The sequence below is a fragment of the Actinomadura meridiana genome (assembly GCF_039537545.1).
Taxonomy (GTDB): Bacteria; Actinomycetota; Actinomycetes; order Streptosporangiales; family Streptosporangiaceae; genus Spirillospora; species Spirillospora meridiana.
The window spans coordinates 1-227,157 of the sequence record NZ_BAABAS010000020.1 but is presented as its reverse complement, the minus strand read 5'-3'; the positions used below and the strand labels follow the sequence as shown (position 1 = coordinate 227,157).

At 69.3% G+C, this 227,157-nt stretch carries 222 protein-coding genes, 3 tRNA genes, 2 pseudogenes and 2 riboswitches (1 of these 229 only partly in view); of the genes and pseudogenes, 121 read left to right on the top strand and 106 right to left on the bottom strand.

All coding sequences use genetic code 11. The features are described from left to right. Positions 1-1,194 carry the 3' portion of a (Fe-S)-binding protein gene (locus ABD808_RS27060; RefSeq protein WP_344902004.1) on the top strand. 957 nt of this gene lie to the left of the window's left edge, so the window shows 1,194 of its 2,151 coding nt (coding positions 958-2,151); the start codon falls outside the window, past its left edge; its stop codon occupies positions 1,192-1,194. A 6-nt stretch (positions 1,195-1,200) separates the two neighbouring features. Here ABD808_RS27060 and ABD808_RS27055 read toward each other — a convergent pair whose 3' ends face one another. After that, entirely contained in the window at positions 1,201-1,353 is a 153-nt protein-coding gene (locus ABD808_RS27055; RefSeq protein ID WP_344902001.1) for a hypothetical protein, read from the bottom strand. 2 nt (positions 1,354-1,355) lie between these two features. Next, a complete protein-coding gene (locus tag ABD808_RS27050; protein WP_344901998.1) occupies positions 1,356-3,128 on the bottom strand; it encodes an AfsR/SARP family transcriptional regulator in 1,773 nt (590 codons plus the stop codon). Positions 3,129-3,183: 55 nt separating this feature from the next. Between ABD808_RS27050 and ABD808_RS27045 the strand changes: the two genes are divergently transcribed. From ABD808_RS27045 to ABD808_RS27035, 3 genes are all read left to right on the top strand, one after another. Then, the gene (locus ABD808_RS27045) at positions 3,184-3,936 is read left to right on the top strand and encodes a hypothetical protein (RefSeq protein WP_344901995.1); all 753 of its coding nucleotides are present in this window, start codon (positions 3,184-3,186) and stop codon (positions 3,934-3,936) included. A gap of 38 nt (positions 3,937-3,974) precedes the next feature. Beyond that, positions 3,975-4,712 carry a ZIP family metal transporter gene (locus ABD808_RS27040; protein WP_344901992.1) on the top strand — a complete coding sequence of 246 codons (738 nt, stop codon included), beginning with the start codon at positions 3,975-3,977 and terminating at the stop codon, positions 4,710-4,712. A gap of 84 nt (positions 4,713-4,796) precedes the next feature. Continuing rightward, positions 4,797-4,867: transfer RNA gene (locus ABD808_RS27035), tRNA-Gly, on the top strand. 181 nt (positions 4,868-5,048) lie between these two features. On the opposite strand, the gene ABD808_RS27030 is transcribed toward ABD808_RS27035, so the two are convergent. The 3 genes from ABD808_RS27030 to ABD808_RS27020 all read right to left on the bottom strand — a co-directional run bounded on the left by ABD808_RS27030 (position 5,049) and on the right by ABD808_RS27020 (position 6,893). Then, the gene (locus ABD808_RS27030) at positions 5,049-5,549 is read right to left on the bottom strand and encodes an SRPBCC family protein (protein WP_344901989.1); all 501 of its coding nucleotides are present in this window, start codon (positions 5,547-5,549) and stop codon (positions 5,049-5,051) included. After that, positions 5,546-5,908: a metalloregulator ArsR/SmtB family transcription factor gene (locus tag ABD808_RS27025; RefSeq protein ID WP_344901984.1), complete on the bottom strand. Its 363-nt coding sequence runs from the start codon at positions 5,906-5,908 to the stop codon at positions 5,546-5,548. The genes ABD808_RS27030 and ABD808_RS27025 overlap by 4 nt, the downstream gene beginning before the upstream one ends. A 355-nt stretch (positions 5,909-6,263) precedes the next feature. Next, positions 6,264-6,893: a TetR/AcrR family transcriptional regulator gene (locus ABD808_RS27020; protein ID WP_344901979.1), complete on the bottom strand. Its 630-nt coding sequence runs from the start codon at positions 6,891-6,893 to the stop codon at positions 6,264-6,266. A 116-nt stretch (positions 6,894-7,009) separates the two neighbouring features. Between ABD808_RS27020 and ABD808_RS27015 the strand changes: the two genes are divergently transcribed. Beyond that, the gene (locus ABD808_RS27015; RefSeq protein ID WP_344901976.1) at positions 7,010-7,849 is read left to right on the top strand and encodes an SDR family NAD(P)-dependent oxidoreductase; all 840 of its coding nucleotides are present in this window, start codon (positions 7,010-7,012) and stop codon (positions 7,847-7,849) included. A 333-nt stretch (positions 7,850-8,182) separates the two neighbouring features. Beyond that, on the top strand, positions 8,183-8,980 hold the full coding sequence (locus ABD808_RS27010; RefSeq protein WP_344901973.1) for an alpha/beta fold hydrolase: 798 nt from the start codon (positions 8,183-8,185) through the stop codon (positions 8,978-8,980). 1,015 nt (positions 8,981-9,995) lie between these two features. On the opposite strand, the gene ABD808_RS27005 is transcribed toward ABD808_RS27010, so the two are convergent. From ABD808_RS27005 to ABD808_RS26995, 3 genes are all read right to left on the bottom strand, one after another. Continuing rightward, positions 9,996-10,766, bottom strand: coding sequence for a GNAT family N-acetyltransferase (locus tag ABD808_RS27005; RefSeq protein WP_344901970.1), 771 nt, complete (start codon positions 10,764-10,766; stop codon positions 9,996-9,998). A 572-nt stretch (positions 10,767-11,338) separates the two neighbouring features. Further along, complete coding sequence (locus tag ABD808_RS27000; protein WP_344901967.1) at positions 11,339-11,539, bottom strand: hypothetical protein; 201 nt, start codon at positions 11,537-11,539, stop codon at positions 11,339-11,341. 392 nt (positions 11,540-11,931) lie between these two features. Next, a complete protein-coding gene (locus ABD808_RS26995; RefSeq protein ID WP_344901964.1) occupies positions 11,932-12,273 on the bottom strand; it encodes a winged helix-turn-helix transcriptional regulator in 342 nt (113 codons plus the stop codon). 98 nt (positions 12,274-12,371) lie between these two features. On the opposite strand from ABD808_RS26995, the gene ABD808_RS26990 reads away from it, so the two are divergent. Together ABD808_RS26990 and ABD808_RS26985 are read left to right on the top strand one after the other, a co-directional pair. Next, complete coding sequence (locus tag ABD808_RS26990) at positions 12,372-13,238, top strand: NAD(P)-dependent oxidoreductase (protein WP_344901961.1); 867 nt, start codon at positions 12,372-12,374, stop codon at positions 13,236-13,238. 54 nt (positions 13,239-13,292) lie between these two features. Continuing rightward, positions 13,293-13,883, top strand: a complete 591-nt coding sequence (locus ABD808_RS26985; protein ID WP_344901958.1) for a DinB family protein — start codon at positions 13,293-13,295, stop codon at positions 13,881-13,883. Between the two features lie 79 nt (positions 13,884-13,962). Here the strand turns inward: ABD808_RS26985 and ABD808_RS26980 are convergent, their stop codons facing one another. From ABD808_RS26980 to ABD808_RS26920, 13 genes are all read right to left on the bottom strand, one after another. Next, a complete protein-coding gene (locus ABD808_RS26980; RefSeq protein WP_344901955.1) occupies positions 13,963-14,553 on the bottom strand; it encodes a UbiX family flavin prenyltransferase in 591 nt (196 codons plus the stop codon). Beyond that, a complete protein-coding gene (locus ABD808_RS26975) occupies positions 14,550-15,914 on the bottom strand; it encodes a UbiD family decarboxylase (RefSeq protein WP_344901952.1) in 1,365 nt (454 codons plus the stop codon). The genes ABD808_RS26980 and ABD808_RS26975 overlap by 4 nt, the downstream gene beginning before the upstream one ends. Continuing rightward, positions 15,911-16,600: a beta/alpha barrel domain-containing protein gene (locus ABD808_RS26970; RefSeq protein WP_344901949.1), complete on the bottom strand. Its 690-nt coding sequence runs from the start codon at positions 16,598-16,600 to the stop codon at positions 15,911-15,913. The genes ABD808_RS26975 and ABD808_RS26970 overlap by 4 nt, the downstream gene beginning before the upstream one ends. After that, a complete protein-coding gene (locus ABD808_RS26965) occupies positions 16,597-17,265 on the bottom strand; it encodes a phosphoribosylanthranilate isomerase (RefSeq protein ID WP_344901946.1) in 669 nt (222 codons plus the stop codon). Before ABD808_RS26965 ends, ABD808_RS26970 begins: the two co-directional genes overlap by 4 nt. 4 nt (positions 17,266-17,269) lie before the next feature. Then, a complete protein-coding gene (locus tag ABD808_RS26960) occupies positions 17,270-18,634 on the bottom strand; it encodes a TrpB-like pyridoxal phosphate-dependent enzyme (RefSeq protein ID WP_344901943.1) in 1,365 nt (454 codons plus the stop codon). 21 nt (positions 18,635-18,655) lie between these two features. Then, positions 18,656-19,393 (bottom strand): transglutaminase-like domain-containing protein, encoded by a 738-nt coding sequence (locus ABD808_RS26955; protein ID WP_344901940.1) that lies wholly within the window; start codon positions 19,391-19,393, stop codon positions 18,656-18,658. Next, positions 19,383-20,606 (bottom strand): acyl-CoA dehydrogenase family protein, encoded by a 1,224-nt coding sequence (locus ABD808_RS26950; protein WP_344901937.1) that lies wholly within the window; start codon positions 20,604-20,606, stop codon positions 19,383-19,385. Before ABD808_RS26950 ends, ABD808_RS26955 begins: the two co-directional genes overlap by 11 nt. A 91-nt stretch (positions 20,607-20,697) precedes the next feature. Next, positions 20,698-21,072: an ectoine synthase gene (locus tag ABD808_RS26945; protein ID WP_344901934.1), complete on the bottom strand. Its 375-nt coding sequence runs from the start codon at positions 21,070-21,072 to the stop codon at positions 20,698-20,700. A gap of 1 nt (position 21,073) precedes the next feature. Further along, on the bottom strand, positions 21,074-21,916 hold the full coding sequence (gene trpA, locus ABD808_RS26940; RefSeq protein WP_344901931.1) for a tryptophan synthase subunit alpha: 843 nt from the start codon (positions 21,914-21,916) through the stop codon (positions 21,074-21,076). Then, the gene (locus ABD808_RS26935; RefSeq protein WP_344901928.1) at positions 21,913-22,947 is read right to left on the bottom strand and encodes a hypothetical protein; all 1,035 of its coding nucleotides are present in this window, start codon (positions 22,945-22,947) and stop codon (positions 21,913-21,915) included. The genes trpA and ABD808_RS26935 overlap by 4 nt, the downstream gene beginning before the upstream one ends. 2 nt (positions 22,948-22,949) lie before the next feature. Further along, the gene (locus ABD808_RS26930) at positions 22,950-23,204 is read right to left on the bottom strand and encodes an acyl carrier protein (RefSeq protein ID WP_344901925.1); all 255 of its coding nucleotides are present in this window, start codon (positions 23,202-23,204) and stop codon (positions 22,950-22,952) included. A 1-nt stretch (position 23,205) separates the two neighbouring features. Then, complete coding sequence (locus tag ABD808_RS26925; RefSeq protein ID WP_344901922.1) at positions 23,206-24,723, bottom strand: AMP-binding protein; 1,518 nt, start codon at positions 24,721-24,723, stop codon at positions 23,206-23,208. A 777-nt stretch (positions 24,724-25,500) separates the two neighbouring features. Continuing rightward, positions 25,501-26,967, bottom strand: coding sequence for an aminotransferase-like domain-containing protein (locus ABD808_RS26920; protein ID WP_344901919.1), 1,467 nt, complete (start codon positions 26,965-26,967; stop codon positions 25,501-25,503). A 172-nt stretch (positions 26,968-27,139) separates the two neighbouring features. Here ABD808_RS26920 and ABD808_RS26915 point away from each other — a divergent pair, with 172 nt between their 5' ends. From ABD808_RS26915 to ABD808_RS26895, 5 genes are read left to right on the top strand one after another with little or no spacing between them, the layout of a single operon-like run. Continuing rightward, positions 27,140-36,211 (top strand): amino acid adenylation domain-containing protein, encoded by a 9,072-nt coding sequence (locus ABD808_RS26915; protein WP_344901916.1) that lies wholly within the window; start codon positions 27,140-27,142, stop codon positions 36,209-36,211. Beyond that, positions 36,208-36,420 (top strand): MbtH family protein, encoded by a 213-nt coding sequence (locus ABD808_RS26910; protein WP_344901913.1) that lies wholly within the window; start codon positions 36,208-36,210, stop codon positions 36,418-36,420. The genes ABD808_RS26915 and ABD808_RS26910 overlap by 4 nt, the downstream gene beginning before the upstream one ends. Before the next feature lie 28 nt (positions 36,421-36,448). Continuing rightward, on the top strand, positions 36,449-37,924 hold the full coding sequence (locus ABD808_RS26905) for an MFS transporter (protein ID WP_344901910.1): 1,476 nt from the start codon (positions 36,449-36,451) through the stop codon (positions 37,922-37,924). Between the two features lie 13 nt (positions 37,925-37,937). Further along, on the top strand, positions 37,938-38,978 hold the full coding sequence (locus ABD808_RS26900; RefSeq protein ID WP_344901907.1) for an LLM class flavin-dependent oxidoreductase: 1,041 nt from the start codon (positions 37,938-37,940) through the stop codon (positions 38,976-38,978). Beyond that, a complete protein-coding gene (locus tag ABD808_RS26895) occupies positions 38,975-39,460 on the top strand; it encodes a flavin reductase family protein (protein ID WP_344901904.1) in 486 nt (161 codons plus the stop codon). Before ABD808_RS26900 ends, ABD808_RS26895 begins: the two co-directional genes overlap by 4 nt. A 69-nt stretch (positions 39,461-39,529) precedes the next feature. Here ABD808_RS26895 and ABD808_RS26890 read toward each other — a convergent pair whose 3' ends face one another. The 3 genes from ABD808_RS26890 to ABD808_RS26880 form a co-directional block, all read right to left on the bottom strand. Next, on the bottom strand, positions 39,530-40,384 hold the full coding sequence (locus ABD808_RS26890; protein WP_344901901.1) for an SAM-dependent methyltransferase: 855 nt from the start codon (positions 40,382-40,384) through the stop codon (positions 39,530-39,532). A 253-nt stretch (positions 40,385-40,637) separates the two neighbouring features. Then, complete coding sequence (locus tag ABD808_RS26885; RefSeq protein WP_344901898.1) at positions 40,638-41,405, bottom strand: GNAT family N-acetyltransferase; 768 nt, start codon at positions 41,403-41,405, stop codon at positions 40,638-40,640. A gap of 53 nt (positions 41,406-41,458) precedes the next feature. Continuing rightward, entirely contained in the window at positions 41,459-41,905 is a 447-nt protein-coding gene (locus ABD808_RS26880) for an ester cyclase (RefSeq protein ID WP_344901895.1), read from the bottom strand. 85 nt (positions 41,906-41,990) lie between these two features. Between ABD808_RS26880 and ABD808_RS26875 the strand changes: the two genes are divergently transcribed. Both ABD808_RS26875 and ABD808_RS26870 read left to right on the top strand, forming a co-directional pair. Next, entirely contained in the window at positions 41,991-42,896 is a 906-nt protein-coding gene (locus ABD808_RS26875) for a LysR family transcriptional regulator (RefSeq protein WP_344901892.1), read from the top strand. Positions 42,897-43,170: 274 nt separating this feature from the next. After that, positions 43,171-43,755, top strand: a complete 585-nt coding sequence (locus ABD808_RS26870) for a Uma2 family endonuclease (RefSeq protein WP_344901889.1) — start codon at positions 43,171-43,173, stop codon at positions 43,753-43,755. 64 nt (positions 43,756-43,819) lie between these two features. Here ABD808_RS26870 and ABD808_RS26865 read toward each other — a convergent pair whose 3' ends face one another. Next, a complete protein-coding gene (locus tag ABD808_RS26865) occupies positions 43,820-44,488 on the bottom strand; it encodes a TetR/AcrR family transcriptional regulator (RefSeq protein WP_344901886.1) in 669 nt (222 codons plus the stop codon). Between the two features lie 101 nt (positions 44,489-44,589). On the opposite strand from ABD808_RS26865, the gene ABD808_RS26860 reads away from it, so the two are divergent. Genes ABD808_RS26860 through ABD808_RS26850 form a run of 3 tightly spaced genes read left to right on the top strand, consistent with a single transcriptional unit; the run spans position 44,590 to position 47,291 of the window. Next, positions 44,590-46,005, top strand: coding sequence for an amidase (locus ABD808_RS26860; protein ID WP_344901883.1), 1,416 nt, complete (start codon positions 44,590-44,592; stop codon positions 46,003-46,005). A 30-nt stretch (positions 46,006-46,035) separates the two neighbouring features. Next, on the top strand, positions 46,036-46,422 hold the full coding sequence (locus tag ABD808_RS26855) for a cupin (RefSeq protein WP_344901880.1): 387 nt from the start codon (positions 46,036-46,038) through the stop codon (positions 46,420-46,422). A 59-nt stretch (positions 46,423-46,481) separates the two neighbouring features. Next, positions 46,482-47,291: an endonuclease/exonuclease/phosphatase family protein gene (locus tag ABD808_RS26850; protein WP_344901877.1), complete on the top strand. Its 810-nt coding sequence runs from the start codon at positions 46,482-46,484 to the stop codon at positions 47,289-47,291. A gap of 239 nt (positions 47,292-47,530) precedes the next feature. Here the strand turns inward: ABD808_RS26850 and ABD808_RS26845 are convergent, their stop codons facing one another. Beyond that, positions 47,531-50,641 (bottom strand): AfsR/SARP family transcriptional regulator, encoded by a 3,111-nt coding sequence (locus ABD808_RS26845; protein ID WP_344901874.1) that lies wholly within the window; start codon positions 50,639-50,641, stop codon positions 47,531-47,533. Positions 50,642-50,874: 233 nt separating this feature from the next. Here ABD808_RS26845 and ABD808_RS26840 point away from each other — a divergent pair, with 233 nt between their 5' ends. The 3 genes from ABD808_RS26840 to ABD808_RS26830 are packed head-to-tail and all read left to right on the top strand — an operon-like array spanning position 50,875 to position 53,692. Continuing rightward, positions 50,875-52,089, top strand: a complete 1,215-nt coding sequence (locus ABD808_RS26840) for a hypothetical protein (RefSeq protein WP_344901870.1) — start codon at positions 50,875-50,877, stop codon at positions 52,087-52,089. A gap of 11 nt (positions 52,090-52,100) precedes the next feature. After that, the gene (locus ABD808_RS26835) at positions 52,101-52,763 is read left to right on the top strand and encodes a hypothetical protein (protein ID WP_344901867.1); all 663 of its coding nucleotides are present in this window, start codon (positions 52,101-52,103) and stop codon (positions 52,761-52,763) included. Then, positions 52,760-53,692, top strand: coding sequence for a carbohydrate kinase family protein (locus ABD808_RS26830; protein WP_344901864.1), 933 nt, complete (start codon positions 52,760-52,762; stop codon positions 53,690-53,692). The genes ABD808_RS26835 and ABD808_RS26830 overlap by 4 nt, the downstream gene beginning before the upstream one ends. Positions 53,693-53,704: 12 nt before the next feature. Here ABD808_RS26830 and ABD808_RS26825 read toward each other — a convergent pair whose 3' ends face one another. Next, positions 53,705-55,618, bottom strand: a complete 1,914-nt coding sequence (locus tag ABD808_RS26825) for an ATP-binding protein (RefSeq protein WP_344901861.1) — start codon at positions 55,616-55,618, stop codon at positions 53,705-53,707. 503 nt (positions 55,619-56,121) lie between these two features. On the opposite strand from ABD808_RS26825, the gene ABD808_RS26820 reads away from it, so the two are divergent. The 7 genes from ABD808_RS26820 to ABD808_RS26795 all read left to right on the top strand — a co-directional run bounded on the left by ABD808_RS26820 (position 56,122) and on the right by ABD808_RS26795 (position 60,429). Continuing rightward, entirely contained in the window at positions 56,122-56,334 is a 213-nt protein-coding gene (locus tag ABD808_RS26820; RefSeq protein WP_344901858.1) for a hypothetical protein, read from the top strand. Beyond that, positions 56,304-56,456: a hypothetical protein gene (locus tag ABD808_RS38635; protein WP_425548995.1), complete on the top strand. Its 153-nt coding sequence runs from the start codon at positions 56,304-56,306 to the stop codon at positions 56,454-56,456. Before ABD808_RS26820 ends, ABD808_RS38635 begins: the two co-directional genes overlap by 31 nt. Positions 56,457-56,915: 459 nt before the next feature. Further along, positions 56,916-57,743 (top strand): SAM-dependent methyltransferase, encoded by an 828-nt coding sequence (locus tag ABD808_RS26815; RefSeq protein ID WP_344901855.1) that lies wholly within the window; start codon positions 56,916-56,918, stop codon positions 57,741-57,743. Beyond that, a complete protein-coding gene (locus tag ABD808_RS26810) occupies positions 57,740-57,955 on the top strand; it encodes a hypothetical protein (RefSeq protein ID WP_344901852.1) in 216 nt (71 codons plus the stop codon). The genes ABD808_RS26815 and ABD808_RS26810 overlap by 4 nt, the downstream gene beginning before the upstream one ends. A 73-nt stretch (positions 57,956-58,028) precedes the next feature. Continuing rightward, positions 58,029-58,871 carry a helix-turn-helix domain-containing protein gene (locus tag ABD808_RS26805; protein WP_344901849.1) on the top strand — a complete coding sequence of 281 codons (843 nt, stop codon included), beginning with the start codon at positions 58,029-58,031 and terminating at the stop codon, positions 58,869-58,871. A 23-nt stretch (positions 58,872-58,894) separates the two neighbouring features. After that, positions 58,895-59,092, top strand: coding sequence for a DUF397 domain-containing protein (locus ABD808_RS26800; protein ID WP_344901846.1), 198 nt, complete (start codon positions 58,895-58,897; stop codon positions 59,090-59,092). Between the two features lie 389 nt (positions 59,093-59,481). After that, positions 59,482-60,429 (top strand): ATP-binding protein, encoded by a 948-nt coding sequence (locus ABD808_RS26795; RefSeq protein WP_344901843.1) that lies wholly within the window; start codon positions 59,482-59,484, stop codon positions 60,427-60,429. A 201-nt stretch (positions 60,430-60,630) separates the two neighbouring features. On the opposite strand, the gene metE is transcribed toward ABD808_RS26795, so the two are convergent. Both metE and ABD808_RS26785 read right to left on the bottom strand, forming a co-directional pair. Further along, complete coding sequence (metE, locus tag ABD808_RS26790) at positions 60,631-62,880, bottom strand: 5-methyltetrahydropteroyltriglutamate--homocysteine S-methyltransferase (RefSeq protein ID WP_344901840.1); 2,250 nt, start codon at positions 62,878-62,880, stop codon at positions 60,631-60,633. A 97-nt stretch (positions 62,881-62,977) separates the two neighbouring features. Further along, positions 62,978-63,208: riboswitch (cobalamin riboswitch) on the bottom strand. A 16-nt stretch (positions 63,209-63,224) separates the two neighbouring features. After that, complete coding sequence (locus ABD808_RS26785) at positions 63,225-63,710, bottom strand: MarR family winged helix-turn-helix transcriptional regulator (protein ID WP_344901837.1); 486 nt, start codon at positions 63,708-63,710, stop codon at positions 63,225-63,227. A gap of 63 nt (positions 63,711-63,773) precedes the next feature. On the opposite strand from ABD808_RS26785, the gene ABD808_RS26780 reads away from it, so the two are divergent. The 3 genes from ABD808_RS26780 (at position 63,774) to ABD808_RS26770 (ending at position 65,430) form a co-directional block, all read left to right on the top strand. After that, positions 63,774-64,154 carry a tautomerase family protein gene (locus tag ABD808_RS26780; protein ID WP_344901835.1) on the top strand — a complete coding sequence of 127 codons (381 nt, stop codon included), beginning with the start codon at positions 63,774-63,776 and terminating at the stop codon, positions 64,152-64,154. A 197-nt stretch (positions 64,155-64,351) separates the two neighbouring features. Further along, positions 64,352-64,999, top strand: a complete 648-nt coding sequence (locus ABD808_RS26775) for a DUF4360 domain-containing protein (protein ID WP_344901832.1) — start codon at positions 64,352-64,354, stop codon at positions 64,997-64,999. Between the two features lie 152 nt (positions 65,000-65,151). Next, positions 65,152-65,430, top strand: a complete 279-nt coding sequence (locus tag ABD808_RS26770; protein WP_344901830.1) for a putative quinol monooxygenase — start codon at positions 65,152-65,154, stop codon at positions 65,428-65,430. A 106-nt stretch (positions 65,431-65,536) separates the two neighbouring features. Here ABD808_RS26770 and sepF read toward each other — a convergent pair whose 3' ends face one another. After that, positions 65,537-65,743, bottom strand: a complete 207-nt coding sequence (gene sepF, locus ABD808_RS26765) for a cell division protein SepF (protein ID WP_344901828.1) — start codon at positions 65,741-65,743, stop codon at positions 65,537-65,539. A gap of 148 nt (positions 65,744-65,891) precedes the next feature. Between sepF and ABD808_RS26760 the strand changes: the two genes are divergently transcribed. Continuing rightward, complete coding sequence (locus tag ABD808_RS26760; protein WP_344901826.1) at positions 65,892-66,311, top strand: ATP-binding protein; 420 nt, start codon at positions 65,892-65,894, stop codon at positions 66,309-66,311. 51 nt (positions 66,312-66,362) lie between these two features. Here the strand turns inward: ABD808_RS26760 and ABD808_RS26755 are convergent, their stop codons facing one another. The 8 genes from ABD808_RS26755 to ABD808_RS26720 form a co-directional block, all read right to left on the bottom strand. Continuing rightward, a complete protein-coding gene (locus ABD808_RS26755) occupies positions 66,363-67,046 on the bottom strand; it encodes a choice-of-anchor P family protein (protein WP_344901824.1) in 684 nt (227 codons plus the stop codon). 74 nt (positions 67,047-67,120) lie between these two features. Further along, on the bottom strand, positions 67,121-67,939 hold the full coding sequence (locus ABD808_RS26750) for a L,D-transpeptidase (RefSeq protein WP_344901822.1): 819 nt from the start codon (positions 67,937-67,939) through the stop codon (positions 67,121-67,123). Between the two features lie 153 nt (positions 67,940-68,092). Then, on the bottom strand, positions 68,093-68,566 hold the full coding sequence (locus tag ABD808_RS26745; RefSeq protein ID WP_344901820.1) for a MarR family winged helix-turn-helix transcriptional regulator: 474 nt from the start codon (positions 68,564-68,566) through the stop codon (positions 68,093-68,095). Between the two features lie 119 nt (positions 68,567-68,685). Next, on the bottom strand, positions 68,686-69,123 hold the full coding sequence (locus ABD808_RS26740; RefSeq protein WP_344901817.1) for a response regulator: 438 nt from the start codon (positions 69,121-69,123) through the stop codon (positions 68,686-68,688). Next, positions 69,120-70,820 (bottom strand): sensor histidine kinase, encoded by a 1,701-nt coding sequence (locus ABD808_RS26735; RefSeq protein WP_344901814.1) that lies wholly within the window; start codon positions 70,818-70,820, stop codon positions 69,120-69,122. Before ABD808_RS26735 ends, ABD808_RS26740 begins: the two co-directional genes overlap by 4 nt. Next, positions 70,820-72,019: a PP2C family protein-serine/threonine phosphatase gene (locus ABD808_RS26730; protein ID WP_344901811.1), complete on the bottom strand. Its 1,200-nt coding sequence runs from the start codon at positions 72,017-72,019 to the stop codon at positions 70,820-70,822. Before ABD808_RS26730 ends, ABD808_RS26735 begins: the two co-directional genes overlap by 1 nt. Positions 72,020-72,314: 295 nt before the next feature. Beyond that, positions 72,315-72,617 (bottom strand): hypothetical protein, encoded by a 303-nt coding sequence (locus tag ABD808_RS26725; RefSeq protein ID WP_344901808.1) that lies wholly within the window; start codon positions 72,615-72,617, stop codon positions 72,315-72,317. 83 nt (positions 72,618-72,700) lie between these two features. Continuing rightward, positions 72,701-74,068 carry a pentapeptide repeat-containing protein gene (locus tag ABD808_RS26720; protein WP_344901805.1) on the bottom strand — a complete coding sequence of 456 codons (1,368 nt, stop codon included), beginning with the start codon at positions 74,066-74,068 and terminating at the stop codon, positions 72,701-72,703. 234 nt (positions 74,069-74,302) lie between these two features. Here ABD808_RS26720 and ABD808_RS26715 point away from each other — a divergent pair, with 234 nt between their 5' ends. The 3 genes from ABD808_RS26715 to ABD808_RS26705 all read left to right on the top strand — a co-directional run bounded on the left by ABD808_RS26715 (position 74,303) and on the right by ABD808_RS26705 (position 78,048). Beyond that, complete coding sequence (locus ABD808_RS26715) at positions 74,303-74,890, top strand: hypothetical protein (protein WP_344901802.1); 588 nt, start codon at positions 74,303-74,305, stop codon at positions 74,888-74,890. A gap of 96 nt (positions 74,891-74,986) precedes the next feature. After that, positions 74,987-77,074 (top strand): RNA degradosome polyphosphate kinase, encoded by a 2,088-nt coding sequence (locus tag ABD808_RS26710; protein WP_344901799.1) that lies wholly within the window; start codon positions 74,987-74,989, stop codon positions 77,072-77,074. Continuing rightward, complete coding sequence (locus tag ABD808_RS26705) at positions 77,071-78,048, top strand: NUDIX hydrolase (RefSeq protein ID WP_344901796.1); 978 nt, start codon at positions 77,071-77,073, stop codon at positions 78,046-78,048. The genes ABD808_RS26710 and ABD808_RS26705 overlap by 4 nt, the downstream gene beginning before the upstream one ends. On the opposite strand, the gene ABD808_RS26700 is transcribed toward ABD808_RS26705, so the two are convergent. Next, the gene (locus ABD808_RS26700) at positions 78,014-79,507 is read right to left on the bottom strand and encodes a CYTH and CHAD domain-containing protein (RefSeq protein ID WP_344901793.1); all 1,494 of its coding nucleotides are present in this window, start codon (positions 79,505-79,507) and stop codon (positions 78,014-78,016) included. The two genes, ABD808_RS26705 and ABD808_RS26700, sit on opposite strands and share 35 nt — an antisense overlap. A 112-nt stretch (positions 79,508-79,619) precedes the next feature. Here ABD808_RS26700 and ABD808_RS26695 point away from each other — a divergent pair, with 112 nt between their 5' ends. Next, positions 79,620-80,312, top strand: coding sequence for an HAD family hydrolase (locus tag ABD808_RS26695; protein ID WP_344901790.1), 693 nt, complete (start codon positions 79,620-79,622; stop codon positions 80,310-80,312). 43 nt (positions 80,313-80,355) lie between these two features. Here the strand turns inward: ABD808_RS26695 and ABD808_RS26690 are convergent, their stop codons facing one another. Further along, positions 80,356-80,793 carry a winged helix-turn-helix transcriptional regulator gene (locus tag ABD808_RS26690; RefSeq protein ID WP_344901787.1) on the bottom strand — a complete coding sequence of 146 codons (438 nt, stop codon included), beginning with the start codon at positions 80,791-80,793 and terminating at the stop codon, positions 80,356-80,358. Between the two features lie 84 nt (positions 80,794-80,877). Between ABD808_RS26690 and ABD808_RS26685 the strand changes: the two genes are divergently transcribed. Continuing rightward, positions 80,878-82,110 (top strand): MFS transporter, encoded by a 1,233-nt coding sequence (locus ABD808_RS26685; RefSeq protein ID WP_344901783.1) that lies wholly within the window; start codon positions 80,878-80,880, stop codon positions 82,108-82,110. Positions 82,111-82,116: 6 nt separating this feature from the next. Here the strand turns inward: ABD808_RS26685 and ABD808_RS26680 are convergent, their stop codons facing one another. Next, a complete protein-coding gene (locus tag ABD808_RS26680) occupies positions 82,117-82,794 on the bottom strand; it encodes a VOC family protein (RefSeq protein ID WP_344901780.1) in 678 nt (225 codons plus the stop codon). 224 nt (positions 82,795-83,018) lie between these two features. On the opposite strand from ABD808_RS26680, the gene pdxR reads away from it, so the two are divergent. Then, a complete protein-coding gene (gene pdxR / locus ABD808_RS26675; protein WP_344901777.1) occupies positions 83,019-84,464 on the top strand; it encodes a MocR-like pyridoxine biosynthesis transcription factor PdxR in 1,446 nt (481 codons plus the stop codon). 76 nt (positions 84,465-84,540) lie between these two features. On the opposite strand, the gene ABD808_RS26670 is transcribed toward pdxR, so the two are convergent. Together ABD808_RS26670 and ABD808_RS26665 are read right to left on the bottom strand one after the other, a co-directional pair. After that, positions 84,541-86,004, bottom strand: coding sequence for an MFS transporter (locus ABD808_RS26670; RefSeq protein ID WP_344901772.1), 1,464 nt, complete (start codon positions 86,002-86,004; stop codon positions 84,541-84,543). Between the two features lie 81 nt (positions 86,005-86,085). Continuing rightward, positions 86,086-86,583 (bottom strand): cupin domain-containing protein, encoded by a 498-nt coding sequence (locus tag ABD808_RS26665; protein WP_344901769.1) that lies wholly within the window; start codon positions 86,581-86,583, stop codon positions 86,086-86,088. Positions 86,584-86,991: 408 nt separating this feature from the next. Between ABD808_RS26665 and ABD808_RS26660 the strand changes: the two genes are divergently transcribed. Beyond that, a complete protein-coding gene (locus tag ABD808_RS26660; protein WP_344901766.1) occupies positions 86,992-87,384 on the top strand; it encodes a hypothetical protein in 393 nt (130 codons plus the stop codon). Beyond that, on the top strand, positions 87,381-87,839 hold the full coding sequence (locus ABD808_RS26655) for a hypothetical protein (protein WP_344901763.1): 459 nt from the start codon (positions 87,381-87,383) through the stop codon (positions 87,837-87,839). Before ABD808_RS26660 ends, ABD808_RS26655 begins: the two co-directional genes overlap by 4 nt. 126 nt (positions 87,840-87,965) lie before the next feature. Here ABD808_RS26655 and ABD808_RS26650 read toward each other — a convergent pair whose 3' ends face one another. Both ABD808_RS26650 and ABD808_RS26645 read right to left on the bottom strand, forming a co-directional pair. Then, entirely contained in the window at positions 87,966-88,202 is a 237-nt protein-coding gene (locus ABD808_RS26650; protein ID WP_344901760.1) for a hypothetical protein, read from the bottom strand. A 26-nt stretch (positions 88,203-88,228) separates the two neighbouring features. Continuing rightward, on the bottom strand, positions 88,229-89,002 hold the full coding sequence (locus ABD808_RS26645; RefSeq protein ID WP_344901757.1) for an XRE family transcriptional regulator: 774 nt from the start codon (positions 89,000-89,002) through the stop codon (positions 88,229-88,231). A gap of 291 nt (positions 89,003-89,293) precedes the next feature. Here ABD808_RS26645 and ABD808_RS26640 point away from each other — a divergent pair, with 291 nt between their 5' ends. The 5 genes from ABD808_RS26640 to ABD808_RS26620 all read left to right on the top strand — a co-directional run bounded on the left by ABD808_RS26640 (position 89,294) and on the right by ABD808_RS26620 (position 91,728). Further along, positions 89,294-89,449, top strand: coding sequence for a hypothetical protein (locus ABD808_RS26640; protein WP_344901754.1), 156 nt, complete (start codon positions 89,294-89,296; stop codon positions 89,447-89,449). After that, the gene (locus tag ABD808_RS26635) at positions 89,437-89,829 is read left to right on the top strand and encodes a hypothetical protein (protein WP_344901751.1); all 393 of its coding nucleotides are present in this window, start codon (positions 89,437-89,439) and stop codon (positions 89,827-89,829) included. The genes ABD808_RS26640 and ABD808_RS26635 overlap by 13 nt, the downstream gene beginning before the upstream one ends. Before the next feature lie 106 nt (positions 89,830-89,935). Next, on the top strand, positions 89,936-90,250 hold the full coding sequence (locus tag ABD808_RS26630) for a helix-turn-helix domain-containing protein (RefSeq protein WP_344901749.1): 315 nt from the start codon (positions 89,936-89,938) through the stop codon (positions 90,248-90,250). A gap of 18 nt (positions 90,251-90,268) precedes the next feature. Further along, positions 90,269-91,117 carry an ImmA/IrrE family metallo-endopeptidase gene (locus ABD808_RS26625; protein ID WP_344901746.1) on the top strand — a complete coding sequence of 283 codons (849 nt, stop codon included), beginning with the start codon at positions 90,269-90,271 and terminating at the stop codon, positions 91,115-91,117. Continuing rightward, the gene (locus tag ABD808_RS26620) at positions 91,114-91,728 is read left to right on the top strand and encodes a PIN domain-containing protein (protein ID WP_344901743.1); all 615 of its coding nucleotides are present in this window, start codon (positions 91,114-91,116) and stop codon (positions 91,726-91,728) included. Before ABD808_RS26625 ends, ABD808_RS26620 begins: the two co-directional genes overlap by 4 nt. 57 nt (positions 91,729-91,785) lie before the next feature. Here ABD808_RS26620 and ABD808_RS26615 read toward each other — a convergent pair whose 3' ends face one another. Next, positions 91,786-92,346, bottom strand: a complete 561-nt coding sequence (locus tag ABD808_RS26615; protein WP_344901740.1) for a TetR/AcrR family transcriptional regulator — start codon at positions 92,344-92,346, stop codon at positions 91,786-91,788. A gap of 2 nt (positions 92,347-92,348) precedes the next feature. On the opposite strand from ABD808_RS26615, the gene ABD808_RS26610 reads away from it, so the two are divergent. Beyond that, positions 92,349-92,846, top strand: a complete 498-nt coding sequence (locus ABD808_RS26610; protein ID WP_344901737.1) for a nuclear transport factor 2 family protein — start codon at positions 92,349-92,351, stop codon at positions 92,844-92,846. Here ABD808_RS26610 and ABD808_RS26605 read toward each other — a convergent pair. Further along, positions 92,805-93,665 carry a LysR family transcriptional regulator gene (locus tag ABD808_RS26605; RefSeq protein WP_344901734.1) on the bottom strand — a complete coding sequence of 287 codons (861 nt, stop codon included), beginning with the start codon at positions 93,663-93,665 and terminating at the stop codon, positions 92,805-92,807. The two genes, ABD808_RS26610 and ABD808_RS26605, sit on opposite strands and share 42 nt — an antisense overlap. Before the next feature lie 83 nt (positions 93,666-93,748). On the opposite strand from ABD808_RS26605, the gene ABD808_RS26600 reads away from it, so the two are divergent. Genes ABD808_RS26600 through ABD808_RS26585 form a run of 4 tightly spaced genes read left to right on the top strand, consistent with a single transcriptional unit; the run spans position 93,749 to position 98,184 of the window. Next, positions 93,749-94,474, top strand: a complete 726-nt coding sequence (locus tag ABD808_RS26600; RefSeq protein WP_344901731.1) for an SDR family oxidoreductase — start codon at positions 93,749-93,751, stop codon at positions 94,472-94,474. A 38-nt stretch (positions 94,475-94,512) separates the two neighbouring features. Continuing rightward, on the top strand, positions 94,513-95,202 hold the full coding sequence (locus ABD808_RS26595) for a response regulator transcription factor (RefSeq protein WP_344901728.1): 690 nt from the start codon (positions 94,513-94,515) through the stop codon (positions 95,200-95,202). Further along, complete coding sequence (locus ABD808_RS26590; protein ID WP_344901725.1) at positions 95,192-96,934, top strand: sensor histidine kinase; 1,743 nt, start codon at positions 95,192-95,194, stop codon at positions 96,932-96,934. The genes ABD808_RS26595 and ABD808_RS26590 overlap by 11 nt, the downstream gene beginning before the upstream one ends. Next, the gene (locus tag ABD808_RS26585) at positions 96,925-98,184 is read left to right on the top strand and encodes an alpha/beta hydrolase (protein WP_344901722.1); all 1,260 of its coding nucleotides are present in this window, start codon (positions 96,925-96,927) and stop codon (positions 98,182-98,184) included. The genes ABD808_RS26590 and ABD808_RS26585 overlap by 10 nt, the downstream gene beginning before the upstream one ends. Positions 98,185-98,232: 48 nt before the next feature. Here ABD808_RS26585 and ABD808_RS26580 read toward each other — a convergent pair whose 3' ends face one another. Beyond that, a complete protein-coding gene (locus ABD808_RS26580) occupies positions 98,233-98,685 on the bottom strand; it encodes a GNAT family N-acetyltransferase (RefSeq protein WP_344903504.1) in 453 nt (150 codons plus the stop codon). Positions 98,686-98,842: 157 nt separating this feature from the next. Here ABD808_RS26580 and ABD808_RS26575 point away from each other — a divergent pair, with 157 nt between their 5' ends. Both ABD808_RS26575 and ABD808_RS26570 read left to right on the top strand, forming a co-directional pair. Next, on the top strand, positions 98,843-99,169 hold the full coding sequence (locus tag ABD808_RS26575; RefSeq protein ID WP_344901719.1) for a WhiB family transcriptional regulator: 327 nt from the start codon (positions 98,843-98,845) through the stop codon (positions 99,167-99,169). An 80-nt stretch (positions 99,170-99,249) separates the two neighbouring features. Continuing rightward, complete coding sequence (locus ABD808_RS26570) at positions 99,250-99,855, top strand: rhomboid family intramembrane serine protease (RefSeq protein ID WP_344901716.1); 606 nt, start codon at positions 99,250-99,252, stop codon at positions 99,853-99,855. On the opposite strand, the gene ABD808_RS26565 is transcribed toward ABD808_RS26570, so the two are convergent. The 9 genes from ABD808_RS26565 to ABD808_RS26525 all read right to left on the bottom strand — a co-directional run bounded on the left by ABD808_RS26565 (position 99,842) and on the right by ABD808_RS26525 (position 111,622). After that, entirely contained in the window at positions 99,842-100,603 is a 762-nt protein-coding gene (locus ABD808_RS26565) for an SDR family oxidoreductase (protein ID WP_344901713.1), read from the bottom strand. The genes ABD808_RS26570 and ABD808_RS26565 overlap by 14 nt on opposite strands. 83 nt (positions 100,604-100,686) lie before the next feature. After that, positions 100,687-102,156 carry a hypothetical protein gene (locus ABD808_RS26560; RefSeq protein WP_344901710.1) on the bottom strand — a complete coding sequence of 490 codons (1,470 nt, stop codon included), beginning with the start codon at positions 102,154-102,156 and terminating at the stop codon, positions 100,687-100,689. Between the two features lie 85 nt (positions 102,157-102,241). Beyond that, positions 102,242-103,027, bottom strand: a complete 786-nt coding sequence (locus ABD808_RS26555; protein ID WP_344901707.1) for a sporulation protein — start codon at positions 103,025-103,027, stop codon at positions 102,242-102,244. Positions 103,028-103,183: 156 nt separating this feature from the next. Continuing rightward, on the bottom strand, positions 103,184-103,510 hold the full coding sequence (locus ABD808_RS26550) for a DMT family transporter (RefSeq protein WP_344903501.1): 327 nt from the start codon (positions 103,508-103,510) through the stop codon (positions 103,184-103,186). Positions 103,511-103,540: 30 nt separating this feature from the next. After that, positions 103,541-103,602: riboswitch (guanidine-III (ykkC-III) riboswitch) on the bottom strand. A 52-nt stretch (positions 103,603-103,654) separates the two neighbouring features. Beyond that, a complete protein-coding gene (locus tag ABD808_RS26545; RefSeq protein ID WP_344901704.1) occupies positions 103,655-104,983 on the bottom strand; it encodes a UDP-glucose dehydrogenase family protein in 1,329 nt (442 codons plus the stop codon). Positions 104,984-105,036: 53 nt separating this feature from the next. After that, on the bottom strand, positions 105,037-106,164 hold the full coding sequence (locus ABD808_RS26540) for a right-handed parallel beta-helix repeat-containing protein (RefSeq protein ID WP_344901701.1): 1,128 nt from the start codon (positions 106,162-106,164) through the stop codon (positions 105,037-105,039). Further along, on the bottom strand, positions 106,161-108,110 hold the full coding sequence (locus ABD808_RS26535) for a right-handed parallel beta-helix repeat-containing protein (RefSeq protein ID WP_344901698.1): 1,950 nt from the start codon (positions 108,108-108,110) through the stop codon (positions 106,161-106,163). Before ABD808_RS26535 ends, ABD808_RS26540 begins: the two co-directional genes overlap by 4 nt. Then, positions 108,103-110,406, bottom strand: a complete 2,304-nt coding sequence (locus ABD808_RS26530) for a right-handed parallel beta-helix repeat-containing protein (protein ID WP_344901695.1) — start codon at positions 110,404-110,406, stop codon at positions 108,103-108,105. The genes ABD808_RS26535 and ABD808_RS26530 overlap by 8 nt, the downstream gene beginning before the upstream one ends. Position 110,407: 1 nt before the next feature. Beyond that, positions 110,408-111,622: a glycosyltransferase family 2 protein gene (locus ABD808_RS26525; RefSeq protein ID WP_344901692.1), complete on the bottom strand. Its 1,215-nt coding sequence runs from the start codon at positions 111,620-111,622 to the stop codon at positions 110,408-110,410. Positions 111,623-112,187: 565 nt separating this feature from the next. Here ABD808_RS26525 and ABD808_RS26520 point away from each other — a divergent pair. The 3 genes from ABD808_RS26520 (at position 112,188) to ABD808_RS26510 (ending at position 116,209) form a co-directional block, all read left to right on the top strand. Further along, complete coding sequence (locus tag ABD808_RS26520) at positions 112,188-114,023, top strand: acyl-CoA dehydrogenase (RefSeq protein ID WP_344901689.1); 1,836 nt, start codon at positions 112,188-112,190, stop codon at positions 114,021-114,023. A 112-nt stretch (positions 114,024-114,135) separates the two neighbouring features. Further along, positions 114,136-115,872, top strand: coding sequence for an OmpA family protein (locus tag ABD808_RS26515; RefSeq protein WP_344901686.1), 1,737 nt, complete (start codon positions 114,136-114,138; stop codon positions 115,870-115,872). Positions 115,873-115,963: 91 nt separating this feature from the next. Beyond that, positions 115,964-116,209, top strand: a complete 246-nt coding sequence (locus tag ABD808_RS26510; protein ID WP_344901683.1) for a DUF6458 family protein — start codon at positions 115,964-115,966, stop codon at positions 116,207-116,209. Positions 116,210-116,279: 70 nt separating this feature from the next. Here the strand turns inward: ABD808_RS26510 and ABD808_RS26505 are convergent, their stop codons facing one another. The 4 genes from ABD808_RS26505 to ABD808_RS26490 form a co-directional block, all read right to left on the bottom strand. Further along, entirely contained in the window at positions 116,280-117,659 is a 1,380-nt protein-coding gene (locus ABD808_RS26505; RefSeq protein ID WP_344901680.1) for a dihydrolipoamide acetyltransferase family protein, read from the bottom strand. A 5-nt stretch (positions 117,660-117,664) separates the two neighbouring features. Beyond that, positions 117,665-118,648, bottom strand: coding sequence for an alpha-ketoacid dehydrogenase subunit beta (locus ABD808_RS26500; RefSeq protein ID WP_344901677.1), 984 nt, complete (start codon positions 118,646-118,648; stop codon positions 117,665-117,667). A gap of 76 nt (positions 118,649-118,724) precedes the next feature. Beyond that, complete coding sequence (gene pdhA, locus ABD808_RS26495) at positions 118,725-119,855, bottom strand: pyruvate dehydrogenase (acetyl-transferring) E1 component subunit alpha (protein WP_344901674.1); 1,131 nt, start codon at positions 119,853-119,855, stop codon at positions 118,725-118,727. Between the two features lie 238 nt (positions 119,856-120,093). After that, positions 120,094-121,713, bottom strand: a complete 1,620-nt coding sequence (locus tag ABD808_RS26490; RefSeq protein WP_344901670.1) for a hypothetical protein — start codon at positions 121,711-121,713, stop codon at positions 120,094-120,096. Positions 121,714-121,811: 98 nt separating this feature from the next. Between ABD808_RS26490 and purS the strand changes: the two genes are divergently transcribed. The 5 genes and pseudogenes from purS to ABD808_RS26465 all read left to right on the top strand — a co-directional run. Continuing rightward, on the top strand, positions 121,812-122,054 hold the full coding sequence (purS, locus tag ABD808_RS26485) for a phosphoribosylformylglycinamidine synthase subunit PurS (RefSeq protein ID WP_344901667.1): 243 nt from the start codon (positions 121,812-121,814) through the stop codon (positions 122,052-122,054). 279 nt (positions 122,055-122,333) lie between these two features. Next, positions 122,334-122,729, top strand: coding sequence for an ATP-binding protein (locus ABD808_RS26480; protein WP_344901664.1), 396 nt, complete (start codon positions 122,334-122,336; stop codon positions 122,727-122,729). Between the two features lie 98 nt (positions 122,730-122,827). Next, positions 122,828-123,508, top strand: coding sequence for a phosphoribosylformylglycinamidine synthase subunit PurQ (purQ, locus tag ABD808_RS26475; RefSeq protein WP_344901661.1), 681 nt, complete (start codon positions 122,828-122,830; stop codon positions 123,506-123,508). Between the two features lie 93 nt (positions 123,509-123,601). Next, positions 123,602-127,102, top strand: a complete 3,501-nt coding sequence (gene purL / locus ABD808_RS26470) for a phosphoribosylformylglycinamidine synthase subunit PurL (RefSeq protein WP_344901658.1) — start codon at positions 123,602-123,604, stop codon at positions 127,100-127,102. Between the two features lie 233 nt (positions 127,103-127,335). Beyond that, a pseudogene (locus tag ABD808_RS26465) lies at positions 127,336-128,415 on the top strand (IS110 family RNA-guided transposase); the annotation flags it as partial. Between the two features lie 253 nt (positions 128,416-128,668). Here ABD808_RS26465 and ABD808_RS26460 read toward each other — a convergent pair. From ABD808_RS26460 to ABD808_RS26440, 5 genes are all read right to left on the bottom strand, one after another. Next, positions 128,669-129,277 (bottom strand): HD domain-containing protein, encoded by a 609-nt coding sequence (locus tag ABD808_RS26460; RefSeq protein WP_344901655.1) that lies wholly within the window; start codon positions 129,275-129,277, stop codon positions 128,669-128,671. Between the two features lie 12 nt (positions 129,278-129,289). Continuing rightward, a complete protein-coding gene (locus ABD808_RS26455; RefSeq protein WP_344901652.1) occupies positions 129,290-129,808 on the bottom strand; it encodes a DUF2199 domain-containing protein in 519 nt (172 codons plus the stop codon). Positions 129,809-129,890: 82 nt separating this feature from the next. Further along, on the bottom strand, positions 129,891-130,862 hold the full coding sequence (locus tag ABD808_RS26450) for a coiled-coil domain-containing protein (protein ID WP_344901649.1): 972 nt from the start codon (positions 130,860-130,862) through the stop codon (positions 129,891-129,893). Positions 130,863-130,899: 37 nt separating this feature from the next. After that, positions 130,900-131,589: an RNA-guided endonuclease InsQ/TnpB family protein gene (locus tag ABD808_RS26445; RefSeq protein WP_344903499.1), complete on the bottom strand. Its 690-nt coding sequence runs from the start codon at positions 131,587-131,589 to the stop codon at positions 130,900-130,902. A gap of 25 nt (positions 131,590-131,614) precedes the next feature. After that, entirely contained in the window at positions 131,615-133,480 is a 1,866-nt protein-coding gene (locus ABD808_RS26440) for a serine/threonine protein kinase (protein WP_344901646.1), read from the bottom strand. Between the two features lie 171 nt (positions 133,481-133,651). On the opposite strand from ABD808_RS26440, the gene ABD808_RS26435 reads away from it, so the two are divergent. Continuing rightward, on the top strand, positions 133,652-134,140 hold the full coding sequence (locus ABD808_RS26435) for a sterol carrier family protein (protein WP_344901643.1): 489 nt from the start codon (positions 133,652-133,654) through the stop codon (positions 134,138-134,140). A 14-nt stretch (positions 134,141-134,154) separates the two neighbouring features. Here the strand turns inward: ABD808_RS26435 and ABD808_RS26430 are convergent, their stop codons facing one another. Beyond that, entirely contained in the window at positions 134,155-134,526 is a 372-nt protein-coding gene (locus ABD808_RS26430) for a hypothetical protein (protein ID WP_344901641.1), read from the bottom strand. 128 nt (positions 134,527-134,654) lie between these two features. On the opposite strand from ABD808_RS26430, the gene purF reads away from it, so the two are divergent. Beyond that, positions 134,655-136,121, top strand: a complete 1,467-nt coding sequence (gene purF / locus ABD808_RS26425; protein WP_344901638.1) for an amidophosphoribosyltransferase — start codon at positions 134,655-134,657, stop codon at positions 136,119-136,121. After that, entirely contained in the window at positions 136,118-137,143 is a 1,026-nt protein-coding gene (purM, locus tag ABD808_RS26420) for a phosphoribosylformylglycinamidine cyclo-ligase (RefSeq protein ID WP_344901635.1), read from the top strand. The genes purF and purM overlap by 4 nt, the downstream gene beginning before the upstream one ends. 427 nt (positions 137,144-137,570) lie before the next feature. On the opposite strand, the gene ABD808_RS26415 is transcribed toward purM, so the two are convergent. Continuing rightward, entirely contained in the window at positions 137,571-137,777 is a 207-nt protein-coding gene (locus ABD808_RS26415; RefSeq protein WP_328374213.1) for a DUF3073 domain-containing protein, read from the bottom strand. Between the two features lie 255 nt (positions 137,778-138,032). Further along, complete coding sequence (locus tag ABD808_RS26410; RefSeq protein ID WP_344901627.1) at positions 138,033-139,166, bottom strand: Leu/Phe/Val dehydrogenase; 1,134 nt, start codon at positions 139,164-139,166, stop codon at positions 138,033-138,035. Positions 139,167-139,252: 86 nt separating this feature from the next. Here ABD808_RS26410 and ABD808_RS26405 point away from each other — a divergent pair, with 86 nt between their 5' ends. Continuing rightward, positions 139,253-140,182 carry a DUF8083 family protein gene (locus ABD808_RS26405; RefSeq protein WP_486303658.1) on the top strand — a complete coding sequence of 310 codons (930 nt, stop codon included), beginning with the start codon at positions 139,253-139,255 and terminating at the stop codon, positions 140,180-140,182. 265 nt (positions 140,183-140,447) lie between these two features. Beyond that, positions 140,448-140,651 (top strand): developmental transcriptional regulator BldC, encoded by a 204-nt coding sequence (gene bldC, locus ABD808_RS26400; RefSeq protein ID WP_012850682.1) that lies wholly within the window; start codon positions 140,448-140,450, stop codon positions 140,649-140,651. A 392-nt stretch (positions 140,652-141,043) separates the two neighbouring features. On the opposite strand, the gene ABD808_RS26395 is transcribed toward bldC, so the two are convergent. Beyond that, positions 141,044-141,742: a TetR/AcrR family transcriptional regulator gene (locus tag ABD808_RS26395; RefSeq protein ID WP_344901621.1), complete on the bottom strand. Its 699-nt coding sequence runs from the start codon at positions 141,740-141,742 to the stop codon at positions 141,044-141,046. Positions 141,743-142,049: 307 nt separating this feature from the next. Here ABD808_RS26395 and ABD808_RS26390 point away from each other — a divergent pair, with 307 nt between their 5' ends. The 4 genes from ABD808_RS26390 to ABD808_RS26375 all read left to right on the top strand — a co-directional run bounded on the left by ABD808_RS26390 (position 142,050) and on the right by ABD808_RS26375 (position 146,089). Next, positions 142,050-143,123, top strand: a complete 1,074-nt coding sequence (locus ABD808_RS26390; protein WP_425548994.1) for a LacI family DNA-binding transcriptional regulator — start codon at positions 142,050-142,052, stop codon at positions 143,121-143,123. Between the two features lie 322 nt (positions 143,124-143,445). Further along, positions 143,446-143,682, top strand: coding sequence for a hypothetical protein (locus ABD808_RS26385; RefSeq protein WP_344901618.1), 237 nt, complete (start codon positions 143,446-143,448; stop codon positions 143,680-143,682). Positions 143,683-143,789: 107 nt separating this feature from the next. Beyond that, on the top strand, positions 143,790-144,647 hold the full coding sequence (locus ABD808_RS26380) for an N-acetylmuramoyl-L-alanine amidase (RefSeq protein WP_344901615.1): 858 nt from the start codon (positions 143,790-143,792) through the stop codon (positions 144,645-144,647). 2 nt (positions 144,648-144,649) lie between these two features. Next, positions 144,650-146,089 (top strand): DUF7059 domain-containing protein, encoded by a 1,440-nt coding sequence (locus tag ABD808_RS26375; RefSeq protein WP_344901611.1) that lies wholly within the window; start codon positions 144,650-144,652, stop codon positions 146,087-146,089. A gap of 9 nt (positions 146,090-146,098) precedes the next feature. Here ABD808_RS26375 and ABD808_RS26370 read toward each other — a convergent pair whose 3' ends face one another. Together ABD808_RS26370 and ABD808_RS26365 are read right to left on the bottom strand one after the other, a co-directional pair. After that, on the bottom strand, positions 146,099-147,181 hold the full coding sequence (locus tag ABD808_RS26370) for a quinone-dependent dihydroorotate dehydrogenase (RefSeq protein WP_344901608.1): 1,083 nt from the start codon (positions 147,179-147,181) through the stop codon (positions 146,099-146,101). Positions 147,182-147,225: 44 nt separating this feature from the next. Further along, positions 147,226-148,116: a hypothetical protein gene (locus ABD808_RS26365; RefSeq protein WP_344901605.1), complete on the bottom strand. Its 891-nt coding sequence runs from the start codon at positions 148,114-148,116 to the stop codon at positions 147,226-147,228. 154 nt (positions 148,117-148,270) lie between these two features. Between ABD808_RS26365 and ABD808_RS26360 the strand changes: the two genes are divergently transcribed. The 6 genes from ABD808_RS26360 (at position 148,271) to ABD808_RS26335 (ending at position 154,904) form a co-directional block, all read left to right on the top strand. Beyond that, positions 148,271-149,257, top strand: coding sequence for a hypothetical protein (locus tag ABD808_RS26360; RefSeq protein WP_344901602.1), 987 nt, complete (start codon positions 148,271-148,273; stop codon positions 149,255-149,257). Between the two features lie 427 nt (positions 149,258-149,684). After that, positions 149,685-151,034: an extracellular solute-binding protein gene (locus ABD808_RS26355; protein WP_344901599.1), complete on the top strand. Its 1,350-nt coding sequence runs from the start codon at positions 149,685-149,687 to the stop codon at positions 151,032-151,034. Positions 151,035-151,047: 13 nt separating this feature from the next. Then, positions 151,048-151,983 carry a carbohydrate ABC transporter permease gene (locus ABD808_RS26350; RefSeq protein WP_344901596.1) on the top strand — a complete coding sequence of 312 codons (936 nt, stop codon included), beginning with the start codon at positions 151,048-151,050 and terminating at the stop codon, positions 151,981-151,983. Beyond that, on the top strand, positions 151,983-152,813 hold the full coding sequence (locus tag ABD808_RS26345) for a carbohydrate ABC transporter permease (protein ID WP_344901594.1): 831 nt from the start codon (positions 151,983-151,985) through the stop codon (positions 152,811-152,813). Before ABD808_RS26350 ends, ABD808_RS26345 begins: the two co-directional genes overlap by 1 nt. Positions 152,814-152,843: 30 nt before the next feature. Then, positions 152,844-154,115, top strand: coding sequence for an ABC transporter ATP-binding protein (locus ABD808_RS26340; protein WP_344901591.1), 1,272 nt, complete (start codon positions 152,844-152,846; stop codon positions 154,113-154,115). A 93-nt stretch (positions 154,116-154,208) separates the two neighbouring features. Further along, complete coding sequence (locus ABD808_RS26335; protein WP_344901587.1) at positions 154,209-154,904, top strand: class I SAM-dependent methyltransferase; 696 nt, start codon at positions 154,209-154,211, stop codon at positions 154,902-154,904. Here the strand turns inward: ABD808_RS26335 and ABD808_RS26330 are convergent. After that, positions 154,894-155,679 carry a DUF6597 domain-containing transcriptional factor gene (locus tag ABD808_RS26330; RefSeq protein WP_344901584.1) on the bottom strand — a complete coding sequence of 262 codons (786 nt, stop codon included), beginning with the start codon at positions 155,677-155,679 and terminating at the stop codon, positions 154,894-154,896. The genes ABD808_RS26335 and ABD808_RS26330 overlap by 11 nt on opposite strands. A gap of 65 nt (positions 155,680-155,744) precedes the next feature. Here ABD808_RS26330 and ABD808_RS26325 point away from each other — a divergent pair, with 65 nt between their 5' ends. After that, a complete protein-coding gene (locus tag ABD808_RS26325) occupies positions 155,745-156,317 on the top strand; it encodes a TIGR03086 family metal-binding protein (RefSeq protein ID WP_344901581.1) in 573 nt (190 codons plus the stop codon). Here ABD808_RS26325 and ABD808_RS26320 read toward each other — a convergent pair. Next, positions 156,314-156,820: a GNAT family N-acetyltransferase gene (locus ABD808_RS26320; RefSeq protein ID WP_425548993.1), complete on the bottom strand. Its 507-nt coding sequence runs from the start codon at positions 156,818-156,820 to the stop codon at positions 156,314-156,316. The genes ABD808_RS26325 and ABD808_RS26320 overlap by 4 nt on opposite strands. Positions 156,821-156,915: 95 nt before the next feature. Between ABD808_RS26320 and ABD808_RS26315 the strand changes: the two genes are divergently transcribed. After that, a complete protein-coding gene (locus tag ABD808_RS26315; RefSeq protein ID WP_344901575.1) occupies positions 156,916-157,395 on the top strand; it encodes an RrF2 family transcriptional regulator in 480 nt (159 codons plus the stop codon). 85 nt (positions 157,396-157,480) lie between these two features. After that, positions 157,481-157,930, top strand: a complete 450-nt coding sequence (locus tag ABD808_RS26310; protein WP_344901572.1) for a carboxymuconolactone decarboxylase family protein — start codon at positions 157,481-157,483, stop codon at positions 157,928-157,930. A gap of 116 nt (positions 157,931-158,046) precedes the next feature. Here the strand turns inward: ABD808_RS26310 and fahA are convergent, their stop codons facing one another. The 4 genes from fahA to ABD808_RS26290 form a co-directional block, all read right to left on the bottom strand. Next, complete coding sequence (gene fahA / locus ABD808_RS26305; protein WP_344901569.1) at positions 158,047-159,213, bottom strand: fumarylacetoacetase; 1,167 nt, start codon at positions 159,211-159,213, stop codon at positions 158,047-158,049. Further along, entirely contained in the window at positions 159,213-160,079 is an 867-nt protein-coding gene (locus ABD808_RS26300) for a hypothetical protein (RefSeq protein WP_344901566.1), read from the bottom strand. The genes fahA and ABD808_RS26300 overlap by 1 nt, the downstream gene beginning before the upstream one ends. Next, positions 160,076-161,269, bottom strand: a complete 1,194-nt coding sequence (locus ABD808_RS26295; protein ID WP_344901563.1) for a homogentisate 1,2-dioxygenase — start codon at positions 161,267-161,269, stop codon at positions 160,076-160,078. Before ABD808_RS26295 ends, ABD808_RS26300 begins: the two co-directional genes overlap by 4 nt. Before the next feature lie 97 nt (positions 161,270-161,366). Further along, complete coding sequence (locus ABD808_RS26290; protein ID WP_344901560.1) at positions 161,367-161,906, bottom strand: MarR family winged helix-turn-helix transcriptional regulator; 540 nt, start codon at positions 161,904-161,906, stop codon at positions 161,367-161,369. 114 nt (positions 161,907-162,020) lie between these two features. Here ABD808_RS26290 and ABD808_RS26285 point away from each other — a divergent pair, with 114 nt between their 5' ends. Then, on the top strand, positions 162,021-163,754 hold the full coding sequence (locus ABD808_RS26285) for a pyruvate dehydrogenase (RefSeq protein ID WP_344901557.1): 1,734 nt from the start codon (positions 162,021-162,023) through the stop codon (positions 163,752-163,754). Between the two features lie 10 nt (positions 163,755-163,764). Here ABD808_RS26285 and ABD808_RS26280 read toward each other — a convergent pair whose 3' ends face one another. Beyond that, positions 163,765-164,451, bottom strand: a complete 687-nt coding sequence (locus ABD808_RS26280) for a TetR/AcrR family transcriptional regulator (RefSeq protein ID WP_344901555.1) — start codon at positions 164,449-164,451, stop codon at positions 163,765-163,767. Positions 164,452-164,614: 163 nt separating this feature from the next. On the opposite strand from ABD808_RS26280, the gene ABD808_RS26275 reads away from it, so the two are divergent. After that, a complete protein-coding gene (locus tag ABD808_RS26275; RefSeq protein ID WP_344901552.1) occupies positions 164,615-165,478 on the top strand; it encodes an NAD(P)H-binding protein in 864 nt (287 codons plus the stop codon). Here the strand turns inward: ABD808_RS26275 and ABD808_RS26270 are convergent. Continuing rightward, positions 165,452-165,934 carry a DUF6194 family protein gene (locus ABD808_RS26270; RefSeq protein ID WP_344901549.1) on the bottom strand — a complete coding sequence of 161 codons (483 nt, stop codon included), beginning with the start codon at positions 165,932-165,934 and terminating at the stop codon, positions 165,452-165,454. The genes ABD808_RS26275 and ABD808_RS26270 overlap by 27 nt on opposite strands. Positions 165,935-165,975: 41 nt before the next feature. Between ABD808_RS26270 and ABD808_RS26265 the strand changes: the two genes are divergently transcribed. Continuing rightward, positions 165,976-166,710 carry a MerR family transcriptional regulator gene (locus ABD808_RS26265; RefSeq protein WP_344901546.1) on the top strand — a complete coding sequence of 245 codons (735 nt, stop codon included), beginning with the start codon at positions 165,976-165,978 and terminating at the stop codon, positions 166,708-166,710. Here the strand turns inward: ABD808_RS26265 and ABD808_RS26260 are convergent. Continuing rightward, entirely contained in the window at positions 166,707-167,273 is a 567-nt protein-coding gene (locus ABD808_RS26260) for a TetR/AcrR family transcriptional regulator (protein WP_344901543.1), read from the bottom strand. The genes ABD808_RS26265 and ABD808_RS26260 overlap by 4 nt on opposite strands. 106 nt (positions 167,274-167,379) lie before the next feature. Here ABD808_RS26260 and ABD808_RS26255 point away from each other — a divergent pair, with 106 nt between their 5' ends. Further along, on the top strand, positions 167,380-168,249 hold the full coding sequence (locus ABD808_RS26255; RefSeq protein ID WP_344901540.1) for an SCO6745 family protein: 870 nt from the start codon (positions 167,380-167,382) through the stop codon (positions 168,247-168,249). 25 nt (positions 168,250-168,274) lie between these two features. On the opposite strand, the gene ABD808_RS26250 is transcribed toward ABD808_RS26255, so the two are convergent. Further along, on the bottom strand, positions 168,275-169,600 hold the full coding sequence (locus ABD808_RS26250; protein ID WP_344901537.1) for a coiled-coil domain-containing protein: 1,326 nt from the start codon (positions 169,598-169,600) through the stop codon (positions 168,275-168,277). A gap of 91 nt (positions 169,601-169,691) precedes the next feature. Here ABD808_RS26250 and ABD808_RS26245 point away from each other — a divergent pair, with 91 nt between their 5' ends. The 11 genes from ABD808_RS26245 (at position 169,692) to ABD808_RS26195 (ending at position 178,619) form a co-directional block, all read left to right on the top strand. Further along, on the top strand, positions 169,692-170,915 hold the full coding sequence (locus ABD808_RS26245; protein WP_344901534.1) for a hypothetical protein: 1,224 nt from the start codon (positions 169,692-169,694) through the stop codon (positions 170,913-170,915). Between the two features lie 48 nt (positions 170,916-170,963). Next, entirely contained in the window at positions 170,964-171,590 is a 627-nt protein-coding gene (locus ABD808_RS26240) for a hypothetical protein (RefSeq protein ID WP_344901531.1), read from the top strand. An 84-nt stretch (positions 171,591-171,674) separates the two neighbouring features. Further along, on the top strand, positions 171,675-172,607 hold the full coding sequence (locus tag ABD808_RS26235) for an NAD-dependent epimerase/dehydratase family protein (RefSeq protein ID WP_344901528.1): 933 nt from the start codon (positions 171,675-171,677) through the stop codon (positions 172,605-172,607). Continuing rightward, the gene (locus ABD808_RS26230; protein WP_344901525.1) at positions 172,591-173,511 is read left to right on the top strand and encodes an RNA polymerase sigma-70 factor; all 921 of its coding nucleotides are present in this window, start codon (positions 172,591-172,593) and stop codon (positions 173,509-173,511) included. Before ABD808_RS26235 ends, ABD808_RS26230 begins: the two co-directional genes overlap by 17 nt. Before the next feature lie 4 nt (positions 173,512-173,515). Continuing rightward, entirely contained in the window at positions 173,516-173,887 is a 372-nt protein-coding gene (locus tag ABD808_RS26225) for a hypothetical protein (protein ID WP_344901522.1), read from the top strand. Positions 173,888-173,903: 16 nt separating this feature from the next. Further along, the gene (locus ABD808_RS26220; protein ID WP_344901519.1) at positions 173,904-174,347 is read left to right on the top strand and encodes a hypothetical protein; all 444 of its coding nucleotides are present in this window, start codon (positions 173,904-173,906) and stop codon (positions 174,345-174,347) included. A gap of 398 nt (positions 174,348-174,745) precedes the next feature. Continuing rightward, positions 174,746-175,105 carry a hypothetical protein gene (locus ABD808_RS26215; RefSeq protein ID WP_344901516.1) on the top strand — a complete coding sequence of 120 codons (360 nt, stop codon included), beginning with the start codon at positions 174,746-174,748 and terminating at the stop codon, positions 175,103-175,105. 46 nt (positions 175,106-175,151) lie between these two features. Beyond that, a complete protein-coding gene (locus ABD808_RS26210) occupies positions 175,152-175,787 on the top strand; it encodes a hypothetical protein (RefSeq protein ID WP_344901514.1) in 636 nt (211 codons plus the stop codon). Between the two features lie 15 nt (positions 175,788-175,802). Next, positions 175,803-176,840, top strand: a complete 1,038-nt coding sequence (locus ABD808_RS26205; protein WP_344901512.1) for an XRE family transcriptional regulator — start codon at positions 175,803-175,805, stop codon at positions 176,838-176,840. 151 nt (positions 176,841-176,991) lie between these two features. Beyond that, a complete protein-coding gene (locus tag ABD808_RS26200; protein WP_344901508.1) occupies positions 176,992-177,858 on the top strand; it encodes a helix-turn-helix domain-containing protein in 867 nt (288 codons plus the stop codon). A gap of 59 nt (positions 177,859-177,917) precedes the next feature. Continuing rightward, the gene (locus ABD808_RS26195) at positions 177,918-178,619 is read left to right on the top strand and encodes an alpha-ketoglutarate-dependent dioxygenase AlkB (RefSeq protein ID WP_344901505.1); all 702 of its coding nucleotides are present in this window, start codon (positions 177,918-177,920) and stop codon (positions 178,617-178,619) included. A gap of 19 nt (positions 178,620-178,638) precedes the next feature. Here the strand turns inward: ABD808_RS26195 and ABD808_RS26190 are convergent, their stop codons facing one another. Continuing rightward, complete coding sequence (locus ABD808_RS26190; RefSeq protein WP_344903493.1) at positions 178,639-179,958, bottom strand: sensor histidine kinase; 1,320 nt, start codon at positions 179,956-179,958, stop codon at positions 178,639-178,641. Positions 179,959-180,150: 192 nt separating this feature from the next. On the opposite strand from ABD808_RS26190, the gene ABD808_RS26185 reads away from it, so the two are divergent. Beyond that, entirely contained in the window at positions 180,151-181,053 is a 903-nt protein-coding gene (locus ABD808_RS26185; protein ID WP_344901502.1) for a LysR family transcriptional regulator, read from the top strand. On the opposite strand, the gene ABD808_RS26180 is transcribed toward ABD808_RS26185, so the two are convergent. From ABD808_RS26180 to ABD808_RS26170, 3 genes are all read right to left on the bottom strand, one after another. Next, positions 181,042-181,941, bottom strand: coding sequence for a glycerophosphodiester phosphodiesterase (locus ABD808_RS26180; RefSeq protein WP_344901499.1), 900 nt, complete (start codon positions 181,939-181,941; stop codon positions 181,042-181,044). The two genes, ABD808_RS26185 and ABD808_RS26180, sit on opposite strands and share 12 nt — an antisense overlap. A gap of 158 nt (positions 181,942-182,099) precedes the next feature. Next, positions 182,100-183,431, bottom strand: a complete 1,332-nt coding sequence (locus ABD808_RS26175; RefSeq protein ID WP_344901496.1) for an adenylate/guanylate cyclase domain-containing protein — start codon at positions 183,429-183,431, stop codon at positions 182,100-182,102. Between the two features lie 437 nt (positions 183,432-183,868). Beyond that, a complete protein-coding gene (locus ABD808_RS26170; RefSeq protein WP_344901493.1) occupies positions 183,869-185,293 on the bottom strand; it encodes an amino acid permease in 1,425 nt (474 codons plus the stop codon). A 361-nt stretch (positions 185,294-185,654) separates the two neighbouring features. Between ABD808_RS26170 and ABD808_RS26165 the strand changes: the two genes are divergently transcribed. From ABD808_RS26165 to ABD808_RS26155, 3 genes are all read left to right on the top strand, one after another. After that, positions 185,655-185,729: transfer RNA gene (locus ABD808_RS26165), tRNA-Asp, on the top strand. Between the two features lie 23 nt (positions 185,730-185,752). Beyond that, positions 185,753-185,826, top strand: a tRNA-Phe gene (locus tag ABD808_RS26160). Positions 185,827-185,910: 84 nt separating this feature from the next. Next, positions 185,911-186,855, top strand: coding sequence for a tyrosine-type recombinase/integrase (locus ABD808_RS26155; RefSeq protein ID WP_344901490.1), 945 nt, complete (start codon positions 185,911-185,913; stop codon positions 186,853-186,855). Between the two features lie 58 nt (positions 186,856-186,913). Here ABD808_RS26155 and ABD808_RS26150 read toward each other — a convergent pair whose 3' ends face one another. The 4 genes from ABD808_RS26150 to ABD808_RS26135 all read right to left on the bottom strand — a co-directional run bounded on the left by ABD808_RS26150 (position 186,914) and on the right by ABD808_RS26135 (position 189,485). After that, positions 186,914-187,147 carry a hypothetical protein gene (locus ABD808_RS26150; protein WP_344901487.1) on the bottom strand — a complete coding sequence of 78 codons (234 nt, stop codon included), beginning with the start codon at positions 187,145-187,147 and terminating at the stop codon, positions 186,914-186,916. 100 nt (positions 187,148-187,247) lie between these two features. After that, positions 187,248-188,183, bottom strand: a complete 936-nt coding sequence (locus tag ABD808_RS26145; protein WP_344901484.1) for an adenine nucleotide alpha hydrolase family protein — start codon at positions 188,181-188,183, stop codon at positions 187,248-187,250. Positions 188,184-188,195: 12 nt separating this feature from the next. Then, positions 188,196-189,170 (bottom strand): C40 family peptidase, encoded by a 975-nt coding sequence (locus ABD808_RS26140; protein ID WP_344901481.1) that lies wholly within the window; start codon positions 189,168-189,170, stop codon positions 188,196-188,198. A 21-nt stretch (positions 189,171-189,191) separates the two neighbouring features. After that, positions 189,192-189,485 (bottom strand): helix-turn-helix domain-containing protein, encoded by a 294-nt coding sequence (locus ABD808_RS26135; protein ID WP_344901478.1) that lies wholly within the window; start codon positions 189,483-189,485, stop codon positions 189,192-189,194. Positions 189,486-189,716: 231 nt separating this feature from the next. On the opposite strand from ABD808_RS26135, the gene ABD808_RS26130 reads away from it, so the two are divergent. From ABD808_RS26130 to ABD808_RS26060, 15 genes are all read left to right on the top strand, one after another. Beyond that, positions 189,717-190,154, top strand: coding sequence for a hypothetical protein (locus ABD808_RS26130; RefSeq protein ID WP_344901475.1), 438 nt, complete (start codon positions 189,717-189,719; stop codon positions 190,152-190,154). Positions 190,155-190,267: 113 nt separating this feature from the next. Next, complete coding sequence (locus ABD808_RS26125; RefSeq protein ID WP_344901472.1) at positions 190,268-190,471, top strand: hypothetical protein; 204 nt, start codon at positions 190,268-190,270, stop codon at positions 190,469-190,471. 164 nt (positions 190,472-190,635) lie between these two features. After that, positions 190,636-191,196: a DUF8175 domain-containg protein gene (locus ABD808_RS26120; RefSeq protein WP_344901469.1), complete on the top strand. Its 561-nt coding sequence runs from the start codon at positions 190,636-190,638 to the stop codon at positions 191,194-191,196. Next, complete coding sequence (locus tag ABD808_RS26115; protein ID WP_344901465.1) at positions 191,196-192,527, top strand: hypothetical protein; 1,332 nt, start codon at positions 191,196-191,198, stop codon at positions 192,525-192,527. Before ABD808_RS26120 ends, ABD808_RS26115 begins: the two co-directional genes overlap by 1 nt. Continuing rightward, entirely contained in the window at positions 192,517-193,992 is a 1,476-nt protein-coding gene (locus ABD808_RS26110; protein ID WP_344901461.1) for an SCO6880 family protein, read from the top strand. Before ABD808_RS26115 ends, ABD808_RS26110 begins: the two co-directional genes overlap by 11 nt. A gap of 39 nt (positions 193,993-194,031) precedes the next feature. Next, entirely contained in the window at positions 194,032-195,453 is a 1,422-nt protein-coding gene (locus ABD808_RS26105; protein WP_344901454.1) for a hypothetical protein, read from the top strand. Continuing rightward, complete coding sequence (locus ABD808_RS26100) at positions 195,450-197,255, top strand: type IV secretory system conjugative DNA transfer family protein (RefSeq protein WP_344901449.1); 1,806 nt, start codon at positions 195,450-195,452, stop codon at positions 197,253-197,255. The genes ABD808_RS26105 and ABD808_RS26100 overlap by 4 nt, the downstream gene beginning before the upstream one ends. 57 nt (positions 197,256-197,312) lie before the next feature. Beyond that, positions 197,313-197,714 (top strand): DUF4913 domain-containing protein, encoded by a 402-nt coding sequence (locus ABD808_RS26095; protein ID WP_344901443.1) that lies wholly within the window; start codon positions 197,313-197,315, stop codon positions 197,712-197,714. A gap of 39 nt (positions 197,715-197,753) precedes the next feature. Continuing rightward, positions 197,754-198,539 (top strand): hypothetical protein, encoded by a 786-nt coding sequence (locus ABD808_RS26090; RefSeq protein WP_344901437.1) that lies wholly within the window; start codon positions 197,754-197,756, stop codon positions 198,537-198,539. Between the two features lie 33 nt (positions 198,540-198,572). Continuing rightward, the gene (locus tag ABD808_RS26085; RefSeq protein WP_344901431.1) at positions 198,573-199,388 is read left to right on the top strand and encodes a hypothetical protein; all 816 of its coding nucleotides are present in this window, start codon (positions 198,573-198,575) and stop codon (positions 199,386-199,388) included. A gap of 33 nt (positions 199,389-199,421) precedes the next feature. Next, on the top strand, positions 199,422-200,261 hold the full coding sequence (locus ABD808_RS26080; protein ID WP_344901426.1) for a hypothetical protein: 840 nt from the start codon (positions 199,422-199,424) through the stop codon (positions 200,259-200,261). A gap of 94 nt (positions 200,262-200,355) precedes the next feature. After that, complete coding sequence (locus ABD808_RS26075) at positions 200,356-200,802, top strand: hypothetical protein (RefSeq protein ID WP_344901421.1); 447 nt, start codon at positions 200,356-200,358, stop codon at positions 200,800-200,802. Positions 200,803-200,829: 27 nt separating this feature from the next. Beyond that, the gene (locus ABD808_RS26070; RefSeq protein ID WP_344901418.1) at positions 200,830-201,579 is read left to right on the top strand and encodes a hypothetical protein; all 750 of its coding nucleotides are present in this window, start codon (positions 200,830-200,832) and stop codon (positions 201,577-201,579) included. Positions 201,580-201,698: 119 nt separating this feature from the next. Then, positions 201,699-202,082: a hypothetical protein gene (locus ABD808_RS26065; RefSeq protein ID WP_344901415.1), complete on the top strand. Its 384-nt coding sequence runs from the start codon at positions 201,699-201,701 to the stop codon at positions 202,080-202,082. A 23-nt stretch (positions 202,083-202,105) separates the two neighbouring features. Next, positions 202,106-203,596, top strand: coding sequence for a hypothetical protein (locus ABD808_RS26060; RefSeq protein WP_344901412.1), 1,491 nt, complete (start codon positions 202,106-202,108; stop codon positions 203,594-203,596). A 105-nt stretch (positions 203,597-203,701) separates the two neighbouring features. On the opposite strand, the gene ABD808_RS26055 is transcribed toward ABD808_RS26060, so the two are convergent. Next, a complete protein-coding gene (locus ABD808_RS26055) occupies positions 203,702-204,433 on the bottom strand; it encodes an ATP-binding protein (protein WP_344901409.1) in 732 nt (243 codons plus the stop codon). A gap of 398 nt (positions 204,434-204,831) precedes the next feature. On the opposite strand from ABD808_RS26055, the gene ABD808_RS26050 reads away from it, so the two are divergent. The 3 genes from ABD808_RS26050 (at position 204,832) to ABD808_RS26040 (ending at position 207,020) form a co-directional block, all read left to right on the top strand. Continuing rightward, positions 204,832-205,698: a helix-turn-helix domain-containing protein gene (locus tag ABD808_RS26050; protein ID WP_344901406.1), complete on the top strand. Its 867-nt coding sequence runs from the start codon at positions 204,832-204,834 to the stop codon at positions 205,696-205,698. Beyond that, positions 205,685-205,894 carry a DUF397 domain-containing protein gene (locus ABD808_RS26045; RefSeq protein ID WP_344901403.1) on the top strand — a complete coding sequence of 70 codons (210 nt, stop codon included), beginning with the start codon at positions 205,685-205,687 and terminating at the stop codon, positions 205,892-205,894. The genes ABD808_RS26050 and ABD808_RS26045 overlap by 14 nt, the downstream gene beginning before the upstream one ends. A gap of 361 nt (positions 205,895-206,255) precedes the next feature. Beyond that, positions 206,256-207,020: a hypothetical protein gene (locus ABD808_RS26040; RefSeq protein ID WP_344901400.1), complete on the top strand. Its 765-nt coding sequence runs from the start codon at positions 206,256-206,258 to the stop codon at positions 207,018-207,020. On the opposite strand, the gene ABD808_RS26035 is transcribed toward ABD808_RS26040, so the two are convergent. From ABD808_RS26035 to ABD808_RS25995, 9 genes are all read right to left on the bottom strand, one after another. After that, positions 207,005-207,463, bottom strand: a complete 459-nt coding sequence (locus ABD808_RS26035; RefSeq protein WP_344901397.1) for a DUF488 domain-containing protein — start codon at positions 207,461-207,463, stop codon at positions 207,005-207,007. The genes ABD808_RS26040 and ABD808_RS26035 overlap by 16 nt on opposite strands. Positions 207,464-207,649: 186 nt before the next feature. Continuing rightward, positions 207,650-207,946, bottom strand: a complete 297-nt coding sequence (locus ABD808_RS26030; protein WP_344901394.1) for a superinfection immunity protein — start codon at positions 207,944-207,946, stop codon at positions 207,650-207,652. A 21-nt stretch (positions 207,947-207,967) separates the two neighbouring features. Next, positions 207,968-208,855, bottom strand: a complete 888-nt coding sequence (locus tag ABD808_RS26025) for a hypothetical protein (RefSeq protein WP_344901391.1) — start codon at positions 208,853-208,855, stop codon at positions 207,968-207,970. Next, complete coding sequence (locus tag ABD808_RS26020) at positions 208,852-210,816, bottom strand: toprim domain-containing protein (RefSeq protein ID WP_344901388.1); 1,965 nt, start codon at positions 210,814-210,816, stop codon at positions 208,852-208,854. Before ABD808_RS26020 ends, ABD808_RS26025 begins: the two co-directional genes overlap by 4 nt. Then, entirely contained in the window at positions 210,806-211,681 is an 876-nt protein-coding gene (locus ABD808_RS26015; protein WP_344901385.1) for a DUF2637 domain-containing protein, read from the bottom strand. Before ABD808_RS26015 ends, ABD808_RS26020 begins: the two co-directional genes overlap by 11 nt. 26 nt (positions 211,682-211,707) lie before the next feature. Further along, positions 211,708-212,001: a hypothetical protein gene (locus ABD808_RS26010; RefSeq protein ID WP_344901382.1), complete on the bottom strand. Its 294-nt coding sequence runs from the start codon at positions 211,999-212,001 to the stop codon at positions 211,708-211,710. Positions 212,002-212,130: 129 nt separating this feature from the next. Beyond that, positions 212,131-213,909, bottom strand: a complete 1,779-nt coding sequence (locus ABD808_RS26005) for a relaxase/mobilization nuclease domain-containing protein (protein WP_344901379.1) — start codon at positions 213,907-213,909, stop codon at positions 212,131-212,133. A 15-nt stretch (positions 213,910-213,924) separates the two neighbouring features. Next, positions 213,925-214,224 carry a hypothetical protein gene (locus tag ABD808_RS26000; protein WP_344901376.1) on the bottom strand — a complete coding sequence of 100 codons (300 nt, stop codon included), beginning with the start codon at positions 214,222-214,224 and terminating at the stop codon, positions 213,925-213,927. A 400-nt stretch (positions 214,225-214,624) separates the two neighbouring features. Then, positions 214,625-215,194, bottom strand: a complete 570-nt coding sequence (locus ABD808_RS25995) for a hypothetical protein (RefSeq protein ID WP_344901373.1) — start codon at positions 215,192-215,194, stop codon at positions 214,625-214,627. Between the two features lie 410 nt (positions 215,195-215,604). Between ABD808_RS25995 and ABD808_RS38630 the strand changes: the two genes are divergently transcribed. Next, positions 215,605-215,862 carry a NucA/NucB deoxyribonuclease domain-containing protein gene (locus tag ABD808_RS38630; RefSeq protein WP_425548992.1) on the top strand — a complete coding sequence of 86 codons (258 nt, stop codon included), beginning with the start codon at positions 215,605-215,607 and terminating at the stop codon, positions 215,860-215,862. A gap of 21 nt (positions 215,863-215,883) precedes the next feature. Next, the gene (locus tag ABD808_RS25990) at positions 215,884-217,104 is read left to right on the top strand and encodes an SAM-dependent methyltransferase (RefSeq protein WP_344901370.1); all 1,221 of its coding nucleotides are present in this window, start codon (positions 215,884-215,886) and stop codon (positions 217,102-217,104) included. Between the two features lie 123 nt (positions 217,105-217,227). Here the strand turns inward: ABD808_RS25990 and ABD808_RS25985 are convergent, their stop codons facing one another. The 5 genes from ABD808_RS25985 to ABD808_RS25965 form a co-directional block, all read right to left on the bottom strand. Next, positions 217,228-217,494 carry a hypothetical protein gene (locus ABD808_RS25985; RefSeq protein WP_344901367.1) on the bottom strand — a complete coding sequence of 89 codons (267 nt, stop codon included), beginning with the start codon at positions 217,492-217,494 and terminating at the stop codon, positions 217,228-217,230. A gap of 558 nt (positions 217,495-218,052) precedes the next feature. Further along, positions 218,053-218,268, bottom strand: a complete 216-nt coding sequence (locus ABD808_RS25980) for a hypothetical protein (protein WP_344901364.1) — start codon at positions 218,266-218,268, stop codon at positions 218,053-218,055. A gap of 1 nt (position 218,269) precedes the next feature. Beyond that, positions 218,270-218,773, bottom strand: a complete 504-nt coding sequence (locus tag ABD808_RS25975; protein ID WP_344901361.1) for an RNA polymerase sigma factor — start codon at positions 218,771-218,773, stop codon at positions 218,270-218,272. Between the two features lie 305 nt (positions 218,774-219,078). Beyond that, the gene (locus ABD808_RS25970) at positions 219,079-219,612 is read right to left on the bottom strand and encodes a DUF6262 family protein (protein WP_344901358.1); all 534 of its coding nucleotides are present in this window, start codon (positions 219,610-219,612) and stop codon (positions 219,079-219,081) included. After that, positions 219,609-220,112 carry a hypothetical protein gene (locus ABD808_RS25965; RefSeq protein ID WP_344901355.1) on the bottom strand — a complete coding sequence of 168 codons (504 nt, stop codon included), beginning with the start codon at positions 220,110-220,112 and terminating at the stop codon, positions 219,609-219,611. The genes ABD808_RS25970 and ABD808_RS25965 overlap by 4 nt, the downstream gene beginning before the upstream one ends. A gap of 123 nt (positions 220,113-220,235) precedes the next feature. Here ABD808_RS25965 and ABD808_RS25960 point away from each other — a divergent pair. Next, positions 220,236-221,771, top strand: a pseudogene (locus ABD808_RS25960) (ISL3 family transposase). A gap of 290 nt (positions 221,772-222,061) precedes the next feature. Here the strand turns inward: ABD808_RS25960 and ABD808_RS25955 are convergent. Next, on the bottom strand, positions 222,062-223,408 hold the full coding sequence (locus ABD808_RS25955; RefSeq protein WP_344901352.1) for a helix-turn-helix transcriptional regulator: 1,347 nt from the start codon (positions 223,406-223,408) through the stop codon (positions 222,062-222,064). A 303-nt stretch (positions 223,409-223,711) separates the two neighbouring features. Here ABD808_RS25955 and ABD808_RS25950 point away from each other — a divergent pair, with 303 nt between their 5' ends. The 3 genes from ABD808_RS25950 to ABD808_RS25940 all read left to right on the top strand — a co-directional run. Continuing rightward, positions 223,712-224,917 (top strand): cytochrome P450, encoded by a 1,206-nt coding sequence (locus ABD808_RS25950; protein ID WP_344901349.1) that lies wholly within the window; start codon positions 223,712-223,714, stop codon positions 224,915-224,917. A 56-nt stretch (positions 224,918-224,973) separates the two neighbouring features. Continuing rightward, complete coding sequence (locus ABD808_RS25945) at positions 224,974-226,389, top strand: preATP grasp domain-containing protein (protein WP_344901346.1); 1,416 nt, start codon at positions 224,974-224,976, stop codon at positions 226,387-226,389. 25 nt (positions 226,390-226,414) lie between these two features. Next, positions 226,415-227,157: aspartyl/asparaginyl beta-hydroxylase domain-containing protein (locus tag ABD808_RS25940; RefSeq protein ID WP_344901343.1), on the top strand; the 743-nt coding region annotated here is incomplete at its 3' end.

The following is a 227,157-nucleotide window of genomic DNA, read 5'->3' as shown; positions in this document are numbered from 1 at the left end:
AAGATGCTCGTCCTCGAACTGCGCGACCACGCGCTCGCCAAGGCGCCGTACTTCACCGCGTCCGAGGAGGCCAGGGGCGCGTTCACGGACGAGCAGAAGGCCGCCATGCAGGTCGACAAGGAGCTCGTCGGCGAGGGCGGCGTCATCCACCCGGACGTCCTGTGGTCCTGCACGAACTGCGGAGCCTGCGTCGAGCAGTGCCCGGTCGACATCGAGCACATCGACCACATCCTGGACATGCGCCGCTTCCAGGTCATGATCGAGTCGAGCTTCCCGTCCGAGGCGGGCGTCATGCTCAAGAACCTGGAGAACAAGGGCAACCCGTGGGGGATGTCCGAGATGAAACGCCTCGAATGGGTCGAGGAACTCGACTTCGAGGTCGACGTCGTCGACGACAAGGTCGCCGACGACACCGAGTACCTGTTCTGGGTGGGCTGCGCCGGTGCCCTGGAGGACCGCGCCAAGAAGACCACCAAGGCCGTCGCAGAACTGCTGCACATCGCGGGCGTCAAGTTCGCCGTCCTCGGCCCCATGGAGGCGTGCACCGGCGACCCGGCCCGCCGTCTCGGCATGGAGTTCGTCTTCCAGATGCTCGCCCAGCAGAACGTCGAGACGTTGAACGACGCGGGCGTCAAGAAGATCGTCGCGACGTGCCCGCACTGCTTCAACACCCTCGCCAACGAGTATCCGCAGATCGGCGGGAACTACGAGGTCGTCCACCACACCCAGCTGCTGGCGCACCTCGTCGAGACCGGGAAGCTCACCCCCGTCACCCCGATCGAGGAGAACATCACCTACCACGACCCGTGCTTCCTCGGCCGCCACAACAAGGTGTACAAGCAGCCGCGCGACATCATGGCGACCGTCCCCGGCGTGAAGACCCAGGAAATGCACCGGCACAAGGATCGCGGCTTCTGCTGTGGTGCGGGTGGTGCGCGCATGTGGATGGAAGAACGCATCGGCAAGCGCATCAACACCGAACGGGTGGACGAGGCCCTCGCGACCAATCCCGACACGGTCTCCACCGCTTGCCCATTCTGCCTCGTCATGCTGGGCGACGCCATCAACGAGAAGAAGAACTCCGGCGATGCGAAGGAGTCGCTGGAGGTCGTCGACGTCTCCCAGCTGCTGATCCGCTCCATCAAGGGCGAGGGCACGGCCCCCGAGGAGAAGGAGCCCGTCGCCGCCGAGTAGGCGTCGTCAGTACGTCGCGGCGTCCTTGGGCGCGTCCACCATGGGCGGGACGGCGACAAGCGTGGCGCGAAGATCGCTCACCATCTCGTACGGCAGGATGTTCCGCCCGACGAGGTCGTCGATGGAGGCGACGGGGCCGTGCGCCGTCCGGGCCAGCACGATCAGCTTGGCGTGGTGGGCGTCCAGCCGGGCAGCGAGGCGAGCAGATGCTCGGGCGCCGTGTTGACGTCGATCAGGCCCCCGTCGTCGAACGTGCTGGGCAGGTCGGGGCGGCCGATGTTGAGCATCCGCGCGGTCTCCGGGTGGTGCGTGACGAGCGAACGTGCCTGCTCCCGCCGCACCCGCCGCTCGATCTCCCGGACGTCGGGCGCCGCCGCCTGCCGGGACCACGGTTCGGCTGTGAGGACGGCGAGGTGGACGGCGCCGCCCATCACCGTGGCCAGCAGGGTGACCGCCATCACCGGGTCCCACCAGGTCGTCCGGTTCTCGTCGAGGAAGTCGGCGGCGATCAGGAAGATGATCGTCAACGCCAGGTAGACGACGGCCGTCAGCGCGTGCCACAGGCTCTTGCGCCGTGCCGCGAAGTAGACGAAGGGGGTCCACGTCGCGATCCCGAAGCTGAACACGGGGATCAGCACCAGCGCCACCCGCACCACCCACGGCAGCCGCCGCCCGAACGACTTGCCCGACGACGCCCCGTCCGACCGATACCCGATGGTCGGACCAACGTAGGCAGGCGGGACGGCGCCGACGCCCGGACCGTTGTAGCCGGGCGAGACGGTGCTGACGGGCGGGACTCTGTAGGCGGGCAAGACAGCACTGACGAGCGGAGCGTTGTAGGCGGGCGAGACGGTGCCGACGGGCGGAGCGGCGTAGGCGGAGCCGGAGTATGCGATCCACGGGGGCGGGCCGGACATCGGGCGCGCGAAGCTCATTGCGTCCGGAACGGGCATCGCCGCTGCCGCCGGAATGGAATCGGAGCCCGGGTCGGGAGGGGCGAAACCGGCTGAACCGGGCACCGACGACGGCGGCGCCACCTCCGCAGGCCCAGTCCGCTCATTGGCTGTGAAAGGCGCCGCCAAAGCCGGATCGGAACGCAGAATCCCCACATGCAAGCTCTGGAGTCGTTCGCCCGGCTCGGACCCGAATTCCTCGTTGAAGAAATGGCGCGCGTCCCGGTAGGCGGCCAGGGACTCCGCCTGTCTGCCGCTCCGGTACAGGGCCAGCATCAGCAGATAACGGAATCCCTCGCGGAGCGGAAACTCGGCGACCGAACGGATCAATTCCGGCACCAGCCGCGCGTGCTCCCCCAACTCCAGTCCGATCTCGGCGGCCGCCTCCAGAGCCGCCGCGCGCTCCTCGTCCAGCCGGTCCCGGGCCGCGGCGAAGAACGGGCCGTTCAGCCCGGCGAGGGGCGTCCCGTCCCAGAGGTCAAGGGCGTCCCGCAGCAGAAGCTCGGCCCGCGCCGCGTCCCCGGCACCCCGCACCTCCAGGCCCTCCTTGCCGCCGTCCTGAAAGACCCCGGCGTCCAACCCGCCGTCCGGCACGTGCAGCGCGTAGCCCGCGCCGGTCAACGTCAGCAACCGGCCGGGCGAACGCGGCGAACGGTCGGGTTCCAGCACTCGGCGCAGACCGGCCACGTATTTCTGGACGACGTTCGCCCCGTTGTCGGGCGGTTCGTCCCCCCACACCGCGTCCACGATCGAGGACGTCGGCACCGGCCGTCCGGGCGTCAGCAACAGAACGGCGAGCACCGCCCGCTGCTTGCCGGGCCCCAGACCGAGCTCCTCGCCGTCCCGCCAGGCAGCGGGACGCCCCAGGATCTCGAAACGCAGTGACGGACCGTCACCGGGCAGAACGATCACCCCCCACTCCAGCGCCTCCGCCGTCATTCGGCGGCCCCGGCGCAGTGACCGCAGCATAGCGACAGTCATTCCACACCGGCATACGGCAGCCTTTTCCGGACCAAATGACGATGTGAAAGGGAACATGGTGTTTCACTACCGACGGCCGAGCGGGCGCGCACAGGTATCGGGGGCCGCGCTCGCACTCGTGCTCGCGTGCACGGTCGGCTGCCTGCCGGAACAGGACGGCGAGGCCGCCGCACCGTCGAAGACGCCCACCGCGTCCGCCGATCCGCGGTCCAACGGCGTGGCGAAGCTGAGCCCCGGCGAGATCGTGTCGCGCACTCGCAAGGCGGCCGAGTCGGCGTCCTACCTGCGGATGCGCGCGCAGGTCACCGACCAGGGCCAGAAATACAAGCTCGACTTCCGTTTCGCCGGAAAGACGAAGGCCACCGGGTGGTTCACGCAGGGCTCCCAGCGCGTCGAGATCACCAGGCTGGGCAGGACCATCTACCTCTCGGGCAACAAGGCGTTCTGGAAATCGGCCGGTGGCTCAAGCGCGGTGCGGCTCCTCTCCGGAAAACACGTCAAGACCACCGCCACGAACAGCGATTTCAAGGAAATCGCCGCCTTCACCAACCGAACGGCCCTGCTCACCGACGTGCTGAAGAGCACGAAGGGCTGGAAGAAGGGTAAGCCGGGAAATATTCGCGGCGTTCCCACGGTGGTGCTGTACAACGGGAGGGGGGACACGCTCGAAGTGGCGGCACAGGGCGCCCCGTACCCGCTGCTCCTGGGCGGCACCCTGGGCGACCGACTCGAATACCTCGAGTTCGGCAAGCCGGTGCGGATCCAGCGGCCGAAGGGCCCCGTGATCGACGTCGACGCGATGGGCTGAACAGGGTTGCGGCGACGACCGCCTGGTAAGACCCATGAATGGCCGTGATCGCGTCCGTCCTCGCGTTCGCGATGACGCTCGCCGGGGGCCTCACGGCGATGCGCGTCCGCGACCACCGCCACCTCGTCCTCGGGTTGGCGGGCGGCCTGATGCTCGGCGTCGTCGCCTTCGACCTGCTCCCCGAATCACTGGAGATGGCGCACCACGACCCTTTGGGCGTCCCCACCCCAATGATCGGCTTCGCGATCGGCTTCGTCGTCCTCCACATCGTGGAACAGTCGGTCGCGATCCACCGCGCACACGAATCGGAGTACGCACCCCACGTCCACGCGCACGGACGCGGCTCAGCGGGCCTGCTGGCCGCGTCCGCGCTGGTCGTCCACAGCCTCATCGACGGCCTCAGCATCGGCCTGGGCTTCCAGTCCGGCACAGACGTGGGCATCTTCGTAGCCTTGGCCGTAATCACCCACGACTTCGCGGACGGCTTCAACACCTTCACAGCCGCATCCCTGAACCGCACCGACCGCCGCCCGGCCTTCCTCCTCCTGACCGCCGACGCCCTGGCCCCCATCGCAGGCGCCGCCGCCGGAACCCTGGCCACGGTCCCGAACACCGTCCTGTCCCCCTACCTGGGCTTCTTCGCCGGCGTCCTCCTCTACCTCTCCGCCGCCGAGATCCTCCCAGAGGCACACAGCGTCCACCCAAGAGTCCTAACCCTCTGCGCCACAGCCGCAGGCCTAACAGCAGTCCTCCTAACCGTAGGCCTAGCCCACTAACGCCGCCCCCACCCCAAACCCACAACCAACCCCCGACCGACTTCCGGTACAGTATCCACAGCAAGGCGGCCCACCAGGCTCCACGCGGGTGTAGTTCAATGGTAGAACTTCAGCTTCCCAAGCTGACAGCGCGGGTTCGATTCCCGTCACCCGCTCCCACACCAAAGGCCCAGGTCAATGACTTTGGGCCTTGCCTGTCTATCAGCCGCCGTGCCCGCTACGTGCCCGAGTCCTTGGCCTTGTTCCCCTGCTTGGACTACTTGAGTTCCCGCTCGGCCATCTTGCCGAGCGCCGACGCGATCTCCCTGTCGCGCTGGTGACGGCTCGGCTTGAGTGTCACGTTCGGGGGATCAATGCGGTGAAGTATGGCTTCATTGCGGGGTAGTAGTCGTTGAAGTCCGGCTTGGGGGAGCCGTTGTGTGCGGCTACGAGCATGTCCAGGTAGTACTCCCAGCCGGGGCCGATCTCGCCGATCTGGTCGTCGCTGTCGAGGTGCTGTACGAACCGCAGCTGCGTCGAACCGCCTGCTTCCGACAGCAGCAGCTCGAGTCGCCAGGTGCCGGACTCGTCGGTCGTCGACAGGGCCAGCCGTTGTGGCGGCTCACATGCGTCGATGCGCATGTCCATCCACGGCGCCTGCTCCTCGAACGCCATCTGCACCTTGATAGTCCCGCCGGGTACGGCGTCGCCCTCCCATGGCCCGAACCAGCGGGCCGTCCGGTCGGATTCTGTGACGCTGGCCCACACGTCCTCGGCGGACGCACGGAACGTCCGGGTGAGGACGAGATCGCTTCCGGTGCCGGTACGGAACAGCTCGCCGGTGGGGTGAGGGCTCATGCCGTGTTCTCCTTCGCCTGGTCGGGTGCGCCGCGCGAACGGCCTTCGCGGCGGGTCCGGTAGACCTCTGTCTCCAGCGCGTCGAGGCGGTGCTCCCAACTGGACGGCTGGACGAACTGTGCGAGCCACGTGGTGAGCTCGGTGAACCGTCCGGCGTCGAGCTCGTAGAGCCGTCGTCTGCCGACGAGTTCGTCACGTACCAGCCCGCTTTGTCTGAGCACGCGCAGGTGGCGGCTCACGGCCGGTCTGCTGATCTGGAAGTGCTCGGCGATCTGCCCTGCCGAGAGCCTGCCGCCGCGCAGCATGACCAGGATCTGCCGTCGCACCGGATCCGCGATCGCACCCGCCACTTCGTCCACACAGAAAGCGTAACCTACTAGTTACGTATTTGTCGACGGCCGAAAACGCCCTGACGCAGGGACAACAGGCGGATCCATGGCCAGCGCCCTCCCTAGGGACCGTCCACGAGGCACGGGGTCGGTGACCTGCACCCAAGGTCGCCCCAGCCGGGGACGTGATCCTCGAAGCTGGGCCTTGAGCTCTTCTAGGGGTGAGATGGCCCACGGGCAATAAGCGGGCGAGCAGGCCACCGGGGCCAGCGCCCCGACCGCCCCGTAGTCTCGCTCGGCATCGTTCAAGACGCCGTCGTACGAAGCCGTGCCTGCTGCCCGTTGGCAGCAGACTTGGGTAGGAGTAAGCCCGTCGCGTCGTGGCTCAAGGCCGGGGTGCGAAGGCGCTGAGGAAAGTGGCCACTGCGGATTCGGTGATGGTCTTGCGTTCGAGGCGGGGGATGCGGCGGGTGCCGAAGCGTGACCGCGCCTCCAGCGGCCCGGTCAGCAGCGCCGTGAGATGTTCGGCGGCCAGCGCCGGGTCGGCGATGTCGATGTGGCCTTCCAGGGCCAGTCGGGCGAGCCGGTCGGCGAGCGCTTGGGCAACAGGTTCGGCGACGCCGACCTGCGTCAGTTCCAGCAGATCGGGAAACTGCGGAGTCTCGGCGTACAACAGGCGCCTCAGCGCCCAGGACTGCGGGTCGCAGTAGCAGTCGACGAGGTGGATCCCGACTTTGGTCAGCGCGGCGGGGAGGTCGTCACCCGTCTCGGCCAGCAGTGCCACCGCGGCCAGGTTGCGGGCCAGCGCCCGCTCGGACAGCGCGGCGATCGTCTCGCGGAACAGGCTCTCCTTGTCGCCGAAGTGGTTGTAGACGGTGGCCTTGGCGACTCCCGCCTCTGCGGCGATCTGGTCGACATGAGCCTGCGGGTAGCCCTCGCGCGCGAACACGCTGAACGCGGCGTCCAGGATGTCCTTCCGCTTGTCGATGCGGCCCCTGTTCAACTGTGGGCTCATGTTCCGAGCATACCGGGCCGTCCACCAAACCAGACTCTTCGGGCTAGTGGCCTTGGTCTGGGCTGTACTGGTAGGACTGTTATGTTGGACTCTTGAGTCTAGTTGAGGAGACGTCGTTGAAGACGATCGTGATCACTGGGGGCACCGCCGGCATCGGGAAGGGGCTGGGCCTGCACTGCCTGGGGCGCGGCGACCGGGTGGTCGTCATCGGCAGCGACCCGGACAAGGGCCGCCGGTTCCTTGAGGAGGCTCGGGCCATCGGCTCGGGCGAGCGCGCCGAATATGTTCAGGCCGATCTGAGCCTGGTGGCCGAGAACCGGCGGGTCGTCGCCGAAATCGCACAGAGCCACCCGGTCGTGGACGCCTTGGTGCTGGCCGCGCGATACTACCGCTCGACCCGCCGCGAGACCGCCGAGGGCATCGAGCACAACTTCGCGCTGTTCTATCTGAGCCGGTATCTGTTCAGCCACGGCCTGGCCGACCGACTGGAGGCGGGGGAACAGCCCGTGATCCTCGACCTAGCCGGACCGGGCGCCGACCTGTCGGCGATGAACTGGGACGATCTCCAATTCACCCGCGACTACCGGCCGGACCGCGTCATGGCGCAATGCGGCAAACTCAGCGACCTGGCCGGTGTCGGATTCACCGCCGCACATCCCGGCACCCGGATCCGTTACGTCCTGGCGCATCCCGGCCTGACCGCCACCGGATTCACCGGTGACTACAACGAGGCTGACGCTGCGGTTGTCGCCGGAATGCACGACCGCGGCCAGCCGGTCGACGCGGCCGTGGACATGCTGCGACGCCATCTCGACAACCCTGACCCAGAACCGTTGAGTGCCTACATGCAGCACACCAAGATCGACGTGAGCGGCGCACCTTTCGATCCCGCCGCCGCGCGACAGTTGGCGGACATCACCCGGGCCGTGCTCTCCGGGACCGGCCAACCGGCCTAGCAGGCCCCCCGCGATCCACGCTGAGTGCTGTCCCGATCGCCATGATCGGCGTTGACGACATCAGCGGGCAGGCCAGGCCCTCGACTCGTGGACGCCCCATGCCAGCCTGCCGGATTCCTGAAGGCAGCCGCCGACCCTCCCGACGCGCCAGAAAACTGCCACCCAGTCCCGGTCCCGGTCCCGGTCACAGTCGCACTCGGCCTTGGGGGCAGGGAGGTGAGTCCGTAAGGGTTCTCCCGTCGAGTTCCTGACGATCACGCTAGGCGCGCTGGCCGCTCCGCAGGCGCGGGACTCCCCCACCCCGAACGGTCAGAAAGTGCCGAATATGATCCGGTGACGGGGGTGATCATGGCGGACGTGCGGGCGACGGTGTGGGGAGACGGCTCGGACTCGGCGGTCTTCGTTCACGGGATCTTCAGTTGGGGCGCCGACGAGTTGTACGGATTCGGCAATCAGCGGCCCCTGGAGGATGAGTTTCGGCTGGTCATGATGGACCGGCGCGGTCACGGGGCGAGCCCGGATATCGACGGCAGTGATTATGAGGTGGACGCGGACGACATCGTCGCTTTGCTCGGCGGCGGTGCTCATCTGGTGGCGCACTCCTATGGCGGCGCGGGCGCGATGCTGGCCGCCGTGCGCCGACCTGACCTGGTGCGGTCGCTGACGCTGATCCAACCTGGCACCCTGCGGCCTGCGGCTGGTCATCCGGTGGTGGACGAGGCATTGGAACGCGCTCGCGCCAGCGCTGGGGGACTGCCGCCAGAGACGACCCCGGAGGAGTATCTGCGGGCGTCCACCGAGGGCATCGGAATGCCTGTGCCGGAGGCCACGCCGGAACGCCTGCGGACGGTCCGCACCGCGATGCGTGAGCGGCCCTGCTGGGACGCGGACATCCCGCTGGACCCGCTCGCCACCGCACCCTGGCCCAAGCTGATGATCTCGGGCACCTGGGAGGACGCCCCCGAGCTCTACCGCCGGTACGCGGGCGAGCCTCTGATCGCCGCCGCCGAGTTCATCGCCGACCGGATCAGCGCACGACACCTCAAGGTCCCCGGCTACTACCCACAGGTCCAACAAGCCGACGAGGTCAACGACGCCCTGCGAAACTTGTGGCGGCACGGGCTGGGCTGATCCACGCGATTGCCGTCACCTGCTCCACACCACAGTCCTAAGGCCACATAACCGGCTCGTGCATTGCTCAGGCTTCACTGTTCGCCATTTTGATCAGCCCACGACGTGCTCGCGACGACGGGTGGCAGGCCACCATGGCAGGTTCCCGGCGAACTCGACCCCTCACTCTCCGTGGGCGCCGTCTCTCGTTCGTGAAGCAAGGCGACCACGTTTGCCACAGGTTCGATGACATCGGTCAGCGTTGCCAAGGCGGTCGTCGCCGCAGCCAGCGTCAGTCCGGTGGAATTCTTGCACCCGATTACGTTGACAGTCACATGATCTGACTATCAGCCGCCTCGCACGACGCATCGTCCGCGGGCGCGCGGCCCGTTAGGACGGAACAACTCATTACCTGGAACGCGGCGAAAAGGCCTACTGAAGCGCCCATACGTTGACGCCACCGAACTCAACTGTTCTGGATCAAGGACGGTGCCGTTTGCGCCCTTGATACGACCCGCCGCCCGCGTATCCGGGGGGTGTGGCGTGGGCGCTGGTCCGCGACCGCACGCGCATGGCCGCGCATCGCTGCGTGGGCGCGTTTGCCGGACGATCGCCCGGTCCGCTCGGGGTCGCGCCGCTGCATTAGGAGCCAAACAGCTCTGGATACGGGCACGGCTCCAAAGTCGATTCGGGTCTGTCCGCCCACATCCACCACTGGTGACTATCGACACAACCCCAAAGCGAGCGGCACGTGCGTTTCCCGTCATCCTCCCGCAGCATCAGGACGAAGCCGCCCCACTCCAGCACTCGGTTGCAAGTGGGGCAAGTGGGAAGGTCGGCGGACACGATGTCCACGATATCGAGCCTCCAAGAGCCTCTGGCTTTAGGAAGTTCATTCTGCCCCGTGGTGCTCATCGGTGGCTGAGGCCTGAGTTTCCCCTATGACATCGTCCCGGTCAGAGAGCTACCAGACCCCGGCGGGTTGAGGTGGGTGAGGAGCGCGAATACGTTTCGTCTTTTTGTAATGGTGGGGTGTTCAGGCTGGGGGTGACCAGATGTAGGGGGTTGTGGTGGTTATGGCTTGGAAGCCTAGGCGTTCTAGGATGGGGCGGCTGTCGTCGGAGGCGTCGACCTGTAGGTATCGGTAGCCGCGTTCGGCGGCTAGATGGGCTCGGGCGGCCACAAGCCTGCGGTAGATGCCGCGGCCTCGCCATGTCTTGAGTGTCGAACCGCCCCACAGGGATGCGAAGATCCCGTCCTGTTGGAGTGCCATCCAGGCCGCGGCGACGACTTGGCCGGCGGCCTCTGCGGTGAAGATCGCCATGTGGTCGGGAGCGGCGGCGAGCATTCCGGACAGATGGTCTCCCATGAAGCCGCAGTCTTGGCCCCATACCTGCGACTCCATTGCCACGATCGCGGGGATCGCCTCGCTGCCGACCCGGCGAATCACCACGTCGTCGGGAGTGGGTGGGGCGGTTGGAATGTCGGTGATGTTGCCGATGACGACTGTCTCGGTGGGGTCGGCGACGAAACCTGCCGCTTGCAGCCGGTCGGGCAAGTCGTCGGGGAGGTCGTGGCCTCGGGTCTTCCACTCCACGGCTTCGCCGCGGGCGCCGAAGAAGGCGATCTGCGCGGCGATGAGAGCGTCCACATCATGGCTGGAGAGGTCGCGCGGGCCGGTGATGAAGCCGCGATGATCTCCGACGACCCGCAACAACGGACCGTCCCGCTCGAGCCAAGCGCCCGACGACAGGACGCCGGTTCCCCGCAGGTGCTCGTCATAGGCGGCCAGAAGGTCATCACTCATCAGGTCGACAGTAATGACACACGAGCCTGGATGGCGACAGCTTTTCGCGCCTAGACCATGACAGTTGAAGGCACCGGCGTGGTGATACCCCGCGCGGCGCAGGCCCTGGAAGCTGCCGCAACTCAGCAACCGGCAGCTGGACGGTTGAGGGTGTTGCCCGAACTCATCGACGAACGTTGCCGCTGGATGCGAAGCAGCTTGCGGGGCGGGCAGTGGTGATCTTGCCCGGCCCGCTGGGAGGACGGCGGGGTTGTTGGCGGGGGTCCGGACGCGCGGGTGGTGTAGGGGTTTCGTTGAGGTAGGCGCGGATTTTGGTGGCGGGCCAGGAGTTGTAGATCGAGCCGTTGGGCATGCCGCGATTGTGTTGTGGTTCGGTGTCTTAGACCCCGATTCAGTGGTGGTGGCGATGAAACATGCGGTGGGGCGAGGCCGGCGTGCTGGCGGTTGTGGGCGACGTGGCTAGGACGAGGTCGGCGGGGCCGGGTGGCGTCGTGTGTGGTGGTGGGGTGCGGGGCGCGGGGTTTCTCCGCACCCCACCAGGTTCGGTTGTGTTGTTGGTGGCCGGGGGTTGATCAGGGGGTGTTGAGGTTGTGGTGGGTTGCGGAGATCCAGGAGACGCCGGTCTTGCTGGTGAGGGGTCCAGGCTGGGGGGTGTGCTGATGGCCAGGGGCGCTGCGTTTGAGGCGGGTGAGGGTGTGTGGGGAAGCTTGGTCCGAGGCATCGGCGGTGGGCTTGCGGTTGGTTGTTTGTGCGTTGCGGGTGAGGACGTTCATGGGTGACCTCCTGGTTGGGTTCGGTGAGGAGTCGGGATTGAGTTGGAGAAGGCCAGTTCAGCCTGTGATTGGGCGCAGGGGGACGTGAGCTGGTCCGCTTTGGTTGTTGCGGTGGGGTGGTGCCTCTGCTTGTAGGCGGTGGCTGCCACTCGACCGTGGGGCGCGGTCTTAGTTTGGGGCTTGGCGGAGTTGGCCTGGGGGCGCGCGTGGGTGCCCTCCACGTTCTGAGACGCGGCAGTTGTGGTTCTATGACGCGGGTCAGGGGATTGATGTGGACCTGGCCGAGCGGTTCAGTGTACGTGCAGGTGAGCGGCGGGTTGGAGAACGCGCGCGCTGCGGAGACAGGAGGGTCTGTGGCGGGTGGGCCCCGTCCAGGATCGGGTGGGGTGGGGTTAGTGGGGTGGGGTGTTGCCGAGGATGTTTTGGCGTCCCCAGGCGCCCAGGGGAGCCAGGGCCTCGTTGAGGGTGGTGCCGAGTGGGGTTAGGGAGTACTCGACGTGTGGTGGGACCTCGGCGTACGCCTTGCGGTTCACGATGCCGTCCAGCTCCAGCTCTCGTAGGTGGGCTGTGAGGACCTTTTCGGTTATCCCGGGTAGCTCTCTGCGTAGCTCGCCGAAGCGGTGGGGGCGTTGGGCGAGTGCCCAGAGGATCAGGACCTTCCACTTGCCGCCGATCACGTCTATCGCCGCGTCGATGCCGCAGACGTAGGAGCCCGGTCGCCGTGTGGTTCGCATCGTTCTGACCCTTCTGCCTTGTTGTTGGCGTCAGGGTAACCACGCACTTCAAAGTGCGTACTTGATCGTTGTCGTGTCCGGCGACGAGCCTGGAGGGCATGGGAGATACGAAGATCAGTGTGCTCGGGCTTGGTGCTATGGGCAGTGCGCTCGCTCGCGCGTGGCTCGTCGCTGGGTATGAGGTGACTGTTTGGAACCGTACGGTGAGCCGGGCCGAGTTGCTTGCTGCGGAGGGTGCGAAGGTTGCGGTGACGGCTCGTGAAGCGGTGGCTGTGGGTGATTTGGTGGTTGTCTGCTTGCTTGATGACGTCTCTGTGGGTGAGGTTCTCGATGGTGCGGAGTTGGGGGGTAAGGATCTGGTCAATGTGACTACCGGGGTTCCTGGGGAGGCGCGGGAGCGTGCTGAATGGGCGGTTGGACGTGGTGCTCGCTATTTGGACGGCGGAATTATGGCTGTGCCGCCGATGATCGGGGTTCAGGGTTCTGGTGCTTATGTCTTCTACAGCGGGTCGTCGGAGTTGTTCGCGGCCTGGGGTGATGTGCTGGCCGTTCCGGCGGCAATCCGGTTTGTCGGGGAGGATCCTGGGTTGGCCGCCCTCTATGACGTGGCGCTGCTTAGTGCGATGACCGGCATGTTCGCGGGGGTGTCGCATGCTTTCGCACTTATGAGGAGGACGCAGGTTGCTCCCGAGGGGTTTGCGGCTTTGCTCGTCGAATGGCTTACTGGTATGGCGCCTTACGCGAATGGGGTTGCTGCGCAATTGGAGACCGGCGATTACACCCTGGGGGTGACCTCGAACCTTGCCATGATGGTGGAGGCTAACGGGACGCTGCTTCGGACCGCCGAGGAACAGGGCGTCAGTCCGGAGTTGATCAGTCCGTTCATGGCACTGATGGAGCGTCGTCTCGCTGACGGGCACGGTGATGAGGGCACCACGGGGGTGATCGATCTGCTGCTGCGCTGAGCAGGCTGGACGCTGCCCGAAAAGCGTTCGGGGCGGGGTGGGAGACTGCGTGGCATGACTGGATCGGGTTTCAAGGCGGATCTTCAGCGTTATCTACAGGCTGGGCGGGACGCCCTGCTGTGGAAGATGGAGGGGCTCTCGGAGTACGACATTCGTCGTCCGGTGATGCCGACCAGTACCAACTTGTTGGGGCTGGTCAAGCATGTGGCCAGCCTTGAGTTCGTGTACTTCGGCGATACTTTCGGTCGGCCGTCCGGTGAGGCGCTGCCGTGGTTCGACGATGATGCCGAGCTCAATGCGGACATGTGGGCGACGGCCGATGAGTCGCGTGATCAGATCATCGGGCTGTATCACCGGGCGTGGGCGCATTCTGACGCAACGTTCGAGGCGTTGGAGTTGGACGCGGCCGGGCGGGTGGCGCACTGGCCGGACGAGCGGAGCGCGGTGACGCTGCACCAAATCCTGGTGCATGTGATCGCTGAGACCAGTCGGCATGCCGGTCACGCCGACATCGTCCGGGAACTGATCGATGGAACTGTGGGGATGCGGGTCGACACCGACAACATGGCGCCTGGTGACAAGGCCTGGTGGGAGGGCTACCGGGATCGGCTCGAGCGCGCGGCGCGGGAAGCTGATGGGGGCTGAGTCGTCGCCGACGTTGGTGGACAAGAACTGCGGGTGGCAGCTGAGCGGATAGCGCCCACGATCTGGTGTAACTGAGGGTTCAGATTGGTGGGGCTTTGCCGTTGGTGCGGGTGGGGATGCCTTGCCAGCGGCGGGCCGTTGGAGGCTCCAGGTCGAACTGGTCGAGTACCCGGACGGCGATGTGGTCCACGATGTCGTCGATCGTGGTCGGACGGTTGTAGAACGCGGGCACGGGCGGGGCGATCACGGTGCCCATGCGTGCCAGCGTGAGCATGTTGTCGAGATGGATTTCTGAGAGCGGGAGTTCGCGGGGGACGAGCACCAGTTTGCGGTGTTCCTTGAGGGTGACGTCCGCCGCTCGGGCGATCAGTCCCTCGCCGTAGCCCGTGCGGACGGCGGCCAGCGTCTTCATGCTGCACGGTGCGATGATCATGCCGTCGGTGCGGAACGAGCCGCTGGAGATCGGTGCCGCCACGTCGCCCGCCCCGTGCACATGGTCGGCCAGCGCGTACACGTCGGAGACGTTGAGGTCGGTTTCTGTTTCCAGGGTGGCCCGGCCCCATCGGCTGAGGATCAGGTGGGTCTCCACGCCTAGTTCTCTGAGCATCGAGAGGATCCGCACGCCGATGACGGTTCCGGTGGCCCCGGTGATCCCCACTACGAGTCTCATCCGGGCTCCTGGAAACTTCGCCCGAAGGTGTCGCGCAGCGCGGACGGCACCGTCGCGTTGATGAAGGTGCGGTTGTCGCCGCCGCCCCGGTCCCAGGTGTCCGAGTGGGACGGGTCCATGCCGAGTGGCCGGAAACCGGGGAGGGTGACCGCGTCGACGCCGAGGTTGGCGCGGGTGGTCATGGCCCAGAGGACGTCCTCGGGGTTGCGGATGTCCACGTCGTCGTCGACGTAGATGATCAGTTTGGTGAACGGGTGCCGGGTGAAGATCGCCTGGGAGATCCCGGCCAGGCGTTGGTTCGCGTCCGGTCCCAGGTCGGTCACGGCGGCGACGAGGGTGAGCATGCCGCCTCCGGCCGGGGTGTGGTGCAGGTCCGCGATCGTCGGGTCGTCGAGCGACAGGGCGGTGGAGACGGCACCGGCCATTCCCAGGATCACCGACTGTTCCCGGCCCGGGCCGATCGTCGCCTGGTAGAGGGCGCCGGGACGTGCCGTGACGGCGGTGACGGTGATGACCGGCAGGTCCCGCTGGGCGGTGCCGTCGTAGCCGAGGAACTCCGGCATGGAGACTCGCGTGGTCGTCGCCTCGTCGGACGTCGTGCCGTCTAGATGGCCTTCGATCACGATCTCCGACGTCGCGAGGACGTGTTCAGGCTGGCTGACGGCCGGTGCGAGCGCGAGGGGGGCGCCCGCGAACGCGCCCGCGACGTCGAGTTTGGTGGTTCCGTCCGGCAGGAATCTGGTGCCCAGGGACGCAGCGATCATCGCGGCGGGCGGTGCGCCGAGGTTGATCGTCACGGGGAGCCGTTCGCCCCGTTCCGTCGCGGCCAGGTATCGGGCGCGCAGGTGGCGGCTGGGCAGCATCCAGATCGCCAGGTGGTCGTCGTCCAGGACGAGCATGCGATGCACCGAGAGCGCGTCGCCCGACTGGACGATCCCCATCGTGAGATAGCGTCCGGCGTCGCGCGGGGTCGTCCGCAGTATCGGCAGGCGCGACAGGTCGGGGAGGCGTTCGGCGTCTCGGACGGCGGTTACAGGTGTCCTCGCCTCGGCCAGCGCCTGGCGGGCGGTCAGCGGGTTTACCTTGACCGGAAAGCCGGGGAGGAAGCGGCGGACGCGTGGTTCGTCCCCGTACAGCCCGAGCAGCAAGGCGATCTCGCCCACCCCGGTGTAGCGGACGGCGCACTCAGAGCGGGCAGCGGGAACGGCCGGGACGCCGGCGAAATTGGCGGCGAAGTGGGCGGCGACCGTGTCGGGCGTGAGGGGGACGTCGCATTCGTGGTGGTCGGACGGCCCCAGCCGCGTCAGCGCGTCGCGGACGGAGAGCGCCCCGTCCACCCGGTCCTCGTTGAGGGTCGTCATCGTCGGCCTTCCGCCAGCGCGTCCCGCCAGGTGGTGAGCGACGGTGCCCGCAGCAAGCCGGTGCCGATCAGCAGCCCGGCGTAGCCCGCGTCGAGCAGGGTCGCGGCGATCTCAGGTGTCGTGATGCCGCTCGCGCTCACCGGGCAGCGAGTGCCCGTGGCCCGCACGGCGGGGAGGAGCGAGAGGCTGCGTCCGATGTCGGCGGCGCCCGTCTCGCGGTCGCGGATGTCCTTGTTGTTGACGGCGATCACGCAGTCGGCGACGTGGGTCACCGTCTGGATCTCCCCTTCGCTGACCACCTCGACGAAGGGCGTGAGACCCACGGCCAGGCAGCGGTCGATCCGGCTGGCCAGCGTCCCGGCGGACAGGAGCGCGGCGGTGAGCAGGACGGCGCTGGCCCCGAGGTCGCGGGCCCGTTCCAGGTCGGCGTCGGAGGTGATGAAGTCCTTCTGGAGGATCGGCAGGTCAGTGCGCGCCGCCACCGCGCGCAGCATGTCGCGGTCGCCGCCGAACCAGCGGCCGGTCACGACCGAGAGGCAGGGGGCGCCCGCCGTCTCGTAGGCGGACGCGAGGTCGGCGGGGGACCGGCCGTCGGTCAGGTCGGTCCCGGCGGCGTCGCGGGCCTTGATCTCCATGATGACAGGGGTCTCGGCCGCCAGCAGCGCCTCGATGAACCGGCTCGTCATGACGTTCCACCTTTCGCGCCCCATGCCTGACGCAGGGCGGTGACGCGTTCCGCCGAGAACGCTCCGTCCTGTCCCCGGGCAAATGAATCGACGTCGATTCCGGCGAAGCCGGGGAGTGCGGTCAGTTCGGCGTAGCGATCCCGAATGTCCGGCTGGATCCCGCCCGCCAGCAGGAACGGGCGGGTCAGCCGTTGCGCGAGAGCCCGCGCGGCGTCCGGCGCGGGTGGGACGCCTGTGCTTCCCACCTGGCCGTCGGCGGTGACGCTGTCCAGCAGAAACAGGTCGGTACCGGCCCGCTCGTACGAGGCGATCAGCGGTCGTTCCACGCAGTCCTCGCCCCGCAGGTGCAGCACCTTCACGACCGTGAGGCCCTCCGCCTTGAGCGCGGCGACCAGCGCGGGCGGCTGGTAACCGTGCAGTTGGACCCATCGCGTTCCCGAGGCGGACGTGACCGTGCGCAGTGTCGTCGCGTCCCGGACGAAGGTGACGAGGACGGGTGTCGCGCCGCGTGCCGTGGTAAGCCCAGCCAACCTGGTGAGCTGGGCCGATGTGAGGTCCGCGTGGCCGCCGGGGACGCCGTGCCAGAGGCCGATCAGATCGACCCCCAGCTCGGCGAGCAGGCCGATGTCGGCGTCCCCGGTAGCCCCGCAGATCTTGGTCCACATCGGGTCAGGTGCCCACCACGTCGGGCAGCGCGGCGAGCGCCGCGGTCATGCCGTCCTCGTCGCAGGGGTCGTTCGCGAGTGTGCCGCCCAGGTACGCCTCGTAGGCGCTGAGGTCGAAGTGCCCGTGTCCGGAGAGCCCGAACAGGATGCTTCGAGAGACGCCCTCCTCCCTGCACCGCAACGCTTCGGCGACGGCGACCTGGATCGCGTGCGTCGACTCGGGGGCGGGGACGATCCCCTCCGCGCGGGCGAAGCGCAGCCCGGCCGCGAAGCAGTCGGTCTGCGGCACCGCGACGGGTTCGATCAGGCCCTGCTCCACGGCCGCGCTGACCAGCGGCGCCATTCCGTGGTAGCGCAGCCCACCGGCGTGCAGGGACGGCGGGATGAAACCGTGCCCGAGCGTGTGCATCTTCAGCAGCGGCGTGAGCTGGGCGGTGTCGCCGAAGTCGTAGGCGAGTCGCCCGCGCGTCATCGTGGGGCAGGCGGCGGGTTCGGCGCCGATGACCCGTGTCGTCCGCCCGTCGCGGAGGTGCTCGCCCAGGAACGGGAAGGACAGGCCGCCCAAGTTGCTCCCGCCGCCCGCGCAGCCGACCACGATGTCGGGCCAGTCCTCGGCCATCCCGAACTGGGCGATCGCCTCCTGCCCGATGACGCTCTGGTGCAGCAGGACGTGGTTGAGGACGCTCCCGCCCGCGTAGTTGGTGGTCGGATCGTCCATCGCCACCTCGATCGCCTCCGAGGTGGCGATGCCGAGGCTGCCGCTGCACTCGGGGTCGGCGGCGAGGATCTCGCGTCCGGCGCGCGTCTCCCGGCTGGGGCTGGGCGTGCAGGTCGCCCCGTAGGTCTCCATCAGCACCCGGCGGTACGGCTTCTGGTGGTAGCTGACGTTCACCATGAAGACCTTGACGTCCAGGCCGAACAGGGCGCCCGCCAGCGACAGCGCCGAGCCCCACTGGCCCGCGCCGGTCTCGGTGGCGAGCCGGGTGATGCCCGCTTCCTTGTTGTAGTAGGCCTGCGCGATGGCGGTGTTCGGCTTGTGGCTTCCGGCCGGGCTGCCGCCCTCGTACTTGTAGTAGATGCGGGCGGGGGTGTCGAGGGCCCGTTCGAGCCGCCGCGCCCGGAACAGCGGCGACGGCCTCCACTGGGCGTAGATCTCGCGAACCGGACCGGGGATCTCGATCTCCCGTTCCGTGGTGAGTTCCTGCTTCGCCAACTCGTCCGGCATGATCGCCGTCAGGTCGCCGGGGCTGAGCGGACGGCCGGTCCCCGGGTGGAGGGCGGGGGCGAGGCCCGGGAGGTCCGCCGCGAAGTTGTACCAGGTCAGGGGTATCTGATCTTCGTCGAGCAGGTATTTGATCTGGTCGGGCACGATGTCTCCAGGAGCTGTGGGTCAGGACGTGCTGGACGTGCTGGACGGCGGTGGGCCACCAGATGGGCCACCGGACGGGCCGCCAGACAGGGCGCCCGCATCGGCGACCAGGGAGCCGCGGACGAACGTCGTCGCACCGCTGAACAGGCGGGGATGCGCCGACCGCAGACCGTCGACGACCATGTCGTAGGGAAGGTCGTCGAAGTCGCCGTGCGTGTGGAGGAAGTCCATGTGGCGCCTGCCGTGCAGGTCGTACGGATGGTGCAGGCTGTCACCGGTGCCGTCGAATTCCAGCGGAGCTATTCCATAGAGTCGGCAGAGGGTCTTGTTGAACACGGGAGTGGCCTTCACCCAGTGGCCGTCGAGCCGCACCGAGGTGAGGCAGTGATAGTGGAAGACGTCGCCGCCGACGAGTTCGCGCAGCTTGTCTGAGGTGAGGTGGTTGCGGACGTCGGTCAGCACCAGCCTGCTGGGGATGCCGACGGACCGCAGCGTCGCCGCGTAGAGCACGGACTTGTGCAGGCACATGCCGCCGCGCGCGTCCACCACGCTGCTCGCCCTGAGCCCGACGCGGGACAGGTCGGCGCCGTAGACCTCGTAGCGGACGCGGTCGCGAACCGCGTAGTAGAGCGCGACGGCCTTCTCCCGGTCGGTGTGCGCGTCGGCCGGGAGCCTGCGCCGCACGAACTCGCGCACCTGCGGCGACCCGTGGTTGAGGAACTCCGTGGCGCGCAACTCGTCGTTCTGTTCACCCCCCATGGATCGCGCCCTCTTTCCCACCTCTGGAAGAGGGCCCGCGCAGGCTTCGCCGTGACCCGTCGGACGGGTCGTCGTTCAGGCCGAGCATGGCGGCGACACGGTTGCGCTGTATCTCGGACGTTCCGGAGTAGATCGTTCCGGCCACCGCGTTGCGCAGATCCTTCTCCAGGCCGTACTCCACCGTGTAGCCGTTGCCGCCGAAGATCTGCACCGCCGCCAGCGCGTTCGACAGGTTGTTCTCGCTGGCGATGAGTTTGGCGGTGGCCAGGTCGACCGTGATGTTCTCGCCCGCCGCCAGCCGCCGCGCGGTGTCGTACAGCCACTTGCGCGACGTGGCCACTCCGGTCCGCATGTCCACGATCTTGTGCGACACGGCCTGGAACCCGCCGATCGGACGACCGAACGCGACCCGGTTCTTCGCGTGTTCCACGGTCCGTTCGAGACGGCGCTGCATCTCGCCGGTGTTGATGATGAAGGAGCACAGGATCTCCCACTTCATCACGTGATCCAGGACCAGGAACCCGCCGCCGACGCGTCCGACGACATGGTCGGCGGGGATCCGGCAGTCATCGAAGTACAGCTCGCACATCGGTGACGTTCGCAGCCCCATCTTCTTCGTCGGCTCGCCGAAGGTCAGGCCCGGCGTGTCGCGTTCGACGAGGAACGCGGTGATCGAGAGCGGCCCGCCCTCGCGGCCGGTGCGGACATAGACGGTGAACAGGTCCGCCACCGGGCCGTTGGTGACGAAGCACTTGGCGCCGTTCAGGACGTAGCCGTCCCCGTCCCGCACGGCCTTCGTGGTCATCTGTAGCGCGTCCGAACCGTGGTCGGGTTCGCTGATCGCGTGGGCGCCGATCGTCGAGCCCGCGCAGATCCCCGGCAGGTAACGCTCCTTCAGCGCGTCCGAGCCGAACCGTTGCAGCGCGACGCCCACGCCGACGATGTGCGTCGACACCGAGAAGTTCAGCCCGCCGTCGAGACAGCCGTGTCCGAGCCCTTCGAGCACGTACATGGTGGTGAGCAGGTCCTGGCCGAGGCCGCCGTACCGTTCGTCGAACGGCAGGCCCAGGATTCCCGACTCGCGGACCAGCTTCCATGCCTCTTCGGAGAAGGTCCCCTCCAGATCACGTTCCAGGTGGCCGGTGTTCAGCGCCTCGCACCACGATTTCAGCCCGTTTCGCAGTGCTTCCTGGTCCACACTCCACTCGTTCACTCCTGTGCCTTTCTCCCAGCTCGGCTGGGTCCACGACACCCGTCACGGGTGCTCCAGGACGCGGGGCCGGCTCCGCCGGTGGTGGGACGGTTCAGTAATGGGAGAACTCGGCCGAGTCCAGGTCGTGCACCTCGTCGCCTTGCAGCGCGGGCGTGAACACGCAGACGAGACGCAGTTCCCGGCCGGGTGCCGCGATCAGGAAATGGGGGTCGTGCTGGTCCAGGGCGTACATGGTTCCCGGCTCGATGAGATGGGAGTTCCCGTCGGAGTCGACCACCTCGCCGCGTCCCGCGATGCAGTAGCACGCTTCGAGATGGCGCCGGTACGCCAGCCGGGACTTGGTGCCCGGACGGACGATGGTGTCGGTCAGGGTGTAGCCCATCCGGTCGGATGCGAGGAGGAAGCGTCGGCTGGTGCCGTTGCCCCAGTCGACCGTCCTGACCTCGTCGAGCTGCCTGATGATCATTTCATGCGCCCCTTTCCTGTTGTGTTTCGCGGATCGGCCGGATTTCGTCGACGAAGGCGAGCAGGGTGGCCGCCACGTCCCGCCGATCCGTCATGGCGCGCTCCACGCGGGCCACGGCCGCGCTGCCGATGACGACGGCGTCCGCCCCCGCACCGTGCAGGGCCCGGACGTCCGCGCGTCCGGTGACGCCGAAGCCCACGGCGATCGGCGCGCCGGTGAGATCGTGAAGCCGCGCGATCGCGGGGGCGACCGAGGTGTGGTCGCCACGGGGAGCGGTGCCGCTGCGGCCGTAGTGGGCCACCAGGTAGAGATAGCCGGTGGCGTTACGCGCGCTGTCGGCCATGACCGCCTCGTCGGAGCTCGCGTAGCAGGTGGTCACGATCGGCAGCCCGAGGTCGAGCGCCGACTCGTGATACCGCTGCCGCTGCGCCGGTGGCAGCCCGTGCAGGAGCAGCGCGTCGGCGCCCGATGCCGCGACCCGGTCCAGGAAGCCGGGGAGCGTGACCGGTCGGACGGTGTGGCTCCAGTCGGCCAGCAGCGTGATCCGCAGCCGCCGCAGGTTCGGTCGGACGTCGTCGACGAAGTCGAGCGTCTCGGTCAGCCCGACGCCGTGGTCGAGGGCGCGGCGGGCGGAGCGGCGGATGACCGGCCCGTCGGTGAACGAGTCGGGGAACGGCACGGCCAGTTCCAGGCAGTCGACGCCCGCCTCGTCCAGCGTCGTCACGACGTCGCGCAGGACGTCCAGCGGTGGGTCGCCCGCGTTGAGGAACAGCGCGAGGCCCGGCTCGCCGGGGGGTCTGCCGGTGAACAGGCGCCGGGTGGACGGCTGCGGGACGGCGTTCACCCGGCGTCCCGGAGCCGCTCGACGAGGCGCACCGCGGCGCCGTCCTTGATCGTGTCGAGTGCGGAGGCCACGGCGACGGACAGGTCGGGAAACGTCCCCGCTGCCGCCGCGAGGGCGGCGGCGTTGAACGCGACCGTCTGCACCGCCGCGATGGGGCCGTCGCCGCCCAGCACCGACAGGAAGTGCGGCACGAGCGCGGAACCGTCGGCGACGGGGGCGAGATCGGCCATGCTTCCGGGGGCGAAGCCCTGGTCGTCCGGCACGAGCTTGAGTTCGGCGGCATCCGCGCCTGCGTCGCCGACACGCCGGATCCGGTTGTCGGTGAAGCTGACCAACTCGTCGACGCCGAGGTCGTTGCCGCACAACCAGGTCGGCGGGCAGGACGGCTGCTCCGCCAGCTCGCGGAACACGCCGTCCCATTCGGGATCGGCGACGCCGACCACCTGGGCGCTGACCGGGACCACGGCCAGGAAGGGGCCGATCGTGTTGAAGAGCCGTCCGACGCGGCGCATGTCGTGCGGGAGGACGGCGGCGCTCAGCAGCCGCAGTTCCTCCGGGTAGACGAAGTAGTCGGCGAACGCGATCCCGGAGTTCTCCAGCATCCCGAGGGCCGCCGTGTGCGAGTCGGCGCGCGGGATTCCCAGCTTCTCCAACAGGTCGAACGAACCGTGCCTGCTGGTGTAGGCGTGCGATCCGGTCTTCAGCACCGGCACGCCCATGGCCGCGGCGACCAGCGCGGCGGCGGTGGAGACGTTGAAGGTCGACGGGCCCCCGCCGGACCCGACGATGTTGACGGGCCCAGCCGAGCCGGGCGTCCCGGCGGCGGGCGGCTCACCGGCGCGTTCGCGGAGCGAGGACACCAGCGCGACGACGGTCGCGGTGCCGGGTCGGCGGGTGGACAGCGCGGCGGACACCGCGAGGACGTCGCCGCGTCGCAGGCGGCCGTCGCGCAGCCGGTCCCAGAAGGCGTGCCAGCGCGGCGCGTCGACGGGACGGTCGCGCGACACCAGGTCGGCGAGCAGATCGCGCACGGCTAGCTCGCCTTCACCCGTGCGTCGTCGACCAGCGCGGCGATCGCGCCCACGGAGCGGAAGTGGTCCGGTTCGAGCTCGACGGCGTCGGAGTCGAGCTCGAACCGGTCCTCCAGCCAGGCGAGCACCTTGAGGAAGCCGAGGCTGTCGATGACGCCGCCCGCGACGAGGTCGTAGTCGGTGTCCAGGTCGGCGACGGTGATGTCGGGGACGAACTCCGCGATGACGAACCGTTTGATCTCTTCGATCGTGTCCATGTCAGCCTTCCATCGGTGGCAGCAGCCGTCGGTTGATCTTGCCGGTGGACGTTTTCGGCAGCGGGGCGTCCACGATCTGAAGGGCCGCGGGGACGGCGGCGCGAGGCAGCCGTCCGGCGCAGTGCGCGCGGAGCACGAGGCTGTTCAGCGCGCTGCCCGGCGCCCGGCGCACCACCGCGCGCAGCAGGTGGCCCGCGACCGGATCGGGGACGGCGACCACGGCGGCCTCCACGACCTGGCCATGGTCGGCGATCACTCGCTCGACCTCCTGGGCGTTGATCCGGACGCCGCGCACCTTGACCTGGAAGTCGTCGCGACCCTCCAGGGTGAGGGAGCCGTCGGCATGGCGCCTGACCAGGTCGCCGGAGCGGAAGAACGTGACATCGCCGCGCCGGACGAAACGGTCGTGGCCCGGAGTGCCGAGATAACCGGGCGTCTGGAACGGGGTGGACACCTGTAGTTCGCCGACGCCGGGGCCCTGGATGACGGCGCCGTCGACATCGACCAGAAGGATGTGGACGCCGGGCAGCGGTTCGCCCAGCGGGAGCGGCGTGGTCGGCGGGGGCGGCGAGGTCGGCGGGAGCGGCGAGGCCGGTGGGGACGGCGTGGTCGGCGGGACGGCGCCGTCCACCGTGTGGAGAAGGCTGTCGTTGGTCTCCGTGCAGCCGTACAGGTTGTGCAGGGAGGCGTGCGGGAACAGCGCCGGTAACTCGCCCAGCAGCGCCGCCGGAACCGTGTCCCCGGTGAAGATCACATGCCGGGCGGTGTCGACCGTGCGGCCGGTCTCCCGGGCGGCGTCGGCGACGAGCCGGTACATCATCGGGACCGCCTGGACGACGTCGATCCGCTGCTCGACGAGCAGGTCCAGCAGCCGGTGACCGTCCAGCCCCAGGTCGGCGGGGACGAGCACCGCGCACCCGCCGTGGCGGAGCGTGGCCCAGATGTCGAGCAGGCACAGGTCGAAGTTGAGCGGCGCGTAGTTGAGCACCCGCGTGCCGGGCGCGATGCCGAACCGCGGCCCGGCCCACCGGGTGAAGGCGTCGACGCCGCCGGTGGTCAGCGGGACGATCTTCGGGACCCCGGTGGAGCCGGACGTCGTCAGCATGAACGAGACGTCGTCGGCGAGGGTGCCCCGGGCGCCGGGCTCCAGGAGCCGCGGCGCGGAGCCGGGCGACAGGACGTGCGTGCATCCGGCTCGTTCCAAGAGCGTGGTGAGCGTCCCGGGCCCCAGGTCGGTGGCCGGGAGCAGGAACCTCAGCCGCGCCCGCGTCGCCGCCATGATGAGGGCGATGGCCTCGGGCGACTTCGGCGCCAGCACGCCGACGCGGTCTCCCGCCGTCAGTCCGAGGTCGATCAGTTCGGTCAGTTTCGCGTCGGCCAGTTCGGTCAGCTCGCGATAGCCGATGACCGCGTCCCGCCAGACGAGTGCGGGCGAGTCAGGTGCGCGGTGCGCGTGTTCGGCGATCGAGCCGAGGAGATCGGGCGATAAAGGATCGCCGGTGATCGCAAGGCAGCCCAAGGTGACGTCCCCCCGTGGTGAGTACGCAAGCCCCCGTCGTCGATCTAACGACTGTCGCGAAAACGCGAGGTAAAAGGAATTCGCCCACGCCAAGGACAATAATGTCGCGCGGTGTTGAGTGAATTGGCCCCCGCTCGTGCTTTCGGACGATTCGAGAACTTAGAGATGCCGTGACTGCACTGTCAAGGGACTGTCCAAGTTCGGCCATAGGCGTATCTGACAGAACAAGTTCACATGTCAGAGTGTCGCGAATTCGCTGTGCCGTCCCGTGGACCTTGTGTTCATGTGCGGGTGCGCGGTCAGGTCGGAAGCGGCGGGGGTGGCCGTGCAAATGGGCAACGGACCAGGACTTTCATCACTTCGGGGTGCGCCGATAATTGGCGGTGGATTCGCATGGCGAACAACGCCGTGTGCGCAGCGCATGGCGTTCACTTGACCAGTTTTGTTGTGACCGTGTCCGTGTCCGCAAAGGCGGTTATGGTCACGTAATGGTCGTCAGTGCTCGGAGCCGTCCCGGAATAGAGCGGGGAGTCGAGTGCCGCGATGGTCGAGGCCGTCTCCGGCCGTCTGGTTCTGAATTGAACTAGTGTGCCGCCATGGCCCGATGATGGAGGAGCCCGCCATACCCGTAAGGAGCTTTCAAGGGCACGGCGATGGGAGGCCACACCGTTGGGTGCGCTCTCAGCATGACAGCCCGCGGCATCCGGGAAACGGGCCAATAGCGTCCAAAGTGGACTGTTTCTGGCCCCATCGGGCGGAACGCCCCCGCCATGGCGGCTACCCGCCCTGCGGCGCGGCGACGGCGGCCGGGCCGTGCCCGCGCAGGTCAGCCCACGCTCCGCGCAGCCGGTGCACAAGTTCGGTGAGGGTCTCCTCCTCGAACGTGTAGGGCACCCGCAGGAAGGAGTCGTGCGCGCCGCTCGGGTCCATCGCCGCCCCTGGCACGACCTCCACGCCGTGCCGGAGGGCCACCTGGGCGAACACCTGGGCATCGACGCCGGACAGGTCGACCCACAGGGCCGACCCGCCATCGGGGACGCGCCACCGCCATTCCGGCAGACCCTTCGACAGTTGGGCGCACAGGTGCTCCAGCCGTCGCCGCAGGGCGGGCGCGCGCTCCTGCGACAGTTCGGTCAGCCGGGGCAGCAGGCGTGCCGCGAGGGCCTGGTCGAGCACCGGACTGCCCAGGTCGGCCAGCGCCTTCAGCCGGGCCAGCCGCTCGGTGATCGCGGCCGGGGCGCGGATCCAGCCGATGCGGAGCCCGACCCAGACCACCTTCGCCAGCGAACCCACGGTCAGGACCTCCGCGCCGTGGGCGAAGGCGGCGAGCGGGGCGGGGAACTGCTCGTCCCGGAGTCTCGCCGCGTAGGCGATGTCCTCCAGGACCGGCACCTCGTGGCGGTGCGCGATTTCGGCGATCCGGCGGCGGCGGGACGCCGACATCAGCGTGCCCGTCGGGTTGTGGAAGGTCGGTGTGACGTAGACGAGCGCGGCCGGGGAGTCGGCCAGGGCCTTGCCCAACGCGCCCACGTCCATCCCCTCCTCGTCCAGCGGGATGCCCTTCAGCGTGGCTCCCGAGGCGCGGAAGACGTCCAGGCAGCCCGCCCAACTGGGCGACTCCACGATCACGGTCGCGCCGGGACGCAGATACAGCTGCGCGGCCAGTACCAGGGCCTGCGTCGCCCCGGTCGTCACCAGCAGCTGGTCGGTGCTGGTCGGCAGGCCCATCGCGGTGAAGCGCTCGGCCAGGGCCTCCAGGAGGACGGGTAACCCGCGCGGATGGTAGCCGGTGTCCGAGGTCAGCGCGGGCAGGTCGTCGCGGACGAGGTCGAGCAGGCACTCCTGCAACCCGTCCACCGCGGGCTCCGTCGCGAACGCCAGGGAGATGAGGTCGCCGGGGCCGTCGATGAGCCGCTGGAAGATGGGGGTGGCGGTGCCGCCGCGCACCCGGCCGTCCGGGCGGGGAGTGCCGGGACGTTCGGTCACCCGCGTCCCGCTGCCCTGCCTGCTGTCGACCAGGCCCTCCGAACGTAACTGGTCGTAGGCGGCCACCACGGTGGAGCGGCTGACGGCGAGCAGACCGGCGAGATCCCGTTCGGAGGGAAGCCGGTCACCGGGGAGGAGGGCGCCGTCCTGGACGGCGTGGCGCAGCGCCGCGGCGAGCTTGCGGTAGAGGGGACCGCGCCCGGTCATCCAGTCGCCGAGAACGGCCAGCAGATCTGCCGGGTCGCGAAAACGATCCACTTTTCACCTCATTGGCACGTTCACGGCGCCTTGTGGAGTCCCAGAGTAGAGACACGCAGGCCGTGACCGCATCTGAGCGGGCGGCGAGCGCCGCGGCACAGGAGCCGTCCCTCCCCCCGGACGAGCCGCGACGCGCCCCTGGATGGTTCTTGCGAACGAGATGGGATCCTCCGTGGATGTTTTGACCGCCTGGAACGAAACGGCTCGCGACCTCCCGGCCACGACGCTTCCGGCCCTGATCGAGGCGCGGGCCGCCCGGACCCCGGACCGGGTGGCCGTGACCGATGACGCCGCCGAGGTGACCTACGCGGAGTTGGACGCCCGCGCGAACCGACTGGCCCATCGGCTGATCGAACAGGGGGCCGGTCCCGGCCGGGTGGTCGCGGTCGCGGTGCCGCGCTCGGTCGAGCTGATGGTCGGGCTGCTGGCGGTCCTCAAGGCGGGCGCCGCCTACCTGCCGATCGACACCGGTTATCCGGCCGAGCGCATCGCGTACATGCTGGGCGACGCCGACCCCGTCCTACTGCTCATCAGCCCGGCGGTTCAGGACGGCTTGTCGACGTCTGTTCCCTGCGTTTCGCTGGCCCCGGACGCGGGCTCCGCCGAGGGCTCCGACCCGGACGACCGGTTCGCGGAGACCCTGACCGACGAGACCCGCACCCGCGCGCTGACCCCCCAGGACGCGGCCTACGTGATCTACACCTCGGGATCGACCGGACGTCCGAAAGGAGTGATCGTCCCGCACGCGGGAATCGTCAACCGGCTGCTGTGGATGCAGCACGAATACGGACTGGAGGCCGACGACCGGGTCCTCCAGAAGACCCCGGCCGGGTTCGACGTCTCGGTCTGGGAGTTCTTCTGGCCCCTCATCGCCGGTGCCACGCTCGTGATGGCCCGCCCGGACGGACACCGGGACCCGGCCTACCTGGCGGAGATCATCCAGACCCGGCGGATCACCACGATCCACTTCGTCCCGTCCATGCTCCAGGCGTTCGTGGACGAGCCTGACGCGGCCTCCTGCACCGGACTGCGCCGGGTGATCTGTAGTGGCGAGGCCCTGCCCGCCCGCCTGTGCGCACGTTTCCGCGAGATCCTCGACGTGGGCCTGCACAACCTCTACGGCCCCACCGAAGCCTCGGTCGACGTGACCTACTGGAAGTGCGACCACGAGCCCGGACAGACGTCGATCCCCATCGGCGGGCCCGTCTGGAACACCCGGCTCCATGTGCTGGACGCCGACCTCCGGCCGGTACCGGTCGGCACGGAAGGCGAGCTGTACCTCGCCGGGGCGCAACTCGCGCGCGGCTATCTGAACCGGCCGAGCCTGACCGCCGAACGGTTCGTGGCCGACCCCTTCGGCCCGCCGGGCTCCCGGATGTACCGCACGGGCGACCTTGTCCGGTGGCGGGCGGACGGCGTCCTGGACTACATCGGCCGGGTCGACTTCCAGGTGAAGATCCGGGGCCAGCGCATCGAACTCGGCGAGATCGAGGCCGTGCTCGGCGGGCACCCGGCCGTCGCGCAGGCCCTCGTCGACGCCCGGGAGGACCATCGGGGCGAGCGCCGCCTCGTCGGCTACCTGGTGGCCGGGGCGGACGCCGTCCCGGACCCGGCGGAACTGCGGGAACACCTGGCCGAGTCGCTGCCCGACCACATGATCCCCGCCGCGTTCGTCGTCCTGGACGTCTTCCCGCTCACGCCCAACGGGAAGGTGGACCGCAAGGCGCTGCCCGAGCCGCGACTACGGGTCGGCGGCGGCAGGGCGCCGGGGACGCCGGAGGAGGAGCGGCTGTGCGGGCTCGTCGCCGATGTCCTCGGGCTCCAGGACGTGGGCGCCGACGACGACTTCTTCGAGCTGGGCGGGCACTCGCTGCTCGCCGCTCGGCTGGCCGGACGGGTCCGGCGGGCCTTCGGCGCGGAGATCGGCGTCCAGAGCGTCTTCGAGAACCCGACCGTGGCGGGCCTCGTCCGCGTCATCGACGTTGCCGCGCCCGCCCGGCCCGCGCTGGCCAGGCGGGACAGGCCGGAGTCGGTCCCGCTGTCGCCCGCGCAGTGGCAGATGTGGTTCCTGAACCGGATGGCCACGCCAGGCGAGCGCGAACGCGAACGCGATGGCGCGGGCGCGGGTGAAGGTGCGTCGGCGGTCTACAACATTCCGCTGGCATTACGCCTCTCCGGCGGCCTCGACATCGACGCCCTGCGCCACGCGCTCGGCGACGTGATCGGACGGCACGAGGCGCTGCGCACGGTCTACCCGGAGACCGACGGGATGCCGCACCAGGTCGTCATGGCCAGCGCGGACCCGCCGCTCCAGGTCGTCGAGACCTCGGCGGCCCGGCTCGCGGCGGAACTCGCGGCGGGGGCCGGGCGCGGCTTCGACCTCGCCGCCGCCCCGCCGATCCGCTGCACCCTGTTCGTGCTCGCTCCGGACGACCACGTCCTGCTGATCGTGGTCCACCACATCGCCATGGACGGCTGGTCGTTCGGCCCTCTCGCCCGGGACCTGTCGCGGGCGTACGCCGCCCGTTCGGAAGGCCGGGTGCCGGAGCTGGCTCCGTTGCCCGTCCAGTACGCGGACTACGCGTTGTGGCAGCGCGAGTTGCAGGGCGACGTTTCGGATCCTTCCAGTCTTGTCGGTGGGCAGCTCGCCTACTGGTGGGCAGCCCTCGGGGGGTTGCCCGACCAGCTGGAACTGCCCACCGACCGGCCCCGGCCGGCGCGGCCGAGCCAGTGCGGCTCCACGGTCCCCATCGACGTGGACCCGGCCGCGCACGCTCGGATGCTCGGCCTGGCACAGTCCACCGGAACGAGCCTGTTCATGGTGGTGCAGGCCGGGTTCGCGACGCTGCTGACCCGGCTCGGAGCCGGGACGGACATCCCGCTGGGCAGCCCCGTCGCCGGTCGTGACGACGATGCGCTCGACGACCTCGTCGGCTGCTTCATCAACACGCTCGTCCTGCGCACCGACACCTCGGGCGATCCGACGTTCGCCGAGGTGCTGGCCCGCGTCCGCGCCGCCGACCTGGCCGCCTACGGCCACGCGGACCTGCCGTTCGACCGTGTCGTCGAGGCGCTCAACCCGGTGCGCTCGCTCGCCCTGCACCCGCTCTTCCAGGTCATGCTGGTCTTGCAGAACACGCCGCGCGGGCAGTTCGAGTTCCCGGGCCTGGCGGTCGGACGGGAGTACGTCCACACCGGCACCGCCCGCCTGGACCTGGTCGTCGACCTGACCGAGCAGCCGGGCGGCGGCCTGCACGGAACCCTGGAGTACAGCACCGACCTGTACGACCGCGCGACCGCCCACCGGCTCGCCGGGTGGCTGGTGCGCCTGCTGGACGCCCTGGCCGCCGACCCGGACCAGCCGATCAGCCGACCCGAACTGCTCGACCCCGCCGAACGCGACCTGATCGTCACGACGTGGAACGACACGGCGGTCGACGCGCCGATGCTCCCCGTCCACCGGCAGATTGAGGCGCGGGCCGCCCGCGAACCCGGGCACCCGGCCGTGATCTTCCGTGGCGAGGAACTCGACTACGCCCGGCTGGACGCCCGCGCCGACCGGCTGGCCCGGCGGCTGGCCCAGCGGGGCGTCGGGCCGGACACCTTCGTCGCGGTCTGCGCGCCGCGTTCCGAACGGCTGGTCGTCGCGTTGCTCGCCGTCCTGAAGGCGGGCGGCGCCTACCTGCCCATCGACCCCGACTATCCGGCGGACCGTGTCGCGTACATGCTCGACGACGCGTCCCCGGTGCTGGCCCTGGTCACCGGCGCCACCGCCGCCCTGCTCCACCAGGACGGGGTGCCCCTGCTGGATCTTGATGATCTCGACGGCGTGGCGGACGAGAGCGAGGACGAGGGCGAGTCGACCGATCGTGTCGCGCCGCCGGTGCCGGTCTCGCTGGACGCCGCCGCCTACGTGATCTACACCTCGGGTTCGACGGGCCGTCCCAAGGGAGTCGTCATCTCCCACCGGGCGCTGGCCAACTTCCTCGGTGCCATGGCCGAACGTTTCCCGCTCGGACCGGCGGACCGGTGGCTCGCCGTGACCACGATCGCCTTCGACATCTCCAACCTCGAACTCTGGCTGCCGCTGGTGTCGGGCGCGGGAATCGTCCTCGCGGACCGGGACACCGTCCAGGATCCGGCGGAGCTGAGCGCGCTGGTCAAGCGGGAGGGCGTCGGCATCATGCAGGCCACGCCGTCGCTGTGGCAGGCCCAGCTCGGCGCCGACCCGGGCGCCTTCTCCGGCCTGCGGATGCTCGTCGGCGGCGAGGCGCTCCCTCCGGCACTGGCCGAGGCGATGTGCGAGCGCGCCGCCGAGGTCACCAACGTCTACGGGCCGACCGAGACGACGATCTGGTCGACGGCGGCCCGTGTCGTCCCGGACGAAGGCGCGCCCTCGATCGGCCGTCCCATCTGGAACACCCGGGTCTATGTGCTGGACGCGGCCCTGCGGCCTGTCCCCACCGGTGTCGCGGGCGAGCTGTACATCGCGGGCGACGGCCTCGCGCGCGGCTACCTGAACCGTCCGGCGCTGACCGCCGAACGTTTCGTGGCCGATCCGCTCGGGCCGCCCGGAGCGCGCATGTACCGCACCGGGGACCTGGCCCGATGGCGGGCGGACGGCACCCTGGACTACATCGGCCGGGTCGACCACCAGGTGAAGATCCGCGGCTTCCGGATCGAGCTGGGCGAGGTCGAGTCCGCGCTGGCCGCCGACCCCCGCGTCGCCCAGGCAGTCGTGGTGGTGCGCGAGGACCGTCCCGGAGACCGGCGTCTGGTCGGCTACGTCGTGCCCGCCGCCGGTGCCGCACCCGACCCCGCCGACCTGCGGGCCTTCGTCGGCGAGACGCTGCCCGCGTACATGGTGCCGTGGACGATCGTCGTGCTCGACGCGCTGCCGCTCACCCCGAACGGCAAACTCGACCGCAAGGCACTGCCCGCCCCCGAACCGCCAGCCGAGGCGCCCGCGAAGGCGCGGCGGGCGCCGTCCTCCCCGTCGGAGGAACTGCTGTGCTCGCTGTTCGCGACCGTGCTCCGCCGGGATGCGGTGGGGCCGGACGACGGGTTCTTCGACCTCGGCGGCGACAGTATCGGGTCCATCCGGCTGGTCGGCATCGCCCGCAAGGCCGCGCTGCCGCTCAAGGCCCGCGACGTCTTCGAGCACCAGACCGCCGCCCGGCTCGCCCGCGTGCTGGACGGCCGATCCGGCCGCGACCCGGTCCGCGAACGAGCGAAGGACGAACCGCTCGTCGACCTGACCGTGACACAGCGGGCGGAGATCTCCGCCAGATGGCCGGACGCGACCGAGATCCTGCCGCTGTCGCCGCTGGCGGAGGGCCTGCTGTTCCACGCGATGTACGACGCGGGGGCGCGGGACGTCTACACCGTCCAGGTCGCCGTGGAGTTTCGCGGGCCGCTCGACCCGGCACGCCTGCGGGCCGCCGCGCGACGGCTGCCGGACCGGCACCCCAACCTGCGCGCCGGGTTCTGGCACGGCGATCTGGAGCGTCCGGTCCAGGTGATCCCGGCGCTTGCCGAACCGCCATGGGACGAAACCGACCTGACCGGACTGCCCGCGCCGGACAGGGACGCCGAACTCGGACGCCTCCTGGACGACGAACGGTCCCGCCGTTTCGACCTGACCGCCCCGCCCCTGATGCGATGGCGACTCGTGAAGCTGGACGCCGAGCTTCACCAGGTGGTCCTGACCTGCCATCACACGATCATCGACGGCTGGTCGCTGCCGATCCTCGTCCGCGACTGGCTGACCTTCTACCAGGACGGCGAGTCCGCCGCCGGGCGGCTCGGGCCCGTCCGTCCGTACCGCGACTACCTGGCCTTCCTCGCCGCGCAGGACCGGGCGGCGGGCGAGGCGGCCTGGCGGGACACGCTCGCCGGGCTCGACGAGCCCACCCTCCTGTTCAACGCCGACAACCCCGACAAGGAAGGCGGGTCGCCCGACTACCTCACGGTCGAGCTGCCGGAGGAGACGACCGGCCTGCTCACCACGGTCCTGCGGGAGCACGGCCTGACGCTCAACACCGCCGTGCAGGGGATGTGGGCGTTGCTGCTGTCACGGTTGACCGGCCGCGACGACGTCGTCTTCGGCACGACGGTCTCCGCGCGTCCGCCCGAGCTGCCCGGCGCCGAGTCGATGGTCGGGTTCTTCCTCAACACGTTGCCGCTGCGGGTTCGCACCGATCCGGCGCTGCCGCTGACCGACCTCCTCGCCCGCGTCCAGGAACGCCAGTCGCGGCTGATGGAGAGCGGCCATCTCGGGCTCGCCGACGTCCAGCGGATCGCCGGGCTCGGCCCGCTGTTCGACACCGTGACGGTGGTGGAGAACTTCCCCGACGCTCCCGGCTCGCCCGTCCCCGGGCTGACCGCGACGATCCTGGACGGCCAGGACCTCCCGCACTATCCGCTGGGCCTGGCCGTCGTCCCGGGGGAGCGGCTGGTCCTGCGCGTGGCCTACCGCACCGGCCTGGTCGACCGCGGCATGGCCGAGCGGGTCGGACGGTGGATGCTGCGCCTGTTCACCGAGACGGCCACGGACCCGGGCCGCCCGGTCGGACGGCTGTGTCTGCTCGACGAGTCCGAACGCCGGTGGGTCACCGGCGGCTGCTACGACACCGCCGTCGAGGTCCCGGAGCTACCGCTGCCCGCCCAGATCGAGCGGCAGGTAGGCCGCACCCCCACGGCGACCGCCGTGATCTGCGCGGACGACACGCTCGACTACCGGGAGCTCAACGCCCGCGCGAACCGGCTCGCCCACCATCTGATCGACCTCGGCGCGGGCCCGGAACGGCTCGTCGCGCTGGCGGTGCCCCGATCCACCGACATGATCGTCGCCTGGCTGGCGGCGCTGAAGACGGGCGCCGCCTACCTGCCGATCGACCCCGCGTACCCGCCGGAACGGATCGAGTTCATGCTCGCCGACGCGGACCCCGTGCTCACCGTGACGACCCGCGCGGTCGCGGAGCGGCTGCCGGACGACGGCCGGGACCGCGTCGTCATGGACGCTCCGGCGGTGCTCGCCGCCACGTCCGCCCGGCCGTCGACCGACCCGACCGACGCCGACCGGACGCGGCCGCTGTCACCGCGACACCCGGCCTACGTCATCTACACGTCCGGCTCCACCGGCACCCCCAAGGGCGTGATGGTCACCCACACCGGCATCGCCGGGACCGCCGGGACGCACATCGAACGCCTCGGCCTGGACGAGACCAGCCGCTTCCTGCTGGTCGTGTCGATCAGCTTCGACGTGTCGATGGCCGACATCGCCATGACCCTGCTGTCGGGCGCGGCTCTGGTCGTCCCGGGGCCGGACCGGCAGGTGATCGGCGACGACCTCGCCCGGCTCATCGCCGAGCACGGCGTCACCCACACCGACCTGGTCGCGTCGATGCTGGGCTCGCTGCCCGGCTCCGACCTGCCGAGCCTGCGCGGATTCGTGGTCGGCGGCGAGGCGTGCCCGCCCGAACTGGTGGCCCGCTGGTCGCCCGGCCGGACCATGATGCAGGTGTACGGGCCGACCGAGACCACCGTCGTCGCCACCATGAGCGACCCGCTGTCGACCGCAGATGACGGCCGTCCACCGATCGGACGTCCCATCTGGAACACCCGCGTGTACGTGCTGGACCCCGCCCTCAACCCGGTCCCGGACGGGATCACCGGGGAGCTTTACATCGCCGGTGACGGGGTCGCCCGCGGCTATCTGAACCGTCCGGCGCTGACCGCGGAACGGTTCGTCGCCGACCCGTTCGGGCCGCCGGGCGCCCGCATGTACCGCACCGGCGACCTGGTGCGCAGGCGCGCGGACCGGAACCTGGAGTTCGTCGGCCGCGCCGACCACCAGGTGAAGATCCGCGGATTTCGGGTCGAGCTGGGGGAGATCGAGGCGGCGCTCGCCAAGCATCCGGAGGTCGCGCGGGTCGCGGTGGTGGTCCGCGAGGACCGGCCGGGCGACCGGCGCCTGGTCGGCTACGTCGTGGCCACCACCGCCGACGGGACGCCGCCGCCCGACCCGGACGCGCTGCGCCGCTTCGCCGGGCAGACGCTGCCGGACCACATGGTGCCCTCGGCGGTCATGGTCCTGCCCGACCTGCCGCTCACCCCGAACGGGAAGCTGGATCAGCGAGCGCTCCCTGCCCCCGAACCCCGGACGGCGGGCACCGGACGCGCGCCGCGCACGGCACGCGAAGCGCAACTGTGCGGCCTGTTCGCCAAGGTGCTCGGCCTGCCACTCGTCGGCGTCGACGACGACTTCTTCGACCTGGGCGGCCACTCGCTGCTCGCCCTGCGGCTCATCTCCTCGGCCCGCGAGTCCTTCGGGATCGAGCTCGGGCTGCGCGCCCTCTTCGAGGCACCGACGGTAGCGGACCTCGCGTCCCGGCTCGACCCCGACACCGCCGAGGGATCCGGCACCGAGAAGGACTTCGAGGTGCTGCTGCCCCTTCGTCCACGGGCGAAGGGAACGCCGCTGTTCTTCGTCCATCCGGCCGCCGGTACGGGCTGGGTCTACTCGGGGCTGCTCGGCCATCTCGACTGCCCGGTGTACGCCCTCCAGGCCAGGGCGCTGACCGACCCCACCGCCGACGCGGGGACGCTGCGCGAACTCGCGGCGGACTACGTCGAACAGATCCGGACCGTCCAGCCGGACGGCCCGTACCAGCTGGCGGGCTGGTCGTTCGGCGGGGTCGTGGCGCACGCCATGGCGACGCACCTCCAGGCCGAAGGGGAGCGCGTCTCCCTGCTGGCGATGATGGACGCCTACCCCGTCGAACCCGAGTCGCGCGGGGAGGCACCGCAGGCGGGGGAGACAGCGCAGGCGGGGCAGGCGGGGCAGGCGGGGCAGACAGCGCAGGACGCCGACGAGCAGGACGCGATCGCCGCCGTCCTGGAGTCGATCGGCCACGACCCGGACGACATGGGCCATCTCGGCGACGAGCGCCTGGCCGCACTCGCCAGGGCGTTCACCCAGAACGTCGCGCTGCTCAACGCCCACGGCCCGGACGTCTTCGACGGGCCGCTGCTGTTCTTCGCCGTGTCCCAGGGCAAGGACGCTTCCTCGCCCGCCCCCCGGATCTGGAGCCGGTACGTCACCGGTGACATCGAGACCCACGACGTCCCGTCCACGCACACGACCATGACCCGGCCGGACGCGTTGGCAGAGATCGGCCCGGTGCTGCGCGGACACGTCGACCACCTTCCAGCCTCCCGACAGGAGTCGAGCACGTCATGAGCAACCCGTTCGAGAACCCCGACGCCAGCTACCTCGTCCTGGTCAACGACGAAGGCCAGTACTCCCTCTGGCCGCGGTTCGCGGAGGTGCCCGCCGGATGGGAGACGGCGTTCGGCCCGGACGGCAGGCAGTCCTGCCTGGACCACATCGAGCGGACCTGGACCGACATGCGTCCGAACAGCCTGGTGGCGTCCGAACGGTCGTCCTAGCCGGACTAGCCGGAGGCGAGGAGGAACCATGAAGGACCGGCCGACCCGCAACCCGTGGCTCGTGCTCCTCACGCTGTGCCTGGGCCAGTGCCTCGTTCTGCTGGACACCACGATCGTGAACGTCGCGATCCCGTCGATGACCAAGGACCTCAGCGCGCAGGTCGACGACATCCTGTGGGTGAGCAGCGCGTACACGCTGGCCTACGCGGTGCTGCTGGTCAACGCCGGTCGGCTCGGCGACCTCTACGGGCAGAAGCCGCTGTTCCTCGGCGGCGTCGCCGTGTTCACCGTCGCGTCCGCCGTCTGCGGTCTGGCCCAGACGCCCGGCCAGTTGATCGTGGCCAGGGTGGTGCAGGGGGTCGGCGCCGCGCTGCTCACCCCGCAGTCCCTCTCGGTGATCTCCAAGATCTTCGAGCCGGAGCGGCGCGGGGTCGCGCTCGGCGTCTGGGGGTCGGTGGTCGGCGCGGCGGCCGCGATCGGACCGACCGCCGGAGGGCTGGTCATCGCCGTGCTCGACTGGCGGTGGATCTTCTTCATCAACCTGCCGCTGGGCGCGCTGGTGTTCGTCCTGTCCATGGTCGTCGTGCCGCGGCTGCCGGGCGAGCGCCGCCATTCGCTGGACTGGCTCGGCACCGGCCTCGTCACCGTCGGCCTGTTCATGGTGGTGTACGGGCTGCTGGAGGGCGAGCCGCACGGCTGGGGCCGCGTGCTCGGCCCGGCGACGGCGCCGGAGCTGATGGCGGCGGGAGTGCTGCTCCTGGTGCTTTTCGTTTTTGTGGAGCGCGGTCGGCAGGACCGGGAACCGCTGCTGCCGTTCGAGGTGCTCCGCGACCGCAACTTCACCGTGATGAGCCTGGTGGTGTGGGCGCTGCCGTGCAGCCTCGGCGCGATGCTCCTGCTCATCATGATCTATCTACAGTCGGCGCTCGGCATGGGCGCGTTCACGGCCGGGCTCACCATGGCGACGGCACCCGCCATCTCGGTGTTCGTGTCCCCGATCTCGGGCCGCCTGATCGACCGGTTCGGCGGCAAGTACGTGATGATCGCGGGCTTCGCGCTGTTCGCCGGTGGCATTGGCTACTTCGCCGTGTTCGCGCGGGCGGACGCCTCTTGGTGGAGCCTGCTGCCCGGACTCGTGATCTTCGGCCTGGGCATGGGGGTCGCGGCCGCGCCGCCCGGAGCGATAGCGATGCGCGACGTCGACCCCGCCCTGTCCGGGGCCGCCTCCGGACTGTTCAACATGAGCCGGGTCGGAGGCCAGGTCGTCGGCGGCGCGGTGGTCGGCGCCCTGCTGGAGGCACAGCTCGCCGCGCGCTCGGTCGGCCTGTCCCCGCAGACGGCGGCCGACCGCGCGGCACTGGCCGACGCCGTCCGGGTGACGTACCTGTTCCCGGTGCTCGCGCTGGTGGTCGCGGTGCTGGTCACCACCGCCGCGCGCCGTCCCGCGACCGTCGCCCGGGTGCGGGTCCCGGAGCCGCAGCCCACCGGTACAGCCAGCGAATGACTGGAGGAGAGCAATGGATTTCAGCCTTTTCTACTTCTCGGACGACGGAGCGGGCGCCCCGGGCAGGGAGCGTTACCGCCTGCTGCTCGACGGTGCGCGCTTCGCCGACCGGCACGGGTTCACGGCGGTCTGGACGCCCGAACGGCACTTCCACCCCTTCGGCGGCATCTACCCGAACCCGTCGGTGGCCGGAGCGGCCGTCGCGGCGATCACCGAACATGTGGAGATCCGGGCGGGCAGCGTGGTCGCGCCGCTGCACCACCCCGTCCGCCTCGCGGAGGAGTGGGCGGTGGTCGACAACCTGTCGGACGGCCGCGTGTCACTCTCGTTCGCCCCGGGGTGGCACGCGACCGACTTCGTCCTCGCACCGGACAACTACTCGGGGCGGCGGGACGTCATGGCCCAGTCGCTCGACACTGTGCGGCGGCTCTGGCGGCGCGAGACGGTGGAGCTGACCGACGGGTCCGGCGAGCGTGCCGAGGTGCGGATCTATCCGGCCCCCGTCCAGCCCGAACTGCCGATCTGGCTCACCAGCGCGGGCAGCCCCGACACGTTCCGCGCGGCGGGCACCCTCGGCGCCGGGCTGCTCACCCACCTCCTCGGCCAGGACATCGAGGACCTCGCCAAGAAGATCGCCATCTACCGGGCGGCGTACACCGGGGACGGCGCGCCACGGGTCGCGCTCATGCTGCACACCTTCCTCGGCGAGGACCGGGAGGCGGTCCGGGAGATCGTCCGGACGCCGTTCAGCGAGTACATCCGCAGCTCGATCGGCCTGATCGCGCGAGCGTCCGGAGACCTCCTCCCCGACGTCGACCCCGCGGACCTGGACCCGGAGGACGTCGACTTCCTGGTGCGGCGCTCGTTCGACCGCTACTTCGACACCGGCGGACTGTTCGGCCGGGGCGAGGACGCCGCGCCCCTGCTGGAGACGCTCACCGACATCGGGGTCGACGAGGTCGCCTGCCTGATCGACTTCGGCGTCGACACCACCGCCGTCCTCGACGGGCTGGGCCGCCTGGCCACCCTCAAGGACATCTGGCAGCGGTCATGACGTCCACCACGGTCGCCGACACCGGCACGGCCGGGCTCCGCCACGTGTTCGGCCACTTCGCGACGGGCGTCACGGTCATCACGACCATGGCGTCCGGTGAGCCCGCCGGGTTCTGCTGCCAGACGTTCGTCCCCGTGTCGCTTGAGCCGCCCCTGGTGTCGTTCTGCGCGGCCAGGACGTCACGGACCTGGCCGCGGATCCGCGCCTCCGGGGCGTTCTGCGTGAACGTCCTCACCGCGGACCAGACCGACGTGGCCCGCCGCTTCGCCGCCCCGTCCGACCAGGGCCGCTTCACGAGCCTGGACCTGAGCCCGTCCCCCACCGGCTCCCCGATGCTGTCGGGAGCACTGGCCTGGATCGACTGCTCGCTCTACAGTCACCAGGTCGCGGGCGACCACCACATCGTCCTCGGCCGGGTCCGCCACGTCCGAGCCGCGCCCACCGGCGACCCTTTACTGTACTTTCGAGGCACCTTCGCCTAAGCCGCGTCACGAAATCGGCGTCGAACCTGACGCCATTTTCGGCGCTCTTCTTGCAGGCGTTGGACGTCGCTATGGCTTGCGTAGGACGCCGCCGTATTCGCACATGTCCCGCGCAATTCTGGACGCGCCGACGAACTGGACCAGTTCGTCCGGGACGGGCGCCAGGGGCGGTTGGTCGGGGTCCGGGCGCCAGTCGGCGAGGTTGACCAGGCCCGGTTCGACCGGGTCCAGGCCGTCCAGGAGGAGCGCGTCGACCTCTTCGCGGGTGCGGTTCTGCCACGGGATCCCGGCGACCTTCATCCGGGCGTCCAGGTCGGTGGCCCGGTCGGGGTCGGAGCAGACGATCTGGGAGAACGCCAGGTGACTGCCGGACGCCGACCGGCCCATGAGGCCGTTCACGAGGCCGCGCGGGTCGTCGGCGTCGACCAGGTGGTGGCCGACGGAGAGGAACAGCACCGCCAGCGGCTCGTCGAAGTTGATCAGCCGTCGCAGGTCGGGGTGGTCCAGAACGGCGTCCACGTCGCGGAAGTCGGCGTTGATGACGATGGTGGAGCCGTTCCCGGCGAGAAGCGCGCGGCCATGGGCCAGGACGATGGGGTCGACGTCGACGTAGACGACGCGGGCGTCGGGCGCGAACTTCTGGGCGACCTGGTGGACGTTGTCGTCGGTGGGCAGCCCGCACCCCATGTCCAGGAACTGCCGGATTCCGGCCTGGGTCGCCAGGTACCGGACGGCCCGGTAGAGGAACAGCCGGTTCTGCCGGGCGATGTCGATCGCCTCGGGGAACGCGGGTGCGGTCTTCAACGCGAAGTCGCGATCGACCTGGTAGTTGTCCTTGCTGCCCAGCGCCCATCCGTACACCCGTGCCGACGCGGGCACATCATGACGGATCTCGACCAGCGGTTCACGATCTTCGGCGGCCACCTTGCGCTCCCGATCCCTAGTGCAGTTGTACGAACAGACTACGGTAGTCGGCCATCCCGCGCTCTGTCCGAACCTTCTTCACAAGGCGTCGGAAACGTGTCAGATTCCGCAATTGCGGTTATGCCATTGGCGTGTGACCAGGTGCCTTATCAGGGCGTTGGCTGGGCTTCTTGGATGCGGTGCCGCTGCGACGGGCCAGCACCGTGGTCCCAGGGCCGGAGGCGGCGGACATCGCCGCCCTGGTCGCCGGTGGCTAGTCCATGCGCTGGAGTTTGACCTGACGTTCGGTCTGGGCGAATCCGAGCGACCGGTAGATCCTGATCGCCGCGCCGTCCGACTCGGCGACGATCACCAGCGTTCGGGCTCCCCTGGCGACAGCCTCCGTCCCGGCGAAATGGACAAGCGCGGAAGCCAAGCCGCGTCGCCGGAACGCGGGATGTGTTTCGACGTGCTGGTAGCGGGCGACGCCTTGGCCGTCGTCGACGACGCCGAGGCTCGTGCGCAGGTCGCCGTCCACGAACGCGCCGAACCAGGTGGCATCGCCCGCCTCGCACAACAGCCGTTCCTCAGCGAGCTTCGCCGTCCGGAAGGCGGTGTTGTCCTTCGACGGTCTTGACTCGTCACAGGCGAGCCGCAGTGCTGCCACCTGGCCCCAGTCGTCTCCGGTCAGCAGTCGCAGCTCGGCCTCCGCCGACCGCGTGGGCACCCGGAGCGAGGAAGCCGTAAGGACCGCGTCGACCTCAACACTGATTCCGAGCCGTTCCCATTCCGCGCGTGGGCCCACCTCGCCATTGGTTCCGTCCACGCCGATCGCCAGATGAGACGCTTCCGGGAACTCCCTGGCGAAAAGACCGGGAGCCTCCGGGAGCGCGTCATGAGCCACGAGGACGAAGTTGCCCCACCAGAAGGACGGGTTGCCGGGCGTCCGGACCACCTGGTGGGACGGGTGATCGACGATGACCGAACCGGCCAGTCGGCGCACCACCAGATCCGTCCGGAACGCGAGAGATCGGATCTTCACCCGGTGATCCTAGGGCGGACCTGACGCCCGGAAACGGGACTGTGGCCGTCCAATCACCTTCCTTCGGCGCCCAACTGCCGCAGCAGGCCGCGATTGTCGGTGCGGACCCACTCCTCGATGAGACGGCCCTGGTCGTCGAAGCGGAAGATGTTGATCAGGTCGAACACGACACGTTCGCCGTTGGGTCGCACCGGACCGGCCGGTGACTGGGTGAACTCGCGGACGAAGGTCCCCTCGATCCAGGTCTGGCAGGCCATGTGGTCGCCCTCGGCCACCACGATGCCGCGCCGGATCGACCGGTCGTCGAAGGCGGCCCGGATCGCCGCGAAGTAGTCGTTGAGCCCGTCGAAGTCGGCTTCGGAACCGTCCGGCCCGTGGAAGCGGAACTTCTCCGTGTCGAAGTACGTCGCGGTCTCGACCGGATCCTCGCCCGATACCTCCAGCTCACCAGCCCGGACCAGGCGTGCCACAAGCTCGTCCCGCGTGAATTGTTGTGTCATGCCTCCCAGCCTGCCCGCTGCGAGCCATGCCGTCCAACGATGATTCGGCATCCAAATCATTACCATAATGCATGATACTTGGGCCATGGCTGAGTTCACCCTCACTGGTCTCCGCATCGTCCACCAGGTCGCCACCGTGGGCTCGTTCACCCGCGCCGCCGAGATGCTCGGCTACACCCAACCAGCGGTGTCCCGTCAGGTCGCCGCCATGGAGGCGGCCGCCGGAGCACCCCTGTTCGACCGCAGGGGACGCGGCGCGGCGCTGACCCCGGCGGGCCAGGTGCTCGTCCGGCGCGCGACGGAGATCCTCGCCGACCTGGCGGCGACCGAACTGGAACTGGCCGGGCTGCGCGATCGCCTCGCGGGCCGCCTCACGATGGGCGCCTACCCCACCGCGACCATGGCCCTGGTGCCCCGCGCGATGGCACAGGTGATGTCCGGCCACCCGGGCCTCGCCGTCGTCCTGGAGGAGGCCTCCACACCCACCCTGCTCCGACGACTCCGAGCCGGTCGCCTGGACGTCGCCGTCATCGGCGTCGGCCACGGCCTCCCCGACTACGATCTGACCGAACTCCGACAAACCACCCTGCTCCACGGCAACCTTCGCGTGGCCGTCCCGGACACGCACAGGTTCGCGGACCACACCGCCGTCTCAGTAGCGGACCTGACCCAGGAACTCTGGATAGCCGGGGACGGCGAAGCGGGCGCGCCACAGTTCGGAGCCTGGCCCACCCTCTCCAACCCCCACATCGCCTACACCGCCCGCAACTGGTCGACCCGCCTCGGCCTCGTCGCCGCCGGTCTGGGCCTCACGGTCGTCCCCGACCTGGCCCTCCCAGCCCTACCACCAGGCGTCCGCACCGTAACGGTCACCGACGGCCACTGGACCGGCCGCGCCACCGTAGCCATAACCCACCCACGCCCCTCCGCCCAGACCCAAGCAATGGTGACCGCCCTCCAAACCCAAGCCACCACCCTCCAAACCTCCTAACCCACAACCCACAACCCACACACTGCCTCGGCGCCGCCCCCGGCACCCGACAGCCCGAAAAGACCATCAGCCCACGCGCCCTGACCTACAACCGGTCAAGCAGATCCTTCTTCTTGGCGAAGCTCGCCAAGCTGTGTGAACACCCCGTGACCCGCATCCGAGGTGGCGGCCTGAATCGCTGGTGCCTAACCCTGGCCATGAGAGAGGACCGGAAGCGCGTTGGCCAGTACTCTGCTAAGTAACCGCACTGACCTCAACGGGGGCGCCACGAGCCATGCACGCGCTGACTCTCCCATTGCCGTCCGGTGAGACCTGGACTCGGGCAGACTATGAGGCTCTGCCCGAAGACCTCCCGGCACGTGTGAGCCTCATCCACGGAGAACTCGTCGTGAGCCCACGGCCCCGTCCGATTCATCAGCGCATCGCGCGGCGTTTGGCGACTCGTATCGAGGACGCCGCTCCCGATGCTTGGCAGGTCGACACCGATGTGGACGTCCTGCTGAGCGATGACGAGATGGAGCCGGTCGAGATCGCCCCCGACATCGTCGTGTACTCCGCCGAGCACGACATCTACGAGCGCCCCATCCCTGTCGAGATGGTCGCTCTTGTCGTCGAGGTGGTGTCACCGTCCACCAAGCGCAAGGACCGGCGGATTCAGCCCACCCTGTACGCGGAGGCCCAGGTCCGGCACTACTGGAGGGTCGAGACCGACCAGACCGCACCGGCCTTCGCGATCTATTCCTACGAGCTGGATGACGCCACCGGCGCGTATGTCGCCACCGGTGTGCACCATGAGCGGATCACCGCCACCTTGCCGTTCGACCTCGAAATCGAGCTCAAGGCCGTCCGAGAGCGCTGACCCGTCCCGCTTCGCCCCGCCTCCGCCATTCTCGGTTTGTGGCGCGGCCCCGCGCTGCTCCCCGTCAGCCGGTGGGGGTTTGGGGGAGGGTGGATTGGAGGTGGTTCAGGTGGGTGGTGAGGATTTCTTCGAAGGCGGCGCGGCGGTCTGCGCCTACTGGTCGGAGGTCTCGGGCGAAGTGGGAGAGGGCGGGGAAGCGGTCGGGGTCGGCGCCGAGGACGGCGACGCGGAAGGACTCCAGGCCCTGTTCGAACTCTTCGGGGCGTAGGGCGTTGAACGCCGTTCCGGCGGAGACCAGGCCGAGGAGCAGGACCGCGAGGCGGTGGTAGTGGGCGGGGATCTCCTCGTCGGGCAGGCCGGAGGCCTGTAGGGCCTGGAGCGCCTCTTCCATGGCGAGGCGGGAGCCGAGGCCGCTTGAGGCGTAGCGGCCCCAGATTGTGGCGAGCTGGGGGTGTTCGGCGAACGCGTCCCAGATGCGCAGGCACGACGTGACGATGCGCTGTTTCCAGTCGCCCTCGGGACGGTAGTCGGCCATCGCGGCGATGACGACCCGGTCGGCGAGCGCGCGCATCAGTTCGGTCTTGGTGCGGAAGTGCCGGTAGAGGCTGGACGAGTCGGTTCCGAGCGCGATGGCGAGCTGTCGCATGCTGAACGTCTGGACGTCGCCGGTGCGCAGCATCTCCACCGCCGTGTCCAGGATCTCCTCGGTCGTCCAGCGCCGTCTGCCTGCCATGTCACCCCTCTCCGTCTGTCTCAACTTAGCCTATGCACGCACCATTGCACGCACTGCGTGCATAATGATGGCAAGGACTCGGAACGTGAAGGAGACGTCCCATGGCAGAGCTGCATGACCTCACCGCCGTCGAGCAGGCCGCGGCCGTCGCGCGCGGCGCGGTCAGCCCGGTGGAGTTGGTTGATCACTATCTGGACCGCATCGGCCGCCTTGATGGTGAGTTGGGTGCGTTCGTCGCTGTTACGGAGGACGCCGCGCGTGCTCGGGCGCGGGAGGCCGAGCGCATGGTGCGGTCGGGGGCGGCGTTGCCCCCGCTGCACGGGGTGCCGACCGCGATCAAGGACCTGACATGGACCGCCGGAGTGCCGACCGCATACGGGTCGCGGGCGTTCAAGGGGTTCGTGCCGGACGTGGACGCCGCCCTGGTGACCGCCCTGCGTGCTGCGGGGACGATCAGTCTCGGCAAGACCGTCACCTCTGAGTTCGCGTTGGCCCCGCATGGTGAGACCGACCTCGGCATCGAGTCGCGCAACCCCTGGGACACCGCCCGCTCGGCGCTCGGTTCCAGCGCTGGGGCCGCCTCGGCGGTCGGTGCCGGGCTGGTGCCGTTCGCGCACGCGAGCGATGGCGGCGGGTCGATTCGGATTCCCGCCGGGGCGTGCGGGCTGGTCGGGTTGAAGCCGTCCAGGGGCCGCGTCTTCAACGGGCCGCTGCCCTCGGACGCGGGCGGGGTCGCGGTCGAGGGCGCCGTCACCCGGACGGTCCTGGACACGGCGGTGGTGCTGGACGCGCTGGCCGTCGATCACCCGGGCGCCCTGGCCACGGTGCCGCGACCCGAGGTCTCGTTCACCGAATGTGCTGGTCAGGAGCCGGGACGGCTCCGCATCGGGCGGTACTCGACTCCGCTCGTTGACGCCGTTGTAGAAACGGACTGCCTGGCCGCCTACGAGGTGGCGACCGATGCGCTGGTGGCGCTCGGACACGAGGTGGTCGACATCGAGCTGCCCATGGATCCGGCGTTCGCCGACGCCTTCATCGACGTGTGGAAGGTCGTCGCGGCGTCGCTGCCGGTGCCGCCCGAGGCCGAGCCGCTGTTGCGTCCGGTCACCCGGTGGCTGCGCGAACGCGGCCGGAACATCAGCGCGACGAGGCTGGTCGCCGCCCGTGGAGTGATGGAGACCGCGTCCCGCCAGATCGTCGCGCGTACCGCTGGCTACGACGCGGTGCTGTCACCGACCACGCCCTTCGGCCCGCCCCCCGCCGGGTGGTTCACCTCGTCCGGCAACCCGGAGGACGAGTTCGCCCGCAGCATGCAGTACGCGGCGTACGGCCCGTTGCAGAACGCCACCGGGCAGCCCGCGATCTCGCTTCCCGCGCACTGGACCGGCGGCGGGCTGCCGATCGGCGTGACGCTGACGGGCCGTCCCGCCGACGAGGCGACGCTCCTGCGACTCGGCGCGCAGCTGGAGGACGCCCTGGCCTGGGCCGACCGTAAGCCGCCGGTCTGGCACCGCTAGAACCACCCGACCCAGAAGAGGTGTTTCGGTATGACCGTTGCTCCGATCGAGCTTTATGAGTCCTTCATTCATCTGGACGAGGACGGCCAGGTGCACGCCGAGCCGAAGCCGACCACCGTCGAGCAGGACGGCTGGGAGGTGAAGGCGTTCTACGCCAGAAGCGACGCCGACGTCCACGCCGACCACTGGGAGGCCCATCCCGAGGCCGAGAAGATCGTGTCCTGCCTGATCGGGAAGCTGCGCCTCTACCTGCGTCCGGAACGTCCGGGACAGCGGGAGGAGGAGATCAGGCTCATGGCCGGGACGGCCGCGATCGTCCCGCGCGGACGCTGGCACCGCATCGAGCTGGACGTCCCCAGCACCATCATGGCCATCACCCTCCCGCGCGGCACGCGCCTGGAGAAGCGGACCGTCTGACGTTTTTCGCACGACCATGGTGACTCAGCGGCCGACACAAGGCCGGGAGGGAGATCACCATGGGATCGCCGACCATCCGGGTCGCTACGTACAACCTGTTCGAGGGCGGGCTCGACGGGATCGGGGACGATCGGGGGCGGGTGGGCGACTCCCGGCTTCGGGAGCAGGTCGAGCTGCTGGAGTCGCTCGACCTCGACCTGATCGGGTTACAGGAGGCCGGTTGGGGAGAGGACGGGCCGGAACTCGCGCGCCGGGTCGCGCGGGAGCTGCGCATGTCCTACTGCTTCGTCGGCCGCTCGCCCTTCTACCGGCTCGACCTCGCGGTGTTCGTGCGGGAAAGCACCGCCGTGACGGTCGTCGGGGCGGAGTACCTGCACGGGCCGCCGTGGGTTCACGGGCTCGCCAACATCGAGATGCGGGTGGCCGGGCATCCCCGGCCGATGCATTTCCTGGTCGGTCATTCGGCGCCCAGCAGCCCGACCATGCGGCTGGCCGAGGCGGAGATGGCGGCCGTCCATCGGCACCTGGACGCGATCTACGTGGCGGACTTCAACGCGGCGGCGATCGGGGACACCCCCGACACCACGGGCATCTCCGCGTTGAAGGCCGCCCGGAAGCTCGACACCCTCCCCGCCCGGGAACTGGCCGCCGCCGGTTTCCGCGATGTCGGCGCCGACTGGGGCGACTTCACCCCAACTGTCGGCCACACCAACGGCGGCCTCGCCTACCGATGCGACCGCATCCACACGACACTTCCCGCCGAGTGGACCACCGATTATGGAGTCGTCCTGGACGGCGACAAGCTCAGCGACCACCGGGCGGTCTGGGCCGAGTTCCGCATCGGCGGCCAGCCCTACGGCGCCTACTGACGGGAGTGATGTGAAAAGGCCGGGCTCATAGGCCCGGCCTTTGCTCTGTCACTGCTATTCAAAGTGTTTGTGATCTCGCCGAGATCACCACATGAAAATGGCGGGTTCGAATGCGGCAATAGCGGACGCTGCTTCGGCGGGATGAAAAGAGCCCAGAGTGGTAATAAAGAAAGCTAGAAGCACCAGGGAACCGTAGCATGTGCTGTTTCCTGGCAACAGTGGATCGGGACAAAAAGCGGTCAGCCGTCTGACCCCGTGCCTTCCCGTGCGAGCCTGGCGCGGACCGTCTCCGCCTCGGGCACGCCCAGTGACTCATAGAGACGCAGGGCTTGCATATTGAAAGCGGTGGCTTGGGTCTGGCCGTCTGTTCGGGATGTTACCTTGCCCAGGCCGTCGAGCGCGCGCGCCTCAAGGTAGGCGTCGCCGATGGCGCGAGCGGAGGTCAAGGACTCTTCGTAGTGGTCCAACGCCATGTGGTGACGGCCGGCTCTCAGGTAGGTCTCGGCAATGTTCAGAAGGGCAACAGTTGCCTCGAATCGCTCAGAGTTGTCGCGAGACATCGACAGGGCGTTGAGGAAGTGGATGAGGGCCTCGCCCTCGCGTCCCGTCGCGGCATAGAGGCGGCCTATGTTGTTCAGGCAGGCGGCCTCGCCGCGGCGGTCGCCGATCGTCCGGTATATGGACAAGGCCTCGCGGTACTGCTGCATCCCGTCGTCGGTCCGTCCGACCTTCATCCGTGCCGTGGCCACGTTGTTCAGCCACACGGCCCGGTGCTGGCGGCTCATCTCCATGACCTCGCCCGCCTCCTCGTAGTGCTTGAGAGCGGACGTGTCGCGGCCGAGTTGGAGGTCCATGTCGCCGAGGTTGTTCAGCGTCATCTGGCGCCCCTTACGGTTCCCCGTCGCCACATAGAGGGAAAGGGCCGTCCGGCTCCTTTCCTTGGCTTCGTCGTAGCGTCCCAGATGGAAGAGGACCATTGCGAGATGGTGCTGGACTTCCGCCTCGCCCTGAAGGTCGTCGGTAGAGCGGCGTATCTCCAGTGCCTGTTCGTAGTAACCCACGGCGACGTCGAAATCGGAACGTTGCCAATGGATCAGGCCCAATTGATCGAGAAGGGTGGCGACGGCGCCGCGAACGGCGGCGTCGCGAGCGGTGCTCAATCCTTCGTTCGCGGTCTGGTGGGCTTCTTCGAATCTGCCTTCGCGGAGAAGTATGTTGCTCAGGTCATTGAGAGCGTAGGCGGCGCCTTCATTGTCGTTCAGGGTGCGCCAGGCCGCGACCGCTCGCTCGTGTACTGCGACGGCTTCGGGCCAATGTCCGTGTGTTTCGAGGTATTCGTCGAGTGCCTTTGCTAGTAGGGCGGCGTGGCGTGGGCGTCCGCACTTCGACGCCTCGTGTGCGACTCGTTGTGCGTTTTCGAGCTCCGTCGTCATCCAGCTGCTCGCCTGCGTCGTGTCCTCGAAGAAGGTCGTCGAGGGTGTCGGTATCGGGCGGGAGCGGTACGGGAACAGGAGGCGGTCCGCGTGGGACGTGGCGGCGAGGTAATGGTCCAGGAGGCGGTCTACGGCGGCGTCGCGGATTGACGGCGGGTCGTGGTCGGCCACCAGTTTGCGGGCGTATTCGCGGATCAGGTCGTGGAAGCGGTACCGGCCCGGTTTGGTCTCCATGATCAGGTGGTGGTCGTGGAGGGCGTCCAGTTGCGTCTCGGCGTCGCTCAGTTCGGTGCCGAGCAGGACGGCGGCGTCCTGTGCGGACAGTTCCGTTCCGGGGTGCAGGCCGAGGAGGCGGAAGGCGCGGCGGCCCTCGGCGTCGAGGTCCATGTAGGACAGTTCGAACGCGACGTGGAGTTGGCGGTTCTCCGCTCGGATCTCGGTGAGGAGCCGTCCGCCGGCGACGAGACGTTCGGCGAGGTCCGTGACCGTCCAGCTTGTTCGGTGGCGTAGGCGGTTGCCGATCAGCTGGACCGCCAGGGGGAGGTGGCCGCACAGGCGGACGACGGTCTGGACGGCGTCGGGGTCGGCGTCCGGGCCGAGGTCGGCCGATCTGATCAGGAGCCGGGCGGCGTCGGCCGGGTCGAGGACGCCGAGTTGCAGGGCGCGGGCGGCGTCCAGGCCGGCCAGGCGGCGCCTGCTCGTGATCAGCACCAGGCAGCCGGGGGTGCCGGGCAGCAGCGGGCGGATCTGGTCGTGCGCGAGGGCGTTGTCGAGGACGAGCAGCAGCCGCCGCCGGGCCACCTCCGTCCGCCACAGCGCGGCCCGGCCGTCGAGGTCGGGTGGGATGCGTTCGGCGGCCACGCCGAACGTGCGCAGTAACCGGTCGAGCGCCGACGCGGGGTGGAGGGGTTCGCGTTCGGGGTTGTGCGCGCCGAGGTCGATGAACATCTGGCCGTCGGTGTAGCGCGGCGCGAGCAGGTGCGCGAGGTGGACCGCCAGCGTGGACTTCCCGACGCCGGGCATCCCGTCGATGGCGAGGACGGTGACGGTGCCGCCGCCGTCCTCGGCCAGGGTGGTGAGGCGCGCGAGTTCCGCTTCGCGTCCGGTGAAGGTGTGGAGGTCGCGCGGGAGGTCGCTGGGCGAGGCGGGCCGCGCGGACGGACGGGGCGGGATCAGCTCGGGATCCCCGGCGAGGATCCGCCGGTGCAGATTCTGGAGTTCGGCGTGGGGATGGGCGCCGAGTTCCGCGGCCATTCGCTGCCGGGCGTGCTCGTAGACGCGCAGTGCCTCGCTGGAACGTCCACTGCGGTGCAGGGCGAGCATCAGCAGTTCGACGGGTTTCTCGTCGTCCGGGAAATTGTCGACCAGTTCCGTCAGTTCGGGGACGAGTCGCGCGTCGTCGCCGTGGTCGAGACGGAGTTTCGCCAGTTCCAGCGTCGCGCCCAGGAATTCTTCCCGCATGGAGCGGCGGCGCCGGAGCGCCCATCGTCCGTACACGTTGCCGAGTGGCTGTTCGGTCCGCCACAGCCGGAGCGCCTCGGTGAGGAGGCGGACCGCCTCGTCCGGGAGGCCGCTGTCGGCGATCCCGCGGGCCTGGTCGCGTAACGACCGGAAGCGGTGGTAGTCGATCATGTCGGGGTCGACGTCGAGCGTGTACGTGCCGGGGCGTCCGACCAGCCGCGCGCCGCCGAGGGCCTCCAGGCCGCGCCGGAGCCTGGTCATGTGCGTGTAGAGCAGGTCCCTCGCCTTGGCCGGTGCCTCGCCGTCCCACACGCGGTCGACCAGGATGTCGGTGGTCACCGGTCGGCCGGGGGTCATCAGCAGGGAGGCGAGGGCGCAGCGTTCCTTCGCGTAGCCCAAGTGCTGACGCTGCCCACCCGACCACACTTCCAACGGGCCGAGGATGCGGAATTCCATCCGCACTCCCTAGAAAGGGGGAAGCTGACCTTGACATTCGATATCTTCTCATTGTCAAGTAAGAATTTCCACTAGTAAGGACGTTCTGGCCTGGCCACGATGGGTCTGCCGTCTGCCGTGAACTGCAAGCCTTCCGCAAGGGTGTCGCAAGGTCCGCCGCAAGGGCGTGCGCCGACGATCGGTGTGGGGTCGCGAGATCGGACAGCACTGAGCAGAGGGGCAGTGAATCGACAATGTCCGAAAGTCAATGGCGCCCGGTCCCGATCGGGCTCGGCGCCGAACGGTGGACCACCAGGCGGGAATGCAAGGCCGTGCTGGTGATCGTCCACACCGTCACCTCGGGGCAGCGGGTGTTGGAGGCCGCCGCGCTGCTGGAGAATGATCTGCGCGTCCAGGTCGTGTTCACCCGTGCTCCCGACGTGTTCGGGGCCGGGGTGGGGGATCTTCTCAGCTCCATCGGGGCCGCCCAGATCCCCTGGGAGCAGGCCACGCGGACGCGGTTCGACCTGGCGATGGCGGCGAGCCTGCGGGGGCTGCACGAGATCCACGCGCCGCTGATCGTCATGCCGCACGGGGCGGGGCACAACAAGCTCGTCGTCCGCCGCCGGGGCGGCCGGGCGGTGGGGGCGCGCGCCGCCTACGACCTGGACTCGCAGCGGCTGGTGCACGACGGGGAGCTGGTGCCGAACGCCATCGTCCTGGCCCACACCGAGGATCTCGGTCACCTGGGCAGGTCGTGTCCGGAGGCGGTTCCGGCCGCGGTGGTGTGCGGCGACCCGTGCTACGACAGGCTCGTCGCGAGCCTGGAGTGCAGGCCGTCCTACCAGGTGGCGCTGGGCGCGGGCGACGGGCGCAAGCTCGTCGTGGTGACGTCCACGTGGGGGCCGACGTCGCTGCTGGGACGGAACGGGGAGCTCTGGCCACGGCTGCTGACCGAACTCCCCGAGGACGAGTTCCACGTCGTCACGCTGCTGCACCCGAACGTGTGGCACGGCCACGGGTCTTGGCAGGTCAGGGCCTGGCTTGCGGACTGCCTGCGGCGCGGGCTCAGCCTCGTCCCACCGGAGGCCGACTGGCGGGCGGTGCTGGCCGCCGCCGACTGGGTGATCGGCGATCACGGGTCGGTCACGGCCTATTCGGCTGTCGCCGGAGTGCCGGTGCTGATGGGCAGCTTCGCCGCCAGGGACTGCCAGCCGGGGTCCGCGCAGTCCTTACTCGGCGCGGTGGCGCCCCGCGTCTCCAAACGCGGCTCGCTCCACCGCCAGCTCCTCCAGGCCGCCGCCGAGTTCGACCGCGACGCGCACCGGGCGGTGATCGACCGGCTCAGCTCCCAGCCGGGCAGGTTCAACCACAACATGCGGCGGCTCATCTACCGGCAGCTCCGGCTGCGGGTTCCCCCGACCGTGCCCGTCACCCTTCCGGCGGTTCCGCCGTACCTCGTCAAATGAGAGGGGACGAAGTGAACGGGGGCATCGTGTCGGACGGACTCGTCGTCACGCACGTGTTCGGCCTGGACCAGGTTCTCTGCCTGACCCGTCCCGGAAACGGCGGCGCCGACCACGCGGAGGGCACCCCGGCGGTGCTGACCATCCCGCGGGGCGGCTGCCCGCACGAGCCGAGGCTGATGCTGTTCGGCGACCACGACTCGTCGGGCGCGGCCAGGCTGGGGTCGTTGCTGTTCAGCGATTCGCATTTCGTCGCGTCCTGCGACGACCGGGCGGACGACGGACGGCGCGAGCTGGCCGACGTCCTGACCGGTGGCGGCTACCGCGTTTCGTTCGGCACCCGGGATCGGCTCCGGCGAAGGCTCGACCGCTATCCGGGATGCAGCGTGGCTTTGGTCCGCCGCCGTGGCGGGCACGTCGCGGTGGTCCGCGACGGCGCGACGGTCGTCACCCGCAACTCGCCCGGCGCGGACGAGATGTGGACGTCGATCTGCGGCTCGTTCCTGTACTGCTGGTGGGTCGCCGGGCTCTCCCTCGCGGAGCTGCAACGCGCGGCGCTCATCGTCGGCCGGTTCACCGTGCCGAACGCGGGGCGTCCGGGGTCCCTGGAGACCATGGGACGGGTGCAGGTCACGGCGGTACCGGCCCGTTCGGCGACGAGGAGGCTGGCCTCGTGACCGTCAAGACCGTGGTGGCCGGTGCGTCCAGCTGCTACACGACGGTGCGTGTGGACGGGTTCCCGCTCGCGTACCGTCCGACGTCGCCCCCCGCCTGGGCGCAGGTCAGCGTGTCCGGGGCGGCCGCGCACATCGCGAAGGTGCAGGCCGCGCTCGGCTGCGACGTGCGGTTGTGCACCGTCGTCGGGCAGGACGTGGCGGGCGAGGTGATCCGCTCCGAACTCGGCCGCGCCGGACTGCTCGGCACAGGTGTCGTCGCGTCCGAGTGCTCCTCTCCAGGGATCGTGCTGGTGGACGGAAACGGACGGCGAATGGGACTCCCATACCTCAGTCCCGTCGACCGGTTCGCCTACCCGTTCGCGGTGCTGCGCGAACAGGCGCGGGACGCCGACCTGCTGGTCCTGACGAACGCGCGGTTCGTCCGGCCGCTGGTCGCGCCCGCCGCCGCGCTGGGGATCCCGATCGCGGTCGACGTCCACCTCATCGCCGATCTGGACGACGAGTACGACCGGCCCTGGCTGGAGCGCGCCCAGATCGTGTTCAGCAGCCACGAACTGCTCCCCGGGCCGTACGAGGCGTGGATCTCCGGAGTGTTCGCCCGGTACCGGCAGTGCGAGATGGTCGGCATCGGGCTCGGCCCCGGCGGCGCCCTGCTCGGGCTGCGGGGCGGGACGCTGATCCGGGTCGCGGCCGCGCCGCCGCCGGAGGTGGTCAACACCTCGGGTGCCGGTGACGCGCTGTTCGCGACGTTCCTGGCTGAATGGCTGCGGGAGGGCTGTCCCGTCGCCGCGCTGCAAGGCGCGGTGCTGCATTCCGGTTGGAAGATCGGGCATCCGCTGCCCGCCACGGTGTCGTTGCCGCCGGGACGGCTCGACGCCCTGCGCGAGTCGGCGCCCCCGGCGACCCGGGTGGGCCGCTGGGACCGCTGATCGAAGGGCGGCTCAGCGGCCGGCGTCGAGTTCGGCCAGCCGCTCGTCCAGAATCCTGGTCGGCGCGCCCGTGTCGGCCAGGATTCCCCGGGCGGTGGTGTATAGGTGTCGCGCTTCGTCGGCGCGTCCGGCCGTGCGGGCCAGGTCGCCGAGGACGTGCAGCGCGTCGGCCTCGCCGATGGCCGACCCGATCTCGCGCATGGTGGCGAGGCCCCGCTCCACGGCGTCCGTCGCGGCGGCGGGGTCGGCGCCCAGCGCGTGCGCCTGACCGAGCAGGACCAGCGCCCGCGCCCCGTTGTACGGGTCGGGCCCGGACGTGAGGAACCGGACGGCGTCGTCGAGCACGGCCACGGCTTCGGCGGCCCGTCCCGACCTGATCAGCACGACGCCGAGGTCGCAGAGTGTGAGCGCCGTCCGCCGCTCCTCGCCCACCTCCCTGAACATCTCAAGGGCCGCTCTGAACTGGGACGCCGCCGCGTCGAGGTCGCCGCGATCGAGTTCCAGCAGCCCGAGCCTGCGGCGCGTGCTCGCGATCCGCGCCGGGACGTCCAGCCGCCGCCACAGGTCGAGCGCGGCGGTGAAGTCGTCGGCGGCCTCGTCGAGACGGCCGAGCTGGCGCAGCGCCAGACCGGTGCGGTTGAGCATCTTCGCCTCGGCGGTGGCGTCTCCCGCCGCCCGCGCCGCGGCGAGCCCGATCCGGTCGTAGTCGAGCCGTTCGACGTGGTGGCCGCGATGCAGGAACAGGGGCCAGCTCACGTCGACCAGAAGCCAGGCGTGCCGGTGCAGTCCGGTGTCCAGGGCGTGGCGGGCCAGCGCGCGGAGGTTGCCGAACTCGGCGTCGAGCCAGTCGAGGGCGTCGGCCACGCCGTCGAACTCCGGCGGGTCGAGTACGTCGAAACCCGGATCGGTGAGCCTGCGGTACGGGGCGACGGCGCGGCTCGCGGCGAGCGTCGCCGCGACCATCCACTCCGTGAGGCGCCGCGTCGCCTCACGGCGTTCGGCCTCCGGTTCGTGCTCCTCGACCAACTCCAGCGCGTGCAGCCGGACCAGGCTCTGGAACCGGTACCGGGAGTCGGGCAGGTCGTCCAGCAGGTTGACCTCGGCGAGCAGGTCGAGCGCCTCCTCCGCCGCGTCGACGGGGACGTCGGCCAGGGACGCCGCCATCGGGCCGTCGAACGTCCCGCCCGGATGGAGCCCGAGGAACCGGTACAGGCGGCGCGTCGGCTCGGGAAGGTTCTGGTAGGACAGCATCAGGGTGGCTCTGATCGTTATCTCGTTTCCGGCGTCCTGAGCCGACAGCACCGTGAGGCGCCGCCGTTCCTGGGCGAGGGCCCGCACCAGCCTCGCGAGCGACCAGCGCGGTCGCGTGACGAGTCGCGCCGCCGCGATGCTCAGCGCCAGGGGCGAGCGGCCGCACTGCTCCACCAGCTCCTCCGCCATGTCGCGCTCCGGACGGGTGCGTTCGGGGCCGAGTGTGGTGTCCAGCAGTTCGAGCGCCGCGTCCGGGCTGAGCGGATCGAGTTGGACGCCCCGGGCGCCGCGCATCATGAGCCCGGCCAACCGCCAGCGGCTCGTGACCACGACGACGCTGTCGCCGGTGCCAGGGAGGAGCGGGCTCACCTGGGCGGCGGAGAGGGCGTCGTCGAGGACGATCAGCAGGCGCCGCTCGGCGGCCATGGACCGGAAAAGCGTCGCCCGCTCGGCCAATTCGACGGGAACGGCGTGCTGGGGGATGCCGAGCGCACGGATGAACTGCCCCAGCACCTCGACCGGACGGACCGGACCGGCGGCGGAATGCCCTTGAAGGTCTAGATATAACTGCCCGTCAGGGAAGTATTCTATTTGGCTTTGGGCCCAATGGAGCGCCATGGCCGTTTTGCCGATTCCGGCGGGGCCGCTGACGACGACCACGCCGTTCCCCGGCACGCCGTCACCGAGTGCCGCCAGTGGACCGGTGCGATTGACGAGAAGCCCGGGACCGGGGAGCTGCCGTGGGACCGGCGGTGCGACCTGGCGCTGGTGGAGATGGACGTCGCCGAGGATGTCCCGTGCTTGGACGACGGGCCCGGAGACCGATGCGCCCAGTTCGTTGACATGCCCACGCGGTGGTCCGGAAGATCCGGGATGCCCGATCATCGTCTCGACTGCGTGGAGAGATCGGAACCCGAATGCTTGCCCACACGGAAACTTTACGGCGGCGACGCCATTCGATCAACTTCGCACAGAGCTGCCAAGAAAAGGCTCGTACATATATGGAGTTTGTATCTCGTATTAATATCTTCTGGTAGGAATCTGGCGAGATCGACCGATCGCACACAATATCCGGCGGGGTGACACTACCGCACAGGCCACCGCCATCCTGCTATGCGGTCATACCGCCGGGCCGTCCGCTCAACGGTTACCGTGGAGGGAAGCGAAGGAGTGGTGCGTTGGAACCGGATCACGTCGACGAGATCGTCACGTCCTGGCGGGCGGAGCTTCCCGAGATCGCCGGGCTGCCGCTCGAACTGGCCAAGCGGACGGCCCTGTTCGACGCCGCGTTCGACGCGCTGACCGTCCAGGAGTTGCACGACTCGGCCTCACCGAGGCCGAGTACGGGGTCCTCGCCACGCTGCGCCGGGTCGGCGCCCCGTACCGGCTGAAGCCGACCGAGCTGACCAACGCCCTCCTGCTGACCTCCGGCGGCATCAGCAACGTCATCAAGCGCCTCGTCGACGCCGGGGACGGCCGCAGCGAGGAGGGCGTCCTCATCCGCCGCCGCTGACCCGCCCCCGGCCACCCGTCAGATCCCCGTGGGCTGGAAGGCGTCCGCGGCGAGTCCCGGCGTGTGGACGTGTGGCATCCGCTGTTGGTGAACCCGGCGCCATAAAGAAAGCTATATAGAAAGCTATCTGTAAGTACAGGACGGTGGCCGGAGTCACAAGCCGTCAAGCCGCGGACGGGGTGGTGCGCGATCGGCGGCGTGGACGGTCGTGGCGCATGTACCGTCGTCGCGTTGCCAACGAACCGCACCGCGCCTCCCGAGCGCGGGTTCCGGCGCTGCCGTCACGGCCGTCTCCCCTCCGGCGCCGGACGCGACCCCCCGGTCACACCCTTGGGACGCGAGGAGACCCTCGCCGTCGGCGTTGGCGCGCCCGCTGCGGAGCGTCGTGGAACATCGCGGACAGGAGTGACATGTTTCATAATTCGTGCATCACAATTCGTGGCAAACGGAGGCGAAGCGGTGAGCGGTATCGAGCAGGTTCCCCCCGGAGTGGACATCACCGTCCCGAGCCCGGCCCGGATGTACGACTATTTCCTCGGCGGCACCGAGAACTTCGAGGTCGACCGCGTGGCGGCGGAGAAGGTCCGCCAGAGCATGCCGGAGGCGGAGGACGCGGCCTGGGCGAACCGCGGCTTCCTCCAGCGCGCCGTCCGCTGGCTGGCCCAGCAGGGCGTCCGGCAGTTCATCGACATCGGCGCCGGCCTGCCGACCAGGAACAACACGCATGACGCGGCGCAAACCGTTGAGCCGGACGCGCGCGTTCTGTACATCGACAACGACCCGCTTGTGCACGTGCATGCGCACAAGTTGCTTGCCGGGGTGACGGGGACGGCGTTCATCACTGCCGACTTCCGCGACCCGGAACACATCCTCGGGCATCCCGAGACGCGCGCGGCGATCGACTTCGACCAGCCCGTCGCCCTGCTGATCGTGGCGTTGACGCACTTCGTCCCGGACGAGGACGACCCGTGGGGCCTCATCCGCCGGTACATGGACCGGCTGGTTCCGGGCAGCTATCTGGCGCTGGCCGCCGGGACCCACGACCGGCACGCCGAGCGGGCGGTCAGCGGGCTCAAGGAGGTCTACTCCCGGTCCTCGGCGAGCGTCCACACCAGGTCGCGGGAGGAGATCGAGCGCTACTTCGACGGCCTGGAGATCGTCCCGCCGTACGAGGGGGCGCCGCCGACGGTGGTGTACGCGGGCGAGTGGGGCGCCGAGGACCCCGACGAGGCCGACAGTGATGGCTCACGATGGAGTTACTGCGCTGTGGCGAGGAAGACACGATGACTAAGCCGACGGTCGACGAACTGGGCATCGACCTGGCCGCGCTGGACTGGAAGCGCTCCGGGAACGACGAGGTCGCGATCGAGGTCGCCTTCGTCGGGGAATGGACGCTGCTGCGCACGTCCGGCGAACTCGTCTCCGTGTTCGACGAGAACGAATGGGCGTGCTTCCTGGACGGCGTCAAGAAGGGTGAGTTCGACGGCGCCGCATCCTGACGAACGGATCTGTGATTCACAAATCGCGAAGGCGTATGCTGATGGTGGTCGCGCGTCGAGGGGGGTGGGTCCGTTGAGCGAAGCCTACGGAGCCACGATCGCCAAGCGAGGGCTGGCACGCCGACTGAAGGAGCTGCGCAACGACGCCGGATACACCGCGAACCAGGTGTGCGACCGGCTGAACTGGGGGCGCGGCAAGGTCGGCCGTTTCGAGGCCAACACCTGGGTGCGTCCCGAGCTCAGCGACATCCGCGACCTGGCCAGGCTCTACGCGGGAAGCGACCTCGACGAGCTGGAGGACCTGGCACAACGCGCGCGGCAGCGGGCCTGGTGGCGCGAGTACCCCGACGTGTTCGACAACGAGTTCCCCGGCTACGAGGGCGACGCCTCCAGCATCCGCGTCATCATGCCGCTGGTGTTGCCGGGCCTGTTGCAAACGTTGCCGTACATGCAGGCGCTGCTGGCGTCCGGGTCGAAGTCGCCGGAGTGGCGCGAGCGGGCGCTGCGGGCGCGGCTGCGGCGCCAGCAGATCCTGGACCGGGGCGACGGGCGCGTCCCCGAGCTGATCGCGCTGATCACCGAGGCGTCCCTGCGCTACGAGTGGGGCGACCCCGGCGACCGCCGCACCCAGCTGCGCCATCTGCTCACCGCGTCCGGGCGTACGAACATCGAACTGCGGCTGCTGCCCCTCTCGAACGGCCTGCATCCGGGGATGTCGACGCTGGTCAACGTCTTCCGGTTTCCCGGCGAGGAGCAGCCCGTGGTCTTCCTGGAGAACGACGCCGACATCCACGAGATCGACGAACCCGACAAAGTGGAGGCCTATGACGGCATCTTCGAGCAGATCCGCGAGGCGGCTTTGAGCACCGCCGACACCGCGGCACACCTGGAGAAACTGATCGCGACACTGGAGTAACACTTACCTGGAGCTGAAGCGATATGAACCTCTCTCAGGCACGGTGGTTCAAGGCCACCGCGAGCGCGAGCAGCAACGGCGGCTGCGTCGAGGTCGCCGACCTCGACACGGCCACGGGGCTGCGCGACAGCAAGACGCCGGAGGCGGGAGCGCACGTCGTTCCCCGCGCGGTCTTCGCGGCGTTCCTCAACGACATCCGGACGGGTCACTACGACCGCTGACCAGGCTCCGGGGCGCTCGCGGCACCGCGGCCCGGGCGGCGACGCCCGGGCCGCACACAGGATCCCCCAGGGCTGCACCCCTGGGGGATCTTCATGTGTGCGGCCCTCTCTCAGGCGCGGTCAACGCTACAACGGCTGCGGCGCTTCGTCCCCGTCCCGCCGGTACACGCTTCGATCACCCTCCGTGAAGGTGTTCTGTGTGCGTTCGGGCGGATGCGTGAACGTCTCAATCGAGGACCGACGAGCTTTGTGGTGCGCCCCGCCTCGGCCGCCGGGATGTGCGAAGCTTGGATCTGTGATTCACACATAGCGACTCGCGAACCCGTGAGGCACATGTCCCGATTGTCTGAATCACTACTGTGACTCCGCAAACTCCGAGGGTGGGCGTCATGACGAGGGCCGCGATGCCACGCGGGATTCCCTGGAGCCTGGAACACGGCGGCTGCGCGGCGCTCCCCCTGCCCGCGGACGAGTCGATCGCCGCGGTCGCGCGTTCCCAGGTCGGCGGACTGCTCCCCACGCTGGGGCTCGCCGTCCAGGACCTGCACGACCTCGCGGTCATGGTCAGCGAACTGGCGACCAACGTGCTCCAGCACGCCGCGTCCGGCGAGGGGCCCACCGGCGCCGAACTGTGGGTGTACCAGCGGCGCGACGACCGGGGACGCGACGAACTCGTCATCAAGGCGTTCGACACGCTCCGCGAGTGGCGCGAAAGCACCGCCTCGCCGCACCGCGCCGAATCCCCGAACCGTGCCGATCCGCTGAACCCTGCCGAATCGCCGGGCCGTGCCGATCCGCCGAAGCGTGACGAGCCGTCGGGTCGTGCCGAGCCGGGTCGTGGCGAGGCGGGTCGTGGCGAGGCGGGTCGGACCGTGCCGAGTCGTCGCGAGTCGGGTCGGGGTGAGCCGCTTGGTGATGTGCTCGAACACGGGCGGGGCCTGCGGCTGGTCGAGATTCTCGCGAAGGGGCGGTGGGGGCATCATCCGTCCCGGTCCCGGCTGAGCTTCCCGGCCGTGCGCGGCAAGGCCACCTGGTTCGCGCTGCCCGTCACCCGCACCTCGCACGGCCGCCGCCACCCGCGGCACGTCGATGACCCGCACGCGATGAGGACGTTGCACACGCTCCTCGTCCAACGCGGCGTCGACCGGTTCGTCTCCACGGAGGAACTCGGCGTCACCGTCCTTTCCGACCCCCGCGACCTGACGGTGCGGTGCGAAACGGCGACATTCCGCTGGCGCGCCCGCTCCGGCGAGACCGGCACGCTTCCGGTCACCGACATCACGGAGGTGTGCGAGCAACTCGTCCGCCTCCATGAGGCCCTGGACGATCGCGGTTAGAGGAGGGGGCCGCATGGCCTGACCGCGGTGGGAGAGCGGCGGTCAGGCCATACGGCGCCGGTCAAGCGGGGCCGGTCAAGCGGGGCCGGTCAAGCGGGGCCGGTCAAGCGGGGCCGGTCAAGCGGGGCCGGTCAAGCGGGGCCGGTCAAGCGGGGCCGGTCAAGCGGTGCCGGTCAAGCGGTGCCGGTCAAGCGGTGCCGGTCACGAGCCGACGTCTTCGCGGACGCTGCGCGCCGCCGCGACCAGGTTGCGCAGGGACGCCTCCGTCTCCGGGTAGGCGCGGGTCTTCAGCCCGCAGTCCGGATTGACCCACAGCCGTCCCGGCTCGACGGCCCGCAGCGCGCGCCGCAGGTTGTCCGCCATCTCCTCGGCGGCCGGGACGCGCGGCGAGTGGATGTCGTACACGCCGGGCCCGATGCCGTTCCGGTACCCGGCGGCGCGCAGGTCGGCGACCAGCTCCATGTGGGAGCGGGCCGCCTCGACGCTGGTCACGTCGGCGTCCAGCGCGCCGATCGCGCCGATGATCTCACCGAACTCCGAGTAGCACATGTGCGTGTGGATCTGAGTGGTGTCCGCGACGCCGGACGTCGCGAGCCGGAACGCGCCGACGGCCCAGTCCAGGTACGCCGGACGGTCGGCGCCCCGCAGCGGGAGCAACTCGCGCAGCGCGGGCTCGTCCACCTGGATGACGCGGATCCCGGCGGCCTCCAGGTCGGCGATCTCGTCCCGCAGCGCCAGCGCCACCTGCCGGGCGGTGTCGGCGAGCGGCTGGTCGTCGCGGACGAACGACCAGGCCAGCATCGTCACCGGCCCCGTCAGCATCCCCTTGACCGGCTTGTCCGTCAGCGACTGCGCGTACGTCGCCCACTCCACCGTCATCGGACGGGGCCGCGCCACGTCGCTGTGCAGGATCGGCGGGCGGACGTACCGCGACCCGTACGACTGCACCCACCCGTGCTCGGTGGCGGCGTATCCGTCGAGCTGCTCGGCGAAGTACTGCACCATGTCGTTGCGTTCCGGTTCGCCGTGGACGAGGACATCCAGCCCCAGGTCCTCCTGGAGGGCGATGACGCGGGCGATCTCGTCCTTCATAGCGCGCGTGTAGGCGTCGCCGGTGAGGCGCCCGGCGCGGTGGTCGGCGCGGGCCCGGCGGATCTCGGGGGTCTGCGGGAACGAGCCGATCGTGGTCGTCGCCAGGGCGGGCAGGCCGAGCGCGTCCCGCTGCGCGGCGAACCTGGCGTCGCGGTCGCCCCGGCGCGCGGTGTCGTCGAGCGATCGCAGCCGGGCGCGCACCTCGTCGTCGACGCCCGCCGGGGGCGCCGGTGCGTCGGCGGACGACGGGACGTCCGCGCTGAGCGCCCGCCCGAGCGCCACGACCTCGCCGACCTTCTGCCTGGCGAACGCGAGCCGTTCCCGCACCGCCGGGTCCAGCGACGTCTCGGCGTCGAGGTCGATGGGCACGTGCAGGAGCGAGCAGGACGTGCTCACCACCACCTGGTCGACGAGCCCGAGCAGCGCGGCGCAGGTGGCCTTGGCGCGGCGCTGGTCGGTGCGCCACACGTTGCGTCCGTCGACGACGCCCGCCACGAGCGTCTTGCGCGGCAGCCCGCCCACCGAGGCGAGGACGTCGAGGTTGTCCGGGCCCGCCACGAAGTCCAGGGCGACGGCCTCGACATGGCTCGCGGCCAGGGTGCGCAGCGCGTCCGCGCCGACCGTGCCGAAGTAGGTGGCGACCAGCAGGCGCGGCCTGCTCGTCAGCCGTCCGAGCCGGGCGTAGGCGCGGCCGAACGCGGCGATCTCCTCGTCCGTCCGGTCGGCGACCAGGGCGGGCTCGTCCAGCTGCACCCATTCGGCGCCCGACCCGGCCAGCCGCTCCAGCACCTCGGCGTACACGTCGACGAGATCGTCGAGCAGGTCGAGTGGACGGAACCCGTCCGGCGCGTCCAGCGCCGGCTTGGCCAGCAGCAGGTAGGTGAGCGGCCCGACGAGCACCGGTCGCGTCTCGATGCCGAGCGCCTTCGCCTCCCGGTACTCGGCCAGCGGCTTGGCCGCCGACCCGTCCGCCAGCCGGAACCGGGTGTCCGGCCCCAGCTCCGGGACGATGTAGTGGTAGTTCGTGTCGAACCACTTCGTCATTTCCAGCGCCGGGACGTCCTGCACACCGCGCGCCATCGCGAAGTACCGGTCGAACCCGGTCAGATGCCGATACCGGTCGGGGACGGCATCGACGAGGACGCTCGTGTCGAGCACCTGGTCATAGAACGAGAACGTGTTCGACGGGATCGTGGCGAGGCCCGCGTCGCGCAGGCCCGTCCAGACCGCCGCCCGCAGTTCGGCGCCGGTGGCGGTCAGCGCGTCGGCGTCGGCGCGTCCGGCCCAGTAGTCCTCGGTGGCGAACTTCAGTTCCCGGCGCGGCCCGATCCGGGGATGTCCAAGGATCGTCGTGTTCATGGCGGCTTCCCTCGCGTGCCACGGCGGACCCGCGGGTGAGGGCACGGCGCACGCGCGCCGCGAACCCTCCCGCGAGGCCGCAGACCACCGCGCGCCGGTCGGCGCGCGGGCGGAGGCAGGTCTTCGGACTCGCGGGCGTCGCCTCGTTGTCAGTGACGACAGTGCCGAGGCGTCCTACTGGCCGTCGCTTCCCAGGCCGTGCGACCCAGTGCGTAAGACGGCGGTCGTTCCCGCTCACCGCTGCGGGGCAGTCCCGGATTCGCACCGGGTTCCCTCTTACGACGCCCCCGCCCAAGGTGGGGACGAACCATCCGCACCATCAACTCTACCGACCACGCAAATCATTACTTCTGTTCGCTCTCGGGTTGCTCGTCTCGCAACTCCAGTGCGTCCTCATAAGCGCGCAGAGCACGGATGACCGTTGCGCGTTCGCCGGGCGCCAGGTCGCGCATGACGCGCTCCCAGGCGTGGGCGTTGCCGGAGAGCCATTCGCCGATCGGCGCGGTGTAGGCGGGGGCGATGGCGATGATGCGGCGGCGGCGGTCGCCCGGGTCGGCGGCGCGTTCCAGGACGCCGCGCCGCGACAGCTCGCTGACCATGAGGCTGACCGTCGTCGGTGCCACCTCCAGCAGGGCCGCCAGCTCGTTGACGCTGACGGGGCCGCGGTACTCCAGGTGGGCCAGCAGCGCGAGATGGCGCGGCGCCAGGTCCATGCCGCGCAGCGCCTCCGGGATCGGCAGGCGCTTGGCGCGGCCGACGAGCCGGGGGATCAGCAGCAGCAGGGTGCGGACGGCCTCGTCCACGGCCGGGCCGTCCGGTTCGCTGGACATCGCCACCCTCCACAACTACCTTTGACCTCAAAGGCTTTAGGTCCAAAGAGAACGAGGTCCACTGTGCCGCATCTGACCGTCCACATTCCAGACAACAGGCTGACCGGCAACGAACCCGCGCTCATCGCCGCACTGACGGAGGCGGTCGTCGGCGTCTACGGCGAATGGGCCCGCGACCTGGTGGGCATCCGGCTGGCCGGAGTCCCGGCGGGCCGCTTCGCCCAGGGCGGTAAGGCCGTGGACGCGACGGCCTCGGTCGTGCTCGGTATCCGCGCCGGGGCGTTCGACCGTCCGGACGCCGCCGAGATCACCTCTCGCCTCGGCACGGCCCTCACCGACGCGATCACCGAAATCCTCGGCGACGAACTCCGCGCGGGCACCATGGTCGAACTCGTCGCCTCCCCGCCCGAACGAACCTTCACCGGCGGTGTCCCCGCCGCCTGACGAACGTTCTCCCGGTTCGGCGCCCGAACCCTTTCCGGCCCACGCCACCGGCGGCCCGGTTTCATTCTATTAAGGTAGCGCGGAGTTAAATACTGGTGATTGACAGTGAATGGCGCTAAAGGTATGCTCTCGTCGCCTTGTAGTCGCTTCTTTGTTCAGCGAAGAAAGCGTACGCTCCCCAACGAGGAGAAATTACCATGCGTAGAGGGTTCGCCATTTCCGCCGTGGCGGCCGCGGCACTCGCCGTCAGCACGGCGCCGATCGCCGCGGCGGCGTCCGGTCCGCGTCCTGTTCGCGGTCCAGACGGAGTCACCATCGAAATCGCGACGGCCAACGGCTCCGGCTGCCTGAACAATACCGCCGGGGTGGCCATTTCGGATGACGCGGAGTCGTTCACCGTCTGGTACTTCAATTACCTGGTGCAGTCAGGTGGCTCCTTGAAACCGGCCCCCGTCCGTAAGAACTGCCAGCTCTCCCTCAAGCTGCGGGCCCCGGAGGGCGTCACCTACGCCGTCTCGTCTGTGGACCATCGTGGTTACGCCTCCCTGGTGGACGGCGCGAAGGCCACCCAGAAGGTCAGCCATTACTTCCAGGGGCTGCCGCAGACCGGGAGGATCACGCACCAGATTCCCGTCCCCTTCGATGGCACATGGCATTTCGAGGACTCCATCCAAACGGAGCCCGTCTACAAGCCGTGCGGCGAGGACCGGAACCTCAACCTCAACACCGAGCTGCGTCTCGACCCGGGAACCTCGGACCCGTCGCACCCCAGCGTCATCGCCATGGACACCCTGGAAGACCCCATCGGCAGCATCTACCACCTCACCTGGAAGACCTGCCCGTAGCCAAGTGCACCTTCCCGGCGGCGCCCCCGCCGCCTGACCGCATGCCGTCCCGAGCCGTGGGGCGGCGATGAGTTTCCGGCGGCCCGCAGGTCCATCCTGGTGACGCATCGGCCGGGACAGGCCCGGCGCGAGGGCGTCGACGGGAGGGGCAGATGATCGTCATCTCGGGGAGCCTGTACGTGGACGGCCGCGACACCTACCTGACGGGGTGCCGGGAGGTCGTCGAACTGGCGCGGGCGGCGCCCGGCTGCCTCGACTTCGCGCTCTCGGCCGACCTGGTCGAACCCGACCGGATCAACGTGTACGAGCGGTGGGAGAGCGACGAGGACGTCGAGCGCTTTCGCGGCACGGGCCCGGAGCCCGCACAGGTCGCCCGAATCCGCTCCGCCGACGTGATGCGATACCGGATCTCCGGCATGGAGCCCGCCTAGCGGGCGCGCCCCGGGCCGTGGCCGTGCGCGCCGTGGGGTCGGGGGCGCCGTGGGGGCCGGGCGCGCCGTGGGGTCGGGGGCGGTGGTCGGCGGGGGGTCTCCCGGGTCAGGGCTCGAGGAGGAAGAGCTTGCGGTCGACGCGGTCCATGGCGCCGCCGCGGCCGAAGACCAGGCCGGTGGCGAAGTCGACGATCTGCTTGGCCTCGTCGTCCGACACGTCCGACAGGTCCATCAGGACGGGCATGCCCTTGCGGAAGAAGTGCCCGACGTACAGGACCTCGTTGTAGTTCTGAGGGCGCAGTGACTTGACCACCCGCCCAGTGTGCCCGTCCGGTACCGGAGGTCAAGTGGTACATGTCACAGGTTTGTCGCCGCAGGTCGTCACCGACTTTCCGGCACCTGGAGTTTCCGTTGGAGATCAGCGGGAAATCTGGATGCTAGAGGAACGGAGGCGATTTGGCATGGAGGTCGTTCTCGAAATGACCCTGCCGAGGAACGCCGAGAGCGCTCCGCTGGTGCGACACACGCTCGACGCCTCGCTCCGTGGGCTCGGGGTCGCTTCCGAGATCCGTGCCGACATCGCGCTCGCGTTGGGCGAAGCGTGCGCGAACGTCATCCAGCACGCCGCGAACGGGATGGAGTACGAGGTCCGGGCGCGGATGGACGGGGCGAGATGCGTCGTGGAGGTCATCGACGGCGGCGTGGCGAAGGGTTCCGACGTCGCGGAACCCGCCGGATGGGAGGCCACACAGGCGGCGCCGCTGGCCGAGCACGGGCGGGGGCTCCAGCTGATGCGGGCGTTCACCGAGGAGCTGCGCGTCACCGACCGCCTGCACCGCGACGGCGCGATCGTGCATTTCGAGAAGTCGCTGGCGAACTGACCGCGACGGCCCGGAGGGTGCTCCCGCGCCCGGGCCGCCGCGGGGTCTGTGTCAGCCGGTGACGGGCAGGTCGTGCTTCACCGGCCGCGGGGCGGGCGCCTCGCTGGGGGTCTTGGTGGGCGCCTCGGGCGCGGCGCGACCGCAGGTGGCGGACGCGATCCGGACCGTCGCGGCCTTGCCCGGGAGGGGCAGCCGCAGCTCCACCGCGGTGACGTTGAGACGGCCGTCGGCCATGCGCTGCTGCTTGTTGAGGATCAGCGCGCCGTCCCCGACGCCGTTCACGGCGAGGGGGATGGTGGTGTTGGGCGGCGGCGAGGCGTCCAGGGCGCGGCCCGCGAGGGTGGCGCGGGCGAGGTGGGCGCTGCCGTGCCCGCCGACGCATTCGGCGCCGATCGCGCTCGCCCTGAGCTGCGCGGTCGGCACCGCGACGCGCGCGACCGACGAGCGGGCGCGGTCGGCGGACGCGCCGACGTCCAGGGCGGAGGCGTCGACCAGGTCGGTCAGGTCCTCGCGCGCCAGGTGCTTGCTGACCAGGCTCGACCTGGACGAGACGGCGGGCACCGGCGGGACGTCCAGCGGCCCGGACACCGTCACCCCGTACGCCGAGCCACCTCCCGCCGCCGCGGCGTTCGGGGCGGCGTTCGGGGCGGCCAGCGCCGGGGTGGCGGCGAGGACGAGCCCGGTGATCAGTGCGCCGGCGGCGGTGAGCCGTCCGGCGGCATGACTGTGACGCATGGAAGTTCTCCGATCATTCGTTAGTGGAGGCGAGACCGGCGACGGCCCGCCGCGGCCGGGGCCGCGGTGCCGGGTCAGCCGGTGATGTACACCAGGGAGCCGAGCGGAACCTGGGACAGGGCCTTGAGCGCGTCCTTCGGCACCCGGACGCAGCCGTGCGTGACGGCCTTGCCGAACACGGAGGCGTCGGGCCAGCCGTGCAGGGCGACGGTGCCGGGGCCGCCGCCGAAGGTGTCGAGGGTCGCGGAGTGCGTGCCGAGGGGGAGGACGATCGGGCTCGGCGTCTTCTTGGCCGGGGCGAGCATGGCCATGAGGAACGTCCGGCCCCGGGGCGTCGGGGTCTTCGGGCCGCCGACCGCGACCGTCCACCGTCCGGCCGTCCGCGCGGACCTGAGCAGCGTGAGCCGCCGGTGCGCGAGGTCGATGCGGACGGTGTAGGGAGTGTGCGCGGTGCGGAGCCCGGAGCCCGAGATCCAGCCGCTGGACCCGTTGGGCCGGGACGGCAGCAGCACCCGCCGCCAGCCGCCGGAGCTCTCCACCACCGGCACCCAGGTGGGGCCGCCGAGCTGCTCCGCGGGGAGCGTGGCGACGGTCCGTCCGCCCGGATGGTCGTACACGGGAACGGACCGCTCCGGGTGCGCGACGACGCCGTCGGTGGTGTCGCCGGGTGCCACGTCCTTGCTCGCGCCGGGGACCGTGCCGTAGGTCGTCGCCTCGGGCACCTTGCCCGCCGTCCCCGCCGCCGCCGTGCCCGCGACGGGCACCGGCCCGCCCGATGCCGTGCCCCCGGACGCCGTCCCGCCGCAGCCGCCGAGCAGCAGCAGCGCGGCGGCGGCCAGGCCGCCGGCGGGCAGCGCGGCGCGGCGTAAATGCAGCACATTTCGAGTCGCCATGAGCCGGGATATTACTGAGGTCGGACGGGCGCGTATCGGTAATGGCGAAAACTTGACCGGGAACCCGTTCCAAAGAATGGCTTTATTCGCCGGATTTCCAATCGTTTTACATTAAAGCCGGGTCTACCCCAAGAAAACGGACTCCGGGGACGCTCAGGCGTGCACGGAGAAGGGCCCGCCACCGGCGCCCGGCCGGGACGCGGCCTCGTGGAACTCGGTGAGGCCCCGCACCAGCGCGGCCCGCGCGGGCGCGGGCATCGAGACGAGCACGCGGGTCAGCTCCTCGCACCGCCGCCGCCGTAGCTGGTCGAGCAGCGCCAGGCCGTCGGGGCTCAGCCGCACCGTGACCTCGCGCCGGTCGCTCCCGGTGTCGCGTGTCAGCAGCCCGGACGCCGCCAGCCGGTCGCACAGGCGGCTCGCCGACGACACCAGCGCGCCCAGCTCGTCGGCGAGGTTGCTGACGTTGACGGGCCCGCGCTCCAGCACGAACAGCGCGCGGAGCTGCGTCGAGGGGACCGGGACGTCCGGCGCGTTGTGGGGGCGGGACCACACGTCCAGGAGGGCGAACGCCGCCGCGTCGAGGGCGGCCGCCGACTCGGCGGCCTCGTCACTCGGTGTTCCCGCCATGCCCCCAACTGTTACACACCGCGCCGTCGAGGGCATCCCGCGCCGGCAGGGGCGGCCCGCGACGGCACGGCGTCCCGCGACGGCACGGCGTCCCGCGACGGCAGGGCGGGGGCGGGGGGTCAGCGGGGGAGTTTGACCACCGTGACGAAGAAGTCGTCGATCTGCCGGACGACGGAGATGAACTGCGCGAAGTCGACGGGCTTGGTGACGTAGGCGTTGGCGTGCAGGTGGTAGCTGCGCAGGATGTCCTCCTCGGCCTCGGACGTGGTGAGCACGACGACCGGGATGGGCCGCAGGTCCTCGTCCGCCTTGATCTCGCCGAGGACCTCCCGGCCGTCCTTGCGCGGCAGGTTGAGGTCGAGCAGCACCAGGTCGGGACGGGGCGCGTTCGCGTACTCGCCCTCGCGGCGCAGGAACGCCATCGCCTGCTCGCCGTCGTTGACGACGTGCAGCGTGTTGTTGACCTTGTTGTACTCGAACGCCTCGACGGTCAGCAGGACGTCGCCGGGATCGTCCTCGACGAGCAGGACCTCGATGGGCCGGGCGTTTTCGTTCATGCGGTGTCCCCCGTGGCTGGGTCGCTTGCGGTGTTCAGGGCGGGCGGGCCGGTGAGGGGCGTGCCGAGGCCGGTGGGCCGCCGGGCGGGCAGCGTCCAGTGGAACGTGGTGCCCTGAGCGCTTTCGTCGCCGTCGTCGGTGCCGTCGATGTCGAGCCAGATGCGGCCGCCGTGGTATTCGACGATCTTCTTGCAGAGGGCCAGGCCGATGCCCGTGCCGGTGTACGCGTCGCGCGGGTGGAGCCGCTGGAAGATCAGGAAGATCCGGTCGGCGTGCCGGGGCTCGATGCCGATCCCGTTGTCGGCGCAGCGGAACTCCCACTCGTCCCCGGCGCGGCGGGCGTCGATGGTGACGCGGGGCGGTTCGTCCGGACGGCGGAACTTGATCGCGTTGCCGATGAGGTTCTGGAACAGCTGGGTGAGCTGGCCGCGCTCGCCGGGCACGCGCGGCAGGCCGCCGACGTCCACCTCGGCGCCCGTCTCCTCGCGCAGGACGGCGAGGTTGTCCAGGGCCCGCCGGGCGACCTCGGTCAGGTCGACGGCGTCCTCCAGCTCGACCACGCGGCCGACCCTGGAGAAGCCGAGCAGGTCGTTGATGAGGGCCTGCATGCGTTTCGCGCCGTCGACCGCGAACTCGATGTAGCGGAGCCCGCGCTCGTCGAGCCGGTCGCCGTACCGGTGCTCGATCATCTGGCAGAAGCTCGCGACCTTGCGCAGCGGCTCCTGGAGGTCGTGGCTCGCGACGTAGGCGAACTGCTCCAGCTCGGCGTTGGAGCGGCGCAGCTCCTCGGTCTGCTCGTCCAGCTGCCGGGTCTGCTCGACGGTGGCCCGCCACTCGTCGATGATCCGTTCGCGCATCGCGTCGATGATCACGGCGAGCTCGTTGATCTCGGACGGCCCGGGCACGTCCAGCGGATGCCCGAAGTCGCCCGTCGCCACGGCCCGGACGCGGCCGGTCAGCGTCGACACGGGCGTCAGCACGGTCCACCGGATCAGCAGGGCCAGCGCGAGCGCGGCCAGCACGACCAGGGCGAGCGCGGCGCGGGTCGACCACGTCGCCGTCGCCGCGCGGGACCGCAGCGTGTCGGACGCGCTCCGGTGCAGCCCGGTGATGCCCGCCTCCAGCGGCGCCATGTCGGCGCGCGCCAGGTTGTGCAGCTGGCGTGCCCGCCGGTTCTGGTCGGGTTCCAGGTTCGTGCCGCCGGGCCCGGCGGCGACCTGGTCGGCGAACTCGGCCCGCCACCGGCGCGAGTCGGCGGTCGCGGTGTCCAGGAGGCGGAGGACGGGCCCGCCGCCGGACAGCCCGTCCAGGAGCCGCCGTATCCGGGCCGCGGACGTCGCCTCCTGCGCGGCCGCCGCCCGGTAGTCGGCGAGCCGGTCGCGGCCGCCGTCCAGCGCGTACTCGCGGATCGCCGCGTCCTGGGCGTTGATCGCCGTCGAGAGGTGGTACTGCTCCAGGGCCGCCGGGTCGACCTGGTCGATCAGCACGTCCCTGGCCCGGTCGTTGCCGACCTGCGCGACCGCGGTCTGCGCGATGGCGATCGCCAGCAGCAGCGCGAGGACGACCGAGCCGATCCGGTAGATCTGCACGAGCCGGATCCGGCTCATCCCGCCCGCCCGTGGCACTCCCGCCTCCGACAGGACGACCGCCGGGCCGGTCTCGTGCCGGGGGGCGCCGGTGCGGCGGGCGGCGGCCATCAGCCGTCTCCCCGGCTGAGCAGCAGCATCGCCAGGTCGTCGGACAGGACGCCGCCGTTCAGGCGCTCCGCCGTCGCGATCAACCCGTCGACGAGGACGTCGCCGCGCTGCCCCTCGCCGTGCGCGGTCGCCGCCAGCCGCATCAGCCCGGACAGGTCGAGCCGCTCGCCGCCGTCGCCGACGAGGCCCTCGATGAGGCCGTCGGTGTAGAGCAGCAGGCCCCACGAGTCGCCGAGGTCGAGATCGAGGGCGGGCCAGCCGACGCCGGGGATCAGTCCGAGCGCCGGGCCGCGCGGCTCGTCCGGGACGGCGTCCACGCCGCCGGGGCCGAACATCAGCGGGCGCGGATGCCCGGCCCGGTGCAGCCGCGCGGTGCGACGGTCCGGCGCGATGGTCAGCGTGCACACGGTGGTGAAGATCTCGTCGCCCCACCGCTCGTGCTCCAGGACGGCGTCGAGCGTGCCGAGCACCCGTTCGCCGGTGTGCCCGGCGAGCACGAGTGTCCGCCACGCCATGCGGAGCCGCACCCCGAGGGACGCCTCGTCGGCGCCGTGCCCGCTGACGTCGCCGATCACGACGTGCACGGCGCCGTCGGCGGTCTCGACGGTGTCGTGGAAGTCGCCGCCGAGCAGGGCGCGGGCGCGGCCCGGCCGGTACCGGGTGTGGTGCCGCAGCGTCGCGTCGGTGAGGATCGGGACGGGCAGCAGCCCGCGTTCCAACCGGGCGTTCTCGCGGCTCAGGGCCCGCGCCTCCACCAGTTGCCGTTCGGACTCGTCGGCGCGTTTGCGTTCGATCGCGTAGCTGATGGCGCGGGTGAGCAGCGCGCCGTCCACGTCCTGCTTGACGAGGTAGTCCTGCGCGCCCGCGGCGACGGCCTCCACGCCGACGTGCGCGTCGGCGAGCCCGGTCAGCACGAGCACGGCCGTGGTCGGGGCGTGGCTGCGGACCTGGCGCAGCGCGTCCAGGCCCTGCGCGTCGGGGAGCGACAGGTCGACGATGACGCAGCGGATCTCGGGGCGAAGCGCGGCGAGGGCCTCGGCGAGCGTGGTCGCGACCGTGATCCGGAGGCCGGGCTGCGCCTCGGTCAGCAGCTCCTCGAACAGGAAGGCGTCGCCGGGGTCGTCCTCCACGAGGAGCAGGTGGGGGCAACCGGCGACGCCGAGCAGCTGTTCGGCGCCGCGACTGTGCATCGCGGTCATCTCAGCTCCCTTGGCCCTGTCGCCCGGCCCTGTGGCCAGGACCTGCCACCGCCGCCGTCACGCACGTGTCAGTTGTCGTTTGCCGTCGAGCAAATATAAGGGCGCCGAGCCACCGCAACGCACATCGAACGACGAAGTTTCGCGCGAAACTGGGCCTTCCTCGCTCCGACCGTACTCGTCTCGTTCGTCGCGCTCGACCGTCCCACGTGACCGGGGCGTGACCGGGGGTGGACGGACCCGCCGGGCGGCCGGTCAGCGGCCGTTGTCTTCGGATTCGATGGTGATCGGTAAGTGATCAGGCGCTTTTGGGGGTTCGGCGGGCGGATTTCTGTGCCGTCCTGCGCTGGGCGGCGGCGGCTTTGGCGCGGCCCATGCTTTCCCTGACCTTGGCGGCGCCGCGCGTCGCGGTCGCGGCGTCCTTGACACGGCCCGCGTAAACCGCGAGGACATCGGCGACGGGCGGCGGCTGCCATTCCTCCTTCAGGGGGGCCGGTGGGACGGGAACCGGTGCGGCGGCGGAGTTTCCAGGCACGGGGACGAGCGCGAGATGCGATTGGCAGTGCGGGCACTGCACCCCCGGATGGGTGTCTCTGCTCATAACAAGAATGATTACCCAAGGGTCTGACAAAACGGGAGTGCCGTCCCTTTTGCCGGTCCCCTGGCATCCAGATCACGAGCCGGTTATGTGTTGTCGCCGCCCATGTGGAGCATCCGGACGGCGTCCTCCCGATTGTCGTGGCGCAGGAACGTCGCGCTCGAGCAGATGAGCGCGACGATGATCGCGATCCAGGCGATGGTGCGGCCCGCCCGCAGGCCGTAACCGCAGGTGATCCAGAGGAGATGCAGGGTCCAGCGTCGCCACGGGACCGGGTCGCTGTGCCGCCGTTTCTCCCAGGCGCTGTACCGGAAGTCGCGGGCGAGACGGCCCCGACCGGAGTCGGCGGACGCGCGGGCGAGGTCGCCATAGAGGGCCGCCAACCGATCGTCGTCGTGCGTGGAAGTGCTTTCGATGCCGCCATGGGCGAGGTCCTCGGCGAGGACGGCGCGTTCGCGGCCACGAAGCCGCCAGGAGCGGCGGCGGACCGTCGCGAACGGGCAGTCGCCGTTGATGCGCAGCGCGTCCGGGCGCCGCAGGCCGAGGAAGCCGCACCCGCTGAGGTCGACGTCGGTCAGCAGGATCCGCGCGGCGTCGACGCGGCGCAGCGACGTCAGCCGCGCCGTGAACGGGCCGGGCCAGGACGGTTCGGCGAGCCCCTGGATGGGATGCGGCAGCGAACGGACCGACACCGTTCCGTCGAAGACGGCGCCCTCCAGGTCGAGTTCGGCGTACCGTAACCGGAAGTCGGCCTCCCCGTGGACGGTCGCGCCGGTCGCGGTGACGTGCTGCGCCGCCGCGTGGACGCGGAGGCCGCCATGCGCGACGGCGTCCGCGAGCCCGATCCGGCCGCCCGCCACCAGCGGCCCGAGCCACAGCCCCCGACGGAACTTGGTCCGTTCCAAGCGGGCGTGTCTGGCCACGTTGACCCGCTTGAACGAGACGGCCCCGCCGAAACACGCCGCCTGCATCGCGGCGTCGCGTCCGAAACCGGCCCGGTCGAAGCAGGCGGCCCCCATGAACACCGCGCGCCGGAACGTCGCGTCGGCGTACCAGCGGGCCTCGCCGAACAGGGCGTCGCCGGTGAAGACGGCCTCCTCGAAGGAGGCGTGCCGGTGGAAGCTCGCCCCGTGGAACGAGGCGTTGCGCGCGAACCGCGCGCCACGGAACGAGACGTTGCCGAAGAACCGGGCGTCGTAGAACGAGGCCCCGCCCAAGAAGCAGGCACCGTCGAACGAGCTGTCGCCCTCGACGCAGAACCTGCGCAGAGGCGCGTCGGATGTCAGTACCGCCTGGTCGAAGCGCGCACGGCCGAGATGGGGTCTGCCGTCCGGCCCGGTGAGGGCGTCGAGGATCGCTTCCAGTAGCCACGGTTTGACGGTGACGCCTCGCAGGTCGAGATCGGCACCCGGACGGAGCGAACCAACGAACCGTTCGAACTCCTCTGGAGGCATGTGCGCGGGACAACCGCTCGCCCCTTCCAGAGCGTGTCCCGTACATCCCTGGACGGCTGAACACCGCGGCCAGAACACCGTGGCCATGGACGGCGGAGAAGGCTCGTGATGGGTCACGGTCTCGTTCTACACAGGGTGCCTCCCAGAGTGAAGCCCTCCGCACGGAGAGTTCGGTGCTCCCTTGTGGTCAGCTTCGTCCCTGGATCTTCACGCGGCGCGCGTAAGGTGAGGCCTGTGCGGGAGCGGAGCCGGTGGATCGCGGATGTGGACGCCCATCCCGGAGACGCGCCCGACCTCGCCCTCGCCGTCCTCGGCTGGCTCGTCGGTACCGGCGTCGTGGTGGCCGAACAGACCGACTGCGTGCTGGGCGACGTTCCCGGCGGGTACGCGCCGGGGCCGTCCGCCCAGACGATCGTGACCGGCGACCTCCCCGGGCTTCCGGACGTGTGGCCGAACGGCCTGGAGATCGACGTCGGCCGCGGCGCCTACTACGGCCCGATCACCGAGGACGACCGCGTGACGTGCCCGCGCTGCGGGGCCTGGCTGCCGTTCGAGACCGTCCTGCCCGAGATCGAGGAGTGGTTGGAGGGCGGCCCGGGTTCGTTGGTGTGCGCCCGCTGCGACGCCCGCACGTCGCTCAACGACTGGCGGTGGCCGGTCTCGTGCGCGTTCGCCGAGCTGGGCCTTCGCTTCTGGAACTGGCCCCCGCTCACGGACGACTTCGTGACGGAGCTGGCTCGCAGGCTCGGCCACCGCCTGGTCACGGGCGAGACCACCCCCTGGCCCGACCCGGGGCTCGAACGAGGTCTCGAACGGGGTTAACGCCAGGGGAACCGGGGGGATGTTCCGAGTGTCTGATACTTCGGTAAATCATCCCAGTTCGACTGCCGTTCATCTTGCTCAGGGAACATTCTTGACATGACCGTCAATCCAGGACATATCCCCCGTTCGACCGAGGTGCTGCCGGACGATCGCTTCCTCGATCGCGAGGAGAGCTGGCTCCGGTTCAACCAGCGCGTCCTGGAGCTCGCCGAGGACCCCTCGCTGCCGCTGCTCGAACGGGTCAGATTCCTGTCGATCTTCGCGAGCAACCTGGACGAGTTCTTCATGGTCCGTGTGGCCGGGCTCGCCCGCCGGATGGCGACCGGGCTCGCCGTCCAGTCCGCCAGCGGCCGCCAGCCCCGCGAGGTGCTGGAACGTACCGGCGAGGTCGCGCACGAGCTGATGGGACGGCACGCCGCCTGCTTCCGCGACGAGCTCCGTCCCGCGCTCGGCGACGAGGGCGTCGACATCCTGCGCTGGGACGAGCTGGCCGAGACCGAGCAGGAGCGGCTGCGGCGGCTCTTCCGCGACCGGATCTACCCCGTCCTCACCCCGCTCGTCGTCGACTCCGCGCACCCGTTCCCCTACATCTCGGGCCTGTCGCTCAACCTCGCGGTGATCGTCCGCGACCCGGAGACCGACGCGACGATGTTCGCCCGCGTCAAGGTGCCGCCGCTGCTGCCCCGGTTCATCGAGGCGTCCCCCGACCGGTTCACGCCGCTGGAGGACGTCATCGCCGCGCATCTCGGCCAGCTGTTCACCGGGATGGAGGTCGTCGAGCACCACGCCTTCCGCGTCACCCGCAACCAGGACCTGGAGATCGACGACGACATCAGCGAGGGGCTCCTGCAAGCCCTCGAACGGGAGTTGCTGCGCCGCCGGTTCGGCCCGGTCGTCCGGCTTGAGGTCGAAGAGTCGATCTCGGGCGGCGTGCTGGACCTGCTGACGTCCGAGCTGGGCGTGGACGAGGGCCAGATCTACCGCGTCGTCGGCCCGCTCGACCTCGGCGGGCTCGCGGCCATCGCCGACCTGGACCGTCCGGAGCTGAAATATCCCCCTTTCGTCCCCTCGAAGGAGGCGCTGCCCGAGGATGCGAGCATCTTCAGCGCCATCCGTGAGCGGGACGTGCTCGTCCACCACCCCTACGACTCGTTCACCACGACCGTCCAACGGCTGATCGAGGACGCCGCGACCGACCCGCGCGTCCTCGCGATCAAGCAGACGCTGTACCGGACGAGCGGCGACTCGCCCATCGTCGACGCGCTGATGAACGCCGCCGAGGCGGGCAAGCAGGTCGTGGTCGTCGTCGAGCTGAAGGCGAGGTTCGACGAGCGCGCCAACATCGCGTGGGCGCGCAAGCTGGAGACCGCGGGCTGCCACGTCGTGTACGGGTTCGTCGGGTTGAAGACGCACTGCAAGCTCGCGCTGATCGTCCGGCAGGACGAGGACGGCAACCTGCGCCGCTACTGCCACATCGGCACCGGCAACTACCACCCGAAGACCGCCCGGCTGTACGAGGACTTCGGGCTCCTTACCGCCGACTCCGAGGTCGGCGAGGACGTCAGCGCCCTGTTCAACCACCTCACCGGCTACTCCCGGCAGGGGTCCTACCACCGGCTGCTGGTCGCGCCGAACAGCCTGCGGTCCGGGCTCGTCCAGCGGATCGAGCACGAGATCGACAACCGGCGGGCCGGGCATCCCGCCCGCGTCCGCGTCAAGTGCAACTCCCTGGTCGACGAGGTGGTCATCGACGCGCTGTACCGGGCGTCGCGGGCCGGGGTGCCGGTGGACGTGTGGGTCCGCGGCATCTGCGCGCTGCGTCCCGGCGTGCCCGGACTGTCGGACATGATCACGGTGCGCAGCGTCCTCGGCCGGTTCCTGGAGCACTCCCGGGTGTTCGCGTTCGAGAACGGCGGCGAACCCGAGGTGTGGATCGGCAGCGCCGACCTCATGCACCGCAACCTGGACCGCCGCGTCGAGGCCCTCGTCTCCGTCACCGACCGCGTGCAGCGCAGCGAACTGCTCTCCCTGCTCGACCGGGCCATGGACGACGGCACCGCCTCCTGGGCGCTCGCCGCCGACGGCACCTGGACGCGGCCCACGGCCCGTCCCGGCGACACCCTCCAGGACATCCAGACCCATCTGGTGAAGAGCCGCCGGTGGAGGACGGTCGAACCGCAATGACGGCCAAGGGCGAGACGGCGGCGCGCGCCGTCGTCCGAGCGGCGGGCGTGCTCCTGTGGCGCGACGGCCGCGGGCTGGACGACCCCGAGCGCGACGGCCCCGGGCTGGACGGTCCCGGGCTGGACGGTCCCGAGATCGCGGTGATCCACCGGCCTCGCTACGACGACTGGTCGTTCCCCAAGGGCAAGATCGACAAGGGGGAGCACATGCTGCGGGCCGCCGTCCGCGAGACCGAGGAGGAGACGGGCGTCGTCCCCCGCCTCGGCCGACGGCTCCCCACCAGCAGCTATCCCATCGGCGACCGCACCAAACAGGTCTACTACTGGGCGGCCCGTCCCGTCGCCGGGGGCGCGTTCACCCCGAACCACGAGGTGGACGAGCTCGTCTGGCTCCCGCCCACCGAGGTGGAGGCCAGGCTCAGCTACGGCCACGACGTCGACCTGCTCCACGAGTTCCTGCGCGGCCCCCGCGACAGCGCGCCGTTAGTGATCCTGCGGCACGCGAGCGCGGGGGAGAAGCTGCACTGGCGGGAGGCCGACGAGCTGCGTCCCCTCGACGCCGCGGGCCGCGCCGAGGCCCTCGCCCTCGCCGACCTCCTGCACGCCTACGGGCCCGCCCGGTTGGTCAGCTCCACGACCGCCCGCTGCGTCGAGACCGTCCTGCCGTACGCGCGCCGCATCCGCGAACCCGTCGTCACCGACGCGGCGTTCACCGTGGGCGACACGAGCCCGGCGCGGGCCGTCGCGAGGATCCTGTCCCTGGCCCGCGACGGCGTCCCGACCGTCGTGTGCACCCACGGCGAGGTCGTCTCCGAACTCGTCGCCGGGCTGTGCAAGGACCTGGGCGAGAAGGTCCCCGACGACCCGAGCCTGCGCAAGGCGGAATTCTGGGTGGCGCACCTGAGCCCCCGAACAATGGCGGCCCTGGAACGTCACAGTGTCAGAACGACGGCCCCAGCGTCTGCGACCACGTAGTCGGCAGAAGCTCCCGCGCGGCCTCCGCCTCGCATTCCTCCCGGCCATACAGGACGCCCAACGTGAACGCCTCCGCCGGAACCTGCGTGCGCCTGGACGCCGCCTCAAGATGCTCCATGGCGATCACGCCGTCCTGGTATCCGCCGAGCACCTCCTGGATGCGCTTGGCGTCCTTGACCAGCCGCTTCGCCTCCACGCCCAGCACCGGGACGGTGAGTTCCGCCGCGTACCGGGCCCGTTTGGCCGCCTTCCGCGTCTCGTGCCGCGCCAGGTCGGGATCGTTCGCCGACTTGATCGTGGAGTACTCCTTCGCCATTCGGGCCCACGCCCGCGTGACGAGCCCGGGGAGTTCCTTGCGCGCCTTTCTCTCACCGGCCAAGGTCAGGGGCGGATCGACGATCAGCCGGTCGAGTTCGTCGAGAAGAGCGAAATACCGGCCGTCCTTGAGGCTCGCGTTCATCCGCCGATAAGCCGACCGTTCCTGCCGTTCCAGATCCTCAAGCACAAACGCGGGAGCCTCCGCGAAACGCATCCGCAACACCTCGCGGTCGCGCACCTCGCCGAGGACGGCCGCCAGCCAGCGCAGCTCCGGGCCGAGCGGCGACGTCCGCGCCACGTCCAGAACCGGCCGGTAGCTGCGCAGCGCGCTCCGCAACCGCCGCACCGCCACCCGCATCCGGTGGACGGCGTCGTCCTCCGCCAGCCGCGCCTTCGGATCGAACGCCAACACCGCGTCGACCTGCGCCGCGAGGTAGGCCAGCACGACCTCACCGGTCGTCACGGCCGGTCCCTTCCCGTTCCAGGTCGCGTCAGCGATCCGCGACCGCGCCACCACCCGCGCCGCCGCCGCCTGCGAGGGGACGACCGCGTCCCCCAGGAGGCGTCCCAGCTTGGACGACGACGTGGCCCTGCGCGCCCCGCCCTTGCGCAGCCGCTTGCCCGCCGCCTTCAGCAACGCGGGCGGGCCGCTGCCGAGTTCGACCTCGATCTCGCGCCAGCGCTCCGGTTCGGCGTCCGTCCCGGCCCGTCCGGTCACCAGGTCGTCGGCGACCTCCACGAGCATGGACCCGTCCGCGCCGAGCAGCCGCACCACGGTCCGCCGCGTCTCCAACGTCGCGACCGGACGCAGCTCCTCGCCCCGCGTGTACGCCGCGACCAGCGCCGCCAGCCGCGCCGGGACGACGCGCGGCCGCCCGAGCGGCGCCCGCAGCTCGTGCCTGCTGTCCGGCCCGGCGGGCATCTTCAGATGCCACCCGGCGTCCGACCCGCCCCGCCTGCGCCGCAACGTGATCCCCTGAGCCGCGAGCCGCAGATCGGCCGTGTCGAAGTAACCGGCGTGCAACTCGTGCACCTCGGGCTCCGCGACGGACGCCACGCCGGGCAGCCCGTCAAGCTCTGGCAGGACGAAGTCCGCGGCGGCGTCGTACTTCTGCTCAACCTCAAGATGCCTATCGGCCACGCTCTGCTCCTCGATGTCCGGCAAGGGCGCACACCCGGTTGACAAGGATTCCACGCCTGGGTGAACGGCAACAGAAACCTTCCGGACATACACGGCCGCTTAGCATGCGTAAGTGCGAACACTGGTGCTCTGGGACATCGACCACACCATCATCAACGCGGGCGGCATCAGCCAGGAAATCTACGGGACGGTCTTCCACCGACTCGTCGGCCGCCCCCTGACGAAGGTCGCCGACCTCGCCGGACGAACAGACCTCGCCATCACCACCGAGACCCTCCGCCACAACGGCGTCGAACCGACCCCGGACCTGATGTCGTCCTTCATCCCCGCCCTGGCCGAGGCTTTCGCGGCCCGCCAACACGAGTTCGCGGACCGTGGCCACGTTCTGCCCGGCGCCCTGGCCGCCCTCAAGGCCCTCGCCGCCCGTCCCGACGTGATCCAGTCGGCCCTCACCGGCAACATGCGCGAGATAGCCGTCACCAAACTGACGGCGTTCGCGCTCATCGACTACTTCGACCTGGACTCCGGCGCCTACGGCGCGGACAACATAGAACGGCCGCCGCTGGTGAAACTCGCCCAGCAACGCGCGGCCCGCATCCACGGGGAGGAATTCACGCCGTCCAACACGGTCCTGATCGGTGACACACCCCACGACGTCCGCGCAGGTCACGAGGGAGGCGCCCACGTCGTGGCCGTGGCCACCGGCGCGACCTCGGCCCCCGCCCTCCGCCTCTCGGGCGCGGAGGTCGTCCTCCCCGACCTGACCGACACCCCAGCGGTGATCAAGGCCATCCTCCGCGCCTGACCACGAACGGATCCAGCACTTCCAGCCGACGACACGGTGGGCCCTATCGCGCCTTGCGCACCTGGGTCGTGTCGGCGTCGAGGACGGTGCCGTCCGCGCCGGTCAGCGCGACCTCCGGTACAGGGGCGCCGTGCTGGTCGACGAGCGTGGAGTGAGCCTCCCCGGAGGCGAAGGCGTGGCGCTCTCCCCACTGCCGCAGCGTGAGGACGACGGGGAAGAGGTCGCGTCCAGCGTCGGTGAGCACGTACTCCTGGCGGCGCCCGGACGCCGCCGTGCGCTGGGCGAGAAGCCCGTTCGCCACCAGCTTCTGGAGACGGTTGCTGAGGATGTTGCGGGCGATGCCGGTACGCCGCTGGAACTCGGTGAACGACCGGGCCCCGTCCATCGCGTCCCGGACGACGAGAAGGCTCCACCGGTCGCCGACGAGATCGAGCGTGCGGGCGACGGGGCACTCGGGGTCGGTCCAGCCCTGGTCCGGCATGACGTCTCCTCAAAGAGTTGCAGATTGAAACCATTGTGTCATACGGTCGAACGGTTGCAATCTGCTACCAGCTGAAGGGACGCGATGAACGTGTGGAGACGGCTGCTGCTCGCGGTGGTGTGCGGCGTCGCCGTGGCGAGCATCTACGCCGCGCAGCCGATCCTGGAGCCGATGGGACGCGGCCTCGGCGTCCCAGCGGACCTCACCGGATGGATCGTGGCGATCGCCCAGTTCGGCTACCTGGCGGGCCTGCTCCTGCTGGTGCCCCTCGGCGACCCCGTAGACAGACGCCGACTCATAGCCGCGCACTTGGCGCTCACAGCGGCGGGCCTGATCCTCACAGCCTCGGCGTCAACCGCCTGGCTGGCGCTCGTGGGCCTCGCGATAACCGGGATGTTCGCGGTCGTCGTCCAAACCACGGTGGCCTACGCCGCGTCGGTCTCGCCCCCCGCCGAACGCGGCCGAAACATCGGAGTCGTGACGTCGGGCGTAGTGGTCGGCATCCTGGGCGCAAGAATCGTCACCGGCGCACTGGCACAGACGTGGGGCTGGCGCTCCGTCTACGCGACGCTCGCCGTCCTGTCCCTCGGTCTCGCGGCCTTGGTCCTCCTGGCACTGCCATCAGAAGACCGCCCCACCAGACTCACCGGCTATGGCAGGGCCGTCACTTCACTAGGCGGCCTGTTCAGACAACCCGTTTTCCTCACACGCGGCCTCATCGCGTTCTTCTTGTTCGCCTCATTCGGAACCCTGTGGAGCGGACTGTCCCTCCCACTGGCAGACGCACCCTGGCGCCTGAGTGAAAGCCAAATCGGCCTCTTCGGCGTCGCCGGACTCGCCGGGGCACTGGGCGCCGCCCGCGCAGGCCGCTGGGCGGACGCAGGCCGAGCAACCCCGGTCACCGGTTTGGCCCTCACCCTCCTCATCCTTTCCTGGACGGCAATCGCCCAACTGCCACGCTCCCTATGGCTCCTCGCCGCCGGAATCGTGATTCTCGACTTCGCCGTCCAAGCCGTACACGTGAGCAGCCAGCACATCCTCACGACCGCGCACCCCGACCGCACCAGCAGCGTCATAGGCGGCCACATGGTCTTCTATTCACTCGGCTCAGCCTTGGGCGCGGCCACCACGACCGCCGTCTACACCGCCCACGGCTGGACGGGCTCCAGCCTCCTAGGCGCCGGATTCGCAACCTGCGCACTAGCCATCTGGGCAATCACCAAACGCCAAGGACCGCAAGAGACTTCTCAGCCCCAGCCCCAGCCCCAGCCCCAGCCCCAGCCCCAGCCGCAACCGCTGCGCAAGGCAGCAGCCTGATCAGTCTTACCCCTGGTACAGGTCGATGTGATTGTCGCCGGGGTCTCGCAGCGTTGATGACCTGGGCTTCCAAGCCGCGTCGGTCGGCGGTTGGATCTCGGCGGCCCCGGCGGCGAGCGCCCGCGCGTGTGTTGCGTCGAGGTCGTCGACGAGTAGGCCGAACCTTGCCGGGCCACCGGGCCAGAAGTGCTGCTCGGAGTCGGCGATCGTCACGAGAAAGAAGTCGTCGTCCGGATAGGAGCCGAACTGCAAAGAGCTGATCTCCTGGTGGTAGGAGGCGTCGAAGGCATCACGGTAGAACGCGACTGAGGCCGCCAAATCGTCCGCCACGATGGTGACCTGGGCGATGCGATGGGTCTTCACGGGCATCCCTTTCTCGATGTACTGCTCGACGCTCTCGATGAGCTGATTCAGTGAGTCGGCTCTGCCTCGTAGGCGGTCACGATGCTCGGTGAGAACCGCCTCAAGTCCACGTCCACGAACCGCTCGCATCGCCTCAACGGGGACCTGAAGCCGCCGCAACGTCGCGTAGAGACGTGCCTCAGCGACCTGGTCATGTCGGTAACGGCGATATCCGGTGTCGGGATCGACGTGGGCCGGTATGAGTAAGCCGACGTCGTGGTAATGCCGTAAAGCGGTGATCGACAGGCCGGTGACAAGCGAGAAGTTCCCGATGCTCAGCACTCGACCATTCTGGAACCATCAAGCCACCCGAGAGTCAACCCCCACAGCCGCTGTCCATTGCTGGAGGCCGCCGGTGTGGTCATACCGTCCGCAGGCCCCACGGGTCGTCCAGGGCGGCGCCGTGACTGGCAGCGACCCACGCGCCTAGTCCGTTGCTGTGTTCAGCCTGCCGAGTGGGTGTGCGGCTAGCCTGAGGGCGAGAGACCGGTAGAAGGGGTTGTTGGGTGCCAGATTCTCGGGTCAATTCTGCTTCGGAGGCGGGTTCTGACCTGCATCTTGAGCTGTCGTCCACGGGACCTCGCCGGGCGGCGGTGGCGTCGGCGTTGCGGGAGGCGGTGCGCAGCGGACGGCTCACGCCGGGGACGCGACTGCCGCCATACCGTTCGCTGGCGGGCGATCTGGGCGTCGCGCGCAACACGGTCGCGGACGCGTACGCCGAACTGGTCGCCGAAGGCTGGTTGACCGCTCGGCAGGGGTCGGGCACCCGGGTCGCCGAACGTGTCGTCGCCAAACCGCGACGTGCCTCCGGGCGGGTGCCTGACCGCAAGGTCGGTGCCGTCGTCCATGATCTGCGGCAGGGACAGCCCGACGCGACGTCCTTTCCCCGTGCCGCGTGGGCCGCGTCCGTCCGCCGTGCGGTGACCGCCGCGCCGCACGACGCTTTCGCCCCCGGCGATCCGCGCGGACGGGACGAGCTGCGTCGCGCGCTGGCCGAATATCTCGCGCGGGCGCGTGGCGTGTCCGCTTCACCGGACCAGATCGTCGTCTGCGCCGGGTTCGCGCATGGGCTGCGTCTGCTGTTCGGCGGCGGCGTGCTGCCGGGGCCGCTGGCCGTCGAGCCCTACGGCCTGGCCTTCCATCGCGGCATCCTGACCGACGCCGGAGTGCGCACGATCCCGCTGGGCCTGGACGAATGGGGCGCGCAAATCGGCGATCTCGCGTCGCATCCCGGTACCGCGTCGCGTCGCGGGGCACGTGCCGTCCTCCTCACGCCCGCTCACCAGTTCCCGACCGGCGGCCCGTTGCATCCGACGCGCCGTGCCGCGGCCGTCGACTGGGCGCGCGGCCGGGGCGGCGTGGTGCTGGAGGACGACTACGACGGCGAGTTCCGCTACGACCGTGAACCGGTGGGCGCACTCCAGGGGCTTGATCCTGATCACGTCGTCTACCTCGGTTCGGTGAGCAAGAGCCTTTCCCCGGCGATCCGGCTCGGCTGGATGGTGCTGCCGCCGCACCTGGTGGACGCGACGCTCGCGGCCAAGGGGATACGCGAGGCGTGGACGGGTGTCACCGACCAACTGGCGCTCGCGGAGTTCATCGCGTCCGGCCACTACGACAAGCACATCCGTCGCATGCGGCAGCGTTATCGTGCCCGCCGCAACCTGCTCGTGGGGACGTTGGCCGAACGAGCCCCGCACATCACGGTGACCGGGCTCGCGGCCGGGTTGCACGCCGTCCTGCGCCTTCCACCCGGTACCGAGGACTCGACGGTCAGGGCGGCCACCCGGACGGGCGTGGCGCTCGACGGTCTCGCCCTGTTCCGCCATCCGGACAGTCCTCAACCCCACCGGGATGGTCTGGTCGTCGGATACGCCACACCTCCCGACCACCGCTACCGACCGGCACTCGACGCGCTGTGTCGCGCCTTGCCCCCATCTCCGGATGTCTGAGCCACGCGCGTCCCACCAACCGTCAAAGCGTGGTGCCACTCGACGATGGGGTGGCACCACGCTGGATCTGTGCCGGTCAAACGTGCGTGACGGCGCGGTCGCCGGTCTCCACCCGGCGTTCGGCGACCCGCGTCGTGCGGCGCTTGCCCAGGCCGAGCGCGACCAGCGCGGTCGCCGCAATGCCCGCCGCCGCGATCAACATCGCGGTTCGCAGCCCGTCGTTGGTGGCGGCACGGAGCGTCCCGCCCCCGAGCCCGTCCAGGCTCGCGTTGGCGACGGCCACCAGCAGGGCCAGGCCGACCGCGCCGCCGACCTGCTGGCTGGTGGACGCGACACCGGAGGCGATGCCCTGGTCCGCCGGGGCCACTCCGAGGGCGGCGGCGCCGAACATCAGGGTGTACCCGGCGCCCTGGCCGATTCCGAGCACCAGCAGTCCGGGGATCAGCGCGGCGTACGAGGCGTCGGTCGCCATGCTCAAAGCAACGGTCACAGTCCCGAGGCCGCCCACCGCCAGCGCGGCGACCAGCACCGGCCGGATCCCGAACCGGGTCGCCAGCCTGCCCGCACCCTGCGAACCGACCGCGATGGCGGCCATCGGCACCAGGAACGCCAGCCCGGTCGTCAGCGCGTCATATCCGTGCACGCCCTGGAAGTACACGGTCAGGAAGTACATCAGCGTGCCGAACGTGCCCATGTACAGGAACGTGACGACCGTCCCCACGCTCAGGTTGCGGTTGGTGAACAGCCGCAGCGGCATCAGCGGGTCGGTGCTGCGCCGTTCGACCGTGAGGAAAGCGGCGAGCAGGACGGCGCCCGCGAGCGCGGCGGTCAGCACCACGGGCGAGAGCCATCCGGACTCCGGCCCCTGCACCAGGGCGAACACCACGGCCGTGACACCGATCGTCGAGGTCACGGCGCCCGCGACGTCCATCGAACGTCCGCCGGTGCGCGGGCCGTCCGGTGCGATCAACTTGAAGGCGAGCAGCGCGGCGGCACCGGCCAAGGGCACGTTGACGAAGAACACCGCCTCCCAGCCGAACACGTCCGTCAGCACACCGCCGAGCAGCGAACCGAGGATCATTCCGCTGCCGCCCGCCGTGCCCCACACCGCGAACGCCCGGTTGCGCTCACGTCCCTCGGCGAAGCAAGTGGAGACCAGCGTCAGCGTCGCGGGGAACAGGAGCGCGCCACCGACTCCCTGCAAGGCGCGGGCCCCGACCAGCACGGCGGCCGACCCGGCGAGACCGCCGAGCAGGGAGGACACCGCGTAAAGGCCCAGCCCCGCAGCGAACAGCCGTCGTGGTCCGAACAGGTCACTGGCCCGTCCGCCGAGCAGTAGGAATCCGCCGAACGCGACGGCGTACGCGCTGACGACCCACTGAAGGTCCTGCGCGGAGAAGCCGAGACCGGAGCCGATCCCCGGCAACGCGACGTACACGATGTTGTAGTCGAGCGAGATGATCAGCTGGGCGAACGCCAGCAGCGCCAGCGTCGCTGCCGGACGGCGCCGTCCGGCAGCCGGGGACGTGATCGAGGACATGAAAAGACCGCTTTCAAAGAAGGAAACTCAGGAGAGGAACACCGTCGGGCCGCGCGAGGACGCACGACCCGGCCAGGATGTTCAGTGTTCGGAGAGCGCCTTCGACCAGACTGGGCTGTCGAAGTAGTGGTTGTCGTACTGCTGTGAGCTGTCCCGAATGTCCTGCACAGTGGCCTCACCACGGTGGACGCGCTCCAGCAGCCGGTAGTAGTCGAAGCGCTCCAGACCGGGCGTGAAGACCACCAACATCTCGGCCTCACTCCCGGGAGCCGGTGCAAAAGCGTGCGGCACGGTCGGCGGGACGGTGAGGAAGTCGCCCTTGCGCAGGGTCAGAATCTCCTCGTCCACCAGGATCCGCATCGTGCCGTCCAGGACGAAGAACACCTCGGTCGCCCTGGTGTGGAAGTGCGCGGGAGCACCCGGCGACCCCTTCTGGAACGTGGCCTTGTTGGCGGTGAGCGCGCCCCCGGTGGCGTCCGCGTCGGCAAGCAGCGTGATCAGACTCGTCGCACCGTCCTGAAGCGACTCAGCGCTCTCGGCGCGAACCAAAAGAGGGACGTTCGAGGCAGCGGCGTTCATAGATCCTCCCGGATACCCGGCCCGGTTCCTCACCAGGCATTCCTTGCTGACACCGAAGAATCTACGACCCCCAAAGACCCACCAGAGGGTTCATTCACCCCCAGCATCCATGGGTCAATTTCACCAACCCCCTCAGAACCGCCCGAGCACCAGGCCACGCCGACCACCACCCCAGCAGGACGATGCCCGCGCTGACGCGACCCGCCAGCCCTTTCCCACGCCAGAAGATCAACCCCGAAGACACCCGCCCCGACAACCGTCCGCCAGACCCAACCGGAGACACGCCCCGCACGCCCGAAGCCGCGCCCACAGACGACCCTCAACCCGAAATCGCCTTGGCCACCCTGCGCCAATCCTGCAACTCTTAAGGCCATGACGGTGTTCACCTGCGAAAGCTGTAGGACGGCGGTGACCGCGGAGCTGCGCGAGATTCCGTACCCCGACCAGGTGCCCGCCCCCGGCGGGCCCGGCCAAGCTCCGCCACGGATACCGCGAGGTGCCTTCACCCGTGATCCAACCCCGTCCGGACCGCCGCAGGCCCCACTTGAGCACGACCCGCGCGTCCAGGCGTCCGCAGTCCTCGTTCACCCTGAAGACGTTCGCGGTCTCCGCCATCACCCCGACCGGCGGCGGCTGAACGGATGCTGCCGACTGGACGGATGCGATGGCCCGAACCTGGTCTGCGCCACATGCGGGACGGAGATCGCCACCGAGCAGAACGACTGCTGGGTGAGCTGGCACGACGTCCGCCTCCAGCCCGGCGCGGTCACCGAGCACACCCTGAAGGCCGACGAACCATGACCACCGGCGTACACAGCATCGAATTCGTCGTTCGGCGACGTCCCGGCCTCAAGGTCGACGAGATCGTCCCAATACTGGACGGCCGCTCGCTGCTAGATCTCATCGACCGCTTCGAGATCGACTCGGGCATGAAACCGGCCGGCGGCGCCTACGGCGGCCTCATCCCTGCGTACCTCCGCCACAAGTCGTTCGACGAGCACTTCCTTGGCGCGCCGTTCCCCGGGCTGAGCCCCAAGACAGCGGTGCTGAGCTGTGAATGCGGTGAAGTCGGCTGCTGGCCGCTGATGACCAGGATCATCCCGACCGGAAGCCTGGTCGTCTGGGACGCCTTCGAACAGATCTACCGCGAGACCCGCGACTACACGAAATTCGGCCCCTTCCTCTTTGACCGCACACAATACGACCAAGCCCTACAAGCACTCTGCGCCCAAATAACAACCACCGAAGACCCCTGAAAACAACCCCAAACCCACCAACTGAGCCACGCTCCGCAACAAACAGCCCTACCAACCCACACGAAAAACCACAAGTCAAGCAGTTCCAGCCGCTTGACGAACCCCACGGGGACATTCACCTGAAAATCAATCGCCAGCCCAGGCCGCGCAAAAGGTGCGATAGGCGTCTTTCAGGTCGTCGGTCTCTCGGACGTGCAGGTTCTCCGCCGCCCTGATCACTTCGGCGGCGCGCCAGTAGTTGGACGGTACGAGCCGACCACTCGTCACCGCCTCCAGCGCAACGTGCGCTGCCTCACCGGGCTGGTCTGCGGCGACGAGCGCCAGCGCCAGATCCAGGCGAGCGGGGCCCACGGTCGGCGACATCTTGTCCGGCTCCGTCTGCGGCTCGGTTAGAGGACCTTGGTGTCGGTTTGGGGATCGAGTTCCGCGATGGGACGTGCGCCGTTCCAGAGTTCGGCGACGTGGTGGGCGAAGCGGTCGTACAGACCGTCTTCCTGCTGGCGTTGTATGTGGAGCATCGGGGAGTCGTGGCCGACGAGGTGTGCGAGATGTGGCGTCATGAGCATCTCGTCGTCGAAGACGAAGACGCTCATGGCGATGTGCTCGTCGCCGTAGCGGCCCTCGATGCCCGGGACGGTCGCGATCTTGGACAGTTCGTCCAGGGTGATCCTTATGCGAGTGCCGACTGTGAGCGGGACGGATTCGACTTCCTCGCGGCGCCGTGTGACGTCGCTGCCCGGGTCTCCGATCAAGAATCTGACCTGGCAGCCGCGTTCGGCCTTGCGGCGAAGGACCGTCCGGAGATTGGGGATCTCCAGCCAAAGGAAGTAGTTCGTATATCCGGCGAAGGTCAATTCTCTGGTGGCCTCACCTATGAGGCGGCGCCAGACGGACTTGGGGCATGCGGACCGGTAGGGATATACGGCGATGATCTCTCGGTCCGGGCCGGTCTTTACGTTCTTGCGGATGGCGTCTGGCCACAACATGCCGTCATCAACTCCCAAGGCGTCCGAGGCAGCCCAGCGGTGACGGGGGTGTGGCGTGCGACCCTCGTCCGCCACCCACCGGGCCACAGTTTTGACGTCCACTTGACAAGCTTCAGCGAGTTCCTGCTCTGTCAGTCTCGCACCGATCATTGCCTGTCGTAGTGCGTCATTGGCCACGATTGCACCCTTTCGTCCTGGGACGTCTAGGACGTTTTCCACGGTAACTCGAAAACGTCCCGGACGTCTCGGGAACGGCGTTCAAGCGTCCATGAGTCTCGGTGCATCCTCCATGCAGCGTCCAGGTTCGACGCCGTGAATGATCACCGAAAGTAGTCAAATCATCGCTTTTGGGAGGTGGTGGCCGTGAGAGTGCCGACGATGGGTATGGGCGGGATGCCGCTTTACTCGTGGGACGTTGTGGGGGGTGCCGGTGGGGTTTCTGGGGATCCGGAGGCTGCTATTCGGCAGATGCGGCGGGAGTTGGAAGGGGCCGCGCCTGGGGCGCGGGGCAAGGTGCGCCGGGTCGCGGTCTCCCTGAGTGGGCGGGTGGAGTATCTGGAGCTTGGCGTGGTCGTGGAGGGGCGGCGGGACGCGCTCACCGGGGGTGTCGTGTGGGTGCTCTGACCGTGGTGGGGCGGTGGCAGGCCGTGCTTCGGTGGCGGACGATCTTCGGGGACGAGGCGGCGGTCAAGCATCTGGAGCTGCTCGCTGTCACGCTCAAGCCGAAGCGGTGGCGGTGCGTGGAATTGTACGAGAAGCCGGAGTTCGGGTTCCCCGTGCCGTTGCTGTGGGTCTACGCGAGTGGGACGGCGGACGATGTCGGGGCCGTGGTGACCGTCCGGGCCGCGCCGGGTGGTGCGTGGGCCTACTTCGAGGCCGGGAAGGGGCGTGGTGGGTTCTTGGCTACGTGTGGGGATGTCGCAGCGGCGGCCGAGCGGGTTGACCGGCTGCTGAAGTACCGGCTGTTTCCCAACGTTGAGTGGACGTTTCCGGGGTCAGAGTGAGAGGACCGCCCGGCAGCGATGCGTATGGGGTGGCGAAGGTGTAGACTGAATCAGTCGGGTGGTAAGTGATTCAGGGGTGGTCATGGCAACGGCGAAAGTTGGCGCGTTGATCGAGCGTGCTCGCGTGGCGGCGGGGCTGAGCCAGCGAGGCTTGGCGGATGCGACCGGCATCTCCCAGTCGACCCTGTCGCGGATCATCTCCGGGGACCGGGCCGCGAAGATGCCAGAGATCGTGCTGATCGCGGAGGCGACCGGATACACGATCCCGCAGCTGACCGGGACCGGGATGGTGGCGGACCGTGTGCGGTACGCGGCGCGGGCGACGAACGGCTCCGGCATGGAAGGGATGCGCGAGGCGCTGCTGAACTTCCTGGAACTGAACGATTACCTGGACGATCAGGCCGTGCCCGCGACCGTCTGAGACGGAGATCCGAGCACGGTGGACGCTGAAGTAGAAGGCCGTGTCGCCGCGGAGCGGTTCCGCCGCGACCATCAGTTGGGGGTGCAGCCGCTCGGCGACCTGGTGACGGTCATCGAGCAGGCGACGGGGATCGACGTGGCGGTGCTCGACGTTGGCCCGGACGAGCATGGCCTTGCGATGCGAGACCCGGATCGCAATGTCGTATTCATCGGAGTCGCGCGTACCGAGCACCCCATGCGGCAGCGCAGCACGCTCGCCCACGAGCTTGCCCACGTCCTCTACGGTGACTGGGCAGATGTCGAGGCGGACGACTGGAGTGAGCCGTCCCCACGAGAGGACCGGTGCCGCGCATTCGCTCGGCACCTTCTCGTGCCCGTCGAGGGTGTGCGCGAGTTCATGGGAGATCCGCCGGAGGTGGCGCTGGCGTCGCTGTCGGCAGTCGTCCAACGCTTTCTGGTTTCACCGGCGATCGCGGCGATCGCGCTGGAGCAGGCCGGACACATTGACCGCGCTACCAGTGAGCGGTGGGGGCAGTTCTACACCCCACAGTTGGCGGCCCGGTTCGGGTGGACCGACCAATACCGCGCTTTGCGGATCGAGTCCGGCAGGCGGCGAGCGCCGCAGCGACTGCTCGCCCGCGCGATCAATGGTTACGCGCTTGGAGTGCTGTCCGCGCAGGCGATAGCCACCCTGCGTGGCATCACCCTTGAAGAAGCCGAGGCCGACCTTGACGAGGCGGGCGTCGAACCCGTCGATTCCGCTGTCGCCTGGGCGGATGCCTCCGAGCTTCCCGATGTTGACGTGGACCTGTCCGATCTGGACGGCGGGGACGAGCCCGAGGCAGAGGCGAAGCGGGACGCGGGATGAGTCACCGGCCCATCATTGACGCTGGACCCGGTCTGAACTTCTTCTCCATCAACAAGGAACGTCTCCTCTTCGACACTCTGGGGCCATTGTGTGCGCCAGAGGCGGTAAGAGACGAACTGCTCCGTAAATCCAAACAGGACAGCCGGTTTCGCAATGCTGAGAGGGTCTGGAGTAAGCTACCCGAGCGGTATATGCAGGTCCTTTCCGATGACGTGACCCCAGAACTCGCAGCCACCGTCGCCCGAATAGGTCAGTTGCCCATGCGTGAGCGACTGCGGCAATCGAAGGACCTCGGTGAGACGATGGTGATCGCGCATGCGGTCGCCGCCGCTGAAGTCGGCCATGACGTAATCGTGCTGATCGATGACGGCGACGGCGCCCGAGCCGCCGGGGTGGAAGCCAACCGTCTCCGACTCCGCCGAGCCAGCGGAAAGTCGGCCGGAACGATGAGTTTGATCAACACGCTGACCGTATTGGAGAAAGCCGCAGGCAGGACGTACGTTCCGGACCGTGGTGAGATGCGCGCCATCTACCATCGCCTCCGCGACCTTGATGACGGTCTGCCGCCCATTGAGGCCACCAACCTTCTGTCACCTGCACTCTGGTCGTGATTGCGACAAGGGTGGTCCCATCGGGTTCTTTCCGATGGTGAGTGGGGGGCGCTGCGTTCAGAGTTTTAGGACGGTTTGGCAGGTCTTTGTGATCAGGTCGTCCACGGTGGGTGGGGGTGGGTTGCCTTTGAGGAGGTGGCGGTGGACGGCGCCGTAGGGGACGTCCACTGTGGCGAAGATTAGGTGTTCGTGGGTGGTGTTGGGGTTGCGGGATGTGTAGGAGGTCAGGGCGTTTGTGGTTCGGGTGTTCAGGGTTTCTAGGTCGGGGGCGAGGACGGTGGGCCAGGTTGTTGCTAGGTCTTGGTGGCGGTAGAGGAGGAGGAGTTTGGCCTCGTTCAGGTGGTGGCGGCACCAGCGGGGGGTGTGGAGGGCGGCGGTTACTGGGTCGTTTTGGTCTAGGGCTGTGGCGAAGCCCTCCTGGAAGCGGTGGACGGTTCGGATCCAGAGGGTCGCCAGGAGCAGGTCGCGTGAGGCGAAGCGGTGGTAGAGGGAACCGGACGGGGCGCCGAGGTGGTTCGCGATGGCGGAGATGGTGACCGCGCCCGGTCCGGCCTCGGACGTGACCGTGAGGGCCGCGTCGAGGATCTGGTCGCGGTCGAACTTGGCGGGTCGTCCCATGGGTGAGCCTCCTGTACGGTTATTTTAGAACGTGGTCTCTAATATTGGGGTTGGGTGTGAGGGCTGAGGCGGACGTTGTTGCGCGTTTTTACAGTGCTGCGCAGGTGGGGGATGGGGAGGGGATTCTGGCCGTCCTGCATCCTGAGTTCGAGGCGCGTACCGCGCCGGGGCTGCCGTGTGGGGCCGGGGGTGCCTTTCGGGGGCCGCGCGAGACGCTTGTGCGGGTTTGGGGTGCGGTGTTCGCCGAGTTCGACACGGCTCCCTATGCGGAGACCTGGCATGAGACGACTGATGGAGTGGTCGTTGTTACCGGGCACTATCGCGGCAGTGTGCGTGCTACCGGACGTGAGTACGAGGCGGAGTTCGTCCATCTGTGGCGGGTGACGGACGGTCTGATTTCGTGGTTGCACCAGTACACCGACACTGCTCTGTGGCATGAGGCGCTTGGTGCCGAGCTTTCAGGACGTGGAGAGCGTGGTGTCGCGGAGTCCGGTCGCTGAGCGGACGAGTGATGCGAGCGCCGGTGAGTGGTTGTTCGGTTGCCATGCGATCACCGTGGTGACGTCCGGTGCGTCGACGACGGGGACCGCGACATGTTGGGGCCACTGCCAGGCACGGCTGGACGCGGGAATGACGAGCAATGTTTGGCCGAGTGCTACGAGCTGGGCGAGTTGTGACTGGGTGTGCACCTCCGGTCCGGGTCCTTCGGGGTAGGAGCCGTCGAGCCGGGGCCATCGAGCTATCGGCAGGTCCGGGACGTCGCTGACGTCCGCCAGCGTGAGCTTCTCGCGCGACGCGAGCGGGTGCTTCGCGGGAAGGATCGCGACCTGGCTTTCGACGAAGAGGTCTTCGGTGTCGAACCCGGTCAGGTCGTCGTACGGGCGGTGCATGAGTGCCACGTCGGCACGCCCGTCGCGCAGCAGCCCCGCCTGCTCGCCGACCTCGCACAGGAAGATCTGGACCGGGGTCTCGCCAAGCGAGTCGAGAAGTCGTTGCAGGAGTTCGTGGGATGCCCCGGCCTTTGTCGCGAGCACAAGCGGCTGGTCGGGATTGGCGGCACGCCGCGTCCGGGCGGCGGCGGTCGAGATCGCGTCGAGGGCCGCTCGCGCCTCGCGGAGCAGGACGTGACCTGCGTCGGTGAGTGCCGTGCCACGACGGTCCCGGTCGAGGAGTTGGACGCCTAGTCGACGTTCCATCTGGCGGATCGCGCGGGAGAGGGGTGGTTGTGAGATCCCGAGGCGTTCGGCGGCGCGTCCGAAGTTCAGTTCCTCGGCGACGGCGACGAAGTAGCGCAGCTCACGGGTCTCCAGATCATCCATGGGCGGAGCCTACCGGCTGATACCTGGTGGGTATTACGCCGTGCTGAGGTTGTCTTGGACAAGCGAGTTCATGCCTGGCCAGCATGGATCGAGTGAACGAGACCAAGACCGCGCTGGTCACCGGCGCCAACAAGGGAATCGGCTTCGCCATCGCGCAGGGGCTCGGGGCGATCGGCTTCACGGTCGTGGTCGGGGCGCGCGACGACGCCAGGCGGGAGAAGGCTGTCGCGAGTTTGAAGGAGGCGGGGGTTGACGCTTTCGGTGTCGCGCTTGATGTGACCTCCGACGAGAGTGTCAGCGCGGCGGCCGCGACCATCGAGCGGACGGTGGGACGGCTCGATGTCCTCGTCAACAACGCGGGCATCTCCGGCCGGATCGACGGGGGCGTGCAGGATCCGACGACGCTCGACCTCGACGTCGTCCGCACCGTCCTGGAGACCAATGTGTTCGGGGTCGTTCGGGTGACCAACGCGATGCTGCCGCTGCTCCGCCGCGCGGAATCGCCGCGCATCGTCAACATGTCGAGCAACATGGGTTCGCTGACGCTGCGGACCGGCCCGATCATGGCCGCGTACGCGCCGTCGAAGTCGATGCTCAACAGCGTCACGGCCCAGTACGCCCGAAGGTTCGAGGATACGAACGTCATCGTGAACGCCGCGTGCCCCGGCTATGTGGCGACCGATTTCACCGGTTTCAACGCGCCACGGACGCCCGAGCAAGGCGCCGCGATCGCCATCCGACTCGCCACCCTGCCCGATGACGGACCGCGTGGCGGCTTCTTCGACGACGCGGGTGTCGTCCCCTGGTGACCCGGACGAACTGACGCGATTCAGTAGCATTCCGGCGCGTGTGCGCACACATTTTGGTGGTCGAGGACGACGAGAGCCAGGCCGAGCTGATCCGCCGCTATCTCGAACGTGAAGGCCACGCGGTCGTGATGGCGCGCGACGGCCGTTCCGCGATCGAGGAGGCTCGGCGGCAGCCGCCCGATCTCGTGGTGCTGGACGTGATGCTTCCGGGCGTTGACGGCCTGGACGTGTGCCGCGTCCTGCGGCGGGAGTCCGAGGTCGCGATTCTCATGCTCACGGCCAAGTCGACCGAAGACGATTTGCTGCTCGGCCTGGATCTGGGCGCCGACGACTACATGACCAAGCCGTTCAGCCCCCGCGAACTTGTCGCGCGAGTACGGACGCTGTTGCGCCGAGCCCCCGGCGCGGGTCCGTTGTTGCGGGTGGGTGGTCTCACCGTGGACGTGGTGCGCCACGAAGTGCACTGCGACGGGCTCGCCGTGGACTGCACGCCGGGGGAGTTCACGTTGCTGGCGGTCCTGGCCGCCGAACCGGAACGGGTGTTCACTCGGGCCCAGCTGTTGGAACGGATGCACGGGTTCGACGGGTCCGTCACCGAGCGGTCGATCGACGTCCACGTCATGAACCTGCGCAAGAAGATCGAGCCAAGGCCGGGCCCGCCGCGACGCCTGGTCACGGTGTACGGGGTGGGCTACAAGTTGACCGCCAGGGGGCCCGATGCGGGGTAGCTTGCTGGCTCGCCTGCTCGCGGCGTCGGTCCTGATCGCGGTGTGCTCGACTGGCGCGACCGTTTCGCTGGCGGTCCGTGCGACGACCGGTGCGATCCGGCAGGAGCATGGGCGCGCGCTCGCCGCCGACAACCGCGTGTACACGGCGTTGCTCGACTACGCGGCGACCCATCGCACCTGGTCACAGGTCGGGCCGGTGGTGGACGAGCTGGCCGCCTCGACCGGACGCCGCGTCGTCGTCCGCACGATGAACCGCGCACCGCTCGCCGATTCGATGCCCGGCAACCGGGTGCCGCGCGACGCCTCGGCGGTGGTCGATCCGCTGGCGGTCGACTCGTCGCTGGTGCCCGGTGCCGCGGATCGGATCGCCCCCACGGCGCTCGGCCCGTTCCGCCTGACCGCGACGGACCGGGCACGGCTGGACGGTCTCGCGCGGCGCGTGCTGAGCTGCGTCCAGGAACGCACCGGGTCGGGCGCCGTTGTCGCGCAGTTCAACGGCCACCCCAGCGTGCGGGGCGCCCCGGCCCAGGCCGTCGCCGGGTGCGGCGGCGCCCGGCTCGCCGAACCCACCCCCGGCGAGTCGGCCGCGCTGAGCCAGCTCACGGGTGCGGTCAACCGCTGTCTCGGCGCCTCCGTGGTGCGGCTGGACGCGGCGCTGAACTGGACGCCGTCCCCCAGCGGAGTACCGAGGGCCGCGCCAGCGGACGACCGGGTGCGGGGCTGCCTCACCTCGGCCCGGCGCGACCAGCTGGCGCCCTATGTCGCCCCGGCCGCGTTGCTGTTCATCACCAACGCGACCGGTGCCGCGTCCTCGCCGTTCGACCTGTCCACCGGAAACCGGCTGCGTATCGGTCTTACCGCGACGGCGGTCCTGGCGCTCACCATCGCCGTCACGGTGCTGGCGGCGGCGCGGCTGACGCGGCCGTTGCGGGCGCTCACCGGGGCCGCGCAGCGTATCGCGGCCGGGGACGGCGCCGCCCCCGTCACGGTGCGCGGGCACGACAAGATCGCGCAGCTGGCCGCGGCGTTCAACGACATGTCCGCGAGCCTGGCCCGGTCGGAACGGCTGCGCCGGGACATGGTCAGCGACATCGCGCACGAGCTGCGGACCCCCTTGAGCAACATCCGCGGCTGGCTGGAGGCCACCCAGGACGGCGTCGCCGACACGGACCCGGCGCTGATCGACTCGCTGCTGGACGAGGCCCTCCAGCTCCAGCACATCGTCGACGACCTCCAGGATCTCGCCCTGGCCGACGCGGGCGCGCTCCGGCTGCACCCCGAACCGGCGAGCCTCGCGGACGTGCTCCACCGCCGCGACGGGGTCCACTACGAGCTCGGCGACGTGACACTCACCGCCGACCCGGTGCGGTTGCGGCAGATGGTCGACAACCTGGTCGCGAACGCCCTGCGCCACACCGGCCCGGACGGACGCGTCGTCGTCACGGCCCGAACCGAGCACGACCAGGCCGTGATCGAGGTGTCCGACACAGGAATCGGAATCGCCCCGGACGATCTGCCCCACGTGTTCGACCGTTTCTGGCGGGCGGAGAAGTCCCGGGGACGTCGGGGCGGCGGCAGCGGCCTCGGGCTGGCGATCGTCCGCAAACTCGCGGAGGCGCACGGCGGCACGGCCACCGCCACCAGCACCGTCGGGGCCGGATCGACGTTCACCATCCGCATCCCCACACAGGTTTCTGACATTCGTTGGTTACCGTCCGCGCCATGCGGATGATCAAAAGAGCGGTGGCACTGGCCGTCGCCGCGGTGACGTGCACGGCCGCCGGGATGACAACGGCCACGACCCAGGCCGCGACGACCAGGCCGACCGCAGTGGGGACGGTCGCCTACGACCTCGGCGACTCGGCGTTCCGGCCGCCCGCCAAGATCGGGTACGAGGGCGCCAACGAGCTGGCCGGGACCGTCTACTACCCCCGCGACCTGGAGCACGGCCGCCACCCGCTGATCGTCATCGAGCACGGAAGCTGGCAGACCTGCGCCGACCGCAAGGCCACCGACGCCAATGCCGCCGCCCAGCGCGCCCTTGAAGAGGCGCAGCGCAAAGGGGACACCGCAGAAGAAGAACGACAGGAAAAGATCCTGGAGAAGACCGGAGCGCTGATCTGGCGGTGGCCGTGCGCCGGGAGAACGCCACCGCTCCCCAGCCTGAACGGATACGCCTACCTCGGCCGCAAGCTGGCCGAACGCGGCTTCGTAATCGTGTCGATCGGCACGAACGGCATCAACGCCACCGCTGAGGGCCAGGCGGACACCGTCTACTACGCCCGCGCCGCGCTGATCAACGCGCACCTCGCGATGTGGCAGCGCCTGTCGTCCAGCGGAACGGGCCCGCTACGCGGCAAGTTCACCGACCCGCGCACCCACCGGCCCCGTGACGTCGGGTTCGCCGGGCACGTCGACCTTTCCAACGTCGGCACGATCGGGCACTCGATGGGCGGCGGCGGGGTCATGCAGCAGGTCGCGGACCAGCGGCGCTCCGAGTGGCCGACCGGTGTGACCGTGCGGGCCGCGTTCGCGCTCGCGCCGACCGACAACTGGAACGAGGAGATCGTCACCAAGGTCCCGTTCGCGGTGATGTGGGGCACCTGCGACCAGGTCAACACCGGCCACTACTTCGAGGACTCCGCCGGGCACAACCGCGCGCCCATCTACCGGTACACGCTCGCCGGTGGCAACCACGACAACTACAACACCGAGTGGTCCCCGTCCGGCGGCCAGGTCGGCTCCAAGGACGACGCGCTACCAGGCACCCGCCCGGGCACCTGTCGAACCCAGTTCCCGGACGGCCCCCAGACCGACGACCGCGAACTCACCGAAACACGCCAGCGCGCAATCACCACCACCTACGTCCTCGCGTTCTTCCAACGGCATCTGCATGGCCGCAAGGACTTCGACGCGATCCTCACCGGACGTCGCCACCCCAAGGACGTCACGCCCCAGTACGAAGTCGCGCACGCCTCCTGACGCGCGTCAGCCCAGTCCCGACGAGCGTCAGGCCAGTCCTGGCGTGCGTCAGGCCAGGTGGAACTTCATGCCCATGTGGGACGGCCGAAAGCCAAGCTGCTGGTAGAAGCGGATGGCGTCGGGACGCTGCCGGTCGGTCGTGAGCTGGACGACGCGGCAGCCCCGGGCGCGGGCGCGGTCGATGGCCCAGGTGACCATTTCCTGGCCGAGGCCGCGGCCGCGCTGGGAGGAGGCCACCCGGACGCCCTCGATCTGGGCGCGTTCGGCGCCGGTGTAGGTGAGGCCGGGGATGAAGGTCAGTTGCAGCGTGCCCGCGACCTCTCCGGCGACCTCGGCGACGATGACGGCGTTGTTCGGGTCCTTCTCGATGGCGGCGAAGGCGGCGAAGTAGGCGTCCGGAATCTCGTCCCCGGGTGTTTCGCGGGTGGCTCCCAGGGGATCGTCGGCGAGTAGTCGGACGATCTGGGGCAGATCGTCCACCGTCGCCTCGCGGAAGGTCACTTCTTGATCACGCTGCACACAGCACAGGTTATCCGGACGCTAACTTGCAACGACTACGAACCTCTTGTAGTACTACGAGCCGTAGTACTACGCTGAGTGGAGACCACCCGTTGAGCGGAAACCGCCGGTGGTCTCGTTGCCGCGCAGGGAGACGCCAATGCACAACGAGAACGAGGAACACTGGAGCGACCACGCCATCTGCCGCGGTGCCGATCCCGACCTGTTCTTCCCGATCGGCTACTCCGCGCCCGTGCTCCAGGCACAGGAGGACGCGGCCAAGGCGATCTGTGCGAACTGTCCCGTGATCGCAGACTGCCTGTCCTGGGCGCTGCGCGTCGGCGAGCCCGACGGCATCTGGGGCGGGACGACGCCGGAGGAGCGCCGATATCTGCGCCGCACGGCCGACGCTCCCGCCCGAAGGCCCCTGCCCGTCATCGTCGTCCGCGGTGACGCGTCGGAGCCGGAGCACGCTTCCGCTGCATAGAGGCACCTTCTGGGCGTTTCGCGCGTTGACGGTAAAGCCGCGTCGACGGTACGGCGGCGTCCAGACCTACGGTGGCTGACATGAGCTATACCCCCGAAAGGCAACGTTCCGCGGCGCTAGCCGAGCACGGGAGCCGCGCGCTCTCCTCGGCGATCCTGATCGGCTCCGTGACGGCCGTGATGTGGCTGCTGGAGGCGTTCGACAGCGCCAGCGACGGGTGGTTCGACCGGTTCGGGATCACGCCCCGCGACATCGGCGACCTGCCGGACATCTTCACCGCGCCGTTCATGCACGGGGGGTTCGGGCATCTGATGGCCAACACCGTCCCGTTCGTCGTGCTGGGGTTCGTCGCGGCGGCGCGCGGCATCGCGAAGTTCCTGGTCGCGAGCCTGATCGTCATCGTGGTCGGCGGCCTCGGGGTGTGGTTCACCGGGTCTGGCAACACGCTCGGGTCCAGCATCCTGATCTTCGGGTTCTTCGGCTACCTGGTGGGACGCGGGATCTTCGAGCGCCGGGCCCTCGACATCGGGATCGCCGTCGTGGTCGTCGCCGTCTACGGGACGATGCTGCTCGGCGTCCTGCCGGGCGACCCCGGCATCTCGTGGCAGGGCCACCTGTTCGGGCTGGTCGGCGGCGTGCTCGGCGCCTTCTTCCTGCGCCGGAGCCGGGACGCTAGTTCGGCCTGACCGTGATGTCGGAGACGACGGCGTCGCGCGGCGTCTCCAGGGCCGACACCAGCACGCGCGCAACGGTCGTGGGGGCCGCGAAGTCGTCCTCGGCGTATGGGTGGCCCTCCTGGGCGCGCACCTTCCGCTGCATGTCCGTGGCCGTCCGCCCCGGGTAGACCGTCGTGACGCGCAAGGACGGCTCCTCCGCGCGCAGCGAGTCGGCGAGGGCGCGCAGGCCGAACTTGCTCGCCGCGTACGCCGACCACTCCGGGTTGGCGCGCAGCCCGGCGGTCGAGTTCACGAAGACGATGTGCCCCTCCGCCGCGCGCAGGGCGGGCAGCAGCAGCCGCGTCATCTCGGCGGCGGACACCAGGTTGACCGACAGGTGCTGGATCCACTCGTCCGCCTCCAGGTCGGCGACTGGCGCGAGGTGCACCATGCCCGCCGCGTGGACGACGCCGTCCAGCCGCGCGGGCAGCCCGGCCGCCGCGAGGGACGCCTCGATGCGCAGCGGCGCCGTCAGGTCGAGCGGAAGCGTCGTGATGGACGCGGTGTGGTTCCGTCCCGTGTGCTGCGCCGACCTGGCCGCGCCCGGGTCGATGACCTGGGTGGGCGCGTGCGCCCCGCCGCGCAGCCGCTCCGCCAGCCGGTCCAGCCGTTCGAGCGAACGGCCGGTGAGGACGAGGTCGTGGCCGCGCTCGCGCAGCAGTTCGGCGACGGCCGTCCCGATGCCGCCGGTCGCCCCCGTGATCAGATACGTGCCCATGGCGCCCCATTCTGGTGGATCCCCTACTCGTGTGGACGCCGGGGGCGGCCCACGAGTTCGGCGGTTGGGTTCGGTGGGACGGGTCAGTTCCGGCCGGATATGGGCCGCAGCACCCGCGTGACGCCCGCGATCAGAGCCGTCGCGAGGACCCAGCCGATCGTGACGAGCCCGTACGCCACCCAACGCGACCAGCTCACCGCGTCGTACGACAACTGCTGCCCGAACGTGTCGAGCGGTATCAGCAGGTCGAGCGTGTAGATCAGCGCGTGGAAGGACGGCAGCTCGTTCCCCGGCTTGATCGGACGCGGCTCCTCGATGGAGAACACCGTCGTGCCGATGGCGAGCAGGGCCGCGAACCAGGCGAAGGCCAGCCAGGGACGGTAACCGAACCCGACCGTCCAGTCGAGAAGCTGGTTCCACGCCTTGCCGACCGGGTTCAGATGGCGGCGCCTGGCGCGCAGCTTCGCGAGGTGCACCTTGCGGCCCAGATCGTCGTGGCCGATGCCGTGGTACCAGGCGGCGAGCTGCTCGTACGGCTGGAGATGGAACTCGGGGTCGCGGGACACCCAGCTGAGCCGGTCCCTGAACTCGGCGCCGCGCAGCGTCTCGTACGTCATGCCGTTCAGGTACAGCTCGTCCGGCCAGACGGACGGATGGTCCATGATCAGCGAGATCCGCGAGTAGGACAGCGACACCCGTCCCCGGATCTTCTCCTCGGGCCACAGCAGCAGCTCGTCGGCCTGCATGTGGCTGGCGTGCAGCGCCATCCGCCCGGGGTCGGCGGAGTCGAGGATCCCCCGGGAGAACGACAGGATGCCGTTGAACCGGGCGCTGCGCAGCCGGATGGTGCCGAACGCGGTGAACCCGTGGCTGAACTCGGCGGTGTCCTCGACGACCATGTTCTGCGCGTCCAGGGCGAGGCGGCCCGGGTTGACGAGGGTCGTGCCCTCCATGAACAGCCCGCCGTTCATCCGCGCCCCGACGAACCGCACGCCGCCGGTGATGGTCGCCTTCCGGATGAACGCGCCGACGTCCACGACGAGTGCGCCCGCCGACAGCGCCCACCGCTCCTCGCTCGGCGCGTTGATCACCGTCCCGTTCATCCGCAGACCGCCGCTGAGCTGGGCACGCAGCAGCCGGACCTCGCCGTCGATCTCCGCCCCGGACAGGCTGAGGAACCCGTCCGCGCGCAGGCCGCCGCCGTCGAAGCCCGGCATCTTGCAGCGGTTGAGCCGGAGCTGGCGGGTCTCGGCGTTCGAGAAGTCGGGCTCTTCGACGAGCCGGCAGTCCCGCAACAGCAGCTCGTGCTCGACGGAGCCGCCCGCCACGTCCAGGCGTCCCGTGATGTAGGCGCCGCGCAGCCGGACGGCGGCCACCGAGCCCGGACGAGCGTCGCCCGCCCCCAGCAACAGCCGCGTGATGATCTCCGCGCGCACCATCCGTTCGGGGAGCGGACCGGTGGGACGGTCCTCGCCGAGGACGACGGTCGTGCCGGTGGGGAACGCGTTCCACAGGCGCCGTTCGGCGGCGTTCAGGCCGGGGGGCTGGGGCACGGACTCTCTTTCTGCGTGCTTCTACGTGCTTTCACATGCGGATCCCCTCCGCGATCGCCATCGCGGAGGGGCTCACCGGAGAAGGTCAGAAGAAGCCGCGGCGGCGTCCGGCGTCCTGGAGGAAGCCGTCGAGCTGCTGTTCCCAGTTGGTGTGGTCGACGGTCGCGTAGTCGACGGTGAAACGGCTGAAAGCGTCGTGGCCTTCGGTGAACACGCCGCCGCGCTTGTCCAACTCCAGCACCACCTCCATGGACTGCGGGTACGACACGAACGTCACCTCGAGCTGCGTGATGCCGCGCGCGTACTGGCCCGGCGGGTGGAACTCGATCTCCTGGTAGAACGGCAGCTCCTGGTGGACGCCCCAGATGCGCCCCTTCTCGCAGTCGGCGTTGCGGAAGTGGAAGCCGAGGTTCGAGAACGCCGCGAGGATGCGCTCCTGCGCGGGCAGCGGGTGGATGGCGATCGGGTCCAGGTCGCCCGGGTCGAGCGCGCCCGCGACCTCCAGCTCCGTGGCCAGCCCGACCGTCGTGCCGTGCAGCGAACGCCCGTACATGTGGGTGAGCGGAGCCTCCCACGGAATGGCGAACTGGAACGGAACGCTGTGCCGGGCGCCCTCCTGAAGGCTGAAGCCCCCGGCGACGGGCATCTTGGAGTACTCCAGGTTGGAGGTGTACTCGCTGTCGCCCGACTCGACCTCGACCCTGGTACGCAGGGCGAGGTTCACCGTCTTGATGTCGGAGTTGTACTGGCCGCCGATGATCGTGATCTCGCCGGAGACGACGCCGCCGGGCGTGGCGTTGGGGTCGTGCAGGGTGGTTTCGATCGAGGGCCCGCCGATGCCCATCGCCTGCCGCAGCTTCTTGAAGACCAAGGTCCGTCCTCCCGTGTTAGGGCGCTGTCGTCCCATAGACGCTGTTACGGGAGAGTACGTTCCTCGATCCCGCCGTGACCTGCGAATGGCCGGTTCCGGTGACCAGTTCTGGCGGCTGGTTCTGACGGCGGGCTCTGGTGGCCGTTCTTGTGTCGGTCAGTGGCCGCCGCCTCCGGCGAGGTTGAGGCTGACGACGCCGACGAGGATGAACGCCAGTGCGGCGATCTTGAGGGCGGACACCTGGTCGCCGAGCAGCAGCATGCCGAGCGTCGCCGTCCCGACCGCGCCGATCCCGACCCAGACGGCGTAGGCCGTGCCGACGTCGAGGTCCTTCAGGGCCACGCTGAGCAGGCCGAAACTCGTCACGGCGAAGACGAGGAAACCGGCGGACGGCAGCGGTTCGGTGAACCCCTTGCTGCCCTTCAGGCACAGGGCCATCGCGACCTCGAAGAGGCCGGCGGCGATGACGAGGATCCAGGCCATGACGTACTCCCGGGACGAGACGACTACTGTCACGCGCCGTCTTCGCCTTCCGGGTACGACGCACCTCGTCCGGGAGGGCCATGGCCCTCATCCGCCTCAACGGCCCTGTGCCACAGGGCATTCCCTAGCTGACAGAACCGTGGATCAGGAGCGGCCGAGGGCCCGGTACTCCCAGCCGGCCGCGCGCCACTGGTCGGCGTTGAGGGCGTGCCGTCCGTCCACGATCCTCTTGTGCTTGACGACCTCGGCCAGCGCCTCCGGGTCGACCTCCCGGAACTCCGACCACTCGGTCAGCAGGACGACGACGTCGGCGTCCCGCGCCACGTCGAACGCGCTGTCGCCGTACCGCAGGTCGGGGAACGCGCGGCGGGCGTTGTCGAGCGCGGCCGGGTCGAAGACCCGCACGTGACCGCCGAGGCCGTGCATCGTGCGCGCCACGTCCAGCGCGGGCGCGTCCCGGATGTCGTCGGAGTTCGGCTTGAACGCCGCGCCCCACGCCGCGATCCGCTTGCCGGAGATCCCGCCGAGCATCTCCCGGACCAGGTCGACGGTGCGGGCCCGGCGGCGCCGGTTGATGTCGTCGACCTCGCGCAGGAACGAGACGGCCTGCCCGACGCCGATCTCCTCGGCGCGGTGGGCGAACGCCCGGATGTCCTTGGGCAGGCAGCCGCCGCCGAAGCCGAGGCCCGGCTTGAGGAACTTGCCGCCGATCCGGTCGTCGAGGGCGAGCGAGTCGGCCAGGTCCTTGATGTCGGCGCCGACGGCCTCGCACACCTCCGCCATCGCGTTGATGTAGGAGATCTTGGTGGCGAGGAACGAGTTGGCGGCGACCTTGACCAGCTCGGCGGTGGCGAGGTCGGTCCGCACCACGGGGGTGCCGAGGTCCAGGACGGGCTTGTACGCGGCCCGCAGCCGCTCCTCGGCCCACTCCGACTCGACGCCGAACACCAGCCGGTCCGGACGCATCGTGTCGTCGACGGCGAAGCCCTCGCGCAGGAACTCGGGGTTCCAGGCCAGCTCCGCCTCGGCCCCGGCGGGCGCCAGGTCCCGGACGGTCTCGGCGAGCTGCTTGGCCGTCCCGACCGGCACCGTCGACTTGCCGACGACCAGCGCGCGGCGGTGCATGTGCGGGGCCAGGGACCGGAAGGCGGCGTGGACGTAGCTCAGGTCGGCGGCGTCCGACCCGGCCTGCTGCGGGGTGCCGACGCACACGAAGTGGACGTCGCCGAACTCGCCCGCCTCCTCGAACGAGGTGGAGAAGCGCAGCCGCCCCGACTCCAGCGCCTTCGTGAGCAGCTCGGGCAGCCCCGGCTCGAAGAAGGGCACCTCACCGGACGCCAGTTTGTCGATCTTGGCCTGGTCGACGTCGACACCGAGTACCTCGAAACCGAGGACCGCCATGCAGATGGCGTGCGTCGCGCCCAGATATCCCGTTCCGATGACGGTCAGCCTCGGAAGCTCCGTCGTGTTCATGTTTCCTCCTCGTGCGTTGACGGATGAAGTAGCTTCTGCGGCTTCGGGAGCCGTCATGAGCAGGCGCCCTTCTTCGTGAGCTTCCCGTCAGTGACCTTGTTGTCGCAGCTGATGGTGTTGCCGCCCTTGACGTCGTTGATGCCGACGCCGGAGCCACCCGCGAGGGTGATGGTGTTGTTGCGGAAGATGTTGCCCTTGCCCCAGCCGTCCAGGATCTCGTGGGTCTGGAAGCCGTCCACCGGGGTCTTGGTGCCCTTGTTGCCTTCGAGCAGGTAGTTGTTGCCCTTGACGTCGACCCAGGAGTCGTTGTGCTTGTCGCCGCCGGTCCTCGACCCGTCGAAGACGTTGTTGAGGATCTTCCCGCCGGTCGTGCCCTCCTTGATGTCGATCGCCTCGGCGGTGGCCCGGATGACGTTGCCGCGCACGACGTTGTTGTCGCTCTTGTCGGGCTTGCCGCCGGTGACGTTTCCCCAGTTGGACTCGGCGCTGCCGAGGTAGACGCCCTCGCCGAACTTCTCGCGCCGCAGCCCGGTGTTGTAGATCTTGTTGTACTGGACGGTGTTGCCGGTGGAGAACTTCCGCAGGTGGATGGCCTCGTCGCCGATGTCGTGCACGGTCAGGCCCTGGATGATGGACCCGTTCGTGGTGTCGCCGATGACGCCCTTCTGGGAGTTCTTCACGGTGAAGCCGATGAGCCGCCAGTAGTTGGCGCCGTCCAGGTGGAAGCCGTAGCCCTTCTTCACGCCGCCGCCGTCGATGACCGCGCTCGCGTCGCCGCACAGGTAGATCGGCTGGTCCTTCGTCCCGGACGTCTTCGCCGTGAACGTGCCCGTGTAGGTGCCCGCGTTCATCCTGATGACGTCGCCGGGCTTCGCCTGCGCGAGCGCCGACTTCAGGGCCTCGGTGTCACCGACCGTCTTCGTCGCGCCCGGACACTTGATCTTGCCGCCGCCCTCGGGGACGGGCAGGGACAGCTCCTCGCCGCCCTGGGCCCCGCCGTTCTCGCCTTCCTTGCCCTGGTCGTCGTCGCCGGTCTCCACCGGGTGGATCGTGCTGCCGTCGGACGTCGTCTTGGAGTCCTTGTCGTCGTCTCCGCCGGTCAGGAGGAACACAGCCACCCCCACCACGACCGCGCCGACCAGCAGGCCCGCGAGGAACTTGAAATCGATCTTGGGTTTCATCGGCGGATCGGCTCCTTGGGAACGTCGTGGCGGAGCAGCCGGACGGGCCGCTCCTCAACCGCGGTCTGCTGCTCGTACGGATGGACGCCGAGGCGGCCGATGCGCAACCCGGCGTTGCGCGACCGGAACATCGAGATGACGACGAGCAGGAACACGCTGCCCCAGATGACGTTCATCGGCTTGAAGATCCGCTTGATCCACGTTTTGAGACCCACGGTCTCGTCCCAGTTCGTGGTGTTGTTGTCCTTGCTCTGGTACGTGCCGACGGCCCGGTCGTAGTCCGTGGGACCCCGCCCGGCACCGCTGAAGGTGTTGCCGGTGATGACGCTGCCCTTGACCTTGCCCTTGAGCGTGATCGCGTGCCGCGTCGCGGACTGCACCGTGTTGCCCCTGATGGTGCCGCTGGAGTCGCGGACGTACAGGGCCGTCCGGGTGCCGGTGACGATGTTGCCCGACATCGTGGCGGCCGTGACGCCGTCGCGCAGGACGATGCCCTGGTTGTCGGCGTCCCGCACCTGGTTGCCCGCGATGTGGACGCGCGCCGCCATCTCGCGGGCGACGATGCCCATCTCGCCGCCGCTGACGCGGTTGTTCTGGATGGCGACGTCGTTCCCGCCGAGCACCTCGAACCCGTAGTGCCGGTTGTTCCTGGCGATGCTGCTGCTCACGAGGTTCTGCCCGAAAGCGGTCGTCGCCTCACCGGACGCGGAGGGCCCCTCGGCGAACGGCTGCCCGTTCAGGGTGAAGCCGTTGCCGCCGTTGCCCTCGGACGTGCAGTTGCTGATCCGGACGCCCTCGGTGCCGCGCGACAGCACGAACCCGTCACCGCGGCTGCCGCTGACCTTGGTGTTCTCGATCGTGGCGTTCTTGGCGAACCGGTGCAGCAGCACCCCGTGCACCAGGCTGTCGCGGATGGTGAGGTTGCTGAGCTGCGTCTGGTTGGCCGCCGTGACGAACACGCCGTACGCGTTGCCCGCGAACGTCGAGTTGTCGATCTGCCCGGTCACCAGGCTGGAGGCGGGCACACGGAACGTGTTTCCGCCCGCCTTGCCAGCGATCGCGACCTCGACGGTCTCGCGGCCGCCCCGGGTGCCGTCGTTCGCTCCGCCCGGCAGCGCCACCGCCCGCGGCGGCACCGCCTGGCCGGTCGGCTCGGCGGAGGAGTCGGGCCGGTCCGAGCCGGTGAGCGCCACGCCGCCCGTCCGGCCGCTCCAGAAGCCGAGGTCGGACGCCTCGCCGTGCGTCATGGTGAACGAACCGCCGATCGCGCGGATGTAGGCGCGGCCGTCGTCCACCCGCGTGTCGGGCCGGTGGGTCTCGTCGTTCCAGCTCGTGATGTGGACGGGGTTCTGCGCCGAGCCGTTGATCTTGACGTTGCCGCCGGTGCTGACGATCGAGGTGAACGAGCCGGGGACGCTGCGCATCCGGATCGTCAGGGGGCCGGTGGAGCTCTGCAAGATCAGCTTGCCTCCGGCTCCGACCATGACGTTGACCCGTAGGAGGTACGACCCGTCGCTCTGCTTCTGGAAGTCCTGGCCCGCGAGCTTGGCCAGCTCCGCCACGTAGTAGGGCTCGCGGCGCTGCGGGAGCATCAGGGTACGACCGTTCGCGGAGTTGAGCATCCGCGGGGTGCGCGCCTGCGCTGCCGCCGATCCGCCGCCCGCGACGTCGGACTCCTGCTTCGCGCGGATCTGCATGATCCGCAGGTCCTCCTGGTCGACCAGCTCCGACTGCTGCCGCGCCGAGGAGGCCGAGACGTCGTCGACGTCCGGCATCCCGGCCATCTGGTCGGAGTAGACGCGGTAGCCGTAGGCCGCGCCGCCCGCCAGACCGAGGACGAGCAGCGCCGTCAGGGTCCGGCGTCCCTTTCTCGACCTGGGCGGCGGGGGGTCGTGCGGAAGGGCGGGCGGGGTCGGGTTCTGCTGTGACCCGCTGATCTCAGACACCTCCTCGTTCGGGTTGCGGGAAGCCTTGCCGCGGCGGCCCGCCGGGTGGCGGTCCCTGCTGCGGTTGCGGCCCGTGCGCACCGCGTTGCGGCGCGCCGCGCTGGGGCTGCTGCCCACGTTGGGGCTGCGGACCCCGCTGGGGTTGCTGGCCGCGTTGCGGCTGTGGGCCACGCTGCGGTTGTCCGCCGCGCTGGGGTTGCGGACCGCGTTGCGGCTGTCCGCCATTCGGTTGGCCGCCGTTGGGGCGCCCGCCGTTGGGGCGCCCGCCGTTCGGCTGTCCGCCGTTCGGCTGTCCGCCGTTCGGGTCCTGGCGGCGGCCGGGCAGGGGGATGCCGGGCACGGTCACGGTCGTCGACCGCAGGTCACCGCCCGTGCCCCGCGCCTGGGCCTCGGCCGGGCGTTGCCGCGTCCGCGGCCGGTCGCCGCGGTGCGGAAGCCGCCAGGTCTCCCGTGCTTCCACCGGCCGCTGGAGCGCGTACGGGTGGATGCCGAACCGGGCGAACCGCTGGCGGCTGCCCCGCGCCCGGATCATCGACACGATGACCACGATGAACACGCACCCCCAGATGAAGTTCATCGGCTTCAGGTAACGCCGGGCCTTCATCCACAGGGTGGCGGTGTCGGTCCAGTGGTCGGTGTTGTTGTCCTTCTTGGTCACGTCGCCGTGCGAGCGGGACGTGCTGATCGCGCTGGTGCCCGATCCCTCGAAGGTGTTGCTGCGGACCTCCGTGCCGTCGGAGTCTCCGAGCAGCGTCACGGCGTGCGCGTCCGCGCCCTTGATGACGTTCCCGGTGAGCTTGCCCGACGAGTCCCTGAGGTAGATGCCGGTGCGCGGGCCGGAGATCGAGTTTCCGGCGAGGCTCGCGTCCCGGACGCCGTCGCGCAGCGAGATGCCCTGCCGGACCTGCTTGGACAGCCGGTTGCCGGAGATCTGCACGCGCGTGGCGGCCGACCGGACGACGATGCCCATGTCACCGCCGACGACCTTGCAGTTCTGCACCGACAGCTTGTCGCCGCCGAGCAACTCGATGCCGTAGTGGCCGTTGTTCTCGGCCCGGCTGTTGTTGATCGAGCTGTCGCCGAAGGTCTCCAGCGACTCGCCGGACGCCGACGGACCCTCGGCCAGCGCGGTGCCGTTGACGGTGAACCCGTTGTGGCCGTTGTTGATGGCCGCGCTGTCGGTGATCCGGATCTTCTCGGTGGCCCGGGCCAGCACGAACCCGTCGTGGCGGCTGCCGGTCACCGAGACGTTCTCGATCGTGGCGTTCTTGGTGAACCGGTGCATGACCAGCCCGTCCACCAGGCTGTTCGTGACCTTGATGTTGGTGATCTGGGTCTGGTTGGACCCCGACACGAACAGCCCGTAGGCGTTGCCGCCGAACGTGCTGTGGTCGATGGATCCGGTCACCAGGTCGGCCGCCGGGACGTGCGTCGCGGTGCCCCCCGGTTGTTCGACCTCGATGTCGCCCGGGCCGCCGCCGCCACCGCCCCGGTTCTTGTTCTGCTGCTCCCGCTTCTCCTTGTTCTCGTGCCGCTGTTCCTTCGTGAGGTGCTTGCTTTCGCTGGACGGCCGGTCGGTGCCGGTCAACGCGACGCCGCCGGTCCGGCCGCTCCAGAAGCCGAGGTCGGCGACCGCGCCGTAGGACATGTGGAACTCGCCGCCGACCGCGCGGATGTAGGCGCGCCCGTCCAGCGAGTCGGTGTCGGGCTTGCCGGTCCGGGGGTTCCAGCTCAGGATCCGCACCGGGGCCTGCGCGGTGCCCTTGACGGTGATCTCACCGCCGAGGCTGACGATCGAGCTGAACGCGGTCGGCAGGCTGCCCATGCGGATCGTCAGCGGACGGGCCCCGCTCTGGAGCACAAGCTTCGCGCCGTCCGCCAGGAACACGTGGATGCCGAGCAGGAAGGAGCCGTCCGGCAGCCGCCTGACGTACTTCCCGCCGTACTTGACCAGGTCGGCCATCGTGTAGGGCTGGTCGGTGTTCAGCGAGGGCAGGACGAGCGTCTTGCCGTGGCTGGAACCGAAGATCATCGGCTGCTTCGCCGCGACCGCGGTCGGCCCGCCGCTCTGGAGGAGCGCGGCCAGCACGGACCGGATCTGGAGCAGCCGCTGGTCCTCCTGGTCGACCAGGGGGGCACGGCGGTCCGTCGTCGTCGTCGGCGCCGGTGGTGCCGCGCGCGCCGTCGCGACAGGGCTCAGCGCCAGCGGGACCAGGCCGATGGCCAGGGCCAGCCCGACGGCCGCCGAGCGGCGTTTCAGGCTCCCCCACGGGGAGCCGGGGTGGGCGAAGGGCACGTCATCTCACCCCTTGCAGGGTGCTCGCGCTCTGGCCCGCGCCGCCGACCTGGTCGGCGGAGCGCGTCAGCCAGCCCTGCTTGTTCATCGTGATGAACGCGTACAGCTTGATCGGAAGCGAGATCAGGATGACGACGAACACGGCCAGCGGGAGGAGCAGGATCTCGCTCGGGTGGCGCCGCAGGTGGGACCAGCCGCGGATGGCGCGGCCGAGCAGCACCCAGCCGATCGCGAGCCCGATGCCGAGCGGGTGCAGGTTGCCCATGATCCGGCTGAGGATCAGGTAGCCGAGCGTGACGCCCATGGTCACCGGCGTCAGCAGGATCTGGAGGACGGTGACCTTGGTGACGAACGGGGTCTTCCACAGCCAGCCCTTCCACAGGGCGGTGAGGTAGCAGCGGTAGGAGTTGCGGCTCCAGCGGATGCGCTGCTTGAAGAACGCGCGGAACGAGTCGGGGAACATCGAGATCGCGCGTGCCGACGACTGGTGCACGGTCTTGTAGCCCTGCGACAGCGTCAGCCAGGTGAGGCGGCCGTCGTCGCCCGCGATGCACCGGCGGCCGAGGAAGAACTCGTTCTCCAGGTTCTCCACCACCGGCTGGATCACCGAGCGCCGGTACGCGGCGGTGCGGCCGGACAGGCACGCGACCCCGCCCTTGGAGCCCATCGCCGGGACGTAGTCGTAGTAGCGCAGGTTGACCAGCCAATCGGCGATGCGCCGCCACACGCTGGTGGTGCGCTGGTAAACGTTCTGCTGGGTGCCGACGCCGCCGACCTGCGGGTCCTCGAACGGCATCTGCACGGCGGCGAGCAGCCCCGGCTGCCACCAGGTGTCGGAGTCGGCGAACACGACGATCTCGCCGCGGGCGGCGCGGATGCCGACGCCGAGCGCCGACCGCTTGCCGGAGTGCTCGTAGACGAGGATGTGCAGCCGCGGGTCCTCGACCTGGGTGAGCCGCCGCTGCCCCTCGGTGTCGGCGATGTCGATCACGATGATGACCTCGTCCGGGTCCTGGGCCAGCCAGCTCTCCAGACAGCGGACCATGATCTCCGGGTCCTCGCGGTACGAGGGGACCACTACCGAGGTGGTCGCCCGGAAGTTGTTGACCACCGGCTTGTACAGGCGGGACAGGACGACGCGGTAGAGCCACAGGCCCCAGACGAGCAGGCCCGCGAGACCCAGCGGCACGAACGACCGCCAGTCGCCCGACGACACGGTCCCCGTGATCGAACTCCAGGCATCATTCAGCCACCCCGTGACAGACGACAAGATCAAACCTTCCTCTGCATGGGGCGAGGGGCAATGATCAGTCGGTGGTCCCCCCGCGCTCCATCCGAATAAGAGGGAGCAGACCAGATGATGGTTCACGTTCGTCAGGTTCGGCCACATTTGGCCTACACCGTCAGGCCCTATACGGGACTGTCCAGTTCGCTGTCAAGCGATCACGGCGAATCATCATCAAACTGACAGCTTGATCTCCGTTAGTTCAACCACCCGACTCCGGTTCGGTCGCCGACCAGAAGAGTCGATCTTGCGATTTGTCGGGTAAATCACATTTTTAGCGATTTATACGTTTCGCCTACTGGCTAGTAGTGACGACTGGGACGGGATATGAGATGCGTCACTCCATGTGGCCGGAGGTGGTCTGATGTGAGCCGCACCCCATCTCCCTGCCGTTTCGTGGGTTCCAGCACTGGTTACCAGCGGGTAGCATGAGAAGTGGTTACTCACCAGTACGCGGGCGGGTCCCGGCCGCCGCGGAGATTGAACGGAGGCTCGAATGGGGCACTACAAGAGCAACCTCCGCGACCTGGAGTTCAACCTCTTCGAGGTGTTCAGGCGCCAGGACCTCCTCGGCGGCGGCCCGTACGAGGAGATCGACGAGGACACCGCGCGCAGCGTCCTGGCCGAGGTCGCCCGGCTGGCCGAGGGACCGCTCGCCGACTCCTTCGCGGACGCCGACCGCCACCCGCCGGTCTTCGACCCCGCCACCGGCGCCGTCACCATGCCGGACGGGTTCAAGAAGTCGTTCCAGGCGTGGATGGACGCCGAGTTCTACCGGCTCGACCTCGCGCCCGAGTTCGGCGGCAGCCAGGCCCCGCGCTCGCTGTTCTGGGCCGTCTCGGAGCAGGTCCTCGGCGCGAACCCGGCGGTGTACATCTACGCCTCGGGCCCCGGCTTCTCCCAGATCCTGTGGCGCATCGGCACGCCCGAGCAGAAGCGGTTCGCCGAGCTGGCGCGTGAGCGCAAGTGGGGCGCCACGATGGTGCTGACCGAGCCGGACGCCGGGTCGGACGTCGGCGCCGGGCGGGCCAGGGCCGTCCAGCAGCCCGACGGCACCTGGCACATCGAGGGCGTCAAGCGCTTCATCACCTCGGGCGAGCACGACATGGCCGAGAACATCTTCCACCTGGTGCTGGCCCGTCCCGAGGGCGCCGGCCCGGGCACCAAGGGCCTGTCGATGTTCCTCGTCCCCAAGTACATGGTCGACCTGGAGACCGGTGAGCTGGGCGAGCGCAACGGCGCGTACGTGACGAACGTCGAGAAGAAGATGGGCCTCAAGGTCTCCACGACCTGCGAGCTGACGTTCGGCGAGAAGCACCCGGCGGTCGGCTACCTGGTCGGCGACGTGCACGAGGGCATCAAGCAGATGTTCCTCGTCATCGAGTACGCGCGGATGATGGTCGGGACGAAGGCCATCGCCACCCTGTCCACCGGCTACCTCAACGCGCTCGAGTACGCGAAGGAGCGGGTGCAGGGGGCGGACATGACGCGGATGACCGACAAGGCCGCCCCGCGCGTGACGATCACCCACCACCCGGACGTCCGGCGCAGCCTCATGACCCAGAAGGCGTACGCGGAGGGCATGCGGGCACTCGTGCTGCTGACCGCGTCCTACCAGGACGCCGTCCAGGTCGCCGAGCACGAGGGCCGCAAGGACGAGACGGCCGAGAAGCTCAACGACCTGCTGCTGCCGATCGTGAAGGGCTTCGGGTCCGAGCGGGCGTACGCGCTGCTCGGCGCCGAGTCGCTCCAGACGCTCGGCGGCTCCGGCTACCTCCAGGACTACCCGGTCGAGCAGTACATCCGCGACGCCAAGATCGACACCCTCTACGAGGGGACCACCGCGATCCAGGGGCAGGACCTGTTCTTCCGCAAGATCCTGCGCGACAACGGCGAGGCGCTGAAGGTGCTCCTCGGCGAGATCAGGGCGTTCGCCGACTCGGGCGCGGGCAACGGACGGCTGAAGAACGAGCGGACGCTGGTCGGCCGGGCGCTGGACGACGTGCAGGGCATCATCGAGCCGATGGCCGGATGGGCGCTCGGCTCGCTGGAGAACCCGAAGGAGCTGTACCGGGTCGGGCTCAACACGTCCAGGCTGCTGCTGGCCCTCGGCGACCTCATCGTCGGCTGGCTGCTGTGCCGCCAGGCCGAGATCGCGCTCACCGCGCTCGGCGGCGGCGACGTGTCCGACTCCGACGAGGCGTTCTACACCGGCAAGGTCGCGGCGGCGCAGTTCTTCGCCCGGACCGTCCTGCCCCGGCTCGCGGCCGACCGCGCCGTCGTCGAGGGAACCGATCTCGACGTGATGGACATGCCCGAAGCCGCGTTCTGAACGATCCGCTCGCGGCGCGCGGTGGCCTCCCGCCAGGGTGTTTGGCGGGGGGCCGCCGGGGGTGGCTACTGTGGGCGCGTCCCTCCGTCAGTCCCCCCCGACCGGATGACCGATGCGCGCCTTGCCTTTCGCCGTCTCCCTCACCGGGCTCCTCCTCATCGCCGGGTGCAACGACACCGACCCGGCGGTGACGAGCGAACCGCCCACGGTTGGCGTGAGCGGCTCCCACGACCCCAAGTCCGGGTACGCCAAGGAGGGCTGGTTCGGCGGCGCCGACGGCCTGCACGCCCGCGTCGAGATCGACGGCGTCGAACGGCAGGGCGCCAAGTCGGTGCTCCGCTACAGCGTGACGTCGCTGGACTCGTCCACCAAGTCCGTGCCGTTCACCATCAGCCTTCTCGACCCCGTCGGCCGCAAGCTCTACCGCCCCACCGGCTCCACGAGCGGCGACGACTTCGCCCCAGGCGCGACCCGCGAGATGGCGGCCGAGTACCCGACGCTTCCGACCGGCGTCCAGAAGGTCACGGCGATCACTCCGGGCACGGCCGGTGAGTTCACCGGGATCCCGGTGACGACCCCGCGGCCTGGGTCGCCGGAACCCTCCGGCCCGCTCCCCGGCTTCTCGACTCCGCCGGGCTCGGGCTCCTCGCCGCCGCCCCAGTTCACGTTCCCGCCGGGCTTCTCGCCACCGCCCGGCTTCTCGCTTCCGCCCGGTTTCTCCCCGCCGCCCGGCTTCAACCCGGGGAGCGGGGGCCCGACCTGGGGATACCGGATGTCCCCGGACGACGGCTCGCGGCCGCTCGGTGCGGGTGCGCCGTCGCGGGTGCGGCCGTCGACGACGTCACCGTCCCCGACGAAGACGACGACACCGCCGCCGTCGGGTTCGGGCGGCAGCCCGTCCACCGGGATCACCCCGCAGGGGCCGAGCCTGACCGAGAATCCCGTGGAGCTGTACGACCTCGTCGAGGGCGAGACCAGGGACGTCGCGTCCGGCGCGTCCAACGAGACGATGGCGCTGCGCGCCGACGTGCTGTTCGAGACCGGCTCGGCGAAGCTGTCGAGCCGCGCGAAGGCCGTCCTGGACCAGATCGCCCCGCGGATCAAGGCGACGGCCGTCGGCCCGCTGACGCTCACCGGGTACACCGACGACAAGGGCGAGGACGCCGCCGTCCTGAAGCTGTCCAAGGAGCGCGCCGAGGCGGTGGCCAGGGAGCTGAAGTCGCGGCTCGGCGGCACCTTCACCTACACCGCGAACGGCAAGGGCAAGGCCGAGCCGGTCGCGAAGGAGGGCGGCGCCGACGACGCCGCGGCCCGCGCCCGCAACCGGCGCGTCGAGATCACCTACCGGGTCAGGCCGACGTCGACGGCCGGGGCGCCGAGCACCGGCGGGTCCGCCGCGAAGGGGCCCGCCGAGTTCCGGCCGCAGGACGGCAAGACCGTCGCCACCCGCTACGGGCGGTTCGGGGCGGCGAAACGGCGCCTGGAGGTCAAACCGTTCTACCGGGACGGCGCCTACATCGTCGCCGTGTTCGACATCGTGAACGAGGGCCCGGGAAACACCCCGGCGGACGCCGCGTACACGGACCCGAACCATCCGGGCGGCGTCTTCACGTCCTTCTCCATCCAGGTTCCGGGCGGGAAGGACGTGTACCGCGCCGTCCGCGTCGGGCCGAGGACCCCGGCCGGTGGCCCGAGCGCCTACGTCGGCCCGGGCCGCGCCGTGTACCGGACGGGCGTGAACCAGCCGGTGCGCGGCTTCGTCTACCTGCCCGCGCCGCCCGGGAACGTCACGTCCGTCACCCTCGACGCGGGCCCCTTCGGGAAGGTCGACAAGGTGCCCGTCTCGTAGCCCTCCACAGGTGATCGGTCTGACGTGTGACGGGCGATCCAAACGGATATTTAAAGAGCACAGCCAAGGATCGTCTGGCGGAGGTCAGAACATGGGAATCGGCGTCAGTGTTTTCACCATCACGCTTGGGCTGATCCTCAAGTTCGCGATCAAACCGGACGCGATGACCGACCCGGTGGACATCCACATCATCGGCGTCATCCTGATCATCGTCGGCGGGGTGATGTTCGCGTTGCAGATGCTGATGATGTCCCGCATGCAGCAACGCGGCCCGCGGTTCCAGTCGAGACGCGACGTCGAGCACACCTACGACGACGACAATCCGCCCCGCGTCTGACACGCGCCCGCGGGGCCGGTGCCGACGCGTGTGTCAGACACGGGCGGTCACCGGCCCCGCGAGCGTGTGATCAGCTCCAGGCGAGCATGCGGATCGGGTCCTCCAGCATGGCGCCCACGTCGCGCAGGACCTTCGAGCCGAGTTCGCCGTCCACGATCCGGTGGTCGAACGACAGCGACAGCGTGGTGACCCTGCGGATCGCCAGCTCACCCTCGTGCACCCACGGCAGGTCGCGGATCTGCCCGAACGCGAGGATCGCGGCCTCACCGGGGGTGATGATCGGGGTCCCGGCGTCCACCCCGAACACGCCGACGTTCGTGATCGTGATCGTCCCGTCGGTCAGGTCGGCGGGGGACGCCTTGCCCGAGCGCGCCGTCTCCGTCAACTGGTTCAGGGCGCGCGCGAGGCCGGGCAGATCGAGGTCGTGCGCGTCCTTCACCTTGGGGACGATCAGGCCGCGCTCGGTGGCCGCCGCGATCCCGAGGTTCACGTAGCGCTTGACGACGATCTCCGCGCCGGACGGGCCGTCCACCCACGTGGAGTTGACCTGCGGGTTCCGCGCCACGGCCGTGAGCAGCGCCCGCGCCACCAGCAGCAGCGGGGACACCTTGACGTCCGCGAACTCGGGCAGCTCCCGGAGCCGTTTCACCGTGTCCATCGTCCGGGTCACGTCGACCTGGAGGAACTCGGTGACGTGCGGCGCCGTGAACGCCGAACCGGACACCGCCGCCGCCGTCGCCTTCCGGACGCCCTTGACCGGCGTCCGCTCCTCCCGCGGCCCTGCTTGTGCGGGCACGTTCTGGGCGGGCGCGGGTCCGGACTGGGCGGCCAGGACGTCGTCGCGGGTGATCGAGCCCTGCGGGCCCGAGCCGACGATGGTCGCGAGGTCGATGCCGAGATCCTTCGCCATCTTCCGGACCGGCGGCTTCGCCAGCGGCAATCCGTTGTCCACAGGCTGTGGACGAGGCGCGGGCGCCGCGCGCCGAACCGGCGCGGGCGGCGGAGGGGCGGGAGGCGGGGCGGCGGGCGGTGGTGCGGCGCCGTTCGCGGCCTTGCGCGGACGGCGCTTGGTCGCCCCCTCCTTCACCCCGTACCCGACCAGGACGGGCTGCCGTTTCGGCTGTTCCTTGGCCGGTGCCGACACGATGCCCGGCTCGTCGGCGGTCGGCACGCTCTCCACCGCAGGAGCCGCGGCCACAGGAGCCGCCGCGCCCTCGGCGCCCACCGCGATGATCGGGACGCCGACCTCCACGGTCGCGCCCTCGTCGACCATCAACTCCGTCACCACGCCCTCGAACGGGCACGGCAGTTCCACGATCGCCTTGGCGGTCTCGATCTCGACGATGGTCTGGTTGATCTCGACCGTGTCGCCGGGCTTGACGTGCCACTTGACGATCTCGGCCTCCGTGAGGCCCTCGCCGACGTCCGGCAGGTTGAAGATCTGGCTCACCGGCGTCACCACGCGAAGGTTCGGTCGACCGCGTCCAGGATGCGGTCGAGGTCGGGCAGGTAGTCGTCCTCGTTACGGGACGGCGGGTACGGCGTGGAGAACCCGCCGACCCGCAGCACCGGCGACTCCAGCCGGTAGAAGCACCGCTCGGTGATCCGCGCGGCCAGCTCGGCGCCGTAGCCGTTGAACACCGGCGCCTCGTGGACGGCGACGCAGCGTCCCGTCCGGTTCACCGACTCCACGACGGTGTCGATGTCGAGCGGGTTGAGCGAGCGCAGGTCGATGACCTCCAGCGACCGGCCCTCGTCGGCGGCCGCGGCGGCGGCCTCCAGACAGGTCTTCACCGACGGCCCGTACGCGAGAACCGTCACGTGCTCGCCCGGCTGGACGACGCGGGCCTGGTGCAGCGGCGTCCAGTCGGCGGCCGTGGACTCGACGTCCACCTCGGCCTTGTCCCAGTACCGCCGCTTCGGCTCGAAGAAGATCACCGGGTCGGGCGAGGTGATCGACTGCTGGATCATCGTGTAGGCGTCCACCGGGTTGGAGCAGGACACGACCCGCAGCCCGGCGGTGTGCGTGAAGTACGCCTCGGGCGACTCCGAGTGGTGCTCCACCGCGCCGATGCCGCCGCCGCACGGGATCCGGATGACGACCGGCAGCGACAGCGCGCCGCGTGAGCGCATGTGCATCTTCGCGAGCTGCGTGATGATCTGGTCGGCGGCCGGGAACACGAACCCGTCGAACTGGATCTCGACCACGGGCCGGTAGCCGCGCAGCGCCAGCCCGATCGCCGTCCCGACGATGCCGGACTCGGCCAGCGGCGTGTCGATGACGCGCTCCTCGCCGAAGTCCTTCTGGAGGCCGTCGGTGATGCGGAAGACGCCGCCGAGCTTCCCGACGTCCTCGCCCATGACGAGGACCTTCGGATCGTTCTCCATCGCCTTGCGCAGACCCTCGTTAATGGCCTTACCAAGAGTGAGCGTCGTCATTTGGCGGCCCTGCCCTTCTGGGGGACGACCCCCAGGCCCCCGAGTCGGAGACCCGAAGATCCTCGCTTCGCCGCGGTCATCGGGTCTCCCCCTCAAAAGAGGCGAGGTAGGCGGCGAACTGCTCCTGCTCCTCGGTCATCAGCGGGTGCGGCTCCGCGTAGACGTTGTCGAACATCGTCAGCGGCGCCGGGTCGGGGAGGGCGAGGCAGCGGTTGCGCAGGTCTCGCGCGATCTGCTTGGCCTCGTCCTCGACCTTGTCGAAGAAGCCCGCGTCGGCGAAGTCGTTGCGGACCAGGTACGCCTTGACGCGCTCGATCGGGTCCTTGAGCTTCCACGCCTCTTCTTCGGCCTTCAGCCGGTAGCGCGTGGGGTCGTCCGTGGTGGTGTGGGCGCCCATCCGGTAGGTGAACGCCTCGATGAGGGTCGGGCCCTGGCCTTCCCTGGCGTTCTCCATGGCCTTGCGCGTGACGGCCAGACAGGCGAACACGTCGTTGCCGTCCACCCGCAGGCCCGGGAACCCGTATCCCTGTGCCCTGCGGTAGAGCGGGATGCGCGTCTGCCGTTCCAGGGGCTCGGAGATGGCCCACTGGTTGTTCTGGCAGAAGAACACGATCGGGGCGTTGAACACGGAGGCGAACACGAACGCCTCGTTCACGTCGCCCTGCGATGTCGCTCCGTCACCGAAATAGGCGATGGTCGCGGCGGCGGACGGGGTGCCGAGCACGCCGTCCCGCTGGACGCCCATCGCGTAGCCGGTCGCGTGCAGCGTCTGGCTGCCGATCACGACCGTGTAGAGGTGGAAGTTGTGCTCGCCCGGGTCCCAGCCGCCGTGGCTGACGCCGCGGAACATGCCGAGCAGGTTGAGCGGGTCCACGCCCCGGCACCACGCGACGCCGTGCTCCCGGTACGTCGGGAACACCATGTCGTTGTCGGCCAGCGCGCGCGCCGATCCGACCTGGGCGGCCTCCTGGCCGAGCAGCGACGCCCAGAGGCCGAGTTCGCCCTGCCGGGTGAGCGCCACCGACTCCAGGTCGATCTTCCGCACGATCACCAGATCGCGGTACAGGCCGCGGACGTCCTCCGGGCTGAGGTCAAGGGGGTAGTCGGGATGCTCGACGCGCTCCCCCTCGGGGGTGAGCAGCTGCACGAGCTCGGGCTCGGCGAGCCGCGGGGTGTCGGGCGCGCCGCGCACGGAGTCGATCGTCATCGATGACACTCCTCGTTCGGGGCCGACTCGCGGGATCGCCGCGCGACGGCCGATGCCAACGGCCTCCGGCCCGGGTAGGGGACGAAAGCCGCATATGCCATCGTGGCAGACATCACACCCTGTGATGCAAGTCCCGCCTCTCCGGGTTCCCTACCCCCGGCGCAGGTCCTTGACTCAAACGTGACGCACGCCACCCGAGTAACGGTGGTCGCGGTCATGGGCCACCCGTGAAACAGGGCTACTCGCGGGACAGGGCCCGGGTCACGCCCGCCGCGACGGTCAGGCCGAGGACGAGTCCGCCCGCGACGATGAAGTTCGCGATCCACTGGTAGACGCCCTCGGGCGCGAACACGGTCTCCTGGCCGAGCGTGCCGATGGGCAGGAGAAGGTCCAGCGTGAAGAAGAACGCGTTGAAGTGCGGCTGCTGGCCACCGTCGAGAACTTCCGGCTTGTGGATGGAGAAGACGACCGTTCCGAACGCCAGGAGCCCGATCAGCCAGCTCGCCGCGCGGAACGGGCGGTAGCCGTAGCCGACCAGGCCGTCCTGCATCCAGCCGACCAGCTTGCGGGACAGGCCCTGCGTGGCGCGCCGGTCGCGGGCCTTCGCCAGCAGGACGGACCGTCCGTCGGCGTCCAGCCCGAGGGCCCGGTATGCCTGGGCGAGACGCTCGTAGGGTTGCGGAGCGTAACCGTCGGTGTCGCGGCGCAGCCAGGCGAGGCGCTCACGGGCGGCGAGCGGCGGGTCGAGGGCCTCGTACTGGAGGCCGTCCAGTTGGAGGCGTTCCGGCCAGGACGCGGCGTCGTCCCGCAACAGGCTGATCCTGGCGTAGGACAGGTCGGCCGTGCCGTGGATCGGTTCGGCGGTGCGGAGCAGCAGTTCCTCGGCCTGGACGCGTTGCAGGCTGAGCGCCGTTCCCTGGTCGTGGCGCAGGCGGGCGTCCCGGAAGCTGAGCTGTCCGGTGACGCGGGCGCCGGAGAAACTGACGGCGCCGACCGCGGTGAAGCCGTCCGAACAGTAGATGTCGGTCTCGACGGTCAGGTCGTCGGCGTTCAGGGCCGTGCGCTGGGGTGCCGACAGCCGCGCACCCACGAACGACAGGTACCCGCCGACGGTGGCGCCGCGCAGCCGGACCTCGCCCTCGGCGGTGAACCCGCCGTCGCAGAACACGTTCGCCGCCACGTTCAGGCGGCTCGCGTACAGGGCCGCGCCCGACGGGTTGTGCAGCTTCGCGCCCCGGAAGATCAGCTGGCCGCCGACCGTCGCACCGGGCAGCCGCACCTCGCCAGTGGAACTGAACCCCTGGTCGCAGTAGACGTTCGCCTCGACGGTCAGGCGGTCGGCGAGCAGCGCGTCCCCGCCCGGGTTGGTCAGCTGCACGCCCGACATGTTCAGGATGCCGGTGATGTTCGCGCCGTCCAGCCACAGGCCGCCGTTGATCCGGCTGCCCTCCAGCCACAGATGCCCGTCCACCCGGGTGCCGGACGCGATCAGCCCCGGCAGCTGGCAGCGCATCAGGTGGACGCTGTTCATGCTCGCCCAGTACAGGTGCGGCGCCTCGTCGAACGAGCACGAGGTGAGGGCCAGCGGGACGCTGACGTCCGCGTGCCCGAGGTTCAGCGACCCGGTGACGCGGGCACCGCCGAGCCGGACCGCCGCGACCTGACCCGGCTCCGGCTCCACCGCCCCGGCGAGCAGCGCGACGAGGACCTCCGCCCTGACCACCCGGTCGTGTCCCCAGCGGTCGGCCTGGTCGATGTCGTCGTAGGAGGCGTCTCCGGACGACAGATCGACCGATTCGCCCTTGGGGAACGCCTCCCAAAGACGGCGCTCCGTCGGGGTCAGGTCCTCGATGTTCATCGGGCGGCTCCGGGGGGGGTGCTGATGGTCCGTGAAGGGCAATGGTGCCGTACGCTTCAGGATCGTAAGGAAAAGTCCTGACCAGTGAGGGGGCGGCCGTGGCGCGTGTCGTCGTCGACGTCATGCTCAAGCCGGAGATCCTCGACCCGCAAGGGCAGGCCATCGCCCGGAAGCTGCCGCAGATGGGATACGACGGCGTCGTCGCCGTCCGGCAGGGCAAGCGGTTCGAGGTCGAGCTGGAAGGCGAGGCCGACGAGGAGGCCCTGGAGCGGGTCGGCCAGATCGCCGAGTCCCTGCTGGCCAACCCCGTTATCGAAAACTACGAGATCCGCGTTATCTAGCCAGCGCACCGCGTGAATGGCATGGAATGCCGTTCGGTACAGGATGGCATTGGTGCGTTCCATATGGTCTCAAGTCATTGATCGTGCCAACGAGATTTCTGTGAAAGACCCGCGACTATAGCGATTACGGAACATTCCTCCGGGGAACTGTTAGCTGCGTCGAGTCGTCGAGCACGCTCCGGGACCGGGGGCCGTCGGGAGCCCGGGGCTGACACGAGGTGTGTCCGGGTGGATATGAGGTTCTCGCTCTCGCTACCTCGCGAGGAGCTGAGCATCCCGGTGGTCCGAAAGGTGGTGGGGGACGCGCTGCGGGGGCTGGGCGTCTCCGCCGACTGCGTCGACGACGTTCTCGTCGCCACCTCCGAAGCCTGCACGAACGTCGTCCAGCACGCGCGCACGACCGGTGAGTACGAGGTCACGGGACGCGTCGACGAGGACGTCTGCACGCTGGCGATCATGGACTGGGGCCGCGGGCCCCGGCCGGCCCCCGGGGAACGGGGGATTTTGAGCGAGTCGGGCCGCGGGATTAAGATCATGCGGGCACTGGTGGACGACCTGGACATCGACTCATCACCCGACAGGGGCACCACCGTCCACCTGCGGAAGCGGTTGACCTGGCGTGATGAGGCCCTGGTCCGGCGCCTCGACCGCAGACTCAGCCGCAGCGCCGGGTAGATTGGTACGCGCGCGGGGGAAACGCGACGCGCAGCGGGGTTGATCGGCGGAACGACCCGCCCGTCCCTGCCGCCCCTCATTTCGGAGGAACAGAACAGATGGACGCTGCCCGGGTGGGGATCATCACCTTCCCCGGTTCGCTGGACGACAGGGACGCCGCACGCGCCGTCCGTATCGCCGGCGCCGAACCGGTCGTGCTCTGGCACGGTGACCATGACCTGCGGGGCGTCGACGCCGTCGTCCTCCCCGGAGGGTTCTCCTACGGCGACTACCTGCGGGCCGGAGCGATCGCGCGGTTCGCGCCGCTGATGACCGAACTGGTCGCCGCCGCCGGCGCCGGCCTGCCGGTCCTCGGCATCTGCAACGGCTTCCAGGTGCTGTGCGAGTCGCACCTGCTGCCCGGGGCCCTGCTCCCCAACGCCGGCCTGCACTTCGTGTGCCGTGACCAGCGCCTTCGGGTGGAGAACACCGACACCGCGTGGACCACCGAATATCGTGAGGGCCAGGAGCTGGTGATTCCGATCAAGAACCGGGACGGCCGCTACACCGCCGACCGGGAGACCCTGACGGAATTGGCCGACTCCGGCCGGATCGTGGCCCGGTACGTCGACCTGAACCCCAACGGATCCCTCGACGACATCGCCGGGATCTGCAACGAGGCCGGCAACGTGGTCGGGCTGATGCCCCACCCCGAGCACGCCGTGGAGTCACTCACGGGCCCGTCCACCGACGGGCTCGGGTTCTTCACCTCGGCCGTTCAGAGAATGGTCACAACATGAGCGAAGCGAACCGGGGGGTGTGGGGGGTCTCCTCCCACCTGAAGCGCAGTCAGCGAAGGGGGGGTGGGGGCTCGTCCCCCACGAGGAGAACGCATGAGTGAGCAACGGCCCCAACCCTCCGGGCGAGCCACCCGGGAGTCCGCGGACGAGCCCTCGATGGAGTGGCTCGGCGAGCTGAAGTCAGACGCCGACGACCCGGAGCTCCAGCCCGTCGACCCCTCGGTGACGCAGGCCTTCGAGGCCATGCTCGAGGAGGCCAAACCCGCCGATCCGGCGTCCCGCCCCGCGCAGCCGGAACCCGCGGCAGCGGCGGCGGCCGTCCCTTCGGAACCGGTTGTCGTGCAGGTCGACCCTGCCGTCCAGGCGGCGCTCGACGCGGCGGCACTGACCGCCCCGCCCGCGCTGCCCGCTCCCCCCGGCGCCGTCATCGAGGCCGCCGACCAGGACTTCGCCCGCGCCCTGGCCGAGGAGCGCGCTGCCACTGACCAGGCCGACCCGGCGCCCCCCACCGACGACCCGAACGACTACACCGCCCTGACCCCGCCCCCGAACCCGCCCGCCCCCAGCTCAGGCTCGCAGCCCATCATCACCCCCGGCACAGACCCCCAACCGACCGTCCACCCCGGCACGGGCCCCCTGCCCACCGTGGGCCCCGGCACGGGTCCGCAGCCGGTCGTCGGCCATGGCACGGGTCCGCAGCCCACCGTGGGGCCCGGCACCGGCCCGCAGCCCACCGTCGGTCCGGGTACGGGTCCGCAGCCGGTCGTCGGGCAGGGCACAGGCCCGCAGCCCACCGTGGGGCCCGGCACCGGCCCGCAGCCCACCGTCGGTCCGGGTACGGGTCCGCAGCCGGTCGTCGGGCAGGGCACAGGCCCGCAGCCCGCTGTTGGCCGTGGGACTGGCCCCCAACCCGCCGTTGGCCCCGGCACCGGCCCTCAGCCTGTTCTTGGCCGTGGGACGGGCCCACAGCCCGCCGTGGGCCCTGGTACGGGCCCGCAGCCCGTGGTCGGTCCCGGTACGGGCCCTCAGCCCGTTGTTGGTCCTGGTACGGGTCCGCAACCGGTCGTGGGGTCGGGGACGGGTCCGCAGCCCGCCGTTGGTCCTGGGACGGGGCTTCAGCCCGTCCGACCGAATACTGGTCCGCTGCCCGTGGTCGGTTCCGGGACGGGTCCCCAACCGCGGATCGGGCGGGGGACGGGTCCCCAACCGGCCGTGGGTCCCGGCACCGGTCCGCAGCCCGCCGTCGGGCCGGGGACGGGGCCGCAGGCGCTCGTGCGCGTGGGGACGGGCCCGCAGCCCGCCCTTGAGGTCGCCGCCGTCCACCACGGGACGGACACCGTCGCGATCGCCGCCGCGTCTCCCGAGCGTCCGCAGCCGTTCGCCGAGCTGGGGATGAACGAGGAGGAGTACCAGCGCCTCCGGCACATCCTCGGGCGTCGCCCGACGTCGGCGGAGCTGGCGATCTACTCGGTGATGTGGAGCGAGCACTGCTCCTACAAGAGCTCCAAGGTGCACCTGCGCCAGTTCGGCGACAAGGCCCCCAAGACCGACAAGCTGCTGGTCGGGATGGGGGAGAACGCCGGGGTCGTGGACATCGGCCAGGGCTGGGCGGTCACCTTCAAGGTGGAATCGCACAACCACCCGTCGTACGTGGAGCCTTACCAGGGCGCCGCGACCGGTGTCGGCGGGATCGTCCGCGACATCATCTCGATGGGCGCGCGGCCGATCGCCGTCATGGACTCGCTGCGGTTCGGTCCGGCGGACGCCCCCGACACCCAGCGCGTCCTGCCGGGTGTGGTGGCGGGCGTCGGCGGGTACGGCAACTCGCTCGGCCTGCCCAACATCGGCGGTGAGACGGCGTTCGACGCCTGTTACGAGCAGAACCCGCTGGTCAACGCGCTGTGCGTCGGCGTGATGAAGCACGAGGACATCAAGCGCGCCGCGGCCCCCGGGCCCGGCAACAAGGTGATCCTGTTCGGCGCGCTGACCGGCCCGGACGGCATCGGCGGCGCGTCGGTCCTGGCGTCGGCCACCTTCGACGAGGAGTCGCACCAGAAGCGGCCGTCGGTCCAGGTGGGCGACCCGTTCATGGAGAAGCTGCTGATCGAGTGCTGCCTCGAGCTGTTCCGCGAGGACCTCGTGGTCGGCATCCAGGACCTCGGCGCGGCCGGGGTGTCGTGCGCGACGACGGAACTCGCCGCGGCGGGCACCGGCGGCATGCACGTCGATCTCGACACCGTCCCGCTGCGCGACGCGACGCTGCTCCCCGAGGAAATCCTCATGAGCGAGTCGCAGGAACGCATGATGGCGGTCGTGTCACCCGACAAGGTCGACCGTTTCATGGAGATCTGCGGCCGCTGGGAGATCCCGGCGACCGTGATCGGTCAGGTCACCGACACCCGCCGCCTGGTGATGACGTGGCGGGGCGAGACGATCGTCGACATCCCGCCGATCACGGCCGTGGACGAGGGCCCGGTCTACAACCGTCCGCTGGAGCCGCCCGCCGACCTCGGCGCCCTCCAGTCCGACACGCCAGGACGGCTCACGCGCCCGTCCAGCGGCGACGAGCTGCGCCGTACCGTCCTGTGGCTCGCGGGCTCGCCGAACCTGGCGAGCAAGACGTGGGTGACCTCCCAGTACGACCGCTACGTACTGGGCAACACCGTGATGGCCATGCCGGAGAACGCGGGCGTGGTGCGCGTCGACGACGAGTCGGGTCTGGGCATCGCCCTGTCCCTGGACGGAAACGGCCGCTACTCCCGCCTCGACCCGTACGCGGGCGCGCAACTCGCGCTGTCGGAGGCGTTCCGAAACGTCGCCGCCACGGGCGCACGCCCTCTGGCCGTGACGAACTGCCTGAACTTCGGTTCCCCGGAGGATCCGGGTGTCATGTGGCAGTTCGCGCGCGCGGTCGAGGGTCTCGCGGACGGCTGCCAGTACCTGGGCGTCCCGGTCACGGGCGGCAATGTCAGCTTCTACAACCAGACCGGTAGCACGCCGATCAACCCGACTCCGGTCATCGGGGTCCTGGGCGTCCACGACGACGTCCGCCGCCGGGTGAACATGTCGCTCACCACCGACGGCGCCACGATCGCGCTGCTAGGCGAGACCCGCGAGGAGTTCGGCGGCTCCGAATGGGCGCACGTCGTCTACGGCCACCTGGGCGGCCTGCCGCCGCTGGTCGACCTGAAGGCGGAGGCGGCCCTGGCGTCCGTCCTGGTCAACGCCGCCCGCGACGGCCTGGTCACCGCCGTCCACGACCTCTCAGACGGGGGCCTCTCACAAACCCTCGTGGAGTCGTGCCTACGCGGCGGCCTCGGCGCCCGCATCACCCTCGCGGGCGACCCGTTCACGGCCCTGTTCAGCGAATCGGTGGCCCGCGCCATGGTCGTGGTCATGCCGGGCGCGGAAAGCCGCCTGGCGGCCCTGTGCGAGTCGGCAGGCGTCCCCGTAGCCCAACTGGGCGTGGCGGGCGGCGACACTCTGACCGTCACAGGCCGCGCCCCAGAAGGCGACCAACAGGAACTGTTCAGTATCCCCATACACGAAATCCGCGAAGCCCACGAGCGCATGCTCCCCAGCTACGCCGACTAACAGTGATGATGGGTGAGCACCTCCCCGCCGGGGTCTGACCCACCGCCTAACTGACGTCGGGTCTTTAACGGGATCTGTCGGCTTCGGCTGGGAGGTGCTCATGTGAACTCATCGGTCGTGCGGTGTGACTTGATACGAACCTGGCCAGAGGCCCCATCACTGTTTTGTCCGTCCGCCCGCTGGTGCGTGCCGCCCTGCCCATGATCTGAAGCGACAGGACGACGATGCCCTCCATTACACCCCAACTCCAGCAGGTCCTCGATGTCGCCGGTGGGGTCGATACCCATGCCGATACCCACACCGCCGCAGTGATCGACCAGGTGGGCAGAGTGCTGGGCACCGAGCAGTTCCCCGCGACGGCCTCGGGCTACGCGGCGCTGCTGGGCTGGATGGGCTCGTTCGGGACGATCGTCATCGTCGGGATCGAAGGGACGGGCGCCTATGGGGCGGGGCTGGCCCGCCACCTCCGCGATCAGGGCCTGGAGCTGGCCGAGGTCGATCGCCCGGATCGCAAGACCCGCCGCTTCCAGGGCAAGTCCGACCCGATCGATGCGATCCAGGCCGCTAAGGCCGCTCTGGCCGGCAAGCGCAACCGAACCCCCAAACAGCGCGACGGCAGGGTGGAGGCCCTGCGCCTGCTGCGCGTGGCCCGCCGCTCAGCCGTAGCCCAGCGTGCCACCGTTCAACGCCAGATCAAGACGCTGCTGGTCACCGCACCCGAGGAACTACGCGCCCAGCTGCGCGAGCTGAGCACCCGCCAGCTCATCACCACCTGCGCCGCCCTGCGCCCCGACCCGACCCGGGCCGACCAGCCGGTCACCGCCGCCAAGATCTCCCTGCGCGTGCTCGCCCACCGCCACCAGCAGCTCACCGAAGAGATCAACGACCTCGACCAGATCCTGGAACCCATCGTCGCAGCCATCAACCCCGACCTGCTCGGCCTTGAACGGCCTGGGCGCCGACACCGCCGGACAACTCCTGGTCACCATCGGCGAGAACCACGACCGGATCCACTCCGAAGCTGCCTTCGCCATGCTCTGCGGCGCTGCGCCGATCCCCGCCTCGTCCGGCAAGACCAACCGGCACCGCCTCAACCGCGGCGGCGACCGCCAAGCCAACGCCGCCCTCTACCGCATCGTCCTGTGCCGCCTGCGCTGGGACCCCCGCACCCGCACCTACATGGAACGACGCACCAAAGACGGACTCTCCAAGAGAGAGATCATCCGCTGCCTCAAGCGTTACATCGCCCGCGAGATCTACCATACCATCACATCAAACGATCTCCATCTCGCCGCTTGACTTCCATAGGAGCATCCACCCCGAACAATCAAAACGCAAAGTGCGCCCCCTCCCACCCGGGAGGGGGCGCACTTTCACGTTGACCGGGAATGGCCGACCGGCCGGAAGGAGGGTGGGGTCACGGGATTCCATACCCACCCTCCCTGAGCCGCGGACCCAACTGGGTACTCAGACCGGTCTCCGATAACGGCACCCTATTGAAGACCTGCGACAAACGGGTTCAGAGCGTGGGGCTCAGTTCGTCGTGAAGGCGGCCAATTCGCGGGTTCAGCCGTGAATGGGATGGACGGCCTGGAAGGCGAGGCGCTGGTCGGCGCCATCGCCGATTTGGGTGAGTAGTTCGTCGAGCGCGATGAATTCTTCCCAGGGCTGGCGGCCGGTCGTCTGGGCGAGGCGGGTGACGACGAGGTCTTCGAGACCCTGGACGCGTTTGTTCTTCCAGATCTTGTCGGCGAGGCTGACGAGCAGGTCTTCGAGGGTGATGCCGGGTTCGGTCCAGGCCGCGTGGGTGGTCGCGAAGCGGGCGAGGTCGTCGCCGAACCCGTGGCGGAGGAGCAGATCCCGCCCGGCGGGTTCGTGCGCCGAACCGGGCCCGGAGAGTTCGGCGAGGTGCAGTGTCTTGCCGATGTCGTGCGTCGCGGCGCCGAAGAGCACGACGTCCCGGTCGAAGTCGGGTCGCGGCAGTCGCTCCTGGAGCCAGTCGACGATCTGGCAGGAGACGTCATGGACGAGTCGCAGATGGGCGCCCAGCCGAGGCGGGCAGTCCAGCGATGTCAGCAGGTCAGCGACCTCGTCCGGCAACGGGCGCAGCGGCGGGTCGGCGGTGGCGCGCAGGGCCCGGGCCAGAGCGGCGGAGTTCGTTGAGGGCTCTTCCATGTGCACGATTCGTCAGGGCCGCTGTTCGGGGTGGAGCAGGAGTTCGGCGATCTGCTGGACGCGGGCGCGGGTGATCCCCGTGCGTTGCTCGACCGCCAATGGATGATCGGTGGGTTCTAGCTCGATGAATGGACGCTCGCCGACCGGGCGTGTGTGCAGCCTGGTCTTGAGGTCGATGGTCGTGGGTGCGTAGAGCGGCAGGCTGGTGGACAGCCAGCCGAAGTAGGGAGGCTCGTCCTGCCTGCCCGGGGTGTCCCAGAGGCGCAGAGCGCGGGTGAAGTTGTCCTGGCTGAGCGAGACCCAGACGCCCCAGCTGAAAACGTCGTCGGCGTCGGTCACCGGAATCTCGATCAGTCCGTGGACGAAGAACGCCTGGCCTTTGATGACGCAGGTGTCGGAGCTCAGTTCGCTCTCCGAATCCTCTGCCAGTTCCGGCGTCCAGAAGTCGGGAGCCGGGGAGGCGAAGTTCATCGGTGGCTCGTCATGGATCTGCCCGCAGCATGAGCAGAGAAATCCGGAATGGTCGGGCATGGGTTAAGCGTACTGATCTTCGGCCCGGGTTGATCTGGGTTGGCGGTGGGTACGTGGGGCGGGCTGTGGCGCGTCCCTAGTTCTAGAAGACCGAGATGTGGACGTGGTCGTAGTGGTTGGCCGTCACGCCGCCGCGGTTCTCCATGGCGCGCCAGCCGGGGCTGCGGAGGTCGTAGATGCGTTGGCGCCAGATGATGTATTTGATGCCGAGGGCGCTCGCGTGGGAGATCGCGTACTGGGCGGTCGAGTCGCCGAGGGCCTTGGCGCTGCCGGACGCCATCGTGCCGCCGGTCGTGACCATGAAGTCGCAGGCGTGGCCGGTGCCGTGGTCCTGCGGGTCGCCGGTGCTGCGGACGCAGCCGATCGTGGGGAACGGGCCCATCTCCAGGTCGATGGTGTTCTTGACCTTGAGCATGCGGGCCGTGACGCCGCCCATCCCGACGCTCGGCGACTGGGGCTTGTACTTCTTGACCAGGTTCCGGATCTTGGACTTGCGGCCGAGCAGGTCCTTGATCTCCTTCTTCAGCTCCGTCATCTTCTGCTCGGCCTGCCGGCGGGCCTGGAGCTGGGCGTTGACGAGTTTCTGGATCTGCGCGACCTTGTCGGCCTTGTTCTGCGCCAGATGGCTGACCAGCGTGGCGTTGCTGAGGAGGTCGCTGGGGTTGGCGTCGGTCACGAAGGTGACCGTGGGGTCCTCGCCGTTCATCATGTACTGGGTGGCGGCGAGCTGGGCGACGAGGTCGCGGGCCTCGACGAGGTCCTGCTGGAGGTCCTTGGACTTCTTCAACGACTTCTCCGCCGCGTACTGGGCGTCCTTGAGCTTGGCCAGGTCGCCGCCGTACGCCTTGTCGAGCTTCTCGATCTGCCGGTTCAGCTCGGCGAACTTCTTGCTGTCGCCCGGGTCGGCGGCGTACGCGCTGTAGGCGGCGAGGGCGGGGGGAGCGGCGGCGGACGGTGTCGCCGTGCCGATCAGCGGGAGTGCCGTGGCGATGGCGACCAGACCCACACCGGTGAGTCTTCCACGGTGCCGACGTGCGGAGGCGGGGGTCTCCACGTGCTCTCCTCTCGTCGCTGCCGTTGGTCAATGAACCTTAAAGTGCCGTCTGTGCCTCGCCAAGGCTAAACCCCAAAGATCGGTGAGGCGGCGCGAAGCGGGAGAAGCCGCTGGAAGGCTGGAAGCCGAGCCATCTTACTTGAATGCTCCTCTCCCCGAAGGGAGGGGATTCTTGGAGTCCCTCCCTGCATGAGATGTGCGAGGATTCGCGGCTCAGGCCGCCTCCCGCCCTGACGGGGCGGAGAGGTCTTGCGCCATCGGCACCGCCCGGGGCCAGACCCGCCCGGACCAGCATCACGTACGCGGAGTTCTTGTCCCGGGGCCGGGACATCCCGCACGCGGTGCAGGTGTAGATGCGTTCCGACAGCGGCAGGCGGTGCTTGGCTCTGACGCCGCACTGGCCGCAGTCCATCGTGGTGTGAGCCGGGTCCACCAAGTGGATGTCCCGGCCGTGTTTGCGACCCATCTCGATCAGGGCTTTCTTGGCGTCTCCGATCGCGGCGTCGGCTGCCTTGCGCGCCATCGTGGATCTGGCGAGGAACTTGGGGTGGAAGTCCTCGACCGCGACCGCGTCGTGGTCCCGCACGATCTTCTTGGCCCATTTGCGGGCGTCGTCCTGCCGCTGCCGGGCTACCTTCTTGTACACCTTGGCGGCCTGCCGCTGCGCCTCGCGATACCCCTTGGACTGGGGCCTGCCCTTGAGGGCGCGGAGGGAGCGTCGGTTCAGTCACTTCTTCAAGTACGGGACGGGCTCAGCCGTGGTTCAGACGGCCGTTGTAGCCGAGGCTCGTGCCGGGTTTGCTCCACGCGTACTGGAGTGTCCCGTCCGGCTGCCGGGCGATCTGAACGATGCCCGACGTGCACGGTTTCCCGACGGACAGGGACATCTTCAGCGCGCTCTCCGTCCCCCTGGTCAGCGTCAGCGTGCCGTTGCAGCGCTCGCGGGGAAAGAAGACGCGGCCCGTCGTCCCGCCCGGCGTGAACGTCACCTCCACCGGGAACGAGGCGTTGCGGTTGGTGTTGACCACCGTCCCCCTCCACGTCCCGGCGAACGAGGACGGGATGGTCGTCACCGGACGGTTGTTGGAGGCGTTCGCGCTGTCGGGCGGCGCGTCGTTGTCGGCGTTGAGCTGCGGCCACAGGACCAGCGCGATGATGGCGATGCCGACGCCGACGCCGATGAACAGCGACAACGCCACCCCGAGCACGTGGTTGCTGGGCCGCCGCATCCGCGCGAGGGACGCGAACGGCGACGCGCCCCGCCCGACGTTGTCGTCGCGGTTCTCCTCCAGGCCGGGGATGAGGTGCGGGGTCGGTTCGGTGCCGTTCGGACCCTCGTCCATGTCGACGGCGTCGAACGTAGCGGTCGGAGTTGGGACGGCCGTGTCGCGCCGCGTCTCATCGGACTGTTCGGGCTGGTCGTCCAGCGCCCGGAAGGCCGTGGTCTCGTCGAAGGCCGCCGGGTCGAGGTCGGCGGCGGGCGGCGCGGGCTCCCGCCTGGGTTCGGTACGCGATCGGCGGATCCGGGAGAGCTTGCCCAGTAGTGGCAGGGGCTGCGGCGAGCCCGGGGGCCCACCCGGCGGGCCACCTGGAGGCCCGCCTGGCGGGGTGAACGGTGGGCCGACTGGTGGGGGAGGTCCGGCGGGGCCGGGTGGGGTGGTCGTGGGAGGACGGGGCGGTGCGCCCATGGGCGGACGCGGTGGTGGTGGCGGCGCCATCGTCGGGCCGGGCTGTGGTGGGGGCGCGCCGAAGGCGAGTGCGCGGCCCTCGGTCACCAAGGAAGGGGGCAGCCGACCGGCGAGCGGGCCGTTCTCGTCCAGGAGGCGGCGGAGAAGTTCCTCGGCCGTCGGACGGTCCGCCGGGTCCTTGGCGAAGGCGCTCGTCATCGCGTCCCGCAGCGACTCGGGGACTCTCGACAAGTCGGGGTCGTCGTAGACGATGCGCTGCATCACCTCGGACGGCGTGCCCTCCCCGAACGGCGGCTCGCCCGTGGCCGTGAACAGCAGCGTCGAGGCCCAGGCGAACACGTCGGTGGCGCTGCCGATGCCGGTGCCGCTCAGCTGTTCGGGCGACTTGTAGGACGGGTCCTCGGCGATGTGTCCGCTGAACGAGGCGTTCACGGCCTCCAGCGCCTCGGCGATGCCGAAGTCGCACAGCCGGGGACCGCGCCGTCCCAGCAGGACGTTCCCGGGTTTCAGGCTGTGGTGCAGGGCGCCCGCGCGGTGCACGGCCGTGAGGGCGATCATGGTGCCGACCGCCACCCGTTCGACGACGGTGTGGCCGCGCATGCCCTCCTCGTCCACGAGCTGCTGGAGGGACGGCCCGTCCACCCACTCGCTCACCACGTACGGACGGTCGCCCTCGACGTCGGCGTGCAGGACGGCGGCCGTGCAGAAGCCGGAGACCTTGCGGGCGGGGGCGAAGGCGTTCGCGAACCGTGACCTGGCGGCGGGCTCGCCGCTGAGCCGCACGTGCAGGACCTTCACGGCGACGGGAGCGCCCGCCGGGTCCCGGCCGAGGAAGACGGCCCCCTGCTCGCCGACGCCGAGCCGTCCCGTGATCTCGAAGACGCCGAGCCTTCGCGGGTCACCCGGCTGCAGAGGCAGCGCCTCGGGCATCTGACGAACCTCCGTGTCCTCCGGCGAGCCCGTCCCCGGCCTCCCCGTTCCCTGCGTGTCCCGCGGCCGTGCCCCGGCCCGGCGGCGGTGTCCCTTTCTACCGCCTGGACGGCGCGACGGCCCCACCACGGTGCCGGACCGCGGATCGCCCGGACCGGGTAGCGTCGGGATGTGTCGCGAACACCGCTCACCCTCTCCGTCCTGAACGAGCAGCGTGCCGCGCTCGGCCTGCCGCCGTACACCGGCGCCGACGACCCCGCCGGGCTGCGCCGCGCGGCGCTGGACACCGTGCTCGCCGGGCTGGAGGCGGGAGGCGCCGAACCGGCCCCGGTGACCGTTCGGCCGATCGTCCGGCCGGTCGTCAAGGGAGCGGTGCGGTTCCTGCTCGACCGGCTCGCCGAGCTGGCGCCCGGTCGTTCGGTGGAGGTGCGCGTCCCTCCTTACGCAGCGGTCCAATGCATCGACGGGCCGCACCATACCCGTGGAACACCCCCAAATGTGGTGGAGATGGACGCCACGGACTGGATCGGGCTGGCCACCGGCCGGTTGGCCTGGGACGACGCCGTCGCCGACGGGAGGGTCCGGGCCAGCGGCGCGCGGGCCGACCTCTCAGCTCACCTGCCCATCCCGATCGACCGCGAGGTCGCGGAGCCGGGCTGATCGGTCGCGGGGAGTCACGAGGTCCGGTTGGCCTGGGCGAAGGGGAACTCGCGTTCGACGCAGTTGCGGCGGGACGCGTCGTCCGGGTACCGCGCCTCGTCCCCGCACTGGGCCGCCTTGCTCAACAGCACGAAGATCGCGGTGGCGCCGATCGCGAGGGCCACGGAGGAACAGATGACGCCCACGATCGCCGGCCGCCGGTCGCCGTCGCGCCGCACCAGGGAGACCGCCCCGAGGACGACCCCGAAGAGCGCCGGGACGACCCCCGCCAGGCAGAGCACGAGCCCCACCAGGCCGGTGATCCCGAGTACCTGGGAGGCCCTCGCCAGCCTGCTCCGCCTGCGCGGCGCGGGCGGCGAATACGTCTGGTACCCGGGTAGCGTCATGCGTTCCTCCACGTGTCGGTCACCAGAGTCCCCCGTGGCCCCTGATGCCCATGCTTCAGGGGGGTAAAGGTCCGTTAAGGAGATACCGCCGATTCGAGCAGGTGAACCCGGCAACTAGACTGTTTCGCGTGCCTCTTCGTGACGGACGTCTGAGCCACGACATCGATCCCAGCGATCGCCCCCCGCAGGACGCTTGCGGGGTCTTCGGCGTCTGGGTTCCCCCGGACCAGGCGTCCCGGGTGGAAGTCAGCAAACTGACCTACTTCGGCCTGTACGCGCTCCAGCACCGCGGGCAGGAATCGGCCGGGATCGCCGTCAGCGACGGCTCCCGCATCGTCGTGTTCAAGGACATGGGCCTCGTCGCCCAGGTCTTCGACGAGTCGGTGCTGAACACCCTGCGCGGCCACATCGCCGTGGGCCACTGCCGTTACTCCACGACGGGCTCGCCCACGTGGGAGAACGCGCAGCCCACGTTCCGGTCGTCGGACGCGGGCGGGCTGGCGCTCGTCCACAACGGCAACCTGATCAACACCCTGGAACTGGCCGAGGGGCTCGAACCGGGTGTGCTGACCGCGACGACCGACACCGAGGTCCTGACGGCCCTGCTCGCCACGCGCGGCGACACCGGCGGTAAGGAGAGCGTGCTGGCGGCGGCACGGGAGATCCTCCCGGCCACCCGGGGCGCCTACTCGCTGGTCTTCATGGACGAGGAGACGCTCTACGCGGCCCGCGACCCGGAGGGGATCCGGCCGCTCGTCCTCGGCGCCCTGGAAGACCGGGGCTGGGTCGTGGCGTCCGAGACCGCCGCGCTCGACATCGTCGGGGCCCGCTTCGTCCGCGAGATCGAACCGGGCGAGATGGTCGCGATCGACGGTTCCGGCGTGCACTCCGAACGGTTCGCCGACGCCCGGCCGAAGGGCTGCCTGTTCGAGTACGTCTACCTGGCGCGGCCCGACACGTCGATCGCCGGACGCAGCGTCCAGGCCACCCGCGTCGAGGTCGGACGCCGCCTGGCCCGCGAGCATCCGGTCGAGGCCGACATGGTCATCCCGACGCCGGAGTCGGGCACCCCGGCCGCGATCGGGTACGCGGAGGCGTCCGGCATCCCCTACGGCCAGGGCCTGGTGAAGAACTCCTACGTCGGCCGGACGTTCATCCAGCCGTCGCAGACGATCCGGCAGCTCGGCATCCGCCTCAAGCTGAACCCGCTGCGCGAGGCGATCGAGGGCAAACGGCTGGTCGTGGTGGACGACTCGATCGTCCGCGGCAACACCCAGCGCGCGATCGTCGGGATGCTGCGGGACGCGGGCGCCGCCGAGGTCCATGTGCGGATCTCCAGCCCGCCCGTCTCCTGGCCGTGCTTCTACGGCATCGACTTCGCCACCCGCGCCGAACTGATCGCCGGGAACCTGTCGGTGGAGGAGATCCGCGACTCCATCGGCGCCGACTCGCTCGGCTACATCTCCCTCGACGAGCTGATCTCCGCGTCCGCGATCCCCAAGGACAACCTGTGCCGGGCGTGTTTCGACGGCGTCTACCCCATCCCGGTGGAGTTGGACGCCCGTGGCAAGCACCTCCTGGAGGCCAGTCGATGACGTCCTACAAGGACGCCGGAGTCGACATCGCGGCGGGTGAACGCGCCGTCGAGCTGATGAAGTCGCGGGTGGCCCGTGCCCGCCGCCCCGAGGTCGTCGACGACGTCAGCGGTTTCGCGGGCCTGTTCGACGCCTCCGCGCTGACCCGCTACAAGCGGCCCTTGCTGGCGACCTCCACGGATGGCGTCGGAACCAAGGTCGACCTGGCGCGTCGTCTCGGCGTCTACGACACGGTCGGTCACGACCTGGTCGGCATGGTCATCGACGACCTCGCCGTCTGCGGCGCCGAGCCGCTGTTCATGACCGACTACATCGCCTGCGGGAAGGTCGTCCCGGAACGGGTCGCCGACATCGTCGGCGGCATCGCGGACGCCTGCGCCCTCGCCGGATGCGCGCTCGTCGGCGGCGAGACCGCCGAGCACCCCGGGCTCCTGGACGCCGACGAGTTCGACCTCGCGGGCGCCGGGACGGGCGTCGTCGAGGCGGACGACGTCCTCGGCCCCGACCGGGTGCGCCCCGGTGACATCGTCCTGGCCATGGCGTCGTCGGGGATTCACTCCAACGGGTACTCGCTCGTCCGCCGCGTCCTGGCGACCACCGACCTGACGCTCGACTCCCAGCCGACAGACCTGACCCGCCCCCTGGGTGAGGAACTTCTCACCCCCACCCGCATCTACGCCCAGGACTGCCTCGCCCTGACCCGCTCCGGCGGCGTACGTGCGTTCGCTCACATCACGGGCGGCGGCCTGACCGCGAACCTGGCCCGATCCCTCCCGCCGACCGTGGACGCCGTCCTGAACCGTGCGTCCTGGGAGGTGCCGCCGCTGTTCCGTGTCCTCCAGGCCCACGGAGACATCCCGCGGCCCGACATGGACGCCACGTTCAACCTGGGCGTCGGCATGGCCGCCATCGTCGGCCCCGACAAGGCCGCCGAGGCCCTGCGCACCCTCGCCGCCCGAGGCGTCCCCGCCTGGCATCTCGGCGAAATAACCCCAGGCACCGGCACAGCCACCCTCACCTAACCCCACCGACCAGCGCCCGCCCGCTCCCAGACGGCACGGCGTCCACAAACTCGTGTGGTCAGGAGCGCTTGATCAGCGGTGGCCTTGGCCCATGGACGGCACGGCGCGTCCACAAGACTCGTGTGGTCAGGAGCATCTGACCGGCGGCGGCCCAGGTCCCGGGACGGCACGGCGTCCACAGAACTTTTGGGGCCAAAGCACCCGATCGGTGATCTTTGGACACCGGGCGTTCGGAGGGGCGGCCGCGGGCAGGGCTGAGCGGGGCGCTGAGGGGCTCGTGAGACTCATGGGTCACACGGGCATCGACAAACGGCCGTCGGCGCTTGTGGGGGCGCTCAGGCGCCTGGGATGATCAAGGTCCGACCGGGGTGGCGGTATGACGAACGCCACTGCCCGAAGGCTCGGGCAGTGGCGTGGTGTCAGACCGTCAGCCGGAGGTGCCGTCCTTGCGGTCCTCCGTGCCGTAGTCGTCGGCGTAGTCGGCGTACTTCTCGGCGAGCTCGTCGTAGGAGTCGTCCCCCGCCTCGTTGACTCCCAGCTCGCTCTTCAGGCGGTCGAGGTCCGTATTGCCGCTGTTGTACTTGAGCTGTCGGGCAACCTTTACCTGCTTGGCCTTGGCTCGGCCGCGACCCATTGGCTCGACCCCCTCGATGGTCAGGGCTTTCGTGGGCCCATCAACGCGCGCGTGTACCACACGAACCGGTGCCTGATGAGCCATGCGTCAGTCACGGATACAACCGTACCCGTTTTGCGCCTGGCTCGGTACATCGACGGTACGTGGCGGCGCCCCTGTTGCTGATGACAACAGTGTATCCGCTGGCCGCGAGGACACGCCAAGGCCGCCGAAGGGACGGTCCGACGGCGGCCTTCCAGCGCTGTTCGGCGGTGCTCAGAGCAGGATGCCGCGCAGTCTGCCGACCTCGGTCATCCGGCGTTCGGCGAGCCGGTCGGCCGCCACGGCGGGCGGGACGCCCTCGTCGGCGGCCAGCGCGAAGATCTTCTTCGTGGTGGCGTGGATGCCGGTCGCGCGGGCCTTGGCCCGGTCGAAGTTGAAGCCGCCGATCTCGTCCGCGACCTGGATCACACCGCCCGAGTTCACCACGTAGTCGGGCGCGTACAGGATCGCGCGGTCGGCGAGGCTCTTCTCCACGCCGACGTGGGCGAGCTGGTTGTTGGCCGCCCCGCACACCACCTTGGCGGTCAACACGGGCACCGTGTCGTCGTTCAGGGAGCCGCCGAGGGCGCACGGCGCGTACACGTCGAGTTCGGTGCGGATCAGCGCGGCGGCGTCGGCGACGACCTCGATCTCGGGGTGTGCCGACCGGACCCGGTCGACGGCGGCCTGGTTCACGTCGCAGATCACGATGTCCGCGCCGTCCTCCAGGAGGTGCTCGACGAGGCGGTGGCCGACCTTGCCGACGCCTTCGACGCCGACGCGCCTACCGCGCAGGGTGGGCGCCCCCCACACGGTCTCGGCGGCGGCCCGCATGCCCTGGAACACGCCGAACGCGGTCAGGATGGACGAGTCGCCCGCACCGCCGTGCGCGACCGTCCGGCCGGTGACGTACCGGCTCTCCCTCGCCACGATGTCCATGTCCTCGCTGAACGTGCCGACGTCGCACGCCGTGTAATAGCGGCCGTTCAGCGACTGGACGAACCGTCCGTACGCGCGCAGCATCGCCTCGGACTTGTCGGTGGCCGGGTCGCCGATGATGACGGCCTTGCCGCCGCCGAGGTCCAGCCCGGCGAGAGCGTTCTTGTACGCCATGCCGCGTGACAGGTTCAGCACGTCGGCGAGGGCTTCGTCCTCTGACTTGTAGGGGTAGAAGCGGGTCCCTCCCAGGGACGGACCCAGTGCGGTCGAGTAGATCGCGATGATCGCACGCAGGCCGCTTGCCTCGTCCTGGCAGAAGACGACCTGTTCGTGACTCCCGAAACGCGAAGCGCCAGGGGGTACAGGGGGGTCGCCCCCCTGAATGACATGTTCGGCGCCCTTGTGGGGCGGCCCGAAGACGTTAGGCACGGTAGTGCCCTCCTCTCAGTCTCTGCGATCAGCCTAGGACGCCGGATGCGACGGCGCCCGACCGAATCTCATGTCACGATGCGAGGGTGCTTCCGTACGCCTCGTACCTTCGGGTTTATGAGCCGGTGACCGCCTTTCCGGAACCCGCGCGGACCCTGTGGACGGTTTACGCCGACTCCCGGCGACGGCCGCGGCGGATCCACGCGCTCGGCGTCGAGCACCGCGCCGCGCTGCTCCGGCTGACCGGGTCGCCGCCCGAGGTCGCGCCGGAACGGGAGAGCAGGGACGCCTACGTGCGCCGCCTCGACGACATGATCTACGTGTGCCCGTGGGAGACGCGGCTGCGGTCCTGGCTGGCGTTCGAGCGGTTCAGGGACGAGCAGGTGGCGGGGGTCGCGGCGGCGTTCGTCCCGCCTCCCGCGGCGGAGCGCGCCACGGGCGACTTCGAGCAGTGGAAGCGGTCGGGCAAGCCCCTGCGTCCGCACATCCTGACCAGCACCTGGCATGTGCCGCTCGACTGGTTCGTGCCGTTCGCGCGGGAGGAACGCTGCCTGATGCTCGGCACGCCGGGCACCGGCTACCGCAAACCGGACACGTCCGAGGAACACGCCGAACCGCCGGTCGCGGGTCAGGGATCGGCGACGGCGGCGCCCGCGCGTACGCTCATCTACGTCACCGCGATGGGCGAGGCGCGCAGGCGGGTGGCGGACGCGCTCCCGGTCGTGCGGGCGAACCTCGGCGACGGGACGGGCGAGGTCTACCTGCTGTCGGCCGGACGGCTCGACACGCTCGGCCGCTGGCTCGGCGGCTTCCATCCGCGGTCGCTCGTCGAGCTCGACTACGGAGGGCTCGTCCATCTGCTGGACGACCGGACGCTCAGCACGGACGAGTCCGTCGCCGAGGTGGCGGTGGCCCTGACCGGGATGCGGCGCGGTGAGGCGGAGCTGACCGTGGCGATGTACAAGCGGCTGCTGGCCCGCTGGAGGCCCGTCCGGGCACTCGAAGCGGCGAACTAAAACAAATTTCCCGAATCCGCGCGCGATACGACTATACGTATCGCTAGAATCACGCTGCGTGACCCACTCGCCATCGGATACGCGCCGCTCGCCGGGATGTTTCCTCGCAACTACGGCCAGGAACTTGCTTGTAGCGCTGAGTGGTGGCAAGGTTACACGTTGTGATGTCATAGTGGTCCAACTCGGGCCATAGGGGACATCAGTGACCACGCGAGGATCAATCGCAGGATCGCTGTCATCGGTCCATGGAGGAGAGGCCGCAAACATGTCAGCACGTACGCCAGAGGCCGAGCCCCTGCTGACGCCGGCGGAGGTGGCGACGATGTTCCGTGTCGACCCCAAGACCGTCACGCGGTGGGCGAAGGCGGGGAAGCTCACGTCCATCCGGACGCTGGGGGGCCACCGCCGCTACCGCGAGGCGGAGGTGCGGGCGCTGCTCGCGGGCATTCCGCAGCAGCGTTCGGAGTAGGGCTCGGGGCACGGAGCGCGACGCGCCGTGCGACCGGATTCCCGCCCCGTGCGGATCCGGCCCCGCCGGTGATCGCGATGCCGATGCCGGTTCCGGCCAACGCCGGTGACCGAGGTCGGCGATGGCTTGGGGGGATGGCCGTTGTAGCCGTGCTCATCCGTGCAGCCCCTGGGGCCGGGTGCCAGAGGCGCCCGGTCCCAAGGGCGACGGGGGCACCTCGTGGCGAGTGCCTCCGGCTACGGGCCGTGTCGTCCCAGGGTCCGCGTGGCAGTCGGTTACGTCGTCGTGGACGGCGAAACGCCCGCTGACGTGCGCGGAATTTGGGACACAGGTGACTTTTTGTCCACATGAGGACAGAGTCGACGAATGTGGCGCCGTCCGCCCCCGGGGAGTCAGCCGAGCTCCACCTGGGAGATCCGGTCGAACAGCTCTCCCGTGCTCGCGTCGTGGCGTCCGGCCGCGTGGAACATGACCACCAGATGGTCGACCAACAGCGCTTCCAGCTGGGAACGCGGCACGTCACGGTTCTCCAGCCAGTCCAGTCCGGCGGTCTCGACGGCGGCCATCCACGAGCGGAGCGTTATGCGCAGGATCGGCCGCGGCGTCTCGACGTCCAGCGACGACAGGATCCTGTCGAGGAGCAGCTGCCGGATACCGTCGACGATCTCGCCGACCTCGCCGGACCGGTCGGCGGGGCCGCCGCGCAGCAACGCGGCGTAACCGGCCGCGTGGCTCTCCACGAAGTCGAAGTAGCGGCGCAGGGAGATCCGCAGCCTTTCCAGCGGCCTGCCCTCGGTCGGCGGTTCGAGCAGCACCGACAACTGCCGTGCCGCGCTGCCGAGCGCCGCCAGATACAGCTCGTACTTGCCGCCGAAGTAGTGGTAGACGAGTGCGCGGGACGCGCCCGCCGCGGCCGCGACGTCGTCGATCGAGACGTCCTCCGGCGGCCGCGCGCTGAACAGTTGCAGCGCCGCCGCGATCAGTTCGTCCCGGCGCTGGTCGACGCTGAGCCTCCGCCGGCCGCGTCCGCCGCCGCTCGGGCGGTCCGGCCGCCGGCTTCGCGCCTCGCCGGCCACCGCGCGATCTTCCACCCGGGCAGGGTATCCGAGCCCGGACGGCGCCATGCCCCGCCGATCAGGGATGGAACGGGCCCCGCGCCGACTCTTGATCACTTTTCGGCGGCCTGTGATCCGGAACACCACAGCCCTGAACCACCATTGTCGGATGCCCGTTACTCACTGTTGCGGCGGTATGGGGGGAAGGCGCGGCATCATGGCATCTCCTCCCCGAGTGGAGGACGGCGCGTTCCAACCCCTTCGCGCGCCGGTCGCGGCAGGTCCTGCAGGTCCCCCTGGACGGAGTGCCATGTCAGCTGATCAAGCGAATTCCCTGCACAACATGCGGGAGGAGGGCGCGGTGCCACAACCGCGCAGCGAGCCCTCTCCCGCGAGACGCGACGATGGGAGGGCCGTCCCCGCGCCGAAACCGACGATCCGGAACGTCGCGGAGCGAGCCGGCGTTTCCAAGTCACTCGTGTCCCTCGTGATGCGAGGGTCACCGCATGTGAGCGAGCGCCGGAGGCAGGCCGTCCTACAGGCCGCCCGCGAGCTCGGCTACCGCCCGAACGCCGTGGCGCGCAGCCTGGTCGAGGGCCGCACCCGGCTGATCGGCGCGATCGTCGCCGACCTCCACAACCCCTTCTTCGCCGAGTTCCTCGACGGTCTCCAGGAGAGCCTGCACGGCGCGGGCCTGCGGATGCTGGTCGGCAGCGGCCGCTGGGACCCGCTGTTCGAGGCGGAGGCGGTCGAGGCGTTCCTGGAGATGCGGGTGGACGGGCTGGTCCTGCTCAGCGTCGTCCCCGAGTCGCTGAAGGAGGCCGCGGCCAGCGTCCCGGTCGTGGTCGTCGGCGAACGCGATGTCGTCGGGGTCGACATCGTCGTGGACGACGACGAGCTGGGCGCCAGCCTCGCCGTCGACCATCTGGTCGAGCTCGGACACCGGCGGATCGCCCATATCGAGGGGGCACGTTCCACGACGGCCCGCTACCGCCGCGCCGGGTACGAGAAGGCGATGCACCGGCACGGGCTGACCGCCGAGATCGTCGTCGAGGCCGGTGACTTCACCGAGGACGGCGGTTACCGGGCGGCCCGCGCGCTGCTGCGCCGCGATCCGCGCCCGACCGCCATCTTCGCGCCCAACGACCTCGTCGCGACCGGCGCGCTGTCGGCGGCCGACGAGTTCGGGATGCGGGTGCCGACGCAGCTGTCCATCGTCGGCTACGACAACACCCATCTCGCGGCGATCCGGCACATCTCGCTGACCAGCGTCGACCAGCCCCGCCGCGACATGGGGCGCGTGGCCGCCGAGATGCTGACGGCCCGCATCGGCGACCCGGCCCGGGTCGCACGGCAGAACCTCGTCGTCCCGCACCTCGTGGTCCGATCGACGACGGGTCCCGCTCCCGTCCTGTGAGCCCTGGTCACAGGAATGTCCCCCCGCCTCCCTTGACTTTCGTAAAACCGACCCGGCCTTGTGCTCGGTGCGGCCCGGCCTGGCCATGCGTACGGTCCGATGCATGGCCAGGCGCCCGGCCGGTGAACGGCCGGTTCTCTCTCCAAGCGGTGTGCGCGGGGTAAGAGGCCCGCCAAAACTGCCGCATTCACCGGCCCTCGGTCCGTGTGCGGCGGGTTAATGGAACCCATGGTCCGGCGGGTGGCCCGGGCGACCTCGCGAAGGTCGTCTGGACGGGGACCCCGCCGGACGGACACGGGACGTCCACCGAAGGGTTCAGCTCGTGCGTGATCCGGAACTGGTGTCGTGCGCGCAGCGTGCGGCGAGCGAATTGGAACGCGCGTGGTCGGAGTGGCGGCACGCGCGGGGGATGACCGAGCAGGTCATGGAGTCGGTCGCCAGTTATGTGGCCCATTCGATCGACCATCCATGGGGGCGCCCCCGGGTGGTCCTCGGCCTGGACGCCGAGGAGGCGCGGGCGCTCGCCGCGCTGCTCGGCCGCGACGACCCGCTCGGCTGACACGCGTCCGCTTCCGGCTCCGCGTTCGACGAACCGCGTTTGACGAACCTGCGACGGCGTGCAGACTGTCAGGGTCGGTAACGGAGGCGTCACGGAGGAAGTGGTCGGTGCGAACCCATCGAGGCGGTGCCCCGACCGTCCGGCACGCGGCCGCCGGTCTCGCGCTGTGCCTTGGCGCGCTCATCACGATCGGCGCCTGTGACGCGTCGGCCGACCCGCCCGGTGGCGGCGGCCCGGCCGCCGATCCGCCGACGGCGACCGCGGCGCCTCCCGCGTCCGGGGAGACTTCCGCGCCGTCAGACGGCGGGTCCGACCTGGACGGCAAGGTCGTCGTCATCGACCCGGGGCACAACGGCGGGAACGCCGCGCACCCGTCCGAGATAAACAAGCAGGTCAGGATAGGCAACGGCAGCAAGGCGTGCGACACGGCCGGTACCGACACCCGGGACGGCTACAACGAGCACGCCTTCACCTGGGACGTCTCCAACCGGCTCGCGAAGCTGCTGCGGGCCAGGGGCGCGAAGGTCACGCTGACACGCAAGAACGACAAGGGCGTCGGCCCGTGCATCACCGAGCGCGCCGCGATCGGCAACCGGCTGAAAGCGGACGCCGCCTTGTCGATCCATGCCGACGGGGCGTCCACGTCCGGCCACGGCTTCCACATCATCGAGCCGATCGCCGTCGGGACGAACACCGACATCGTGTCGCGGTCCGCCAAGCTCGGCACGGCGTTGCGGGACGCCTACCACGAGGGCACCGGCATCCCCTACTCCAACTATCTCGGCAAGAAGGCCATCGACCGGCGCGATGACCTCGGCGGTCTCAACATGTCGACGGTCCCGAAGGTGTTCATCGAGTGCGGCAACATGCGGAACAAGGGCGACGCGACGAAGCTGTCGAGCGCGTCGTTCCGGCAGCGCATCGCCGAGTCTCTGGCCAAGGGCTTCGAGAGCTTCCTGACCTGACCGTGGCCGATCTTCGTGGTGTTCGTGAGCTGCTGACCGGTGCCGGGTACACGGTCGCCGGTGTGCGCGAGCTGCTCGGGCCCGTCGCGGGCGGGGCGCTGGCACGGGACGAGATCGTCCCGGCCCTGCGCGCGACCGGCGGCGGCTCGCCGCTGGAGACGTTGACGCGGCTGTTCTGGCTCCAGGTTCCGGTCGACGCCGACGCGTATGGCGCGGACGAGCTGGTCGCGGCGGGCCTCGCCGAGCGGTCCGGCGGCGAGGTGCGGGCCCTGCTGCGCGTGGAGCCGCTGGAGGCGGTCGGCGGCGACGGGCACGCCGGATACGCCGTGTCCGATCTCCGCGTCCGGCCCGGGTCGGGGACCGTCCCGGCGGCCGATCATGTCGTGGGCGCGGGCGGCGCGTCGGCGAACCTGGCCCGGCTGGTTGTCCACAGGGCTGTGGACAACGTGCTCGACATCGGGACGGGCTGCGGCGTCCAGGCCGTGCACATCGCGGGCCGGAATCCCGGTGCGCGGATCACCGCCACGGACGTCAACCCGCGCGCGCTCGACCTCGCCGCGATGAGCTTCGCGCTCTCCGGCGTGGACGGCGCCGAACTCGTCCGGGGGTCGCTGCTGGAGCCCGTCCGGGGGCGCCGATTCGATCTGGTCGTGTCCAACCCGCCGTTCGTGGTCGCCCCGTCCGGGGGTCCGCGATGGACGTACCGGGAGTCGGGACTGCCGGGCGACGACGTCTGCCGCCGCCTCGTCGCGGAGGCCGCGGACCATCTGAACGACGGCGGATACTGCCAGCTCCTGGCGAATTGGCTGCATATCGACGGCGTCCCCTGGGACGAGCGCGTCGCCTCGTGGGTGGACGGATGCGACGCCTGGATCGTGCAACGCGACGTCCAGGACCCGGCGGAGTACGCCGAGTTGTGGCTCCGTGACTCGTGCGAGGCGGGCACCCCGGAGTACCGCGCCCGCTACGACGCATGGCTGGATCATCTCGACGGGCAGGGCGTCACCGGCATCGGGTTCGGGTGGATCACGCTGCGGCGCGGCGAGCGTCCCGCCGTCCGGGTCGAGGAGGTGCGGCACACTGTCGAGGAGCCGGTGGGCGCCTACGCCGACGAGATCCTGGACGGGTTCGTCCGCGCCGAAAAGTTTTCCACAGGCTGTGGACGGCCGTTGCGGGCGGCGGCCGGTCTCGTCCAGGAACAGATCGGCCCGCCCGGCGCGGAGGACCCCGAGCGGATCGTGCTCCGCCAGACCCGGCGCCTCCGCCGGGCCGCCGGTGTCGGCACGGTTGAGGCGGCGCTCGCCGGGGTCTGCGACGGCGACCTGCCGCTCGACCCGCTGCTCGACGCCATCGCGCAGCTCACCGGCATGGACCCGGAGCAGGTCCGCGCGCATGCCGACGCCGTCCTCCCCGAACTGATCGCGGACGGCTTCTTCGACTGACGCCGCAGGTCAGCCGCGTGCCTCGTCCAGATCGGCGAACGCGCTCTCCCGCAGGCGGCGCGACAGGCCGCGGTTGACGCGGTGCGCCCACAGCGGCCCGCCGTAGAGCATGCCGGTGTACGCCTGGACGAGCGTCGCGCCCGCGCGCACACGTTCCCATACGTCGTCGGCGGTCTCGACGCCGCCGACCGAGATCAGCGTGATCCGTCCGCCGGTGCGGGACCGCAGGCGGCGCAGGACGTCCAGCGACCGGTCCTTCAGCGGAGCGCCGGACAGGCCGCCGGTCTCCTTCACCAGCGCGGGCGGGCTGAGCAGCGTGGCGTCCCTGGCGATGGTGGTGTTGGTGGCGATGACGCCGTCCAGGCCGAGTTCGACGGCGAGGTCGGCGACCGCGTCGATGTCCGCGTCCGCCAGATCGGGCGCGATCTTGACGAGCAGCGGGACGCGGCGGCCCCCGGGCCCCGGCGCCCGGTCGGCGGCCGCGCGGACGGCCGTCAGCAGGGGCCGCAGATGCTCCACGGCCTGGAGGTTCCGCAGGCCGGGGGTGTTGGGGGAGCTGACGTTGACGACGAGGTAGTCCGCGTGCGGGGCGAGGCGCTCGGTGCTCGCGACGTAGTCGGCGGCGGCCTCGGCCTCCGGGACGACCTTGGTCTTGCCGATGTTCACCCCGACGATCGTCCGGCCCGTGCGGGAGCGCAACCGGAGGGCGGCGGCCTCGGAGCCCTCGTTGTTGAAGCCCATCCGGTTGATGACCGCCCGGTCGGGGACGAGGCGGAACAGCCGGGGACGCGGGTTGCCGGGCTGGGGACGTCCCGTCACCGTGCCGATCTCGACATGGCCGAACCCGAACGCGCCGAGCGCCTCGTAGGCGACGGCGTCCTTGTCGAACCCGGCGGCGAGGCCCAGCGGGGACGGGAAGTCGAGCCCGAACGCGCGCACGGCGAGCGCCGGGTCGCGGGGCCCGAGCCGCCGCCGCAGCAGCGCCGCGACGCCGGGCACGGCCTGGAGGGCGCGCAACGCCCGCATCGTCAGGTGGTGGGCGGTCTCGGCCGGGACCCGCGCTATGACCAGTGAGAACAAGAGTCGATACATCGTCCCCAAGTATCCCAGGTCCCCGACGATCCCGGCCCGGACGGTCAGTACCCGCGGAAGGTGCGGCGCAGTTGCAGGCGGACGTCGCGGGCCGCCTCCCGCATCGTCCGGCGTACGGCCCGGACGGGGTCGCCCACGCACACCCGCCACGTCACGCTGATCCCGTGCCCGATGGGCCGCAGCACGCGGGCCGCGAGCCGCCAGGTCCCGGCGATCACCGCGCCGATCGGCGCCAGGACGTACCGCCACACGGCCCGGACGGGCACCACGACCAGCACGTACGCCAGCCACGCCAGGCACCGTCCGACCAGCCGCCACGACCACGCCACGGCCCCCGCGACCGCGGCGAGGACGGCGAACGCGCCACGCGCCAGCCAGGCGAGGAAGCGCAGCGGCGGACGCAGCACGTACCGCCACAGGAACACGGCCGGAATGATGACGAGCACGCGGAACAACACCGCGATGGCGCGTCCCGTAACGACCAGGAGCCAGACCAGCCCGCGTCCGATCGGCGCGAGCAGCACCCGGTAAACCCACCGCAGCGGTATGACGATCAGCACCATGGCGAGCCACCGAAGCGGCCGGATGAGCAGGAAGTTCAGGAGCGCTCCGAGGCCGCGTGCGATGGCCGCGAGCAGCCGTCCGAACGGGGCGAGCAGCCATCGGTACACCGCGAGGCCGATCCAGCACAGCACGCCGCCGATGAGACGGCCGATCCATGCCAGGACCCCCACGAAAGCGTTCCAAACCGCGCGGATACCGCGTCCGACCAGGACGAACAGGTCGTAGACGAGCCGCAGCGGCAACAGCACGATCAGCGCGACGACCCGAGCCGGAACCACGATCCACGCCGGTCCGGCGGAGGGCGGCGGCGGTGGCGGCTGCTTGGCGAGGCTGAACGGAGGACCCTCGGGTGTGCTGTCGCCGGTGCTCACTGCTGCCTGCCTCGTGAACTGTCAATGGAATCGAGCGTGCATTTGACCCGGCACGCGTGCGGTCGGTTCCCGGCTTGAACCGGTTCGCGGCGTTCACCGTACTGCTCCACGACCCGGCAGAGCGGTGCGGCGTCGCGACGGAGGACACACGACAATGAAGATCCCACGGTGGGCGATACCGGCCGCGGCGGCCGTGACCGCGTCGGGGCTGGTGCTGGCCGCCTGCGGACAGGAGAGCCCGGGACGCCAGCAGAACGCCGGTGCGCGGGCGCAGGCCGCCCCTCCGGCGAAGCCGTCCGCGCCCCCGGCGCCCGAGCCCACGACGCTCGGGGTCGCCAACGTCACCCGGCTCGGCAAGGTCGTCACGGACGACGCGGGCCGCACCCTCTACCGCTTCGACAACGACACGGCCCGTCCGCCCGCGTCCACCTGCGCCGACGCCTGCGCCAAGGCGTGGCCGCCGGTGTCGGCGAGCGAGGCGGCCACCCGCGTGAACGGCGTCGACCCGTCTTTGGTCGGCAAGGTCAGGCGGGCGGACGGCACATGGCAGGTCACGCTCGGCGGATGGCCGCTGTACCGGTACGCCAAGGACGGCGCCCCCGGCGACATCAAGGGGCAGGGCGTCGGCAAGGCCTGGTACGCCGCGTCCCCGACCGGCATGAAGGCCCTGGCGAAGCGGACGGAGACCGTCGACCGCTGGAAGGGCTGGACGGTCGTGAAGACCCAGAACGATCCGAAGCTCGGCCTCATCCTGACCGACGGCAAGGGCCGCACCCTGTACCGCTTCGACAAGGACACCCCGAAGCCGCCGACGACCACCTGTTTCAGCGCGTGCAAGAAGGCGTGGCCGCCCGCCGTGTTCAAGGGGTGGAAGAAGCTCAGGCTCGAAGGCGTCGACCGGAAACGGGTCGACTTCATCGAGCGCAAGGACGACGGGAAATGCCAGCTCACGATCAACGGCTGGCCGATGTACTACTACGAGAAGGACGAACGGCCCGGTGACGTGAAGGGCCAGGGCGTCGGCGGCGTCTGGTGGGCCACGACCCCGACCGGCACAAGGGCCGCGAACACCGGCACCGGCATGGGCATGGGCACGGGTTCCGGTGGCGGAGGCGGTTACGGATCGGGCGGGGGGTACTGAGGCGTCCGACGCGCCGTGACCGCCCACACAGGCGAAGGCGCGGAGGTCTCGCGGGTCGGTCGGGGTTCGCGAGACCTCCGCGCCTTCTCATGCCACGTCGCCCTGTCTCCGCCCCGCTTCCTCCCGCCCTGCCTCCTCCCGCCCCGTCTCCCTCCGCGATGGCTCCGTGATGTTCGCGTCCCGTCTCTGAATGTCACGTTCCGCTCACATTTGATGAACACTTGATCGAGTGTCATCCGCGATAAGCGCTCCGTAATGAGATGTTTGTTGCGGTTGGGCACGCGGTTACCAGCGGGACGGCCATCGGTTTTTCGATCGACTTCTGGATCTCGACAGTGGCGCGGTCCGGTGTTCGAATGGAGGCCGGACCCGCCTCGCCTGCGGCCCGACGAAGTGTCGCACCTGGTGGGAGGCTTCGGGAGGCCAGATGGTCGGACGAGTCGAACGAGTCAGGCAGGTTGGCGGGCAGGGTGGCAGGCGGGACGGTCCGGGAGGGCGCCTGCTGAGAACGGGCGCGGCGCTGACGCTGCTGGCCGGGGGGATGACGGCCTGCGGGGGCGGCGGCGGGATCCCCACCCTCAACTGGTACATCAACCCGGACAACGGCGGGCAGGCCAAGATCGCCGCGTCCTGCACGAAGGCCGCGGGCGGCAAGTACAAGATCAAGACGGCGCTGCTGCCCAGCGACGCGACCGCGCAGCGCGAGCAGCTGATCAGGCGGTTGGCGGCCAAGGACAAGGGCGTCGACCTGATGAGCCTGGACCCCGTCTTCATCGCGGAGTTCGCGAACGCGGGATTCCTGCGTCCGTTCAGCGGGAGCGAGTCGCAGCCGTTCACGCGGGGCGTGTTCGATTCGGCGGTGCGCAGCTCGACCTGGGACGGCAAGCTCTTCGCGGCTCCGTTCTGGGCGAACACCCAGCTCCTCTGGTACCGCAAGTCGGTGGCGCGGAAGGCGGGCATCGACCCGAACGCGCCCGGCTTCACCTGGGACCAGATGATCGACGCCGCCAACCGCACCAACACCACGATCGGCGTGCAGGGCAACCGGTACGAGGGCTACATGGTGTGGATCAACGCGCTCATCGCGTCCGCCGGGGGCCGGATCCTCAGTGACGCGGAGAAGGGCGACGACGCCACCATCGAGATCGACTCGCCCGCCGGACGGCAGGCCGCCGCGATCATCCGCAAGCTGGCCAGGTCGAAGGCCGCGAGCTCGACGCTGTCCACCGACATCGAGGAGGGGTCCCGCGCGACGATCAACGGCCCGCGCGGCGGGTTCCTGCTCAACTGGGGCTACGTGTGGCGGGCGGAGAAGGGCGACGCCGACTCGGGCGCCATCGACAAGAACATCGTGGGCGACCTCGGCTGGGCGCGCTATCCGCGGGTGAACCCGAACCAGGAGAGCAGGCCGCCGTTCGGGGGCATCGAGATCGCGGTCAGCGCGTACGGCAAGTACCGAAGCGACCTCGCCCTCGACGCCACCCGCTGCATCACCTCGGCCGCGAACATGAAGCAGTACATGCTCGACGAGGGCAACGTCGCCGCCCGGCCCGCGATCTACGACGATCCGGAGATCCGCAAGGAGTTCCCGATGGCGCCGCTGATGCGGGACTCCATCGCCGCCGCGACGCCCCGTCCGGCGACCCCCTACTACGCGGACGTGTCCGGCGCCATCCAGAACCGCTGGCATCCGCCGTCGTCGGTGAACCCGGCGACGACGCCGCGCGATTCCGCCGCGTTCATCCGCGAAGTCCTGCACGACAAGGCCCTGCTCTGACGGAGGTGTTCGGATGACGTCCGTGGAAACGGCGCCGAAGAGCGGCCGGGTCGCCGCCCGCGCGGAGATCTCCGACCGCGGCCGGGCCGAGCGCAGGCTGGGGCTGCTGCTGTCGGCGCCCGCCGTGGTCGTGATGCTGCTGGTCACGGCGTACCCGCTGGGCAACGCGATCTACGAGTCCCTGTTCAGCTACCGGCTCACCGCACCGGACGACCGGCGCTTCGTGGGCCTCGGCAACTACCAGACCGCGCTGACCGACGGCCTGTTCTGGCAGACCGTCGTCACCACGCTGATCATCACGGTGGTCACGGTCGGGGTGGAGTTGGTCATCGGCTTCGCGCTCGCCATGGTCATGCACCGTGCCATGTTCGGTCGGCGGACGGTGCGGACCGCGATCCTGCTGCCGTACGGGATCGTCACGGTCATCTCGGCGTTCGCCTGGAAGTACGCCTTCGACGTCCAGTCGGGGTTCGTCAACTCGTGGTTCGGGCTCGGCGACTACGCCTGGTTCTCGCACCGCTGGTCGGCGCTGTTCGTGATCGTCCTGTCGGAGATCTGGAAGACGACGCCGTTCGTGTCGCTGCTGCTGCTCGCCGGGCTCGCGCAGGTGCCGCGCGACCTCGGGGAGGCGGCGACGGTGGACGGCGCGACGGCCTGGCAGCGGCTGAAACGGGTGACGATCCCGAACATGCGGGCCGCGATCCTCGTCGCCGTCCTGTTCCGCACCCTGGACGCCTGGCGGATCTTCGACAACGTGTTCATCATGACGTCCGGCCAGGAGAAGACCCAGGTCCTGTCGTTCCTGACCTATCAACAGATCATCACCAGGACGGCGCTCGGCCTCGGCAACGCGGTCGGCGTGCTGCTGTTCCTGTCCGTGGTGCTGATCGCGGCCGTGTTCATCAAGGGGTTCCGGGTGGATCTGTCGCAGGTGCGAGGTGATCGCTGATGGAGTCGGCGCGCTCGAAGTCGCTGTGGGTCGTCGCCTCGCTGCTGATCCTGGTGTGGACGGCGTTCCCGATCGTGTGGATCGTGATGCTGTCGTTCAAGACGCCCACCGAGGTCGGCAACGTCCAGGGCTTCTTCCCGAAGGACTGGACGTGGGACAACTACGAGACCGTCTTCAAGACCGACCTGTTCACCTCCGCGCTGATCAACTCGATCGGCATCTCGCTGATCGCCACGTTCGTCGGGGTCGTGTTCGCGACGCTGGTGGCGTACGCGATCGCACGCCTGGACTTCCCGGGCAAGAAGCTGATCCTGTCGTTCGCGCTGGCCATCGCGATGTTCCCGGTGGTGTCGCTGGTCGGTCCGCTGTTCGACCTGTGGCGCAACATCGGCCTGTACGACACCTGGCCGGGCCTGATCATCCCGTACATCTCGTTCGCGCTGCCGCTGGCGATCTGGACGCTGTCGGCGTTCTTCCGCGAGATCCCGTGGGAGATGGAGCAGGCCGCGCAGGTGGACGGCGCCACGGCCTGGCAGGCGTTCCGCAAGGTGATCGTGCCGCTGGCCGCGCCGGGCGTGTTCACCGCCGCGATCCTGACCTTCTTCTTCTGCTGGAACGACTTCGTCTTCGGGATCTCGCTGACGTCGACCGAGCGCGCCAGGCCGGTTCCGGCGGCGCTGGCGTTCTTCACCGGCGAGTCGTTCTTCGCACAGCCGACGACCGCGATCTGTGCCGCCGCCGTGGTCGTCACTGTTCCGGTCGTGATCGTCGTCCTGGCGTTCCAGCGCCGCATCGTGGCCGGGTTGACGTCCGGCGCCGTCAAGGGCTGAGTGCACGGGAGAGCCTGTCCAAGGAGAGCAATGGCCGCCATCACCATGAAGAACATCGTCAAGAAGTACGGCGACGGCTTCCCGGCCGTGAACGACGTGTCCCTGGACGTGCGGGACGGCGAGTTCATGATCCTGGTCGGCCCGTCGGGCTGTGGGAAGTCGACGCTGCTGCGGATGATCGTCGGGCTGGAGGACATCACGTCCGGCGACATGCTCATCGGCGAGAAGGTCGTCAACAAGGTCGCGCCGCGCGAGCGGAACCTGTCGATGGTGTTCCAGAACTACGCGCTGTACCCGCACCTCACGGTGTTCGAGAACATCGCGTTCCCGCTGCGCCTGGCGAAGACGCCGGGCGACGAGGTGCGCCGCCGCGTCAAGCAGACCGCCGAGCTGCTGGAGCTGACCGAGCATCTGGACCGCAAGCCCGCGAACCTGTCCGGCGGGCAGCGGCAGCGGGTCGCGATGGGCCGCGCGATCGTCCGGCAGGCGAACGCGTTCCTGTTCGACGAGCCGCTGTCGAACCTGGACGCCAAGCTCCGCGGCCAGATGCGCACCGAGATCTCCCGGCTCCAGCGGCGGCTCGGCGTCACGACCGTCTACGTCACGCACGACCAGACGGAGGCGATGACGCTCGGGGACCGTGTCGCGGTGCTGCGCAAGGGCGTCCTCCAGCAGGTCGGGAGCCCGCGCGAGTTGTACGAGGAGCCCGTCAACCTGTTCGTGGCGGGGTTCATCGGGTCGCCGTCGATGAATTTCCTGCCCGCGTCCGTGGACGGATCATTCCTCGAAACGCCGCTCGGACGGTTCGAGCTGCGCGACGAGCGCAAGCTCGCGGCCGTCGGTGACCGCGAGGTGGTCCTCGTCGGCATCCGCCCGGAGCATTTCGAGGACGCCGCCCTGCTCGCGGAGGACAAGAAGGCGCAGGGCAGCATCGTCCGGGCGCACGTGGACGTGACCGAATGGCTGGGCAACGAGCTGTACGCCTACGTCCCGTACGAGGCTCCCGCCGACCTGACCGCGCAGCTGCGCGATCTGTCCCGCGAACTCGACAGCGACCAGCTGCGCACCCAGGCGGTGGTGGCGCTGGACGCCGCCAGCGACCTCAAGCCGGGCCGCGAGGCGGAGCTGTGGATCGACTCGGGTCGGGCGCAGATCTTCGACCCGTCCACCGGCGAGAACCTCACCCGGGACGAGGAGCGCGTCGCGGAGCTGGACCGGATCGCGGCGGAGTCCCGGGACGCGCAGCGCGCGGCCCAGCGGGAGCCCGCCCCCGCGAAGCAGCCCGAGCAGGCCGAGGAGTAGTCGGAGAAATAACCCAAAAAAAGACAAAACGGACTGACTGACAGCGGACAGTCGACCTGACAAGGTCGGTTGATCCCTGAAACGATCACAGGCATGTACGAGCGTTTCGCCCATGAGTACGCCGCCCATGCCGAGGACAACTCCTACAACGCCCTCTACGACCGGCCCGCCGTGCTCGGCCTCGCCGGTGACGTCGCGGGCCGCGCCGTCTTCGACGCGGCCTGCGGCCCCGGCCTGTACGCCCGCGCGCTGCTGGACCGCGGCGCCCGCGTCACCGGCTGCGACGTGAGCCCGACCTTCGTCGACCTGGCCAGGGCCCGCTGCGAGGGGCGCGCCGACCTGCGCGTCCACGACCTGTCCGAGCCGCTGGCCTGGGTCGCGGACGACTCCGCCGACCTGATCGTGTTCGCGCTGGCCCTGCACTACATCGACGACCGGGTCGCGCTGCTGCGCGAGTTCCGTCGTGTGCTGGCGCCGTCCGGCGCGCTCGTCCTGTCGACCGAGCACCCGACCACGGCATGGACGCGCCTCGGCGGCTCCTACTTCACCGAGGAACCCGTGGAGGAGTCGCTGAGCCCGGACCGGGACTGGCCGATCCGGGCCTGGCGCCGCTCGCTCACCGCGGTCTGCGCCGAGTTCCGCGAGGCCGGTTTCCTCATCGAGGAGCTGCTCGAACCCCGTCCCGCGCCCGAGATGGCGGAGCGTTTCCCGTCCGACCACGCGAAACTGGAGGTGCTCCCGGCGTTCATCGCCTTCCGCCTGGTCCCCGCGGCGGGGCTCAGGAGTTGAGCCCGGCGTACCTGGCGGGCGGGACGCCCAGGGCGGCGGTGAAGTCGCGGATCAGGTGCGACTGGTCGAAGTAGCCGAGGTCGTCGGCCAGGTCCGCCCAGTCGACACGGGCGCCCTGGTCGGCGCGGGACGCCGCCTCCTGGAGCCGTGCCCGCCGCAGCACCCATTTCGGGCTGGCCCCCACATAGTCGGCGAAGAGGCGCTGGAGGGTGCGGGCGGAGACGTGCAGCGTCCCCGCCGCCTGGTCGACGCGGAACAGTGCCGGGTCGGCGGTCATGGCCTCGACCATGGCCGCCACCTCGTCGGCCACGGGATCGGGCTCCGGGAGGCACCCCAGCAGGAACTCCTCGGCCGCCGCGACCATCGCGTCCAGGTCGGTGTCGCGGAGCACGGCGCGGCCGACGTCCTCGACCCGCCGGGGGAAGACGTCGGTGGCGGGGACGCGGCGGTCGGCGAGATCGCTGACCGGCCCCGCCGCGAACGGCCGGAAACAGCCGGGCCGGAACTTGACGCCGAGAACCTGCCCCCGCCCCTCCAGGCGCCGGACGAACAGGCTGCGCTGCACCCCGTACACCAGCGGAACGGGCTCCTCGAAGACGAGATGGACGCTCGGATACGCCAGCACCTTCGCCTCGTACGGCTTCTCCGCCCGCCAGCGGACGTGCCAGTAGAACTCCACGAACCGCGCGAGGTCCGGGGACGGGGTGCGGCGGTCGAGTTCCGCGATGGCCGACTGGTCTCGCGGATACAGCACGCCGCGTGCGAAATCGACCATCCGACCAGGGTACTTGTCGCGTTTGTCCAAGAGCCGATCGGTGCGTGGTTCCTAGGGTGATCTGCATGAACGAGCAGCACACACACATGAAGGAGTGCGCGGCGGAGGCCGCCCGCGTGGTTCGCGCCGTCCCGCAGGACCGGCTTACGGACCCGACCCCGTGCGCCGATTTCGACCTCCGGACGCTGGTGAACCACCTGGTGCTCTACACGTCCCACGGGCTGGAGCACCGCGCGCTGCGCAAGGAGCTTCCGGACGAGCTGACCAAGCACGACTTCACCACCGACGCCGAATGGCAGCAGGGATACGCGACGCAGCTCGACCGCGGGGTGGCGGCCTGGGCCGACCCGGCGGTGTGGGACGGCGAGATCAACGGCATGCCCGCCCCCGACCTCGCCGCGATGCTGGTCCTGGAGATGGCCCTGCACGGCTGGGACGTCGCCAAGGCGGTCGGCGAGGAGTACCGCCTCTCACCGGAGGCGGCCGAGTTCGTCCTCAGGACCGTCGAGCAGATGGCGGAGATGTACCGCCAGTACGACGGCTTCGACGCCGCCGTCCCTCCGGGTGATGACGCGCCCGCCTTCGCGCAGGCGCTCGCCGCGTCCGGCCGCGACCCCGGCTGGCGCGGGCCGGTCTAGCGGAGCTTCTTGACCAGGACCTCGAACTCCAGGTCGTCCCGTTTGGGCCGGCCGAAGCGGTCGTCACCGTACGGGAACGGGGACAGCTCGCCCGTGCGGACGTAGCCGCGCCGCACGTACCAGGCGATCAGTTCCTCCCGTGCGGTGATGACGGTCATGCGCATCTCCGCCGCGTCCCACTCGTCGCGCGCTTGCCGCTCGGCCTCGGCGAGGACCCGCCTGCCGAGCCCGCCGCCCTGGAGGCCGGGACGGACGGCGAACGTGCCGAAGTAGGCGTGCCCGTCGCGTTTCTCCAACTGGCAGCAGGCGGCCAGCACGCCGTCCGCCTCGGCCAGGATCAACCGGCTCGCCGGGTCGTGCACCAGGGCTTCGACCATGTCGGGGTCGGTGCGCTGGCCGTCGAGGATGTCGGCCTCGGTCGTCCAGCCCGCGCGGCTGGCCTCGCCTCGGTAGGCGGATTCGATCAACGTGACCAGGTCGGGGACGTCCGCCTGCGTCGCCATGCGGAAGGTGGGGCTCACGGAGTTCACAGAGCCCGACTCTAATGCCCGTTGTGTTGCGGTTCGTATCCTGGATGTCTAATATCCAGAATATGAGGATGAGTGAGGGAGTCGAGTGGGCCCTCCACAGCTGCGTGAACCTCACCTGGTTGGAGACCGGTGAGGCGGTGACGGCGGCGCGGCTGGCCGAGTACTACCGGCTCCCCGCCGCCTACCTGAACAAGCAGCTCCAGGCGCTGGCCCGCGCGGGCATCCTCACCTCCACCCCCGGCCCGCGCGGCGGCTTCCGGCTCGCGCGCGCCCCCGAGGACATCACGGTCCTGGACGTGGTGACCGCCATCGAGGGCGCGGACGACGCGTTCCAGTGCAGGGAGCTGCTCCGGAGCGGGCCGGGCGACCATGAGGGCGTCGACTACCGCAAGACGTGCGTCGTCTCGCAGACGATGCGGCGCGCGGAGCTGGCCTACCGCAGGGAGCTGGCGGGTAGCACGATCGCCGACCTCAAGGCGACGGTGGAGAAGCGCTACGCCTGGGTTCCCGGCATGACCCGCACCACGTTCGAGAATCTGCGGACCTGACTTTCCGACCCCGAGTGGCGCACGTGCCGCCCGGGTCTATCGAAATTCTGGATATTTCACATCTAGGTTAGCGAAAGGAAACACCATGCAGGCTCGGATGAACGTCCCGAAGGCCGCGCCCGCCGGATTCAAGGCGATGCTCGACGTGGAGGCGTACGTCAACGGCTCCGGCGTTCCGCATTCGACCCTGGAGCTGGTCAGGCTGCGGGTCAGCCAGATCAACGGTTGCGCCTACTGCGTGAACATGCACGCCGGTGACGCCAAGAAGGCGGGGGAGACCGACCAGCGGCTCTGGGGGGTGGCGGCATGGCGCGAGTCGCCGCTCTTCACCGACGAGGAGCGGGCGGCGCTGGCGCTGGCCGAGGCCGCCACCCGCATCGCCGACAACCCCGACGGCGTCCCGGACGAGACCTGGGACGAGGCCGCCGACTACTACGACGAGGACTCCCTCGCCGGACTGGTCATGGTGATCGCCGCCATCAACGCCTGGAACCGGATCAACGTCACCGTCCGCAACCCCGCCGCGACCGGCTGACGGGACGCGACCGGCCGACGGAAAGCGGCGACGGCCGCCCGCCCGCGCGGGCGGCCGTCGCCGTCAGAGCGTCAGGCAGCGTGGCGGACAGGGCGTCGGGCGGGGCGGTGGGCGGGTCAGCGGGCGGGGAGGACGCGGCCGGTCACCTCGCCGAACCCGATGCGGGCGCCGGACGGGCCCGGGGCCGTCGCGGAGATGGAGACCTCGTCGCCGTCCTCCAGGAACGTGCGGGGCTCGCCGTTGACGTCGACCGGTTCCTTGCCGCCCCAGGTCAGCTCGATGAACGCGCCGCGCTGGTCCTTGGCGGGGCCGGAGACCGTCCCGGACGCGAACAGGTCGCCGGTGCGGGACGCCGCGCCGTTCACCGTCATGTGCGCGAGCATCTGCGCCGGTGACCAGTACATCTCCCGGTAGGGCGGACGCGACACGACCTGCCCGTTCCACGAGACGGTCAGATCGAGGTCCAGCCCCCAGGGATTCTTTTCCCGCAGGTACGGGAGAGGCTCGGGGTCTTGCGGCGGAGTGGCGACACGGGCCGATTCCAAGGCGAGCAGTGGGACGACCCAAGGGGAGACGGACGTCGCGAAGCTCTTCCCCAGGAACGGGCCAAGCGGCACGTACTCCCACGCCTGGATGTCACGGGCCGACCAGTCGTTGACGAGGACGACGCCGAAGACCCGTTCGTCGAAGTCGTCCGCGCCGACCGGGGACCCGAGCGGCGACCCGGTGCCGACGACGAAGCCGACCTCGGCCTCGATGTCGAGACGGCGGCTCTCCCCGAACGTCGGCGCGGCGTCCGAGGGCGCCTTGCGCTGGCCGCTCGGCCGGACGATGCCGGTCCCGGACGGCACGACCGTCCCGGCCCGGCCGTGGTAGCCGACCGGCAGGTGCTTCCAGTTCGGCGTGAGCGGCTCGGAGTCGGGACGGAACAGCCGCCCGAGGTTCGACGCGTGGTGTTCCGAGGCGTAGAAGTCGACGTAGTCGGCGACCTCGAACGGCATATGCATCGTGACCGCGCCCACCGGATGGACGGCCGCTTCGTCGATGTCGCCCGTGACCAATTCGAGTATCCGTTCGCGGATCTCCACCCAGCGCGCCCGGCCCTGCGCCATGAACGGGTTCAGGGCCGGGGCGGCGAACACGTCGTCGACCACCGTGAGATCGACGACGGAGTCGGCGACGCGGACGCCCACGCGAGGCGCGGTGCCCGGTGTGGAGAACACGCCGTAGGGCAGGTTGGCGAGCCCGAAGAGCGAGTCGTCGGGTATCGCGATCCGGGTCATCAGGCGGTCTCCTGGAGGACGGACGAGAGAAGGCCGAGGTCGGCGAGTTCGTGCAACGGGTCGGTGATGCTGCACGTCCCGAACGACAGGAACCGGGTGCGGGCGGCGGCCGTCCGCGCGTCGCTGAGCGCGGCGACGCGGGCGGCGACGGAGGCCGCGTCCCGGTCGGCGAGCAGGGCGGTCAGCTCCGCCACCGGACGGTCGGCCCCGTCCGCATGGATCGACAGGGCGGCGTCGGTCGCGAGCAGCAGGTTGAGGAATCCGTGCTGGTGGAAGCCGGTCTCGGGGTCGGTGTTGCGGACGGGATGGTGCAGCCCCGCCGTCGCCTTGAACGGGACGCCCGCGTCCACCACGGCCTTGATCGCGGCTGCCAGCTCGTCCGGGCTCGGATACAGCTGGGGTTTCACGCCGCCGGTGCGGAACTTCGCGCGGTGGCCGAGTCCGGCGACCGCGTCGATGCTCGAGGCGCGGCGCTCGTCCCGGGGAATCTCGACGTACAGGGGCACGTCGCCGACGGCGCCGAGGAGGCGGAAGAACTCGTCCGGCTCCATTCCCGGCGGGACGGCGACCTCAAGCCCGCGCAGGTCGACGGGCAGGTCGGCGGACGCCGCCAGGGCCTTCGCGGCCTCGCACGGCCCGCCCGGCGCGGTGATCGACAGGTCGAGCGGCGGATCGGCGTGGTCGCGAAGCAGCGGATACAGGGCGTCCAGCGCGCTCGCCGGAAGGACGAGCGGGCCGACGAGTGCCGCGTAGGAGGAGGCGCGGTGCGCGCGGTGGGCCGGGACGGCGTCGGCGAGCGGCGCGAGCCCGGGCGGGAAGACGGCGGCGTCGTCGCACAGGCCGAGGGCGAAGGTCGGGAACGTCATCGCTGTTGCCTCGCCCACGTCCAGGCGTACGCCTCGTCTTCGCAGGCCAGGCCGCCTTCACCGAGTTCGAGCGGATGGAAGGTGTCGACCATGACGGCCAGTTCGTCGAAGAACTCGACGCCGATGCTGCGCTCGTACGAGCCGGGCTGCGGCCCGTGCGCGAACCCGCCCGGATGGACTGAGATGGAGCCCTGGCCGATGCCGGAGCCCTTGCGCGCCTCGTAGTCGCCGCCGCAGTAGAACATGATCTCGTCGGAGTCGACGTTGGAGTGGTAGTAGGGCACCGGGATCGACAGCGGGTGATAGTCGACCTTGCGCGGGACGAAGTTGCACACGACGAAGTTGTGCCCCTCGAACACCTGGTGGACGGGCGGCGGCTGGTGCACGCGGCCGGTGATCGGCTCGAAGTCGTGCACGCTGAACGTGAACGGGTACAGGCAGCCGTCCCAGCCGACGACGTCGAACGGGTGCCGCGCGTAGGTCATCCGGGTGCCGGTGAGGCCGCGCGAACCACGATGCTTGACCAGGACTTCGACGTCGGTGTCGTCCGACAGCAGCGGCTCACCCGGACCGTGCAGGTCGCGTTCGCAGTACGGGGAGTTCTCCAGGAACTGCCCGAAACGCGACAGGTAGCGCTTCGGCGGCGCGATGTGGCCGGTGGCCTCGATCGCGTAGGCGCGCAGCGGCTCGTCGCCGGTCGGCAGCCAGCGATGCGTGCAGGACGTCGGGATGATGACGTAGTCGCCCTGCTCCACCTCCAGCGGCCCGAAGATCGTCTCGACGGTGGCGGTGCCGGACTCGACGTACACGATCTCGTCGCCGGTCGCGTTGCGGTACAGCGGGGAGGGAGCGGCGGAGACGACGTACGAAAGCCGGACGTCGCCGTTGCCGAGGATCACCCGGCGGCCGGTGACGACGTCGGTCTCGTCCCACGTCTCCTTGGGGAACAGTTCGTGCAGCTTGAGATGGCGCGGTTTGAGGGGATGGTTGGGCGTCGTGGCCGTGTCGGGGATCTCCCAGACCTGCGAGTCGACGATCGCGGACGGGATCGTCCGGTGGTACAGCAGGGACGAGTCCGAGGAGAACCCCTCCTCGCCCATCAGTTCTTCGAAGTAGAGCCGCTCTTCGCCGTCCCTGTGCTGGGTGTGGCGTTTCGGCGGCACGTGGCCGACCCGGCGGTAGTGGGCCATGGTCCATCGCCTCCGATGATTCACGTGTTAACTAGTTTGCCCCGACACTACGACTCTTCTCCCGCCTGTGGAAGGGCCTAACCGGCGGCCCCCGGGGTCAGCTCCGCTCGCGGACGTCGAACCCTTCGCGGCCCGCGATCAGCTTGTCCAGCAGCATGATCAGCATCTGCTGCTCGGTCTCGGTCAGCACGTCCGCCCACTGCCGCTCGCGCTCGTTCTGCTCGGTGAACACGCTGAGCATCGCCCGGTGGCCGTCGTCGGTCAGCGACAGGATCACCGACCGGCCGTCCCGCTCACCGGGCGTGCGCGCCAGCATCCCGTCCGCGACCAGCGTCTTCGCCAGGTTCGACACGGCGGCCCGGCTCATCCCGGCGAGCGCGGCGGCCCGCGCGGGCTCCAGCGGCCCGGCGAGCCAGGTGACGAACAGCAACCGGAACGCCGCCCACGAATGCCCGCGCGGCCGGTGCACCGTGGACTCCAGGTCGTAGGTGACGATCGCCGACGCCCGGTTGAGGGTCAGCAGCAGCCGGGTCGCGAGCCGGTTCGGGAACCCGAACTCCTCGGCGAGCCGGTGCCCGGCGAGGTCGACGAACGTCCAGAAATCGAGGTCGTCGCCGTTTCCCTGCCTGACCGTCACCGTCCGAACCCCCTCCATCTGGTTTACGGATTGACTATTTAACCCGTCCCGGGCCCAGGTGTCAGCCGGAAATCACCGGGCATTGGTGCCGCAGGGACGTGATCGGGAGGGACGATGGCGACGGTCGCCGACCAGTTCATCGCGGTGTTGCGGCAGGCGGGCGTCCGGCGGATCTACGGGGTGGTCGGCGACAGCCTCAACCCGATCGTGGACGCCGTCCGCCGCACCGACGGCATCGACTGGGTGCACGTCCGCAACGAGGAGGCCGGGGCGTTCGCGGCCGCCGCCGAGGCCCAGACCACGGGACGCCTCGCCGTGTGCGCCGGAAGCTGCGGCCCCGGCAACACCCACCTCATCCAGGGACTCTACGACGCGCATCGTTCCGGCGCGCCGGTGCTGGCGCTGGCGTCGCAGATCCCGAGCACGCAGATCGGCAGCGGCTACTTCCAGGAGACGCATCCCGAACGGGTCTTCGTCGATTGCAGCCACTACTGCGAGCCGGTCGTCACTCCCGCACAGATGCCGCGCATTCTCCGCACCGCCATCCAGTATGCGATCGGGCTCGGCGGCGTCTCCGTTCTGACGCTGGCGGGCGACACCGCCAGCCAGGACGCCGTGAACCCGACCGGCGAGCACGACTTTCTCGTCAACAAGGGGATCGTCCGCCCGCCGGTAGACCAGGTGGAGCAGCTCGCGGGCGCGCTGAACCGGGCCGAGAAGGTCATGCTGTTCTGCGGCTCCGGAGTCAGGGACGCCCACTCCGAAGTGATGGAACTGGCCCACAAACTGCTCTCGCCCGTGGGGCACGCGCTGCGCGGCAAGGAGTGGATTCAGTACGACAACCCGTTCGACGTCGGGATGAGCGGGTTGCTCGGTTACGGCGCCTGCTATGAGGCGATGCAGGAGGCCGACCTCGTCCTGCTCCTTGGTACTGACTTTCCCTACGATCCGTTCCTGCCTGGTAAGAACACCATTCAGATAGACGACGATCCCACGAAGCCGGGCCGTCGAACGCCGCTTGAGCTGGCCGTCCACGGCGACATCGGGGAGACGATCAGGCTCGTGCTCGACAAGGTGCGGCAGAAACGCGACCAGTCGTATCTGGACGAGATGCTGCACCGCCACGCCCGCGCCCTGGAGAACGTGGTCTCCGCGTACACGCGCGACATCGAGAAGCACATCCCGATCCACCCTGAGTTCGTGGCGAGCGTCCTGGACGACCTGGCCACTGACGACGCGATTTTCACCGTGGACACCGGGATGTGCAACGTCTGGGTCGCCCGCTACATCACTCCCAATGGACGCCGCCGGGTGATGGGTTCGTTCGTCCACGGCTCCATGGCGAACGCCCTCCCGCATGCCATCGGCGCCAAGTACGGTGCTCCGGGTCGCCAGGTCATCTCCGTCTCCGGTGATGGTGGTCTCGGCATGCTGTTGGGCGAACTCCTCACGGTCAAGCTGCACCGCATCCCCGTGAAAATCATCGTGTTCAACAACTCGTCCCTGGGCATGGTGCGCCTCGAAATGCTGGTGGACGGATTCCCGTTTTACGAGACCGACCACGAGTCTGTGGACTACGCCGCGATAGCCGCTGCGATTGGTATCGAGTCGTCGCGCGTGGAACGTCCGACCGACGTCCGTACCGTGATGGAACGCGCCCTGGCCTCCCCGGGCCCCTATCTGCTGGACGTCGTCACAGATCCGAACGCCCTTTCCATCCCGCCGCACGTGACACCGCAACAGGTGAAGGGGTTCGCGTTGGCCGCGGGCAAGACCGTCCTGACGGGCGGCGTGGGGAAAATGCTCGGTCTGGCCCGCAGCAACCTCCGCAACATCCCCAGACCCTGACGGCGCCGGATCAGCGTTGTAGCCATTCGTCGAGAAGCGCGACTTCGGGCTTGGTGAGGGTGGGCAGTTCAGGCAGGAGGTTGCGGAAGGCAGCCACGACGGCCGCCGGATCCTGTCTGCCGACAGTGGGCTCATCCATGAGGATCGCGCGAGCGATCGCGTCGAACGCGGCGTCGGCCAGGTGCGGGTCGCTCTGTTCCGGCGGCAGTGTCAGCAGCGTGTGGACGGTCCCGATTCCCGCCGAGCGGATGAGGTTGACGGCGCGTTCCTCGCTGACCCGAAGCCGTCCGGCGGCGGCGATCCGGTGCACCCGTTCGGCGAGGATACGCAGACCCTTGACCTCTGGCGCGGTGGCGCGCGCGCGGGCCGCGTCGAGCAACAGGCCGAAGACGTACGGGTTGGCCAAGCCGAAGCTGATCTGCGTGTTCCATCCGGCGCGGAGGTCTTCCACCGGGTCGTCCGAGGGCGCGGTGGTCTGCTTGCCCGCCACGTGCTCGGCGAAGACATGCTCCGCGACGGCGTCCAGCAGGTCGTCCTTGCCCTGGAAGAACCGGTAGAGCGCGGGCGGCTGAAGCCCGGCCTCCTGCGCGACGCGCCGCGTGGTCACGGCGGACGGCCCTTCGTCGCGCAGCAGCCGGGCCGCGGCCGTCAGGATGCGGTCCCGGGTGATGTCCCGCCGCTGCGCGTTCGATGCCACGGCCACGATGGTACCGCTCGACTGTGACAGCCGATGCTATCGACGATACTGCCAGCACTCCAAGGGCTGGAGCTGCGAGACGATGGGCTGTTGCTTCCAGTGGAAGTATCAGTGTTATCGTTTGGTTGTTCCGTGGGAGACGCCATCAGACGGGAGCCATCGAATGCTGATCGTCACGGGAGCCACCGGCCGACTCGGGTCGCTGATCGTCGACCGCCTGCTGGAGCGGGTACCGGCCGACGGGATCGGCGTCAGCGTGCGCGACGTGAGCAAGGCCGCCGACCTCGCCGAGCGCGGCGTCCGCGTCCGCGCGGGTGACTTCACCGAACCCGACACTCTCAAGCATGCATTCGAGGGCGCCCAGCGCGTTTTGGTCGTGTCAGCGTCCATCCGAGGCGACGGCGCGTTGGCCGCCAACACCGCCGCCATCGACGCGGCTCGGGAAGCGGGCGCCCAACGCATCCTGTACACCAGCCACCAGGCCGCGTCGCCCACGTCGCTGTTCCCGCCGCAGCGGGTCCACGCGGCCACCGAGGCGTACCTCAAGCAGCAAGGAGTGCCCTACACCGCTCTTCGCAACGGGTTCTATGCCTCCACCTTGGGCTACTACGTCGGCGCGGCGCTGGAGACGGGCGTGCTCGCCGTCCCGCAGGACGGCCCGGTCTCCTGGACGGCCCACGACGACCTGGCGGAAGTCGCGGCCTTCGCCCTCGCCGAAGACGGTGCGCTCGACGGAGCCACACCGCCGCTGACGGCCCCCTACACACGGGACTTCGCCGATGTCGCCGAGATCCTCAGCCGCATCACCGGCCGGACCATCACCCGAGCCGTCATGGACGACGAAGAATGGATCTCCGCTGCGGTCGCCAACGGGATGCCGCGTCCGGCCGCCGAATTCACCCTGACGATCTTCACGGCCGCACGCGGGGGCGAGTTCAACACCACCGACCTCACGCTGGAAGCCACGATCGGCCACCCCGCGAAATCCGTGCACGAGTTTCTAGAGACCGCCGTCCGTCCCCATTGATTTTCGTGGTGCGGTGGTGTCGCGACGGGCTGCTCGTTGGTGGGCCGCGTCGTGGGCCTCGCGGAGGAGGCGGACGGCCAGCGTCCGAGTGGCGGCGCCCGGGTTGACGATCGAGACCCAGCCCTGCGCGCGATACACGGGGTGGGGGAGGACGGTGTCGACGGCGGCGAAATCGACCGAGTCCTCGCCGGTGAGTTCGCGAAGAGTGCTCCTGCCGACGTGGATGTTCAGCCGCCAGCGGTCGGGGTGGTCGAGGTCGCTGAGGGCGTCGTCCGGGTAGTTCTTGGTCACGATGGTGGCGTAGGGCTGCTCGCGCTCCGGGACCTGCCCATCGGGCGCGTAGTAGAAGAAATGGTCGCCCCAGGCGATCGGTGGGAACGCGCTTCCTTCGGTCGGCGCAAGCTCAAGTACCCCGTCGAAGGTTCGGATGGTTTCCAGGAGTTGGTCCATAATCATGGTTCAAGCATGAACTTGAAGTGCTTATGGAGGGTTCGCCCATGGGGCACGACGATCGGGCCCTGAGTACGGCGGCGGTCGCGGCGGCCACGGGCTACTCGGCACAGCAGATCCGTGACCTGGAGGCGCTCGGGGCCATCGCCGCCGCCGGGCGGGCGCGCAACGGGTATCGGCGGTTCTCCACGACGCACGTCCGCGACCTCCGCGCCTACCGTGATCTCGCCTACGCGGTGGGGCCTGTCGAAGCGCGGCAGGCGATGCGTGAGATCCGATCGTTGCCGTCCGACCAAGCGGTGGCTTTGGTGTGTTCCTTCCACGTTCGGCTGAACCACGAGCGAGAACAGGCATTGGCCGCCCGCCGGGCGCTGGAGGCCATTCGCTTCGAGGAATCCACTGACGCCGAACCCGTGGAAACAGACTCCATGACCATCACCGAGCTGTCGCGGGCGCTGGGGGTGCGGGCCTCCACGCTTCGCTTCTGGGAACACGAGGGGCTGGTGGCGCCGGAACGGATCGCCACGCGGGCCGGATCCGCGCGGCGCTACCAGCTCGTGGCGATCCGGGAGGCGCGGATCACGGCGGCGCTTCGGGCCGCCGGTTACCGCGTCCCCGACGTGCGAAAGGCCATTGAGGCGATCCGGGACCTTCGCGATGTGAGCCATTCGCTGGAGGCGCTCGACGCCCGTGTCGATGCCATTGCCCAGCGCGCGCTCGCGCTTCTTCGCGCGGGGACGACGCTGTCCGAGATCGTCCGACGGTCCGGCCCCGAGGGTTAACGGAAGCGGCGAGCCATTTCCGTGAGGGCCTCGTCGGTTGATCGGGGGAGGGGACGGTCGTCCAGCGCGGCGATGCGGAGGGCCGTCATGAAGGCGCCCGCCAGGACGCGAGGGCGGACGCTGCCGTCCGGCAGGTCCTCGCGTTCGGCGATCAGCGTGGCGAGGGCGCGTTCGAAATCGACGTAGTGCGCGAGGAGCCGGGCCCTGAGCGACGGGTGCTTGCGCGCCAACCGGGCCTGCGCGGCCCACTGCGGTTCGCCGCACGGCTCGGGGAGCGTACCGAGCGCGGCGCGCAGCGCGGCCCATGACGGCTCGTCGGCCGGACGCGAGGTGAAGGCGTCCAGCAAGGAGCGCATCCATCGTTCGGCGCCGTACAGAAGGGCCTCTTCCTTGCCGCCGAAATAGTTGGAGAACGTACGGCGGGACACATCCGCGGCGTCGGCGATGGCGTCGACGGTGACGTCGTCCAGACCGTGCTCGGCGGTGAGGCGCATGGCGGCGTCGTGGAGGGCGCGGCGGGTCGCTTCCTTCTTGCGTTCGCGGAGTCCGCCGGGCGTCGCCATGGTCGGACAAGCGTACCCAAGCCGCAAATCTCGGCCGGTCGTCGCCGGGCGTCCGGCCCTTCGCCTATGATTAGTCTTGACAGTGTCAAGATTAGGGGGAGCGACAGTGGCGGAGAACCCGGCGTCGGCGCGGTGGATGTGGCATCAGCTCGAACCCCTGCACGCCTTGTTCTGGTACTCGCCCGAGGTGTTCGCCGAGGCGGAGACCCTGGGGTACGACGTGCGCGAGCGGTGGCCGAGCTACTTCGCCTGGCGTGCCGCGCCGCTCGGCGCGGCGGGACCGAGGACCGTCGCGGCGGCGTTCTACAGCTTCAGCCCGCGCATGGTCGCCGACCATGTTCCGGCGGCGTGGGCGGTCGCGTCACCCGACCGGGTGCTGGCGGCACGGCTGCGCGCCGTCGACCGCATGTACCGGACACTGCTCGACGGCCTGGACGTCAGCGAGGCCGCCGACCTCGCCCGGGCCGCGGCCGAGGCGGCGAGCACGGCGGGGCGCCCGATCGCCGCCGCCAACGCCGACCTGCCCTGGCCGGACGAACCGCACCTCGTCCTCTGGCACGCCATCGGCATCCTGCGCGAGCAGCGCGGCGACGGGCACGTGGCCGCGCTCCTCACCGCCGGGCTCGACCCGGTGGAGGCGCTGGTCTCGTTCGCCGCCGTCGGCGCCGCGCCGGTGGAGACGTTCGCGAGCCGTGGCTGGACGGACGACGAGTGGTCCGCCGCCCGTGACCGGCTCGCGTCCCGCGGCCTCGTCCTCCCGGACGGCACCGCCACCGACCGGGGCCGTGAGCTGCGCGACTCCGTCGAACGGACCACCGACGACCTGGCCTACGAGCCGTGGCGGACGCTCGGCCCCGACAAGGCCGACCGTCTCGCCGAACTCGCCATGCCCGTCCTCGTCAAGGTCCTGGAGACGGGCCTGATGCCCGCCCAGAACACCCTGGGCATCGGCAAGATCGAGGCGCCGCCGCGCTGAGCGATCGACTGGATCAGGCTTGGGATCAGGCTTCGGGAGCGGGCTCCGTCTCGTCCTGAACGGGCAGCTCCGATGTGGGGGGACGACCCCCCACACCCCCCGGTACGACCCGGTGGGTGGCCTGGTGGACGCGGACGGCCAGGATCGCGCGCGCGAACCGCGCCGCCAGCTCGCCGTCCATGACGTCCGGGACCTGGTCCACGCCGATCAGGGAGTCGGGTTTGGCGACGACCGCGCCGGAGTCGCCGACCCGTACGCCGGTGCCGTCCGGCAACTCCTCCATGGAGGGGAGGTCCAGGGCCGCGCGCAGCGTGTCCTGGAGGGCGCGGACGGTCGTGGCGTCCCGGTCGATGCGGATCTCGGCGGCGTCCGCGCGCTGCTCGGCCCGCTCGGCGCGGACCTCGGCGGCATCGGCCCGTTCCTCGGCGCGGTCGACGCGCGTCGCCAACTCGGTGGTCCGCACGGCGACGGAGTCGCGTTCCACGGTGAGGCCCGCGATCTCGCCTTTGGCGGCCGACAGTTCGGCCCGCAGCTGCCGCTCGGACTCGGTCGCCGCCTTCGCCTGGGCGCGCAGATCGGTCAGTTCGGCGCGTGCGTCGTTGAGGTCGGTGCGCGCGATGGCCAGCGCGGCCTGCTCGGCGGTCAGCCGCGCGGCCAGATCGTCACGTTCCCGTTCGGCGTCGGTGCGGGCCTGGTGCTCGTTGCCCCACGCCGCCTCGGCGCGCTTGCGGAGCCCGTCGGCGTTCGCCGCCTCGTTGGAGGACGTCGCGCGGGCCTGCTGCGCGGCGCCCGCCTCCTTCCAGGCGTTCGCCTCGCTCTCCTGGGCCGCCGCGACGCTGGCCTGCGCGGTGGCGGCGGCCTTGCTCGCCTCCTCCTGCGTCTTGGCCGCCTCCCGCACGGCGGCGTCCGCGCGTGCCTCGGCCTGCCGGGCCCGCTCGTCGGCCGCCGCGGCCTCCTGGCGGGCGCCGCGCGCCTCGGCGAAGGACTTCTCCGCGTCGCCGATCGTGCCACGGACCTCGCCGTCCAGGCGTTCGCCCAGCGTGGACGCGGTCGCGGTGAGCCGTCCGACCAGCTCCGCGAGCCGGTCGACGTCCTTCGCGAACGCCCGTACGGGCGCGGGATCAACGGTGGTGGCGGCGCTCGTGGCGCCGCCCGGGATGGCCGGGGTGGTGGCCATGATGGTGGACATGTTGGTGGACAGGGTGCGCTCGACGGCGGGCTCCGCGGGCTTTTCGGCCGCGGGCGGCTCGACGACCGGTTCGGCGAGTGGTCCGTCCTTCGGACCCTCGTCAGCCGGCCGGAGCGGCGCCGTCAGAACGCCGTCATCCGGGATGCCTTGATCTTCGTGCACGTAGGCATCCTAGTGAAATGCCCCGATTTGCACCTCCCCCCTGACGAAGGAGGCGCCGCTGGCCCCTTTCGGCCGCTTATGATCAACAGCGATGCCCACCGCCCCCGAGGCCCCCGAACCGCCGCGCGGCTTACCCCTGCCGATCGCCGCCATGGCGGCGCTGAGCGCGGCGGCGACGGCCATGACGGTCGTGCGCTGGATGACCGATGGATACGCCGTGTCGGCGTTCGTCCCGGTGTTGGCCGTCGCGGTCGTCGGTCTCGCGGCGCTCCTGCTCGCCCGCCGCCGCCACCTTCTGGCCGCCGGGATGGTCGCCGTCCTGCCGCTGCTGGCGGACGTCCTCCTGATCAGCCCGTCCACGATGCTGCTCGACGAGTCCGCGACGGGCCTGAGCCTGGTCGACGAGCGAACGGCGTCCGCGTGGCTGACCGACCTGGCCGCCGTCACGACCGGGGCCGCGCTGGCCTGGCTGATCATGCTGAAGGCGGTGCCGGACGTCCCACGGCGCGTGCGGCTGGGCGTCGGGATGTGCCCGATCGCGCTGTGCGGGCTCGTCCTGGCGATTCCGCTGAAATGGTCGTACGCGGGTTTCGCACTGGTCGGCCTGTACTTCGACGTCTCACCGCTGGGGGCGGCCGCCGGGCTGACCGTCCTGCTGTCGGTCCTCGCGGGAGGCGCCGGAGCGGTGGCGTCCCTGCGGCGGGGATGGACGGACGCGCCGCCGGTCGTCGCGCTGATGGCGGCGCAGTTCGGTCTGGCGGTCCTGGTGTGGGCGCTGGCCGCCGTCGCGCCCTCGCTCCGCGACGCGGCGTACGGATGCCGACCCACAGATCCCGCCGTGGACGTCGCGACAGCGTACGTCTCGGTCAACTCCAACGGCGTGGACGTCAGCGGAGCCGTTCACCAGGGGATTCAGGGTTCGCTGCCGATGGTCGCGGCAGCCGTCGCCGTCGCCGTCCTGGCGATCGCGCTTGTCAGACTCTCGGGCTCGCGGAAGGGCGTCGGGCTCACGGTCACACGGGTTCTGCCGCCGCTGCTCCTGCTGGGCCCGGCTGCCGTGCTGGCCTGGGACGCGACGTCCGAACTGCGCGGCGAGCCTCTCGCCCTGGGGTCGTCGGGCATCCCGAACTGCGGTCCCGGCGAGATCCTGCGGGTGACCGACCAGTCGGCCGCCGACCTCGTCGACGCGGTCGCCGCCGCCACGTACACGATCATGCCGCTGCTGGTCTGCCTGTCCGCCGTCACCGCCTGCGCGCTGGCTCGACGCCGCCAGGTGAGGACGCCGGAACCCCGGGTAGGAACGATCAGGCAGTAAGGCCGCCGTCGACCGGGGCGGCGGCAGCGGCTCGTGCGGGGGCGGGGCATGCCATTCCAGAGCAGGATGCACGTCCGGATAGTGCAGGGGAAAGCGAGAGATCCCACTGCGCTGCGGACGGCCGTCGACCGCTGGTACCGGGAACTGGCTCCCGGCGCCCGCGGATGGCTCGGCATGACCGCCGGACTGACCGAGGACGGCACGTTCATCTCCCTGACCCGCTTCAAATCCACCCGCGCGATCCACCGCAACGACAGGAAACGGGCACAACGCGAATGGTGGGAGGCGACGTCCGCGCTCCTCGACGGCGACTTCGCCGTCCACGACTGCCCCGACGTCGAGAAGTTCGGGGAGGGCGGCTCGGACACGGCCGAGTTCGTCCAGCTGATCCAGACCCGGATCCGCGACCGGGAGGGGCTGCGCCCGTTCTGGACGGAGGAGGAACGGCAGGCCATGGCCGAGGCGCGCCCGGACACCATCGGCGGCCTGTTCATCGTCCACCCGGACGGCGGCGCCACCATCGCGGTCTACTTCACCACCGAGGAGGACGCCCGCGAGGGGGAGAGCAGGCCCATGCCCGCCGACCTCAAGGCGTGGCGGGACGCCGAAATGATGCACTACACCGCCGAGGCGTCCTTCTTCGATCTGCGCGACCCCTGGCTCTTCTCCCCCTGACCCGGACGTGTCCTGACCTGGGGCATGTCACGCCTCCGACCGGTTCCTTGTCTTAAGGGAAAACACTCTGGGGGAAGGACGTACATGCGAGTCTTCGTCACGGGAGCGACCGGAGCCCTGGGCGGGCACCTCGTTCCCGGCCTGGTCGCGGCCGGTCATGACGTCACCGCCACCACGCGGACGCCCGGCAAGACCGCGCGACTGCGCGAGGCGGGCGCGGAACCCGTGGTCCTCGACGGGCTGGACCGCGCCGCCGTGATCGCGGCGGTCGGGGACGCCGCGCCGGACGTGATCGTCCACCAGATGACCGCGCTCGGAAACGACGCGAGCGGCTTCCGGAACGTTGACCGGCTGTTCGCCGCCACCAACGAGCTGCGCACCCGGGGCACCGACAACCTGCTCGACGCCGCGGACATGGTGGGCGTCCGCCGGGTCGTCGCGCAGAGCTACGCGGGCGCCGGGCCCGAGCGGCGTCCCGGCACCCGGTTGAAGACCGAAGAGGACCCGATCGACTGGAAGCCCCTCAAATCGGCCACGCAGGCGCCCGCGGCGATCCGGCACGTGGAGGAGGCCGTCCCGGCGCGGGCGCGGGAGGGAGTCGTGCTCCGCTACGGCGGCTTCTATGGGCCCGGCGCCTCGCAACCCCTGCTGGACGCGGTCCGGAAACGGCGGGTCCCGTTGATCGGCGGCGGGACGGGTATCTGCTCGTTCATCGAGATCACCGACGCCGCCGCCGCGACGCTCGCCGCCATCGAGGGCGGTGCCCCCGGCCTCTACAACATCGTCGACGACGACCCCGCACCCGTCGCCGAATGGCTGCCCTATCTGGCCGAGGTCGTGGGCGCGAAACCACCGTTGCGCCTGCCGGCCTGGCTCGTCCAGCCGCTCGCCGGGCCGTTCATCGTCACGCAGATGACCGGGTCACGTGGGTACTCCAACGAGAAGGCCAAGAAGGAACTCGGGTGGGAACCCCGGTACGCGAGCTGGAGGGAGGGCTTCCGTGCCTGGGTCGCCTGACGAGACGTACCGGCCGCTGCTGTTCTCCATCGCCTACGGGATGACCGGATCGGTGGGCGACGCCGAGGACATCGTCCAGGACGCCTTCCTCGGCCTCACCCGCGCCCGCCAGGCGGGGACCGTGATCGCCGACCCGAAGGCGTACCTGACGACGGCCGTGACGCGGCTCGGGATCAACCACATGCGATCGGCGCGCGTGCGCCGCGAGACCTACGTGGGGGACTGGCTCCCCGAACCCGTCGTCGTGCCCGCCGACAAACCCGGCCCCGCCGAGCACGCCGAACTGGCCGACTCGCTGTCGATGGCGTTCCTCGTCCTGCTCGAGGCGCTGAAACCGGTGGAACGCGCGGTGTTCATGCTGCGCGAGGTGTTCGGATACGGCTACGCGGACGTCGCGCGGATCACCGGCAAGTCCGAGGTGAACTGCCGCCAGATCTTCGCCCGTGCCAGACGCCGCGTCGCCGCCGACAGCCCGGTGCTCGGCGGCGTGGTCCCGGGGCGGCGGGCCGAGGGCGAGGAGTTCGCCCGCCGGTTCTTCGAGGCCGCCGCGGGCGGCGACATGGACGCGCTGCTCGACATGCTCGCCCCCGACGTCGTGTTCCGGGGCGACGGCGGCGGCAAGGCACAGACGATCACCAGGCCGATCCCCGGCCGCCGGGAGGTCGCCCGCCTGCTCGTCGTCGCCCTCCGCCGCGCCGGAAACCAGGGCGCCTCCATCCGCCCGGCCCAGGTCAACGGCGGCCCGGGCGCCGTCCTCCACGACGCGGACGGGCGCGTGCTCGTCGTCGTCGAAATGGACGTCGCCGATGGAAAGGTCCAGACAATCCGCACCGTGGCGAACCCCGACAAGCTCGGCCATCTAGGCCCCGTATCCGACCTGGCACGCCTACCGGAGCCAAACTGAGACCATGCTGGACGACGACCGACGAGAGAAAGAGTTCCAGGACTGGCTTCTCCTGGTCCTGGAACGGTTGACCTGGGACGCCGGCGCGCAACTGGACTACATAGACGAGCTGGGTGTGGGCCCCGACGAGTTGGCCTTGGAGTTCGACGACGCGCTTCACACCGTCCGCGCCAGAGCCGCCGACGGTTCTGTTCCCGTGACCATGTCCGACGTCGATGCGCACCTGGACGAAATGACCCGCCAAGGCCCGGACGCCTGGACGGAACTGAGCATGCGAACCTCCCCCGAATGGTCCGCGTTGCGCGTCCTAGCACGAACGGCACTGATCGAGCTTCGCGAGACGTTCGGCGTCCGAGACCGGTCCCGAGAAGGGTGAGGCAGTCTGTGTGACCATGACGAACGCTCCTGACCCCGCGGACGAACACCACCCGCCGCCTCCCGCACAGTGGACGCCGCCCCCCACCGCCCCGTGGCCGGACACGGGACCACTGGCCCGTCCCCGCACCATCAAGATCGCCTCGATCCTGTGGATCTGCCTCGGGGTGATCCTGATCCTCGGCATGCTCGCCCAACTCGGGCAGCCGTACTCGGTGACCCTCAACCCCCTCGTGCCGCCCATCCTGATCGGCGTCGGGATCGCGTTCATCGTGCTCGCCACACGCATGCGAGCCGGAAGCACCGGCGCCCGGACCGCGCTGACCGTCCTCGGAGCCATCCTGCTGCTGGGCCTCTGGACGGCCCTGCTCATCATCCCGGCGATGGCGCTCCAGGCCCGTCCGAGCAGCCGCGCGTGGTTCCACGCCGTCAACCAGCACCGCCAGACCTACCGACCGTAAGCGGAGATGGGTCGACCTCGCCCTGGAAGTCGTCCACGGCGATTTCGGGGCCGCCCACGCCGCCGACAAAGCCCGTCAAATGGTGCTACCAACTCACCGAGACGGAGGGCAACGGCAGTACTCCCAGGTGAAACTGCCGTTGATGGGCCAATGTTGAAGCATGGTTTTCAAGGGATGGACGGGGCGGAGTTCGGGTTGTCGGGAAGGTGAATCGATCGGCCGAACCCGAACGCTATCGAAAAACGGTGCGAGTGGCTTCTTGTGGGGCCGGATAGATAGATAAGTGTGGCGTTGTGGGTGGCGGTTAGGCTTCAAGGGATTGACAACGGGAATCACTACTCATGTGCAGTTTCGCCAAGGGTGGCTGATCATTTCTGGCCGTCCCTTACCGAGGGTGGGTGGTGTTGTTCGTGGCGGGAGACACCGTCGAAGAAGTCATCGGGCAGGAAGTCGCGGCCGACGAGCCGGACAGTGAGGTGTCGTGGATGGGGCGCGGCGTCGCTCTGCTCACGCCGGTGTTCGCGGTCGCGGCCGGGTGGCTGGGCGGGATCGTGGCCCAGCTCGTCCCGGGGGCCGACCTCGATGAAGATCAGGTGACCGCCTTCATGGTCGCGGCCACGACCGCGGCGCTTGGGGCCGGGTGGAAATGGCTCCAGGGATGGCAGCAGCATGAGAAGGCGGTGACCGAAGGCAGGGCGCTGCCCGTGAAGAGCAGTAGGCAGCGAAAGGCGCGTGCGCGACGGGCTCGGCGGGCTTGATGGTCGAGTAGCTCGAAATGTCGGTGCCACTGCTTACAGTGGGCGAGTGGCCGAAGACAGGGTTGTTTGGGACGAGCTCCTGACGGCGGGCTTCCTGCATGCTCTGCGGGAGGCCCACCGGGACGCGACGCTGACCATCGTGAGGTCCCTGAGCCGGGCGGACGGGTTCACGGAACGGTCGTACGGGGTCAGCGCCTTCGATGTGCTGGCGACGCGGATCGACCGTGCCTTCGAGGATCAGCCGCAGGTCGTCCGGGACGATCTGAACGGTTCGCCCGGCTGGCGGTACGGGCCCTACCGGATCCTGCTGAAACGGCACGAGTTCGGAAACGTGCGCGGCATCCGCTGGGATCGCGACAGTCCCACCAAGCAGGCCGTGGCACAGCAGGGCTACGTCGAAGACCCGCAGCTGGAGCTCCCGCTCGGGATCCATCGCGACACGCCCGGAGTGGTGACGTTGGTGCTCGCGCACAGCGCCACCGAGGAGCCGGTGGAAATGGAGCTTTTCCTGGGGCGGCCCAGGTGGAACGCGGACGGCGGGACGGCCTGGCATTGGGTGAAGGCCCTGGACGACACCATGGGGCCCGATCCGCGTCGTAAGCTCGTCGAGCGGACGATGCCGCTGTGGGACGACCATCGAGACGTCCCGATGCGGCTCCGCGGGGAGACGAAATCGGCTTAGCAAAGGGTGGCGCGGGTGCTGTTCGACTGCGAGCGGCTGACGCTGGCCCGGAGGCTGAGAGGGTTGCGCAAGAACCAGGTCGCGCAGGCCGTGGGAACGACACCGAAGGCGATCGGACGGTACGAGGCCGGGGTGCAGCGGCCCGAGGAGCCGATGGTGCGGCGCCTGGCGATCACCCTCGGCGTCCCCGTCGAGTTCTTCCAGGCCGGGCGGAGTCCCGTCTCGCTGGACGGCGCCCACTTCCGCTCGTTGCGGTCGACCAGCCAGATCGAACGTGACCAGGCGCTCGCCTACGGGCGGATCGCCACCGACGTCGTGGCCGCGTTGGAGAACCTCGTCGACCTTCCCGAGGTCGATCTGCCCGAGTACACGGTGTCGCCCGACGAGATCGCCGGGAGCGGTCCGGTGGAGGCAGCCCGAGTCACACGAAAAGCCCTTGTCGGTGGGCCCGGACCAGTGCCGCACGTGGTCAGGCTCCTGGAGACGCACGGCGTGGTCGTACTCGTCCTGCCAGACGCCGCGGAGCGGGTCGACGCGTTCAGCGTGGGGGTTCACCCCCGTCCGATGGTGTTCTTCAACCCCGCCAAGGGCGATTACTGGCGTAACCGTTTCGACGCGGCCCATGAACTGGGTCATCTGGTGATGCACGCCGACGCCGAGCCTGGGGAAAAGATCGTCGAGGACCAGGCGCACAGGTTCGCGGCGGAGTTCCTGATGCCGGAAGAGGACATCGAGGGCGCGTTGCCGGTGACCGCCGACTGGGAGCGGCTGGCCGTGTTGAAGGCGGAGTGGGGGGTCAGCATGGCGGCCCTGCTCTACCGGGCGCGCACGCTGGGAATCATGAAAGAGGCCGCGTACCGGAACGCGATGAGCGCGTTGAGCGCGCGGGGATGGCGGCGCCAGGAACCGGGCCCCGCGAAGGCTCTGGAGCGGCCCACGATGCTGCGCCGGGCGATCGAGATCGTCGGCGGGGCGGGCACGGACCGTGACCGGGTCGCGGAACGCGCGCGGGTGACGCGGGCCGATCTCGACCTGCTGATTCCCGGTCGATAGCGGGGCGATCCCTCCCGAATCCTCACCCACGATGGTGGGATTTATACGACGGGCAGTAGTTACATATCTCTGGCCCGGGGTTGCCTGCGCGTGCGACATCGTGTGTGAGACCCTCCGAGAGTTGTCGGACGAACGAGACGCTGGAGACCCTGTGCTGGACCATCGGCAGGCCGGACCGACCGCGCTGCGCATGCAGATCGGTGCGCGGCTGCGACGGTTGCGCGAGGACAAGGGCATCGGGCGCGCGGAGGCCGGTGCGGCGATCCGCGGGTCGGCGTCCAAGATGTGTCGCCTGGAGCTCGGACGGCACGGTTTCAAGGTTCGCGACGTCCTGGACTTGCTCGACCTGTACGGCCTGGACGACAAGGACGAGCGCGAAGGGTTCATCGAACTCGTCCGAGAGGCGAAGAAGCCGGGCTGGTGGCAGAGCTACGGCGACATCGTGCCGGGATGGTTCGAGCAGTACATCGGCTTGGAACAGTCCGCGACCACGATCCGCTCCTACGAGGTGCAGTACATCCCGGGGCTTCTGCAAACGTTCGACTACGCGCGCGCCGTCATCGGGCTCGAACACCACGACGCGGCGTACGACGGGCTCGAACGGCGCCTCAAGCTGCGGATGGCCAGGCAGGACATCCTGCGCCGGGCGGTCAGTCCCGTCCGGTTCTGGGCGGTGATCGACGAGGCGGCGCTGCGCAGGCCCATCGGCGGGACGGCGACGATGCGCGCCCAGATCGAGCACCTGATCACCGTGGCGGAGAGCATGCCCAACGTGAAGGTGCAGCTCCTGCCGTTCTCCGCGGGCGGCCATCTCGCGCTGGGCGGGCCGATCACGGTCGTCCGGTTCGCGGAGCACGACCTCGACGACGTCGTCTATCTCGAACAGCTCACCGGCGCCCGCTATCCGGAGGGCAGGGAGGCCGGTCGGTACCAGGAGATCATGGACTCGCTGGCCATCCGCGCCGCGTCCCCGTCCCGCACCCTGGCACTGCTGAAAGAGATGCTGACCGACGGCTGACGCCCGATTTTCTCGCCACCGCTCGAACAAATGTTTGAATCGGCGGGTACAGTGGGGGCATGTTTCAGGCTTCGCTGCTGGACGACACGGACGAGGGCGGTCCGCGTCCGCTGAGTTCGGCGCGGCGAACCCGGCTGGCCCACGGCGCCTGGGTGGACGTCCTGCCCGGCTGGCTCCCGGGCGCCGACGCGCTGTTCGAGCGGCTGCTCACGTCCGTCCCCTGGCGCGCCGAACGCCGCCACATGTACGACCGCGTCGTCGACGTGCCGCGCCTGCTGGCGTTCTACGACGAACGCGACGAACTCCCCGACCCCGTCCTGGACGAACTGAAGGCCGCCCTCAACGACCACTACGCCGCCGAACTCGGCGAGCCCTTCCGCACCAGCGGCCTCTGCCTGTACCGCGACGGCCGCGACAGCGTCGCCTGGCACGGCGACCGCATCGGCAGAGGCGCCACAGAGGACACCATGGTCGCCATCCTCTCCCTCGGCACCCCAAGACCCCTCCTACTCCGCCCCCGCAACGCCCCTCACCCCAACAGCACCACCCCCACAAACCGCAGTCCAACGCACGGCGGAGCTTCTGGGAACGGCAGTAGCGCGGGGGAGAGGGGCGGGACGGTTCGGTTCGAGGTGGGGCATGGTGATCTCGTCGTGATGGGCGGGAGCTGTCAGCGGACGTGGGAGCACGCGGTTCCGAAGAGCGCCCGCGCGACCGGTCCGCGGATCAGTGTCCAGTTCAGGCCGCGCGGTGTGCGCTGAGCCCGGCGGCCCGGCCGCGTCAGGTGTCGGTGCCGCCTCGTTCCCGGGGGATTCGCAGGACGAAGCGGGCGCCCCGTTCGCTGTCCTCGATGGTGAGCGTCCCGCCGTGGATGCGGGCGATCTCGCGGGCGATCGGGAGGCCGAGCCCCGTGCCGGTGGCGTCGCGCGCCTTGCTGGCCGCCAGGCGCGCGAACCGCTGGAAGACGACGTCGCGGTCCTGCTCGGCGATGCCCGCGCCGTCGTCGAGGACCTCCAGGACGGCGATCCCGTCCTCGCGGCGGATGGTGATGTCTATCTGCGTTTCGGCATGGCGTTCGGCGTTGTCCAGAAGGTTCGTCAGCAGCCGGACGATGCGGAGCCGGTCGCCGAGCACCGTCACGCCCTCCTGAATGTGCGGGACGGTCCGTCTCGTACGCTCCGACCTCGCGAGTTCGATGGTGACGAGCGCGCCGAGGTCGATGAGTTCGGTGTCCTGCCAGGCGGCGGCGTCCAGGCGGGCGAGTTGCAGCAGGTCCGTCACGATCGCCTGGAGTCGTTCGAGGCTCTGCAGGACGCCCCGCGCGGTGCGCGGCCAGTCGACCTCGTCCGCGGCCAGGAGGGCCTCCTCGATCTGGGCGCGGGCGGCGGCGATCGGGCTGCGCAGGTCGTGGGAGGCGTCGGAGGTGAAGCTGCGCTGCCGCGTCAGGGCGCCCTCAAGGCGGTCGAGGGTCGCGTTGGCGGCCTCCGCGAGCCGCCTGATCTCGTCCTGGTTCTCCGGGACCGTGACGCGGTGGCCCGACTCCCCGGCGGTGATCTCCGTGAGTTCCGCGCGGATCGCCTCCACGGGCGCGAGCGTCTGGTCGACAGTCCCCCACGTGCGCAGGCACACCAGCAGCACGACGAGCAGCGACACGCAGATCAGGAACATGATGAGGCCGGGGGCGACGTACCAGGGGATCGTCGGCGTCGCCGCGTAGACGACCGAGCTCCCGTTCGGCTGGTAGACGCGCAGCGCGATCACCCACATGCAGCCGTGGAGCCCCTGGGGCGAGCAGAGGACCCGGGCGGCGTAGATGTCCGCGCCCGCCGGGCGGAACCGGGCGATCGGCGGCGCGTCCAGCGTCCGCTGCGTGCTCGCGGTGACCCGGTGGCTGCCGTCCACGAGTTGCAGGACGACGTCGTCCGGCGCGCTGAGCCCGCCCCGTACGGGTTTGCGCCCGGCCTCGTAGGCGATCCGCAGCGCCGCCGAGGTGGCCTCGTTCCGCTTGTAGTCGCCCGCGCGGCTGCGCACCCCGACGATGATCAAGGTGATCAGGACGGCGCAGATCAGGGCGGCGACCGTTCCGGCCATCACGGTCATCCGCACCCTTATGGACCATGAGCGCCATCCGTTCAACCGACCTCCCGCTGGTGAGGTAATGACCGGCCAGATCGGAATCAGTCCCCCGAACAGCCGCGCAGCGCCCAAGAGAGGACAAAGAAATGGTTCACGGCATCTTGGCCTCATCAGAAGCCACAACGCTGGACAAGCGCCCTGTTAGCATCGCCGGTTATGGAGCTGCGCCAGCTTGAGTACTTCGTGGCGGTGACGGAAGAGGGCGGCTTCACCAGGGCGGCGGCCCGGCTGCATGTCGCCCAGCCGGGCGTGAGCGCCCAGATCAGGCAGCTTGAACGCGAGTTGGGGCAGCCGCTGTTCGACCGGTCGGGGCGCGCCGTCCGGCTGACGGAGGCGGGCGAGACCGTCCTGCCCTACGCGCGGGCGGCGCTCGCCGCCGTCCAGGGCGCGCGGCTGTCGGTCGACGAGCTGACCGGCCTGCTGCGCGGGCATGTCACGATCGGCACGGTCGACTGGATCCAGTCGCTCGACCTTCCCGGCATGCTCGCCGGTTTCCATCGAGATCACCCGAATGTGGAGATCACGGTCGTCCAGGAGAAGGCCGACGCCCTGACGGACGGCCTGCGCGACGGACGGATCGACCTGGCGTTTCTCAGCCTCGGCTCCGAGCCGCCCGAGGGAATCGCGACCCGCGACGTCATCGAACAGGACCTCTACGCCGCCGTCGGCCACGGCCACCCGCTGGCCAGACGGTCCACGATCACGCTGCGGGCCCTCGCCGACGAGGACCTCATCTGCCTGCCGAAGGGCACCGGGATGCGCGCCGTCCTCGACGACGCCTGCGCCGACGCCGGTCTCCGCCCGCGCGTCGCGTTCGAGGCGGGCGAACCGCCCGTCCTGGCGCAACTCGCCGCGCACGGCCTGGGCGTCGCCGTCCTGCCCGAGTCCGCCGCCCGGGACAGGCCGGACGACCTGCACGCGATGCCGATCGTCCGGCCCCGGCTCAGCGGCCGGATCGCGCTCGCCTGGCGGGCCGAGGAGCCGCGCAGTCCCGCCGCGCGCGCCCTGATCGCCCGCGCCCGCGAACGGCTGCCCCCGCCGCCCCGATCAGGCGGCTGAGGCGGCGAGCGCCTCGTCCAGGACGCGGCGCAGGACGTCCGGTTCGTTGGTGATGATCCCGTCCACTCCGAGCCGGGCGGCCTCCTTCATGTCCCCGGCGTCGTTCACCGTCCAGGTGAGAAGGTCCATGCGGGCCGCGTGCACGTCCGTCACATAGGACGCGGTCACATCGCCGAACGTCGGGTTGATCTGGTCGGCGTAGGAGGCGAGTTCCGGCAGGTCGGCGGCCTTCGGCGTGCCGAGCAGCCCGACCGGCACGTCCGGGAGGACGGCGTGGAACCGGCGCACCGACGCCCAGTCGAACGACTGGACGGCCAGCCGCCGCTCGGCCGGGTCGGACCGCAGCCACGACGGCGACCGCCGCAGCGCCGCGGCGACGCGCTCCTCGATGCCCGGGTAGAGGTCGGGACTCTTGATCTCCAGCAGCAGCCCGATCCCGCGGTCTCGCATGTCGTCCAGCGCCTGGTCCAGCGTGGGAATGCGCTCGCCCTTGTACTTCGTCCCGAACCAGGACCCGGCGTCCAGCCTCCTGATCTCGGCGAGCGTGAAGTCGGAGACCTTCCACGGTGACCGCTTCGGATACACGTCCTCGACGTTCGTCGTCCGGCCGAGCGTGGTGTCGTGGATGAGGACGAGCGCGTGGTCCTTCGTCTCCTGGACGTCGGTCTCGAACACGTCCGCGTGCTGCGACGCGGCCAGCCGGAACGCCGCGATCGTGTTCTCCGGCGCGTACGCGGAGGCCCCCCGGTGCGCGACGTTCGTGATCTCGGCGCTACGGGCCCGACCCGGACCGCCACCGGGGGCGGAGCCCGCGGCGGCCGCCACGGGGACGATGAACGCCGCCGAGGCGGTGACGGCGACGAGCGCGAGACGGTGACGTCGGTTCATCTTCACCTCTGGGAAGCCGGGGCATGTCCACCCCAACCCTCAAGCCGTCCGGTGACACCGGGGTGACGGGCCGATAGCAGACCGTGTATCGCTGGTGACGATACGGATCGTCATCCATTCAGTACGCTGCGGACACGGCCCTTTGATCAAAAATGGCCCTAACGGCCCTCATCCACCTCGCCGAGCTCCGGATCGGCCCGCATCCCCGATCTGGACGCCTTCGACAGCACCAGCGCCCCGAGCAGCAACTTCCGGCTGCGCCGCAGCGGCCGCGGGAACCGGACCCGCCGCACCGACGACCGCGCCACCGTCTCCACCGGTGCGGGAAGCCGGGGGACCGGCGGCGTGGGGAGCCGCCGTGGCGTGCCCAGCCGCGTCGGACGGCTTCGTCCGCGCAGCTTCACCGCCCGGCCGAGGTCCCATTCGTCGGCCTCGGCGAGATGCGCCAGGTCGAGGACGGCGGCCGACGCCAGCACCCGTCCCCGCGTTCCCTTCGCCATGTCGCTGAGCCGGGCCGCCTCGTTCACCGGGTCGCCGATCACCGTGTACTCGAACCGCTCCTCGGCGCCGATGTACCCGGCGACGACCGGCCCCGCGGACACACCGATCCCCGCGTCCAGCATCGGCACCTCGGCGCGCAGCCGCACCGCCAGCTCCCGCGCGGCGCCGAGCGCCCCGCCCGCCGAGTCCTCCAGCTGCGTCGGCGCCCCGAAGATCGCGAGCGCCGCGTCCCCCTCGAACTTGTTGATCCAGCCGCCGTGCCCGGCGACCACCGCCACCACGACGCCGAAGAACCGGTTGAGGAGCCCGACGACCTCGTCCGGCGTCCGCGTGTCCGCCAGCCGCGTCGACCCGGTGAGATCCACGAACAGCACGGCCACCTCGCGCGTCTCCCCGCCGAGCGTGATGTCGCCGTGCTCCAGCGCCAGGTCGGCGACCTCCTCGCCCACATGCCGTCCGAACAGATCGCGCAGCCGCTCGTGATCGCGGAGCCCGGCGACCATGTGGTTGAACCCCGCCTGCAACTGCCCGACCTCGCTCGCGTCGTACACCGCGACCTCCGCGCCGAGGTCGCCGCGCTCGACCTGCGCCATGCCCCGGCGCACGGCCCTAATCGGATCGGCGATCGCCCGTGTCGCCATATAGATGACATAGACGCCCGCGACGAGCGCCGCGCCGCCCACCCCCAGAATCGTGACGGCGAGCTGCGTGACGTTGATGTCCGGCGCGGCCAGCGCGGCGACCGCCACGCAGATCAGCCCGAACACCGGGATCGCCGTCCCGAGCGTCCACGCGAGCATCACCCGCGTCGTCACGCCCGGCAACCGGACCCTTCTCGGACGCTCCGCCGCCAGCACCAGCGCCGCCGCGGGCCGCAGCAACCGCTCCGACAACAGATAAACGATCGTGCAAGTAGTGGCGGCACCCAACAAACACGTCAACCCGGTCTTCACCGCCAGCCGCCCGGTGAACAGAACAAGATCAATCACCGCCCACCCCAACGCCCCAACCACCCACAGAACCCCGATCAGCAGCGTCAACCGCAACGGCCCAAGCAAAACAGCACGCCTCTGCCGCCGATCAGGCGGTTTCCTTTCCCGGACGAACCGAACCACCGGCCGCCACAACCGCAACCCCATGGCCAACGCGACGGGAACCGCCACAACCGGATAACCAAAGAAAGCGACCGCGTTAACCAGGTGCGCGTGGCCCCTGTCGTCCAACGGAGGGTCCGGAACCACGAACGTCGCGAAAAGCAACACCACCAATGAACCGACCAGGTTCGCCACACCCACGACAACAAGCAAGACCCAGCGCACACGAATTTCAAGCAAACTGGTCACGTGCGCCTCCGGAGGGATGCCCGGACGGATCATCCCACGACGCAGAACGCCCCGACGGCATAAGCCGCCGGGGCGAACCACACTCAGGCGGTCGTGCTCTCCGCCTCCACGGCGACCTTGACCCCACTCGCGTCCTGCGAACTACGCCGCACGAACGGCCAGCCCACGACAATAAGCGCGGCCCACGCAGCCATGACGTACAACGCGACCCGGGTGTCGCTCTCCCACGCGATCGTCACCGTGACAAACGCGAAGAAGGCGAGCACCGCCCAACTGCTGTAGGGGGCCCACGGCATCCGGTACGACGACTTCGGCAACGCCCCCGCCGCCGACCTCCGCCGGTAGATCATGTGCGCGACCACGATGACCGTCCACACCAGGATCGCGCCACCGGTCGACACCGACGTGATGTACTCGAACGCCTTCTCCGGCACCACCGCGTTGATCACCACGCCGATCCCCATGACCAGCGCCGAGATGACCACGGTAAGAACAGGCACTCCCCGCTCACTCAACCGGGAGAGTACCTTCGGCCCGTCGCCGTTGACGCTCGCCGTCCGCAGCATCCGCGACGTCGAGTACAGCCCGCCCGCGTTGCAGGACGACAGCGCCGCCGTGAGCACGACGAAGTTCACGATGTCCCCGCCGCCCGGAATGCCGATCTTGTCGAACGCCAGCACGAACGGGCTGGCGCCGCCCTTGAACGCCGTCCACGGCACCACCGCGAGGATGACCAGCAGCGACCCGAGGTAGAACAGCGCGAACCGCAGCGGCAGCGAGTTGATCGCCCGCGGAATGTTCTTCTCCGGATCCTTCGCCTCACTGGCGGTCACCCCCACCAGCTCGACGCCCAGATACGCGAACATCACCATCTGCAACGTCATGATCGTGGCGCTGTACCCCTCGGGGAACACGCCGCCGTGGTCCCACAGGTTCCCGACCCGCGCCGTCTCCCCGGCGTCGCTGAACCCGAAGATCAGCACCCCGAGCCCGACCAGGATCATCATCACGATCGCCGCGACCTTGATCATCGCGAACCAGAACTCCAGCTCGCCGAAGAGCTTCACCGAGATCAGGTTCACCACGAACAGGACCACCAGCGCCACCAGCGCCGTCTGCCACTGCTCGACCCCGGGCCACCACTTCTGGATGTACTTCCCGGCCGCGGTCAACTCCGCCATACCGGTCGTGACCCAGATGATCCAGTACGTCCAGGTCGTGGCGTACCCCCAGAACGGCCCCAGGAATTCCCGGGCATACCCGGCGAACCCACCCTCCGCCCGCCGATACGTGAGCAGCTCACCGAGCGCCCGCATGACAAAGAACAGGGCCAACCCGGCGACGGCGTACGTCAGGATCAGACTCGGCCCCGCCTTGGCGATGTTCTCTCCGGCACCCAGGAACAACCCGGTGCCGATCGTCCCGCCGATCGCCAGCATCTGGATCTGCCGAGTCCCGAGCCCGCGCTGATACCCTTCCGCGCTCTGGTCTGGGAGCTTGTCGACCACGCGGCCTCCTTCACATCACAGGACCCCGCCCCTCTGGAACGGCGCCACCCTCCGGTCACGCACCGCTGCGCAACCCGGACAGAATAGACGTGAGTACCCGCCGCAAACCCCAGAGAACCCACCGTGCCCGGTCACCACCCCCGAACCCCCGGTTACCGGTCAGTATCGCCCGGTCACGAACCCTCCGTATCCCCCGGTACGCCGCGTATCACCCACAGACGATCCCCCGCCTGCCGCACTCCACTCCCACGCAAACCGAGTTGGCGCCGTCCACGGCCATCGCGTATGCTCTCGACCGTCGCCAAGCGCCGGAACCACCGGCCGCGACACCCCTTCAGAGCCACTAGGCTCGGAGCAGCAAGGTCCTGTGGAGCAGCTAGGAGTGCTCGCCACCCTGTCAAGGTGGAGGCCGCGGGTTCAAATCCCGTCAGGACCGCCCAGACGTGCCCAGCACGTCCCGGGCAGGTAGCTCAGTCGGTACGAGCGTCCGCCTGAAAAGCGGAAGGTCGGCGGTTCGACCCCGCCCCTGCCCACCTTGGTCTCTGACCAGCGGAAACACCGGTAACGGATTGATCACCGTCGGTGTACACCGCTTGAACAGAGGAAAACTATCCCCGATGGGTACCGCCCGTACGCGGCGCCCGAAGGACCTCCGAGCAGGTACCTTCCAGCCCGCGATCAACTCGTTCACCCTCCACCTCAACGCCGAGGGGAAGTCCCCGAAGACCGTCCGCACCTACGCCGAAGCAGCGCAGTGGTTCGCGGCCGAGCACCTTCGACGCAACACAGAGCACACCGACTGGGACGACGTCACCGCCGACGACGTCCGCGCCTGGACGGTCTGGCTCCTCAACACCTACTCCGACAGCTACGCCAACAACCAATACCGGGCCCTACAGCAGTTCTTCAAATGGTGGTCCACCGACGAAGAACTCCCCAACCCCATGGCGAAACTCCGCCCACCCGCCGTCGGCGAAAAGATCGTCCCCGTCTTCACCGACGAGGAACTGGCCAAGCTCCTCAAACACTGCGAAGGCAAGACCTTCACCCAACGCCGCGACTACGCCATCCTCACCCTCTTCAGAGCGACTGGTCTGCGGCTCTCAGAGTTGGCCGGAATCGTCTACGACCCCGAGGACACCGAACGTAGCGACCTGGACCTGATGCGCCGCGAACTCCTCGTCACCGGCAAAGGCAACAAGCAGCGCATCGTCCGCTTCGGGCACCCGTCCGCCCGAGCCATCGACCGCTACATCCGCGTCCGCACCAAGCACACCTACTCCTCCAACCGCCACCTGTGGCTGGGCACCCACAACCGTCCACCCATGACCGCCAACGGCATCTACCAGATGGTCGTCCGCCGTGGCGCGGAATGCGGCGTCGCTGTCCACCCGCACAAATTCCGTCACCACTTCTCCCACACCTGGCTCGACAAGGGCGGCGCCGAAGGCGACCTCATGGAACTCAACGGCTGGTCATCACCCCAGATGCTCCGCCGCTACGGCCGCAGCGCCGCCAGCACCCGAGCCCGCCGCACCTACGACCGCATCATGGAGGACTAACAACCGCCACGAAGCCCCGGCGCCTGACGCGCCGGGGCCTCACTGTGATTCATCCTTCTCAGTTTCTTCTTCTGGCCTGGGCGGATCGCTTGGCCAGCCTCAGCATGTAGGCACGCTTGGCCAGCTCGGCCCGCCGTTGCCGCTCCTCCAACGGAAGCGCTCCCTCTGGGTCAACCTCCCGTTCGAAACGGGCCAGGAACGCATCCCTTCCCGGCTTGGTGCGCTTCTTGCGATCCCTGGTTTTGCTCCAGGAAACGAGCACCGCGATCCGCTTGTCGATACCCGCCAACATTCCCCCTTTCCTGAATGGTGAACGTCGGACTGTTGTCACTTCCCCTATTTGCTACCTCCCTTCGATGAAGGAATGGCATTTTTTGGTCGCCTGCCAGGGCTTAGGTGAAGCACCAGCCGGTGTCGCAGGTGCCGTCTGCTTCGTCGAAGGGGAGAGGGTCTGTGGCGGGGGTGGCGTCGGCGAGGGGGGTGTTGTAGCGGGTGAGGTAGACGGGGTCTTTGCCGAGGTGGGCGCGGCGTTTGTTGATGGTGGCTTCGAGGTGGCAGGCCTTGGTGAAGAGGGTTGGTTGGGTGCGGCGCATGTCTTGCCAGGTGGTGAGGCGGTGGAAGGGGCAGAACCAGCAGGCGGATTTGGGTGGGACGGGCAGGCCGGCGGAGCGGATGATGCGGGGGCAGTCGGTGCGGCGGATGTGGAGGTCGAGGAGGGGGTAGACGATGCGTTCATAGGGTTCGTGGCGGCGGGCGTTGGCGCGGTGGATTTCGTCGAGGCTGATGCCGATGGCGATGGTGGCGGGGTTGGTGGGGCTGGCGCCGTGGGCTTTGAGCCAGCGGCCGATGACGCGGATCTTGAAGTCGGCGGTGCAGGAGCGTGTGCCTGGGGCGCCGTTGCTCATGCGGACGGGGATGGGGATGGAGCGGGAGCCTTCGCGCATGAGGCGGCCGTAGAGGGTTTCGGTGGTGCCGTCGCGGCGGATGCGGCGTAGTTCGCGTAGGTCGACGCCGTGGGCGGCGGCGTAGGGCGCGGCGTGTTCGCGGATGTAGCGCAGGGTGGCGGGGTGTTCGGAGTCGTCGCCGACGTTGGCGAACAGGAAGCGTTGGAAGTTGATGTGTCCTTGGGCGGCCAGGACGAGTGCGGCGGTTGATTGCCAGCCGCCGCCATAGCTGAAGGCGCGGAGCGGGCCGCAGGGTGGTGGCGTTCTTGGCTTGGTGGTTCGCTTCTTTGGTGGGTGAGGGTGGGTCTTGGTCGTGCAGTTGCGGTGTGGCCGGGGTGCGCGGTCGGTAGGTAGGGGGAGGGCTTGTTGGTGGTGTGAGGGCAAGGCGGCCTCCGGCTAGGTCTGGGTGGTTTGGGGTGTGGGGCGGGTGGCGCCTATGTATTGGTGTTCGCGGTAGGGGTTGCCGGTGAACAGGGCTATGCGGACGACGTCGCCGGTGTGGGGGGCGTGGATCATGCGGCCGTGGCCGTGGTAGATGCCGACGTGGTGGATGGTCGCGGGGTCGGCGGGGTTGGTGGCGAAGAAGAGGAGGTCGCCGGGCTGTAGGTCGTGGCGGGGGATGTGGGTTCCGGCGTTGTATTGCGCGGCGGCTACGCGGGGGATGCGGATGCCTGCTTGGGCCCAGGCGTATTGGGTGAGGCCGGAGCAGTCGAAGCCTTTGATGCCAGCGCCTTGGGCGGTGCCGTAGGTGGGGCCGGTGGGTCCGCCGCCGCCCCAGGAGTAGGGGGTGCCGAGCCAGTGGAGAGCGGCGCGGACGGCGATGGCACCGCGTCCGGTGGCGGTGGGGGCGGCGTAGCGGGCGGCTAGGTCGAGGACTTTGCGGACGTACCAGTCGGCGTTGTTGTACTGCCAGATCGCCTGGCGGAGGTGTTTGCCGCCTTTGCCTGCGTGGTTAGCGCATAGGTAGTGGGCGGCGCCGTAGATGGCGTCGGCTGGGTTGTAGCGGCTCGTGTGGCCGTCGTGGTCGCCGTCTACGCCGTAGGCGGCCCAGGTGGTGGGGATGAACTGCATGGGGCCGCCCGCTCCGGCGGAGTTTGCGCCGGAGTGGACGCCGGGTGCGGTGGAGCGGCCGTGGTCGGATTCGAGTTTGCCGATGGCGGCCAGGACGTTCCAGGGCAGGCCGGGGCAGGTTTGCGCGGCGTCGAGGTACCAGCGCAGGTAGGCGGGTGGGATGTCGCGTCTGGCGTGGGCGGTGGGTGTTCCGGGCAGGGTCGTGCCTGCGGCGGAGTGGTCCCCTCCGGCCAGCAGGATGACGAGTGCCAGGGGGAGGGTGAGGGCGAGGACGGCGGCGGATGCGGTGGCGGCCTTCACCGGGTGGGCCGCCGGTGGTGGTCAGTCTTGGGCGCCGGTGCGGGCGCGGCGTTGGGCGCGGTACCCGGCGCCCTTCTTCGGCTGCGGTGTGGGTGGTGAGTCGGGTTCATCGGCGGCTTCCCCGGGTTCGCGATGGGGCTGCCGCAGCACTTCGCGGACCGCTTCCCAGGAGTAGCGGAAGTCCTTGCCGGTCTTGAGGGCGGGGATCTGCCCGGCGTTGGCCATCCGGCGGACGGTCTGAGACGACAGGCCGAGTTTGGTCGCGAGTTCGGCGGTGGTGAGGACGTCGGGGTCGCGGCCGGGTGTCTCGGTCATCGCGCAGGCTCCTGGGTTGGTGGTCATGCTGTCCTCTCAAGTGTGGTCGATGGGTGCTGCGGAAGCGTGGCTTTGAGTGTGATGGCGTTTCAAGAAACTGTTTGACGATACTTGCGCTCTGTAATTCTGGCACGTACGGTGATCGCTCAGCAACCCAGAGCAATGAATCGGGGGTACTGGGTGAGTCTTCAACGAAGCGGACCGATCCCGGCTAATCGGGCGGGCGGGGCCATGGACGTGGTCGTGGTCGGCGCGCATGGCGGCGCCGGGACGTCCACGCTGGCGGCGCTACTGCCTGCGGCTTGGGACATGGGTTCGATCCGGCCGCTGCTTCAGGTCGGCCGTGCGCCGTTGCGTGCCATGAGCCGTCCGGTGGTGCTGGCGGCGCGGAATACCGTGGTGGCGGCAAGGGACGCGACGGCGGCGATCGGGGCGCTGAACGGCTGGGGCGAACGTGTGTCGGCACTGGCGATCGTCAGCGACGGCGGCCCGGAATCGCGGGACGCGACGGCCCGGTTCGCGCTGCTGGAAGGGCGGGTGGGCGGTGTGGTGCGCGTCCCGCATGTTCGTTCTCTTCGGCTGGTCGAGGATCCGTCCACCGTCGAGGTGCCGGGTAGGGCGCGGCAGGCTCTCGACGAACTCCGCCGTCTGACCGGCCGGGGGTGGTGATGGTCCTACGGTCGTTCGCTTTCGTGCTGGAGCCTCCGGTGCCCGGGGAAGGAGAATCGGGGGTGAAGGTTCCTGATCCTCCACCGGCGCCGCCCCCGGGGCTGGATCAGAAGATGGAGACGCTGCTGTCGTGGGGCAAGTGGGGCGTTCTCATCTGCGGCGTCGCAGGTCTGTTCATCTGTGCGGGCCAGATGGCCATCGGACGCAAGAACCGTTCCACCTTCGCGGCTGACGGCGCGACCGGCATCCCATGGGTGCTGGGCGGGCTGAGCCTGGCGGCGACCGCTGCCCCGATCGTCGGGGTGTTCTTCAGGTGAGGCGGCGAAGCGAGGATGCTCCCTGGTGGCGACGTGGCCGGGTCGTCGCGGCGGTGGTGGTCGGCGGAGGGGTCATGGTCGGTCTTGCCATGCCTTCGGCGTTCAGGGAGGAACCCGAGAGCCGACCGACCGTTGTGTGGACTACCGCGCCGAGCGGGAGGTTGGTGAACGCGCCGCAGGTGTCGTTCGCCGGTCTGGCATGGCGGGACTACCACGGTGTTCTGCTCCCTTACGCCGCTGATGACGGGCCGCGCCAGACAGGCGACGATCTCGCGCTTGGGTTCGCCCGGACGCCGCGTGGTGCGTTGCTCGCCGCGATCCATATCGCGGTGCGGGCGAACATCCAGTGGGGGTCGAAGGTGTTCGGGCCCACCATCGACGAGCAGGTCATCGGCCCGGACGCCGAGGCCCTGAGGCACTCAATGGATGAGGCGTACGGGCGGCAGCGTGGCGATCGGCCGGAGGGCGCTGAGTTGGGACGCGGATATGTGGTCCTGGAGGGTTTCCGCTGGCTGGGCTACTCACCGGATGCGGCGAGCCTGGATCTGGTGTCGGCGGGGCCTGGCGACAGCGATGTGACCGCTCGCGCGGTGACCCGGATCGAGGTCCGCTGGCAGGACGGTGACTGGCGCGTCATCGCCCCACCGGGTGGGACATGGGCCGGGGCAGCCTCCCCGATCGACTCACCGGACGGCTACGTCCTGTTTCAGGACGGGAGTGGTTGATGCCTCCGTTCGAACCCTGCTCACCGGTGGTGGACCCGGCCTGTGTCCAGCCTGTGGACAACGATGGTGGCGGTATCCCGTTCCTCCCCTCGCTACCTGACATCCCGGGTGCGATCGGCGCGAACGTCATGGACGAAGCCGCCAAGTCGTTCCAGTCGGCGGTCGGATGGTTCATCTCGAGAACCGCAGCCTGGTGGGTCACAACCCCTTCGCCCGATCTGGAGGGAGAACCTGCGATCGGGCATCTGCACCTGCTGATCCGTCCGCTGACCGTTGGGGTGGCCGTGCTGGCGCTGCTGGTCGTCGCGGCAAAGATGGCGGTGTCTCGCAAGGCCGTCCCGATGATCGACGCGGGACGTGGCCTGGTGGTCCTGGCGACGGTCACTGTGATCGGTACGGTCGTGGCGAATCTGGTGCTGCGGTGGGGCGACGAGTGGTGCGGCTGGGCGCTGGACGCATCCTCGCAGGGCGGTTTCGCCGAGCGGATGACCGCGCTCGTGACGATGCCGAGCGGGGCCCCGAGCGCGCTGGTCCTCGTGTTCTCGCTGATCGCGTTGGTGCTCGGCATCGTCCAAGCGCTCCTACTGCTGTTCAGGGAAGCGGCCCTGGTGATCCTGGCCGGGCTCCTCCCCTTGGCGGCCTCAGGCGCGATCACCAAAGCGACGCAGTCATGGTTCGGGATCGTCGCGGGCTGGATGCTCGCGCTGGGGTTCTACAAGCCTGCTGCGGCGACGGTGTACGCGACGGCTTTCATCCTCGTCGGAGAAGGCAAGAGCCTGCACGCGGTGCTGATGGGCTTGGCGATGATGCTGATCAGCCTGATCGCGTTTCCCGTTCTGCTGAGGTTCTTCACCTGGACCACCGGCGGAGCCGAGTCGGGTAGTGGCGGCGGAGTCCTCGGCGCCTTGATGGGAAGCGCGGCCGCGCTTGGTGCGCTGCGTGCCTACGGCGGTGGAGGGTCCGGGTCTGGAGGATCGAGTTCGGCGAGCGAGCACGCCAGTTATCTCGATCAGCAGCTCGGAGACCAAGACGTCTCGCACCCAAGCGACGGACACGCGGGCCAATCAGCCGGGCAGGACGGTGGGCAGGCACCGACCGGCAATGTCGACGATCAGATCTCGGATCCGAGCGCTCCATCGGGCGCTGGCCAGGTGGGTGCGGATCAGTCCGCGGCGCCAGCCGAAGGTGGTGAGCCGGTCGGACCCACACTCGTCCAGACGGCGGAGAAGGAACAGCAGCGCGGCGAGGAAGCCGTGAAGTGGGTTGCCACGGGTGGCGCCGGTGGTCCGACCGGAGCAGCTGGTGAAGGGGGCGGCGGCAATGGGGCATGACGTCCGCACTTACGGCGGCTGGCGGCGCCAACACGGCATCGGGCTGCTCGGGATGGACACCGTCTCGACATTCGTCGCGCTTGCTGCCGCGATGCTGCTCGTTCTGGTCGCCGCCATCGCTCCGGGATCGCTCATCTACGTCCTTCCGCCTGCGGCCATCGGCGGTGGGTTGGGGCTCGTCCGGGTCGGAGGCGTTCCGCTGGCGCGGCTGGGGCTGGCGAGGTGCCGCTGGCAATGGGGTGTGCTGCGCGGCCAGAACCAGTATCGGGCTGGGGTGGTCGTCGACCATCCGCGTGCGTTCCAGCTCCCGGGTGTCCTGGCCCCGTTGACGCTGCTCAGTGCGGAGGACGGGTACGGCGGCCGGTACGGGATCGTCTGGGACCGCCGCACCGGCTTCCTCACCGCGACCCTCCGAGTCGTGCCGACCTCGACATGGCTGGCCGACCGCGGTGACGCCGACACATGGGTGGCCTCGTGGGGCGGCTGGCTCGCCACGCTTGGACACGTGCCTGCGGTTCGGTGGGTGACGGTGACGGTAGATACCGCGCCCGAGCCGGGATCCACCCTCGCCGACGCCGTTGAGCGGTCTGTTGTCCCGACCGCACCGGCTCCGGCGCGCATGATCATGAGCGAGCTTGTCCGGACGGCGCCCGCCGCTGCCGCCGATGTCGACACCCGAGTCTCGATCACCTTCGATCCCAAGACGTCGTCGGCCAGCCCGAAGGACCTGTTCGAGGCGGTCGCCGAGCTGGGACGCACGCTCGATGGGCTGGCGTCGCGGCTCGGTGCGTGCGGAGTGTCCGTCCTGGGACGGGCCACAGCCGCCGAGATCGTGGGTGCGGTGCGGACGGCCTTCGACCCGCAAGCGCGCGGTGACGTCAACCGGCTGCTCACCCGTCCGGGCTGCGAGGAGGCCCTGTCCTGGGCCGACGCGGGACCGGTCGCCGCGACCGAGCACACCGACCGCTACGAGCACGATGGCGGGGTCTCGGTGGCCTGGGCCTGGCACGAACCGCCCCGCCAGAACGTGCGCTCGGACGTCCTCGCCCGGCTCGTCGCGCCCGGTCCGTTCCCTAAGCGCGTCAGCCTCCAGTACCGGGTGTTGCCCGCGGCTGCGGCGAGCCGTGTCCTGCAACAGGAGGTGAACGCGGCGGCGTTCCGCAGCCAGTTCCGCCGCCGAACCGGGCGGGACGAGACCGCCCGCGATAGCTGGGACTCCGCCCGCGCCCGCCAGGCCGCTGCCGAGGAAGCGATGGGCGCCGGGGTCTGCCTGGTCTCGATGTACGCGACCGTCACCGTCACCGACCTCGGGATGCTTCGCCGTGCCGTCGCGCACGTCGAGACGTCCGCCGACTCGTCCAAGATCCGGTTGCGCCGCCTGTGGGGCAGCCAGGCCGCCGGGTTCGCCACCACCCTGCCCTGCGGCATCTGCCCACCCGAACTTTCTAGCCGCCTACTCCACTGAATCGGAGGTCAGCGCTTGCCCAGTGTCGAAACACAAGCCATGTCCGAACCGCTGGCTCCACCATGGGGATGGCGCGGACACGGTGCCGGACGCGCCGCACATGTCGGCGCCGCACCGGAGTTCCAGGCGACCACCACCCAGGTCTGCGGCCTCTACCCCTTCACCGCCGGGTCCGGGACACCGACCGTCGGCACTCCGGTCGGACGCCACCAACTCTGGGGCGAGGTCGTGTGCCTGGACCCACTCGCCTGGCTCCGTGAAGGACTTGTCACCAACCCCGGGATGTTCGTCCTCGGGCAGCCCGGCACCGGCAAGTCCACGCTCGTCAAACGTCTGGTCACCGGAGCGGTCGCCACTGGCACTACGCCGATCATTCTTGGCGACACCAAACCTGATTACACGATGCTGGTGGAGTATCTGGGCGGTCAGGTCATTCGGGTCGGACGCGGGTTCGACCGCATCAACCCGCTCGACGCCGGTCCCCTGGACGAAGCCCGGCGACATCTCAGCGGTGCCGACGCCGAGACGCTCCGCTGGGAAGTGCGGTCACGGCGTCTCTCCCTGCTGCTCGCGTTGGCGACGCTCGTCCGCGAAGCGCGCATCACCAACGCCGAGGAGGTCGTCCTCGGCCGTGCCATTGACCTTCTCGACGAGCGCCTTACGCAGGAGCCGACCATCGTGGACGTCTTGCGGATCCTGGAGCAGGGGCCGGAGGAACTGCGCACCGCGACCCGTACCGACACCGGCGACGCATACCGGGCCCAGACACGCGACCTCGTGTTCACGCTGGACCTGCTCATCTCCGGGTCGTTGGCCGGTGTGTTCGATGCGGCCACCACTCGCCCGCTGAACCTGGACGCGCCCGCGATCAGTGTCGACATCTCCCGCGTCCGGGCGGCGGGCGACAAGCTCCTGACCGCCGCGATGCTGTGCACTTGGGCCTACGCCTTCGGCATAGTCGACGCCGCGACCGCCCTCGCCGAGCTCGGCGCTTCCCCGCGCCGCTCGTACCTCGGCGTCATGGACGAACTCTGGCGTGCCCTTCGCGGCGCCCCCGGCCTGGTCGAGCACGCCGACGCTCTTACCCGTCTCAACCGGGCCAAGGGCATGGCCTCCATCATGATCACTCACTCGCTCGCCGACCTGGACGCCCTGGCCACCGAGGAAGATCGCGCCAAAGCCAAAGGCTTCGCCGACCGTTCAGCCATCACCGTCCTGGCCGGTCTCCCGCCTCGCGAGCTGGCCCGTGTCCACGAGATCACCCCGCTCACCGGCCCCGAGCAGCAGCTCGTCACCTCGTGGTCGGCTCCCGACTCCTGGCAACCCGGCGCTCGCCATCCCGGACGCGGCAAGTACCTCATCAAGACCGGTGAACGGCTTGGCATCCCGGTTGAACTCTCCCTCGTCGGCCCTGAAGCCAGCCTCTATGACACCGACCAGGCCATCCGGGCGGACGCATGACCCGGGCGCTGGGACCGCGACCGTCGCTGTGGCACTCACACGCGGGCGCCGGGTGGCTGGTACTGGTCGCATGCTGGACGCCGATCATGGGCCACGGGGCCGCTTGGGTCGCCGCGAAACTGGCGGCCAAGGCGACAGGCGGGACCGTCATGCCGTTCGGCACGGAGTTCGCCATCGCCCTTACTAGGGGACGGACCGACCTGGCCTGGCCAGGAACGCCGACGCCACTGGTCTTTCTCATCCTCACGATCATGATCGCTGCCGCCACCGGTGTGGTCTGGGTGGTCTGGAGCCGGATCGCGGAACGTTATCCACAGCCTGGGGACGCCGTCGCCGCACTCGCCGACAATCCCGGCCTAAAAGCTCTTCAGCCGAGCGCGACCAGCAGCAAAGCGATCTCGCTGCGGCGTTCTCTCGCCAAGTCCGACCCCGACGCCTTGAAGCCGGACGACATCGGCCTCGTTCTGGGAGACGTCCTGTTGCCGGGCGTCCGGAGCGGCCCGACGTTGTTCGCGTCGTTCGAGGACACGGTTGTGGCGTTTATGGCTCCGCGCTCGGGCAAGACGACGACACAGTCCATTCCGCACGTCATGTCGGCGCCCGGCCCGGTCATTGCCACCAGCAACAAGGCTGACCTCTGGTCGGCGATTGCGACGGTCCGTGCCGAGCGGACCGGCGGGAAGATCTGGCTGTTCGACCCGCAGCACATCACCTACCAGCCGCAGGCCTGGTGGTGGAATCCGCTTGCCAGGCTGTCCACCGTCGAGGACGCCCACCGACTGGCCGGACACTTCGTCCTCACCGTCGACGACGGCCAGAAGAAGGACCTCTGGGGGCCCGCCGCGCAGGACCTGCTGTGTGCACTGTTCCTGGCCGCCGCGACCTCGGGCCGCTCGCTCCACCATGTCGCGCAATGGCTGGACGAGCCTGCCGTCCCGACACCGATCGAACTACTCCAAGAGGCCGGATTCCACCTCATGGCCTCGTCCCTCAAAGGCACCCAGAACGGCGCCGTCGAGACTCGCGACGGGATCTACCAGACCGCCCGCACGGCCGCGAAAGCGCTCCGCGACCAGGAGATCCTCGCCTGGGTCACGCCCGCCCGCGATCTGCCGGTGTTCGACCCGAGCGCTTTCGCTGGCTCCCGCGACACCTTGTATCTGCTGTCGAAGTCGCTGTCGGCGGCGGCTCCGCTGATCGCCGCGCTCACCGACACCACCATGCGCGCCGCCGAACGCCGCGCCGAACAAGCAGGCGGACGCCTCGACCCCCCACTGGTCGTCGCGCTGGACGAGGCCGCCAACATCTGCCGCATCGCCGACCTGCCACAGCTGTACTCGCATCTCGGTTCACGCGGGATCATCCCGGTCACCATCCTGCAGAGCTATGAGCAGGGCGTCACTGTCTGGGGCGAGCCCGGCATGGCCGCGCTATGGGGCGCCGCGACACGCAAACTCATCGGCGCCGGTATCGACTCGCCTCGCCTCGTGCGTGACCTGGCCACCCTCATCGGCCAGCATGACGTGCCCGTCCGGTCCATCACCTACAGCGACGGACGCGCCAGCGAGCAGATCTCCCTGCGTCGCCAGGAGATCCTCGAAGCCGCCGACATCCGCGCCCTGCCGACGGGGACCGCGCTGCTGCTGGCCACCGGCACGAAACCCGCCCTCGTCCGGCTGCGCCCCTGGTACACCGGCCCGCACGCCTCCGCCATCTCGCAGGCCATCAAGACCGCCGACTCCGCCATCGCCGACGCCGCCCGTCGCTACCACAACCGCCCAGACGACCCGTCCACGCCGTAAGCCACGTCGACAAGAAGGGGGCCTTCACATGCACGCACCAACAGCTTTGGAGGCTTCATGCCCGACTCTGAGATGCCCGCGACGGACAGCAATCGCCCCAAGTCGCTGTACCCGAACGTCACCGCCTGGGTGACCCAGCACTTCGTCCCGATGTACCGGCGCACCCTGGGCGGTGAGTTCCGCTGGTGCGCCGAATGGTGGCGCCACGGCGAGGCCATCTCCCGGCTCACCGCGCTCTGGTTCTCCTGGGAGGCGATGCGGCTGCAAGGCGCCACCGGCATGGCCCTCTGGTACCGCGACCACCTCGACCACCAACTACCCGTCCTGCTCGGGCCGCGCGGCCCCTTCTACCAGTGCACCGAGAACGAACACCTGGCTCCGCACGAGGCACGCATTGTTCCCGTTCCCGCCTGGTGGTTCACCCCTGCCTCGGACGTTCCCGTCCTGGTCGAGGGCTGACACCACATCTCCGCAGCAAGAACCTATGGGAGAACCTGCATGCCCGACTGGGTTGAAGCCACCCTGCTCGCGCTCGACGCCTACCAACAGCACCTGCTCGGCGATCTGCCCAACGGACACCGAACCGACCGGGCCGAAGCCCAAGGGGTCCTGCACTCGCTGGTCGTCGACCTCGTCCGCTACGGCGAAGGCAACCGCTTGGACGTGTCCGACCTGATCCACTCCCTCGTCCAAGCTCAGATCGACCGCGGCGGCGCCTTGAGTAACCCCCGCTACAGCTTCCGGCTCAACACCGAGGTCCAGTTCCATGACCGGGAGGCCGAACACCATCGGGGCTTCATCACCGAACTAGGATCCCGCGGGCGCGTAGAAGACGCCGAGTGCGTACTGCGCGTCCCAGGGATCATCGACCCCCAGCGCACCAGAACGTCCCAGTTGGAGCCCGCCAGCCGAATGGTGCCCCAGTGGACGCGCACCTGCGGGATCGTCTTCTCCGCGCTGGAGGCTGAAGACGCCCTCATCGAGATCATCACCCGCCTACCGCAAGGACACGAGGCTGACCCGCAGATGCGTGCGGACGCGGCCGAGTTGTCCACCGCACTCGCCCTCTGGTCAGGCATCGAGCCGGAGCGAGTACTGCACCACGTCCGGCACCTCGCAGGCGATCATCCTTACCCGCCCGACGACCGCTCCTTTGCCGCTCGGCGCGCCGCCATCGCGTTCCCGAACAACATCGCCGCCCTCCTAGCTGGCGAACAAGACCATCCGGTGCCTTCCAGCCGTCCTGATCCTCCGCACTCCAGTTCACGTCCGCGCGGGCTATGAGCACCGCCCGCCCAACCTTTCGGAGGTACTCAGATGCCCGACCATGACGAGGCCATCGCCGTCGCGCTCGATGCGTACCAGCGGCAACTCCTGTCCGATGAGACCCTCAATCACCGCACCGACCGCACGCTGGCCGAACCCCTGATCGAGTTGTTCGTCGAGCGGCTCGCCCGCTACGCCGACCGGCGAGACCTCGACGTTCAAGGCGCCTTCACCGAGATCCACGAGCAGAGCATCGACCGAGGCGGGCACGACCACGACCCGCGCTACAGCTTCCGGCTCGGCGCTGAGGTGCAGTTCCGGCAACTGCGCACCGCTTCGAAGGACAGGCCGCCGTGGCGCGGCTTCATCAGCGCGCTTGTCGGCTCGCCCGACGACCAAGCCCGGTGCACAGTGCGGATACCCGGAATCAACAAGGCACTGCCCGTCACCGCAGGTGAGCTGGAACCAGCCGACTCGTTCCTGCCCATGGCCACCCGGACGGCCGGAACCGTCATCCACGCCCGTGAAGCCGAGTCGACGATCGTCGACATCGCCGTCCGCCTCAAGCGCGCCGCCAACAACGGTCTGGTCGCCGACGAGCAGGCGTTCGCCGACCTCGCGCAGCTGACCACGAGGCTGGGCGTGTGGTCCGGCGGACGCTCCGACGCGATCATGCGTCACCTCCACGAACGCATCACGGCCGCCGCCCAGGAACCCGCGAAGGGGAGCCGCAGACCGGACGCAGCAGCTCGCTTGGCCGCAACCGATTTCCCCCAAGACCCGGCGTCCTTCCCTTCCGAGGACCCGCCACCGGCCACTAGACCCAAGCCCGACGACCCACCAAATCAGCGCAAGCACCGTCCGTAAACGCCACCCGTAACCGAGTCACATGGAGGTTGCATGGCCGAAGCCGGCACCGAGGAGTTCGCCGAGTTCGGAGCCGCCGCGCTGGACTCCTTCCAGTCCCTCTTCGAGGAAACCGAGCACCTCGACCACCGCAACAACGACACCGACGCCTGCGAACTCCTGGGCGACCTGCTGATCGACCTGATGCACTACGCGGAGCGACGCGGTCTGGAGTTCAACGACGTCCTCGCCCAGGCGCACGGGTACTACCTCAGCGAACAGAACAGCCCTGACGTCTTCGCGATCGGGTCGGCGGTACAACTAGAGGGCCTGGCCGCGGACGAGGCGTTCCTGTTGGGCCAACCAACAAGGGGCATCGTCACCGGGCTTCTCGTCCCCTACGAGGGCCCGACCGAGTACCACGTCCGGTTCCTCGGCGAGACCGGCAGCCGAAGGATCATCGCCGCCGACTTGGAGCCGGCGCCGCCCTTCCCTGCCGCGTCCACAGCCCAGGGCGTCATCAACGACCCGCTACACGCCGAAGAGACACTGACCGAGACCATGACGCGGATCGGCCGAGCCGACATCAGCGGGGTACGGCCACAACAGGACGACCTCAACGATCACCGCGCCCTACTCGAAGCCCTGGTCACCTGGAACGGCATGGAAACGCACAACGTCACGGACCTCCTACTGGCCAAGGTAGAACCACGCCTCGCAGGCCCACATCGACCAGGCGCGGTGGCAGACCAGCCACTCAGCCCAGCCCAGATCGCCGCGCAGGATTTCCCCATGCCGCTCGACCAAGGGCTGACGGCGCATCACCCTGACTCCCAACCGGCGGCCCGTCCCGCAGCTTCGCCCAACGCACGGCGCAACCGCCCCAATAGCTAGACGCCCGCCTGCGGAAACTTCGCACGACACGCACCACCACACGATTGATCTCTAGCTTCTAGACAACCAAGCTAAAGATCATCAACTTAAGTATATGATCCCGCGTCCACGTTGCCTCTCAGGGCTGGGACGCCGCCACACGGAGGTTCCCCTGAAGCACTTCTTCGACTACGTCACCCAGCAGATCAGGACTGCCGACTCACTTCCCTCGCTCCTCGCAGCCGCCTTCATGGGGCTGGAGCTGATCGAGCGCGCCACGACCGTGCTGGCCCAGACCGGACCCGAGGACGCCTACCAATCCGCACTCGCCGAGGCGACCGATGCCTGGTGGGCCCTGGCCGACGCGCCGACCCTCGCCTGGCCCGAGCGATCCCTTACCAACGATGAACTCCAGGAGTTCGCCGCCTCAGTCGGTGCTCTGGTGCTGGTCGTCGCCGAAGCGATCCTCAACGTGGCGTCCAAGACCACTGAACCGGCCGACCGGGTGGCGTGCCTGAGAGCCGCCCACCATGCCGGTAACGTCCACGCGGCGATGGGGTAGGTGATCATGCACCACACCGCAAGACGCATGAAACTCGCGACTCACGCGCTGACCGCCTACGAACAGCAGGCGTTCCCCGGCCAGCCACCGCTCCTACAACGCGACACGCTCTACACCGAGGCGCTCCTGGCCGCCCTGGTCTGCGACCTGGAGCACTACGCCGCCTACCACGGCATCAACTTCTCGGCTGTGCTCGGCAACGGCAGAGAGATCAACGCCCAAGAAACCGCCGAGGACGCTCCGTTCAAGGTCGGCGACCAAGTACGGCTAACCAGGCAGTCCGACCTCTGCGGCACCATCGTCGCCTGGCAGAACACCGCGTCCGACACCGAAACGATCTTCATCGTCGAGGTCCCCGGCCTCTCCTACCTCCATGCCGAAACGGCCGCCAACCTGACCCCGGCACCGCCCTTCCCACCAACCAACACGAGCTTCGGCCCGATCACCGACGCCAGCCAGGCCGAACAGACCTACATCAGCATCATGGCCCAGCTCCCCAAGGCCCTGGTGCCGACCCGGCGAGCTCTTGAACAGGACCGAGAGCTGCTGCTGTCAACCCTGAGCTCCTGGAGCGGCGTCCCCGAGACGCGCATCCAAGACGAACTCCACCCCATGCGCCGCTCCGCTCCGTACCAGGAATCCGCGTCCAGGGAGGCTAAGGCGGCAAGCGCCGATTTCCCCGCGCCGATCACCCGAGAAGCGCCCACGCCGCGCAACGAACCCGGCAGAACCAAGCAGCCGCCATCCTCCTCCGGTGGGCCGATAAACAGCCCCTGACCTCAAGGAGTCCAGATGAGCACTCCCACCGCCATCCCTCATCTCGGCAACCGGATCCGCCCCAGCCCACCTACAGATCCGTTCACCACAACTCGGCCGCGCGATCGGAGGACAACGCGATGACACACGAACGCGAACACGAGGACGTCCGGCGGAACTGGTTCGCCGAAATACTCAACAGCACGCTCAACGACCTCGCTTACGCCGAGCAGGTCATCACGTCCTACGCGGCCCAGGAGCCCGATGGCTTCATCGCTTGGGGCATGGCGGAGGGCGAAGCCGTCCAAGCCCACCAAGCACTTCGTCGGGCGCCCACGCTGCGTACCGCGATCACAACCGGCTACGACGCCGTCAACGCGACCGCCGACGTCCTGTTCGCCCTCGCGGGAAACATCTCACAGAGCCTCGTTCGAGCCGCCGAACTGGCCAATGACCCTGACGACAAGAGCGCCTGCCTCCAAGCCGCCCTGCACTCTGGGCGCCTCCGCGACGCCCTCCGGTAGCCCCCGTGGTCACCTTCGGGGAGATGGCAGCCCTCGCCACCGAACACCTCACCGACATCCAACGCCAGACCCACGTCAAGCACCTCGCCCGCGACATCCAAAGCCGCACCATCCCACCCGAACTCGCGCGTCTCACCCATACGCTCACCCGCTACTACGACCAAATCGCCGACGGCTTCGGCTCACCGCGCGGGGACGACACAGATGTACGGGACGCTGCCCGCCGTGCCAGTGCCCGGCTCAGACAAGCCGAACGACTTCTTGGCCCACCTGCACAAACCGAGGCCCCAAGATCCATTCTGGCCCAGAAACTCCGAGCCACTTCCATCGCCCTGGGCTGTGGGCTGGACCTACTCTCGACGAACTTTCCCGTCACCACCGATCAGGTGACCTCCGTCAATGCAGCCGTGATTACCACGCCCGAAGCAGCACGTTCTCTGCTGCACCAAGTCAGCGTCTACACAACCACCCTCAGTCACCTTGTGAGTCGCACAAAGACCCCCGTCAACCGGGCTGCATCACCATTGCTGCGAGCCGCGGTTATCGCGCATGCGCACAGCCTGGATCACACATCACCAACCATCGCGGCGGTCTCGCTCCACCACGCGCCAGACCGGATTCCACCTGTCTTAAACGAAGACAACGGTCAATCCCTGGTCGGAATCAACGGCAGTATTCAGCGCCTGAGTGGACTCGCCACCGACACTTCGGTCCCCACCTGGAGATACCTCGCCCGAGCGGCCACCATCATCTGCGACCTCAACCACAAGATCGTCCAGCAGCTGATCTACAGGCTAGAAGAGCTGGACAATCCCGACCATATACCGGCCCTCCAGCAAGCGAAAGCCAGCATTCGACACACCAGCACCGCGTGGAAATCCATCATTCAGAAGTGGGACGAATACGTCGGTCATTACGGTCACCCCGCCTACGGCCCCGCAACCGACGCAAGCGACCTCATTATCCGCCTCGGTCGCCGAATCCACGCCGATCCCGCCTGGACCCCAAGTCCCCGCGCTTCACCCCGCGTCAGACCGCCCCACGAACTCGCCACTGACCTCGCCCAAGCAGCCGACCTCATCGCCCTCACCGTCAAAACCACCGAAGCATGCAACATCATCGCTAGCTACCAAACCGTCATCATCGACGTGGCCGCAACCGGCGTCCTCAACCGCCAGAAGAACCCCCCAATCCATCGAAGCCAAATTGCCCTGGCGGCAGAGTCCCTGGTGGCTCGCTCCGACGCCGCACAATCCAAAGGACGTCAAGCCATAACCACCCTCGTCCAAGCCATTCAGAACCTAGAGGCACCACCCACCTCCACCTCGATGGAGATGCAACTAGCCCTTCACCGAGCCGACATTCTCACCGAACAAGAACAAGCCAAACTGGCCGCATCCGAGTTCCCGGGCTCACCTCCGGAGCGTCCAAACAACGAATTGTCATCCCCCGATATACACTCCAAGCCAAACGTCACCAAATCATTTCCGAAAACGAATCCAATCAAGCGATGAAAAGGTGGCTACTTGATCGCCTGGACTCGGGAGGTGCGGCGGGTGGGAAGTAGTGCCGTCCCTCCCGGGCCTGGCCGGATGGGGATAGGGGGCGGGGGCAGAGTGTCAGGTGGGTGAGGGGCTTGAGCGTGAGGTCTCGTAGTGGCTGACGATGCGTTCGGCGGTTTCCTGGAGGTCGACCAGCGGCTGGCGGGTGTAACCGCTGGGGGTACGCCACGCGAACACCTTGGGCTCGACCCAGATGTTCAGCGCCGCGACGTTGATGACCGAGATGCCGCTGTCGTCGCTTCGGCGGGTGGCGGGGATGCCGCGTGCGCTCAGTGCCTCGGTGAGCCGGTTCGCGGCGAACGCGGGGGCGATCACCCGGTTCGTGGTCGGCCGAGAGGGCGGCACAGCGAGGGCGAACCAGACACACTTGCCCGTCTTCGAGGTTAGGCGAGAGCGCGTGATGTGGGTTCCGGTGCTGCGGCAGAGGGCCGCGACGATGGACAGCCCCTTGCCGTGCTCGTCCAGGGGGTTCTTGTTGCGAAGGACGGGCCCGCGTTCTCGGCAGGTGTCGAAGACGCAGACCACCAGTTCACTGGTGGGACGAGTGCGCGCCCAGATCCACAGTTCGGGTGGCGCCTGGTTAGCGCTGGGTGCGTGCGTGTGCGCGTTCGTCGCCAGCTCCGACACCGCAAGCTTGGCGTCCTGAATCGTCTCGCCGGCGAAGCGCAGTTCGCGCATGGTGCCGGCGAGAAGCGCACGGGCCTGAGACGCGCAACTCGGGTCACGGGCGAGTTGAAACGCGCGTGCGCCGCCGGACCATATGTCGGCGACGGGGTCGCCGGTCAGCATCGACCGTTCCTGCTCATCGCCCTGGGCACGTGAACGTGGGCGAGTCCCGTCGCGGACGATGCCATGCCGAGGGACGAGGGCTTCATAGGATCAGTCATGGGTTGGACCTCCTGCGTCCGATCAAGGTCTCGGACCGGTGCTGCAACACCGGTCCGAGACCGCTTCCACACCCTGTTGTCCGGGTGGGCCTTGCCGGGCCAGCCGGTTCCCGATCTCTCCCTGACGTGGTTCGCCCATTGGTGCGGGCAGCACCTGAGCTGTGTGGCCAGCGTGTTGTGTGACCCGTCGCCATCATGCACTCACAGAGCGCATCTGTCCATGCACTTGTTCATCTCCTTATGCGACTTCGTCAGTAGAAGAAGATAAAGGATCATGGCGTCTCTGCCACACTGAGCGGCATGTCGAATCCGCAGAGTCCGACAGTCCGGCATCGTCGCCTTGCTCGCCAGCTGCGCCAACAGCGGGAGAAGTCCGGTCTCTCCATGGAGAGAGCTGCGGCGGCACTGGGCTGGAGCCGCCCCAAGCTCCTGCGGTTCGAGACCGCCAAGACCCGCCCCAGGCCCTCGGACGTCGAGGAGATGCTCAACCTGTACGGAGGGGACGAGGCCCTCAAGCTGGCGCTTGTGCAGCTGGCCCGTGACATCCGCAAACGGGGCTGGTGGTCGGCGTTCAACGATGTCCTGACCGGATCGTTCGCCGAACTGGAGGACGACGCCAGCCAGATTCGCAGCTGGCAGGTCCAGTTCATCCCCGGCCTGCTGCAGACCAGCGAGTACGCGCTGGCGCTCGTCCGGATCCTGAGCCCCGAGGACGCTGAGGACGTCCTTTTGCGGCGGGTACAGGCGCGCATGGCCCGCCGTACGATCCTGGAACGAGAGGAGGCCCCGGCCTTCGCCGTCGTTCTGGACGAGGCGGTTCTTCGGCGAACGGTCGGAGGTTCACAGGTGATGGCGCGCCAACTGGAGGCGCTGGCGAGCGCTGCCACGAAACCCAACGTCAGCATTCGCGTCATGCCCCTCGCGGCGGGCGAGCACGCGGGGATGGACGGGCCTTTCGTGGTCCTGAGCTTCGCCGGTGCGTTCGACCAGGATGTGGTCTACCTCGAAGGCATGGGAGGTGAAATCTACATCGAGGATGTCGGGCAGGTCGGCCGCTGTAATGTGAGGTTTGACCGCATTTGCGAGCAGGCTCTTTCCGAGGATGACTCGGTCGCCCTCATCGCCGACATCGCGAAGGAGTACCAGCAGTTCCATGATTCTCCGTGATGAACTCTCGCTAGCTCAGTGGCGCAAGGCCACTAGGAGCAGCGCTAGCGGGAGCGACTGCGTCGAGCTCGCTGGCGTTTCGCGACTGATCGCCATCCGCGACTCCAAGGATCCCGATGGCCCCAAGCTCCTCATTGACCGCAGCGCCTGGAGCAAGCTGGCCGATCAGGTGAAGTACGGCGAACTTGACCTGTGACACCAAGGCCCGCACGTTCTGAGGCCGACCCACCACCAGGACGATCTCGCGAGCGTCTTCTCGTCGTCCGGGACGGATCTGGGCCGTGTGGGGCGATGCCGAGGATCTCGGCCAGCCGCGTCTCCGTGGCGTCCCCAGGGATATCGGGACTGACTTGATCGCGCTCCGCCAGGTTGTCGCCGGAAATGCGGCCTCGGCTGCCGGATGCGGTCATTGACTAGCGTCGGTCGTCCTCCGAGACGGACCCTCACCAGAGAGAGTGAGGAGGAAGCCGACGGTGACGACAGCCGATCAGCCATCCTTGTTCGGACCCGACCCTCACGAACCGCTGGTGAAACCTCCAGGACGCCTGGAGGAGGAAATGCGCGTCCTGATCACGGTCAAGGCGGCACCGAACCCTTCGGGGACCTACGGCGAGACCGTGTGCGTCGCAGGCATTCGGATCGACGTGGAGCCGACCCGGTGGATCCGGCTCTATCCGATCAACTTCCGTGACCTGGAAAGCGACAACACATTCCGCAAGTACGACATCGTCTCCCTGCGTGCCCGGCCTGCCCACGCCGACCCTCGGCCGGAGAGTTATCGCCCGAACATCAGTACCGTCCGGACGGAAGCGAACATCCCGAAGTGGGAACGGCGCAAGGTTTTCGTCGTCGACCACGTGCAGGCGTCCATGTGCGACCTGCTGGCCAACGTCCGCGAGCACCCACCGGCACGCTCTCTGGCCGCCATCCGTCCACGGGTGGTCAAGGACATCGACATCAGGACGCACGGGGGCTGGAACGCGGACGAGCAGGCGAAGATCGATCGTTACGTTGCCCAAGAGGACCTGTTTCGCAAGGGCCCACGGACCCCGCTCGAAGCTCCACGGTTCAAGGGCTGGTACGAGTACCTGTGCCAGTCGACGACCTGTAAGGGCCATCGACAGGGCATCTACGACTGGGAGTGGGTCGCTCTGCAACGAAACCTGCGCGGTCGCGGCGACGCCGAGACCAAAGAGCAACTACGCCACAGATTCTTCGAGCAGATGTGCGGCCCGGACAGGGACACGATCTTCTACGTGGGGAACCAGGCCAAGCATCAGCAGACGTTCATGATCCTGGGAGCCTTCTACCCCAAGCGCTGAGCCTCGGCCGCTATGGCGGCGGCCACCACGTCCCGATGGCAGCGTTCCTGCTCGGCCTCGAAGCACAGCAGCGCCACCTTGCGCTCAACTGACCAACTCGCGATGGTCGCGAGCCATTCGCGCGCGGCCGGTGCGTCCAGCTGCTCCGCGAAGCGTTGTTTGGCGTCGTGGAGCTCACCGGGGCTTCCGCCGAAGCCGGCGCGGTTCTCCTTGGGGTTGCCCAGCGGCCGAGCATGTTCGTAGCCGATGCCCACCGAGTCCAGCGCTTCGGCCAGCGCCCGCTTGCTGAATCCGCGCTTGCGTGAGATCGGGTTCAGCCGGACGTCCACCAGCTGAGAGACGCCTTCAGTGGACAACTGCGCCAAAAAAGACGCGAGGTCGTGCCCCTGATAGCCAATGCCGGTCAAGCCGGTCCGGCCGGTGAACTGATCGGTGACGGACATGCCGTCCAGCCTCTCATGACGATCACGGCCCTCCCCGGGCTGGGCGATATCACCCGTCCAGACGACCGCATGCGGCCCACGTGGGCAGGACCCGTCCTGGAGCCCTGTCCTGTGGACGGCACGCCAGGGGCGGCGAAAGGCGGGGGTCGTGGCTTTCCAGAGTTGGTGGGTTTCTCAGCGGTGGGTTCAGGCATCCGGGCTCTGGCCGTGGACGTAGGTCGAGTGATGGGCGCTAGGGCCTGCCGGGCAGCGTCGGTAGGGCGTCGGACGTGGAACGGGCTCGCGGCGGGGCCATCTCATGGCGAGGATGAGTGCGACCGGCCAGGCGATGACGGTGGCGCAGCAGATCGCGTTGAACAGCATGATGATGGTGATGTCGTCGACGCCGCGGGCCAGCGCGATGAGGGTCGGTAGTGCCGCCAGGAAGGCGAGGAGGCCGATTAGCGCGAACCAGAAGTAGATGCTGTTCTGGACGGCGGTCATCGTCGTGCTCCTTCCGTTGGGTCAAAGGTTCCGTCGCCGGTTGCGGTCGGGGACCTGGGACGGTGTTCGCCGTGCGGGTGGGGCTTCGGAGGGCCGTTTCGCTGTCGTTTCGAGTGCCTCGTCGATGGTGAACGGGAAGTCTTCGGCTGCCCTGGCTATGTCCGCTCCTCGATCAGGATCTCGACGTCCGGCTTCCGGGACGGCTTTGGCGATGGCGTGCTCGGGCAGGTTGGTGGTGATCTCCAGGACTGCCCGCAGCTCAGCGGGTTGGGGCTCGCGCCCCTGAAGGCGGAGCTTGGCTCGGAGGTCGTGGGCGAGTTGGCCAGCTCGCTGTTCCTGCCGGGCCTGTTCCCACTCGCCGCGGTCCGGGCCATGGACGCGCGCAGCCCATTCAGCACCGGTGCCCTCAGGGAGTTGCGCGCGGTTGGGTGCTGGGTCGCCGGTACGAACATTGGGGTCGCGGGCGAAGAAGGGCGCCGCCTCGGCCATGGCGTCCAGCGGGCCCTTGCCTTCGCCGCGAAGCCGGTCGTAGTGCGTCATCCCGTGTGGGTGCAGGCGGCGCAGTTGCTCCTCGCATCGGCGGACGGCGAGGGTGGCGGAGGCGTTGTCGTCAGCGTGGGAGACGGCTGCTCCCCACGCTCCGGCGACGTCCAGAAGGTTCGCCGTGCGGAGCCACTTGCGGTCGTGGGCACGCACCCAGTGGGAACGGGCTTCCGCCAGGGTCGCCCGTCGCGCCTTGGCTTCTGCCCGTTCAGTTTCACGGTCCATGGCCTGCTGAGCGGCTCTTAACCGGTGTTTGCGTTGGGCGAGGAGTTGCTGCCCGGCGGCGACGGCGGACACGAGCTGCACGAGCCTTTGGCCGCCGTGGTGTAGTCCTTCGGTGATCGGGTCTGGATGATTCTGGGTCATGCCGTCCTCCGGTTGGTGGGCTTAGGAGAGGCGGTGCGGGACGAGCGCGTGGTTCCGGTTCGCTGCTCGTTAGGGGTGAGGGGTTGGGATAAGGGGGCGTCCGGCTCCGGGCTGACCGTTGAAATGACCAGGGCCGTGACTTCGGCTGGGGGCATGCCGGTCCTGGTGGCGACGCGGGCGACCTGCCGGGCGATCTGGTCGGGTGGCAGCTCGGCGATCAGATGAGCGGCGGCTCTGGCGGCGGCCAACCGGGACTCGATGAACTCTAGTTTCCCTCCAGAACTCTGCATTCTCTCATCTATCACCAGGTCAGCGAGGGGTGTCACAGAAAGTAGCGCCTTGTGGACAGCCGCCTGTCTCGCCGGGGACAGCAGCTCCGCCGGGTCGTGTCCCTGGGGTAGTAGAGCTGCTTCGAGCCGTGTGGTGATGCGATGGAGGACGGGCCAGGCCCGGATCGCTCCAGCTCGTCCAGCTGGATCACCGTCGAGTGCGATGACCAGTCCGGTCGTTTCGAGGTCGGTATGCGCGGCGACCGCGTTGACCTGGGTGGAGGTGATCGCCGTACCACACGGAGCGATGGCGGCGTAGGTCTCCGGCATTGCCGTGTTGACGGCGATCGCGTCGAGCGGACCTTCGACCAGGAGCGGACGTACCTGGTCCGCGAGTCTGGCGCGTACCTCGTGCAGGCCGAAGAGGATTTCGCCCTTGCGGAAGAGGTCCGTCTCGGGAGTGTTGAGGTACTTCGGGCCCTGAGACTCGTCGCGGCGGCGTCCGATGAAGCCGATGACCTGCCCATCAGGGTCTCGGAGAGGGAACAGGACACGGTCTCGCAGCAGGTCGTAGGTCTCGCCGCCCTCATTCTGTTTGACCAGGCCCGCTTTGATCGATGTCTCATCGCTGTGTCCCAGAGCGCGCAGGCGTTGGAGTAGGGCGTGGCGGGCGCGCGGGGCGAAGCCGACTTCCCATTGCTCCTGCACCTCCTGGCTGACGCCGCGGTCGGCGAGGTAGCGGGCTGCCCAGCTTCCGCTCAGATGTCCTCGGTAGAAGCCGTGGGCGTCGGCGAGCGCGGCTCGTAGGAGGGAGCGGGATTCGTTCGGTCGGTGCTGTACCTCGTGAGTTGTGCTTCTGGTTCGTGCTTCCGGCGGCGGGCTGGATCTCTGGGCGGGTGCGGCCGTTGGATTCTGTCCGGCTTCGGCTGTCACGGCAGGGCTCTGCAACTGACGTCGGAGCCGTGTGCTGATGCGGATGACCTGCTCTCCCACCGCGCGAACGGCGGCTGGTGAATCGGTGCGGACGTCCGTTCCCGCCCAGTGCCGGACCGGTGGGAAGGACAGATGTGCGACCGGCGACCCCAGCTCGGTGAGCACGAGAAAGGCGACCGAGTCGGCAAGGACGCGCCGCACACCGTGGCAGAGGACGGAGTCGGCGGTGTCGAGATGTCCGCCGGGTCTCAGCACGTGGGCGAGCTGGTGGGCGAGCAGCGACGACGCGGCAGTGTCGTCGAGTTCCGGCGCGACCTGGAGGCGCCGCCCGGTGGGTCCGGCGTAGGTCCAGCCTTGTCCGCGGTCGATATAGAAGCCGAGATGCGCTGCGACCTGGCAGAGCCGTTGAAGCCCTTCGGCTGTAGGCATGGCCGCTGCCTCGACGGCCTCGCCGTCGGTCTGTTCGATGTCGAAGACCCTGCGCGGACGTCCGCGGGTAGAGAGGATCTGGATGCCGGTCTCGCCATGACGGACCTGTCGGCCCGCTTTCTGCCACGTCTCATAGGACCGGACGTCGGTCGCGGATCGCCGCTGTGCGGGAATCAACAGGGTGTTGGTGAACCCGTACCGTCCATGTCGGCTCGCCTGCACCAGCCAGGCGTCCCACCCGATACCACCGGTGGTGAGGCGGTCGACCGCGTAGTCGGCGACCCCCTGTAGGACGTCGAGTCGGCGGTGTCGCTGCTCGTCATCGGCCATCGTGATCATTCCCGGCCGACTCGGTGCGGACGGCGGCGATCAGCTGCGTGAGCCGACGGTTGGCGATGGGGAAGCCCTGTTCGCGCAGGCGGCGGCCGAGCCGGTCCCGGCTGAGTTGGCCGCCTTCGCGGTCCACCTCGCGCTGGAGTTGCCGGGCGATGGCCATCAGGCGGTCGTCCTGCCGCCTATCCTCCGTGCCGTCGGGGTCAGCGTCCGATCGTGGCTGTTGCTGGACGGGCAACCGTTTGAGGGCGAGCCGGTCGGTCAGGGGTGCTCGCCATCGCCATGACCACCTGCCGTAGTCCTGCTGGAGTTGGGAGACGGCCAGCAGGTGACGGTGCTCCAGATCGAGTCCTTGCCGGTACTCGGTGATGTGCCAGAGGACCATCCGTCGCCACAGCAGCAGGCTGGACAGTGGTGCGAGGAACCAGCGGGCGGCCGGTATCCGCTCGAACCGATTGACGGAGGTCAACCCGACCCACCGGCGGATCAGATGCCGGACACCTTCGACCACAGTGATGAACAGGGCGGGCATCGCCGCGTTCATCACGCTGCCCGCCACGCTGCCGTGCGCGGCGGACACGTTCACCAGGACGCTTCCGGAGATGTAGACCCAGGCGACCCACCGAAGTACCGGCCAGGGCAGGTCGAGGTACTCCATCAGCAGGTCCCAGGCAAGCAGGACGAAGATGCCGACGTCCATGCCGACCGGGACGATCCAGGCGAGCCCACCGAAGTGCGGCTCGGCCATCTGCCGGATCGTGGTGAACGACCCAAGGCCGCCGAGCACGGCGAGCGCCGCGATCAACGGAACGACTCCGGCCGTCACCCATTTGACGACCGTGGGCTGTGCTGTTCGCGCCACTCGGGCAGTTGCCGCCGGGGCCGTGGTCACCGTGTGCGCCTCTCCATCATCCAGAGGAGCATCCGGGCGACGTATCGGGGTTCGTCGGCTGTGCCGAGCAGCCGTCCGTGGGCGGTGACGTAGGCGTAGGTGCCCTCCGCCCCGGCGCACAGGACGGTCTCGGACCATCCGTTGTGGCGGATGCGCAAGCGCCAGCGTCCGTTGCGCGGCTTGCGTGCTCGGGCGCTGACGCCGATGTGCCGCAGTTCGTAGTGGAGCCGGAGGAGGCGGGCACGCCGTTCGGCCAGCTCAGCTTGTGTGGTCGTCGCCTGCGTCGTCATCGTTCCCCCGGTGTCGGAAGCCAATGGATCGGCACATCCATCAACTAAAGTCGTTGATCAAGAACATGCATCACGTTTCGAGAGCGGTCAATTACAGTGTGCAACTCGGCGTGTTGTCGCTTAAGAACGTCATGGGCTGTGGCGACGTGGCGTTGGCGAGCGGGGCCCGGCGGGAGGTGTGCTCACTGGGGTACTGCTGCCGCTGAGAGCCCCAACGCCTGGGAAATCGAGGCTGGCCAGCTGGGCTTGCGGCCGTTCAGGGGGCCCGTCCCGCCGAACTCCGTGGTGACGGTCAGCGGCGGTCCGTGCCCGTTCGAGATGCCGGTGTGCGTCGCGGGCGGCATCAGCCTGCGCTGGGCGTTGCTGAAGCATACGGATTTGCGCGATGGTCTCCAGCAACGTGATCAGACGGCTCGCCAGGACGAGGATGGACAGTGTCACGCGGTCCTGGACACCGGCCAACGTGAGCAGCCGAGCCGTGGTGCGCAGGGCGTTCCCTGCCGGGCTGGGGCGCGGGATACGACCGTACGGTGCACGGGCGGCACGATCGTAGGCGTCGGCAGCGCGGCGAAGGTGACGGTTGCCGGTGACCTTGGCGGCCACACACAGCGCGTCGGACGCGGCCCAGCAGGCGTCTTCGGCGGCATACGGATTGGTGGCGAGGTACCGACGGACATGTGATGTGGCGTAGGTGGCGGCGCGGACGGCGTCGTCGTAGAAGGCCTGGCGTTCCTCAGGCGTCAGTTCGTCCACCGGCGAGGCATTGTCTGCCGGGTTGTTCCACCGGCGCCGGAGGCGCGGCAGGGTGAGGTCATCGGCGAGTTGGCCGCCGGAGTACCAAACCGGTTCCTCGGCGGCAGGATGTGCGACGGCATAACCGGTGATCTCCTCTGGATCGACCTTGCTGTATCGGGGCCGGACGAGGAGCCCTTGCTGTTGGAGCTGGCGGAAGAACTCGGTGATCGTCCCGGTTTCGTCCGCAGCGCGGCGGACGGCCGTCCGCACGATCGCGCGAGCCGTCCGCGCCGACAATGGCGGTCCGGACGGCGGACGACTGGAAGCGTCCGGAGCCCATCGACGCCGCAACCTGGGCAGGGTCAGATCAGCCGCCAGCTTTCCACCGCCGAACCACACCGGCCCTCCGGACGCTGCGGTGTCATCGGCCAACGCGACGGCGAATCCGGTGACCTGCCCGGCAGACCGTGTGCTGCACCGCTGGCGGATCAGAACGCCTTCAGCCGCCAAGGCGGCGAAGAACTCAGCTTCTGTCCGCGCTCCCGCCGCTGCGACGGCGACATGCCGCCGCAGAACACCGCGAGCCGAGTCGCCGCGCCCGACCCGGGCGGCCTTCTCGTTCTCGGCGCGCTTGGGCCGCCGCGCCGCCGTCCGGTCCGCCGGGGCCGTGGACCGTAGCCCGAACCGCCGTTCCATCTCCCTGCACGCGTCCCGAATCCGGTACCCGTCGTTCCACACCTCGGGACGGGTTCCGTCCGCGCGCGCCAAGGTCGCCACGATGTGGATGTGGTCGTCGGCATGCCGGACGGCGATCCAGCGGACGGCGTCCTCGTCCCCCTCCCTGGCCAACCCGGTCCGTGACACCATCTCGCGTGCGACGTCGGCCCACTGCCCATCACTCAGAATCGGGTCCTCCGGAGCCGCCCGCACCGACACATGCCACACCGGCTTGCGGTAGTTCCGCTCCCCAAGCAGAGCGAGCGGTTGCGTCAGAAGGCCGTCCAAGCGGCGAAAATCGCGGCTGCCATCGGCTTGCGAACCCGGCTCCAACTCGACCGGGCTCCGAAACCCCGCGACGATGCGCGGATCGTGGTGCTCCCCATGCCGCCCAGGCCCGTACAGGTACCGGATCAGGCCCTGCACCCGCTTGCCCCGCAGCACCTTCCCGATCAACGCGCGCCGACCACGTCAGGGAAGGCGCTGGCGCAACTCGTCGGCGAGATCGTCCAGCCGCTGGACGGTCCGCGCCGCCGCCTCGGCATACCAGCGCAGTTGAGGTAGCGGCTCACCCGAGTGCGACGCCGCGACCGCCTGGTTGAGGTTCACCCCGATCCGCCGGGCCTGCCCAGCGGCGTGCATCACCGTCGCCAGCGTTTCCCGCAGCAGCGCGTACTGCGGCTGGACGCTGCCACGCGCCGCGACCAGCACGGCCTGCGCGGCGTACGCGCCGACCGCCAGCCGTTCCCCACTGGCCGCCCAGACCACCAACGCGTGTTCCTCGTCCGACAGAGAGAACCTGACCGACCGCCCCCGGCGAGGAGTGCGATGCGCACGCCGATTCAACCGTCCGGCAGGTGCCACGTACTGCGATCCACCTTCACCGACTATCGCTCTCACCCCCTGATCGCGCTCGATCCCGCCCGCAGAACTGGACCGCGCCCGGTCCAGTCCGCCTTAAGTGCACGATTTCCATTTCTTGCCCCGCGCCGGTCCGGCCCCGGCGGACGGCTCCGCACTCGCCACGGAGCGCACAACGGGCCCCAGTCCCAGAGCGCATTCGCAACGAATGCAGGACCACGGCTGATGCTGGCAAAGCCCCACAGGGTCACGGCCTGTCCACCTGTACCGACGGCAACTCCGGCCTGGTGGGCTTGTGGGAGTACCCGGTTCACCGTTCTCGGCGCGGATGCGGTACCTGCGGTGGTGGCGAACGAGTCTCGGATGGCCTGGGGTCGGTGGCGCTCGAGTTCGGCAGGACGTCACCGATCGAGTTCGGGAAGTCCTTCTCCGCAGGCTCCACCTGGGCTGCCTCACGGTCTGACTGGTTTGCCCTGTCTCGCAGCTCGACGGACGGTTCGCCGCCGACGTCCACGCCGTGGACGGGTGCAAGCGCACTCGCCGCCCGGTGGAAGCTATCGCTGAGTTCGGCTGCCTGTTCGGTCGCCTGCCCCAGCGCGTTGTGCACCGTTGTCACAGCGCGGGCGGGGTCGTCGCCCTGGTCCTGGCCGAGCCGCCCGGCATCCAGTTCCCGTGTCAGGAACGTGTCGATCTGCTCGACGGTCTGCACCAGGCGGAATGAGGTCTGGGCCAGACTCCCCAGAACGCTGTACGCGACGGCCGGTCCAGCCAGGCTCGGTGGACCCTGCGTCAGGTGGTTGAGGGCCCGGACGTTCTCATGCAGCTCAGCGGCAAGCCGCTCGATGTCCTCGTTGTTGGTACCGGTCTCGTGATCGTTCACGTGAGGCGCTCCCCAGCATCGTGTAGGTTTCGACCAATTCGAGCCCCTTTCTCTGAAGACCATGGCTCCGAAGCTTTAAAGCTTCGCGAATGTCATCCTGTCAACTACAGGCAGTGAATGCGAGCCAGATCACCGGCGTGTCATCACCTGCTGGCTTTGAGGGTGCAGGTCGCTGGCTGGAGGTTGTCTGGGAGGGCGGTCCGCCTAAGTGCTGGCCCACAACAGGCTTCAGTTCTACACGGCGACCAACCTCAACGCACCTTGACTGTTCCCCGTTGGCGAGCCGACCCGCAAGCCCATCCACGCGCGACGTCGCCGTGCACATCTACGAGCAGCAGACGGGGAGTGTCGCGACGACCTTGCCCCCTGGGGAGTGGCCGCGCTCGGTAATCCGCTGACGCGCACCCAGAATAGGACCATTATCGACAGTAACCGCCGGACGGCGTGCGCGGGGGGTCGCCCCAAGCTGCGATGAATGGCCCATGGCCAGCACGTATCAAGGTGCTTCGAGAGTCCCTGCAACCGACTGGCATGCTAAGACGGTGTTGGCCCAGTCTAACAATTCCCAGGGCGGAATCACCGGCGCCTTCTATCGTGCTAACCGTATCCTTGATGGTGACAGCTTCTGGGTGCGGGCAATCCTGCCAGACGGTCGGTCCTCCTGGTAAAGATGTGTCAACCTGGCCGACATGAGCGAATCGTCGGCTGAGCTCCGCACGCTTGAGGTTGCGGTGCAGGAGGGCCAGTACCACATTGAGGCGGCGGCCAGGCGAGATGATCCCTGGCCGCCGCCACAGGATGGTCTGACCACGGGGGAGGATCACTGGACGGGGATCGTCACTGGCACCCAGTGGGGTCCGGTCACGGTGCTGCTGCAGACACTTGCGCAGCGGCCGGACGCCGTCTCCGACGGCTGGGAGATGGTCGTTGAACGCGACCTGGTTACCGAGGAAAGCGGTATCGAGGTTCGCAGCATTTTCCGGGAAGAGGCAGTCGGGAACTGTACCGTACCCCCGGGGAGGTACCGGCTCCGCATCCATGTCCGCGGCCGCGCCGACGCGGCGATTTACAACATGGTGGAGAGTCCGCTGGAGACCCACCTCGTGCAGCTCTGGCCCAGCCCGCAATCCCAAGCCCCGGAGATCATTTTCGGGCCGGACACCTATGCCACCCGGGACGGCTCTCCTGCACTCTCCACCTCCCCAGCGCCTGTGAGTAACGCCCGTGAGGACACCAACGCATTCCTCGGCCGCCTGACCACCTATCTTGCCGATGAAGCGGGCATCGGCCAGTTCCTCATCGTCGACGCGTTGCATTCTGCCCTGGACACGATCCAGCCGTTCATCCCAACCGGCAGTCGGACCATCTACCTCCACAACGGCCCAGAACACGACCCCGGCGGCACCGCGCACACCGGGATCACCTTCGTCCGGGCCAACCTGACCGACCCGGACGAAATCCTCACCCGCGCGATGGAGCACCTCGACTTCGACCAGCCGGTCGCGCTAGCACTGCTCTCGGTCCTGCCCGACATCCCCGACGACGCGCGCGCCTACCAGTACGCGCGCAGGCTGGGCGGGCCTCTGGCGGAGGGCAGCTACCTCGCCGTCACCCACAGCACCCTCGGCTATTACAACGAAGGGGAAGGAGACCCACCACCTCGGATCGGCGGGTCCGGCCAGCGACTCCGCCACCACCAAGAGATCCTGAACTTCATGGGCGGCTTCGTCCTGGTGGTCACCGGGCTCGTCGAGATTACCCGCTGGATCCCCGGACCTCAGAGGAACTACCTCCCGCCCACCGGCGAGTTCCAAGCATGCGCCGTCGGCCGCAGGGTTGATGATGACTACTTCTGGAGTGTCTTCGACCGCCTATTCCCGGGCGGTTCTCTGGGGGTCCGCGGTAGCTGAGGGCGGCTGTTCGTCCTTGGAGTGCAGCTCAATGACCGTGCGGTCGAGCGTAGCGGATGCAACACCTGTAGTGCAGCGAAGAGTCCACCGCCCCGAGGTCGGTGGACTTTCGATCTTGCCGAGCTAGCTTTTGGGGGGTTGGCGAGTGGAAGTGGCATCGGGCCTGGGGCTGCCCAGGAAGAGGAAGGCCGCCATTGAGAACAGGGCGATGGAGATGCCGAACGTCGCGATGCTGATGGTCGCGGCGGCGATTGTGGTGGGCCCCAATGGCATTTCGGTCAGGTTGCCGACGATTATCGTGGCAGTGGCTGTGGCCGCTGCCGCGATAGATGAGGCCATGAACGCGATCATGAAGAACACGATCTTGGCGAGTAGGACCTTGCTGAACACTTTCACCCCTATGGTCGAGCAACTCCTTTACTGTGAGAGACCAGAGGCAACGCAAAATTTTCGAGGCTTTTGAGGTGTGATTTTTGCACGTGTAGAAGTTTTCCCTTGTAGGAGCAAGGAACGGGGTGAGCCCCTGGCTGGTCTGATGATTTTTTGACCAGCCAGGGGCCCGCTCGATTCTCGCTTCAGTAGGAGGCTCTGCCCGCCCCGTGCAGGAAGAGCCTTTCATCCTTCTAGCGCCCAAGCATCGCAAGTTTCTTGGGGTGCTTGCGTGTCCGCTGGGTCTTCCAGCTCAAGGCGGAGATGCCCGGGTTAGGGATGCTGGAAGATTTCTGTCTGCCGGACTATGCAGACGACGGTGAGGAACCGCTTGGGAGTGTTCCTGACCGTTCGAGACTCGCTGGACGGGTAACCACATCAAATCCAAACGGCTATATCAGTTTTCTCTTCCTTCCCTTTCCAGAGTGATGGTCGTGACGCGTTGGCTCGTCGGTCCGCTGCGTGCTGTCGGGGGTTGGGCCTAGCCCTCGACGGTGACAGCTCGTTGGGGTGTGCGGGTCAGGCTCGTCTTCCTGGGCTTTCCGGTTCACCCCCGGCCGGGGCCGGCCGCTGGATGCGGCCGGCCCCAGGGGCGTCCTTCTCGACGTCGTTGCTGTCAGAGTCGGCGAGACCCAGGAACGTGAGTGTCCTGGAGAGTGCGCCTTCTTCGTCCAGCAGTTTGATCTCTTTTGCAAAGGACTCGGCATCCCTGAGAAGACGCTTTTCAACGTCCACTTCAGTCCTCCTGGTCCTGAAGCAGCGCCCGGAGACTATTGTGCGCCCTGTCTCGCAACCGGTAGGCCCCATGCTTGGAGATGCCAAGCTGGCGGCCAGCATCCAGGATATGCATCCTGAAGTGATAGTGGAAGATGAGCAGGGCGCGCTCATCTTCCGGTAGGTCGAAGATCAGGTCGCGGAGCTTGGTGTCGGAATCTCTGAAGACCTCGTCATACTCCGGTCCGGGCGGAACTTCATGATGATTTATCCGCGAACGGGTCTTCCAATGGTTCAGGAAGGTGTTCCGGACGATATTGAAAACATAGCCTCGGGAGGTGAGGATCAGGTCGCGCTGTTGTTTGTTCTGCCAAGCACGGAAGATCTTCAGACACGCTTCCTGAGTGATGTCTTCTGCCAGCCAGGGGTCTCTGGACATCATGAACGCCACTCGCAGCATGTAGCGGTGGTTTTCTTTGATCCAGGACGTCAGGTCTGGCGTGCCGTCGGCCTGGGGGGCACTCATTCCAGGATCCCGGCGGGGTCGGCGTTGCCCTGGGGCAACGCGGCGGAGAAGTCACTCTGGCCAGGTAGATTTCGGTGGCCTTCGAGCGCTTCGTGGTCGTGTCCTGACGTTTCCTCTCGCGAGGCGCCCACGCAGGATGGTGGTTCGCCAGAGCGCTTCTCGGTTGAGAACACTCGGCGCTCCTTCCGGTGTCACTGCCCTCGCCCCATTGCGAGGGCGACGGCCAACGACGGGGCTGGATAGCCCCCGTCATCCAGCACGACCATCGGCGGGGCGCGATATTCGCGTTTCAACCGCAAGATCTTTTAGGTGGGCTTTTGAGCTGCGGTGTTGAGGCGACTGATCATCTCGCGGTTGGCGGCTCGGGCTGCGTCGAGGTCCTCGGTGAGCTCGGTGATCTGGCCGGTGAGGTCGACGACGGTCTGTTCCTGCCCGGTGATGCGGTGCTTGAGAGCCTCGATGTCGTCGGGCGCGCCGAGCCCGGACTCGCGCCAAGCCTGCTCTCCGAGGTGTTCGGAGAGCTTGTTTTCCAGGTGGCGGACTCGCGCGTCCAGGCGTCGGTTGCGTTCCTGGGCGTTGACCAGGTCGGCTTGCAGGGAAGCACGGCTGACTGGGGCGCCGGTGGTGCTGCCGGTGGGCTGGGCGCTGGCGGTGTGGGTCTGTTCGAGCAGGTCACGGTGCCGGTAGAAGTAGGTGCGATCGACTCCCGCCCGGCGGGCGATGGCCGAGACGCTGCGTTCGTCGCCGTTGGTGATGGCGTCGTTGATGGCCTTGACGACTGCGGCGCGGCGTCGGTCGGTGGCGGCCTTGCGGCCGCGGGTCATGGGTGTGTTGGTCATGCGATCCGTTCGGGTTGCAGGTCGGGCCGGGGCGGACCGATTCGGGGCATTCCGAGGCCAACGGTGGTGGTGCGGTGCCGCCGGACGACGTTCACCGCGTCGAGGATCTGCTGCTTGTCCTCGACGGAGAGGCCGTCTAGGTCGTCGCGGACCCGGCGGATGAGGCGGCGGATCCGGCGGATCTCCTGGTCTGAGGGCATGGCCTCGGTCTTGGCCCACTCGTCGGCTTCGGCCGTCGCGATGAGTCGTTCACGGTTGCGCAGGAGGTCGGCGAGGTGAGCTTCGAGATCGGGCAGGTAAGACACGTCGGTGCGGAAGTGGCCGCAGCCGACGCAGCGGAACCGGACCGGGCAGTCCTGGCCGTCGGCGGCGACGTTGGTCGGCTCGGTGCAGACTCCGTAGGGAACGGCGACTTCGCCGATGGCTCGGCGGGTGTGTTCGCTGTCCAGTAGGGCCTTGGCGTCGCGCCAGACGCGGTTGCCGTGCCGGTCGAACTGCATCGTGGTGACCCGGTCGACGGCCTCGCGGCGTCGTCCCTCGCCGACCGGTAGTGGGACTGTACGGTTTTCGGCTCTGTCTCTCTTTCGGTGGTAGCGGAGGGTGTCGGCCCGTCACGCTGAGGGGTGATCGAGAGCGACAGGCTTGTTGATGTGGTGTTTTCGGGCCTGTCCGGCCTGATCATCGACGATGTGGTGGACGAGGGCGAGGTGATCCGGGTGCGGGCCCGCAGTCGAAAGGCGCCAGTGCCCTGCCCGGAATGCGCTGTCGAGACCCGCCCGTGTCCATGGGTGGTGCGAGCGGACTGTGGCCGATGTTCCCGTCGATGGACGGCCGGTGGTGCTGGATGTGCGGGTGCGTCGGCTGGCGTGCCGAGACTGGCGGTGTCCCCGGCGGACATTCCGGGAACAGCTTCCCGGGCTGTTGGAGCGTTACCAGCGACGAACCATCCGGCTCACCGCCCAGGTCGGGGTAGTGGTGCGGGAGTTGGCCGGCCGGGCTGGTGCTCGGATACTGGCCGCGCTGGGTGCGCCGATCTCCCGTCACACCGCACTGCGAGCCCTCCTGCGGATCCCGTTACCGGTGGTCGCGACGCCGCGGGTGCTGGGCGTGGACGACTTCTCCCTGCGGCGCTCCAGGACCTACGCCACCGTCTTGATCGACGCTGAGACCCGCCGCCGTGTCGATGTTCTGCCCGACCGCAGGTCCGACACCCTCGCAGCATGGTTGCGCAAGCATCCGGGCGTGCAGGTCGTCTGCCGGGATGGTGCCGCAGGTTACGCCGACGCCGTGCACCAGACCCTGCCCGACGCCCTCCAGGTCGGTGACCGGTGGCACATCTGGCACAACTTCGCCCAAGCCGCCGGCAAGGAGGTCTCCGTCCACAGCGGCTGCTGGGCCAGTGCCTCCCGGGTACGCAAACTCGACGGCGGAAGGACTACCACCCTCGCTCGGTGGCAGCAGGTCCATGATCTGCTCGATGCGGGCGTTGGCCTCCTGGAATGTGCCCGACGGCTGAACCTGGCCCTGAACACCGTCAAACGGTATGCGCGGGTCGACAAGCCCACTCAAATGCGCCGGGCGCCCCAATACCGTCCCACGCTTGTCGATCCCTACCGGGAGTACCTGCGCAAACGCCGGACCGAAGACCCCGCGGTGCCCGTCCTGCAGCTACTGCGCGAGATCCGGGAACGCGGCTACACCGGCAGCCAGAACCTCCTCTACCGCTACATCACCCAGGGCCGCGTCGAGGACGACCGCCCCGCCCTGTCACCCCGCAGGCTCACCCGGTTCTTACTCACCCGCCCCCAGGCCCTCAGACCCGACCAGCCGAACTCCTCGCCAAGACCACCAGCGCCTGCCCGGAGATGAACAGCCTCGCCGCGCTGGTCCGCGGCTTCGCCCGACTCCTGGTCCCAGCCGTCGACAACGCCGACCGGTTACAAGAGTGGATTACCACCGCCGAGGAGGCGAACCTGCCGTACATGCACTCGTTCATTCGCGGGCTGCGCCTCGACCAAGCCGCGGTCCACGCCGCTTTGACCAGGGAGTACCACAACGGCGGCACTGAAGGCGTCAACACCAAGACCAAGCTGATCAAGAGACAGATGTACGGCCGACCAGGTTTCCGCCTTCTACGCCACCGCATCCTCCTTGGATAACCTCACCCTCCGCTACCACCGAAAGACAGACAGAGCCATTAATAATAATATATATAATTGGACAGACCTGTGATCGGGAGAGCGGGGGTGCCCAGAACGGTACGCCACCCTTGCAGCTGTGATCGACGCAGGCGCCTGCGAAATGTATCGACGCTGGGGCTGGGAAAGGTTGGAGAATTCCGGGCCGAGGCGCCGTTCTCCGACGCTTTGATCTCCCGCTTTCCCTCACCGGCCGACCATTTTCTCGTTAGACAAAGGGCGAACCCCAGTGGGAACGGCTGCGGCTGGGCTCAGCTGGCGCGGAGTCGTTGGAGGAGTTCATCGACTTCTGTGATTCGTGCGTACGGCGCGAGTTGTGGTTCCAGGTCGCGGACCATGGCGATGCACCTGGGAGCGTCGATGCGGCTGGCCAGTTCCAGCGAGCGGGTGGCGGCGTCGGCGGCGATCTCGGGTTCGCCATCCTTCAGGTAGGTCTGGGCCTGGTAGGTCCAGTACACGGCGCGGGTCTTGGAACGGGTGGGTCGCAGGAGTGTGATGCCTTCGTTCATGAGCTGGTGGGCTTGGGGCCGCTGTCCGAGATCGGCGAGGCAGCGGCCGGTGTCGGCGGCGATGTCGGCATTCGACATCCAGGAGCACCAGGCGGGCGCCGGGTCGGCGGTTGGGGCGGCTAGGGCCTTTTCCGCGGCGGTCAGTGCGGTGAGGCATCGTCTGTTTTCGCCGATCCCGGCGAACGCGCGGGCTTGCCGCAGGTGCAGCAGGGACCGGGCGGTTGGATTCCGGGTACGGGGGATGGCGTGTCCGAGGATGTTCGCGGCGGTGCGGGGCTGGTTGAGCCACAGCATCTGGTAGGCCAGGTCGGACAGGATCCCGGCGCCGAGGTCGTGTTGTCCGGCGGTGTGGGCGTTGTGGAGGGCGGCGTGCCAGAAGCGGGCGGCGGCGGCGTGTCGGCGGGCGTCGAACCGTTGCCAGGCGATGGCCGTGGCCAGCGAGGCGGCCAGCGTGTGCATCCGTCGCGTGGCCGGACGCGGGCAGGTGCCGTGGCTGAGGATGTCGGTGACGGTTGCCAGATGCGCGTCCAAGAGCTGGTGGCAGGGCTGCTGGTGCTCGGTGGCCAGGCGGATCAGGTCGGCTCCCGAGTCTTCGAGCCATGCGACCATCTCCAAACCGACCTTGCCAAAGCTCCCGTCCGCGCTTGCACCGATGGTGGGTGGGGTTGGTCTGGTGAAGGGACGCGGTGGGGTGCGGGCCCATTGGTGGGCGAGTGCGGCGAGGGCGCCGGTGGTGTAGGTGAGGAACGAGCGGCGGTCCGGGGAGGTCATCAGGGCCTCTCGAAGCGAGGGGATCGCGTTGTGTAGGCCGAAGGGCAGCGGTTGGTCTTGGCCGGGGAGCCAGTTGGGCCAGCCGAGGTGGATCACGGCGGCGTGGTCGATACCGAATGCCTCGGCGATGAGCGGTTGTGATTCGGCCTGGTCCGGGATGGCGCGGCCGGTCTCCCACTTGTAGATCCGGGAGCCCCGGGTGCCTGAGCGCAGGCCGCGGCGTGCGGCGGCCTGTCGGATCCGCTTGGCCAGTTCCTCCTGGGACCATCCGCGCTGGGTCCTGGCGTAGGCGAGGGGGTGGCGGATTTCGTCGTCCACCTGTCCATTTCAACACCGGTACGGCGTGCTGGGCAGGCTCCCGGTGGACGGCGGGATAGGGCGGGGATAGCCCACGGGTCTGGGCATGGCACGTATCGGCCGATGTACTCGGCGCTATCAGTCCCGCCTGCTCCCGTCTCAGCGGGACGGCCCCCGCCTGGCGGGACACCCGCCATCGTCGACGCGCAGGAGGTGCCTCCATGTCGTACGACCACTGAACCCCGAACCGCACCCGGCCGCGCGGGGGCGGGTCCGCCGTGTGGCGGGTCCGCTCCCGCGGGCCCCGGTTGAAAGGACCCTTTTATGACGCCGTCAGCCGCGTGTCACTACGACCCGTTAGCTCCCGAGACGCTCTACGACCCGTACCCGGTGCTGGCGGAACTGCGACGGACCGATCCGGTGTTCTGGCATGCGGGTATGCGGTCGTGGGTGGTGACCCGGTACGACGACTGCGTCCGGGTTCTGCGCGACCATCGCGCCTTCGCCCGCGATCCGCGCCGCGCTGGCGGCGTTGTGCCGGACTCCGGGCTCAGCGTGCAGACACTCGATCCGCCGCACCAGGGCTGGGTCCGTTCGTTGTTCATGTCGGCGGTCCGGGCTCAGGACCTGGGGGCGATCGAGTCGCGCGCCTACCGTCTGGTGACCGACCGGCTCGACGGGCTGACCGGTGCCGGAAGCTTCGACGTCATGGCAGAGCTCGCGGTGCCCTTGGCGGTCACTGTGGTGGCGGACCTGCTGGGCGTCCAGGCTCCGCCGCATCAGGAGTACGCCGCGATCTCCGAGGCGATCATGCGGAGCATGGACGGTGGCCTGGATCCCGCAGTGGTCGAGCCGGGCCAGGCGGCTCGTCGGGCGCTGTCGGACCTGGTTGCGTCCTGGTGGGACGCTTCAGAGCGTCCCGGAGTGCTGACCCAGGTCCGCGAAACGGTCGGCCCGGCCGTTGACCCGCTGTCCTACCTGTACGTGCGCAATACCGCACGGGTGATGTTCCAGGGCGGGTACAGCACTCTGGCGGCCGCCGCCGGGAACGTGATCCACACTCTCCTCGCGAGGCCCGACGCGCTGAAGGCGATGCGTCGTGCTGAGCTACGGGCCACGGGTGTCGAGGAGCTGGTGCGGTTCGACGGGCCGGTGCAGGGCACCACGCGCCATGCGATGGTCGGCTGCCGGATCGGCGGAGCCGAGATCAGCCCGGGCCAGAAGATCGTCGCGTTGTTCGCCGCGGCGAACCGGGACCCGGCGGCGTTCCCCGATCCGGACCAGCTCAGGCTGGGGCGCACCCCCAACAGGCACTTGGGCTACGGGTGGGGGCCGCATGCCTGTATCGGCACGATCGCCGCGCAGGCGGGCTTGCGCGGCCTGGTGGGAGCGCTCGCCGACCAGGCCACCGGAAACCGAGCGGTCCTGGTTCCCGACGGCGACCCGGTCCGGCGCCCCACTGCGACTCTGCGCGCGTTCGCGTCGCTCCCCGCTGTCCTGCACGCCCCGTCGGCCCAGCCCGCGCGCTGACCCACGCTCGCCGGTCCGTCTCGTGGTGGTCCGTCCGCCCTTCTAGGAGAGCTGTCGTGCGAATCCTCATTGGCAACCACATCGACCCATCGATCCGCGAACGGGGCGACATGCGCGCCTGGACCCAACGGCTGTTCTGGTTTGCTCAGCCTGGTGACGTGCTCGTCTTGTGCTGCGATCCTGACCCGCAGTTCGCCGAGTACGCGCTGACGCACACCGGGGTACCTCCGGCCGCGGTGACCGTCCTGACCGCCCCGCCCGGCGCGTACGGTGATCGGCTGCTGGATCCGGCGTCGCTTACCGCGCCCACCTTTGTAGAGCAGGTACGGAGGGCGTTGGGTCCCGGCGGCACTGACGCGGTGCAGGAGGTGTTCGCGCTGTGGCCATCGGCGGCCGTGGCGCGGCTGGCCTCCGAGTTGGGCGTGGCCGACCGGTTCCCCGGCGCCGCGTTCTTCGCCCAAGGCGGCGGGGAGATCGGCAACAACAAGAGCAACTTCCGCGCCCTCGCTGCGGCTGCCGACGTACCCATCATGCCGGGCCGGGTGTGTCGCAGCCGTGCCGAGGCGATCGAAGCCACCGGCGCGTTACTGGCGGCGGCGCCGTCACAGGCGATTGTCGTCAAGCAGGCCCATAACGGCGCGGGCGTCGGCAACGAGCTCGTGCTCGGCCCAGGACAGGACGGTGTCGAGGCTGGCGACCGCCGGGTCGGTCATGTCGGTGCCCGGCATCTCTACAGGCTGCACCCGGGCTCAGACGCCATCGCCGCGTACTGGGCGCAGCGCTGGTCGTGGGCCAGCAACCACGATCGGTGGCCGGTCGTCATCGAGGAGTTCGCCGACGACGCCGACACCGTCTACTCCGAGCACTACGCCGCCGACACTGGCACCCGTCCCACCGAGATGGGCCGCCTGCTGTATGTCGGGCGGCGCCTGAGTCACCAGGTTGTCCCTCTGGACGGGGTCGACGACCGCGTCCGCACGGCATTGCTGGACGGCGGCACTCGCCTCGCCGAGGCATACCGGGCGGTCGGGTATCGCGGGTACCTGAGTGCGGACGCCCTGGTGCTACCCGGCGGGCAGGTCGTGTTCACCGAGGTCAACGCTCAAGTGTCGGGGAGCCTGCACATCTACCGGCAGATCGCCCACGGCATTGTCGGTGTCTCGGCGGAACCGCGGCGTCAGGTGGTGGAGTTCCACGTCCCGCCGACCTGGGCAGTGCCCGACTTCACCGCGTTCCTGACGGCCTTGCGGGAACTGGGACTGGCCTATGAGCCAGCCACACGCACGGGAGTGATCGTGTCGATGCCCGCGCTGCCGCTGGCGCCGGGCGCGGCCGCGCAGTTCGTGTTCTGCATCGCCTACGACCCCGCAGAGGGATACGCGGGCATGTTCGACCGCCTCGACGCACGGTTCAAAGCCGTGCCCGCCGATACCTACGACGCCGCCGACCACGTCGGGACCACCTCGCGTTAACCAAAGCCCTTACGGAGTCTTCCCGATGCCTATCCATTCCACCGGCCCAGCACTGGCCGCGTCGCCTGCTGTCACTTCGGCCGCCGAGGCGGTTCAGCTCGATGTGGTCTTCGACGCCGCTAGGCTCGCCGCCGAACTGGACGCCGTCACCGAGCACACCTGGAACCGGCAGCGCACCCACATCCAGGGCGGGCAGGTCGGCCTCGCCACCGCGATCGACTGGCGTGTTCTGCCGCTGCGGAGCCTGGCAGGCGACCCGCACCGCACCGACCCCGGCGGACCCGGACCAGAGCCGTTCGCCGACACCCGCTGGCTCGCTCGGCTGCCCTACTTCGCTGAACTCCTGGCTGCATTTCCCGCCCCGCTCAACGCGGCGCGGTTGATGGCGCTGGGACCGGGCGCGGCGTCGACCCCTCACCGCGATCCCAAGTACCGCCTCGACAGGGGCATGGTGCGGCTCCACATCCCCATCGTGACCTGCCCGGAGGCCGTGCTGATCCTGGACGGTGTCGAGCACCGCTGGTCGCCGGGCACCCTGTGGTACGGCGACTTCTCCCGCGAGCATCTGGTGTCCAACACCAGCTCCACGACGACGCGCGTCCACCTCGTCATCGACGCGCTTCTCACCAGCGAGCTCGCCGCCTGGTTCCCCGGTACGTGGCAGGACCTGCTCACCCGGGGCGAAGTTCTGGTCAATCGATCCGCTGGTTGCAGCCGCGAGAAGCAGGAACGTTTGTGCGTCGGTTTGAGCGACGCTTGGGGGTCCGC

Bases quoted from the DNA above. Each gene is read 5' to 3' on its own strand.
- ABD808_RS27050 (WP_344901998.1), bottom strand. From the start codon at position 3,128: ATGACTGTCGCTATGCTGCGGTCACTGCGCCGGGGCCGCCGAATGACG.
- ABD808_RS27045 (WP_344901995.1), top strand. From the start codon at position 3,184: ATGGTGTTTCACTACCGACGGCCGAGCGGGCGCGCACAGGTATCGGGG.
- ABD808_RS27040 (WP_344901992.1), top strand. From the start codon at position 3,975: ATGGCCGTGATCGCGTCCGTCCTCGCGTTCGCGATGACGCTCGCCGGG.
- ABD808_RS27030 (WP_344901989.1), bottom strand. From the start codon at position 5,549: ATGAGCCCTCACCCCACCGGCGAGCTGTTCCGTACCGGCACCGGAAGC.
- ABD808_RS27020 (WP_344901979.1), bottom strand. From the start codon at position 6,893: ATGAGCCCACAGTTGAACAGGGGCCGCATCGACAAGCGGAAGGACATC.
- ABD808_RS27005 (WP_344901970.1), bottom strand. From the start codon at position 10,766: ATGAGTGATGACCTTCTGGCCGCCTATGACGAGCACCTGCGGGGAACC.
- ABD808_RS27000 (WP_344901967.1), bottom strand. From the start codon at position 11,539: ATGAACGTCCTCACCCGCAACGCACAAACAACCAACCGCAAGCCCACC.
- ABD808_RS26995 (WP_344901964.1), bottom strand. From the start codon at position 12,273: ATGCGAACCACACGGCGACCGGGCTCCTACGTCTGCGGCATCGACGCG.
- ABD808_RS26990 (WP_344901961.1), top strand. From the start codon at position 12,372: ATGGGAGATACGAAGATCAGTGTGCTCGGGCTTGGTGCTATGGGCAGT.
- ABD808_RS26985 (WP_344901958.1), top strand. From the start codon at position 13,293: ATGACTGGATCGGGTTTCAAGGCGGATCTTCAGCGTTATCTACAGGCT.
- ABD808_RS26980 (WP_344901955.1), bottom strand. From the start codon at position 14,553: ATGAGACTCGTAGTGGGGATCACCGGGGCCACCGGAACCGTCATCGGC.
- ABD808_RS26975 (WP_344901952.1), bottom strand. From the start codon at position 15,914: ATGACGACCCTCAACGAGGACCGGGTGGACGGGGCGCTCTCCGTCCGC.
- ABD808_RS26970 (WP_344901949.1), bottom strand. From the start codon at position 16,600: ATGACGAGCCGGTTCATCGAGGCGCTGCTGGCGGCCGAGACCCCTGTC.
- ABD808_RS26965 (WP_344901946.1), bottom strand. From the start codon at position 17,265: ATGTGGACCAAGATCTGCGGGGCTACCGGGGACGCCGACATCGGCCTG.
- ABD808_RS26955 (WP_344901940.1), bottom strand. From the start codon at position 19,393: ATGGGGGGTGAACAGAACGACGAGTTGCGCGCCACGGAGTTCCTCAAC.
- ABD808_RS26945 (WP_344901934.1), bottom strand. From the start codon at position 21,072: ATGATCATCAGGCAGCTCGACGAGGTCAGGACGGTCGACTGGGGCAAC.
- ABD808_RS26930 (WP_344901925.1), bottom strand. From the start codon at position 23,204: ATGGACACGATCGAAGAGATCAAACGGTTCGTCATCGCGGAGTTCGTC.
- ABD808_RS26910 (WP_344901913.1), top strand. From the start codon at position 36,208: ATGAGCAACCCGTTCGAGAACCCCGACGCCAGCTACCTCGTCCTGGTC.
- ABD808_RS26905 (WP_344901910.1), top strand. From the start codon at position 36,449: ATGAAGGACCGGCCGACCCGCAACCCGTGGCTCGTGCTCCTCACGCTG.
- ABD808_RS26900 (WP_344901907.1), top strand. From the start codon at position 37,938: ATGGATTTCAGCCTTTTCTACTTCTCGGACGACGGAGCGGGCGCCCCG.
- ABD808_RS26895 (WP_344901904.1), top strand. From the start codon at position 38,975: ATGACGTCCACCACGGTCGCCGACACCGGCACGGCCGGGCTCCGCCAC.
- ABD808_RS26880 (WP_344901895.1), bottom strand. From the start codon at position 41,905: ATGACACAACAATTCACGCGGGACGAGCTTGTGGCACGCCTGGTCCGG.
- ABD808_RS26875 (WP_344901892.1), top strand. From the start codon at position 41,991: ATGGCTGAGTTCACCCTCACTGGTCTCCGCATCGTCCACCAGGTCGCC.
- ABD808_RS26870 (WP_344901889.1), top strand. From the start codon at position 43,171: ATGCACGCGCTGACTCTCCCATTGCCGTCCGGTGAGACCTGGACTCGG.
- ABD808_RS26865 (WP_344901886.1), bottom strand. From the start codon at position 44,488: ATGGCAGGCAGACGGCGCTGGACGACCGAGGAGATCCTGGACACGGCG.
- ABD808_RS26860 (WP_344901883.1), top strand. From the start codon at position 44,590: ATGGCAGAGCTGCATGACCTCACCGCCGTCGAGCAGGCCGCGGCCGTC.
- ABD808_RS26855 (WP_344901880.1), top strand. From the start codon at position 46,036: ATGACCGTTGCTCCGATCGAGCTTTATGAGTCCTTCATTCATCTGGAC.
- ABD808_RS26850 (WP_344901877.1), top strand. From the start codon at position 46,482: ATGGGATCGCCGACCATCCGGGTCGCTACGTACAACCTGTTCGAGGGC.
- ABD808_RS26845 (WP_344901874.1), bottom strand. From the start codon at position 50,641: ATGGAATTCCGCATCCTCGGCCCGTTGGAAGTGTGGTCGGGTGGGCAG.
- ABD808_RS26840 (WP_344901870.1), top strand. From the start codon at position 50,875: ATGTCCGAAAGTCAATGGCGCCCGGTCCCGATCGGGCTCGGCGCCGAA.
- ABD808_RS26810 (WP_344901852.1), top strand. From the start codon at position 57,740: ATGACTAAGCCGACGGTCGACGAACTGGGCATCGACCTGGCCGCGCTG.
- ABD808_RS26800 (WP_344901846.1), top strand. From the start codon at position 58,895: ATGAACCTCTCTCAGGCACGGTGGTTCAAGGCCACCGCGAGCGCGAGC.
- ABD808_RS26795 (WP_344901843.1), top strand. From the start codon at position 59,482: ATGACGAGGGCCGCGATGCCACGCGGGATTCCCTGGAGCCTGGAACAC.
- metE (WP_344901840.1), bottom strand. From the start codon at position 62,880: ATGAACACGACGATCCTTGGACATCCCCGGATCGGGCCGCGCCGGGAA.
- ABD808_RS26785 (WP_344901837.1), bottom strand. From the start codon at position 63,710: ATGTCCAGCGAACCGGACGGCCCGGCCGTGGACGAGGCCGTCCGCACC.
- ABD808_RS26775 (WP_344901832.1), top strand. From the start codon at position 64,352: ATGCGTAGAGGGTTCGCCATTTCCGCCGTGGCGGCCGCGGCACTCGCC.
- ABD808_RS26770 (WP_344901830.1), top strand. From the start codon at position 65,152: ATGATCGTCATCTCGGGGAGCCTGTACGTGGACGGCCGCGACACCTAC.
- ABD808_RS26760 (WP_344901826.1), top strand. From the start codon at position 65,892: ATGGAGGTCGTTCTCGAAATGACCCTGCCGAGGAACGCCGAGAGCGCT.
- ABD808_RS26755 (WP_344901824.1), bottom strand. From the start codon at position 67,046: ATGCGTCACAGTCATGCCGCCGGACGGCTCACCGCCGCCGGCGCACTG.
- ABD808_RS26750 (WP_344901822.1), bottom strand. From the start codon at position 67,939: ATGGCGACTCGAAATGTGCTGCATTTACGCCGCGCCGCGCTGCCCGCC.
- ABD808_RS26745 (WP_344901820.1), bottom strand. From the start codon at position 68,566: ATGGCGGGAACACCGAGTGACGAGGCCGCCGAGTCGGCGGCCGCCCTC.
- ABD808_RS26740 (WP_344901817.1), bottom strand. From the start codon at position 69,123: ATGAACGAAAACGCCCGGCCCATCGAGGTCCTGCTCGTCGAGGACGAT.
- ABD808_RS26735 (WP_344901814.1), bottom strand. From the start codon at position 70,820: ATGGCCGCCGCCCGCCGCACCGGCGCCCCCCGGCACGAGACCGGCCCG.
- ABD808_RS26730 (WP_344901811.1), bottom strand. From the start codon at position 72,019: ATGACCGCGATGCACAGTCGCGGCGCCGAACAGCTGCTCGGCGTCGCC.
- ABD808_RS26725 (WP_344901808.1), bottom strand. From the start codon at position 72,617: ATGAGCAGAGACACCCATCCGGGGGTGCAGTGCCCGCACTGCCAATCG.
- ABD808_RS26720 (WP_344901805.1), bottom strand. From the start codon at position 74,068: ATGCCTCCAGAGGAGTTCGAACGGTTCGTTGGTTCGCTCCGTCCGGGT.
- ABD808_RS26710 (WP_344901799.1), top strand. From the start codon at position 74,987: ATGACCGTCAATCCAGGACATATCCCCCGTTCGACCGAGGTGCTGCCG.
- ABD808_RS26705 (WP_344901796.1), top strand. From the start codon at position 77,071: ATGACGGCCAAGGGCGAGACGGCGGCGCGCGCCGTCGTCCGAGCGGCG.
- ABD808_RS26690 (WP_344901787.1), bottom strand. From the start codon at position 80,793: ATGCCGGACCAGGGCTGGACCGACCCCGAGTGCCCCGTCGCCCGCACG.
- ABD808_RS26685 (WP_344901783.1), top strand. From the start codon at position 80,878: ATGAACGTGTGGAGACGGCTGCTGCTCGCGGTGGTGTGCGGCGTCGCC.
- ABD808_RS26670 (WP_344901772.1), bottom strand. From the start codon at position 86,004: ATGTCCTCGATCACGTCCCCGGCTGCCGGACGGCGCCGTCCGGCAGCG.
- ABD808_RS26665 (WP_344901769.1), bottom strand. From the start codon at position 86,583: ATGAACGCCGCTGCCTCGAACGTCCCTCTTTTGGTTCGCGCCGAGAGC.
- ABD808_RS26655 (WP_344901763.1), top strand. From the start codon at position 87,381: ATGACCACCGGCGTACACAGCATCGAATTCGTCGTTCGGCGACGTCCC.
- ABD808_RS26650 (WP_344901760.1), bottom strand. From the start codon at position 88,202: ATGTCGCCGACCGTGGGCCCCGCTCGCCTGGATCTGGCGCTGGCGCTC.
- ABD808_RS26640 (WP_344901754.1), top strand. From the start codon at position 89,294: ATGCGGCGGGAGTTGGAAGGGGCCGCGCCTGGGGCGCGGGGCAAGGTG.
- ABD808_RS26620 (WP_344901743.1), top strand. From the start codon at position 91,114: ATGAGTCACCGGCCCATCATTGACGCTGGACCCGGTCTGAACTTCTTC.
- ABD808_RS26615 (WP_344901740.1), bottom strand. From the start codon at position 92,346: ATGGGACGACCCGCCAAGTTCGACCGCGACCAGATCCTCGACGCGGCC.
- ABD808_RS26605 (WP_344901734.1), bottom strand. From the start codon at position 93,665: ATGGATGATCTGGAGACCCGTGAGCTGCGCTACTTCGTCGCCGTCGCC.
- ABD808_RS26600 (WP_344901731.1), top strand. From the start codon at position 93,749: ATGGATCGAGTGAACGAGACCAAGACCGCGCTGGTCACCGGCGCCAAC.
- ABD808_RS26590 (WP_344901725.1), top strand. From the start codon at position 95,192: ATGCGGGGTAGCTTGCTGGCTCGCCTGCTCGCGGCGTCGGTCCTGATC.
- ABD808_RS26585 (WP_344901722.1), top strand. From the start codon at position 96,925: ATGCGGATGATCAAAAGAGCGGTGGCACTGGCCGTCGCCGCGGTGACG.
- ABD808_RS26575 (WP_344901719.1), top strand. From the start codon at position 98,843: ATGCACAACGAGAACGAGGAACACTGGAGCGACCACGCCATCTGCCGC.
- ABD808_RS26570 (WP_344901716.1), top strand. From the start codon at position 99,250: ATGAGCTATACCCCCGAAAGGCAACGTTCCGCGGCGCTAGCCGAGCAC.
- ABD808_RS26565 (WP_344901713.1), bottom strand. From the start codon at position 100,603: ATGGGCACGTATCTGATCACGGGGGCGACCGGCGGCATCGGGACGGCC.
- ABD808_RS26550 (WP_344903501.1), bottom strand. From the start codon at position 103,510: ATGGCCTGGATCCTCGTCATCGCCGCCGGCCTCTTCGAGGTCGCGATG.
- ABD808_RS26545 (WP_344901704.1), bottom strand. From the start codon at position 104,983: ATGAACACGACGGAGCTTCCGAGGCTGACCGTCATCGGAACGGGATAT.
- ABD808_RS26540 (WP_344901701.1), bottom strand. From the start codon at position 106,164: ATGAAACCCAAGATCGATTTCAAGTTCCTCGCGGGCCTGCTGGTCGGC.
- ABD808_RS26520 (WP_344901689.1), top strand. From the start codon at position 112,188: ATGGGGCACTACAAGAGCAACCTCCGCGACCTGGAGTTCAACCTCTTC.
- ABD808_RS26515 (WP_344901686.1), top strand. From the start codon at position 114,136: ATGCGCGCCTTGCCTTTCGCCGTCTCCCTCACCGGGCTCCTCCTCATC.
- ABD808_RS26510 (WP_344901683.1), top strand. From the start codon at position 115,964: ATGGGAATCGGCGTCAGTGTTTTCACCATCACGCTTGGGCTGATCCTC.
- ABD808_RS26500 (WP_344901677.1), bottom strand. From the start codon at position 118,648: ATGACGACGCTCACTCTTGGTAAGGCCATTAACGAGGGTCTGCGCAAG.
- pdhA (WP_344901674.1), bottom strand. From the start codon at position 119,855: ATGACGATCGACTCCGTGCGCGGCGCGCCCGACACCCCGCGGCTCGCC.
- ABD808_RS26490 (WP_344901670.1), bottom strand. From the start codon at position 121,713: ATGAACATCGAGGACCTGACCCCGACGGAGCGCCGTCTTTGGGAGGCG.
- purQ (WP_344901661.1), top strand. From the start codon at position 122,828: ATGGACGCTGCCCGGGTGGGGATCATCACCTTCCCCGGTTCGCTGGAC.
- purL (WP_344901658.1), top strand. From the start codon at position 123,602: ATGAGTGAGCAACGGCCCCAACCCTCCGGGCGAGCCACCCGGGAGTCC.
- ABD808_RS26460 (WP_344901655.1), bottom strand. From the start codon at position 129,277: ATGGAAGAGCCCTCAACGAACTCCGCCGCTCTGGCCCGGGCCCTGCGC.
- ABD808_RS26455 (WP_344901652.1), bottom strand. From the start codon at position 129,808: ATGCCCGACCATTCCGGATTTCTCTGCTCATGCTGCGGGCAGATCCAT.
- ABD808_RS26440 (WP_344901646.1), bottom strand. From the start codon at position 133,480: ATGCCCGAGGCGCTGCCTCTGCAGCCGGGTGACCCGCGAAGGCTCGGC.
- ABD808_RS26430 (WP_344901641.1), bottom strand. From the start codon at position 134,526: ATGACGCTACCCGGGTACCAGACGTATTCGCCGCCCGCGCCGCGCAGG.
- purM (WP_344901635.1), top strand. From the start codon at position 136,118: ATGACGTCCTACAAGGACGCCGGAGTCGACATCGCGGCGGGTGAACGC.
- ABD808_RS26415 (WP_328374213.1), bottom strand. From the start codon at position 137,777: ATGGGTCGCGGCCGAGCCAAGGCCAAGCAGGTAAAGGTTGCCCGACAG.
- bldC (WP_012850682.1), top strand. From the start codon at position 140,448: ATGTCAGCACGTACGCCAGAGGCCGAGCCCCTGCTGACGCCGGCGGAG.
- ABD808_RS26390 (WP_425548994.1), top strand. From the start codon at position 142,050: ATGCGGGAGGAGGGCGCGGTGCCACAACCGCGCAGCGAGCCCTCTCCC.
- ABD808_RS26370 (WP_344901608.1), bottom strand. From the start codon at position 147,181: ATGTATCGACTCTTGTTCTCACTGGTCATAGCGCGGGTCCCGGCCGAG.
- ABD808_RS26360 (WP_344901602.1), top strand. From the start codon at position 148,271: ATGAAGATCCCACGGTGGGCGATACCGGCCGCGGCGGCCGTGACCGCG.
- ABD808_RS26355 (WP_344901599.1), top strand. From the start codon at position 149,685: ATGGTCGGACGAGTCGAACGAGTCAGGCAGGTTGGCGGGCAGGGTGGC.
- ABD808_RS26350 (WP_344901596.1), top strand. From the start codon at position 151,048: ATGACGTCCGTGGAAACGGCGCCGAAGAGCGGCCGGGTCGCCGCCCGC.
- ABD808_RS26345 (WP_344901594.1), top strand. From the start codon at position 151,983: ATGGAGTCGGCGCGCTCGAAGTCGCTGTGGGTCGTCGCCTCGCTGCTG.
- ABD808_RS26340 (WP_344901591.1), top strand. From the start codon at position 152,844: ATGGCCGCCATCACCATGAAGAACATCGTCAAGAAGTACGGCGACGGC.
- ABD808_RS26335 (WP_344901587.1), top strand. From the start codon at position 154,209: ATGTACGAGCGTTTCGCCCATGAGTACGCCGCCCATGCCGAGGACAAC.
- ABD808_RS26330 (WP_344901584.1), bottom strand. From the start codon at position 155,679: ATGGTCGATTTCGCACGCGGCGTGCTGTATCCGCGAGACCAGTCGGCC.
- ABD808_RS26325 (WP_344901581.1), top strand. From the start codon at position 155,745: ATGAACGAGCAGCACACACACATGAAGGAGTGCGCGGCGGAGGCCGCC.
- ABD808_RS26320 (WP_425548993.1), bottom strand. From the start codon at position 156,820: ATGGCGACGCAGGCGGACGTCCCCGACCTGGTCACGTTGATCGAATCC.
- ABD808_RS26315 (WP_344901575.1), top strand. From the start codon at position 156,916: ATGAGTGAGGGAGTCGAGTGGGCCCTCCACAGCTGCGTGAACCTCACC.
- ABD808_RS26310 (WP_344901572.1), top strand. From the start codon at position 157,481: ATGCAGGCTCGGATGAACGTCCCGAAGGCCGCGCCCGCCGGATTCAAG.
- fahA (WP_344901569.1), bottom strand. From the start codon at position 159,213: ATGACCCGGATCGCGATACCCGACGACTCGCTCTTCGGGCTCGCCAAC.
- ABD808_RS26300 (WP_344901566.1), bottom strand. From the start codon at position 160,079: ATGACGTTCCCGACCTTCGCCCTCGGCCTGTGCGACGACGCCGCCGTC.
- ABD808_RS26295 (WP_344901563.1), bottom strand. From the start codon at position 161,269: ATGGCCCACTACCGCCGGGTCGGCCACGTGCCGCCGAAACGCCACACC.
- ABD808_RS26285 (WP_344901557.1), top strand. From the start codon at position 162,021: ATGGCGACGGTCGCCGACCAGTTCATCGCGGTGTTGCGGCAGGCGGGC.
- ABD808_RS26275 (WP_344901552.1), top strand. From the start codon at position 164,615: ATGCTGATCGTCACGGGAGCCACCGGCCGACTCGGGTCGCTGATCGTC.
- ABD808_RS26270 (WP_344901549.1), bottom strand. From the start codon at position 165,934: ATGATTATGGACCAACTCCTGGAAACCATCCGAACCTTCGACGGGGTA.
- ABD808_RS26265 (WP_344901546.1), top strand. From the start codon at position 165,976: ATGGGGCACGACGATCGGGCCCTGAGTACGGCGGCGGTCGCGGCGGCC.
- ABD808_RS26260 (WP_344901543.1), bottom strand. From the start codon at position 167,273: ATGGCGACGCCCGGCGGACTCCGCGAACGCAAGAAGGAAGCGACCCGC.
- ABD808_RS26245 (WP_344901534.1), top strand. From the start codon at position 169,692: ATGCCCACCGCCCCCGAGGCCCCCGAACCGCCGCGCGGCTTACCCCTG.
- ABD808_RS26240 (WP_344901531.1), top strand. From the start codon at position 170,964: ATGCCATTCCAGAGCAGGATGCACGTCCGGATAGTGCAGGGGAAAGCG.
- ABD808_RS26235 (WP_344901528.1), top strand. From the start codon at position 171,675: ATGCGAGTCTTCGTCACGGGAGCGACCGGAGCCCTGGGCGGGCACCTC.
- ABD808_RS26225 (WP_344901522.1), top strand. From the start codon at position 173,516: ATGCTGGACGACGACCGACGAGAGAAAGAGTTCCAGGACTGGCTTCTC.
- ABD808_RS26220 (WP_344901519.1), top strand. From the start codon at position 173,904: ATGACGAACGCTCCTGACCCCGCGGACGAACACCACCCGCCGCCTCCC.
- ABD808_RS26195 (WP_344901505.1), top strand. From the start codon at position 177,918: ATGTTTCAGGCTTCGCTGCTGGACGACACGGACGAGGGCGGTCCGCGT.
- ABD808_RS26190 (WP_344903493.1), bottom strand. From the start codon at position 179,958: ATGACCGTGATGGCCGGAACGGTCGCCGCCCTGATCTGCGCCGTCCTG.
- ABD808_RS26185 (WP_344901502.1), top strand. From the start codon at position 180,151: ATGGAGCTGCGCCAGCTTGAGTACTTCGTGGCGGTGACGGAAGAGGGC.
- ABD808_RS26180 (WP_344901499.1), bottom strand. From the start codon at position 181,941: ATGAACCGACGTCACCGTCTCGCGCTCGTCGCCGTCACCGCCTCGGCG.
- ABD808_RS26155 (WP_344901490.1), top strand. From the start codon at position 185,911: ATGGGTACCGCCCGTACGCGGCGCCCGAAGGACCTCCGAGCAGGTACC.
- ABD808_RS26150 (WP_344901487.1), bottom strand. From the start codon at position 187,147: ATGTTGGCGGGTATCGACAAGCGGATCGCGGTGCTCGTTTCCTGGAGC.
- ABD808_RS26135 (WP_344901478.1), bottom strand. From the start codon at position 189,485: ATGACCGAGACACCCGGCCGCGACCCCGACGTCCTCACCACCGCCGAA.
- ABD808_RS26130 (WP_344901475.1), top strand. From the start codon at position 189,717: ATGGACGTGGTCGTGGTCGGCGCGCATGGCGGCGCCGGGACGTCCACG.
- ABD808_RS26125 (WP_344901472.1), top strand. From the start codon at position 190,268: ATGGAGACGCTGCTGTCGTGGGGCAAGTGGGGCGTTCTCATCTGCGGC.
- ABD808_RS26115 (WP_344901465.1), top strand. From the start codon at position 191,196: ATGCCTCCGTTCGAACCCTGCTCACCGGTGGTGGACCCGGCCTGTGTC.
- ABD808_RS26110 (WP_344901461.1), top strand. From the start codon at position 192,517: ATGGGGCATGACGTCCGCACTTACGGCGGCTGGCGGCGCCAACACGGC.
- ABD808_RS26105 (WP_344901454.1), top strand. From the start codon at position 194,032: ATGTCCGAACCGCTGGCTCCACCATGGGGATGGCGCGGACACGGTGCC.
- ABD808_RS26100 (WP_344901449.1), top strand. From the start codon at position 195,450: ATGACCCGGGCGCTGGGACCGCGACCGTCGCTGTGGCACTCACACGCG.
- ABD808_RS26095 (WP_344901443.1), top strand. From the start codon at position 197,313: ATGCCCGACTCTGAGATGCCCGCGACGGACAGCAATCGCCCCAAGTCG.
- ABD808_RS26090 (WP_344901437.1), top strand. From the start codon at position 197,754: ATGCCCGACTGGGTTGAAGCCACCCTGCTCGCGCTCGACGCCTACCAA.
- ABD808_RS26085 (WP_344901431.1), top strand. From the start codon at position 198,573: ATGCCCGACCATGACGAGGCCATCGCCGTCGCGCTCGATGCGTACCAG.
- ABD808_RS26080 (WP_344901426.1), top strand. From the start codon at position 199,422: ATGGCCGAAGCCGGCACCGAGGAGTTCGCCGAGTTCGGAGCCGCCGCG.
- ABD808_RS26075 (WP_344901421.1), top strand. From the start codon at position 200,356: ATGATCCCGCGTCCACGTTGCCTCTCAGGGCTGGGACGCCGCCACACG.
- ABD808_RS26070 (WP_344901418.1), top strand. From the start codon at position 200,830: ATGAAACTCGCGACTCACGCGCTGACCGCCTACGAACAGCAGGCGTTC.
- ABD808_RS26065 (WP_344901415.1), top strand. From the start codon at position 201,699: ATGACACACGAACGCGAACACGAGGACGTCCGGCGGAACTGGTTCGCC.
- ABD808_RS26060 (WP_344901412.1), top strand. From the start codon at position 202,106: ATGGCAGCCCTCGCCACCGAACACCTCACCGACATCCAACGCCAGACC.
- ABD808_RS26055 (WP_344901409.1), bottom strand. From the start codon at position 204,433: ATGCTGACCGGCGACCCCGTCGCCGACATATGGTCCGGCGGCGCACGC.
- ABD808_RS26050 (WP_344901406.1), top strand. From the start codon at position 204,832: ATGTCGAATCCGCAGAGTCCGACAGTCCGGCATCGTCGCCTTGCTCGC.
- ABD808_RS26045 (WP_344901403.1), top strand. From the start codon at position 205,685: ATGATTCTCCGTGATGAACTCTCGCTAGCTCAGTGGCGCAAGGCCACT.
- ABD808_RS26040 (WP_344901400.1), top strand. From the start codon at position 206,256: ATGCGCGTCCTGATCACGGTCAAGGCGGCACCGAACCCTTCGGGGACC.
- ABD808_RS26035 (WP_344901397.1), bottom strand. From the start codon at position 207,463: ATGTCCGTCACCGATCAGTTCACCGGCCGGACCGGCTTGACCGGCATT.
- ABD808_RS26030 (WP_344901394.1), bottom strand. From the start codon at position 207,946: ATGACCGCCGTCCAGAACAGCATCTACTTCTGGTTCGCGCTAATCGGC.
- ABD808_RS26025 (WP_344901391.1), bottom strand. From the start codon at position 208,855: ATGACCCAGAATCATCCAGACCCGATCACCGAAGGACTACACCACGGC.
- ABD808_RS26020 (WP_344901388.1), bottom strand. From the start codon at position 210,816: ATGGCCGATGACGAGCAGCGACACCGCCGACTCGACGTCCTACAGGGG.
- ABD808_RS26010 (WP_344901382.1), bottom strand. From the start codon at position 212,001: ATGACGACGCAGGCGACGACCACACAAGCTGAGCTGGCCGAACGGCGT.
- ABD808_RS25990 (WP_344901370.1), top strand. From the start codon at position 215,884: ATGAGCGAATCGTCGGCTGAGCTCCGCACGCTTGAGGTTGCGGTGCAG.
- ABD808_RS25975 (WP_344901361.1), bottom strand. From the start codon at position 218,773: ATGAGTGCCCCCCAGGCCGACGGCACGCCAGACCTGACGTCCTGGATC.
- ABD808_RS25970 (WP_344901358.1), bottom strand. From the start codon at position 219,612: ATGACCAACACACCCATGACCCGCGGCCGCAAGGCCGCCACCGACCGA.
- ABD808_RS25965 (WP_344901355.1), bottom strand. From the start codon at position 220,112: ATGCAGTTCGACCGGCACGGCAACCGCGTCTGGCGCGACGCCAAGGCC.
- ABD808_RS25950 (WP_344901349.1), top strand. From the start codon at position 223,712: ATGACGCCGTCAGCCGCGTGTCACTACGACCCGTTAGCTCCCGAGACG.